Source organism: Kitasatospora sp. NPDC001664, assembly GCF_053596675.1.
In genome coordinates this window covers 1-176,817 of sequence record NZ_JBSFGS010000020.1, presented here as the reverse complement: position 1 = coordinate 176,817, position 176,817 = coordinate 1, and the positions used below count along the sequence as shown (strand labels likewise).

The following is a 176,817-nucleotide window of genomic DNA, read 5'->3' as shown; positions in this document are numbered from 1 at the left end:
GGCTGTTCAACGGCTTCGCCGCCGGCACCGGCAAGGAGGTCTACTTCGACGACCTCTCGCTGAAGGAGATCGTCGCCCCGTTCGGCCCGCAGTGGTCCGGCGGCCCCGACGCGGGCACCGGGTCGGCGTACCGTTCGCTCTCCTACCCGGCCTCCGACCTGGTGGAGGTCAAGTACACCAACGACACCGTGGTCACCTTCGCCAAGGGCAACGACGGCAGCTTCTTCCCCCAGCCCGGGGCGGAGCAGCTCACCCTGAAGACCACCACAGCCGCTTCGGGCGCGGTGGTCACCTCCTTCGGCCAGTGCCTCCAGGTGCCGAACGGCGCCCCGTACAACGGCGCCACGCTCCAGTACGCCCCCTGCACCGGGGCGGCGAACCAGCAGTGGACCTACGAGGACGACCACACCCTGCGGATCCAGGGCTACTGCCTGGACAACCCCTGGGGCGCCACCGCCGACGACACCGCGGTCACCCTGTGGAGCTGCGGATCCGGCTCCCCCAACCAGCTCTGGGACCTCCAGGCGAACAAGTCGCTGGTGAACCGTCAGTCCGGCAAGTGCCTGGACGCCTACCGCGGCGGCGTGATCTGGAACTGCTGGGGCGGCGCCTGGCAGCTCTGGGACGTCCAGACCAAGGGCACCACCTACACCCTGACCGACCTCGACGGCACCACCACGACCTTCGCGCGGCAGGCCGGCTCCGAGGTCTACCTGGTGACCGGCGAGACCGGGCCGGACACCGGCTTCGCCACCCGGATCTCGTACGACACCACGGACGGGCGCGCCCTGCCCAAGCGGGTGGTCCCGCCGGTCGAAGCCGGCGTGGACGACCGCAACCACTGCACGGTCGATCCGCTGCCGCGCGGCTGCAAGGTGCTCGACTACGACTACGCCACCGCGACCACCGCCGTGGCGGGCACGCCCGGTGACTTCACCGACCGGGTCCGTTCGGTGAAGGTCTGGTCGTGGAACCCGGCCACCTCCAAGCAGGAGGCCGTCGAGGTCGCGCACTACCTGTACGACGAGCGCGGACGCCTGGTGCAGACCTGGGACCCGCGCCTGGCGACCCCGCTGAGGACGACCTACGGCTACGACACCGCGGGCCGGGTCAGCAAGGTCACCCCGCCCGGCCAGCTGCCCTGGGACCTGGAGTACGGCCCGGCCGGCTCCGACCAGGACGCGAACCGGCTGCTCAAGGTCCGGCGCGGCACGCTGGCCCCGGGCAGCACGAACCAGGTCAACGGCGAGGCGGCCACCGAGGTCGTGTACTCCGTCCCGCTGACCCGAGGCGCGGGCGGTCCGTACGACATGTCCGGTGCCGACGTCGCGCAGTGGGCGCAGACCGACGCGCCGACCGACGCGACCGCCGTCTTCGGCGCCGACGCCGACCCGGCGGTGAACACCGCGACCCCGTCCTCGCCGGGAGCGGACGGCTACAAGCCGGCTGCGGTCCACTACCTGAACGCCTCGGGCCTGGAGGTCAACACCGCCACGCCGTCGGTGACCGCCAAGGGTGACATCGCCACCGCGGAGTACGACCGGTACGGACACGTCGTCAGGTCCCTGGACGCCACCAACCGTTCGATCGCGCTCGGCGCCCACCCCGACGCGGCGAGGTTCGCCGCGGAGCTGGCACTGCCCGCCGCCCCGGCGGACCGGGCACGGCTGCTCGACTCCCGCACCACCTGGTCCAACGACGGTCTGGACGTCCTGGAGACCCTCGGTCCGCAGTACCGGGCCGCGCTGGCCGAGACCATGGCCGGGCAGACCAACCCGGTCACCGTCACCTCGGAGGCGGAGACCCTGCCGCAGCTGGGCGCCAACTACCCGCTGCAGATGGACGCCAACTGCTGCGGCGTCACCTGGTCGGGCGGTGCGCAGCTGAGCCTGCGCGGTACGGCCGCCGGTGCCGAGGACACGGTGCGGGTGAGCGTGCCGGAGGAGGGCGACTACGTCCTCAGCGGGCAGCTCACCAAGTCCACCGACAACGGCGTGGTGCAGCTGTCGATCGACGGGACCAACCTCGGTTCCGCGGTCGACGAGTACGCGGCCGCGCCGGCGGTGGCGCCGTTCACCACCGGGGCACCGATCCACCTGACCCGCGGTGACCACTCACTGAAGGTGCTCGTCACCGGCACCAACACCGCCTCCACCGGCGAGCGGTTCCACGCGGGCTTCGACACCTTCACCCTGACCAAGACCACCGTCAACCCGACCATTCCGGCCGGGACTTCGGTGCTGGTCCGGGACCACAACACCAACACCTACGACGAAGGGAAGCCGGACGGCAAGGCGTACCACCTGATCACCACCTCCACCGACGGCGCCCGCATCGACGGCTACGCCACCGACGCCGAGCTCCGGGTCACCAAGAACGGCTACGGCACCCCGATCGGCGGCACCTCCGGCTGGGTCCTGAGGACCCCGACCTCGGTGACCACCGACGCGGCCGGCCAGGCGCTCACCACCACGACCCGCCTCGGCCAGCACGGCCACCCGGAGGAGGTCCGTCAACCCGGCGCCACCACCACCGACGCCGGCACCGTGAAGACGGTGTACTGGACCTCCGGGGCCAACGCCGCCGACGCTGCCTGCGGCAACCGTCCCGAGTGGGCAGGTCTGCTCTGCACCAACGGCCCCGGCGGCGCGATCACCGGTGCGGACTCGGCACGGATGCCCACGACCCTGCCGGTCAAGCGGATCACCCGCTACTCCCGGCTCGACGACGTCGAGGAGACCGTCGAGACCAACGCGGGCAAGACCCGGACCACGACGGGCGTCTACGACGCCGCCGGCCGGCCCCTGTCCTCCGAGGTGACCGGTACCGAGGGCCAGGCGGTGCCGAAGACCGTCACCGAGTACGACCCCGCGATGGGGGCGACGCTCCGGACCGTCGCCGGCTCCAAGTCGGTGACCAAGGTGATCGACCAGCTCGGCCGGGTGGTCTCGTACACCGACGGCGACGGGGGCACCACCAGCACGGAGTACGACAGGTACGGCAAGCCGACCAAGGTCACCGACCCCACCGGCACCGTCACCTACGCGTACGACCGGGCCCAGGAAGCCCGCGGCATGGCCACCTCGGTGACCGACAGCCGGGCGGGGACGTTCACCGTCAAGTACGGGCCGGACGCCCAGGCCGAGGAGCTCGTCTACCCCGGCGGCACCGTCCGCAAGGACGTCCGCAACGCCTCCGGCGCCTACGTCTCCCGGACCTACACCCGCGCCTCGGACGGCACGGTGATCTGGTCGCAGTCCCAGGAGGTCTCGACCCAGGGGCAGGTGAACCGGGACTCGGGTTCCACGTCGGTCAAGAGCTACGCCTACGACCGCCTCGGACGGATCGTCAAGGCCGAGCAGAGCTCCTCCGGTACCGGATGCACCACCCGGTCCTACACCTACGACACCCACTTCAACCGCACCGCCCGGTCCGTGTCCGGGCCGGCGGCGAACGGAGGCTGCTCCACCGCCGCACCGGCCACCGAGGCACACACCTACGACAGCGCGGACCGGATCACCGACCCGGGTTACCAGTACGACGCCTTCGGCCGGACCACCCGGACCCCGAGCGGCACCGTGCTCTCGTACGCGGTGAACGACCTCGCCGTCGGCCAGGAGAACGCCGACACCCGGCAGTCCTGGAGTGCCGACCCGGCCGGACGGACCGCCGCACGCACCGTCAGCAAGAAGCAGACGGACGGCAGTTGGTCCACCAGCACCTCCCGCCTCGACCACTACGGCGACGACACCGACAGGCCGCGATGGACGGTCGAGGACACCACCACGGGCACCTGGACCCGCAACGTCCAGGGGCCCGGCGGTGACCTCATGGCCACCGTCACCAGCACCGGGACCGTCCGGCTCCAGCTCACCAACCTCTTCGGCAGCGTCGTGGTCGACACCGACCCCGCCCTGACCGCACCGGTCGCGCTGGACTTCGACGAGTTCGGCGCCCCCGCCGCCGGCCAGGGCGCGACCCGCTACGGCTGGCTGGGCGGCAAGCAGCGCTCGGCCGAAGCACTGGACGGCGTCGTCCTGATGGGCGTGCGCCTCTACAGCACGGGCACCGGCCGCTTCCTGTCGACCGATCCGGTCGCGGGCGGCAACGCCAACGCCTACGACTACGTCTACGGCGATCCGCTGGGCAGCTACGACCTCAGCGGGCGCTTCTGCGTGACCGGGAAGAACTCCAACGGCAGCTGCAAGGGCGCGCACCTCTGGGCGGCCCACAAGGACTACGTCGTCCACCAGGCCATCAACCTCGGTGTCGGCATGGTGGCGAGCACGATCGCGTACTCGTCCTGCGGCGCCGCCGAAGCCGAGGTGGGCTGCACGATCGTGGTCGGCGTCAGCGCCGCGGCGCTTATCGGGACTCCCCTCCACCTCGTCGCCGACAAGGCGATGGGACACAAGACCACCGGTCCGGAGGCCGTCAACTACCTCTTGTCCTCGGCCCAGAGCGGTATGTTCGGCAGTGCGTTCAAGGCCACCCACGGGGGCACGGGCCCAGCGGGGTACGCCACCGGGAAGGCCTGGAGCGGAACCAAGACCGCGGGCAAGGCGACCATGGCGCAGGTCCAGACCGCCAGGGCAGCCATCTGGCAGGGCTCCCTCAACGGATTCTCGATCATGGCGAAGTTCGCGGCCTACCTGATCCTCTACGCCCGGGTCACCCTCGGGCTGTAGCTCACTGACCACGCCGGAGGGTGGTGAGGGGACGGGGCGACCCGTCCCCTCACCACCCTCCCTTCCTTTTCCGGCACGTCAGTTCCCGCCCGCGATGATCCGCTCCGTCAGCTGCCGCAGGGCGGGCAGCGCCGCGAGGGTGGCCTTGCGGCGGGCCGTCAGGTCGGTGGCGGTGTTGATGCCGAGGTCGGCGACGGCGGCGGTGAAGTGCGGGGTGAGGCGTTCGTGGGCGTCCGGGGCGTCGACGGCCAGCACGGCGTGACAGCGGGCGAAGGTGGCCACCGTCCAGTACATCGCCTCGCGGTGGTCGCCCCGGGCGACCAGGTGGTGGGCGGCGTCGACGGCGACCGGACGGGCCTGCGGGGAGATCTCGGCGGCGAACGGGGAGGGGGTGCGGGCCGCCGCCACGGTCTCGTCGAAGGTGACGGCCAGGGTGTCGAGGTGGTGGCGGACCTGACCGGGGGTCAGGTCCTCGGCGCCGAGCAGCCGCAGCAGCTCCGGGTAGCGTTCGGCGAGGCCGAGCTCGGCGAGCGCCTCACGGGCGCGCAGGTAGCGCAGCCGCAGGGCCGGGTCCCGCAGGGCCGCGACGAGCACCAGGTGGGTGGTGGCGGCCGTCGGGAAGAGCCAGCCGGCCACCTGCCGGTACCAGGGCAGCGCCGGATCGTGGTGGCCGAGCCCGGTGGTGATCTCCTCGTGGACGCTCAGGCAGCGCGCCCGCACCAGGTCCGGCTCGGCGAACCGCGCCGCGACCTCCCGCTGGATCCCGCCCAGCACCCTGCCCGGGTCGTCGACCACCACGCCGTGCCGCAGCCCGGGCGCCAGGTGGTGGTCCGTCAGCACCCGTTCGGCGGAGTCGATCCGCTCCCGGGGCAGGTACGTCACCTCCAGCGGCACCCCCTGGTGCTCGACCCTGTCGTGCCGCGGGCCCTCCCCCTCCTCGGCGGTGACGAGCACGACGTCCAGGCCCGGGCCCTGCGGCAGTTCGGCTCCGGCGGGCAGTGCGGTGGTCGAACCGGTCAGGTACGCCCCGAGGTAGCCGGAGCGGGTTCGGCCCTCGGTGGTGATCCAGTGGCGGGCGGCGGCCCGTGCGGTGTCGAGTCTCACGGGCGCCATTCTGTCCGCAGGCCCGGCCCGGGGCGTCCTCGCCGAGCCGTACGGCGTGGCGGACCGTCCCGTCGGCTGTCGCCCGGTGCCCGGCGGTGTTGAAGTGGGAGGAGGCAGACGAACCGCCTCGACGGAGGTCCACCATGACATCCCGGCACGGACTGACCGACGACCAGCTCAAGACCCGCCACGAAGTCGCCGAGCGCCTCGAACGGGCCCTGCGCGAGGCCCGCGCCAAGCTCGCGGCCGACGGCCTCGACTTCGACCCCACCGGCGGCGACTTCTGCTTCCGCTGCGACTGCGAGTCCTGGAAGCCGCGCACGCCCCCCGACATCAACCACTGCGCACGCCCCACCTGCCGGCACAGCTTCGTCCAGCACAACGTCCTCTGAGCGACCGGCGCGCCGTGGCCCCGCTCGGCCGCGCGGCGGCCACGATCGGGGCATGTGCCACTACTGCGGCTGCCGCGAGATCCCGCTGATCAAGGAGTTCATCGCCGAGCACGAGTCGGTGACCGACCTCGCCGGGAAGGCCGTCCGCCTGCTGGAGCGGGGCGACCTCGACGGGGCCGGGCGGCTGGCGGCCCGGATGGCCGAGGAGCTGCGCGCGCACTGGGACGGCGAGGAGCGCGGTCTCTTCCGGGTGATGGGTGGCGATCCGGAGTACGCCGCGTACGTCGGGGCGCTCATCGCCGAGCACCGCGAACTGGCCGCCTTCCTCGGACGCCTCGACCTCCACCTGCCCGACCAGCGGGCCGCGTTCGTCGCGGCGGCCGAGGAGCTGCACCACCACATCGCCAAGGAGGAGGACGGGCTCTTCCCCGCCGCCCTGACCGCGCTCACCGGCGACCAGTGGGACACCGCGATGGCCGCCTGGCAGACCGTCCACCGCCCGGACCGCCCGGACCACCCGGACCACCCGGACCACCCGGACCACCCGGTGATCCATTAGCGGCCCCGGGCCCTCGTCCGCAAGCGGATCGTCGAATTCCCCGGCCGTACGACCCCGTTCCGTCCACTCCGCCCCGGGCCGGGCCGGCGGCGCCCTAGGGTGCGTGCCCATGGAACACGATCTGATACGGGAGTCGGCGCGGGCGGGGCGGGTCGTGCTCTGGGAGGAGTCCGCCCGGGACGGCGCGCAGGCGAAGACGCTGATGTCGGCGGACTTCCGGGTGCGGCTGGCCGTGGAGCAGGGCCGGATGTTCGGTGCCGACGGGCCCCGGCACGTGGTGTTCGCCGCCGGGTTCCCGGCCGTCTGCGGCGAGGAGTACGAGGCGGTGCGCCGGGTCGCGGCGGAGGCCGAAGGGTCGGTGAGCGTCGCGGCCGTCTGCCGGGGGCGGACGGCGGACGTGCGGCAGGCCGTCGCCTCGGTCCGGGGCAGCGCGCACGCCCGGGTCATGGTGGTGGTCCCCGCCTCCGAGGCGATGGCACGGGTGATGACCCGCCAGTCCGCCCGCACCGCGCTGGAGTCGGCGGCCGAACTGGTCAAGCAGGCCCGGGACGTGGACGCCTCCGTGGCCGTCGACCTGTGCTTCGCGGACGCCGCGCGGGCCGACCACGCCCTGATGGCCGCCCAGGCGGGCGAGTTGACGGCGGCGGGCGCGTCCACGGTGGTGCTGGCCGACACCGTGGGACGCCAACTCCCCACCGAGGCCTCGGAGATGTTCACCGCCGTCGCGGCCGGGGCGGGCCCGGACGTGGTGCTCGCCACCCATCTCCACAACGACCTCGGCCTCGGCCTGGCCAACACGGTGGAGGCGCTGCGCACCGGCGTCCGGGTGGTCTCCGCCTCCTGGCTCGGCCTCGCCGAACGCAGCGGACTGCCCGCGACCGAGCAGCTCCTGCTGCTCCTCGCCCACGACCCGGCCCGTGCCGCCACCCTGCTGGGCACCGACGCCCCCGCCTGGTGGACCACCCCCGACCTGACCGCCCTGCCCCGGCTGGCCCGGGCGGTCGCCGAGCACACCGGCCACCCCCTGACGGTCACCATGCCGGTGGTCGGCACCGGTGTCGGCACCATCTCCACCGGCACGCCGTTCGTCGATCCGCGGCTCTTCCAGCCCTACGACCACGAGCGGGTGCTCGGCACCGCCCCGCACGTGGTGCTCACCCACCTCGCCAACGCCCGCGTCGTCCAGGCCGTCGCCACCCGCCTCGGCCACCGCCTCGACGAGGAGCGGGCCCGGACGGCGATGGCCTGGGCCAAGGCCAGGGTGTACCGTACCGGCCGCGCCGTGGTGGAGGACGAGGCCTTCGCCGCCTACCTCGACGGCCTGCAGTCCGACGGCTCCCGGGAGGCAGCGAAGTGACCGTCCCTCAGACCGCCGAGGCGGTCCGTGCCGCCCTCCACCGGGGCTCCGCCGTGGTCCTCCCCAACCCCGCCCCGCTCACCCACGTGGTGGCCGGCACCGACCCGCTCGCCGTCAACGCCGCCAAGGGCCGCCCCGCCGACCAGGCCGTCGCGCTCTGGGCCCACCACCCGCACACCCTCGCCGCCCTCGACGGCACCCTCGGCCTCACCCCCGGGGTCCGCCGCCTGCTCGCCGAGGAGCGCGTCACCCTCCTCCTCCCCCTGCTCGCCGAGCCCCCCGGCTGGCTCGCCCCGGCCACCCGGGACGGCTGGACCATGCTCTTCGGCGCCCGCTGGGAGCCCGTCCTCCCGCTGCTCGACGACCACCCCGTCCTCTACGTCAGCAGCGCCAACCGCACCGGCCGGCCGCCGGCCGCCACCGCCGCCGAGGCGCTGGCGATGTTCCCTCCCGAGGTCCCCGTCCTCGCCTCCGCCGCTCCGCCCTCGGACCGCGCGGCCACCACCACCCTGCGCCTGCACGCCGACGGCCGCCTGGAGCTGCACCGCCACGGCGCCCAGGACCGCCCCTTCGCCTCCCCGGCCGCCTACCTGGCCCACGTCCGGAGCGCCTACCTGGACGGCCCGGCGGGGTGACCGGGCCGCCGGGCCGTCCAGGAGCCGGTCAGAACGCGGGCTGGTCGTTGATCTCCGCGATCTTCCGGTCCGTCAGGCGCACGGCGTACCAGACGTCCTGGTCGGACTGCTCGCCCCAGACCTCCGTCAGCCGCACCGAGGCGTAGCCGTACTCCTGCTTCTCCTCGTGCACCCGCCAGTTCCCCGGCACGTTCTGCGCCCGGAACACCGGATCCGCGTCGTTCTGCCGGGCCCAGGCGTCCAGCCGGTAGTTGAGCTGCGGCAGCAGGTACCGCTCCCGCACCGCCCGCGGATCCTCCCCGCTCTCCCCCAGCACGGCCGCCCGGTACTCCTCGAAGAACGTCAGCACCTGCTGCGCCGCCGGCGTCCCGGCCCGCACCTCGCTGTCGACCCCGATCCCGACCCTCACCGACGGCGCCGCCACCGCCTGCACGGGCACCACCGCCAGACATCCGCCCACCACCAGGGCAGCCGCCACCACACGTCGCATCGCACTCGAACGGTTCATGCCTGAAGTCCACCACCCGCGCGCATCTCGGCCCAGCACCGACAGGAGTGAATTCCCGGTCCTACAAACCGACTTCACTCCTCCCGCTCCCCGATCACCAGCAGGTGCAGCGAGACCGCCACCAACTCCGGCCGCCGGTCCGCGAACCGCGCGGCGGCCAACGCCGCCCGCAGCGCCCGTTCCCCCAAGTCCCGTCGCCCGGTGCGGCGTTCCTCCGCCCGCAGCGCCTCGAACCGGGGCCCGTGCACCCCGTGGACCGCGATCCCACCGAGCCCGGCCCGCCGTGCCTCGGCCGCCAGCTCCGCCGGGTCGTGGTAGTACGAGGTGGGTCCGTCCGGACGGCTCCTGAGACCGGTCTCCGCGATCTCCAGGGCCACCTCGGACTCCAGGTCCAGCAGTTTGGCGTACCGGTTGAGCCCGGCCGCGGCCACCACCCCGCCCGGCCTGACGACCCGACAGGCCTCCGCCCACGCCCTCTCCCGGTCCGCCCCGTCCGGCAGGTGGTACAGCGGGCCGAGCATCAGCACCACGTCGAACGACCCGTCGTCCTGCGCCAGCTCCCGCGCGTCCCCCACCCACGCGGTCAGCCCCTGCGCCCTGGCCTGCCGTACGTGCCCCTCCACCGGGTCCACCACGACCACCCGGTGGCCCTCCTCCACCAGCCACCGCGCATGCACCCCCGGCCCGCCCCCGACGTCCAGCACCGAGGCCGGCGCCCCCGGCAGCCGAGCCCCCAGCAACTCCCTCGTCCGCACCAACTCCAAGGTCCCCGTGGTCCGCCCCGAGGTGAGCCTCCCCGCCTCGTCCCCCCGCCCGTAGAAGCCACTGATCTCCGGAAGCAACTCCACCTGAACCCTCCACCCGTCGGCCCGTCCGCCAAGCGTGGCAGGCACCACCACCGCACCGCGGCACACAGGCCGGAGGTCACCTGTCCGCCCGGGATCCCGGGCGGACAGGTGACCTTGGTCCCCTCCGGGCGTTAGCCGGTTCTTGTCACCGTGGAAGTGGAGGCGTCGCCGCGTGACGGGACCGCGGCCCTGCGGATCGTGCGACCGCAGCCTTCCCCACCAGGGGCGCCCGGACAGGATCACTCCCGTGAGAGGCCGCACCACCGCTCCCCGAGGCACCGACCTTCCCGACCGCACCGCCCCACCTCGCCGCAGCCACGCCAAGGCCGCGCTCTGGTCCTGCCTGGGCCTGGCCGTCGCACTCGCCGCCGGCAGCGGCCTGCTCGCCGTGGAGCACCGCGAGGACGCCGCCTCCTCGTCGGCGCAGCTCGACTCCCGGCTGCTGCCCACCCGGCGGCTGCTGAACGACTTCGTCGTCACGGTCCACCTGGGCGAGGCCGCCCAGCGCGACCACCGGATCACCGGGGAGCCCGCACTGCTGAAGCACCGCACCGTCCAGGCCGAACAGGCCCGGCGCCTGGCCGGCGTCCTCGTCCGCCTCAACGAGGGGACGGCACTGGCGGCCGGGACCACCCGGCTGGCCGAGGAGACCGAGCGGTGGCGCGGTTCGACGCCCGCCCCGGACGCGGACCGGGTGCTGACCGAGGTTCAGCAGCTCTCCAAGGACCTCCGCCGGGACAGCGACCTGGCCCAGTCCGGGGCGGCCGCCGGGCGTGACCGGATGCTCCTCAACCTCTCCGCCTGCGCCGCCGCCCTGTTCGTCCTCCTGGGCTCCGTGCTCGCCCTGGTGTGGCGGCGGATGCTGGTGCCGCTCGGCGAGTTGGAGAGCTACCTGCGGCGCTCGGCGGGCGAAGGCACCGATCAGCCGCGCCGGGCCCCGCGGCGGCACACCGGGTGGATGGCCGGCGCCTGGCTCGGCGCCGAGGGGGCCAGGCAGCGGCAGCGCGAGTCCGACCGGGCCGCCCGGCGCGACCGCGAGGCCCTGGAGCGGGACGCGGCCACCTCCCTGGGCCTGCGTCAGATCCTGGTCTCCGGCGAACGGCCGGGGCCCGGCGTGCGGGCGCACGGCGACATCGTGGCCGCCGAGGGCCTGATCGCCGGGGACTGGCTCGGCGTGCTCCCGATGCCGGGCGGTGCCACCGCCGTCTTCCTCGGCGACGTCTCCGGCCACGGCATCGAGGCCGGCCTGCTGGCCGTCCGGCTCAAGACCGTGGTCGAGGTGGGCCTGCGGCTGGGCCGGGACCTGGACACCACGGTCCGGGCGGCCTGGCAGGCGCTCTGCGGCGAGGACGAGCGCTTCTCCACCCTCGCGCTGGCCGTGCTCGACCCGGCCGCGTCCACGCTGAGCTGGGTGAACGCGGGCCACGGGGAGCCGTTCCTGCTCCGTGCCGACGGCACCGTGGAGCGGCTGGCCGCCACCGGCCCGCTGATCCACCCGCTCCTGGAGCCCGCACCGGGGACCTGGCACACCGCCACCACCGAGCTGCACCCCGGCGACCTGCTGACCCTGTGCACCGACGGCCTGACCGAGGGCCGCCGAGCGGACGGCGAGGAGTTCGGCGAACACCGGGTGGCCGCCCTCCTCGGCGGCCTGTCCACCCCCGAGCGCGAACCCCTCGACGTCACCCGGGCGCTCTACCGTGCCGCGGAGGGCTTCGGCGTCGACTGGCAGCGGGACGACATCAGCCTCCTGATCGCCACCCGGCCCGCCGCACCGGCCGCCTGACGGCGGCTCAGCCGGACCGGCCGGACCGGCCGGGGGCGCAACGGCGAGGGGCGGACCGGCGAGCGGCTGACCCGCTTGGGGTGGACCTCAGTCCCCGACCCGGCCCGCCTCGATCCGGCGGCCCTCGGTGGTGGTGACCACGACCGGAACGCCGTCCGGCACCTCGCCGTCCAGGGACGCGAGCAGACGGTCCACCGGCGGGAGCGGGTCCGGGGTGCGGACGGTGACGTAGAGCGTGCGCCAGTGGGCCTGGGTGTCCACCACCTGCGCCTGCGGGGTGTCCGCGAGCCACTCGGCCGCCGCGTCCGCGGTCCGGGCGGTCCACAGGTGCACCAGGACCGTCCCGGCGGTGCTGGCCCCGAGCATCAGACCGACGGCGGCGAACAGCGCACCCACCGTCAGGTAGCCCCGACGCCGCGGCCCGCCGCCGGCCTCCGTGCCGCCGAGGGCCGCGAAGACCACCATCCCGGCGAAGACCAGCGCCAGCAGGTTGGAGAGGAAGAGCACCAAAGCTCCGAGCGAGAGCCACCAGGCCCCCTGGCCGGCACAGACCCCGACCACCACCAGCGGCGGCACCAGGGAGATCGCGATGGCCACCCCCGGCAGCACGGCGGCCACGTCCTTGCGGGCCAGCGCGACCGCTCCGGCGAAGCCGGTGGCCAGGGCCGCCACCAGGTCCAGCAGCCCGGGCGAGGTGCGGCCCGCCACCTGACTGTCCGACAGCAGGTCGTAGGAGGCCGGCACCACCAGCGAGGCCAGCGCCCCGACGGCCACCACCAGCAGCGCCCCGCCGAGCACGAACCTCCCGGCCGACCCGCCGCGTCTGCGCACCGCACCGAGGGCGATGCCCATGATCGGCATGGAGAGCGGAGCGATGATCATCGCGCCGATCACGGTGGCCGTGGAGTCGGTGAGCACACCCCCGGCGGCGATCACCGCCGAGAGCAGCAACATCGTCCAGAACGCCGAGCGCTTGGCCCCCACGTCGCCGAAGGACAGGTCGAGGTCCTCCGCCAGGTCGTCCAGCGACCGGCGCTGATGAGCGGGCAGCACCAGGCTGCGCAGTCCGTCGAGCATCCGTCATACATGCGCCGGCACGCGCCGCTCCACCACCGGATCGGCCGGAACGCCACCCGTCCGGAGCCGTCCCACGGCGGAGCGGACCGGCCGGGGGCGGTAAACCGACGGGCCGTCAGGAGTGGAGCGGGACCGGGGGCTTGACGGCCTCGACGGCTGCGACCAGGGGGGCGAGCTCGGGGTTGCGGGCCGCCTCTTCGAGGACCTCGCGGAGGGCGCGCTCGTTGGTCGGCCGGGCCTCGTCCAGGAGCCTGAGGCCGTCCTCGCTGACGTTGGTGTAGATGCCCCGGCGGTCGGTGGGGCAGAGGTAGCGCGCGAGCAGGCCCCGGTCCTCCAGCCTGGTCACCAGGCGGGTGGTGGCGCTCTGGCTGAGCACGACCGCGTCGGCCACCTGCTTCATCTGCAGGTGCCCGCCCTCGCCGTCGTGCTGGCGGCTGAGCACGTCGAGCAGGGAGTACTCGCGCACGCTCAGCTCGTGCTCGGCCTGGAGGGCGCGCTCGACGTGCGCCTCGATCCGGCCGTAGAGCACGTAGAGGGCACCCCACCCGTTGGCGAGGGCGGTCAGCGCGGGGTCGGTGGCGGTCATCGGCCGGTCTCCTTCCGTCTGCGGGATCAGCCCCCAGGATACGGCCCCGAGGGCGCTACCGGCCCGAGCCGGTAGGACGCCCCTGCAAGCGCTTCCCCATCTCTGGCGCGATGCCCGCATTTGCCGATTGCCCGCGCCTGCAACTATTGTCGAAGCACGTAAGGCGCACAAGCAACAACCGTACGGAGGGCAGCCATGCCTCTCGCGCTCCTCGCCCTGGCCATCGGGGCATTCGGCATCGGGACCACCGAGTTCGTGATCATGGGTCTGCTGCCGCAGATCGCCGCCGACTACGGCGTCACCATCCCCAGCGCCGGCCTGCTGGTCACCGGCTACGCCCTCGGCGTCGTGGTCGGCGCCCCGTTGATGACCGCGCTCGGCACCCGGATCAGCCGCAAGACCATGCTGATGCTGCTGATGGGCCTGTTCGTGGTGGGCAACCTGCTCTCCGCCGCCGCCCCCACCTTCCCGCTGATGCTGGCCGGCCGGATCGTCACCTCGCTCGCCCACGGCGCGTTCTTCGGCATCGGCTCGGTGGTCGCCGCCGAACTGGTCGCCCCCGAGAAGAAGGCCGGCGCCATCGCCACCATGTTCACCGGTCTGACGGTGGCCAACATCGTCGGCGTCCCGCTCGGCACCTTCATCGGCCAGGCCGTCGGCTGGCGGGCCACCTTCGCCGGGGTCGCCGTGCTCGGCGCGGCCGGCCTGCTCGGCATCGCCCGCCTGGTCCCCGCCACCCCGCGCCCCGAGGGCGCCCACCTGCGCCGCGAGCTGACGGCCTTCCGCAACCCGCAGGTGCTGCTCGCGATGGCGATGACCGTGCTCGGCTTCGGCGGGGTCTTCGCCGCCATCACCTACATCGCGCCCATGATGACCAACGTGGCCGGCTACTCCGAGGGCTCCGTCACCTGGCTGCTGGTCCTGTTCGGCGTCGGGATGTTCCTCGGCAACCTGCTCGGCGGCCGCTACGCCGACCGCAAGCTGATGCCGATGCTCTACACCACCCTCGGCGGCCTCTCGGTCGTGCTCGCCCTCTTCACCCTCACCGCACACAGCAAGGTCCTGGCCGCCGTCACCGTCCTGCTGGTCGGCGCCCTCGGCTTCGCCACCGTCCCACCGCTGCAGAAGCGCGTCCTGGACCAAGCCCACGGCGCCCCCACCCTGGCCTCCGCCGTCAACATCGGCGCCTTCAACCTCGGCAACGCGCTGGCCGCCTGGCTCGGCGGCATGGTCATCTCGGCCGGCCTCGGCTACACCGCCCCCAACTGGGTGGGCGCCCTGCTCGCCGCCGCCGCGCTGGTGCTGGCCCTCTGGTCCGCCGCCCTGGAGCGCCGCGCCCCGGCCGCCTCCGCCCCCGTACCCACCCCCGCCCTCGTCCACCACTGACGAACCGTCACCACCGCACCGAAGGAACCACCATGAGCACCACCACCGTCACCCCGCTGACCACCGCCGCCGCCGAGACCCTGGTCGCCGCCGCCCGCGCCGCCGCCGAGGCCGCCGGAGTCGCCGTCAGCGTCACCGTCCTGGACGCGGGCGGGCACCTGCTCGCCTTCCGCCGCGACGACCGCTCCGTCCTGATCTCCGGCGAGACCAGCACCCGCAAGGCCTACACCGCCCTCCAGCTGAACGCCCCCACCGCCGATCTGGTGGACCTCGTGAAGCCCGAGGGCCCGTTCCACTCCCTCACCACCGCCCTCGACCGCCCTCTCCTCTTCATCGCCGGCGGCGTCCCCGTCCACGACCGCGACGGCCACCTCATCGGCGCCCTCGGCGTCGGCGGCGGCGCCCCCGCCCAGGACCACGCCTTCGCGACCACGGCCCTCACCGCCCTCTGAGCCCCCGTCACCCCGCGCGGCCCCGCAGCCCCCGCGCTGCGGGGCCGCGCCGCGTCCGGTCTCCGGGGCACGGCACCCGCTCGGTACACTGCGCCGATGATCATCGAACCCTCGCACGGCCCGGTCGAGCTCGTCGTCTTCGACTGCGACGGCGTCCTGCTGGACAGCGAACGCCTCGCGGTGCGGGTGGACGCGGTGGTACTGGCCGCGCTCGGTTGGGAGTTGAGCGAGGAGGAGATCGTCCACCGGTTCGTCGGCCGCTCGCACGCGTACATGACCTCGGAGATCGAGGCGCACCTCGGCCGGGCGCTGCCGGAGGGATGGGACGCGGAGTTCCAGCCGCTCTACGACGAGGCCTTCGCCACCGAACTGACGCCCGTGGACGGCATAGAGGCGGCCTTGGACGCGATCGCGCTGCCGACCTGCGTGGCCTCCAGCAGCAGCCACCCGCGCCTGCGCAGGACCCTCGGCCAGGTCGGCCTGCACCACCGCTTCGAGGGCCGGATCTTCAGCGCGAGCGAGGTGGCGAACGGCAAGCCCGCCCCGGACCTCTTCCTGCACGCCGCCACCACTCTGGGTGTACCGCCCGGCCGCTGCCTGGTGGTGGAGGACAGCCGCTTCGGCGTCGCCGCCGCCCGCGCGGCCGGCATGCGCTCCCTCGGCTACGCGGGCGGCCTCACCCCGGCCGCCTGGCTGGAGGGCCCGGCCACCACGGTCTTCACCGACATGCGCGAACTCCCCGCCCTCGTCGCGGCGGCCGGCTGAGCGGCGGACCGAGACGCCGGCCGAGCCGTCGCCACACGATTCCGACGCACCGGCGGCGCGCGGGCAGCGCGACGGCGATGGGCGGCACCGGAGGATCCGGTGCCGCCCATCGGGGCCGTGCGAGGTCAGAGGTCGAACTCCTCCGGGGAGACGGCCAGTGCGAAGCAGGCCTCGCGGACGACCGCCTGCTCGGTCTTGTCGAAGTCGCCATCGGCGCCGCCGATGACGATGCCGATCTGGATGACGGCGCGGGCCTCGACGGGCTTCTTGGCGACCTTGCCGATCACCTGGAGCAGCGTCACCTTGCCGAGCTCGAAGTCGGCGGTGACGGTGGTCAGGTAGTCGTCGAAGCGGCGGTGCAGGTCCGCGGCCTCGAAGTTCTGCAGCACCGGGTTGGTGGCGATCAGCGCCGCCACCCGCTGCCGCTCGGACGGGTCGACCGAGCCGTCCGCGGCGGCCACCAGGGCGCACATCGCCATCGAGGCGTCGCGGAAGCCGCCGCTCTTCAACTCGTTCTTCTTGCTCTCGAGTTGGGTCTGCATGGTCTGGGCGGACTGCTTGAGGCGGTCCCACAGGGCCATCGGTGAAGTCTCCAATACGGGGTGGTGCGGAGCTACGTGCTACAGGTGGGGGGCGATGGCCGGCATCAGGTCCTGGAAGGTGCGGCCGCGGGCGGGTTCGCCGATCGCGGAGAACGTCCAACCGCCGCCCTCGCGACGGACCTTGGCCATGATCTGGGCCGTGTGCGGTCCGCCGCCGGTGAGGGTGTAGCGGGCCAGCTCCGTGCCGGTGGACTCGTCCACCAGACGGCAGAAGGCGTCCTGCACCTGCTCGAAGGTCTGCCCGGTGAAGGAGTTCACCGTGAAGACGATCTGCTCGACCGTCGCGGGCACCCGGGCCAGGTCGACCACGATGGTCTCGTCGTCGCCGCCCGCGCCGCTGCCGCCGACCAGGTTGTCACCGCTGTGCCGGACGGAGCCGTCGCGGCTGACGAGCTGCTGGAAGTAGACCACCTCGACCAGCCCGCCGCCCTTGTTGTAGAGCACGGCGGAGGCGTCCAGGTCGATCGGTCGGGCGGTGAGCTTGGCGAAGAAGCCCTTGGGCGCGGCGGCCCGCCAGCCGAGGCCCATCCGGACCACGCTCAGCGCGCCGCCGTCGGCCTTGGCCAGGCTGATGCCCTGGCCCTTCCTCAGGTTGATGCTCATGCTGCTACTGCCCCTTCTCGCCGGCTGCGGCGCGCGGTCAGAGTGCGACGCCGAAGTCCTGGGCAATTCCCGCCAGACCCGAGGCGTAACCCTGCCCGATGGCGCGGAACTTCCACTCCGCGCCGTTGCGGTACAGCTCGCCGAAGACCATGGCGGTCTCGGTGGAGGCGTCCTCGGAGAGGTCGTAGCGGGCGATCTCGGCGCCGCCGGCCTGGTTGACCACCCGGATGAAGGCGTTGCGGACCTGGCCGAAGTTCTGGCCGCGGCCGGCGCCGTCGTAGATCGAGACGGGGAAGGTGACGCGCTGCACGTCGGCCGGGACGGCGGCCAGGTTGACCTTCAGCTGCTCGTCGTCGCCGTCGCCCTCGCCGGTCCGGTTGTCGCCGGTGTGCTCGACGGAGCCGTCGCCGCTCTTGAGGTTGTTGAAGAAGACGAAGTCACCGGTGGAGCGGACCTTGCCGTCCTCGCCGAGCAGCAGGGCGCTGGCGTCCAGGTCGAATTCGGTGCCGGTGGTCGAGCGCACGTCCCAGCCCAGGCCGATGACGACGGCGGTCAGGCCGGGCGCCTCCTTGGTGAGCGAGACGTTTCCACCCTTGCTGAGGCTGACGCCCATGAACGGTCTCCTTCGAGTCGTGGTGCCGCCGGCGGAGCTGACGGTGTTTTAAATCTACAGCAATGTAGAAGTAAAGAGACCGTAAGATCCCCTGCGGGGAGGCCGCAGTTCGCGGTCTCGCTACGATGAACGGCCGACACCGCCGCGACGTGCCCGAGGAGGACCGATGGTGCGAGACACCGAGCCCGAGCCCGGCCACGCCCGGGACCACGGCGGCCACGACGGCCGTCCGCGCCGGCGCGCGCAGGGCGAGCTGGAGTCGCAGATCCTGCACGTGCTGCACCGCGCCGGCCGGCCCGCCTCCGCCGCGTGGGTGCAGGAGCACTTCGACGGCGAGCTCGCCTACTCCACCGTGATCACCATCCTGACCCGGCTGCACGAGAAGAAGGCCGTCACCCGGGTCCGCGACGGCCGCGCCTACCTCTTCACCCCCGCCGCCGACGGGGCCGGACTGGCCGCCCTGCGGATGCGGCGGATGCTGGACGCCGAGAGCGACCGGCAGGCCGTGCTGGCCAGCTTCGTCACCGCCCTCTCGGCCGACGACGAGCAGCTGATCCGCGCCCTCCTCGCCTCCGACTCCCCTCCCTCGAACGGGAGTTGAGCACACCGTGGGCGTCTTCGTCTTCCTCCCCCTGATCCTGCCGCTGACCGCGCTGCCGATCGCGCGGCTCGCCGAGCAGCACCTGCACCCGCGCACCACCACCCGGCTGCTCAGCTGGATCAGCGGCGTGCTGGCCCTCTGCTCCACCCTCTGCCTCGGCCTGCTCGGCGTGGTCGGCACCGCCCAGATCCCGGGCAACCCGCTGCCGGACGCCTGGGCCGACCCGGAGGTCCGGGCCGCCGTGCCCTGGGACGAGGCGGTCGGCACCGGCTCGATCGTCGCCCTCGCCGTGGTCCTGGTGACCGCCGCCGTCACCCTCGGCCGCCACCTGCGCGGCCGCCTCCGGGCCCGCTGGGCACTGGCGCCGCTGGGCAGCGCCGACGAGCTGGCCGTGCTGGACGACGAGGCCCCGTACGCCTACGCCGTCCCCGGCCGCCGGGGGCGGGGGCGGATCGTGGTCTCCACCGCGATGCTCGACCACCTCGACCAGGACGAGCGGCGCGCCCTGTACGCCCACGAACGGGCCCACCTGACGGGCGGTCACCACCGCCACCTGCTCACCGTCCGGCTCGCCGCCGCCGTGAACCCCTTCCTGGCCCCGCTGCGCGACGCCGTGGTCTTCGCCGCCGAACGCTGGGCCGACGAGGAGGCCGCCGAGGCCGTCGGCGACCGCCGCCTGGTCGCCCGCGCCGTCGGCCGCGCCTCGCTCGCCCTCCCCCGGCCGCAGGCCCCCACCGCCCTCGCCCACTTCGCCGCCCCCGGCCCCGTCCCGCGCCGGGTCGCCGCACTGCTGGCCCCCGGCCCGCTCGTCCGCCACTGGCCCCCGGCCGCCAGCCCGGCCGGCCTCGCCGCCCTGGTCGCGGCGGCCGGCACCACGGTCTCGGCGATGTCCTGCCTCAACGCCTCGGCGGCCCTGCTGCTGATCCTGCACACCGCGACCGCCAGCCACGGGATCGGGGCCGGCTGACCGGGCGTCAGTGCGGCGTGCCAGAGTCTGCCCATGCTGGAGATCACGGTACGGACCGAGGGCGGGGCGCGGCTGGTCCGGCCGACCGCCGAGGAGCTGGCCGCGCTGGTGGCGCGGATCGGCGCGGACGAGGACAACTTCCTGGTGCTGCAACGGGCACCGGACCTGCCCGACGTCTTCGCGCAGGTCTGGCACCGGACGGGTGACGTCTACGCGCTGGAGCACCGCGACGGCACGCCGGAGCGGCACTTCGGGGCGCTGTTCGACACCCCGGAGGCGGTGGCGGCCGCCCTGACCGGCTGGGCCCGGCAGGAGACGGGTTGGGACGCGGGCCGGACGTGGGAGCGGCTGGAGTTCGCGCCCGCCCCGGAGGCGCCGCCGCTCGACCTGAGCGAGGCGGACCGCACCCTCCTGGAGGACCGGCTCCGGCTCGAACTGGCCGCCGGATACACCGACCTGGACGGGCTCGCCGAGCTCGCCGAGGACCACCTGATCACCGCCGAACGCCGTCCCGTCTCCCCCGCGCAGGCCAGGGCCCTGGCGAGGCGGCTCTGGCTGGAGCGCGTCGGGGAGCAGTCCGCCTGGCAGGGCGAGACCGACCCGGAGCGGCTGGCCCGGGCCTTCGCCGCCCTGGAGCGCAGCGGCATCACCGCCCGCGAGAACTTCGCCTGCTGCGGCAGCTGTGGCCATGCCGAGATCGGCGGCGTGGCCCCCGCCGAAGCGCGCGGCTTCGTCTACTTCCACGCCCAGAGCACCGAGCACGCCGCCGCCGGACACGGCCTGACGCTGCACTACGGCGCCTTCGAGGGCTCGGACACGACCACCCTCGACGTCGGCCACGAGGTGGTGGCCGCCCTCCAGGGGGTCGGCCTCCGCACCGACTGGGACGGCACCCGGGAGCGCGCCCTCACCGTCACCCCGCTCGACTGGCGCCGCCGCCTGGTGGGCTAGCGCTGTGGCCGGGACCCGCTTTCGATCCGACCCGACCCGGGGTAGCCTCGCCACCCAGATCTCCGCCGGGGTGATCGAGCAGTTCCAGCAGCAGTACGCCAACTGATCGCCCGTCAGAGGGAGTCGAGAGCGATGACCACGCGTTTCGGGGACTACCAGAACGAGATCTACCTCAACGGCCTGGGTGGCGTGCTGCCGACGCTGCCGATGACCTTCGGGGAGCTGGAGGCGAGGGCGGCCGGTGCGCTGGCGCCCTCGGTGCTCTCCTACGTGGCGGGCGGGGCGGGCGACGAGTCCACCCAGCGGGCCAACGTCGAGGCCTTCGGGCACTGGGGCCTGGTGCCCAGGATGATGGTCGGCGCGGTGGAGCGGGACCTCTCGGTCGAGCTCTTCGGGCTGCGGCTGCCCTCACCGCTCTTCATGGCGCCGGTCGGGGTGATCGGGCTGTGCGCGCAGGACGGCCACGGCGACCTGGCCACGGCCCGCGCCGCAGCCCGCACCGGGGTCCCGATGGTGGCGTCGACCCTGACGGTGGATCCGCTGGAGGAGGTGGCCGCCGAGTTCGGCGACACTCCCGGCTTCTTCCAGCTCTACACCCCCACCGACCGCGCACTGGCCGAGAGCCTGGTGCACCGCGCGGAGGCGGCCGGCTACCGCGGCATCGTGGTCACCCTCGACACCTGGGTCACCGGCTGGCGCCCCCGCGACCTCGCCACCTCCAACTTTCCCCAGCTGCGCGGCCACTGCCTGGCCAACTACACCAGCGATCCGGTCTTCCGGGCCCGCCTCGCCAAGGCCCCCGAGGAGGACCCGGGCGCCGCGATCCTGGAGTGGGTCGGCCTGTTCGGCAACCCGCTCACCTGGAACGACCTGCCCTGGCTGCGCTCGCTCACCGACCTGCCGATCGTCCTCAAGGGCCTCCAGCACCCCGAGGACGTCCGCCGGGCCCGCGACGGCGGCGTGGACGGCGTCTACTGCTCCAACCACGGCGGCCGGCAGGCCAACGGCGGCCTGCCGGCCCTGGACGCCCTGCCGGGCGTGGTCGAGGCCGCCGGCGGGCTGCCGGTCCTCTTCGACTCCGGCGTCCGCTCCGGCGCCGACGTGGTCAAGGCCCTGGCCCTCGGCGCCACCGCCGTCGGCGTCGGACGCCCCTACGCCTACGGCCTGGCCCTGGGCGGCACCGACGGCGTCGTCCACGTCCTGCGCTCGCTGCTCGCCGAGGCCGACCTGATCATGGCCGTCGACGGCTACCCGACCCTCGCCGACCTGCGGGCCGAGGGTGCCCTGCGCCGGATCTGACGCACCGTCGGGACCCCGTACCGGACCTCCGGGACGGAGCTCCGCCGGGTGGCCCTGCCCGGCCGACCGACCGCTTCGGCTCACCGCCCCCGCGAACCCCACCAGTGGCTCTCCGACCCGTCACGACCACTCCGGGCGGCGTCGACCCGCCGAGCGCTCAGAACGACGGGTCCTCGCCGGTGAGACCGTCGACGGACTCGCGGATCAGGTCGGCGTGGCCGACGTGGCGGGCGTACTCCTCGACGAGGTCCAGCAGGATGCGGCGGAGGTTGGGGCGCTCGCCGTTGCGAGCGGTGAAGGCACCGAGCTGCTCCAGACCGCCCCCGGCGAGGGCCGCGTCGACGACGGCCCGGGAGCGGGCGGTCGCCTCCTGCCAGAGCGTGTACAGCTGCTCGGGGGTGTCCTCGGCGGCGGAGCGGTAGTCCCAGTCGGGGGTGGCCTCCCAGTCGACGGCGTCCCAGGGTGCGCCGACGGGCACGCCGAGCCAGAGGCGGGCGAAGTGGCTGTCCTCGATGTGCGCCAGGTGCTTGAGCAGCCCGCCCAGGGTGACGGTGGACGCGCCGAGGGTGGCCCGCAGTCCGGCGGCGTCCAGCCCCGAGGTCTTCCAGGCCAGCGTCGCCCGCTGCCGCTCCAGTGCACCCAGGACGGCCGCCGCCTCGGTGCCGGCGAGCGGGGGGTCGGGCCAGGTCTCCGCAGTGAACTCGATCATGCGTCAGGACTCTAGTGGCTACTCCGAATTCGCTATTCGGGGGCACGGCATGGGTGCGTCGGGGCGGGGGCCGCCGATCCGAGATCAATCCTCGTTCCGCCGGACGTCGCGCGTAACCGAGGAGGAACAGAGTGGCCGTCACCAGGAAAGCCGTTCTCACGACGATCGCCGTAGGGATCGCGACCTCATTGGTCACAGCACCCGTCGCCCAGTCCACGGCGCGCATCGCGGACGGCAAGGTGACCTCGCGCATCGGCCAGAAGGTGCGGGAGAAGCCGACGACCAAGTCGAAGTCCATCGGCGAGTACGCCACCGGCGCGAAGGTCCGGCTGGCCTGCAAGGTGCACGGCGAGAAGGTGGACGGCAACGACCTCTGGTACCGCCTGGCGAACCGCGACGGATGGATGAGCGCACGGTTCGTCAAGAACTCGGCCCCGGTAGCCTTCTGCGACGCCGACGGGGGCGACGCCGGAGGCAGCGGCAGTGCCAAGACCGGGCCCAAGGGCGACACCGGCGCCAAGGGCGAGGCGGGCGCGAAGGGCGACACCGGAGCCACCGGCCAGGCGGGGCCGAGGGGCGAGACCGGCCCGGCGGGTCCTGCGGGTCCCCAGGGCGCGAAGGGTGACGCCGGGTCAGCCGGCGCGCCGGGCCAGAAGGGCGACGCGGGCGCGACCGGCGCCCAGGGCCCCCAGGGCGAGGCGGGCGCAGCAGGACCACGAGGCGAGACCGGACCGGCCGGCGCCAAGGGCGACACCGGAGCCACCGGAGCCCAGGGACCGACCGGAGCTACCGGGGCGGTGGGTCCTCAGGGCGAGACAGGCGCGACGGGCCCGAAGGGCGACACCGGAGCCACCGGAGCCACAGGAGCCACAGGAGCCCAGGGCCCCAAGGGCGACGCTGGGTCAGTCGGCGCACAGGGACCGCAGGGCGAGCCCGGGGCGACGGGCTCCGCCGGAGCGCAAGGGCCCAAGGGCGACACCGGAGCCACCGGCGCGCAGGGACCGACCGGGGCTACCGGGGCGGTGGGTCCGCAGGGCGAGACGGGCCCGACCGGCGCCCAAGGCCCCAAGGGCGACATCGGGGCCCAGGGCGCGCCCGGCGTCCAAGGCGCACCCGGTGCCCCGGGGGACAAGGGCGACACCGGAGCTGCCGGCCCTCAGGGCCTGAAGGGCGACACAGGCCCCGCCGGGGCACAGGGCGCCCAAGGCGCCAAGGGCGACACCGGCGCGACCGGAACTCAGGGCCCCAAGGGTGACAAGGGCGAGCCCGGTGTCGAGGGTGTAGTCGGCCCTCAGGGGCCGAAGGGGGACACCGGCGCCAAGGGCGACACGGGACCGCAGGGGCCGAAGGGGGACACCGGGCCGCAGGGTGTGAAGGGCGACGCCGGCGACTCCGGAGCCACGGGGGCGGCGGGAGCCCAAGGGCCCAAGGGTGACACCGGCGCGACCGGCCCCGCCGGGGCGCAAGGGGCGCAGGGCGCGAAGGGCGACACCGGAGCCGCCGGAGCTCAGGGCGCTCAGGGCGCTCAGGGCGCTCAGGGCCCCAAGGGTGACACCGGTGCGCAGGGGCCGAAGGGCGACCCCGGGCCGGTGAAGAACCCGGTGGTCCGCCAGGTGACCGGAACGCAGGTCACGCTGTCCGCCACCAAGGACGCCTCCGTCACGGGCACCGCCCAGTGCCCGACCGGGTCCACCGTGGTGGGTGGTGGGTTCAGCCACGGCACCCGGGCCAACCAGACCCTCGTGCCCGACTTCTGGTTCTGGGAGAGCCAGGCCGACCTCACCGCCAACTCCTGGCGCGTCTCGTTCCAGCAGAATTCCGCGACGGGCGCCACCTTCGCGATCACCCCGTACGCCTACTGCCTCTCGCTGGCCTGACCGCCCGGCCGGGCGGCGGCCGGCACCAGGCCGGGGGCGAAGCGGAAGGAGACGGCCTCCATCAGGGGCCTGCGCTTGGTGTTCTGGAAGGCGGCCACCCGCCAGCGGCCGTCCTCGCCGCGCACCAGGGTGTAGGTCTGAACCTTCGTCAGCTTCCCCTTCGGGGCGGCGCCCTTGTACGTGTCGCCCCGCGAGGTGACCACGGCGAGGCCGGGGGCGGGGAAGCGGACGTCCACGAGTTCGTCGGCCAGCCGGGTCCCCTTGAGGAAGCCGGCGAACAGGGCGCGGTGGCTCTCCACGATGTCGCGGCGGCCCCGGTAGTGGGTGCCGACGTAGGTGACGTAGTCGGCGTCCTCGGTGAACTCGGCGCCGTAGGCGTCGGCGTCGTGGCGGGCCCAGGCGTCGACCAGCCGGGCGAGGACCTCGGTGACGGGCTGGCGGTCGGTGCTGTGCGTGGTCATGACGGCCCCTTCCGGGATAGGCTGAGATGGCTGCACAGATGCAATATCTGCGCGCATGCAGATAAATGTAAGGGGAGTACCTCGCCATGGCAACCGCCCAGCCCGCACCGGGCGACGAACACGAGACCTTCCGCGCCTACCTGGACGCGGTGGGGCTCAACGCGATGGCCGCCGCCGCCGCGGTCGGCCTCCAGCCCTCGGAGTGGTACGCCTTCAGCCGGCTCGCCCTCGCCGGCGGCCTCACCTCCGGGGAGCTCTCCACCCTGACCGGTCTCACCACCGGCGCCACCACCCGCCTGATCGACCGCCTGGAGCGGGCCGGATTCGTCCGCCGCGCCACCGACCCGGCCGACCGCCGCAAGGTGGTGGTCGAACCCGTCCCCGAGTCACTCCCCCGCATCGCCGAGGCCGTCACCCCGACCCGCCACCACCTCGCCCGGGTCCTCGACCGCTACACCCCCGAGCAACGCGCCGTCCTGTTCGACTACTTCAGCCACGCCGCCCCCGCCTTCCGCGAGGCCACCGAGGAGATCCGCCGCTCCGGGTGAACCCGGACAGCCCTGCGCCCCGGTCACCGGTTGGGGCCGGTGACCGGGGCGCAGGGGGTCCGATCAGGGTGGGTCAGGGCAGGTCAACGACCTTGCAGGGCCTTGACGTTGTCGCCGAAGGACCAGCCCTTGGAGCCGTCCCAGTTGATGGACCAGGTCATCAGGCCCTTGAGCTGGCCGCTGAAGGAGCCGTAGGCCTGGCTGACCAGGCTGGGGGCCATGTAGCCGCCACCGGCGCCGGGCTGGGCCGGGAGGCCGGGGACCTGCTTGTCGTAGGGGACCTTGATGGTGGTGCCCTGGATGGTGAGGCCGTTGTTCAGGCACTGGGTCTGCTTGGTGAAGCCCTCGACCGTGCCGGCCTGGTAGGAGTCACCGGCGCAGCCGTACATGCTGCCGTTGTAGTACTGCATGTTGAGCCACCACAGGCGGCCGTTGTCGACGTACTTCTTGATGATCGGCAGGTACGAGCCCCAGATCGAGCCGTAGGTGACGCTGCCGCCGGTGACGTACGCGGTCTCCGGCGCCATGGTCAGGCCGAAGCCGGCCGGCATCTGGGCGAGCACGCCGTCGATGATGCGGATCAGGTTGGACTGGGAGGCCGAGAGCGAGGTGATGCTGCCGCTGCCGGACAGGCCGGTCTCGATGTCGATGTCGATGCCGTCGAAGTTGTACTTCTTCAGGATCGGCACCACCGTGGCCACGAACTTGTCGGCCACCGTGCTGGAGCTCAGGTCGATGCCGGCGGCGGCGCCGCCGATCGACATCAGCAGCGTCGCGCCGGCCGCCTTGGCCTGGCACATCTCGGCGGGGGTGGAGACCTTGACGCCCGCGTCCATGCCGTCCTGCCACAGGACGGTGCCGTCGGAGAGGATCACCGGGAAGGCGGCGTTGATGACGTTGTAGCCGTGCGCGGCGATCCGGCTGTCCGTGATCGGCACCCAACCCATGCCCGGGTGAACGCCGTTGGAGGCGCCGTCCCAGTTCTCCCAGTAGCCCTGCAGCACCTTGCCGGACGGCTTGGGCTTGGTCGGGCAGGTGTCCCCGGTGCCGCTCGGCGAGGGGCTGGTCGACGGCGAGGTGGACGGGCTGGTGGACGGCGAGGTCGACGGGCTCGTCGAGGGCGAGGCACTGGTCGACGGACTGGTCGACGGGGACGGGCTGGTCGACGTGCTGGTGGACGGCGAGGGGCTGGAGCCGCCGGGGCCGGTCAGGGTGAAGTCGTCGGCGTAGTAGGCGGGTTGGCCGTACCAGCCGTGCACCCAGATGGTCACCGAGGTGGTGCTCGCGCCGGTGCCGAAGTTGACGGCGAGCTGGCCGTAGGAGGCGTTGCCCGGGGTCCAGGTGGAGGTGGTGCCGGTCAGGCCGGTGCCAGTGGCGCCGAGGTAGACGTAGCTGCCCTGGACCCAGGCGCTCAGCGAGTACTGGGAGTTGGGCTGCACGCTGATGGTCTGGCTGCACTGCCCGCTGTCCTGGCCGCTCGGCACCGCCTTGAGCGCCGAACTGCCGCCGTGCACCGGGCTGGTGACCGCCGCGCCGGAGCCGGCCGTACAGGTCCAGCCGGAGAGTCCGCTCTCGAAGCCGGGGTTGGCCACCAGGTTGGGGGCCGCCGCCCCGGCGGTGACCGAGCCGGCCACCACGAGGCCGGCTCCGACCACCGCGGCGGCGCTGACGCCCGCGAGGGTGCGCCGGGCGAGGTTCGGCGCGGGGCGGGCGTGGCTGGTCCGGGTGGGCTGCGGCGCGCGCTCCGCCCCGGGGCCGGGGCCGCCCGACGGACGCGGAGTACGGGACCTCCGACGGAACATGGTGTGCTCCCTTCCCGCCGGGCGTCGTGGAACTGTCGACGCGTGGGGGCGCGACGCCCGGGCATGGGTGAGGTGGGGGGACATGTGGGGATGTGCCGGTCCGGATCGTAGGAGCGCCGGAAAGGGCACGTCAATAGGTCTGGACCAATCACCCGGCGCACGCCCCCGCGAGCTCGGACGATCCCCCGCCCCGACCCCCTGCCCGGGTGGCACTCCGTCAGGAACGCCGGGCCCGGGGGCCGTTGGCGGGACCGAGCCTCAGCCCTTCAGCCCGAGGGCGGTGCGCAGCTCGCGGCCGGCGCCCCCGAAGCCGGGGCCGGCCGGCCCTCCGGCGGCGGCCCTGGCCGCCTCGGTCCGCGGGTCGGCCCGCTGGATCGCGGCCCACCGGGCCAGCTGCTCGACCTCGCCCCGGTACTTGGCGACGGCGGGCCGCAGCGGGGCGCTCCAGTCCGTCCGGTCGAGCACCAGCAGCGTGCTGTCGGTGGCGGTGACCAGCTGCTGGGCCCAGGCGCGGTACTGCTCCGGCGCCTCGTCGGCCCGCTTCTCCGGCGCCAGCACCAGGGCCTGTTCGACGCTGCGGGAGGCGGCGAAGTAGGCGTTCTGCTCGGCCGAGAAGGACGCCGGATCCTGGCGGACCGAACCGGTCCGGAGCTCCGGGGACTGGACCAGGCAGAGTGCCCGCTTGCCGTCGACCGGGCCGACGTACCCCGGCTCGACGCCCTCGGGCAGCGCCGCCTGGTCGAGCACGTAGTCGTGGTGGACGGCGAGGCAGTTCCGCCGGACCACCGCGTCCTCGGGGTACCCGCCGGCGGTCGGCAGGTTGGCCGGCCCGGTGACCTCGGTCCGGTGCGGCCGGTCACAGGGCACCACGGTGACGGTCCGGGGGACCGGCCCGTCCATCCCGAGCTCCACCACGCACTGACCCGTGGTCAGCTCTCCGACGAGCACCTTGCCGTTGCCCTGCGCGATGCCCAGCACCTGCGGCACGACCAGCGAGAGCGCCAGGATCCAGAAGCCGGACAGGCACAGCCCCAGGATCGCCCGGCTCCGGCCCAGCCAGGGGTTGTTGCCGATCCTGCGCAGCGCGAGCACCCCGAGCACGATGCCCGCCACCACCCCGATCCCGGTGAAGCCGAGGGCGCCGGCCACCAGGGCGGCGGTGGCCCCGCGATCCTTCCCCGGCGCGGGCGGGTACTCCCGGGCGGCCGTCTCGGTGGCGGGGCTGGACTGCTGGTCGGGGACCGAAGACAACGCCGGGGCTCCTCGTGGGCAGGGGTCCGCTGGTACGCGGCCCCGCGACGATATCCGGGTGCCCTGGCCCTCCGCCTTCGATTAACCTCCGCCGCCCGTCCGGGCGGTGACCAGGCCCGACTCGTACGCCGCGATCACCGCCTGGGCGCGGTCCCGGACGTCCAGCTTGCCGAAGATGCTGGTGATGTAGTTCTTCACGGTGGACTGGCTGATCTCCAGCGCCTGCGCGATGGCGGCGTTGTCCAGCCCCCCGGCGATCAGGCGCCAGACCTCCACCTCACGGGGCGTCAGCTCCCCGGCCGCACCGCCCTCCGCCGGGGCCACCGCCACCGCGGCGGCGGGCGAGGCCCGGACGTGACTGGAGATCAGCCGGGTGAGCAGCCGGGGGGCCACCACCGCCTCGCCGGCGTGGACGGTCCGGATCGCGGCGGCCAGGTCCTCCGGGGAGACGTCCTTGGGCAGGAAGCCGTACGCGCCGGCGCGCAGCGCGGCCACCACGTACTCGTCCATGTCGAAGGTGCTGAGCGCCAGCACCCGCACCCCGGGCAGCTCCGCGGCCAGCCGCTCGGTGGCGCCGACGCCGTCCAGCACGGGCATCCGGATGTCCATCACCACCACGTCGGGGCGCAGCTCCCGCGCCCGGGCGACGGCCTGCTCGCCGTCCTCGGCCTCGCCGACCACCTCGAAGGAGGGGTCGGGCGAGAGGATCAGCGAGAGTCCGCGCCGCACCAGCGGCTGGTCGTCGGCGATCAGGACCCTGATCGCCCGCTCCTCGGTCATCGGTTCTCCTGCCCGTTCTGGACGGCGGCCTCGGCGGTCTCGGCCGGGCTCAGCGGTAGGTCGGCGAGGACGGCGAAGCCGCCCTCGGGGAGCGGACCGGCCGTCAGGGTGCCGCCGTGCAGGGCGACCCGCTCCCGCATCCCGACCAGGCCGTGGCCGCCCGGTACCGCCGCCCCCGGCACCGAGCCCTCGCCGTCGTCGCGGACCTCCACGCCCATCGACTCCGGACGGTACGTCAGCCGCACCTCGGCACGGGCCGGCCCCGCGTGCTTGCGGGCGTTGGTCAGCGCCTCCTGGACGATCCGGTACACCGTCAGGCCGACGGTCGGCGGCAGCGGGCGGCGCGCGCCCTCGACCGTGAGCACGGTCGGCAGCCCGGCCCGGTCGGACTCGGCCACCAGCCGGTCGAGGTCCTCCACCCCGGGCTGGGGAGCTGACGGGGCGTCGTCCGGTTCGTCGCCGGTGCGCAGCACGTTGAGCAGCTGACGCATCTCGCGCAGCGCGAGGCGTCCGGAGGACTCCAGGGTGACCAGGGCGTCGCGGGCCACCTCGGGGTTGGCCAGGTTGGCCCGGGCGCCGCCGGCCATCAGCTGCATGGTGGTGATGTGGTGGGCCACGATGTCGTGCAGCTCCCGGGCGATCCGCCGGCGTTCGTCGGCCACCGCGCGGTCGGCGAGCAGCTGCCGGTTGGCCGCCACCTCGCGCTGCCAGCGGTTCACCGCCAGGGCGCCGCCGACCACGAACAGCACCGAGAGCACCGGGCTGATGCCCTCCTGCCAGGAGACGGTGCGACCGTACGCCTGGCTCCAGGAGAGCAGCGCCGCCGCGGTCACGGCCGCGGCCGCCGTCACCCGGCGCGGGCAGGCCCGGGCCACCGAGTACACGCTGACGATCAGGGCGGCGCCGAAGTGGGTGGGCAGCCGCAGCAGCAGGGTGGACAGCACGTCCAGCAGCACCACGACGGCCAGCACCGGCAGCGGGTGGCTACGGCGGAAGAGCAGCGGCAGTGCGGCCACCGCGATCAGGAGCAGGCCGGCCACGCTCACCTGGTGCTCGCCGGTGGGGTCGCCGAAGAACACGTAGCTGAGCACGTTGAGCGCGCACGCCCCGGCGGCCACCAAGGCGTCGGTGTGCGTCCAGGGCACCCCCTCGGCCTGCGCCGCGCCCCCGGGGGGCGGCCCGAAGTGTGCCCGCACGCCCATGTCCGTCCTTCCATGCCGACTCAACCGCGCTGATCAGCGCCGATGCCCTCATTCTGTCAGGGCCCCGGAGCGGCGGGCATGGTCCCCGCGGCCGATCACCGGGCCGCCGGACCAGGACCACGGTCCCGGGTGCGCCCCGCCCCGGGGAGCTGAGGCCCCGTCACGGATCGTCCGCCGCCACGACGCCCGGGGCCCCTCCCGGCTGATGAGCTGTGAGCAGACCGGGAACCCCCGGCACCAGCACACGAAACGGGCCGCGCCAGGCGGTCCGCCGGAGGAACACGTGATCCGCGCACTGACCGGGTACTCGACCAGGAACCCCTGGCGGGTGATCGCCTTCTGGGTCGTCCTGGGCATCGGCCTCACCCTGCTCAGCCCGATGCTGCTCTCCCGCGTCACCCAGTCCAGCACCGGGGACTTCCTGCCCCGGAGCTACGACTCGGCCGCGGCGCTGCGGATCGCCGAGGAGCACTTCGGGCTGCGGCCGGACGCCACCACGGTGACCGTCCTGGTCGCCCGGGCCGACGGCAAGCCGCTGACCGCCGCCGACCACGAGCGGGTCACGGCGCGCTCGGCGGAGCTGGCCGCGCACCGGGTGGAGATGCCGCGCGAGAAGGACGAGCCCGCCCTGCTGGTCCCGGACCGCTCGCAGACCCCCCGGGTCGCCCCGGCCGTCCGGGCGCCCGACGGCTCCTTCGACCTGCTCACCGTGGAGCTGACGGGCAGCCAGGCCGACGAGGGCGTGCAGAAGGTCTTCCGCGCCTTCCGCGACCACGCCACCGCCCGCTTCGCCGCCGACGGCCTGCGCAGCGGCTTCACCGGCGCGCTCGCCGAGACCTCCGACACCACCGAGGCCAACCGGACCGCCACCGTGGTCGGCGGCGCCCTGGTGGTCGGCCTGATCGTGCTGCTCAACGTGCTGGTCTTCCGCAGCGTGCTGGCCGCCGTGCTGCCGCTGCTCGCGGTCTCCTTCATCGGTGGTGTGGCCACCGGGGCGGTGGCCGGCATGGCCATCCTGACGGGCCTTCGACTGGACGCGAGCACGCCCGGCCTGATCTCGGTGGTGCTGCTCGGGATCGGCGTGGACTACCTGCTCTTCCTGCTCTTCCGCTTCCGCGAGCAGCTGCGCGCCCGCCCCGACCGGCCCGCCCGGGAGGCCGCCGCCGAGGTCTCCGGCCGGGTCGGCACCGCCATCACCTCCGCCGCGCTCACCATCGTCGCCGCCTTCGCCACGCTCGGCGTGGCGAGCTTCGGGCAGTTCCGCTCGCTCGGCCCGGCGATCGCCGTCGCGGTGCTGGTGATGCTGCTGGGCAGCCTCACCCTGATGCCGGCGATGCTGGCCGCCTGCGGGCGGAAGCTGTTCTGGCCCTCGCGCGCCCTGCGCCGCGACCCCGCCCCGGGCTCCACCGCCGAGCGCTTCGGCCTGCTGGTGGCCCGCCGGCCGCTGACCGTGCTGCTCGGCTCGATCGCCCTGCTCACCGCGCTGGCCGCCGGTGTGGTCGGCATCCGGATGGACTACGGCCAGGGCGGCGCCACCTCGACCACCCCGGCCGCCGCCACCGCCGCCGAGATCGCCCGCGCCCTGCCGGCCGGCGTCTCCGACCCCACCAGCGTCTACGTCACCGGCCCGGCCCTGGCCCCCGCGGGCCTCGACGGTCTGTCAAAGGCCCTGTCCGGTACGGAGGGCGTCGGCCAGGTCGCCCGGCCGGTGCTCTCCCCCGACGGCCGGGCCGCCCGGATCGACCTCTACCTGACCGTCGACGCGCAGAGCGCCCGCGCCCGCGAGCTGGCCTCCGGCCCGGTCCGCGCCACCGTCTCGGCCCACACCCCGGCGGGCACCGAGGCCCACGTGGGCGGTACGGCGGCCGTCTTCGCCGACGTGTCCGACGCGGTCGACCGCGACCTCCGGCTGGTCTTCCCGGTCGCGGCCGCGCTGATCGGCCTGATCCTGCTCCTCCTGCTGCGCAGCCTGCTCGCCCCGGTCGTCCTGATGCTCGCGGTCGGCCTCGGCTTCGCCGCCACCCTCGGCGCCTCCACGCTGCTCTTCCAGCACGGCCTCGGCGAACCGGGCGTCTCCTTCACGCTCCCGCTCGTCCTCTTCCTCTTCGTGGTGGCCCTCGGCACGGACTACAACATCCTCATCACCGACCGCATCCGCGAGGAGATGCACCGGCCCGGCCCCGCCCGCGCCGCGGTGGCCCGCGCCGTCCGCCACACCACCCCCGCGATCGCCACCGCCGGGCTGGTCCTGGCCGGCTCCTTCGCCTCCCTGGCCACCACCCCGGGCAGCGCCCAGGTCGCCTTCGCCCTGACCCTCGGGATCCTGCTCTCCGCCTTCGTCCTCTCCCTCGCCCTGGTCCCCGCCCTCGCCGCCCTGCTGGGCCGCTCCCTCTGGTGGCCGCTGCGCCGCCCGGCACCGGCGGTGACGGACGAGGCCACGGTCCACCCGGCCGCCGAGTACGCCCACCGCTACTGAGGCGACCGACGGCCACCGGCCGGAGCCCGACACCCCTGCACGACCCGGGTGTCGGGCTCCACCCGTCGGGCGGCCCCGGCCCCGCTACGCCAACGGCACGGCGTACACCGGCTCCTGGCCGTACCCCGTGAAGCCCGCCCGCCGCAGGATCGGCCCCGAGCTGGCCGGGTTGGCCTTCACCAGCACCATCCGCGCCCCGTGCTCCGCCGCGTACGCGAGCCGGGCGGCCAGCAGCGCCCGGTAGACACCCCGCCGCTGCCGGGCCGGCGCCACCACGCCGCCCGTCAACCGGGCCACCCCGTCGACCAGTTCGAGCCCGGCCGTCCCGGCGGCCTCGCCGTCGACGTACGCGACCAGGGTGCCGCCCTCCCCCGCCGTGACCGTCCGCCCGTTCCGCTCCGCGGCGGCCACGATCCGGTCCTCCGGCGGCAGCTCGCCGCCGAATCCGGTCACCGCCACCGCGGCCCCGTCCCGCGAGGTGTCCGCGTCGGTCGCCCACCGCAGCTCGACCTCGGCCTCCGGCTCCCGGAGCTGGGGCGCACCCTGGCCCAAGTCCGCCGCCAGGACCTCCAGGTCCAGCTTCACCCGCCCGCCCCGGGCCGCCAACTCCTCCGCCAGGCCCGCGGGGTGGCCGATCAGCACCTGCCAGTCCAGCACCGGCACCCCGACCTCCCGCGCCCGCCCGACGACCCGGTCGACCGCCTCCCCCAGCGGTCCGTACGGCGTGAACGACACCACCGAGAGGTCGAAGTCGTAGTAGTCGGGCAGCCGCACCATCCGGTACTCGTCCGTCCCGATGACCTCGGCGTTCTCCGGCCGCCACACCCAGGCAGCGCTCGCGGCAGCGACATCAGCATCAGAAAGTCCCATGCCCAGCACCCTAGGAGCCGTCGTGCCCGTGCTCCGTGAGCGACCGCCCGCTGTTACGGAACCCGGACGTCAGGAGACGAAGCCCACCACGCCGAAGCCGGGCCGGGCCTGCGCACCGCGCAGCCAGCCGATCACGTCCATGACCGCCTCGACCACCTCCGGCTCCAGCGGCGGGGCGTGGCCGTCCCGCTTGGTCTGCTCGAACTGCTCCAGCGCCGCCAGGCACTCCTCGTGCGTCCACTCGCCGCAGCGCGGCAGCTCGTAGTGCGGGATCGGCTTCGGCAGTCCGTCGTAGTAGCCGAGTTCGGCCACCGAGACCGCCGTGATCCGCAGCGCCCGCAGGCCCTCGTCGACCATCTCCAGCCAGGAGCCCCGGAACGGGGAGAACGAGGAGTTGTCGAGGAAGCTCCCGGTCAGCGAGCAGAGCCGCTTGTACGCGTAGCCGTACTGGAACGCGTACTGGCCGGGCCCGGTGAACGGCCCCCCGTTCACCACCGCCCGCAGGGCCTCCAGGGCCGTCGGCGCGCCGTCCGCGATCTCCGACGAGAACCACTCGTCGTCCGCCGCCAACTCCCGCCCGAAGCCGCCCCGCACGGCCTCCACCAACCCCTCGTCGCCGGAACCGACCAGCGCGCGGGTGGCCTCGATGTCGAGCAGGTACACACTCAGCGAAGAACTCATGCCGCCACGCTATCCACCCCCTCCGACACCCCGTCAGACCGGCACCCCCGCCGAGGGTTCGGCCCGCCAGGACGGGAGGCGGTGGTGGGTCGGGCCGGTGACGGTGCGGGCGCCGGCGGTGTACGCGGCCCAGCGGAGGTCGTCGGCGGCGAAGGCGTCCTCGCCGTGGGCGTCGAGCCAGAGGGAGAGGGTGCCGGGGGCGGTGTGGGTGACGTCCCACCAGGACCAGGTGCGGAAGGGGCAGTCGAGCTCGAAGCGCCAGAGCCAGTTGTCCAGGGACCAGCCGTTGCCGTGGCCGGCCTCGGTGTAGTGCGAGGCTCCGGCGCGCGCGAAGTCCGGCACCGGCCCGTCCCCCGCGCAGGCGGCGGTGAACCAGTCCGGGACCGGGCGCGGGACGACCTGGGAGTCGATCCGGCCCTCCAGCACCGAGCGGTCCAGGGCGGCGCCCAGCACGGCGCGCAGACGCGCCGCGTACTCCTCCGCCGAACCGTCGAGCTCGATCAGGAAGCGGCTCAGCCCGGGCGGCGGGGCCGGATCGTCCCCCGGGCGGGAGTCGATCCGGTCCCGTTCGTCGAGGAGCGCCTCTTCCTCCTCGCTGAGGACCTCGTCGAGGAAGTCCCCTCCGGAGTCCGCGAGTTCGCCGTCCGTGGGCATGTGCCGTTCCTTCTCCATCCGGCGGGGGCCTCCTCCTCGGAGCGGCCGCTGCCGCTGCCGGGAATTGTATTGCTCTCCGGATCACCGAGCAGGGCGCCCGGGATGGGGAACCGCAGCGGCGTGTACGTGGTGCTGACCCACAGGGTGGAGCGGGCGCGCCAGGTCACCGCACCGTTCTCGTCGATGAGTTCGGTCGGGGTGTCGACCAGGTCGGTGACGATGGCGAAGAAGCGTCGGTCGCTCCTCGGCGCCGCCGGTGACGATCGCCTCGGCCTGGGCCAGCGGGTGGTGGCCCTCGTGCTCCCAGGTCAGGGTGTGGGGGCCGGCCAGGCGGTCCTCGACCCCGACCGGTCCGCCGCGGGCGGCGTAGCCGAAGCCGCGGCGCTGGACCAGGGCTCCGCCCGAGCCGCCCTGCTCGACCAGCTGGGAGGTCGGTCGGCGCGCCCCGTACCAGGTCTGACGGACCGACAGGCCGCTCTGCCGGCCACGGCCGACACATCCGGGCCGGAGCCGTCCGCTCAGCCGGCGGCCTCGCCCCGGACCGGCGTCGAGATCGCGGTGAACACCACGGCCCCGGCGGGCAGGCCGACCAGGGTGCCCAGGATCGTTCCGATGCCTGGCCCCCATCCGGCCCGGACGGCCTCGCCGAGCAGGTGCCCGGCCACCAACGCCGCCCCGAGGACCACGATGCCCGCAGCTACGGCGAGCCGCCGCTTCGATCCGGGCTCCCGCCCGTGGAAGTCGAAACCGATGGCGCCGAAGGAGCCCATCATCAGGGGCCACTGGTCCAGGTCGCCGGCGTCGGCGATGCCGAGCAGCCACAGCGCCCCCCAGCAGAGGGCCGCGAACACCAGGCCGACCGCTTCGTAGCAGCAGACCGCGAAGAACACGTACCGGCTCGTTCCAGGCTTCACGGATCCCCCATCCGTTCGACTCCCCCAGTCGCTCCCGGTGTACCCGGATCCGCCGGTCGGACCCCGGTCGTGGCGGGATCGGAACGGTTCGGGCCCGATCGGCGTCCTGGTGGGCATGGACACACGCAACGCGCTTCAGGGCCCGAGCCGGCGTCAGATGATCGGCGGGGCCGCCCTGGTGACGGCCGCCACCCTCCTCCCGGCCGGCAGAGCGGCCGCCCGGGGGCGCGGCGACGTGACGGAGCGGCTGCGCGCGCTGGAGCGGGAGCACGGCGCCCGCCTCGGGGTGTACGCGCGCGCCGCCGACTCCGGCCGCACCGTCCACCACCGGGCCGACGAGCTGTTCCCGCTCTGCTCGACCTTCAAGACCCTCGCCGTGGCCGCCGTCCTCCGCGACCTCGACGGCCCGCTCGACCGCCGCGTCCGCTACACCGCGAAGGAGGCCGCCGACTCCGGCTACGCACCGGTCACCGGCCTGCCCGAGAACGTCGCGGCCGGTCTGACGGTGGAGCAGCTCTGCGACGCCGCCGTCCGGTTCAGCGACAACGGGGCCGCCAACCTGCTGCTCAAGGAGCTCGGCGGCCCCGGGGCCGTGACCCGGTTCTGCCGTTCGCTGGGCGACCGGGTGACCAGGCTCGACCGCTGGGAGCCCGCGCTCAACTCGGCCGAGCCGGGCCGGGCCACCGACACCACCAGCCCGCGCGCGCTGGCCCGGACCAACGCGAAGCTGGTCACCGGCCGGGCGCTGGAGCCGGCCGACCGCGAGCGCCTCACCGGCTGGCTGCGCGCCAACACCACCGGCGGGAACCGGCTGCGGGCCGGGCTGCCGAAGGACTGGACGGTGGCGGAGAAGACCGGCACCGGGTCCTACGGCACGGCCAACGACGCCGGGGTGGCCTGGCCGCCCGGCCGCGGTCCGGTCGCGATCGTCGTGCTGACCACCCATCAGGACCCGAAGGCCGTCGCCGACGAGCCGCTGATCGCCGAGGCCGCCGCCATCGCCGCCGAGGCCCTGGCCTGATCCGCGCCGCCGGGCCCCGCCCACGCGGCGGGGCCCGGCGGCGGGAGGTCAGTGCACCGTGCCCGCGTACCGCCGCACGAAGCGGGTGCCGGTCGCGGCGGTCACCGTGACGTCGTAACGGCCGTTGTCGAGCGGCCAGTTGACGGTGGCCTGCTTCCCGGCGGCGACCCACACCGTCTGGGTCCGGCCCGCGAAGTCATGGGCCGAGAGGGTGAAGGACACCTCCGTGCCGCCGTCGTTGTGCAGGTGCAGGGCCACCTTGTTGCGCTGCACGAGCGCCTCCACCACCGGCACCGCCACGTCCTGCTGCTCCGCCCGGACCACCGTCCCGGCGAAGCGGCGGACGAAGCCGTCGGGCCCGTGCACGGTGAAGTCGTACTGGCCGTCGGTGGCCGAGGCGTCCCAGACGTAGGTCCTGGCCTGGGCCGACGGGACGGTGAACGGCGTTCCGGCGAACGGGAGTCGGACGTTCGGGTAGACCGTGTAGGGGAAGCCGGCCGTGCCGGTGTTGGTCATGGTGCAGGTGATCCGGCCGGTGGCGCGGTCCACGGCCACCTCCGCGCCGGGCCCGTAGGGCAGCTTGCGGTGCGGCCGCTCCCCCGGCTCCTGCGGCGGCATCGACTGGCCGCCCACCGCCGGGAGCCTGACCGCCGGCAGGCCCGCGCCCGCGTCGGCCCGGGCCATCAGGGCGTTGGTGTCGGGCAGCGAGGGGATCGAGAAGTCCGGCTTGGTGAAGTCGAAGCAGCTGGTCAGGTCGCCGCAGACGGTGCGGCGCCAGGCGGAGACGTTGGGCTCCGCCACCCCGGTCACCACCTCCAGGAACTGCACCACCGAGGTGTGGTCGAAGACCTGGGAGTTCACCCAGCCGCCGCGCGACCACGGCGAGGCGACCCAGAGCGGGACGCGGTTGCCGAGGCCGATCGCCCGGCCCTGGGCGAACTCCTCGGGGGTGCCCGGCTCGGGGGTGGGCGGCACCATGTGGTCGAAGTAGCCGTCGTTCTCGTCGTACATGACCAGGAAGACGGTGTGGTTCCACACCTCCGGGTTGGACATCAGCGACTGCAGCGCCGTGTTGACCCAGTGCGCGCCGTACGCCGGGCCCGCGTTCGGGTGCTCGGAGAACAGGTACGGGGCGACCAGCCACGAGACCGTCGGCAGCGCACCGGACTTGCAGTCGGCGTCGAAGGCGGCGGGGTCGAACTTGGTCATCGCGTTGACGTACCGCGGGTCGTCCTTCGGGAAGGCGTGGAACTGCTTGAAGTACGAGAGCGCGTTGTCGTCGTAGTCGCCGGTCCGCTCGTCCTTGCTGGGGTTGTGGTAGACCCGCCAGCTCACGCCCGCGGCCTGCAGGCGCTCCGCGTAGGTGGTCCAGTCGGCCACCGGGTTGTCCGTCACCGGGGTGTTGTCGATCCACGGGCCGGTGGTGCCGTCCTTGCCCGGGCCGGCGGTGCCGGTCCACAGGTAGAGGCGGTTGGGGTCGGTGGGCCCGGCCAGCGAGCAGAAGTACGCGTCGCAGAGGGTGAACGCGTCGGCCAGCGCGAACTGGTAGGGGATGTCCTCGCGGGTGAAGTAGCCCATCGCGCGCTCGCCCTTGGCGGCGATCCACTTGTTCATCGCGCCGTTGTTGATCGCCTGGTGGCCGGTGGCCCAGTCGTGCGGGAGGCCGCCGGCGTTCTGCGCGTTGTACTTCGAGGTGTCCATCCGGTACGGCAGCATCACGCCGCCGTCGCTGCGGCCCGCGTCGGGCTGGCGGAACACGTCGCCGCCGTCCGGGAACTGCAGCGCCTGCTTGTCGGCGAAGCCGCGCACGCCGTTCAGGGTGCCGAAGTAGTGGTCGAAGGAGCGGTTCTCCTGCATCAGGATGACCACGTGCTTGACGTCGGCGACGGTGCCGGTGCCGGGCTTGGGCCGCTTGGCCTTGGCGGCCTCGGTGTCGGCGGCGGCCGCCTCGGTGGCACCGGCACCGCCGATCACACCGGCCGCCGCGGCCGCGGCGGAGGCGGAGACGAAGGTGCGGCGGCTGAGCTGGGGAGTCATCTGGCGGCCTCTCAGATCGTGAAGGTGGCGACGGCGGCGGCGGTGTCCGAGGGCCAGCCGTTGGCGGCGGCCGCGGGTTCGGCGGCGGGCCAGCCGGTGGTCAGGGTGTGGGCCTCGACCAGGGTGAGCCTCCCGGCGAAGTGCACCTGGTCGATCCGGTCCTGCGGCTCGGGCTGCGTGCCGCGCGAGACCCGGGTGACGGACCAGGTGGTGCCCGGGGAGGCCGCCGGGTCGGGGTGGGCCAGCCGGTAGGCGTCGACCAGGCCCGCGTCGCGCAGGGCCGCCGTCACCGGCCACTCCAGCGCCGCGACCCCGCCGTGCGCGGCGGCGGTGGCCGGTGTCCAGTCCAGGTGCGAGGGCGAGGCCAGCCCGGCGGCGAGCACCACGGGGAGCGGCTTGCGGACGGCCAGTTCGGCCTTCACGGCGGCGGCCAGGGCCAGCGCCTGCCGGCCGCGGGCCGAGGCCTTCTCGCTCGCGAGCACCGCCTCGGCGCTCCGGCCGTCCTGCACGGCGTACGGGCCGTAGTCCGCCTCGTCCAGGTGGGCGGCCCAGAACCGCACCGCCCGGCCGCCGGGCAGCTGCACCGTGACGCCGGCGGCCGGCAGCTCAGCGGTCGGCGCGGTCACCTCGGCCAGCGGGTAGCGGCTCAGCACGCCGACGCTGCCCGCACTCTGGTACGCGTACCAGCCGAGCGCGTCGGCCAGCGCCTGGGCGGCGGTGCCGCCGGTCTCCTGGAGGGCCACCACGTCCCAGCCCTGGGTGAGCACCACCCGCAGCTGCTTCTCCAGCGCGTCCGTGGTGTTCGCGCCGGCCTTCCAGAGGTTGAGGGTGGCCGTCTTCAGCCGCGGCCTGCGGTGCTCGACCGGCACCTGGACGGTGAGCGCGTCGGTGTTCCCGGCCGCGTCCTTGACCGCGACGGTGAGCACGGCGGGCCGGGGCAGTGGCGCGTTCGGGGCGGTGCCGGTGACGGTGCCGCCCGCGCTGACGGAGAGCCAGGAGTCGCCGCCCGTCTTGCGGAAGACCGGCGCCGAGGAGCCGAGCATCCACAGCCCGCCGAGCTCGATCCGGAACGCGGCCGAGGGCGCCACGACGGTCGCGGTCAGCGCGTCCACCGCCAGGTGCGGGCGCGGCGCGACCGGGCGCGGACGGAAGGAGAACGGCGCGCTGCGCGCCAGGACGCCGTAGCCGTCCTTGGCCAACAGGTAGGCGGTGTACGGGCCGTCGGTCAGCGCCGAGGTGTCCAGCTGCACCTCCCCCGAGGCGGCCACGGTGTACTTCCAGAGCAGCGAGGAGCCGGTGCCCGGCAGCCGGTCGCCGTCGTAGACACCGACCCAGTTCTTGGCGTCGGGGGCGTCGGTGGTCCAGCGGAAGGTGAGCCGGTCGCCTTCGGTGGGGCTCTGCGGCGTGGAGAGGCTGAGGGAGGAACCTGCGGCCACGGGGGTCCTGTCCGCCGCGGCCAGGGGGCGCGCGGCTGCGTCGAGTTGGCTGTACAACCCGGCCCATTCAGTCGGGGCCGGGCGGCCTCCCGATGAACGGAACGTGACCGTCCGCCGGTCTTCCCCGGAACTCACGGCCCCCGGGCCCCCACCCCGCCCGTCGACCGGGAACCGCCCGGTGGCAGAGTTCCCATGATCGAACGTCACATCGCACGGGGGGCACCGCATGACCAAGGTCGAGGAGTTCGAGGAGCTCCGGCCGCTGCTGTTCTCGGTCTCCTACCGGATCCTCGGCAGTGTGAGCGAGGCCGAGGACGTCGTGCAGGAAGCCTGGCTGCGCTACGACGCCTCGCCGACCAGGCCCGACTCGGTCAAGGCCTTCCTGTCGACCACGGTCACCCGGCTCTCGATCGACGTGCTGCGCTCGGCCCGGGTGCGGCGGGAGGCGTACGTCGGGCCGTGGTTCCCGGAGCCGCTGCTCAGCGATCCCTACCAGGACCCGGAGCGGGCGGCCGAGTTGGCGGACTCGGTGTCGATGGCGGCCCTGCTGCTGCTGGAGCGGCTCGGCCCGGTGGAGCGGGCGGTCTTCCTGCTGCGCGAGGTGTTCGGCTTCGAGTACCCGGAGATCGCCGCCGCGGTCGGCCGCTCGGAGGCGTCCTGCCGCCAGCTGCTGGTCCGGGCCAAGCGGCACATGGCCGAGGGCCGGCCCCGCTTCGAGGCCGACCGCGCGGAGCGGGACGAGCTGGCGGCCCGGTTCTTCGAGGCGATGGCCGGCGGCGACATGGAGGGGCTCCAGCAGCTGCTCGCCGCCGACGTGCAGTTCGTCGGCGACGGCGGCGGGAAGGCCCCGCAGCTGGCCCGGGCGGTCAGCGGTGCGGCCAACGTCGCCCGGCTGCTCGCCGCGGTCTTCCCGGTGCTGCTGCGGATCGACGTCACCGTCGAGCCGCAGGAGGTCAACGGCCAGCCCGGCGCCGTGTTCCGGGACCGCGACGGGAAGGTGCTCCAGGCGCTGGCCCTGGACGTGCTGGAGGGGCAGGTGCAGGCCGTCCGGGTGGTGCTCAACCCGGACAAGCTGCGCCACCTCGGGCCGGTGGCCGACGCCTGGGCGGTCAGCGAGGAGGTGCGGCGCGCCCGCCGCACCTCCTCCTGACCCGCCGTCAGCCGATGGAGATCCGGAAGATCTTGTCGGCGCCGTCGGCCGCCCCGCCGTTGTTGTCGGCGTTGGTGGTGGTCAGCCAGAGCTGGTCCGCCCCCGGCACCTTGGTGACGGTGCGCAGGCGGCCGTAGGTGCCGACGTAGTAGGAGGTGGCGGTGCCGACGGTCTCGGTGTCGCCGTTGATCGGGATGCGGTACATCCGGGTGCCCTTGAGGGCGGCCATGTAGATGACGTTGCGGACGATGGCGATGCCGCTCGGGGAGGCCACGTTGACCGCCCAGGTGGCCTTGGGGTTGGTCATCCCGGCGGTGGAGCAGGTGCCCTCGCAGGTCGGCCAGCCGTAGTTGGCGCCGGGCTTGATCAGGTTGAGCTCGTCGAACTTGGAGTCGCCGAACTCGGCCTCCCAGAGCCGCCCGCTCCGGTCGAAGGCCAGGCCCTGCGGGTTGCGGTGGCCGAGGCTGTAGACGTAGTTGCCGAAGGGGTTGCCGGGGGCGGGCTTGCCCGCGGTGGTCAGGCGCAGGATCTTGCCGTTGAGCGAGTTCTTGTCCTGGGCCAGGGCCTGGGTCTGGGCGTCGCCGGTGGTGGCGTAGAGGTAGCCGTCGGGGCCGAAGGCCAGCCGCCCGCCGTTGTGGTAGCGGTTCTTCTTGATGCCCTGGAGCAGCACGGTGTAGCCGCCGAGCGAGCTGCCGTTGTAGGTCATCCGGACGATCCGGTTGCCCTCGGAGGCGGTGTGCATGAAGTAGACGTACTTGTTGGACGTCCAGTTGGGGTCGATCGCCACGCCGAGCAGGCCGCCCTCGCCGTCGGTGGTCACCGCGTTGGGCACCGTCCCGACCAGGGTCTTGGAGCCGTCCTTGGCCTGCCGGAAGACCTTGAACGAATCCCGTTCGGTGACCAGGGCGTTGGAGCCGTCGGGCAGCCAGCCGATGCCCCACGGGACGGTCCAGCCGGAGGACAGGGTGGCCGGGGAGCCGGGCACGCCGCCGTCGGCGGTGCAGGCACCGGTGGTGAAGCCGACGGGCGCGGAGGCCGGGGAGTAGCCACCGGCCGTGTCCTTGGCCACCACGGTGAGGGCGAACGAGGCGTCACAGGCCAGGCCGGTCACGGTGGTCGTGGTGGCCGGCGGGGCGCCGGTGACGGTGGCCAGGACGGCGCTGCCGCTGCGCACCTCGTACGCCACCACGCCCTTGTCGTCGCTGGAGGCTCCCCAACTCAGCTTCGCCGAGCTGGCCTTGACCTCCGAGACGGTGGGCGTGCCCGGCGTGCTGGGCAGCGGGTCGGTGCTCGCCGTGGTGGTGCAGTCCAGGGCGACGCTGGCCGGGGAGGCGTTGCCGGCCGCGTCCCGTGCGATCACCGTGAGGTTGTAGGTGGTGCTGGGGGCCAGCCCGGTGAGCACCTTGGCGGTGGCGTCGCCGGGGGCCTCGGCCAGCTTGTTGCCGTGCTCGTAGAGGTCGTACGCGCTGACGCCGGCGTTGTCGGTGGCGGGGGCCCAGTTCAGGGTCAGGCCGTTCGGGCCGATGTCGGTGCAGCTGAGCTGGGCGGGGCGGCTCGGCGGCACGGTGTCGGCGGTGACGCCGACCGTGATCCGGTCCAGGTTGGGCCCGCCGTTGGCGGTGGTCGCGGTGGCCCGGACGGTGTTGGCCCCGGCGAGCAGCGGGACGTTCACCGTCTTGGTGGCCCAGGTGTCCCAGGTGGTGGTGGCCGGGAAGGAGATCCCGGCGGCCACCACGGTGCCGTTCACGACCAGGTCCATCGGGCGGTCCACCGTGGTGCCGTTGGCGTAGCGCAGGGTCAGCGGGGCCGTCCCGGCGGTGCCGGCGCTGACCGCGAACTCGACGTACGAGCCCACCGCGTTGGTGTAGTCCACGAAACCGGTGCCGGTGAAGCCGGTGTGGTTGGTGGCCACCGCGGCCTGGCCGAGCGTGGCGTCCTCGGCCTGGTAGTCGGTGCTCGGCGCGGTGACCTCCACCTCCAGGTAGTCGAGGTTGGGCAGGCCGTCGGCGCTGCTGGAGGTGAGGCGGACCTTGTTGGCCCCCGCGGTGAGCGGGGCGGTCACGGTCGCGGTGGTCCAGGTGTCCCAGGTGCCGGTGGACGGAAAGGACCGCCCGGCGGCGACCCGGGCCCCGTTGACGGTGATGTCGGCGGGGCGGTCGATGGTGGTGCCGTTGGCGTACCGGACGGACAGCACCCCGGCGCCGGCGGTGGCGGCGTTCACCGTGAACTCGACCGAACTGCCCGACGCGTTGTCGCCGTTGACGAATCCGGTGCCCGAGTAGCCGGTGTGGTTGGACTCCACCGCACCCTTGGTCACGCTCGCGCCCTCCGCCTCGTAGCGGGCGGCCGCGGCCGGCGCCGGGGGCGCGGCCACCGTGCCGAGCACCAGAGCGGCGAGGGCTCCGCCGGTGGCCGCGAGATTCCTGGCTCTCATCCGATTCTCCTTGCAGGTCAGGGAGTTCACCGCCGGCGCCGGGCACGGGCGGTGAAGTCCCCGTCCGGACGGGCCCGTTCAGAATCCCGGCCTGCGCGGGCACGGTCAAGAGCATGGTTAGGAAACTTTCCGATTCATCGGGACCGGGCCGGCTCGGCCGGGCGACCGGGGGCCACCCTCCGGCCCGCTCCGCCACCAGGCGTCCCCCGGTTGCCGCACCGGCCCTGACGGCCCGTCGGCTCCAGCGGGCCCCGGCGCGCCGGGGCCGGAGTGGGCCTCACCACACCCGCCGGCCACCCTCGACACGCCCGCACCGCACCGCCGCCAAGCTGTTACCGGACTGTTGACGAGGAGTCAACTGTGCCGTGGCGCACACCGATATGGTCTACGCGCGCAACCGTTCGCCGACCGGCCCGGACGCGGCAGCTGCCCGGAAGTGTCCGGATTCTGTCACGACCCGCGCCCGTACGGCGGTCACGGGCGGGCGCCGGAGCGGTGATCAGTGCGATACTCGGACAGTTCCGACGGATGGATGACGCGTCAAGAGACGCGTACACCCGGGGGGACGAGTACGGGACGGAACGAGGGAGGCGCGGCATGGGAGCACTTCGCGACGAGCACCACAACGGGTGGCTGATGCCCTCCGGCCACTACCCGGCTGCCGTGTACGAGGATCAGTGGCCGACCCAGGAGAGTGCCGTGGCGGTCCCCGCCCCGGCGAAGATCGTCTCCCTGAAGCCGACCGGCTTCGAAGCCGCGCGCGCCGTGGGCGAGCACATCCGTTCGGGCACCCCGGTGGTCATGGACGTGACGGAGATGTCGGACGCCGAGGCCAAGCGGATGGTGGACTTCGCCTCCGGTCTGGTCTTCGGCACCATGGGCGGGATCGAGCGGATCGCCCGCCGGGTCTTCCTGCTCACCCCGGCCGACGTCGAGGTGATGGTGATCGACCGCCCGCTCGACGACACCGGCTTCTACAACCAGAGCTGACGCGACGACAGGCCCGAGAGGCCCGGCGCCCCCACCAGGGGGCGCCGGGCCTCTCCCCGTTCCCTGTGCGGGCCGCCGGGCACTGTTGCCCGGCGGTGACAGTCGCTCGACAGTTCGAGGACGTGCGGCTGACAGGCTTCTCGCATCGCACGGAGCAGCAAGCGGTCGCCTGGTGACAGAGGCTCAACGACCGAAGGGCGTCTCACGGCACGATCCACGACCCGTCTCGCCTTCCAGGGGGAAGTCACCATGTCCGCTCGCATCCGCCGCCGCGCCGCCGTCTCGCTCGTCTGCGCGCTCACCACCGGCACCACCCTGCTGCTCACCGCCTGCGACCCGGCGACGGGCAGGTCCGCCGCGCCCGCCGCGAGCTCCGCTCCGAGCCGGCCGTCCACCGACGCCCCGGCGTCGCCGACCGCAGCCCCGTCGGCCACCGCGACCCCCTCGGCCTCCGCGACCCCGACCACCCCGGCCGTGCCGACCACCCCGGCCGCCCCGCGCACCACCGCGCCGGGCGTCGTGCCGGCGGCGCTGCTGAACCGGACCGCGCACACCGGACTGACCATCAGCAACGGCACCAACCTGGTCGTGATGGACGGCACCACGGTCGACTTCCACACCGCCGTCCGCGACCTCTCCTGGTCCCCCGACGGCTCGCGCGCCGCCTTCGTCGACGGCAACGGCGACCTGGTCACCAGCCGCCCCGACGGCACCGGCCGCTCCCTGGTCGCGAAGAACCCCGGCGGCCAGAGCTGGTCCCACCCGACCTGGCAGGTCTCCGACGGCTACCAGGGCGGCTCGCCGAAGAAGAACCTGTTCTTCACCATCACCCGCGACGGCACCACCCGGCTGGCCACGGTGCCCGTGGACGGCACCGCCCACGCCCCCGCGGCGCTGCCGCTGGGGAACTACTCCGACGAGAACGCCGTCGCACTGCCCACCACCGGGAACACCTGGATCAACGGCTCGGACCGGCTGGGCACCACCGTCTACGCCAACACCACCGACGGCGACGTCTACATCCGCGACGACTACCTGCGCCAGCAGGGCGGCGTGGTGACGAAGGGTTCGCAGCCCGCGATCTCCGCCGACGGCGACTCCCTGGTCTTCGTCCGGCCGGTCGGCGGCCACAACCACGTCTTCCGGCAGAGCCTGCGCACCGAGGACCGGACCGCCAAGGACCTCACCCCGTACGCGGGCGAGGACTTCACCGAGCCCGCCTGGTCCCGCGACGGCAAGACCGTCGCGGTGCGCACCCCCGCGGGGATCGCCGTCCTGCCGGCCGACGGCTCCGCCGCCCCCGAGCTGGTCTCCTCGGTCCGCGGTCTGCCCGCCTACCGGGGCTGAACCGCCCCGCCCGGCCGGTCGAGTTCGGCCCGCAGCAGCTCCAGGTGCTCCTCCGAGCGCCCGTGCGGCAGGAACTCGACCGGCTCCAGGAAGCGGAACAGCACGTTGGCCTCGGTGATCGCGTACTCGTAGTCCGCGAACCCGACCACCGCGCCCGTGGCGCCCCGGGCCGTCCCGCGGACCAGATGCTCCGTCAACTCGTCCGGCCGCTCCGCCGACAGCCCGCGCCGGGCGTTCGGCCGGGCCAGGTACGGGCAGACCATCGAGGCGTACAGCATGCACACCCGGTGCCCCGGCCCTTCCAGGGTCGGGGCCAGGTTGCGGTACCGCCGGCCCGCCGCCAGCGCCTCCCCGATCGCCGCGCTCTCGGCCGCCCCGACCACCCGCCACACCGGCCCGGCCGGCATCTCCCGCCCGCACACCGAGCAGAGCCGCTCCCGCGCGCACTCGGCGCTGCGCCCGTAGTCGGTCAGCGCGAACTGCGGCTCGTCCTCCTCCCACGGCGTGATGGCGGGCACGGGGTACCCACGGCTGTCCTGGGGCCTGGCCGCGACGGAGGACGGCATCGGAACGGCGGTGAAGCGCATGCCCCATCCCTATCAGCTCCCGCCTCCCGCCGGACAGCGCCCCGGCCCCTTGAACACTCGGCGCCCCGTTTGAGACATCCATGTCTCATGTGAGCTACACTCGCTCCATGGCCACAGACCGCGACTCCGTACTCGAAGCCGCCGTCGGCGTGCTCTCCCGCCGCCCGACCGCCCACCTCGACGAGATCGCCCGCGCCGCCGGGATCAGCCGTGCCACGCTGCACCGCACCTTCCCCGGCCGCGAGGCGCTGATCCGCGAGGTGGGCGCGCTCGGCCTGCGCAAGTTCGCCGCCGCGCTCGACACGGCCGCGATCGAGAGCGGCAGCCCGGAGGCCGCCCTGCGCCGCCTGGTGGACGCCGTCGTACCCGACGCCGCGCTCTGCGCCTTCCTGGCCGGAGAGAACCAGCTCTTCGACGACCAGGAGATCAACGACCTCTGGGAGGTCCAGGACGCCCGGGTCCGCGCGCTCTTCCTCCGTGGCCAGCAGGAGGGCGTGTTCCGCGTCGAGCTCTCCGCCGGCTGGCTCAGCGAGGCCTTCTTCGACCTCGTGGCCGGCATCGGCTGGGCGGTCCAGGACGGACGCCTCGCCCCCCGTGACAGTGCCTACTCGCTCGCCGAGCTCTTCCTCGGCGGTGCCCTCAGGAGCCCTGAACAGAAATGAGCACCACCCACTCCGCCCGTTCCCGCTGGCTCGGCCTCGGCGTACTGGTACTGGCGGTGACCCTGGTCGCGCTCGACGCGACCGTGCTCTCCCTCGCCCTGCCCTCGATCAGCGAGACCCTGCACCCCAGCGGCACCCAGCTGCTCTGGATCGGTGACGCCTACTCCTTCGTGCTGGCCGGCCTGCTGGTCAGCATGGGCGCGCTCAGCGACCGGATCGGCCGCAAGAAGCTGCTGCTGATCGGCTCCACCGCGTTCGGCGCCGCCTCGCTGCTGGCCGCCTACGCACCCACCCCCGGCTGGCTGATCCTGGCCCGCGCGCTGCTCGGCATCGCCGGCGCCACCATCATGCCCTCCACCCTCTCGCTGATCCGCAGCCTCTTCCCGGACGCCCGGGAGCGGGCCACCGCGATCGGCATCTGGGGCGCGGGCGCCACCGCCGGCGCCGCGCTCGGCCCGGTGGTCGGCGGTGTGCTCCTCGAGCACTTCTGGTGGGGCTCGGTCTTCCTGCTCAACCTCCCCGTGCTGGCCCTGCTGCTGGTGCTCGGCGGCTGGCTGCTGCCCGAGTCCAAGGACCCCAAGCCCGGCCGCTGGGACGTGCTCAGCGTGCTGCTGTCGATGACCGGTGTGATCGGCGTGGTCTACGCGGTCAAGGAGGCCGCGGCCAACGGCCTCGGCCACTGGCCGATCCCGGTGACCTTCGCGCTCGGTGCCACCGCGCTCACCGTCTTCGTCCGCCGCCAGCTGCGGCTGGAGTCCCCGCTGCTGGACGTCCGGCTCTTCGTCAACCCGCGCTTCACCGCGGCCGTGCTCTCCTCGCTGGCCTCGCTGATCGGGCTCTCCGGCGTGATCTTCTTCATGTCGCAGTACCTCCAACTGGTGCGCGGGTACTCCCCGCTGACGGCCGGTCTGGCCGAGCTGCCGGCCTTCGTCGGCGCCGTGGCCGGCGGTCTGCTGACCGCGAAGCTGGCCCGCCGGGCCGGTGTCCGGGCCACCCTGGCCGGGGGTCTGCTGGCCATGGGCGCGGGCGTCGCGGTGCTCGGCTGGGTGCACCAGGGCAGCCCCTACCTGCTGCTCGGCGCCGCCTTCCTGGCCGCCGGCGCGGCCGAGGGCATCGTCTACACCCTCTCCGCCGACCTGGTGCTCACCGCCGCGCCGCCGGAGAAGGCCGGCGCCGCCTCCGCCGTCTCGGAGACCGCCTACGAGCTGGGCACCGCCCTCGGCATCGCCCTGCTGGGCTCGGTGGTCACCGCCATCTACGCCGGCTCGCTGGTGATGCCGGCCGGCACCGAGGCCCTCGGCACCGAGGCCGAGCAGTCGATCGGCAACGCGGTGCAGGCCGCCTCCACCCTGCCCGCCGAACTGGGCGAGCAGCTCACCGCCGCCGCCCGCACCGCCTTCGTGCACGGCATGAACGTGGCCGCGATCGCGGCGGGAGCCCTGCTGCTCTCCGCCTCGCTCTTCGCCTGGTGGAAGCTCCGCGGCCAGGACGCCGCCGCCGGGGCCGAGCGCCCCGCCGACCACCTGGTCCACTGAGCCGACGAGCCCCCTGACCGACCGTCAGGGGGCTCGCGCGCGCCACCGCTCAGCGGTAGCGGTAGTCCAGCTCCAGCTCGGCCCAGACCACCTTGCCGTCCTTGGTCTGGCGGGTGCCCCAGCGGTGGGCGAGCTCGCTGACCAGGTGCATGCCGCGGCCGCCCTCGTCCTGCTCGGCGGCGGTCCGCAGGCGCGGGGCCTGGCCGCCCGAGTCGGCCACCTCCACGGTCAGCGTCCGGTCCCGGAACAGCCGCAGCCGGCGCGGCGCCTCTGCGTGCAGCAGCGCGTTGGTGACCAGCTCACTGACCATCAGCTCGGCGAAGTCGGTGAGCTGCGCCAGCCCCCAGGCCCGCAGGGTGTCCCGGGTGAACTTCCGGGCCCGGCTGGGGGCCGGGCCCTCGCCGTCCAGGTGGAGGGTGGCGATCCGGTCGGAAGGGATCGGCAGCGCCCGGGCCATGATCATGGCGATGTCGTCCTCGGTGCCGTCGCTCACCAGGGCGGCCAGCGCCGCGTCGCAGCTGGCCTCCAGCGTGCGGCCGCGCCCCGAGAGCACCTGGGCCAGCAGGCCGATGCCGTGGTCGATGTCCTCACCGCGGCGCTCCACCAGGCCGTCGGTGTACAGGGCCAGCAGACTGCCCTCGGTGAGGGTGAACTCGGTGGACTGGAAGGCCACCCCGCCGACCCCGAGCGGGACGCCCGGCGGCAGTTCGATCGCCCGGGACACCCCGTCGGGGCTGACCTTGACCGGCGGCAGGTGCCCGGCCGAGGCGATCGTGCAGGTGCCCTCCACCGGGTCGTAGACCGCGCAGATGCAGGTGGCGAACTGGCCCTCGCCGATGCCCATCGCGGTCTCGTCCAGGCGGGTCAGCACCTGCTCCGGCGGCATGTCCAGGGTGGCCAGGGTCCGCGCCACGGTGCGCAGCTGACCCATCGTCGCGGCCGCCCGGATGCCGTGGCCCATCACGTCGCCGACCACCAGCGCGACCCGGCCGCAGGAGAGCGGCACCACGTCGAACCAGTCGCCGCCGACCTCGCTGACCAGGCTGCTGGGCAGGTAGCGGTAGGCGATCTCCAGACCGAGCGTGCGGTGGATCTCCTGCGGCAGCAGGCTGCGCTGCAGGGTGAGGGCGGTCTCCCGCTCGCGCCGGTAGAGCCGGGCGTTGTCCAGCGCGATGGCGGTGCGGGCCACCAGCTCCTCGGCCAGCGCCACGTCCGCCGCCGAGAACGGCTCGGGGTTGCGCATCCGGACGAACTCGGAGCCGCCGAGCACCATCCCGCGCGCCATGATCGGCACCATCAGGTACGAGTGGATGCCGGCCCGCACCCCGGGGGCGACCCGGTCCGGCTCGGCCACCAGGGCGGCCAGCACCTGCTCGTCCACGTGCGGGCGCAGCAGCGGGCGGCCGCTGCGCAGGCACTCGGTGTAGGTGCGCTTGGAGTCGTACTCGGAGGTGGAGCCGACGGCGTCGGCCGCGCTGGTCATGCCGGCCTCGTACGCCTCGCCGACCGCCACCGCGCGCAGCTTGACGCCCCGGTCGGGCTCCAGCCGTGACGGCTCCTCACCCCGCAGCACGGGCTCCAGCAGGTCGACGGTGGCGAAGTCGGCGAACCGCGGGATGACGGCCTCGACCAGCTCCTCGGCGGTGCGCTGGAGGTCCAGGGTGGTGCCGATCTTCGCGGTGGCCTCGGCGAGCAGGGCCAGCCGCTCCTGGGCCCGGGAGGCGCGGGCCTCGGCCTGGAAGCGCTCGGTCACGTCGATGATCGAGGAGGAGACGCCGAGCACCTGGCCGGTGGAGTCCTCCAGCCGGAAGTACGAGGCCGACCAGGCCCGGTCCCGGCGCGGGTCGCCGGGGGTGCGGCCGTGGGAGCGGGCGTCGACCACCGGCCGTCCGGTGGCCAGGACCTGACGCATCACCGCCTCGATCTCCGAGGAGTTGATGCCGGGCAGCACCGCGTTGATCCGGCGGCCGAGGTGCGCCTCGACGGAGAGGCCGTTGATCCGGGCCAGCGCGTCGTTGAGGCGGACGTAGCGCAGCTCGGTGTCGTAGACGGCCATCCCGATCGGGGACTGCGCGAAGATGCCGTCCAGCACCGCGAGGTCACCCTCCACCTGGCGCAGCGCGCCGAGGTCGGAGGCGGTGGCCAGCAGCAGCCGCTCGCCGCCGGGGCCGGTGATGGGGTAGGTGCGGAACTCCAGCTCGACCCGGTGGCCGTCGCGGTGCCGGATGGCGTACACCCCGGACCAGCCCTTGCCGGCCATGATCTGACGGAACAGCTCCTGGGCGGGCTCGCGCTCGGTGTCGGGGATCAGCAGCCGCCCGGCGTAGGAGCCGACGGCCTGGTCCGCGGTGTACCCGGTGAGCGCCTCGGCGTCCCCGCTCCAGTGCAGGATGCGGCCGTCGCCCTCGATCAGGGCGGTGGCCAGCGGCACCAGCCGATGACCCGTCAGGTCTGCCGGGACGGCACCCGCCGCCGGGCCGGTGCCGTCCGGTGTGTTCCGCTCGCTGCCTTGCATGATCAGGGGATCACCTGTCAGGTACGTTCCCCGGCCGGGCCGGGCCGGATCGGCTCCCCACCAGACTGCACGTCCCCGGGTACGGGTGCGACTGCTGGTCCGTCAGGTGGAGTACGTGGTGGGTGGTCAGGGTGCTGGCCGGGGCACAGGCTACGACAGCGGACACCCGTTCGGACATGGTCGTGCAGCACCTTGGACAAGCTGTGACCTGCCGGACCACGGTCAGGTCACGGCCCGGGCCCCGCCCAGCACCGCGTCCAGGGTGCGGGCCCACTGCCGGACCACGCCCGAGCGGCGCTGGCCGTCGTCGGTGAGCAGGTTGGCCAGGCCCAGGCCGCGGGCCAGGTCGAGGGTGGCCTGGACGGTCTCGCGCACGCCCGGGGTGGCCTCGTCCGCGCCGAGGAACTCCACCGCGGCCCGGTGCGCCTCCCGGCCGATCTGGTTCTCCAGCGCGACCAGACGCCCGCGCAGCGGCTCCTCGGTGGCGGCCGCCACCCACAGGTGCAGCGCGGCGCGGAACAGCGGCCCGGTGTAGAGGCGGACGATCAGCTCGACCACCGCCTCCGTGCGGCGCTCCGCCGGCGGTGCCAGCCCGTCCAGGTGGGCGCGCAGGTCCGCCAGCCGCTCGGCCGCGACGTGCTCCACGGCGGCGGTGAAGAGGTCCTCGCGGGTGCGGAAGTGGTGCTGGGCCGCGCCCCGGGTGACCCCGGCCCGCTCGGCCACCACCGCGACGGTGCTGCCCTGCCAGCCGACCTCGGCCAGGCACTCCACCGCCGCCTCCAGCAGTCGGCGGCGGGTGGCCCGGCTGCGGTCCTGCTGGGGCATCCGGGCGGCCGGGGCGGTGGCCGGTGTGCCCGCGGGGACGGGCGCCGAGGTGCTCGCTGAGGTGGTCATGGCGGCCTCCCTGCCGGGTCTTCGGTCCCCGCCGATCCTGCCAGACCGGCGGGGAGCCGCCCGCTCCGGGCCCGCTGACCGGGCGTCAGCCCTGCCGCTCGCGCAGCTGCCGGCGCAGGATCTTCCCGGCCGCCGACTTGGGCACCACCTCCACGAACTCCACCGCCCGCACCTTCTTGTACGGCGCGACCCGCTCGGCCACGTACCCGCTGACCTGCTGCTCCGTCAGCCCGCTGCCGGGGGCCCGGACCACGAAGGCCTTGGGGCGCTCCTCGCCGTCCTCGCCGCGCACCCCGATCACCGCGGCGTCGGCCACCTCCGGGTGGGTGAGCAGCAGCGCCTCCAGCTCGGCGGGGGCGACTTGGTACCCCTTGTACTTGATCAGCTCCTTCACCCGGTCCACCACGAACAGGTAGCCGCGCTCGTCGACCAGGCCGACGTCCCCGGTGTGCAGCCAGCCGTCCGGGTCGATCATCGCGTCGGTCTCGCCCTTGCGGCCGAAGTACCCCCGCATCACCTGGGGGCCCTTGAACAGCAGTTCGCCGCGCTCGCCGACCCCGAGATCGGTGCCGGAGCCGTCCAGGGCGACCACCCGCAGCTCGGTGGAGGCGACCAGCTTGCCGACCGTGCCGGCCGGCGGGTCCTCGTCGTCCAGCGGCACCACGTGGGTGACGGGCGAGAGCTCGGTCATCCCGTAGCCCTGGTGGATCCGGTCCAGCCCGAGCCGGCGGGCGGCGGCGTCCGCCAGCTCGGCGTCGAGCGGGGCTGCGGCGCTCAGCACGTAGCGGACGGAGGAGAGGTCGTAGCGGTCCACCAGCGGGTGCTTCGCCAGGGCCAGCACGATCGGCGGGGCGGCGAAGACACCCTCGATCCGCTGGTCCTGGATGGTGCGCAGGAACTGCTCCAGGTCGAAGCGGGGCAGCACCACCACGGTGGAGCCGCAGCGCAGCGGGTGGTTGAGCAGGGCGGTCAGGCCGTAGATGTGGAAGAACGGCAGCACGGCCAGGATCCGCTCGCCCCGGCCGGTGGCGTGCACCGAGTCGGTCTGCAGCAGGTTGCTGCTGATGTTGCGGTGGCTGAGCATCACGCCCTTGGGCAGGCCGGTGGTGCCGCTGGAGTACGGCAGCACGGCGATGTCGGTGGCCGGGTCGATCTCCGGGCGCGGCGCCGGGGCGGTGGAGGCGATCAGGTCGGCGAGCGAGCGGTGGCCCTCGGCCCGGTCGCAGACGAATATCTCGGTGACCGGCACGCCCTCGGCGGCGACGGCCTTGGCGGCCTCGACGGCAACCGGGAGGAAGGCCGAGATGGTGATGATCCAGCGGGCACCGCTGTCCTTCAGCTGGCCGGCCAGCTCCGCGGCGGTGGTCAGCGAGCTGACCGTGGTGACGGTGGCCCCGGCCCGGGTGGCTCCGTAGAAGGCGATCGGATAGGCGATGGTGTTGGGGCTGTAGAGGGCGATCACGTCGCCCTTGCGCACCCCGGCCTCGGCCAGCCCGGCCGCGAACCGGAGGCTGGCGCCGTCCAGTTGGGCGTAGCTGACGGACTCCCCGGTGATGCCGTCCACCAGGGCCGGCTGGTCCGGGTGCTCGGCCACGTTGCCGAGCACCGCGTCGTGGATCGGCAGGTCGAGTGCGTCGATCGCGGGGTAGTCACTGCGGAACACCATGCGGTCCTCCAAGCCGGGGGTGGGTGGTGCGGGCCCTCCAAGAGTGCCGCCACCGCGCCGTTCCCGACAGGGGACCGACCGGGCGGGTGCCCCGGCCGACGCCCCGTCAGGCCGGGTCGAAGGCCTGTGGGTAGACGAAGTCCCCGCGCAGGGACGGCTGGTAGGAGGCCAGCGGGCGGACCTGGAAGAACCGGCCCCAGCTCGGGTCCGGCGCGTTGACGCCCAGGTCGGTACTGCGGCGGAAGCCGTAGCGCCCGTAGTACTCCGGGCTCCCGAGCAGGGCCACCAGCGGCTCCCCGAGCGCGTCCGCGCCCCCGATCACCGCGTGCACCAACGCCAGCCCCACGCCCTTCCGTTGGTGCCCCGGCAGCACGCTGATCGGGCCCAGCCCGACCACCGGCACCCCGTCCACGTGGGCCCGGCTGCACACCACGTGCCCGACCACCTCGCCGTCCGGCCCCTCGGCCACCATCGACAGCTCGGGAATCCAGGCCGGCCCGGCGCGCAGCTGGTCCAGCAGCTCGACCTCGAAGGGCTCGACGGTCTCCAGCTTGGCGAAGGCGGCGGCGGTCAAGGCCCGGACGGCGGCCACGTCGGCGGGGGTCTCTCGTCTGATCAGCACCGGCACAGTGTGGAGTCGACTCCGGTGCCCCGCAAGGGATTTACCCCTCCCCCGGCCCGCCGTCCCCGCAGCTCAGATACCCATGGGGGTATACTGGCCTCGAAACCCCCACCCCCGAGGAGTCCCCCGTGTGCCGACGCACCACCTGCCGCACCTGCGGCAAGGCCACCCACGCGGGCTGCGGCCTGCACGTCGAGCAGGTCCTGGCCGGCATCCCGAAGAGCGCCCGCTGCGACTGCGACCCGTCCACCCGCAAGGGCCTGTTGGCCCGCCTGCTCGGCCGCTGACCCGACGCGGAGCGACGCCCGTGCCGGCCGGGCCGTCCGCCCTCCGACCCCGCCGTCAGGCGGCGGGCTCCCGGGGCGGGAGCGGGGTGTCCCAGTCCAGCAGGCGGAGCAGGGCCTCGTCGGGACGGGTCGCGGGGCGAGCGGAGTCCTGTGGCGGGGGGCCGTCCTGCGGACCGGAGCCGGCCGGCGGGCGGCTCGCGGTGAGGCGGGCACTGGTGGCGGTGTTGAGGTCGGTGCGCGGGCGGCGGTGGTACTCGTAGGCCGCCAGGGCGGCCTCGGCCGACGGGGCGTCACGCAGGGCCTTGGCCAGCACCACCGCGTCCTCCAGGGCCATCGACGCCCCCTGCCCGGTGGCCGGGGAGGCGGCGTGGGCGGCGTCGCCGATCAGCACCACACGGCGGCTGCGCCAGCGGTTCCCCGCCGGCAGGTGCAGGGCGTTGGTGACCATCAGCTCCTCGCCCGTCCCCGCCACGATGTCCGCGCAGGGCGTCCGGTCCGGCCGCAGCAGCGGCTCCAGCCAGGCCCGCCACTGCGCCGGGGTGGTCCGCGCCCGCTCCTCCGCGCCCACCGGCGCGCCCGCCACCCGCGCGAACCAGAAGGTCCGCCCGGCCGGCGAGACCAGGTAGCCGAAGGCCGCCTCGCTGCCCCGCACCATGGTGATCAGGTCGGGTGCGGCCACCGGCGGCGGCGCGGCCGTGCTGTACCCGTAGAACACCCGCTGCCCGGCGTACTCGGGCCCGGCCCCGTCCGGCTCCAGCCACCCGCGCACCGCCGAGTGCAGCCCGTCCGCGCCCACCAGCAGGTCACCGGCCTCCGAGGATCCGTCGGCGAAGTGCGCCGTCACCCCCTCCTCCGTCTCGGTCACCGAGGCGAGCCGGGCGCCGTGCCGCAGCGGGATCCCCCGCCGCCGGACCTCCCGCTGGAGCACCGCCCCGAGCTCGGCCCGCCGCAGACAGCGGTACCGGGCCAGCGGCCGCTCCACCTCCCCGAGCGGGACGGAGGCCAGCTCCGCGCCCTGCGCGTCGAGCACGGTCATCGCGGTGACGTCGAAGCCGACCCCGGCCACCGCCCGCTCGGCGTCGAAGCCGGCCAGCGCCCGCATGCCGTTGCTGGCCAAGGTCATGAAGGCGCCGATGTCCTCACCCGTGTCCGGGTGCGCCTCGTGGACCACCGGCTCGTGCCCCGCCTTGTGCAGCGCCAGGGCCGCCGCCGTCCCGGCGATCCCGCCTCCGGCCACCACGATCCGCGCCATCCGCCGCCCCCTCTTGCCGTGTCCCGGTCACCCGCCCTCCCATCCTGGCAGAACGGCCGTGCAAGCGTGGTCGGTTGACGAACCGACACCACGCCGACGGCCCGGGCCCGTTGCCCGGGCCGTCGGCCCCACCCCCTCAGCCGTGCGAGAAGGTCACCTTCGGCAGCACCCTGTCCAGCCACCTCGGGGTGTGCCAGGCGGCCCGCCCGGTCAGGCGCAGCATCACCGGCAGCAGCACCAGCCGCACCAGCGCCGCGTCCAGCAGCACCGCCACGCCGAGCACGATGCCCATCTCCTTGGGCGGCAGCGGCCCGGAGATCGCGAAGGTGAAGAACACCGCGACCATCACCCCGGCCGCCGCGAAGACCACCCGCCCGGAGTGGGCCAGCGCGCCGACCATCGCCCGGCGCGGGTCACCGGTGCGCTCGTACTGCTCCTTCGCGGAGGCGAGCAGGAAGACGGTGTAGTCCATCGCGATGGCGAAGATCATGGCGAAGAAGAACACCGGCGCCCACCCGTCCAGGAAGCCCTGCGAGGTGAAGCCCAACAGCCCGGCCCCGTGGCCGTCCTGGAACACCAGCCGGGCGACGCCGAACGCCGCGCCGGTGGAGAGCAGGCTGGCCAGCGTGCCGAGCGCCGCGATCAGCGGAGCCCGCAGCGCGACCAGCAGGAGCAGGAAGCCGAGCGCCATCACCACCCCGATCACCAGCGGCGTCTTCGCGGTGAGCAGCGCCTGGAGGTCGAGGTTCTCCACCGCCGCGCCACCGACCAGCGCCCCCTCCGGCAGCTGCGCGCGCAGCGCGTCCACGGTGCGCTCCAGCTCCGGGCTGGACGGGTCCACGGACGGGACGGCCTGGATCAGCGTCAGCCCCGAACCGTCGGCCGCCTGCTGACCGGGCATCACCCCGGCGATGCCCGGCGCGGCGGCGAGCTGCCCGGCGACGGCCTCGGCCTGCCCGGCCGGGGCCACGACCTGCAGGGCACCCGGCGCGCCGGGGCCGAAGGCCTGCTGGACGGCGGTGTACCCGGCCCGGGCGTCGGCGTCCGTCGGCAGCACCGTGATCGAGGGCATGGCCGTGCGCAGGCCGAGCACCGGCGCGGCAAGGGCGAGCAGCGCCACCAGGGCCAGCGCGCCGTAGCGGACGGGGTGGCGCCACAGGCGCTCGCCCCAAGCCGCGAAGCGCGGGGAGCTGTGCCCGGCCCGCTTGGCCCACGGCAGGGCGACGGCGTCCACCCGGTGGCCCAGGCGGCCCAGCACGGCCGGCAGCAGGGTGAGGGTGGCGGCCAGCACGAACAGCACCGCCAGCATGATGCCGCCCGCCATCGACCTGAAGGCCGGGGAGGGCACCAGCATCACGGCGGAGAGGCTGACCAGCACGGTGGCTCCGGAGAGCAGCACCGCCTTGCCCGCCGTGTCCATCGTCTCGGCCACCGCCCGGCCGTCTCCCTGGCCGGCGGCGCGGGCCGCCCGGAACCGCACCACCAGGAAGAGCGCGTAGTCGATGCCGAGGGCGAGGGCGAACATCATCGCGAAGTTCATCGCCCAGATGGAGACCGGGAACAGATGACTGATCAGCACCAGCGAACCGGCCGAGGCGGCCAGCCCCGCCATGGTCAGCAGCAGCGGCAGCCCGGCCGCGACCAGCGATCCGAAGGCCAGCACCAGAATGGCCAGCGTGACCGGCCAGGACATCACCTCGGACTTCATCATCGCGTCGTGATTGGCCTTGTTGAAGTCGCTCCAGAGCACCGAGGCTCCGGTCGCGTGCACCTCCACCCCGCCGCCCGACAGGGCCGCGAGCGGACCCTTGAGATCGTCGGCGGCGCGCACCATGTCGTCCGGCGAGGCCGCCGCTCCGGCCAGCAGTACGGCCGTGCGGCCGTCCTGGCTCACCGTCGCCCCCTCCTGCGGGGGCACCACGACGGAGACCCGCGGATCGGCGGCCGCCAGCTCCCCGGCCCGGTCGATCACCTGCCGGACGGCCGGGTCGCCCACCGGGCGGTCGGCGGCGACCACGATCTGCAGTGCGGTGGAGGCGTTCCCGGCGAAGTGCCGCTCGGCGAGCTGACGGACCTTCACCGACTCGGACCCGTCCGCCTGCCAGCCCGCCCCGGACAGCGCCGTGGTCACCTGCGGGGCGAAGGCCCCCAGCGCGGCGACCACCACCAGCCAGCCGACCAGCACGGACTTGAAGTGCGCCACCGACCAGAGGCCGAGACGGCCCAGCAGGCCGGGGCTTGAGGGTGGTTCGGAGAGCGTGGGGGCGACCTTCGCGAGGATGCTCATGGGACTTCCTATACGGGTGGGGGTATATACGGGGGCGAAGAAAAGGCCCGCCGTCAAGCGGGACTGTCCGACGGACGAGCACCACGACCGAGGAACACCGGCCGGCCGCGCGAGCGCCGCGGACCCAGCCACGCGGCCCGGCACGCCCGCCGAGCGGGCGCGTCCGGCAGGCGAGCACCACGGCCGGGAAGCACCCGCCGGCCGCGCGAGCTACACGGGCCCAGCCACGCGGCACAGCACGCCGCCGAGCGGGCCCGCGCTTCCGTCGGCCGGGGTGGCCGGACCGGTCGCCGCAGAGCGGTGCCGCCGGGCGAGTCGGCTCAGCCGGCCAGGGTGGCCAGGGCGGCCAGGGCTGCGCGGAGGCGCTCCGCCGCCTCGTCGGCGACCGGGGCCAGCTCCGGGTGGCCAGTGAAGGCGACGAGCAGCTGCGGGTCGGCGGCCTCGACCACCGTCCGGCCGGCCTCCGTCCGGACCACCACGTTGCACGGCAGCAGCAGGCCGATCCGGCGGTCCACCGCCAGTGCGCGGTGCGCGAGCGGCGGGTTGCAGGCGCCGAGGATGAGGTAGTCCTCCATCTCCTCGCCGAGCTTGGCCCGCAGCGTGGCCTGCACGTCGATCTCGGTCAGCACGCCGAACCCCTGCCCCGCCAGCGCGTCGCGCACCCGCGCGACGGCCTCGGCGAACGGGACGTCCAGCGCGACGGTCAGCTCCTGCTCCATGTCTCCACTCCATCTCTCCGAATACCCCTGGGGGCATTGATCCATCTTCTCTCACCATACCCCAGGGGGTATCCCATCAGCCGTTCCCCCGCTTCCGCCGCGCCCACGGCCCGGTCAGCGCGGGCCTCTCCGGGCCGGCCCGGGTCCGTACGGGTGGAATCGCCGGGCCTCCCCCGGGGCCGGTCCGCCCGCATCCGGCTCCGGTGTGACCGTGGGCACGCAAGGTCCCCCATCCGGAAGAGAGGCCGTCCCGCCCATGCGACGCACCCCCGCCCGCAGGCTCGCCGCCGCCCTGCTCACCCTCTCCACCCTGCTCCCGGTCGCCCTCGCCGCTCCCCCGGCCGAGGCCCGGCACCGCCCCACCACGCTCCTCCCCGCGCCGCCCGCCGCCGCCACGGCCGCCCACCCGGCCGCGACCGTCTCCACCGAGGGGCTCGACCCGGCCCTGGTCGCCCGCCTGGACGAGGCCATCGAACGCGTCCGGCAGGAGACCGGCACCCCCGGGGTCATCGCGGGCCTCTGGCTGCCCGGCCGCGGGGAGTACCTCAAGACCTTCGGCGTGGCCGACAAGCAGACCGGCGAGCCGATGGACCCGGCGATGCACTTCCGGATCGGCAGCGAGACCAAGACCTTCACCATCACCGCCCTGCTCAAGCTGGTCGACTGGGGCCTGGTCGACCTGGACGCACCGATCTCCACCTACCTGGACGGCGTGCCCTGCGGGGACGAGATCACCATCCGTCAGATGGCCGAGATGCGCAGCGGCCTGTACTCGTACACCTTCGACCCGGACTTCCAGCACGACCTGCTGAGCAACCCCCAACGCTCCTTCACTCCGAAGGAGTTGCTGGGCTACGCGTTCAAGCACGACAACGTCTTCGCGCCCGGGACGCAGTTCCAGTACTCCAACACCAACACCGTCCTGCTCGGCCTGGTGGTGGAGAAGCTCGGCAACCTACCGCTGCAGGACTTCCTCCTGCGCAACGTCACCGGCCCGGCCGGCCTGGACGAGACCTTCCTCGCGCACGACACCGCCCTCCCCTCCCCCTATCCGCACGGCTACACCAACCAGACCCTCAGCGGCGAGGTCGAGGACTCCACGCACTGGAACCCGAGTTGGGCCTGGGCGGCGGGGGCGATGGTCTCCGACCTGTGCGACCTGCGGGACTGGGCCAAGGTGCTGGCCACCGGCGAGCTGCTCACCCCCGCCACCCAGCACGAGCGCGAGAAGTTCGTCCCCGTCCCCGGCCTGAGCGACGGCGGCTACGGCCTCGGCCTGTTCGCCACCCACGGGTGGATCGGCCACGACGGCTCCCTCCCCGGCTACGAGAGCGTCACCATGTACCTCCCCGAGGCCGACGCCACCATGGTCATCCTCCTCAACACCGACGTCCTCCACGACGGCCACGAGCCCAGCGGCCTCTTCGCCAAGGCCGTCACCGAGATCGCCACCCCCGACCACGTCTACACCCTCCCCAGCAGGCCCTGACCTCCTCACCACCCCCGCCCCTGCCCCCCGCTCAGTTCCGGTCCGGCCCCCCGGCTGCCCGGAAGGCGCGGCGGTAGGCGGCGGGGGTGGTGCGCAGGGCCTCGTGGAAGCGGCGGCGCAGGTTGACCGCCGAGGAGAGGCCCACGCGGTGGGCGATGGTCTCCACCGGGAGGTCGGTCTCCTCCAACAGCGCGCGGGTGGCGGCGAGTCGGCGGTCCAGCAGCCAGCGGCCGGGGCTGAGGCCGAGCTGTTCGGTGAAGCGCCGGGTCAGCGTCCGGGGCGAGAGCTGCGCCCGCAGCGCCATCTCCGCCACGCTCACCGGCTGGTCCAGCCGCCCGGACAGCCACTCCAGCAGCGGTGCCAACGAGTCCGCCACCGGCCGCTCGCCCTCGCCCGGCAGCTCGGCGTACTGCAACTGGCACCCCTCCCGGTGCGGCGGCATCACCAACTTCCGTGCCACCCGCAGCGCGTGGGCCGCGCCGTGGTCCGTCCGCACCAGGTGCAGGCACAGGTCCACCGCCGCCGCCGAGCCGGCGCTGGTGGCCACGTCCCCGTGGTCCACGTACAGCACCGCCGGATCGACCCGCACCCGCGGATGACGGACCGCCAACTCCCCGGCCCGCGCCCAGTGCGTGGCCGACCGGCGCCCGTCCAGCAGCCCGGCGGCGGCGAGCACGAAGGCCCCCGAGCAGAGCCCGACGATCCGCGCCCCGCGCCCGTGCGCCCGCCGCACCGCCGCGCACACCGCCTCCGGCACCTCTCCGGCGCCCCACCCCGGGACCAGCACCGTGTCGGCTCCCTCCAGCGCCTCCAACCCGGCGGTGACCAGCAGCTCGTACCCGGCCTCGCTCCGCACCGCCCCCGGCCGCTCCGCGGCGACCCCGAACGCGTACCGCTCCGCCCCGCCCTCCCGGAACACCTCGGCGGCGCACCCGAGCAGGAACGCCGACTGCGGCGCCGCCAGGAGCGCGACCACCCGGTGCGGCGCGGTGGACTTCCCCGGCCTGCTCGACCTACCTGACCTGCTCGACCTGCTCGACCTGCTCGGCGGCGTCATGGCGTGAAAGTACCCCATGATGTCGTTCCGGACACTGGGGCCGCCTCCCGGCCACCCCCATGATCGACACCGTGACCACTGCCCAGCTCTCCCGTCCCACCGCCCAACACCCCCTCTGGAACCGGCGGTTCGCCCTCTACTTCACCGCACGGGCCGTCTCCCTCCTCGGCGACGCGATGATGCCGGTGGCCACGGCGCTGGCGGTCGGGGCCCTGTACGGGGTGTCCGGCGTGGGAGCCGTCCTCGGGGCCTGGACGGGGACCTTCGTGCTCCTGGTCCTCTTCGGCGGGGTGCTCTCCGACCGCCTCGGGGCGCGGCGGTTGATGGTCGGCGCGGACCTCGTCCGGGTCGGCACCCAAGGTGCCCTGGCCGCGGCCTTCTTCGCCGGACCGCCGCCCTTCTGGCTGCTGGTCGCCCTGGCCTCGGTCGCCGGCGCGGCGGTGGCGATGTTCCTCCCGGGCGTCAACGGCATGGTCCCGCTGGTCGCCCGCGACCCCCAGCGCGCCAACGCCACCCTCAAGGTGGCCGACGCCCTCGCCCACCTCCTCGGCCCGGCCCTGGCCGGCCTGCTGATCGCCCTCACCGACGCCGGTGCGGTCTACGCCGTCGACGCCGCCACCTTCCTCCTCAGCGCCCTCTGCCTCGGCCTCCTCCGCCTCCCCGACCCACCGTCCCTTCCCCGCACCTCCCTCCGCGTCGAACTGCACCAGGGCTGGCGGGAGTTCCGCGACCGCCCCTGGATGTGGTCGGTGATCCTGATCTGGCTCCTCTACGGCGTCCTGCTCTTCGGCCCCCTGGTCCCGCTGAGCTCGGCCCTGATCGGCGCCCGGCTCGGCCCCGGCAGCTACGGACTGGCCGTCTCCTTCCTCGGCGTCGGCACCGTCCTCGGCGGCCTGCTCGCCCTGCGCCTGCGCCCCACCCGCCCCCTCGCCGCCGGCGCCGCCGTCCTCGGCCTCTACACCGCCCTCCCCCTCGGCACCGCCCTCACCACCTCCCTCCCGCTCCTGCTCACCGCCCACGTCCTCGGCGGCGCAGCCCTCGCCTTCTGGTCCGTCATGTGGGCCACCAGCGTCCAGACCCACACCCCGCCCGCCGTCCTCAACCGCGTCTCCGCCTACGAACTCGCCGGCTCCATCACCGGCATCACCCTGGGCCAACTCCTCGCCGGCCCTGCCACCCACCTCGCCTCCCCCTCCCACCTCCTGCTCCTCTCCGCCGCCACCTGCCTCACCGGCTGCGCCGCCCTCCTCGCCGTCCCGGCCGTCCGCGGCCTACGGCGCGCGCCGTAACCCGGATGCCCCCGGGGCCCGTCGCTGCTACCGTGCGCCGACACCGTCATGATCATCTAGATGAGGGAGACACGATGCGTCTCAGACGACTGGGCACACTGCTCACCGCCGCCGTGGTGGCGGCAGCGCCCCTGACGCTCACTCAGGCGGCCCGGGCGGCCCAGCCCGGGGCGGGAATCGTCCAGATCGTCGCCCACGAGGACGACGACCTGCTGTTCATGAACCCGGACCTGTCCAACAGCATCAAGGCCGGCATACCGATCACCACGGTCTACCTCAGCGCCGGCGAGGCCACCGCCGGCGTCGAGTACGCCAGGCAGCGTCAGAACGGCGCGCTGGCGGCGTACTCCCAGATGCTCGGCGTGACCTGCCCGGACGCCTGCTGGAACTTCGGCGAGGTGACGTTCGGCACGCACACCGTGGAGCGCTACGCGCTCGGCAACGTCAACCTGTACTTCCTCGGCCTCCACGACGGCGGGGCGGACGCCTACCAGGGGCTGGGGGCGCTGAACCGGATCTGGAACGGCGGCACCGAACCCACGCTCGCCATGGCCGACAACGGCAGGTGGCCCCAGTCCTACAGCAGTGCCGGGCTGGACGACGTCCTGACGCGGATCCTGGCCTCCGCCAACCCCACCCTGGTCCGGATCCAGGACCCCGCACCGGACCCGCTGCTGGCCGGAGAGCTCGGCTTCAAGCCCGAGTTCCACGGCGACAACCCCGACCACACCGCCGCGGCCCGGTTCGCCGACAAGGCCGTCGGCCGGTACGGCGGGACCGCCCCGCAGCGCGTGGTGGTGGAGCACTACCGCGACTACAACATCCAGGACACGCCCGCGAACCTCTCCAGTGCCGCGGCCCTGGAGAAGGTCACGACCTTCGAGGGCGCCTACGCGCCCAACGACCCACTGCTGCCCAGGGACCCGTCCACCGGTGAGTTCCCGTCGGCCTGCAACCCGGCCGGGGCGAGCAACGCGTACTACCAGTGCTGGGAGTCCCGCCAGCAGTACCGGACGCCCCGCTCCACCCAGTCGGTGATCTCCGACCGGAACGGCTGGCTGCACGCCTTCGCGGTGGAGAGCGGCAAGCTCTTCGAATGGCAGGAGAACTCCTCCGGTGCCTGGACCGGGCCGACGGTCCACGCCCAGGCACCCGGGCCGCTCGCCGCGGGCGTGTCGGTGGGCCGCGACCAGGACGGTCGGATCGAGGTCCTCGGCCAGCGGTCCGACACCGGCGCGATCGTCTCCAACTACCAGACGGCGGCCGGCGGCTGGGCGTGGGGATCGCTCGGCAGCCCCAACCTGCCCACCGACGCCCTGCAGGTCAGCGCTCCGGTCGCGGCGTCCAACGAGGACGGCCGGCTCCAGGTGTTCGTCCGCAACGCGGGCGGCGGGATCAGCTCGACCTGGCAGACCACCCCCAATGGTGGGTGGAGCGGCTGGGCCGACATGGGCGGCAGCGGCATCCAGGAGGCCCCCGCCGTCTTCACCACCAAGGACCGCCGGATCGAACTCTTCGGCTTGGCGCCCCGTAACGCCGGCGCCTCGGTGCTGCACTGGTACCAGCCCGCGACCAACCAGCCCTTCGTCCGGGGCGGCGACCTCCCGGTCGCACCCACCAGCGCCCCGACGGTCGCGATGGACCAGGACGGCAGGCTGGAACTCCTCTACCGCCAGCTCGACGCCGTTGACCCGCTGGTCGACCTCTCGGCCAAGTCCTACACCATGACCCTCTGGCAGACCTCCCCCGGCGGCGGCTGGGCCGCCGCGGCGGGCGCGCTCGGCGGCGGCCCCGACGACGGTGGCGTCGGCGCACCCGCCGCGGTCACCCGCGGCGACGGGCGGATCGTGGCGTTCGTCCGCAACCTCGGCGGAGGGATCAGCGTGAGCGTCCAGAACGCCCCGAACGGAGCGTTCGGCAGCTGGGCCGACCTGCGCGGCCCCGGCGCCGCCGGCCAGATCGTCGGCGTCCCCGCCACGGGCGTCGACCGCAACGGCCTGGCCGACCTCGTCGCCCTCGGCCTCGACGGCCGGATGTACCACAACCGCCAGAACACCAACGGCTCCTTCTCCCACACCAACTGGCAGCCCATCGGCTGACTCAGCCCCGACCACCGGGCGGACGGCGGCCCGGCTCCCGTCACGGGCGCCGAGCCGTCCCGCCCGCGCCGACCACCACCGCGATCGCGCCACGATCTTTCCCACTGCTTTCCGGGGAAATTGACGATCCATCAGGCCCGGGTATTGTCATACTTCGCGGATGACCGAACAGCTGGCCGAGCGCGCCCGCCACTGGCTCGCCGAGTGCGGCATCACCGAGACCCCCGCCGGCTGGACCGACGCCGAGGCCCCGGGGCGCCTGCTCACCGCCAACGAGGTCGCGCACGGCTGGACCGGCGCGGTGTTCGCCGACGCCTCCCTCGACGCGGACCGGCAACTGGAGCTCGCCTTCGGCCTGTTGGACCTCCTCGACGACTACTGGGTGACCTGCGAGATCCGCTTCGCGGACCGCGGCCCCGACGGACCGCTGCCCCCCACCACCCTGTGGGCCGGCTACCGCCGCCGGCTGGAGGCCGAGCGGGACGCCGAGGCCGTCACCTACTCGCTCTGGGTCGACTGGTTCGAGGACCGCACGACCGCCGGGACGGCCTTCGCCGAGGTGCTCGGCCTCGACCTCGACCGGATCGTGGCGACGGGCGGCCCGGCACCCCTCCTCCGCCGGGCCGGCCGCGTCCTGGCCTGCTCGGGCCCCGTCCCCTGGCCGGTGAAGCGGCGGGCCTATGCCACCGCCCTCCGCCTCCCGGCCCTCCACGAGCCGCTCTTCCAAGGCCTGCTGACCAGCTACCACGATCTCTACGGCGACCTGGAACCGACCGCCGCCCTCGCTCTCCTCACCCGCCTCGACCTCCCGCCGGACACCCCTCACCTCCACGAACTCCGCACCGTCCTCACCGCCGGCCACCGCCACCACTCCACCGACCCACAGGCCTGGGACGCCGCGACCCGCGCCCCGGCGCCCCGGCCGGCGGCCCGATGACCGGGACCCCCGGTAACCTGCCCGCCATGGACGACACCTCCGTGGCGCGGTTCTACGACCGGCTCGCAGCGGACTACCACCTGATCTACCGCGACTGGGAGAGCTCGGTGGCGGCCCAGGGCGCGGCGCTGGACGCGGTGATCCGCTCGACCCTCGGCCCCTCGCCCGCCACGGTGCTGGACTGCGCGTGCGGCATCGGCACCCAGGCCCTCGGCCTCGCCCTGCGCGGCCACCGGGTCACCGGCACCGACCTGAGCCCGGCGGCCGCCGACCGCGCCGGGCACGAGGCCGACCGGCGGGGGCTGGCCGTCCCGACCTCCGCCGCCGACATGCGCTCGCTCCCGTTCGAGGACGCCGCCTTCGACGTCGTCGTCTGCGCCGACAACGCCCTGCCGCACCTGCTCACCGCGGAGGACGTCCGCGCGGCCCTCGCCGAGATGCGCCGGGTGCTGCGCGACGGCGGGCTGCTCCTGATCAGCACCCGGGACTACGACCGGATCCGGCAGTCCCGCCCCACCTCGACCGCCCCCCAGGTCAACGGCGAGGGGAACGAACGGACCGTCACCTTCCAGCTCTGGCACTGGCACGAGGACGGCGAGCGCTACGACCTGGAGCACTTCCAACTCCTCCCCAAGGGCGAGGACTTCGACGTCCAGGTGCGACGCACCACGTACTGGGCACTCCCCCAGGACCACCTGTCCGACCTGGCTGTCGAATCGGGCTTCACCTCGCCCACCTGGCTCCCGCCCGAGGAGAGCTCCTTCTTCCAACCCCTCCTCACCGCCCGGGTCCCGCCCGCCTGAACCGATCGGCCGCCCGCCGCGCATCCGGCGCAGTACCGTGGCGTGGTGAACGAGACGTCAACCCCGGTGGCAGGTATGACAGTCAGCGTGCGGACGCGCCAGGACGTGGTGATCGTCGACCCGGAGCGCTTCATCGCGTCGGCCCGCGCGGCCTACCGCGAGACCTCTCCCGGGATCACCGAGGAGCAGGCGGCGGAGCACGTCCACGACGTCCACGGAGCCGTGTGGGCCCTGATCGACCGCTTCGGCAAGCTCGCGGCCGACGCATCACCGTTCCCCGGACTCCCCGGCCACCGGGTCCTGGACCGCTCCGACGGCCTCTCCCCGGCGGGCGAGCGCCAGTTGATCGTGCTCACCGATCCGCAGCCCTTGCAGGACTACGGCTGCTTCACGCCCGAGGCCTACGACCCGTTCGCCGTCCCGCCAGGCACGTAGCGCCGTCCGCCGCGGAGCGACCGTCCTGTTTCGACCGACCTGCGCACCCTACGGTGCGTCAGGGAAGCGGTGGCCGGGGGCCCGCGAGCAGCCGGGTGCACTCGGCGAGGGTCCTGCCACTGACGGGCTCCTCCGCAACTCCCTTACCTCGTAACCCGGCCGAGCCCGGTCCCAGGCGATGGCCTCGGACCGGGCTCGGGCACTGCTACTGATGAGGGTGGCTGGCCAGCGAAAGTCGACAGGGCCCCTCCTACGGAGCCTTCTCCACTCCGCAGAGGACTCCATAGGAGGGGTCAACCGATCCCGCTACGCGCACTTGCGGATGGTCACCCGGCCACCGTTCTTGGTCATCTCGCTGGAGTGCGGCGCGAGACAGAGCCCCGTCCACTGGTTGGCGAAGGTGTAGGTACCGCTGATCTTGGTCGGGTTGACCGACCAGAGCTGGTTGCCCGAGTCCCAGCGGGTCTCGCAGCCCCACCACATGAGCTGGGTGTTCTGGCCGGGCGGGGTGCCGTTGTTGTAGGGGACAGTGAGGCAGTAGCCGTTGTTGTTGCGGATGGTGAAGTAGCCGTTGCTCGCCTTGACGGCGTTCCACTTCTGCGCGGCCCCGCCGTCGCAGGTACGCTGCACCACGAGCCCGCCGTTGGGGACGGTGGGGCCGATGGCCAGGCACTTGCCGCTCAGCAGGTTCTTGTACGGACCCTTGCCGCTGGCCGACCACATGTCGTAGGTCTTGGTGGTCGGGGGCTCCTGCCCGCAGATGTCCCTCAGCTCCGTGTCGGTCATCTTGCGGCTCTGGTACAACCAGGCGAAGGACCGGCTGGTGTCCGGCACCCGGACGACCGCGTTCTTGACGAGCTCGTTCTTGTTGCCGTCGTAGCGGGCATCGATGTCGACGACCGCCTCGATCAGCGGCTCCCTGACCTCGATCCAGCCGACGCTGCCCAGGGGGACCGCAGCGGTGTGCGTGTGGGTGTCGCTGGTGCTCCAGGTCCAGCTCCAACCGAGCTTGGGCCCGACGGAGGCCTCCCAGTCACCGAACTTCTTCTTCCCGCCAATGTCGAGGCCGAAGGAGAAGCTGGTGGAGGAGCTCTTGGTTCCGGCGACGCTCACGCTGCCGCTACTGGTGCAGCCGTAGGCGATGGGGCTCTTCCCACTGCCGAGCTTGTCGGGCATGGTGGCCTCGCCCCATACCTGCTTGCTGCTCTTGAAGGTGAGGTAGCACTCGGGGTCCCAGTAGATGATGTCCCCGGCCTGCGTAGGCCTCGGGTCGGCGCAGTCCTCGACTACCTGCGCGGGCGACTTGGCCGCCGCGAACGCCGTCGAGGTCAGCGGGAAGTAGCTCATTATCAAGGCGAGCACCACGATCGCCTTCTTCACGTTCTTCACGAGGCGTGAGCTTAGGGATCATGAATGGCCGCTGAGAAAACGCCGTATGTACCTTAGGGCTGTCCCGTAACTACGGCGTGGTCTTCACGCCTCGGACATGGATGACTCGGTCGGGTTCACCCAGGCTGGGGCGGTTGATCCGACCACGTCCGCGGTCGATGCCCTCGGCCGCGAATCGCTTCTGCAGCCCAGGAGGGGCGAGCGGCGTCTCGAAGCCTTCACTGAGGCCTCGCCCGTTGTCGGCGTACTCGTAGCGGACTGCGTAGACCCTCCCCCCGTGCAACCACTCACAGCGGACCAGGGGCCGCGCAAGAACGGCCTCGAACCAGGTGGCTGTACGGGTCGCCGTGTCCGTGGGGTCGCCGGCAGCGGTGAAGGTGAACTCGGTTGGCGCGTCGGGGAGGGTGAAGGCCTGGTTGTGGAGCGTGTCCGCGCGGACGGCGGTGCCGTCGAAGTGGGCTCCGATGGTCAGTACACCCTGGTTGCGTTCTGGATCGTCGATGTCCAGGTAGGCCAGCAGCTCGCGGTACGGGGTGTACGGGGCTGGCAGCAGGACTGTGCTGAGCGGGTCCACCGGCCAGGCGCTCGCGCGGGTGGCGAGGACGGCCGCGAACTCCTGCTGAGCAGGTGTCAGCTCGTCCGTCTCGTGTTCGAACCAGGGAACTTGTTCCACGGCCGCACTCTACTGGGCGCGGTGTCCGCGCAGGCTGGTGAGAAGGAGGTTGTGGAGTCGGGCGATGCCGAGCACGGCGTGGTGGACGCCGCTGCCCCTGATGACAGAGCGAAGCGGCTCGATGACCCAGCGGCAGATTGGCGGCGCCCTCACCGTGCCCGATCAAGGCACCACGGGTCAAGCAACGTCAACCTTCCACCCAGGCAAGGAGGTTCCACCATGACGATGCCACCCCAACCTCCGGAACGCCCGCCGGGCCCGATGCCACCGGGCCGTACCAGCACGCCCGGGCGTCCCACCAGGTAGTTCACCACCAGATAGGAGACCCACTCATGAGCGGCAAGCACGGAGACGGCAAGGGCGGCGAAAGCGGTGACAAGCAGCAGTCTCCCCGGGAGTCCGACGGCCAGTGGACCAAGCCCGTCCCACCCGCACCGAGCAAGTAGGCGGATCACCAACCCATGGACAAGTACGCACAGTTGCTCGCTGAGATGACCGCGGCGGGCACTCTGGGCACGGAGTGGCGGGGTGCCTTCGAGCGCGCCCCGCGCTCTGCCTTCCTTCCGAACGCGGTCTGGGCTCCGGATCCCGACGGACCGACCGGCTACCGCCGTACGACCCTTGCCGCCGATCCGGAGGGCTGGTGGGCCCTGGCCAACGCCGACGACGTCGTGGTCACCCAGGTGGACGACGGGACCGCCATCGGGCCGGGCGTCGCCACGTCCTCGGCATCCGTGCCTACCCTCGTCGCCGTGATGCTCCGTCACCTGGACGTGGTCGACGGACACTCCGTGCTCGACGTCGGGACTGGCACCGGCTGGACGAGTGCCCTGCTCTGCGCCCGGCTCGGCTCGGCTCGGCGACCACAGCGTCACCACCATCGAGGTGGATCCGAACTTGGCCGCCGAAGCCGCCCACCGACTGAGGGCAGCGGGCTTCGCGCCGACCTGTGCCGTCGGCGACGGCCTCGCCGGGTGGCCCCTCGACGCGCCGTACGACCGGATCCATTCCACCGCCGCCGTCCAGCGCATCCCGCTCCCCTGGCTCCGGCAGACCCGCCCCGGCGGCGTCATCGTCACACCCTGGGGCACCCCGTACGCCAACGCCGGCCTGCTCCGCCTCACCGTCGGCGCCCCTGACGCCGCCTCACACGGCCGTTTCGTCGACGCCGTCAGCTTCATGTGGATGCGGGCCCACCGTCCCGACGTGCCGACGGCCGCACCCGCCGCGCCCACCGCGCCCACCCATCTCAGCCCCTCCGCCATCGACCCCGACCTCGCGTTGGAGACCGTCCACTCCGCTTTCGCCATCGGCCTTCGCGTGCCCGGAGTCCGCTACCAGCACCGCTGGGACCCTGCGGACCCGAGCACGACGTACCGCATCCAACTCACCGACGCCGCAGGCTCTCTGGCCACCGCCCGCCACCACCGATGGCAGGCGCCCGACGCCGTCCGTCAGTCCGGCCCGCGCCGTCTCTGGGACGAGGTCACGGCAGCCCGCAGTCGGTGGCTCGAGGATGGACGGCCCGACCTCACCCGTTTCGGGGTGACCGTCGCCCCGGACGGCACCCAGACCGTCTGGCTGGACGACCCCGACCACCCGGTGGCCTGACCCGCGACCGTTCCGTAATCCGGTGGACCCTCAGCGGCGGGCGGGTCACAATCCCGGGGAACCACAACAGGGGGAGCTTATTTGCACGTGTTCGCGTGTGCCGGGTGCGGCACCGAACTGACGGCGCCGGTGTCCCGGGTCGCCCTGCCCGTCCACACCCACCACGGCGCGTGGGAGGAGCTCCATCCTCCGCTGATGGAACCGGCGACGTACGCCGTCGACCCCTCGCCCACGGGGCCGCCCTGGCGGCTGTGGCAGGACGTCGGAGCCGAAGTGGCGGCCCGTCAGGGAGTGTTCGCCCCGGTGTACTCCGTTTCGTTCGGCGCGCGCGGCAGGATCGTGATCGCGCCCGGTGACTCGAGGTCGGTGGCCCTGATCCCGGAGAGGTGCGAGGGCTACTGCCGGGGAATCGACGGGCGGGACGGCCCGAACCTGGCCTGCGAGGGGTGCGGCCGGGCGGTGGCGACCCGGATCGACGACTGCGGTTCGTGGCAGACCGTCTGGCTGGAACCGGACGCGGTCGTCCGCCGCCCCTCGGGGCTCCCGGCCGGCCCGCAGCCCTCCTGGGCGGACCTGGCCCGCGCCGAGCACCGCGTCCCGCCCGTCGATCCCGACGGTTGGTGGAGCCGGCGCTGGGAGGCCGCGATCGGCGTCGCCCTCGCGCACCTGGTGGCGGCCACCGACGGCCGGCCCGTGACCCTGCCCGTCGGCCCGGTCGCCGAGCTGCTCGGCCCCGCCGTGGCCCGATGCCTTCCGGCCGGGCCGGACCCTCTCTCGGTGGGGTTGGCCGGGCCCGGTCTCCCGGAGCCCCGGACCCGCCGGGACGTCCTGCTCGTCCCCCGTCACCCCGGCAGCGGCGAGCCGTGGCGCCCGACTGACCGTCAGGCGGCGGTGGTACCACTGGACAGCGGAATCTGGGCGTACCTCACCGGTCCGGAGGAGACCTCGCCGGTCCCCCTCACGGGAGTGCTCCCGCCGGGCATCCTGCGCGACGACTACCCACTCGCGCCGCGCCCCTGGCACCCGCTGCGGCCGGACCCCAGGGCCTTCAGCCACACCCTGGTCCGCCTGCCCGCGATCCGCAGCCCCCGGCTGCACCGGTACCGCGACGAGTGACGGCCCGGCCATGGAGCGTCAGCCGCGCGGGGCGGACAGGAGTTCACGGCCCCGTTCCGGCGTGAGCAGGTCGGCCGGGACGAAGCGCCAACTCGCCCTCCTCACCGGGGTAGTGGATGCGCCCGGGCGGGCATAGCCGAGGTACTGGTGTCCGCAGCGTGGGCGATCCTTGGGGGAGTCATGACGGGTGACCGTCCCGGTGCGGCCGGCCCGGCCCGCCGCACCTTGCGCCAGAAGATCGCCGTCTGGTGCACGGCCCTGTACCACCATCATCCGGGACTGGTGGTCATCGGCGGCCCGATGCTGCTGCTGACGGCGTTGATCCTGCTGTTCGGTCTGGTCACCGACAACACCCCCAAGCCGTGCCCACCCGGCAAGGTGTGCGACTTCGTCCGCTGAGCTCGAGCTCGGGGTCCCACCGCACGTCGGGCTCGGTCGTGGGCTCGGTCGTGGGCTCAGTGGTGGGCTCAGTGGTGGGCGAGGACGCAGAACTCGTGCCCCTCGGGGTCGGTGAGGCAGGTCCACGGGACGGCACCCTGGCCGAGGTCCAGGGCGGAGGCGCCGAGGGCCGCCACCCGGGCGACCTCCAGGGCCTTGTCGTCACCGGGGCCCGGCAGCAGGTCGAGGTGGAGCCGGCCGGGTCCGACCGGCGGGCCGTGGACCCGGCGGAACTCCAGGACGGGGCCGGTTCCTTCGGGCGCGCGGAGAGTCGCGCGGTCGTCGTCCAGCGCGTGCACGGTCCACTCGGTGGCCTCGCCCCAGAAGTGCGCTGCGGCCCGCGGGTCGGTGCTGTCGAGCACCACGGCGGCGATCGGCCCGGTGTCCCGGTCCGCCGTCCGGGGCTCCCGCACGCAGAACTCGTTGCCCTCGACGTCGGCCAGTACGGTCCACGGAACCTCGCCCTGGCCGATGTCGGCACGCGTCGCCCCGAGGGCGAGCAACCGCTCGACCACGGCGGCGTGGTGGGCGGGCGAGGTGGTGGCCAGGTCGAGGTGGGTCCGGTTCTTCGTGGCGGGCTTGGCGTCGGGGACGGGGACGACACAGATGCCGAGGCCGACCGGCTCCGGCCAGACGGACCCGCCCGCAGGGCCGGTGTAGGTGGTGACGCCCGGGCTGTGGACGGGCCAGCCGAGGGCGGCGGCCCAGAAGCGGCCGACCGCCGCGCTGTCGACGGCCTTGACGTTCACGTGGACGGGTCGCAGTGCCATGGAGGCGATCCTAGTGAGGCCGGACAAAACAAGCAGGCATGCTTGATTTGTTCCTGAGGGCCTGTCAGGCTGCTCCGCGTCGGGCAGGGCCAGGCGGCAGGAGGGGGCTCGGGGTGCTGCGGATCGGGAACGCGTCGGGGTTCTACGGGGACCGCTTCGCGGCGGTGCGGGAGATGCTGACCGGCGGGCCGTTGGACGTGCTGACCGGGGACTACCTGGCCGAGTTGACGATGCTGATCCTGGCGCGCGACCGGCTGAAGGACCCGGGCCTCGGCTACGCCCGCACCTTCCTGCGCCAGTTGGAGGAGTGCCTCGGCGAGGCAACCGACCGGAACGTGCGGATCGTGGTGAACGCGGGCGGCCTCAACCCCGCCCGGCTCGCCGAGGCGGTGCACGAGTTGGCGACGAAACAGGGCATTCCGCTGGCGGTCGGCGTGGTGGAGGGGGACGACGTCCTCGGCCGGCCAGGCCTCCCGGCCGGCCTGCTGGCGGCCAACGCCTACCTGGGCGGTCGCGGCATCGCCGAGTGCCTGAAGGCCGGCGCCCAGCTGGTGGTGACGGGCCGCGTCACCGACGCCGCACTGGTGAGCGGCCCCGCCCAGGCCCACTTCGGTTGGGGCGAGGGCGACTTGGACGCGCTGGCCGGCGCGGTCGTGGCCGGGCACGTGCTGGAGTGCGGAGCCCAGGCCACCGGCGGCAACTACGCCTTCTTCGGCGAGCACGACGTCACCCACCCCGGCTTCCCGATCGCCGAGCTGCACGCCGACGGCTCCAGCTTGATCACCAAGCACCCCGGCACCGGCGGCGCGGTCACCACCGAGACCGTCACCGCCCAGCTGCTGTACGAGACTTCGGGTGCCCGCTACGCCGGTCCGGACGTCACCGCCCGCCTCGACACCGTACGCCTCACCCAGGAGGGACCGGACCGCGTGCGGATCCACGGGGTCAGGGGCGAGGCTCCGCCCCCGACCCTCAAGGTCGGACTCAACCGGCTCGGCGGCTGGCGCAACGAGGTGGTTTTCGTCCTCACCGGCCTGGACATCGAGGCGAAGGCCGAGCTGGTCAGGCGCCAACTCGCGCGCAGCACGGCCGAGCTCGACGCCCGGTGGACGCTCGCCCGGACCGACCACCCCGACGCCGCGACCGAGGAGACCGCCTCCGCGCTGCTACGGCTGACCGTCCGCAGCCGGGACCAGCACGCCGTCGGCCGGGCCCTCACCTCCGCCGCCGTCGAGCTCGGTCTCTCCGGCTACCCCGGCTTCCACGTCACCGCGCCTCCCGGCCCGGCCACCCCGTACGGCGTCTTCGAGAGCGCCCACCTGGAGGCGGCCACCGTCCCGCACACCGCCGTCCTCCCCGACGGCTCCCGGCGCACCATCGAACCACCCTCCACCACCCAGGAGTTGGAGCCCGCCGAGGCACCACCCCTCCCGCCCCCGCCGCCGCGCGGCACGCCCACCCGGCGCGCCCCGCTCGGCCGCGCCTTCGGCGCCCGCAGCGGCGACAAGGGCGGCGACGCCAACCTCGGGGTGTGGGCCCGCACCGAGGCGGGCTGGCGCTGGCTGGCACACGAGCTCACCGTCGACCGGCTCCGCGAACTCCTCCCGGAGACCGCCCCCCTGACCGTCCGGCGGCACCTGCTCCCGCACCTGCGCGCCGTCAACTTCGAACTGGTCGGCCTGCTCGGCGAGGGGGTCGCCTCCCAGCACCGCTTCGACCCGCAGGCCAAGGCCCTGGGCGAGTGGCTGCGCGCCCGCCACGTCGACCTCCCGGAGGAGCTGCTGTGACCACGCTGCCCACCCGCCTCGACCCGTCCTCCCCCGAGTTCGCCGAGCACCGCGCCGCGATGCTGGCCAAGCTGGCCGAGCTGGACACCGAGCACGCCAAGGCGCTGGCCGGTGGCGGCCCCAAGTACCTGGAGCGGCACCGGAGTCGGGGCAAGCTCCCGGCCAGGGAGCGGATCGAGCTGCTGCTGGACCCGGGCTCGCCCTTCCTGGAACTGTCGCCGCTCGCCGCCTGGGGCAGCGACTACCCGGTGGGGGCGGCGCTGGTCACCGGGATCGGGGTGGTCGAGGGCACCGAGTGCGTGATCACCGCCAACGACCCGACCGTGCGCGGCGGGGCCAGCAACCCGTGGACCCTGCGCAAGGCGCTGCGGGCCAACGAGATCGCCCTCGCCAACCGCCTTCCGCTGGTCAACCTGGTGGAGTCCGGCGGGGCCGACCTGCCCAGCCAGAAGGAGATCTTCATCCCGGGCGGGGCGCTCTTCCGCGACCTCACCCGCCTCTCCGCCGCCGGGATCCCCACCGTGGCGGTGGTGTTCGGCAACTCCACCGCCGGCGGCGCGTACGTGCCCGGCATGTCCGACCACACCGTGCTGGTCCGCGAGCGGGCCAAGGTCTTCCTCGGCGGGCCGCCGCTGGTGAAGATGGCCACCGGCGAGGAGTCGGACGACGAGTCCCTGGGCGGCGCCGGGATGCACGCCCGCACCTCCGGGCTGGCCGACCACCTGGCCGAGGACGAGCACGACGCGCTGCGCACCGCCCGGCGGATCGTCCGGCGGCTCAACTGGCAGAAGGCGGGCGCCTCGCCCGAGCTCACGGCCGCGCCGCCGAAGTACGACGAGGAGGAGCTGCTCGGGCTGGTCCCGGCCGACCTCAAGGTGCCGTTCGACCCGCGCGAGGTGATCGCCCGGATCGTGGACGGCTCGGACTTCGACGAGTTCAAGCCGCTGTACGGGCCGAGCCTGGTGACCGGCTGGGCCGAGCTGCACGGCTACCCGGTCGGCATCCTCGCCAACGCCCAGGGCGTGCTGTTCAGCCCGGAGTCCCAGAAGGCGGCCCAGTTCATCCAGTTGGCCAACCAGCGGGACATCCCGCTGCTCTTCCTGCACAACACCACCGGCTACATGGTCGGCCAGGCCTACGAGCAGGGCGGCATCATCAAGCACGGCGCGATGATGATCAACGCGGTCTCCAACAGCAAGGTCCCGCACCTGTCCGTGCTGATCGGGGCCTCCTACGGGGCCGGGCACTACGGCATGTGCGGGCGGGCGTACGAGCCGCGGTTCCTGTTCGCCTGGCCGAGCGCCAAGTCGGCGGTCATGGGCCCGCAGCAGCTGGCCGGGGTGCTGTCGATCGTGGCCCGGCAGTCGGCGGCGGCCAAGGGGCAGCCGTACGACGAGGACGCCGACGCGGCGATCCGGGCCATGGTGGAGCAGCAGATCGAGGCGGAGTCGCTGCCGGTCTTCCTCTCCGGGCGGCTCTACGACGACGGGGTGATCGACCCCAGGGACACCCGCACCGTACTCGGAATCTGCCTCTCCGCGATCCACAGCGCCCCGGTGGAGGGCGCGCGCGGCTACGGCGTCTTCCGGATGTAGGCAGCTACCGGACATCAGAACAGAGGGACTGACGGATGATCACATCGGTACTGGTCGCCAACCGCGGCGAGATCGCCCGCCGGGTCTTCCGCACCTGCCGGGCGCTCGGCATCGCCACCGTCGCCGTGCACTCGGACCCCGACGCGGACGCCCCGCACGTGCGGGAGGCCGACGCGGCCGTGCAGCTGCCCGGCGCCACGGCGGCGGAGACCTACCTGCGCGGCGAGCTGCTGGTGAAGGCCGCGCTGACGGCCGGGGCGGACGCCGTCCACCCCGGGTACGGATTCCTGTCCGAGAGCGCCGAGTTCGCCCGCGCCGTGCTGGATGCGGGGCTGGTCTGGATCGGGCCACCGCCGGAGTCGATCGCCGCGATGGGCTCCAAGACGGCGGCCAAGCGGCTGATGGCCGCGGCCGGGGTGCCGGTGCTCGCCGCCCCGGCCGAGCCGACCGAGGCGGACCTTCCGCTGCTGGTCAAGGCGGCGGCGGGCGGCGGCGGGCGCGGCATGCGGGTGGTGCGCCGGCTGGCGGACCTGCCGGGCGAGTTGGCGGCCGCGCGGGCGGAGGCGGGGCGGGCCTTCGGGGACGAGGAGGTGTTCTGCGAACCGTACCTGCCCGACGGTCGGCACGTGGAGGTCCAGCTGCTCGCCGACGGGCACGGCACCGTGTGGGCGGTCGGCGACCGCGACTGCTCGCTCCAGCGCCGCCACCAGAAGGTGATCGAGGAGGCCCCGGCGCCAGGCCTGTCCGACGCGCTGCGCTCCGAGCTGCACCGCGCGGCGGTCGCGGCCGCCCGGGCGATCGGCTACCGGGGCGCCGGGACGGCCGAGTTCCTGCTCGGACCGGACGGCCGCTGCTGGTTCCTGGAGATGAACACCCGCCTCCAGGTGGAGCACCCCGTCACCGAATGCGTCACCGGTCTCGACCTGGTGGCCTGGCAGTTGCGGATCGCCGAGGGCGCCGCCCTGCCGCCGGAGCCGCCGGCCACCCGTGGCCACGCGATCGAGGCCCGGCTCTACGCGGAGGACGCCGAGCAGGACTGGCGGCCGCGCACCGGACGGCTGCACAGGCTCGAAGTGCCGGGAGTCAGCGTGGAGTTCGAGGTGTCACCGGCCGAGAGCGGCCTCCGCCTGGACTCCGGGGTGGACGGCGGGGCCGGCGGCGGTACCGAGATCGGCCCGCACTACGACCCGATGCTGGCCAAGCTCATCGCCTGGGCACCGACCCGGGACGAGGCGGCGCGGCTGCTCGCCGCCGCGCTGGACCGGGCCCGGATCCACGGGCCGGGCAGCAACCGCGCGCTGCTCACCGCCGCGCTTCGCCAACCCGCCTTCCTGGCGGGCGAGTTGCACACCGGCTTCCTGGCCGCCCACGACCTGACGGGCCACCGGCCCGACCAGGCCCTGGCCGCCCTGGTGGCCGCCCTGGCCGGCGCCGGTGCCGGCCCGTTCCCGCCGGGCTGGCGCAACCTCAGCTCGCAGCCGCAGCAGCGCCGGTACCGCTCGGAGGACGGCACCGAGCACCTGGTCCGCTTCCGGCTGGACCGCTCCGGCCTGCACGCCGAGGGCTTCGCCGACCTCGAACTCCTGTCCCGCACACCGGAGTCGGTGAGCCTGCGGATCGCCGGGGTCACGCGGAGCTGGCAGCTGGCCCGGTACGGGGACCAGCTGTACCTGGACGGGCCGACCGGCGCCGTCGCGCTCACCGAACTCCCCCTGCTGCCCGAGCCGGTGGCCACCCACGCCCCCGGCGCCCTGCTCGCCCCGATGCCCGGCACCGTCACCCGCACCGGCGCCGAGCCCGGTGAACGCGTCACCGCCGGGCAGCCGCTGCTCTGGCTGGAGGCGATGAAGATGGAGCACCGGATCAGCGCGCCCGCCGACGGCGTGCTGGCCGAACTCCGCGTCGCCGTCGGCCAGCAGGTCGAGCCCGGCACCCTGCTCGCCGTGGTCGAGAGCTGACCCACCCACCCGACTGTCCCCGCACGGAAGGACCACCCTCATGTCCGCGTCCGCACCGCTGCCCAGCACCGTCGAACCCGAGGAACACCAGGCCCTGCGCCGGGCGGTGGGCGACCTCGCCCGCAGCTTCGGCCCCGAGTACTTCCGCCGCAAGGCGCGGGCCGGCGAGCCGGTCGAGGAGCTCTGGGCGGCGGCGGGCAAGGCCGGCTACCTGGGCGTCAACCTGCCCGTCGAGTACGGCGGCGGGGGCGGCGGCATCGCCGAACTCGCCATCGTCCTTGAGGAGTTGGGTGCCGCCGGCGCCCCCTTGCTGATGATGATCGTCTCCCCGGCGATCTGCGGCACCGTGATAGCCCGCTACGGCACTCCGGAGCAGCGGGACCGCTGGCTGCCCGGCCTGGCCGACGGCACCCGGCTGATGGCCTTCGGGATCACCGAACCGGACGCCGGCTCCAACTCCCACCGGATCACCACCACCGCCCGCCGGGACGGCGGCGACTGGCTGCTGACCGGCCGCAAGGTCTTCATCTCCGGTGTGGACCAGGCGGACGCCGTGCTCTTCGTCGCCCGCACCGAGGACGCCCGGACGGGGCGGCTGAAGCCCGCGCTGTTCATCGTTCCGCGCGACACCCCAGGCTTCGAGTACCGGGCGATCCCGATGGAACTCGTCACCGCCGAGCGGCAGTTCCAGGTTTTCCTGGACGACGTCCGGCTGCCGGCCGACGCCCTGGTCGGCGCCGAGGACGCCGGACTCGACCAGCTCTTCGCCGGCCTCAACCCGGAGCGGGTGATGACCGCCGCCTTTGCCCTCGGCCTGGCCCGCCAGGCCCTGGACATCGCCACCGACTACGCCCGCACCCGCACCGTCTGGGACGCCCCGATCGGCGCCCACCAGGCCGTCGCCCACCCGCTGGCCCAGTGCGCGATCGAGATCGAACTGGCCCGCCTGATGACCTCCCGGGCCGCCCAGCTCTACGACCTCGGCCACCACCAGGCAGCCGGCGAGGCCGCCAACATGGCCAAGTACGCCGCCGCCGAAGCCGCCTGCCACACCGTCGACCAGGCCGTCCACACCCTCGGCGGCAACGGCCTCACCCAGGAGTACGGCCTCGCCTCCCTCCTCACCGCCACCCGCGTCGCCCGGATCGCCCCGGTCAGCCGCGAGATGATCCTCAACTACGTCTCCCAGCACACCCTGGGCCTCCCGCGCTCCTACTGATCCGCCGCCAGGGGTGCCCTCGGCCCGGCCGGAGGCACCCCTCAGCGGTCGTAGCGGTGCACCGTGGGCCACCCCGGGCAGGCCCTGCAGACGAACACGTAGAGCCCGCCGAGACCACCCAGCTCCATGCCGTGCCCGTCGTCCTCCGCATCCCCCTGTTCCCAGCCCGACCCCGGCCGGGTGCGCTCCTCCACCGGCAGCCAGCGCCCGCAGGACTCGCTCGACGAGACGGTCAGCAGGTGGTCGGTGGGCCGTCCGCAGCCGCAGACCGGCCAGTTGGGGCGCTGGTTCCAGCCCGGGTAGCCGCCGACCTTGCTCTGGCGGGTGGTGTAGGCGTCCCAGTAGTCGATGCCGTGGTCCACCAGCAGCCGGTCGCTCCAGGCCGCCACCCGGTCCAGCAGATCGTCGGGGAGGTCGTACCCGGGGTACTCGACGGCCTCGGTCGGGTGCACGACGCACGGCAGCGGGACGTACTCCTCGTCGTACTCGTGGGGCTCGGGTGCCGTCTCCAGCAACGGACCTGATGCCACCTCGGCCGCCACGCGCCAGTACAGCACCGGCACCGGGCACCACTGGTCCTGCTCGGAGTGGAGCAGCGGGCACCAGAGCACCTGGAGCAGATCGGCCCCGGCCGGGTACTCCAGCGCCGGGACGTCCCGGGCGTGCAGCTGGAGCACCGGCACCAGGGCGACCGGCTCGGGGCCGACCACGGCGCAGCCGCGCTCCGGGTTCTGGTGGTCCGGGGCGGCGCAGTGCGGCCACGGTTCGTCGGCCGGCCAGAGCAGGGGGCCGCCGAGCGAGCTGTCCGCGCGGTCGGGCCGGCCGGTGCCGGAGCGGGGGTAGAGCAGGGTGGTGGTGCGGGCGAGCGGGAGCAGCTCGGGAAGGTGTTCGGCCGGGTCCAGCGGCGGGGGCGGGACGGTGAAGCGCATCGGGGTCCTCTCGGGAATCGCGCGCAGCGTAGCGTCCTCGCAGGACACGGGGTCGAACAGGGGTCAGAGGGGGCGGATCATCACCTGGCGGGGCCAGCGGTCCAGCCCGTGGGCGGCCTCCTCGGCGCGGATGGCGCGCTGACCAGGGGTCAGGTCGGCGTCGGGGAGGGGGTGGAAGCCGCAGCGGGTGTAGTAGGGGGCGTTCCAGGGGACCTCGGTGAAGGTGGTGAGGGTGAGGGCGGGGAGGCCCTCGGTGGTGGCGCGGGCGGCGGCGTGCTCGATCAGGGCGCGGCCGAGGCCGCGGCGGGCGTGCGAGGGGTGAACGGAGACCTGTTCCACGTGCAGGTTGCCGTCCACGTGCTCGGCGAGCAGGTAGGCGACCGGCCGGTCGTCCTCGGGGTCGGTGGCGACCCAGGCCAGGCCGGCGGCCCGGTACCGTTCCAGCCGGTCGAGCGGGAACGGTTCGTCGGAGGCCACCTCGTCCATCCCGACGTCGGCGAAGAGACAGCCCGCGGCCACCTCGATCTCCTGGAGCAGGGGCAGTTCCTCGGGGCGGGCGTCTCTGATCGGCATGACCGCATTCTGGCTGGTGGGGCACCGTCAGGGCGAAGGCATTTGCCCGCCGCCGGGCCCTGCCCCGAAGATCGGACCGTGTCCGACACCACGCCCGACCTCGACGACTACGCCGCCCTGTGGACCACCGACCGCGACCACTGGCAGTTGGAGCGCGCCGGGAGCGGCTACCTCCCGCTCAGCAAGGGCGCGAACCCGTACTACCTGGTGACCTGTCACGAGGAGCTGGCGGAGCGGATCGTGGCCCGGATGCTGGCCGCCGGCGTCGAGGTGGTGGACCCGTGACCGGCCCGTTCAGCGCGTGGCGGGGTCGTCCCGCTCGCGCAGTTCGTGGATGACGTTGACGAAGGCGCGGATCCGGGCGTTCTCGGCGGCGGTCAGCCAGAGCAGGCCGTAGTCGATGGTCGGTGCGTCGCTGAAGGGGACGAAGACCACGCCCGGTCGGGTGTAGTAGGCCGCGCCGCGGGCCGCCACCACCGAGACGCCGCTGCCGACGCTGATGTGCGCCAGCACCTCCTGCCAGTACGTGATGGGTGCGCCGTGCGGGATCGGCCGCCCGGACGGGGTGCGTGTCGGGTAGTGGTGCTCCAGCCAGTGGTCCGGGATGTTCCCGGCCATCGGGAGCAGCACGGTGTCCGCGAGGTCCTCCAGGGAGATGCTCGCGCGCCCCGCGAAGGGGTGGGAGGCCGGGACCATCAGCGCCCGGGGCTCGGAGAAGACCAGCGGACCGACGGTGATGTCCGGCTCGCGGACCGGGAGTTCGGTGAGCTGGAGGTCGAGTTCGCCCGCGCGCAGCGGCCCGTACGGGTCCCCGAGCTGGGCCTCCCGGATCCGCACCTCGCAGTCCGGGTACCGGGAGCGGAACACCTCGGCGGCCCGGACCACCAGGTCGCCGCACCAGAGCGCGGAGTACCCGACGCCGAGCGTCCCGGTGATCCCGCGCGCCGCGACGATCGCCTGTGCCAGCCCGGCCCCGATCTGCTCGTAGGCCGGCCGCAGGTCGTCGCGCAGCCGCACGCCGAGCGCGGTGAGCCGGACGTCCCGGCTGGTCCGCTCGAACAGCGGGGCCCCGACCTGCCGTTCGAGCTTCTTGATGGTCTGGCTGATGCGTCCGGTGCTGACGCGCAGCCGCTCGGCGGTCCGGCCGAAGTGCAACTCCTCCGCCAGCGTCAGGAACGCCTCCAGCTCCATTCTCTCCAGCACTGCTCCCCCTCCGTCCGACGATCCGTCAGGGAACGCTAGCCGCTGGGCCTCCGGCCCCGTTGAGCGGGGCTAAACGGTCATGGCGGGGATCGTCGTTGATCGTCCCGGCCGCGACCCGACAGGCTGGGGACCGCCCCGCGGCGCCGCCGACTCCTCCGGCGCCGCGCACCCCCACCCACCCTTCCGGGAGCGCGCCCATGCGACTGACCGTGACCACCTTCGTCTCCCTCGACGGCGTCCTGCAGAGCCCCGGCGGGCCCCAGGAGGACCCCTCCGACGGGTTCGGGCTCGGCGGCTGGCTGGTTCCGTACGTCGACGAGGGCTTCGGCGGGATCGCCGGCCCCTGGTTCGACGACGCCGACGCCTTCCTGCTCGGCCGCCGGACCCACCAGCTGATGGCGGCGCACTGGCCGCTGGTCACCGACCCGGCCGACACCGCCGCGACCAAGCTCAACTCCCTGCCCAAGTACGTCCCGTCCACCACCGGGCAGGTCGCCGACTGGGCCGGGACCCAGGTCCTCACCGGTGATCTGGCGGCCGAGGTGACGGCCCTCAAGCAGCTGCCGGGCCGGGCCCTCCAGGTGCACGGCAGCGGGCGGCTGGTCCAGTCGCTGCTGGCCCACGACCTGGTGGACGAACTGCGGCTGCTCACCTTCCCCGTGGTGCTCGGCCGCGGCAAGCGCCTCTTCGAGCCCGGCACCGTCCCGGCCGCCTGGCGCCTCACCGACGTCCGCTCCACCCCCGCCGGGGTGATCGGCCACACCTACGCCTTCGCGGGCCGCCCCGCCGCCGGTGACATCGGCATCGACGCGGACGGCCGCGAAGAACTCCTCTCCGTCTCCTCCTGAAAGGCCCCACCGCACCGTGCGCACTCTCACCGCAGGCTTCTTCGTCTCCCTGGACGGCGTCGTGGAAGCCCCCTACACCTGGCACTTCCCCTACCTGAGCGACCAGGTCACCGAGGCCGTCATGGGGATGACGGCCAAGGCCGACGCCATGCTCTTCGGCCGCCACACCTACCAGGAGTTCGCCTCCCACTGGACCGCCCAGCCGGACGACGACCCACTGGCCTCGCACCTCAACTCCATCGCCAAGTACGTCGCTTCGACCACCCTGGAGAAGGCCGACTGGCAGAACACCACCTTGCTGGGCCCCGAGGGCCTGGCCGGGCGGATCACCGAGCTGAAGCAGCGGACCGGCGGCGACATCGCGGTCTCGGGCAGTGCCACCCTGGTGCGCTGGCTGCTCGCCAACGAACTGCTGGACGAACTCACCCTGCTGGTCCACCCGGTGGTGCTCGGCACCGGGGCCCGCCTCTTCGAGGGCACCCTGCCGCGCCGGGCCCTGACCCTGGCCCGCTCGGCCACCCTCGACAACGGCACCCTCCACCTCACCTACCGCACCGCCTGAGCCGCGGGTCAGGCCCTCACCGGCTCCAGGCGCAGCGTCCGGCTCCGCCACGGCACCGGCTCAGCCGGGCCGAACCAGAGCCGGACGTCCTCGCCGGTGCGCACGGGCAGGCGGGGGAAGTCGTTCTCCGCGTGCTCGGTGCGGTGCAGGGCGTGGCCCGGCCCCAAGTGCCGTTCGGCGTAGGCGTCGAAGGCGGCCGCGTCGGTGGGGTGGCAGACGGTCGCGAGCACCTCACCGGCGCCCGGCGCGGGTGCGAAGCCGGGGCCGCTCAGCAGCAGCACGTCGTCGCTGTCGAGCATCGTGGCGTTGGCCTCCTCACGGTGCTCCTGCCAGACCGGGCCGGTGTAGAAGGCCTCCAGCGCGCGCCGACGGTGCGCCATGTCGGGGAACGCGCGCATCCAGACGAAGCGGTCCGGGTCGTCCAGGTCGCGGAAGCGCCCGCCGACGGCGATGCCCACCGCCTGCTGACCGGTCACGAACTCGCGCTCGAACAGCTCGATCAGCGCCTCCCGGGCGCCGGGGTGCAGGGTGTACTGCCGGAGTTCGACGATGCTCACGCCTCGGCCCGCCCGGTGCGGGTGAAGTCCATGGTCCAGTTGGGCTCCCAGGTGCGACCGTCGTCCGTGGAGAACTCCTGCTCCCAGCGGGCCTCGTCCGGGCCGAGCCGGTGCCAGGCGAAGTGGACGCGGATCGGACGGCCGTCGTGGGCGTCCTCGCCGTGGAAGTCGCTGCGGGCACCGGTGAAACCGCCGACCACCGGCGGGTCCAACCGGCCCGTGCGGCCGTCGGACCAGAAGATCGACCACCGTCCGGCCTCCCGGTCGAACAGCCGCAGGGTCACGCCCTGCCGGCCGAGGGTGGGGAAGGTGATCTCCTCGATGTTGCCGGCGCCGTCGAACAGCGGCCGGACCACCGCGTGTCCGGGGAACTCCTCCCAGGTGCCGGAGGCCGGGTCGAGGGGTGCGGTGAGACGGCGGTTGGCCACGTCCCAGGAGCCGTGCAGGAAGTCGAAGTCGTCCATGCGCCGCAGGTTAGGGCCGGTCCGCTGACATCCTCTGTCAGTGGAGGGGCGGAGACTGTGCGGCATGCGTGCGAGCCGCCTGGTGACCCTCCTGCTCCTGCTCCAGAACCGGGGCCGGATGACGGCCCGTCAGCTGGCCGAGGAGCTGGAGGTCTCCGTCCGCACGGTCTACCGGGACGTCGAGGCGCTCGGCGCCGCCGGCATCCCGCTGTACGGTGCGGCCGGGCACGCGGGCGGCTACCGACTGGTCGACGGTTACCGCACCAGGCTCACCGGACTGACCGCGGACGAGGCGCAGGCCGCGTTCCTCACCGCGCTCCCCGGCGCCGCCGCCGAACTCGGCCTCGGCGAGGCGCTCGCCACCGCCGAGCTCAAGCTGCGCGCCGCCCTCCCGGCCGAGCTGCACGCGTACGCCGAGCGGGTCAGGGAGCGCTTCCTGCTCGACGCCCCCGGCTGGTACCGCGACGCCGACGACACGCCCCACCTGGTCGCGGTCGCCGCCGCGGTGTGGGCACGGCGGGCGGTGCTGCTGCGGTACCGGCGCTGGCGGGCTCCGGAGGAGATCGAGCGGCGGGTTGAGCCGTACGGGCTGGTCCTCAAGGCCGGCCGCTGGTACCTGGTGGCCGGCGGGCCCTCCGGGATCCGCACCTACCGGGTCGACCAGGTCCTCGACCTGCGGCCGCTGGAGGAGTTCACCGTCCCGGACGGGTTCGACCTGGCCGGGTACTGGCGCGGCTACCTGGCCGACTTCCGGGCGCGGCTGCACACCGGGGAGGCCCTGGTGCGGCTCACCCAGCAGGGCGCCCGCCGGCTCGGCGTGCCGTCCTCGGGCGACGGCTGGACGGAGGCCCGGGTGCCCATCGAGTCGATCGACCGCGCCCACGGGGAGTTCCTCCGGCTGGGCACCGACGTCGAGGTCCTGGCACCGGCCGAGCTCCGGGACCGCATCGCCGGGACGGTGCGCACCCTGACCACCCGTTACGGGGGCTGACCAGGCAGGGAGTGGACGGGCGGGCGCGGGATTAATGCGGTGCGCGGGGCGCGGTCAGCCCCTACGGTGTGCGCCATGACCGCCAGCGCCGCCTCCGCCCACCCGTATCCGCCGCTCAACCTGCGGGTGACCACGCCCCGCCTCGAACTCCGGGGAGCCACCGACGAGTTGCTGGAGCAGCTGCTCCCGGTGGTCCGCGCCGGCGTCGCCGACGAGCCGCCGTACCCCTTCGACGACCCGATGTCCCTCTACCTGGACGGACCGGACCGCGAGTGGGCCTGGATGCGGGGCATCTGGAACGGCCGCGCCCAGGTCAACGAGAACTTCTGGCGGCTGTACTTCGTGGTCGTCGTCGACGGCGAGGCCGTCGGCATGCAGGACGTGTTCGGAACCGACTTCGCCACCTTCGGCACGGTCGGCACCTTCTCCTGGCTGGGCCCGCAGGCCCGGGGCAAGGGCCTCGGCAAGGAGATGCGCCAGGCCGTCCTGCACCTCGCCTTCGAAGGCCTCGGCGCCCAGGAGGCCACCAGCGAGGCCTTCTTCGACAACCTCGCCTCCAACCACGTCTCCGAGGCCCTCGGCTACACGCCCAACGGCACCGGCTGGGCCACCCGCCTCCTCGAACCGGCCGCCCTCCACCGCTGGCGCCTCACCCGCGACCGGTGGACCGCCCACCGCCGCCCCGACATCACCCTCGCGGGCGTCGAAGCCTGCCTCCCCGTCCTCGGCATCACCTCCTGACTTCCGTTTCCGGAACGGGAGTTCTCCTTCAGGAGGTTCAGCGATCTCCGTCTGGACCGCCACCGACCCGCTGGGTCACGATGAGCGGCATGACGGGGAACGGCTCGACACCACCGCCCGACGATCCACCGGGTGCCCCGCCGCCGGCCGGCCCGAACTGGGCCGCCGTCGGCGCACTCGCGGCTGCGGCGGCGGCCGTGGTGGCCCTGGTGGCCTACCTACTGCCACCCGCCCCGTCACCGCTGGCTCCTCCGGTCCCGGTCGTCGGCAGTCCCACCCCGGCACCGGACCGACCCTCGCCCTCCCAGCCGGATCCGCCCTCCCCGACCGAGTCGCCGTCGCCGACCGAGCCGTCGTCGTCGAGCCCGACACCGTCGCCGCCCGGCCAGCGCCCGACGCCGAGTCCGTCCCGGACTGCCACCACGCCGCCACCACCCACGCGCACACCCCCGCACACACCCGCGCCGATCACCCCGGTACCGGAGCCGCCGCTGCCGACGCTCCGGGCCGGTGGCTGCGACGAGGGAGAGGCCGCCCTGGCCCGGTTCCGGAAGAACGCCGGGACGACGCGCAACAGCCAGGCCGCCGCCGCCCTCCAGGCCCGGGACGATCTGATGGCGGCTCAATTCAGCGCCGACCGGAGCGACATCTCCTCGGCCCTGCGACAGCTGGCCTCCGACTTCTCAGCGCTGCGCTCCCGGCTGATCGGCGAGATCATGGACGACCCCAACGAAGTGCACGCCTGGATAGACTCGGACACCAAGGACTTCAGAGCATTCTGCAGTTGACGCTCCGACCGACACCGGAGCCGGAGCCGGTCGGGAGGTCGAGCACATGCCGGACGAGCTGGACGAGCTGTGCGCGCGGGTGCTGGCGGAGCACGGCTGTGCCTCGGTCTCGGTGGCCGTGGCCGAAGGCGACGAGGTGGTCCTCGCCCGGGCGTACGGCTTCGCGGACGTGGCCTCGCGCCGCCCCGCCACCCCGGGCACGGTGTACGGACTGGCGTCCGTCACCAAGGCGTTCACCGCCACGGCCGTCTGCCTGGCCGCCGACGAGGGCCTGCTCGACCTCGACGCCCCGGCCTCCGGGGCCTACGGACCGACCGGGCCCACCCCGCGTCAACTCCTGCTCCACCGTGGTGGTTTCCCCGCGTTCTACACCTTCCACTACGGCGCCGGACCGCTCCCGATCGAGATCGAGCGCTACCGCGCCCCGCTCCGCGAGCCCGGCACCGCCTTCGAGTACTCCAACACCGGCTACCAGGACCTCGGCCGACTCCTCGAATCCGCGACCGGCCGGCCCCTCGGCGACCACCTGCGCGAGCGGGTCGCCGCGCCCCTGGGCCTGAGCGACTTCGCCTTCGGCGCCGCGTACACCGGCCCCGGCCCCGTCGCCACCCGCTACTCCGCCGGCGGCCACGCCTACCCCACCTGCCGCACCGGCCATCCCGCCGCGACGGCCGGCTGGGCCACCGCCGCCGACGTCGCCCTCTTCGCCCGCACCGCCTCACGCCTGCTCAAGCCCTCGACCCTCGCGGCGATGAACGAGGCCCCCGCCATCAACGAGCACACCGGCTACGGCTACGGCCGCCTCGTCTCGCACGGCCCCGGCCCGGTGGTGCACAGCCACGGCGGGGGCATGGGCGGCATCGCCGCGATGATGATCGACGTTCCCGAACGCGAACTCTCGCTCGCCGTCCTGACCAACTCCACCGACAAGGCGGCCCGCGACGCCGTCGTCCGCCACCTCGCCGGGGCCCTGCTCCCCGGTTTCCGTCCCACTCAGCTCGACACCGCCGCCGAGACCCCCCGTACCGTCACGCTTCCCCAGGGCACCTGGTCCGGCGAGATCACCACCCCCGAGGGCGGGCTCCCCCTCCGCCTCCGCCTCCTGAGCCCGACCCGGCTGGAAGTCCAGCTGGCCGACGCCCCGCCGGTGACCACCGCGGCCGCCGCCTCCGACCGCTGGGACCTGCGCGCCACCGCAGCCCTCCAACTCCCCACCCGGGACGCCCGCCTGAACAGCCCCCACCTCGGCCTTGAACTCCGCCTCCGCGAGGACACCCTCACCGGCCGGGCAATCGCCTACAAGCCCGGCGACCAGGAGGGCTTCCTCGGCTCCTACCTCCCCCACCCATGCACCCTGCGCTGACCCGTCCCGCCCGGGCTACGGGCTACGGGCTACGGGCTACGGGCCCGCCGGCCGTCGCACCCAGCGCAGCACCAGGACGCTCGCCAGTGCGGCCAACGCACACCAGGTGGAGACGAAGGCGGTCCGCCACAGCACCGCGCAGAGGACAGCGGCCGCCCCGACCCACCAGCCCAGCCGCCGGAGCTCCGGCACCGGGTTGAGCAGCAGCGGGCCCAGGGTGGCCACGAGGTAGGCCGCGAGGAGCAGCGGGGCGAACCGGATGCCGACCGCGTACTCCAGGGTGTGGCCGTCCACCGTCGCCGTGACGGGGCCCGCCAGCACCGCCGCCGTCAACGGGACGGCGGTGGCCAGGCCGAGCACCACGAAGCCGAGCAGCCGGCGAGGGCGGCCGGCGGCGCGCCAGGCGCCGACCGGGACCAGCACGGCGAGCAGCGGCATGGCGATCAGCGCCCATCCGACCCGGGCGAGCCCGGCGGCACCGCTGCCGACCCGGCCCTCCTCACCGAACCACACCACCGCCTCCAGGAGTTGGTGCAGACCGAGGACCAGCGGCAGCGCCGCCAGGGGCAGTTGCCGGCGGTGCCGCACCTGGCTCAGACACACCACCCCGAGACCGGAGACGGCCGCGCCGATCAGCAGGTCCGCCTGCGCGCTCCAGCACATCGCCGCGTCCCCGCCTACCCGGACACACTCGGTCCGGCCGGTCGGTCCCGGGAAGGGTCCGGGGCGGGGCTGGTCGGGGGCACGGTGCTGCTCCGTTCGGTCGCCGAGGAAAGCGGTCTGCGCGCCCGACTATCCGTCAGCACGGCCGCCCGCGGGCCCGACGACGTCGCCCGACGCCGCCGAATCACCCGGCCGGACCACGCACCTCGCCCCGCTCCCACCGGACGCGGCGCAGCCCGAGCTCGTCCAGCAGGTACGCCGCGTCGCTCCCCCGGGCCCCACCCGCCTCCGCGATCGCTTCCACCTCGCCCAGCAGGCGCTCGCGCTCACCGGCGGGCAGCTGCCCCAGCCAGTGCACGATGCGCGGGAACTCCATGTCCAGGTTGGCGAAGTCGAGCGAGACCAGGAGCGCGCGACGCACGTTCTCGTACGTCGCCGGCACCGCGCCCTCGCGGGCGTCGTGCCCGCTCCCCCTGCTCATCACGGAACGCACTCTACGTCGCGGGGACGGACCCTCACCGGGCGAGGGGCGTGCCGGAGCACGGGAGAAACCCGTTGCCCCGGAGCGGAACGACCAGCTAGGTTCGCCCGGCCGCCCGCACCGGTGCAGGTCGGCACCGTTCACGAGGAGGTGTGGAGCACATGCGCAGGAGTGCCCAGGAGTCGAGCCCACGTACTGACCCTTGCCACCTCCTCACGACGGAGACACCTTGTCCCTCCGCATCACCCCGCTGACCGACCCCGCTCCCGGACCGCACGGCCAGCGTCTCGCCTGGCTGGCCTCGGACGCCGGCTCCGTCCCGGTCGGGACGGCCTTCCTGCGCCTGCTCGACGGCGGACAGGCGCACCTGGCCGAGCTCGACCTCCGCGTTCACCCCGCGGAGCGCCGCAAGGGCATCGGCTCCCGGCTCCTCGACGGCGCCGTGGCCACCGCCCGGGACGAGGGCCGACGCCGCGTCGTCGCACGGGCGGAAGCCGGATCGCCCGGCGACCACTTCCTGGCGGCGCGCGGATTCCGCACGGTCCTCACCTTCCGCTACACCCGCCTCGCGCTGGCCGAGGTGGACCCCGCCGTCCTGGCCGGGATCGTCGAACGTCCGCATCCCGGCTACCGGCTGACGTCATGGCGGGGAACCGTCCCCGACGACCTCGCCGAGACCTTCGCCGCGTCCCGCCGCGCCATGGACGACATGCCCATGGACGAGGCCGACCACTCCCCCGTGACCTGGGACGTGGACCGCGTGCGGGCCGCCGCGAAGGCCGTCGAACAGCGCGGCGACCACCTGCACACCGTCGTCGCCGTCGACACCACCGACGGCTCGATCGCCGGGTTCACCGAACTCGTCGTCCCCGGCAACGGCTCGGGCGACGCCCAGCACTACGGCACCGGCGTGCTGCCCGAGCACCGCGGACACGGGCTCGCCCGGTGGATGAAGGCCGAGTCGATCCGCAAGGCCCGCGAGGACCACCCGGACCTCGGTGGCCTCCTGACGGACACCGCCGACGGCAACGCGCCCATGCGACGGATCAACGACGCTCTCGGCTACGTACCCACGCACACGGAGCACCAGCGCCAGCTCGACCTCTGACGGGGACCGGACGGGCCGGACGGGGCGTCACCCCGTCCGGCCCGTCCGCTCACTTGGGCTCGCCGTCCGCCAACACCAGGCCGCGGAAGCGGCGTAGCGAGCGGGCCGCCAGCGGGTCGGTGAGCGGGCGCAGGACGGCCGAGGCCGGACCGGCGGCGGGGAGGCGGAAGGCGCCGAGGAAGGCGAAGCGGGTGCTGGTGGCGGACTCGGGGTGGGCGGCCATGCCGCCGAGCAGGAAGCGACTGCGCATCAGGCACCAGCCGGGCGTCAGTTCGAGGTCGAAGCGCGCGCGCAGGCGGGTGTGGCCGGTGACCAGGAGGGCGGCGCGGGCGGCGCCCTGAGGGGGCGTCAGGCGGGCCGTGCGGATGTCCGGGAGCCACTGCGGCATGGTGCGCTCCAGGTCGGCCGCGACCGACCAGACCGTCTCGAACGGAGCGTCGATCACCGTCTCGCGGACCGCAGCGCCCGGAGTGGTGGCCGCGACCACCCGCAGGCGCCGGACCGGGTCGAAGTCGGCCACCGGCCAGGGGGTTCCGTTCACTGCTGCCACGCCCTTCGGAAGCTGATCCGGGCCCGGGAGAGCCGGGACTTGACGGTGCCGGCCGCCACGCCCAGCAGGTCGGCGGTGGAGCGCTCGTCCAGGCCCTCCAGGTCGCGGAGCACCAGGACGGCGCGGTGCTCGGGCGTAAGCCGGGCGAGCACGTCCTCGATGTCGGTGGCGAGCTGCGGGTCGCCGGGGCGCGGGAGTTCGGAGAGGTCGGCCGGTACGCAGCGCGCCGTCCGCCGCACGTGGCGCACCGCCTCGCGGACGGCGATCGCCCGGACCCAGCCGAACAGGGCCGCGGGCTCCTTGAGTTGGCGCAGCTTGCGGAAGACGGCGATCAGCGCCTCCTGGGTCGCGTCCGGTCCGTCGTCGAGGGCGATCGGGCCGCACAGGCGCCGCACGTACGGCGCGACCAGCTCCAGCAGCTCGCTCACCGCCAGCTGATCGCCGCGCTGCGCGGCGCGGACCAGTTCGGCGAGACCTGCTGCCTCGCCCGGGGTTTCGGGACCATCCACATCCGACTCAGAGGCGGCCTGCGGCACGGACGTTCCACCCCTCCCGTGTGACCCTCGCCACAGGAACCTCCGTCTCCCCCGCGCGCTCCCTCCGGGTCGACGAACCGTCACCACCCTGAAGGAGCACCCTCGATGGACACCCGCACCCGCACCCGCACCAACCCCCGCACCGCCGCCCGCGCCGTGGCCGCCGTCCTCGCCGCCGACGCCGCGATCCACCTCTACTGGACCACCGGCCTCACCTGGCCCGCCCCCGACCGCGCCACCCTCTCCCACCTCGTCCTCAACGCCGACGTCCCCTTCACCCCGCGCGTCCTGCTCCCCCTCGCCACCGTCCTCCTCTGCGCCGCCACCCTCCTCCTCACCCGCACCGGCCACCTCCCCGCCCTCGCCCGCCGCCTCCCCACCCCGCTCCTCCACCTGGCCCCGTACGCCGTCGCCACCGGCCTCCTCCTCCGCGCCCTGGCCGGCCTCGTCTGGATCACCGGTCTCGGCAGCTCCCCCGCCGACACCTTCTACTGGCTCAACCTCGCCCTCTACACCCCCCTCTGCCTCCTCTGCGCCGCCGCCACCTGGACGGTCGCCCGCAGCCGGACCTGACGACCGGGCCGCATACTGCGACCGAGGACGGACCGAGCGCACCGGAGTGATCCCCCGTGACCGAGCACACCGCCACCCCGGACCGGACCGTGGGCGTCGACCTCGCGACCGCCGACGCGTTGATCGCCGCCCTCGTGGCCCGGTCCGCCGCGCTCGGCCGGACGCTGCCGCCGAGGACCGAAGAGCAGCTGCGCCTCGCCCCCGTCGAGGGCTGGCTCCACCTGCCGGGCCCCCTGGATGACCTCGCCCCACCCGCCCGGCCTGGGCTTTCCGGCAGCCTGGCGTAGGGTTCCGGTACGGAATCCGCTCCTCCGAAGGGACCCTCAGCATGGCGACCGCGCCCACCAACGGACCCACCGTCAGCTCCGGGGCGGCGGGGATCGGGCGGTTCGGGTGGGGGACGGCGGCGGTCGGGCGGCCCGGGTACATCAACCTGGGGCGGGAGGCCGACCTGCCGGCCGGGCGGAGCGTGGAGGCGCTGCGGGAGCGGACGCACGGGCTGCTGGACACGGCCTTCGCGGCGGGCGTGCGGTACCTCGACACGGCACGGTCGTACGGACTGGCGGAGCAGTTCCTCGGGGAGTGGCTGGCGGCGCGGCCGGAGGCGGCGGCCGAGGTCACGGTGGGGAGCAAGTGGGGGTACACCTACACCGCGGACTGGCGGACCTCCGGGGTGCCGGTGCACGAGGTGAAGGAGCACTCGCCCGAGGTGTTCGACCGTCAGGTCGCCGAGAGCCGGGCGGTGCTGGGCAGGCACCTCGACGTCTACCTGATCCACTCCGTCACCCCGGACAGCCCCGCGCTCAGCGACACCGCCCTGCACGGGAAGCTGGCGGCGCTGGCCGCCGAGGGCGTCCGGATCGGCCTCTCCACCAGCGGCCCCGCCCAGGCGGCGACCGTCCGGGCAGCGGCCGAGGTGACGGTGGCGGGGCAGCCGCTGTTCTCCGCCGTGCAGTCCACCTGGAACGTGCTGGAGCCCTCCGCCGGCCCCGCCCTCCAGGAGGCCCACGCCGCCGGCTGGCTGGTCGTGGTCAAGGAGGGCATGGCCAACGGCCGCCTCGCCGACCGCAACGCCACCGGCCCCGACACCGCCGCACTGCGCGCCCTCGCCGAACGGACCGGCCACCCCACCGACGCCCTCGCCCTCGCGGCCGTCGCCGCCCAGCCCTGGGCCGACCTCGTGCTCTCCGGCGCGGCCACCACCGACCAGCTCGCCTCCAACCTCACCGCCGCCGAGCTCCCCCTCTCCCCCGACCAGCTCGCCACCCTCGCCCCGCTCGCCGAACCCGCCGAGCAGTACTGGCGCACCCGCGCCGCCCTCCCCTGGTCCTGATCCGCGGCCACCCCTCTGCTACGGTCGGACGGCCGGCCGCGGGACTCCGGTGCGACTTCCGGAAACTACCTCTGAAGCAGTGATTCGCAGTTCGCGCCCCCATTCCCCGGCCGGCCCCTGACCCGGAGCACCAGCGACGAGGACGAGCCACCGTGGAGACGTACGGCGACCTGGTAGCCGCCGATGACGTGCTGCTCTTCGTCAACGCCGCGATCACCGCGACCGGCCGGCGCGAGTTCCACTCCGACCAGGCCGAGCAGCAGCTCTCGCTGGCCTTCCTGCACGAGTACATGCTCGTCAACTACCGTGGCCCGTACGCCGCTTCGCTGGCGCTCGACATCAACGACCACAACGCCGCGCTGATCGTGCGCCACCTGCTGGAGACCGCGAAGGAGGCCACCGAGGAGCAGCGTCGTACCGAGGGGCGGCTGATCGCGCGGCGGCTGGCGCTGCTGCCGCCGCAGCGGGTCTACCGGCTGATCGGCGAGCTGCGGCGGGCCAAGGTGAACAACCGCCGTACCCGGGCGATCCTGCGCGACTGGCTGGCCGCCCGGCCGGACCAGACGCTGGACGCGGTGAAGTACCGGGGCGGGCTGAAGCTGGCGCTGCGTCATCTGCACCTGCGCCCGGCCGAGGCGGAGACCGGGGACTTCCTGTTTACCAAGGCGGCCAAGGGCGCCGGGAAGTACCGGGCACCGCTGCTGAGCGCCTGGACCCGCGCGCACTACGAGCAGCCCGCGCTCTACGAGTTGCCGTACACCGTGGCGGAGGGCTTCGCCGCCAAGCACGGCATCCCGCGCGAGGTCTTCCTGCGGAAGATCGAGCCCCGGATGACCGCACTGGAGCGGCTGCGCCTCCAGGAGTCGGCACGCACCGCGGGCGCGTCGGAGGTGAACGCCGCCGACCTGTCCCGGATGTCACTGAACCGCCTGGCGGTGTACGCGCTGGGCCTGTCCGCCGCCGACCGGATCGCCCGCCGGGGCGAGCTGACCGGCGCCCTGCGCGCCGCCGCGCGCCGCACCGCCGGTGCGCAGGCCGGGAGTTGGGGGAAGGTCGCGGCGGTACTGGACGACAGCTTCTCCTCCTACGGCTCCGGGCAGCAGCGCCGCCGTCCGCTGGCCGCCGCGCTGGCCTGCCACTTCCTGCTGGAGGCGCTGGCTGGCGAGGGCGGCTACACCGCCTTCTGGACCTCCGGCCGCACCGACGCGCTGCTGCTCCACCCGCTCGGGCCGACGCCGCTCGGACGACGGATCGTGGACGCCCTGGACACCGCCCCCGACCGGCTGCTGATCGTCTCGGACGGGTGGGACAACTCCCCGCCGGGGATGGCCGCCGAGGTGCTGCGGGTCTGGCGCACCCGGCTGGACCCCGACCACCGCACCAGCGTCGTCCACCTCAACCCGGTGTTCGACGCCGAGAGCTTCGACGTGCGCCGGCTGGCGCCGACCGTCCCCACCGCCGGGCTGCGCGACGCGGCGGACCTGACCACGCTGGCGGAGTTCGCTCGGTTCGCCGAAGGCCGTACCGGCATCGGCGAGTTGACCGCCCACCTGGCACTGCGCACCGAGCAGTTCCTCGACCCCGGGCAGGCCCGATGAAGACCGAGCCGTTCACCCTCGACCTGGAGGGACTGACCACCCGACCGGCGCAGGTCTGGGGCGGGGTCCGGTTGGTCCCGCTGGTGCGCGAGGTGCCGATCACCGACCTGCGGCTGCGCCAGGAACTGTACGGCGAGGAGGACGGCTGCGGCTGCGGCTGCGGCCGTGGCACGGTGGAGTGCGACAAGGGCCTGTACACCTCCTACCTGCCGCACGGCTTCGTCGCCGACTGGACCCGGGACGGCACCCCGGCCGCCGCCTACGGCACCCAACTCGGGGGCTCCGCACCGGAGTCGGTCCCGCTGGAGCGCCGGCCGGGACGGCTCGCCAAGCGGGCCGACCGGACCCGGCTGCGCTTCCTGCCGCTGCACCTCGCGCTGGAGGGGTACCTCGCCCTGCACTTCGGCGGCCCCACCTTCGCCTGGCAGCAGTGGTCGGAGCGGGCGCTGCGGCACGGCCTGTCGCCGCGCGAGGAGGCGAGCTACAGCGGGGCGCACGTCAGCGGACTCGCCGACGCCCTGCGGGCGTTCGAGCTGCACCCCGGCCAGTGCGGCGTACTGCTGTACGTGGCGGACGCGCTCGCCGCCGCCTTCGTGGTCCCGCATCCGGAGGACTACCGGGCCCTGCACCGCAGCCTGCTGCTGGACCTCTACGGCGAGCTGGTCTACCACTACGCGCTGCTCTCCGCCCCGGTCCCGGACTTCCGGGCCGACCTCGGCCGCTCCTCCGTCCGCTCCCTCGCCGAGCTGCGTGCGGCGGTGGACCGACAGGAGCGTACCTGGGCCGGGTTCCACGACGCCACCATGGCGGACGGGCTGCTCGGTGCGGCCTACCGGAGCCGGACGGTGCGCCGGATGGACCGCTTCACCCTCTCCCGCTTCCTGCCCGAGTTCCGCCCCCGGCAGGAGAACCACATCGGCGAGGCGATCACCGACGAGCAGGGCCGGATCGCCTACCTCAAGACCTTCCGCCTCTCCGAGAGCCAGACCCGGCGCGGCCATCTGCTGGACACCCTGGCCGCCCACGACTGGCACCTGCCGCAGACCGCCGGCAGCCTCGGCCTGACCGAGCACCAGCTCGGCCTGCGCCTGGAGTCGGCCGGCTTCGGGGCCCTGCTCCAGCAGCACGTCCTCGACCGGTACCGCAGCCAGGCCCGCGCCGAGAGCCGCTGAATCCACTGGCGCGCCGCGCCCCGGAGGAGCTACGCTCCCCCACGATGATCACTCACTCCCTCTCCGGATGGGGGGTCTCGTCCACGTTCGGTGAGTGCTGATGGCCACTCACCCCGTGCGCGAGGACTCCTACCTCTCCCGCTGGCTGCGCGTGCGCGAGTACGCCGTGCCGCCCGTCATGATCGAGCGCTCCACCGCCCGCCGCACCGTCGGCGACTGGGCGGGCGCCTGTGCCGCCTCCCGTGTGGACGTGGACTTCGATCTGCCCACCGTGAACCGTGCGCTCGGCCACGAGTTCACCGGTCAACTCCGTTCGGACCTGCGCCACTTGGCGCCCGACCTGCTCCGCTGGCACCTGCCGCGGACCGCCCCCGACGGCCTGCTGCGCGGCGGGCTGACGATCTCCCTGGCCCGCTACCGTCTGCCCGGACGTCCGGGCCCGGTCCACCTGGTCGCCCGTACCCCGCCCAGCTGGGCGGACGGCGGCCAGCGCTTCGCGCTCGCCCTCTGGACGTCCGACGGCGACGTCACCGCCTCCGACCGGCGCCACCACCACCCGCACCGGTGCCCCGATCCGCGCTTCCGGCTCGACCTGCACCGGCACCTCTGGGACGCGCGCCGGGCCGGCGAGCTCCGGGAGCGGGCCGGATCGGTGCAACAGGCCCGTGTACCAAGTGAGTTGGAACCATCCTACGCCGTGGACCGCTGGTGTGCCGAGGCGGCACTGCTCCGGGAGGCCGAGGGCCGGCCGGAGCTGGCGGTGGTGGTCCGGCTCGACACGAGACGCCGTCTGCTGCTGGAGCCGGGAGCCCGGCTCACCTCGGCCGGCCTCGACGAACTCCCGGACGGTGTCGCGATGTTGACGGTTCGGGAAGCGGCCGGTCTGTCTGTGCTGCCCGACGCCGCCACCTGGACCGCGCCCGATCTGGAACTGCTGCGCAGCGGGGCGATCCGCCCGGAGCGGCTGCACCCCCTGGTCGCAGCGGCCTTGGCGCCGGGCCACCCCGCCCCGCCGCGTGTCCGCCCGGACGGGTCCTCGGCACCGGCCCTGGTGGACTGCCAGGGAGCCCGGCACCGGATCGCCCTGGTGGACGGCACCCTCAGCCCGCTCGACCACGACCCCGCCGAGCTCCACCGGGAGCAGCTGCTCAGCGCGCTCGGCGGCACCCCGATGCCGTGCCTGCGCACCATCGAGCAGGCCCACCGCCACCCGGAGGAGCTGACGGGCGTCCGCGAACGCCTCGCCCACGGCGACAGCGCCGGTGCGCTGGCCGTGGTCGAATCGCTGCTCGGCCCCGCCGCCCTGCTCCCCGAGGGCCCGCTCCGCTCGGCGTTGGAGGCGGCGGCCGAACGGCGCGTCACCCACGGCCTCTACCGGGCAGGCCTGTTGGGCCTGGTCCGGGTGGCACCCGCGCGGCCCCGGCCGCCGAGGCCCCGGATCAGGTTCGTGTCAGCGGTGCCCCGGACCAGGCCCCGGCTCGCGACGTACCGCCGCTGAACCCTGCCGATCTCCGCTTCCGGCCCCCCGGCACCGGCCGGCCGTCGCCACCCCCTGCCCTCATCTCCTCCTCTCCCCAAGGTGATCCGCCATGAACGAGCACGCCCCGATGCCCCAACTCGACGTCGCCGAGCAGCTGTTGACCCTGCTCGGGACCACCACCACCGAACCGCGCACCGATCCCCAACTGGAGGCCCTGACCCTTGCCGTCGCCGCCGACCTGCCCGTCCTGCTCTGGGGCGAACCGGGCATCGGCAAGACCGCCGCGCTGACCCAGCTCGCCGAGACCCTCGACCTGCCGCTGACCACCGTGATCGCCAGCGTCCACGAGCCCTCCGACTTCTCCGGCCTACCGGTGCTCGGTGACGACCCCGCCGTCCAGGGCGTGCCGATGGCCCCGCCGGACTGGGCGGTCCGGCTGGTCCGGGAGGGCCGCGGGCTGCTGTTCCTGGACGAGCTCTCCACCGCCCCGCCGGCCGTCCAGGCCGCGCTGCTCCGACTGGTGCTCGAACGCCGGGTCGGTGCCCCCCGACTCCCGCCGGGGGTACGGATCGTGGCCGCCGCCAACCCCCGCGGCTCGGCGGCCGACGGCTGGGAGCTGAGTGCGCCGCTGGCCAACCGCTTCGTCCACCTCCAGTGGACGCACGACCACGAGGTGGTGGTGCGCGGCTTCGGCGGCACCTGGCCGCGCGCCGTGCTGCCGGTGCTCGACCCGGACGGGCTGCCGGAGGCGGTCGCCTTCGCCCGTCGGGCGGTCTGCACCCTGCTGACCGCCCGGCCGGAGCTGGTGCACCGGCTGCCCGAGGGCGAGAGCCGCCGGGGCGGGGCCTGGCCCTCGCCGCGCAGCTGGGAGATGACGCTCCGTCTGATGGCCTTCGCCACCGCCGCCGGGGCCACCCGCGAGGTGCTCTCCATGCTGGTGCGCGGCACCGTCGGGGACGGGCCGGGGCTGGAGCTGCTCGCGAGCACCGAGCGGATGGACCTGCCCGACCCCGAGCTGCTGCTCGCCGACCCGGCGGCGGCCGAGCTGCCCCGGCGGGGCGACCTCCGGCAGGCCGTGCTGGACGGTGTGGTGGCGGCGGTGCGCAACCGGCCGACCCAGCCGCGCTGGGACGCGGCCTGGCAGCTGCTGGCGCTGGCCCTGGAGACCGGCGCGCCCGATCTGGTGGTGGTCCCGGCGAACACCCTGGCCGCGCTCCGCCGGGACGGCTGGACCGTCCCGGACACCGTCGAGCGGCTGGCCGGGACGGTCCGGCTCGCCCGCCGCGCGGACCAGCTGGCGCCCGAGGCCGCGGCGGGGGTGGGCCGGTGAGCACCGCCCCCACCCCCGCGCCCGCGCGCGGGTCGGCACCGCCCAAGCCCGCACCGCCGAAGCCGAGGCCCCCGCAGCCACGGCCGACGACCGCCACCGCTCCCGCTGCCGTCCCGCAGACCCTGGACCGGGAGAAGCTGTTCACCGCCCGCCTGCACGCCGCCCGGGTCCGCCCCTACCTGGCCACCGCGCTGTTCGCCCTGCACGTGGTGGAGTCGCAGCGGGTGCCGACCATGGCCGTGGACTCGCACTGGCGGTGCTACGTCTCCCCCTCCTTCGTGGCGAAGACCTCCCTGGCCGACCTGGCCGCGGTCTGGGTGCACGAGGTCTCCCACCTCCTGCGCGACCACCACGGGCGCAGCGACCGCCACGCCCGGCGGCACGGCCTGACCGGCCCGGCCGAGCGGCTGCGGATGAACATCGCGGCCGATCTGGAGATCAACGACGACGCGTTCGGCGACGGCCTGGTCAGACCCGCGGGCGCCCTGACGCCCCGTCGGTTGAAGCTGCCGGAGGGGCAGCTGATGGAGGAGTACCTGCACTTCGTGGGGCTCGGGAAGCTCACCGAGCCGTGGGCCTGGCTGGACTGCGGCAGCGGCGCCGACGGGCTGGAGCGGGATTGGGACCTCGGGCCGGACGGGGCGCACGGCCTCGCCGGGCACGAGCGCGACGCGGTGCGCTTCCGGGTGGCGGAGGGCATCAGGGCCGCGCAGGGGGACGTGCCGCAGGGCTGGCGGCGGTGGGCCGAGGAGGCGTTCCACCCGCCGCAGCCGTGGCGGCAGTTGCTCGGTTCGGCCCTGCGGGCCGCCGTCTCCGGCTCCGGTGCCGGCGAGGACTACACCTACGGGCGGCCGGCCCGGCGCTCGGCCGGCCTGCCCGGGGTGGTGCTGCCCAGCCTGCGCCGCCGCCCGCCCCGGGTCGCGGTCGTCATCGACACCTCGGGGTCGGTCAGCGACGCCGAGCTGGGCACGGCGCTGCTGGAGGTCGCGGCCATCGCCCGCGTGGTCGGCAACCGCCGGGACCAGGTCAGCGTGGTGGCCTGCGACGCGGCCGCCGGGGCCGCGCAGTCGCTCTGCGGAGCCGAGGGCCTCTCCCTGATCGGCGGCGGGGGCACCGACCTGCGGGCCGGCTTCGACCGCGCCCTGCGGCTGAGCCCGCGCCCGGACGTCGTGGTGGTCCTGACCGACGGTCAGACCGACTGGCCGGCCGCGGCCCCGCCGGCGCGCACGGTCGTCGGCCTCTTCCCCCGCGACGCGCGCCCCGACGAGGACGACCCGGACTACGTCCCGCCGACCCCGCCGGCCTGGGCCCGGACCGTCCGCCTGGGCGGTTGACCGGGCCCGTCGGTGGATCGGGCCTGTCGGCCGACGGTCCGGTCAGGGGTCACTCGCCGATGCGCTCGACGATCAGCTCGCACAGCTCGTGGGTGCGCAGCGCGTCACGGGCGGAGAGCGTCTGGCCGGCCCGGACGGCGTCGAGGAAGGTGGTCACCACCTGCTCGATGCCGCGCTGGCGGGCGACCGGGACCCAGTCGCCGCGGCGGCGCACGGTGGGCTGGCCGCGGTGGTCGATCACCTCGGCGAGGTTGTGGACCTCGCGCTTGGAGTCGGCGCCGGAGACCTCGAGGACCTCCTCGGTGGAGCCGGAGAGCCGGTTCATGATGCCGAGCGCGGTGAAGCCCTCGCCGGCCAGGGTGAGCACCACGTGCTCGACCAGGCCCTCGCGGACCCGGGCCCGGACGTCCACGTGCTGGATCTCGCCGGGCACCAGGAAGCGCAGGGTGTCGACCACGTGGATGAAGTCGTCGTAGACCAGCGTGCGGGCGGCCTCCGGGAGGCCCTCGCGGTTCTTCTGCAGCACGATCAGGTCACGCGGGCGCTCCTTGGCGAGCAGGTAGCCGGGCGCGTGGCGGCGGTTGAAGCCCACCATCAGCGAGCGGCCCTCGCGCTCGGCCAGGTCCACCAACTTCCGTGCGCCGTCCAGGTGGTAGTCGAGCGGCTTGTCCACGTAGACGTCGATCCCGGCCTCCAGGAGGGTGCTCACGATCGGCACGTGCTGGTCGGTGCTGGCGTGCACGAAGGCGGCCCGCACCCCGCTGTCGATCAGCTCGCCGAGATCGGTGAAGCGCGGGGCGATCCGGTGGGTGTCGCCGATCCGGTCGAGCTTGGCCCGGTCCCGGGTCATCAGCTTCAGGTCGAGGCCCGGCAGGGCGGCGAGCACCGGGAGGTACGCCTTCTGCGCGATGTCCCCGAGCCCGATCACCCCGACCGGGATCGCGGTGACGGACTGACCGGCGGCGGGCTGGCTCATCGGCGGGCGCTCCTGTACGTCTGACGTCGGCTCACGGCCGCCGCCCCGGTGGGACCCGGCCACACCCGGCAGCATATTCCAGAGCCGTGACCGGGCCCCGAAGCGGCCCGGCCCGATGCCCCGGCTGCCCCACCGTCCCACCGTCCCACCGCCCCGCCGTCTCGCCGCCCCGCCGTCCGAGGACCGCCCGACGGACCGTCAGTCCGTCCCGAGCCCCGCCGCCGCGGTGGTCAGCGCGGCCAGCACCGGCTGCACCAGCGGGTGGCGCTCCGCGCCGGTCCGCACCGCCGCGAACACCTTGCGGGTGGCCAGCGCGCTGTCCACCGGCCGGACCTCGACCGCCTCCAGGTCCACCCCGCGCAGCGCGGAGCGCGGCACCAGGGCCACCCCGGCCCCGGCCGAGGCGAGCGCGACCACGGCGCGGAAGTCGTCGGAGGAGTGCACCAGGCGGGGCTGGAAACCCGCGTACTCGCAGGCCAGCAGGACCACGTCGTGGCAGGGGTTGCCGGGGTAGGGGCCGATCCACGGTTCGGTGGCGAGCTCGGCCACCGGGACCGGGCCGGTGCCCTCGGCCAGCGGGTGGCCGAGCGGGAGCACCGCCTCGAAGGGCTCGGCGTACAGCGGCACCCTGGTCAGCCGCTGGTCGTCGGCGCGCGGCGCGCCCCGGTACTCGACGGCGAGCGCGATGTCGGCCCGGCCGTCCAGCACCATGGGCAGGCTGGCGTCGCCCTCCGCGTCCAGCACCCGCAGCCGCACGCCCGGTGCGGCCGTGGCCAGGTCGGCGATGGCGGGGGCGAGCACCAGGGCGATGCCGGTGGCGAAGGCGGCGACCGTGACCTCGCCGGCCGCGCCCTGCTGGTAGGCGGCCAGGTCGGCCTCGGCACGCTCCAGTTGGGCGAGCACCAGGTCGGCGTGGAGCAGCAGGATCTCACCGGCGGCGGTGAGCCGCACTCCGCGGCCCTCCCGGGCCAGCAGGTGGTGTCCGGTCTCCTGCTCCAGCGCGGCGAGCTGCTGGGAGACGGCGGAGGGGGTCAGGTAGAGCGCGGCCGCGGCGGCCGTCACCGTCCGGTGGTCGGCCACGGCCCGGAGGGTCCGCAACCGTCTTGCGTCGATCACACCGCCATTCTGCCAGCGCCGAGCGCACGCTCCCGCCGGTCCGCGCGGCGCCCGTCCCTCCCGGCCGTCGCGTGCGCACCACCCGCCCCGCCACCACGTGATCTTCGTTACCAACCGCGGGCGGTTCCGTGACCACCTGACGGGTACTCAGTTGTCGGCGGACACTGCCAGAATCGTCCCGCGAAACCCGTCGCCGTGACCCGGTAGTGGGGACCGGCGCCGGTGTGTATCGTCACAACCCGCGATCGGACGCGTACCACCGCGCACCGACCGACCGTGCACGGAGAGCAGCTGGGGGGCAGCATCCATGGCCATCGACATACCGGGCGAGCTTCAGACCGTCATGCGACTGCTCGGCCTCAACTGGCCCGGGGCCAACGAGGACGAGCTGATCGAACTGGCCAACCAGCTCACCAAGTTGGCCTCCACCCTGGACAGCGTCCAGATGGCCGGGGACAAGGCGCTGGCCGAGCTCGCCGAGGTCTACCAGGGCTCCTCCGCCGATCAGCTGGCCGCGCTCTGGCAGACCATCTCCAAGTACTCCGGCATGGTGGTGGACGGCTGCGAGGCGGTGGCCACCGCGCTCAAGGGCGCGGCCCTGGTGATCGAGATATGCAAGGGCCAGACCATCGTCCAACTGATCAACATCCAGGCGCAGTTGGCCGCCTCCTCGGCCACCTTCGGGCTGAGCACCGCGGCAATCATCGCGATGGGCCGGGAGATCATCGCGCGGCTGCTGGACGAGGCGGTGCAGCAGCTCGCCCAGGCGCTGGCCAAGCCGATCGCCGACCTGGCGGAGCTGGTGGTGGCCAAGGTGCTCAACCCCGGCGGGAGCACCGGCACCGGCAGCGGCTTCCGGGTGGACCCGACCGCGATGGCGGCCTGCGCCACGGTGCTGCGGCGGCACGCCGAGGACCTGGACTCCGCCGGCACCTCGTTCCGCTCCGTCGTGCAGGGCCTGGACGTCGGCAACCCCTCGGACGCCTTCGGCAAGCTGGCCGTCGCCATCGCCGAGCAGGTGGTGAAGACGATCGGCACCGAGGTCCTCAAGCGGATCCTCGGCTCCTTCACCGGCACCGCGGACAAGATGGACACGGTGGTCAGGAACCTCACCGAGAACGAGGACTCCCAGACCCAGTCCATGAACGGCGGCTACGCCCAGCTGGCCGGCGGCTTCGGCGCCGCGCCGGGCAGCCCCCGGCTGGCCGGCCTGGGCGTCGGCGCGGGCAGCACGACCGGCACCGCCCCGGCCGGTGCGGCCGGGGGTCCCTCCGGCGGTGGCCAGCGGGACCCCGGCCTGGCGGCCTTCGACGCGCTACGCCCCCGGCTGGGCGGCCTGCTCGGCGGCAAGGGCGGCGCGGGCGTCCACGAAGGCGGCAACGGCTCGCTCAACGTCCTCGGTGGAGTGCGCGGCGGAAAGCTGAACCCGAATGCGGGCCTGCCCGTGCGGAACGACGGGGAACGAGAAGCCGATCACGTAAACGCCCCGGTCCAGCAGCAGCTCGGCCAGCCGACCAGCCTGGGCCGCGTCTCCAATCATGACGGGGGCAATCGGGTGGGTGCCGGGAAGAACGTCGAAGCCGGCGTCGGTCATCCGGCCGCGGAACAGCGCGGTGTTGGCGGCCAGCCGGTCTCGCAGGTCCCCGGAATGCTCAATCAGGTCCAGCACGGTCAGGCTGGCGGCGGCAATCACGGGCGCCAGGGAGTTGGAGAACAGATACGGGCGGCTGCGCTGGCGCAGAAGCGCAACAATCTCGGCGCGCGCCGAGACGTACCCGCCGGAGGCACCACCGAGCGCCTTGCCGAGCGTCCCGGTGATGATGTCGATCCGGTCCCGGACCCCGTGCAGCTCGGGCGTGCCGGCTCCGTTGGCGCCGACGAAGCCGACGGCGTGTGAGTCGTCGACCATGACCATCGCGTCGTAACGGTCCGCCAGGTCGCAGATCTCGCGCAGCGGGGCGATGTAGCCGTCCATCGAGAACACGCCGTCGGTGACGATCAGCCGGCGGCGGGCGTCCTGGGTGTCCTGGAGCTGCTTCTCCAGGTCGGCCAGGTCGCGGTTGGCGTAGCGGTGGCGGCGGGCCTTGGAGAGGCGGATGCCGTCGATGATGCTGGCGTGGTTGAGCGCGTCGGAGATGACGGCGTCCCGGTCGTCCAGCAGGGTCTCGAAGACACCGCCGTTGGCGTCGAAGCAGGAGGAGTAGAGGATGGTGTCCTCCTGGCCGAGGAAGGCCGAGAGGCGGTCCTCGAGCTGCTTGTGCACGTCCTGGGTGCCGCAGATGAAGCGGACCGAGGCCATGCCGTAGCCCCAGCGGTCCAGCGCTTCCTTGGCCGAGGCGAGCACGGCCGGGTGGTCGGCCAGGCCGAGGTAGTTGTTGGCGCAGAAGTTCAGCACCTCGGCGCCGCCGGTCACCTTCACGGCGGCGTTCTGCGGGGTACCGATGACCCGCTCCGGCTTGAACAGGCCGGCCTCGCGGATCTCGTCCAGGGTGGCGGCGATGTCGCTGCGGACGTTGTCGAACACGGGGGCTCCTAAAACCTGAGAGGTGGTCAGACGGTCCAGTCGAGGATGATCTTGCCGCAGCGGCCGCCGGCCGCCTCGTCGAACGCCGCCTCGAAGTCGGTGGCCGCGTACCGGCCGGTGATCACGGGGCTGAGGTCGAGGCCGCCCTCCAGCAGGACCGACATCGCGTACCAGGTCTCGAACATCTCGCGGCCGTAGATGCCCTTGATGGTGATCATCGAGGTGACGATCCGGGCCCAGTCCACCGCGAAGTCCTCGGCCGGCAGGCCGAGCATGGCGATCTTCCCGCCGTGCGTCATGTTGGCGATCATCGACTGCATCGCCTCGGGGCGGCCGGACATCTCCAGGCCCACGTCGAAGCCCTCGCGCATGCCGAGCTGCTTCTGCCCCTCCTCGATGGTGTGCTCCGCGACGTTCAGCGCCAGCGTGACGCCGACCTTGCGCGCCAGGTCCAGGCGGTACGGGGAGACGTCGGTGATCACCACGTTGCGGGCGCCGGCGTGCTTGGCGACGGCGGCGGCCATGATGCCGATCGGGCCCGCGCCGGTGACCAGCACGTCCTCGCCGACCATCGGGAAGGAGAGCGCGGTGTGCACCGCGTTGCCGAACGGGTCGAAGATGGCGGCCACGTCCAGGTCGACCGGCACCCGGTGCACCCAGACGTTGGAGGCGGGCAGCGCGACGTACTCGGCGAAGGCACCGTCCCGGTTGACGCCCAGGCCGATGGTGTTGCGGCAGAGGTGGCGGCGGCCGGCCAGACAGTTGCGGCACTTGCCGCAGACCAGGTGGCCCTCGCCGCTGACCAGGTCGCCGACGGCGACGTCGGTGACGCCCGCGCCGATCTCGGCCACCTCGCCGACGAACTCGTGACCGATCGTCATCGGGGTCTTGATGGTCTGCTGCGCCCAGCCGTCCCACTTGCGGATGTGCAGGTCGGTGCCGCAGATCCCGGTCCGCAGCACCTTGATCAGCACGTCGGTGGGGCCGATCTCGGGCATGGGGACGTCGGTCAGCCAGAGCCCGGGCTCGGCCTTCTGCTTGACGAGTGCCTTCACGGCGACGGCTCCTGACGCACGGTGGGACGGATGCGGGCGTGCCGGTGCGGCCGGAGCACGGCTGTGGTCGCCGGGGCCGCGCGGGCACTGTGCAATCTGCCTGCTGAGCGGTACTGGAGTCCATCGAGGAATTCTTAACGCCCGCCACAGCTCGGCTTCACGATCGTGCCCGAGGTGCGCTGCCGCAGGGCCCCGCCGTGCCGGGGATCACCCGGACGCCGTACTCCTCCTGCCACTCCGTCAGGTCCCCGCCGCCCGCATCGGTAGCACCCGCAGCCCCTTCTCTACCCTTACTTCTCCTGCTAGGTTGGCGGTCCATGGATGATCTCCGCGAGCTGCCCTCCCTCCCCCTCACCCTGAGCGCCGGCCAGGCCCCCTGCGTCCCGCTGGACGTCCCGGCCAACGTCGCCACCGCCGCCGGGCTGGTCCGCCGGGCCGCTTCGGAGGGCTCGCGCCTGCTGGTCCTGCCCGAGCTCTTCCTCACCGGCTACGAGCTCCCCGGCATCACCGCCGCCCCCGACGCCCTGACCGTCCGCCAGGACGACCCCCGGCTCGACCCGCTGGCCGCCGCCTGCGCCGAGACCGGCACCGGCGTGGTGGTCGGCGGCCCCACCCGCCACCAGGAGACCGGCCAACTCCGCATCTCCGTCCTGGTGTTGGGCCGCGACGGACGCTTCGTCACCCAGTACGACAAGCAGCACTCGACCCCCAACGAGCGCGCCGCCGGCTTCTCCCCCGGCACCCACGGCTGCACCCTCGACCTCGACGGCTGGCGCCTGGGCCTCGGCATCTGCTGGGACATGGGCTTCCCCGAGCACGCCCGCGCCGCCGCCCTCGACGGCGCCCACGCCTACCTGGTCGGCGCCATGCTCGGCCGCGGCAGCGGCGCCCACCAGCGCACCGCCGTGATGCCGGCCCGCGCCCTCGACAACACCAGCTACGTCCTGCTCGCCAACCACTGCGCGGTCAGCGGCCCGTACCACGGCTGCGGCGGCAGCGCCGTCTGGAACCCCGACGGCACCCTCCTCACCGAGGCCGCCGACACCCCCGCCGTCGTCACCGCCACCCTCGACCCGGCTGTCCTCGCCGCCGCCCGCGAGGAGGACCCGGTCCTGATCGACCCCTCCCTGAGCGCCCCGGTCCTCCCCCGGACCTCCGCCGCCCTTTGAGACTTCCGACCCTTTCTTCCCTACTCCGTCCACCAGAACCTTCACTGCGAAGTTCAATGGAAGACTCGAAGGCATGCGATTCGTCCTCGAAGTCGACCTGACCGACCCCGCCGTCCTCGCCGACGCCCATGCCGAACTCGGCCGCATCCTCCGCTACTGGGCCGGCAACCTCCACCACTACCCCCTGGAGCCCGGAGTCCAGGAGACCCTCACCGACTCCACCCACCGCCCCGTCGGCACCTGGAGCTACACCCTGACGTAGCCTCGGGCCGGTGACCGCTTCCGCCCCCTCCCTCAGCACCCCGCTGGGACCGTTCGGCTTCTCCGTCGAGGTCGGCCGCCGACGGCTGCCCGCCGTCCCGGACGAGTGCCGAGCCCTGCCCGACGGCGGCCTGGTCGCGCGCTGGAACGACCGGGCCGCCGAGGTGCAGCTGCTGCTCACCCGCTTCGAGGACAACCCGGGCGGGCTCGACTACCTCCTCCCGGTCGACGTCTGCTGGGGCACGGTCTGGCGGGTGACCGCCCGTCAGCCGCTCGACCGGCTCCGCCTCACCTCCGCCCTGGCCGGGCTGCCCGAGGGCGCCGAGACCGACTACGAGGGCACCCAGTCCTCCGCAGCGATCGGCGTCGCCGCCCCGGGGCTCGCCATGACCATCGCGACCCCCGACGAGGAGCTGCTTTGCCAACGGGCCGAGCCGCCCCGGCACGGAGTGCCCCGGCGCTGGTCCGAACTGCTCGACGAGGTGTGGGAGTACAAGCACGTCGACCGCTGGGGCGTCGAGTACCTGTGGCACGCACCGGGCTTCGCCTGGGTGCTGCCCGAGCTGCGACCGGGCGAGGAACTGTTCCTGGAGACCAACGTCTGCTGGCGCACCACCTCTCCGGACGACGACCCCGAGGACACCAGCACCTGGTGGGCCGCGTTCACCGACTACCGGAAGGTGCTCGCGGCGGCCGGCGGAAATCCGTTTGGCGTGACCACCGCCGTCCGACCATGATCTGCTGATGGAGACCCCCCAGCGCGTGATCCGCGTCGACGACGAACTGACCCTGCGCGCCTACGAGCCCGGCGACCTCGACGAGCTGCTGCAGGTGATCGAGGAGGCCCGGGAGCACCTCGTCCCGTGGATGCCCTGGGCCTCGGACCGCACCCCGGAGAGCACCACGGACTTCCTCGGCTCCCGCGCGGAGAAGTGGGCCTCGGGCACCGACCACACCTACGCCATCGTGCTGGACGGCGCGATCGTCGGCTCCTCCGGCTTCTTCCTCCGCGAGGGCGACCCGGCCGAGCGCCGCGAGATCGGCTACTGGCTGCACCCCGACGCCACCGGCCGCGGCCTGGTCACCCGCACCGCCCGCGCCCTCACCCTGGAGGCCTTCCGCAGCGACCCCCGGGTCGCCTACGTCGAGATCGTCCACGACCCCGCCAACACCGCCAGCGGCGCCGTCCCCGCCCGCCTCGGCTTCACCGACCTCGGCACCCGCCCCGCCGAGAAGCTCGCCCCCGCCGACACCGGCGAGGACCGCCACTGGCGCCTGACCCGCGATCAGCTCCCGATCCTGACCGACGGCGCCGCCCGGAGCTGACACCCCCGGCTGGCACCATGACCGCATGAGCCTGCCGCTGACCTGGATCGACCGCACCGACTTCGCACGCTACGCCCTCCTCCCCGAACACCTGGTCTCCGAATGGACCGGGGCGGAGGCGGACGACGTCATCGGCGAGTACGCGGAAGCGGTCCGCTTCGCGGGCCACGACGTGCTCGTCCTCGGCGGCGAACCGCTCCCGATCGCCTGGTTCCCCGACAACCTCGTGTTCGCGCGCTGGATCTACGCCGACGACGACGGCTCCCTGCGCTCCGCCCTGGAACCCGCCCTGGCCGGCGGGGCCTGGGAGGATGCCGTCACGGTCGAGCTCGGCGGCAGGTACGTGCTGACGGACGCGGGCTACGACGGCGAGCGGATCCTCGGCCTCGACGAGACGCAGCAGTCACCGGAGCTCGTCCGCATCGAACTCCCCGCCGGGCGCTACCTGGTGCAGTCCCTCCTCGTCGAGCCCGATCCCGAATCCGCCTTCTACCTGGAGCGCCTGCTCCCGCTCGCCCCCGCCGGGCGTCAGTCCGAGGCCGCCTCCAGGAGGGTCTCCGCTACGGCGGTGCGGGCGTAGAGGACGGAGCGGCCGGCGCGGTGGGCGCTGACCAGGCCCGCGTCACGCAGGGCGGTCAGGTACTGGGAGACCCCGGCGGGGGAGAGGCCGGTGCGGCGGGCGAGGTCGGTGGTGGAGGCCGGGGCGGCCAGTTCGGTGAGCAGCCGGGTGCGCGAGCGGCCGAGGACGGCGGCCAGAGCGCCGGCCGTGGCACGCGTCTCCCACAGGGTGCCGACACCGCGTGCCGGGTAGGCGAGTTGGGGCGGGTCCGGCGGCCGCACCCGGGTGCGCAGACCGGGCCCGGTGAAGGCGGAGGGGATCAGCAGCAACCCCTCACCCGCGATCCGTCGGGGCATGTCCCGCTTGCGCCGTGCCATCCGGAGCGCACCCTCGTCCCAACTCACCTCGCTGTGGAGGTCGTTGAACAGGCGCGCCGCCCCGTGCTCGGCGACCGTGCGGGCCCGGTGGGAGACGTCCGCGTCCAGGACGGCCCTGATCCGCGCCCAGAACGGGGCGAGCGCCAGCTCCCAGAACGTCTCCAACTCCCGGGCGAGCTTGACCAGTCGGGCGTCCGGGTCGGCACGGAGGCTCGCCAGCCGCGGGCCGAGGTGCCCCTGGTGGCGGGCCAGGTGGTCGAGGTCCTCGCGCACCCGGTCGGCGGGCGTGGCCGCGATGGCCTCCCACTCCGCCGACGGCTCGGGTGCGGGCCCGGCGGGGGCCGGATTGAGGAAGTCGGGCACGTAGCCGGACGGCCCGATCAGCTCGGCGAGCCAGCCGCGGTCCAGTCCGGCCTCGAGCACGCGTGGCCGTACCTGCTCGACCCAGGGCCGGTGGACCGGGTGCCCGGTGCCCGACAGCAGCAGCCGGAAGCCGGGAGCCACCTCCCACATCGGCGAGACGGCGAACCGCACCTGCGCCAGGTCGTCCGCCGTGAACGCCAGCTCCGCCACCACACACCCCCGTTGGATTCGGACATACCTTAACCAGTGGCCCGGCCGTCCGGCCCGTACCGATCATTCCGCCATGACCTCACGCACCGTCCCCACCACCTGGCAGCTCGGCGACCGCACCGTCCGCCGGATCGGCTTCGGCACCATGCGGCTGCCCCAGCACGGAGAAGCCCTGCTGCCCGAGGCCGTCCCCCGCGACCGGGCCGACGCGCTCGCGGTGCTGCGCCGGGCGGTCGAGCTCGGCGTCAACCACCTCGACACCGCCGCCTTCTACTTCTCCTGCCTCCTCTCCGCCAACCAGCTGATCCACCAGGCCCTGGCCCCCTACCCGGATGACCTGGTGATCGCCACCAAGGTCGGCCCGGGCCGTGACCCGGCCGGCCACTGGCTCCCGCACGCGACCCCCGGGCAGCTGCGCGGCCAGGTCGAGGAGAACCTGCGCCAGCTCGGCCGCGACCACCTGGACGTGGTGAACCTGCGCGTCGTCGGCACCGGCTCCGTCGCCGAACGCTTCGGCGCGCTCGCCGAGTTGCGTGCCGCCGGGCTGATCCGCCACCTCGGCCTGTCCAACGTCCATCCCCACCAGCTCGCCGAGGCACGGGCCGTCGCGCCGGTGGTCTGCGTGCAGAACATGTACGGGATCGGCGCCTCCCCCGAGCAAGAGGAGCTCGTCCGGACCTGCGGCGAGCTGGGCATCGCCTTCGTGCCCTTCTACTCCATCGCCGGCCGGGGCCGCACCGCCGGTGCCACCGGCGCGGACGGTGCCACCGCGGAGCACGGCGGCGCCGTGCGCGCAGTCGCCCGCGCCCACGGCGTGAGCCCCGCGCAGGTGCGGCTGGCCTGGACCCTGCACCGGGGCCCGCACGTGCTCGCCATCCCCGGCACCGGCGACCTCGGCCACCTCGCGCAGAACGTCGCCGCCGGCGCCCTCCGACTCGGCCCGGAGGAGCTCGCGGCGCTGGGCTCCGCAGCGCACACCACGGGCTGAGCCGCCGTCAGCCGCGCAGCACGTCCGCGAGGTCGTAGCCCACCGGCTCCTCCAGCTGCGCGTAGGTGCAGGACTGCGGATCCCGGTCCGGGCGCCAGCGCTTGAACTGGGTGGTGTGGCGGAAGCGGGTGCCCTCCATGTGGTCGTAGCCGACCTCGCAGACGCGTTCCGGGCGCAGCGGCACCCAGGAGAGGTCCTTCCCGCCGGTCCAGCGGCTCTGGCCGCCGGGGAGCCGGGCCGCGGCTTGGGCGCTCTCGTCGCGCCAGGCCGCCCAGGGGTGGTCGGCGCCCTCGTCCAGCCTCAACTCGGCCAGTTCGTCGACCAGTTCGGCCCGGCGTTTCATCGGGAACGAGGCGCAGACGCCCACGTGCTGGAGCTGCCCGTCCGCGTCGTGGAGGCCGAGCAGCAGGGAGCCGACCACCGGTCCGCTCTTGTGCTCGCGGTAGCCGGCCAGCACGCAGTCGGCCGTCCGGGAGTGCTTGATCTTGTACATCGACCGGGCCCCCGGCTGGTACGGCTGGTCGAGCGGCTTGGCCACCACTCCGTCCAGCCCGGCCCCCTCGAACTGGCCGAACCAGCGCCGCGCCACCTCCACCTCGGTGGTGGCCGGGGCGAGGTGGACCGGCGGCCGCACCCCTGCCAGCGCCCGCTCCAGCGCTGCCCGTCGCTCCGTCAGGGGCCGCCCGTCGTAGGCCTCGTCCCCCAGTGCCAGCAGGTCGAAGGCCACGAAGGAGGCGGGGGTGCGCTCGGCCAGCGTCCGCACCCGGGAGGCCGCCGGGTGGATGCGTTCCAGCAGTTCCTCGAAGTGGAGCCGCCCGTCATGGGCGATGACGATCTCGCCGTCCAGCACGCAGCGCCGCGGCAGCTCGGCCCGCACCGCTTCCACCACCTCGGGGAAGTACCTGGTCAGCGGTTTGCCCGTGCGGCTGCCGATCTCCACGTCCTCGCCGTCGCGGAAGACGACCGCGCGGAAGCCGTCCCACTTGGCCTCGTACTGCATGCCTTCGGGGATCTTCGTCACCGCCTTCGCCAGCATCGGCGAGACCGGCGGCATCACGGGCAGCTCCATGCCCCGATCCTGGCGCCCCGTCAGCCGCGCCGCCCGTGGGGTACGGCCGGGCGGGCGGATATGCTCTGTGTACGGGGAGTCGGAGCACGAACACGGGAGGGTGGCCACCGATGGCCGACGAACCGTCACGCCCCCGCCGCCGCGTCCTGGTGGTCTGCAAGGGCAACATCTGCCGCAGCCCGGCCGCCGCCGCGATCCTGGCGGCCCGCTCTCCCGACCGCCCCGAGGTCCGCTCGGCCGGCACCACCCACTGGCACACGGGCGAACCCGCCGACCCGCTGATGGTCGAGACCATGGCCCGGCTCGGTTACGACCTCTCGGCCCACCGGGCCGCACCGCTCACCCCGGAGCTGGTGAGCTGGGCGGACGAGCTGATCGCGGTGGACGCGGAGACTGCCCGCGAGACCCGGCGGCTGGCCGGCCCCGGACGGACGGTGCACCAGCTGGCGGACCCGGGCATCTTCGACCCGTGGGGCGGCACGCCCGCCGACTTCGTCCGGACGGTGCGCGAGATCGAGGCCGCCCTGGACGCCCTGCTCCCCTGACCGTTCATCAGAGGATCCCACTATCACGCCGGTTGCCCCGGCGGAGAGATTCGGGCATATGCCCGACGAGTATGACGGATCCTCTCCCGCAGCCGCCCGAGCCGGGCTAGCGTTACGTCCCGCAGAGGTTACCGCGAGTGAGCGCGGTACCGCAGGCGTGCTCTTCGACGGGTGCGCGGGAGGGAAGTGCTGCCCGGTGCCGGGAATCGATGACTGCCTTGCCGAGGCCATGGGCGTGCCGGGCGCGCTCGGAGTGAGCCTGGTCGACTGGACCAGCGGACTCGCCCTCGGCACCGCCGGGGAGGGCCCCGGCGGTGACCACGAGGCCGGCGCGGCGGACGCCACCGAGCTGGCCCGGGCCGTCACCCAGGGCACCTCGTTCACCGACCCCGCGGCCGGTACCGCCCCCGCCGAGGACCTGATCCTCAGCTCGGCCGGCGCCTACCACCTGGTCAGGTTCCTGGAGACCGACTTCGACAGCAGCCTGATCCTCTACCTCCGGCTCGACCGCGAGCGCGCCAACCTGGCCATGGCCAGGCTCCGACTGGCCGCCATCGCCGACCAGTTGGTGCTGGACTGATGCCGCTGACCCGGCCCGTGGAGGCCGTCCGACTGCCCCGCCGACGCCGCTCCGGCTGCGCCCCGGCCACCCCCTTCGAGCACGAGCTGGCCGAGCTGGCCGCCCGCCGCGCCACCGGGGTCCTCGCCGGGGAGCACGGCCGGGTGCACCTGGCCGAGGGCGCGGTGGTCTACGCCGAGAGCCACTCCGCCCCCGGTGTGGAGGCACTGCTCACCGGCTGCGGCCGGATCAGCTCCGCCGAGTGGGCCTCACTGCTGGGCAGTTGCTCCGCCACCGGCCGTCCGCTGGGCGAACTCCTGGTCCGCGCCGGCCTGGTGACCACCGCCGAGCTGCAACTCTGCCTGACCACCGCCGTGTTGGACGCCGCCTTCTTCGCCCTCGGCCCGGCCGCCCGGCCTCCGTTCTTCACCCCGTCCGCGGTCCCGCTGCTCACCCTGGCCCGGCCGATGACCGTCCGCCAGCTGCGCGCGGCGGTCGGCCGCCGCCGCGCGCTCCTGGACCGGGTCTGGCCCGCGCCGCCCGGCGAGCACGGCCCGGTGCTGCGCCGCCGCACCGGCGGCGGCCCGGCCCACCCGGCCCGCAGCTGCACCCTGCGGCGCCGGGCCGTCCTGGAGGCGGCCGACGGGCTGCGCACCCCGTCCGAGATCGCCCTGCTGCTCGGCCGCTCCGCCTTCACCACCCTGCTCGACCTGCGCCACCTCGCGGCCGTCGGCCTGCTGGAGACCCCCGTTCCCGCAGCTCCGGCCACCACCGCCACCCCGGTCACCGGCCTCACCCCCGCCGTCGTCCCGGTGGTCCCGGTGGTCCCCGTGGTCCCCGTCCCCCCGTACCCGGCCACCGCGCCCCCCGCGCCCGCGGCGCCCACCGCCCCCCAGATGCCGCAAGCGCCCCAGGTGCCCCCCACCGCCGCGGCCCCCACCGCCGCCGCCCGGCAGGTCCCCTCGGTACCGCCGCCCCGCTCCGCGCCACCGGCCCCCACCCGCCCGACGGCCGCCGTCCCGGTGATCACCTCACTGCCGACGCCGACGGCCCCCGGGCGGCCCCCGGTCACGCAGCCCTCCCCCGCGTACGACCCGTCAGATCCGCACGTCGCTCTGCTGCTCCGCATCCGAGCCGGCCTGGAGGCCCGACTGTGACTTGCCCACCCGCCCCGACCGCCGCCCGGTCGACCCTCCCCTCCGAGTCATGAAGCGCACCTTGCGACAGTTCACGGCCCGGAAGCCACCCGTCATGATCGACCCCGAGGCGCTCGCCGACCCCGGCCTGCACGCCGAGCTGCGCGGGCTGCGCGCCCGGGTCCCGCACCTGACCGGCAGTCTGATCGCCACCACCGACGGCCTGGTGGTGGCCCACGACGCCGCCACCCTGGAACCCTCCGGCGTGGCCGCGCTGACCGCCGCCGCGCTCGGCGTCGGCGCCCGGCTGGCCGAGGCGACCGGACAGGGCGAGTTCCGCGAACTGATCACCCGCGGCGAGCGCGGCTACACCGCCACCTACGCCGCCGGGGCCTACGTGGTGCTCACCCTGCTGGCCGGGCCGCAGGCCAACCTGGGGCGCCTCCACCTGGAGGCCCGCCGCGCCGGCCAGCGGATCGCCGACCTGGCCGACCTCGCCCTCGAACGCAACCCCCGTACCTGACGCCCCCGTTCACCCCTCTTCCAAGGAGATCCCCGTGGCCACCACCGAAACCGCCCTCAAGGACATCATGGCCTCGATCGACGGCGCCATCGGCGTCGCCCTGGTCGACTACACCAGCGGCATGGCCCTCGGCACCCTGGGCGGCAGCGCCGACCTGGACCTCAACGTCGCCGCCGCCGGGAACACCGACGTGGTCCGCGCCAAGGTCCGCGCGATCGAGCTGCTCGGCCTCAAGGAGGCCATCGAGGACATCCTGATCACCCTCAGCAGCCAGTACCACCTGATCCGGCCGCTCACCAACCGCTCCGGCAAGGGCCTGTTCCTCTACCTGGCGATCGACAAGAACCGTGCCAACCTCGCCATGGCCCGCCACCAGCTGAAGCGCGTCGAGGCCGACCTGGAGGTCTGACGGACCGTCCACCGGGCCGCCACTCCCGGCCCGCCCGACAGGCGCGGGCGGGCCGGGCCCCCTAGCGTGAAGCGCATGGCGGCGAGCAGCACGGCGATCGAACTGGACGTGGACGGCCGCGCGGTGCGGCTCTCCAACCCGGACAAGGTGTACTTCCCGGAGCGCGGCTACACCAAGCGGGACGTGGCCGAGTACTACCTGGCGGTCGCCCCCGGCGCGCTGCGCGGACTGCGCGAACGGCCGACCACCCTGCAGCGCTTCCCGGACGGGATCGAGGGCGAGTTCTTCTACCAGAAGCGCGCCCCGAAGAACGTTCCCGACTGGCTGCCCACCGCCCGGATCGCCTTCCCCAGCGGCCGCACCGCCGACGAGATCTGCCCGACCGAGGCCGCCGCCGTGCTCTGGGCGGTCAACCTCGGCTGCCTCACCTTCCACCCCTGGCCGGTCCGCCGCGCCGCCACCGAGCACCCGGACGAGCTGCGCATCGACCTCGACCCGCAGCCCGGCACCGACTTCGCGGACGCCGTCCGCGTCGCGCACCGGCTGCGCGAGGTGCTGGAGGAGCACGGGCTGCGCGGCTGGCCGAAGACCTCCGGCGGGCGCGGGCTGCACGTCTACGTGCCGATCGTCCCCGAGTGGACCTTCGCCGACGCCAGGCGCGCCGTCATCGCGCTCGGCCGCGAGCTGGAGCACCGGATGCCGGGCGAGGTGACCACCAACTGGTGGAAGGAGGAACGGGGTTCGCGCATCTTCGTGGACTACAACCAGATGGCCCGCGACCGCACCATCGCCTCCCCGTACTCCGTCCGCCCCCGCCCCGAGGCCACCGTCTCGGCCCCGCTGCGCTGGGAGGAGCTCGACTCCGTCTCCCCCGCCGACTTCACCATCCGCACCGTGCCCGCCCGCTTCGCCGAACTCGGCGACCTGCACGCCGACCTGGACGACCACGCCTTCCGGCTCGACCCCCTCCTCGCCCTGGCGGACCGTCAGGCCGCCGACCACGGCGCGGGCGACCTCCCCTACCCGCCCGACCACCCGAAGGCCGAGGGCGAACCGCCCCGCGTCCAGCCCAGCCGCGCCCGCAAGCACTGAGCCGGCGGAGCCCGTCCGCCCGGCCCGCGCCGTGCCGTGCTCGTCCCCCCTCGGCCACGCACTGACCGTCGACCTCGGCTCCGCCGGCCTCCGGGCCCGACCGGGGCCGCCGCCTCAGCCGCAGTGCGGGGTGCTCACCTGCGCCACGGCGCCCGGCCGGAGCAGCATCGCGTCGTACTCCGGCGACTCGGGCGCGTGCCGGATCCGGCCGCCGATCACCTGGTAGCCCCAGCGGGGGTAGGCGCTGCGGGCGGGCTCGTTGTCGTGGATGCAGGTGAGGGTGGTCCAGCGCTCGGGGCGGTGGCGGACCAGCTCGTCGTGCAGGCGGCGGCCGATGCCCCGGTTGGCCAGGCTCGGCAGGACCATCAGCTCCCGTAGCCAGAAGACGTCCCGGGCCGCCGCGGCGGCCAGCGCCGCCGGCGGCCGGCTCACGCCGAGGCTGACCCACCAGGCCCGCTCGGCCGGCAGCGTCGCCCCGTGCACCAGCCCCACCAGCCGCCCGTCCGGACGCCCGCCCACCCTGGCCGTGACGGTCTCGAAGCCCGGCATCTCCATCGCCCCGCGCAGCCGCTCCTCGAAGGACTCCACCGAGAAGAACGGGTCCCCCGCGTACGGTGCGACGCCGTAGACCACCCGGTAGACCTCGACCAGGTCGTCGAGGACCTCCTTCGTCTCCTGGCCGTGGTGGTGCCGGAACTCGATGTTGTGCACGTGCCTGTCCTCCGCCCGGCTCAGGCGGTGTAGGCCGCCAGCCGCTCCGTCGTGTCCCTGACCTCCGCCAGGGCCTGATGAGCCGTCAGTTTCTCACGTACCAGCGACAGTTGACGCTTGTTGCGGGCCGAGGCCATACCACCCTCGATCAGCCGCAGCGACTCCTGGGCGGCCGCCACCGTGCGGTCCACGTCCCGGTCCTGGAGCGCGGCGTAGGAGAGCCGGGCCAGGCACATGCCCCGGTTGCGGGCGTGCGCGATGTGCTGCAGCCGCGCCGAGCGCTCCAACAGCCGTACCGCCTGCCGGTAGTGGCCGAGGTCGAGCCGGCACATGCCCTCCAGGCAGACCAGTTCGGCCTCGTTGAGGAAGCTCACCCAGTCCGGGTCGCGGTCGGTGGTGCCGCGGCCGAAGGCCTGCCAGGCCCGGCGGATCGCCGCGGCGCAGGCCGGCTCGTTGCCCAGGCGCCCGTAGCCCTGGGCCTCCCGGATCGCCAGCAGCGCCGCCACCCGGGGCGGTGCGCTCCACTCGGCGGCGTGCGCCTGGGCGATCCGGGCGTAGCGGACGGCCTCCCTGGGCTTGCCGAGGTCCACGCTCTGCCGGGCCATGTTGGCCAGGGTGCGGGTGGCGAGCGGGTCGTTCCCGGAGAGGACCGCGGTGTTGAGCGCCTCGGAGAAGTACACCCGGGCCTCGGTCTGACGCTCCGCGTCGTAGCAGAACCAGCCCAGCGAGGTGGTCAACTGGCCCGCGATGTCGTGCAGTTCGCGCCCGGTCTGCTCGCCGTAGGTGGCGTGGTCGATCAGGTCGTGCACCCGGAGCAGCTGGGCCCGGGCCGAGCGCCAGAGCAGGTCGCCGCCGAAGCGCTGGTCGATGGCGTCGAGGTCGAGCGCGGTGGCCCGCAGCTCCTCGATCTCGTCCCTGCCGATCCGCGCCCCGTCCTGCGCGGCCACCGGGGACGCGTCGAGCCAGGGCAGGCCGCCGAGGGCGGCCGTTCCTACCGTTCTGAGAGCCTGACGGCGGTTCAATGGTCCCTGCCGGTCTTCCGTTTCGAGGTCTTCGGTGCTGTCGGCCGGGGAGAACGGACCGAAGCTGACGACCGGGAGCACCGGCGTTCCGCCCTTGGCCACGAAGCCGAGCGCCTCCGGCCCGCGGTCGAACGCGGCCCGCAGCGCCGAGGCGTGGTCCGGTCGCGGCCAGGGCGGGGCCGGGGCCTCCCAGCGCCGGTAGGTCCGCACGTTCACCTGGAACGCCCGGCTGGCGAGCACCTGCTGTCCGGCCGTGCTGATCCCGGCGGCCGCGGCCTCCTGGGAGAACCAGCCCTTGGAGATCCTGGCCGCGTAGAGCAGCTCGTTGCCCGGCGCTCCCCGCCCCATGGTGTCCCCCTCCGCCGTGCCCCGGGCCGCCCTGTCCTGCCGCCCGCCGACAGTGATCACGGTAGAGGAGTCCGCAGCTCACCCGGCCCGTCCGTCCCCCGGACGAGCGACTCCCGGCGGAACCCGCCCCGTGCATGCCCTCGCTATGCCCTCTCCGTGCCCTCGCACCGACCGGCTCCGCCCGCCACCCTGGGCAAGCACAGGAGCCGGGCGCTCCCGACCGACTGGAGCGATACCGGTGATGACGACACTTCAGGTGTGGGAGACGGAGTTCCCGGCCCAGGCGCAGGCCGCGCGGGCGGCCCGGGGCTGGGTGCGGCAGGTGCTCGGCGAGCACGGCTGGACGCCGGAGCGGGCGGACGACGTGGTGACGATCTGCTCGGAGCTGGTGACCAACGTGCTGCTGCACGCCCCCGGCCACCGCTCCGGCATCCCCGTCCGGCTGGAGCTGGACCGCCTCGGCGGCTCCTGCCGGCTGGAGATCAGCGACGGCCGGGCCGAGCGCGGCCCGGTGGTCCGCCCGGCCGGGGTCCGCGACCACGGGCAGGGCATGCGGCTGGTCGAGGCGCTCGCCGCCGACTGGGGCGTGGTGGCGCGCGGCGGCTCCAAGACGGTCTGGGCGGTGGTGCTGCACGGGTCCGTGCGCGGCGCCCCGTCCGAGGGGGTGCCGACCGGCGTCGTGTAGTCCGGGGCTAGGCTGCCCCCATGCTCAAGACGATCTTGGACGCCGCCGCAGCCGGCCGGTTCCCCGCCCCTGACGGCTCGGTGACGGTCCTTCCGCAGCCGAGTCCGCGCGACGCCGGGGTGATCGCCTTCAGCGCGCACGCCGTGGTCTTCACCGACCAGGACCCGGAGTGGGTGCGCGCCGCCGTGGCCGCCGCCCCCGCCGACGTCTTCGCCGCCCCGATGAACCCGCACTTCCTGGCCGGCTTCGCCGACCGCACCGGCCGCCGCATGGACACCATCGACCTCCTCTCCGCCGGCTCCCGCCTCCCCGGCGAGCCCCCGCTCCCCCTCACCCCCGTCGCCGACCGCGACCACCCCCGCCTGGTCCGCGCCCTCGCCTACCGCGAGGACGTCCGTGCCTGGACCGCCCCCGGTGGCGTCCTCATCCTCGGCCGCGGCGTCGCCGGCCGCTGGGAGTGCGCCGTCGAGGTCTCCCCCGAGGCCCGCGGCAAGGGCCTCGGCCGCGCCCTCGCCCTCAGCGCCCGCCACCTCCTCCCCGAGGGCGACCACGTCTGGGCCCAGCAGGCCCCGGGCAACGTCAACAGCGTCCGCACCTTCCAGTCCGCCGGCTTCCGCCCGATCGGCTCCGAGGCGCTCCTGATCCCGCGTCAGGCCTGAGCCCGACTCCCTCCTGCTGAGCCCGACTCCCTCCTGACCAGCCTGGGCGACCATGAGCACGGACATCTACGGCGGCATCGAGTTCCGCCATCCCGGCGTCGACGCCGGGTACTACGAGGGCGAACCCTGGGTCAAGGCGATGGACCTGTGGCCGCTGTACGACCAGAACGACCACGAGTCGTTCAGCTGCCTCTTCGGGGTGCACGACCGCGCGGGATTCCGTCCGCCTTCCGCCGGCCGCGGCCTGCCCGCGGACGTGTCGAGCGGCCTGGCCGACCTGGGACCGCAGCTGGAGGCCGGCGACCTGCACGGCGCCACCTGGGTCGACTGGGCCGAGATCGCCGGCATCGACCCCCGTGCGACTCCCGCCGTGTTCAGCGGGCGGCTGAGCTGGTCGGCGGCGTCCCATCCCGCGCGGATCGACCAGCGGCTGGTGTCCGAGCGGTGGCCCGCGGACGCGGTGGAGGCGGTGGGCCCGCCGCCACCGGGCCTCGACCGTGCGCGCCCCGCCGAGTGGAGCAGGGGCGGCCTCCGGTGCCGGTACGAACCCCTGACCGCGGGCTCCCTGCTCGGCGACGGCTCCGGGTGGGAGCACGTCTTCGCCGTGATGAAGGCGCTCGCGGACCGCTACGGCGAGCGGCACGTCCGGCTGGTGGTGGCCTTCGACTGACGGTCGGTCCCTGATCCCGCGTCAGGCTACGTCCCTCGGCCGGGCCGTGACTGCTCGTGATCCCTCGGACGGGGCCCACGGCTTGCCGAGGCACGCGCTCGCGTGTGCACTCCGTGGTACGGGCCGGTCCGCGCTGCCCGGTCGTCCTGGCAGGTCACCGAGCTCACCGAGGAGCCCTCCGATGCGTCCGATCGTCCGCGGCCTGCTGGCCGGCACCCTCGCCGCGACGACCGTCCTCGCCACCGGCCCGGCCGGTGCCGCCCCGGCCGGGCACCGTGCCCTCCCGTCCCCGGTGTTCGGCGTCACCATCGACGATGTCGAGGACATCGAGCAGGTGGTCGCCGCCGAGGCGACCCTCCCGCGCCGGCCCACCACCCGCGTCGTCTTCGACGACGGGGTGGACGCCGAGCACTACCGGACCCCGGTGGAACGGCTCGGCACGGTCAGCTACGTGATGGGCGGGCTCCTCGACTCCGAGGGCCTGCGCGAGACCGGCGTCGAGGCGTACCGGCAGCGTGCCCAGGCCTACCTGGACGCCCTCGGCGACAGCGTGGACGTGTGGGAGATCGGCAACGAGGTCAACGGCGACTGGACCGGGCCGTACGACTCGGTCGCCCAGAAGATCCGGGCCGCCTTCGACACCGTCGAGGCCGCCGGCGGGCGGACCGCGCTCACCCTCTACGAGAACAGCTACGCCCCGGACCACTGCGGCGACGGGGCGGCCGAGCTGACGCCGGTGCAGTTCTCGCAGCAGTACGTGCCGCAGGCGATGCGGGAGGGCCTGGATTACGTCTGGCTGTCCTACTACCCCACCCAGTGCTCGCCGACGACCTACCCGTCGGCCGCGACCGTCCGTGCCGAGGTGGAGCAGTTGCACGCCCTCTACCCGAACGCCCTGATCGGCTTCGGCGAGGTCGGCCTCCCGGACAAGGTCCGGACCTCCACCCTCGCCAAGGCCAGGGCCGTGATGAACTGGGCCTACCGGCTCGCCCCCGGCCCCGACTACTACGTCGGCGGCTACTTCTGGTGGTACGCCTACGAGGACGCGTTCACCGGGCGGCAGCTCCTGCTGCCCGACCTGCGGCAGGCCTTCCTCAACGAGGCCGCGGCACTGGGCGGGTAGCTCAGAGCTCGTCCCAACGGACGGTGGCCCAGGCGGCGGTGAGGACATCGACGAGTTCCGAACCGTCGCCGGGGAGGGCCGACTCGTCGATGCTCGCCAGGGGTTGGGCGTGGCAGTGCGAGTTGGTGGCGACGGCCGCGCGCAGCGGCGGGAGGTCGGCGAGGGTCAGCGGGACGACCGACCAGGGCAGGCCGAGGTGGGTGAGGCCGCGTCGCAAGAGCAGCATGGTGATGCCGGGCAGGGCTTCCCCGTCCGGCCAGAGCACCCGGGCGCCGTCCCAGAGGGCGAGGTTCCAGACCGATCCCTCGCGCAGGCGCCCGTCCCGGCCGAGGAACAGGACGTCGTCGTAGCCGGCCGCCCGCGCCTGCAGCGCCTGGTGGGTCAGGCCCATGGTGGCCAGGTGCTTCAGGTGCGGCAGGTCGCGCTCATAAGTGGCGGTCCGGACCCGCAGCGGCGGCCGCGGCTCCTCGCTGACCGGGTCGGCGACCGCGACCATCAGGTCCGGTACGTGCGGGACGCCGACCTGCGGGACGACCGTCACCTGGACCGAGGCGTCGCGTTCGCCGCCGAGCGCGTGCCGGACCAGCCCCCGGATCCGGTCCTCGTCGTGCTCGGCCTCGGCACCGAAGAACGCCCGGGTCCCCGCTTCGAGCCGTGCCAGGTGCAGGTCGAGGCCGCGCACCCGCCCGCCGCGCACCTGCATCGAGGTGAAGTGCCCGTAGTTCCAGGTCGCCGCCCGGTAGACGTCCGCGACCTCTGCGGGCCGGCCGTTGATCTCGATGTTCCGCACCCGCGCCATGCTGCCACGTCCACGCACGGAGAAGATCATCCACCCCCGGCCGCCGCCTGCCCGGAGGCCACGCGGCGCACGGAGCGGTGAAATTCCGTCAGCGGCCGCCGCCGGACGGGATAGCGTCCCGGCATGACCAGCTCAGCGCACCCCGTGACCGCCGACGACCTCGACCAGGCCGTCCAGCTCGCCCTGACCACCCTCCGCCAGGCCCCGCCCACCACCGACTGGGACCGTCCGGCCGGCGCCCTCACCTGGACCTGCTGGGAGACGGTGGAGCACCTGGCCGACGACCTCTTCGCCTACGCCGCCCAACTCGGGCCGCGCAGGCCTCCGTTGACCGGGGAGGTGCCGTTCGTCTGGGAGGCCCGGCGCGAGGGCGGCCCGGCCAACGCGATCCACGCGGACCGTGCGGCCGGGCCGGAGGGGCTGCTCCAAGTCCTTGAGGCGGCCGGGTCGTTCCTCGTCGCGCTGGTCCGGGTCTCCGCCCCGGAGGTACGGGCGTACCACGGCTACGGCATCTCCGACCCGGAGGGCTTCGCCGCGATGGGCATCGTCGAGACCCTGGTCCACACCCACGACCTGGCGGAGGGGCTCGGGCTCGCCTGGGAGCCCCCGGCCGGGCTGTGCGCGCGGACGGTGGCGCGGCTGTTCCCGGAGGCCCCGACCGGGGAGGACCCGTGGCGGACGCTGCTCTGGTGCACGGGCCGCGCGGACCTGCCGGGGCGTCAGCGCCCCGTCCGCTGGCGGTGGGACGGCCGTCCGGCCGCCGAGCGGACGGGGTGAGACGGGGCGCAGCCGCGGCTCAGTGGTGGATCTCGGCCCGCAGCAGGTTCGGGTCCGGCGGCTGCTCGAAGAAGGCCCCGCTGGTGACGTACACGGAGCCGTCGCGGACCGCGACCGAGGTGGGGTTGGAGAGCCCGTCCTGCTTGGTGAGCACCACCGTCCGCTTCCCGCCGGTGGTGACGTGGACCAGTTCACCGGCCACGTTGCGGGCCGCCAGCAGGTCGTCCCGGTGGCCGGTGAAGTTGAAGTCGTCGATGCCGTCGAGCCCGGTGATCCGGGTCTCGACCGGCCCGGGAAGGGCATCCGGGTCCGAACCGACGGCGATCCGCAGGACGGTGCCGCAGTCGGTGTTGGAGACCCAGACCGCGCCGTGGTGGTAGCGGACCCCGTTGGCCCCGATGAACCCGTTGGGCCGCAGGTCCGGGTGGATCGCCCAGGCCAGCGGCACGCCGCCGTCGACCGGGACCCGCCAGACCACGCCCATCACCGAGTCGGCGGCGTAGAGCTGACCGTGCTTCCGGTCCAGGGTCAGGCCGTTGGGGATGCCGTCCGGCGGCAGGGCGCTGATCTGCTCGGGCTCGCAGCCGGGGCGGATCCGCCAGATGCCGGTGAGCTTGGTGCCGGTGACGTAGTTGACGTAGAGGGTGCCGTCGTCGGCCCGGACGATGCCGGTGAGCGCGGCGTAGCCGAAGAGCGGCGTGGCGGGGTGCTCCTCGGTGGGCAGGGTGGCCAGGATCGTCACCTGCCCGTCGGGGGCGACCCGGGCCACCTGGCCGCTGCGCAGCAGGGTGAGGTCGGCGCTGCCGTCGGGTTCGAGAGCGACGTTCTCCGGCAACTGCCCTGCGGCGAAGTCGAAGTGGGCCGCGATGTGCGGATCTGAGAGCGGCGGGGCGACGGCCACGGCCGAGGCGGGGACGAGCAGGGCCAGCGCGAGCGCGCCGGCACCGGCCAGGCGGGTGGAGCGGTACACGGGTACTCCTCTACGGGGACGCGCCGGGCGCCGGTGGGGACACGGGCCCGGCCTTGCCGAAAGCAGAGCACGCCGCCCCCGTCCCCGCCCGTCGGCCCGGCACCCCGCCCGGGGCCTGACGCCCCGCCACACCGCGCCCGGCCCGAAGCCGTCCCCCGCACGGCGGACACCGGTTCGGCCCCGCCTCAGCCGGAGCGCCGGTCCTCCCGGTAGGCGGCCGGGGAGGTGCCCAGGGCACGGCGGAAGGTACGGCGCATCACCTCCGGCGAGCGGTATCCCGTCAGGTGGGCGATCCGGTCGACCGTGTCGGAGGTGTCGGCCAGTAGCAGGCACGCCGCCTCCAACCTGGTCCGTTCGACGTACCGCCCCGGCGGGGTGCCCGTCTCGGCCGTGAACGCCCGGGTGAACTGACGCAGCGACAGACCCGCACGCCGGGCCAGCGCCTCCACGCTCAGATCTGCGCCGGAGTGCTCGGCGATCCACAGCTGCCCCTCGCGCAGCCCGGGTCGCGCGGCGGCCTGGGCCCGCAGCTGGGCCGAGAGCTGGGGCTCGCCGCCCCGGCGGCGGACGGCGATCACCAGGTGCCGGGCGACGGTCATGGCCACCTCCCGGCCGAGGTCCTCCTCGACCAGTTCCAGCGCGACGTCGGCTCCGCTCGCCACCCCCGCCGAGCTGAGCACGGGGCCGTCCCGGAGGTACAGCACGTCCTCGCGCACCGTCAGTCCGGGGTGGCCGGCGGCGAGTTCGGCCGTTCGGCTCCAGTGGGTGGTGACGCTGCGCCCGTCCAGCAGACCGGCCTCGGCGAGCAGGAAGGCACCGGTGCAGAGCGCCACGACCCGCTCCACCCCGGCGGCCGGCCCGTCCCGCAGCAGGCCGGCCAGCCGTTGGTCCACGGCGATCGCCCCGTCCGCGCCGGGCGAGCCGCCCGGGACGAGCAGGGTGTGCGGGCGGGGTGCGCCGGCCAGGTCGAGGTCCGGCGTCAGGCGCAGGCCACTGGTGGTGCGGACGGGAGTCCGGCGAGGCGGTGCGGATCCGGTAGACCGGGCCGTCCGGCGTGCCGGGAGCGCGGCCGAGGGCGTGGGCGTTCGCGCCCGCGAGCACCTCCACGGCCCCGGCCGCGCCCAGCCCGGCCACACCCTCCGACAGCACCACCAGTACCTCACGGGCCTTCACGCGTCCCAGCCTCGGCCCGGCCCGGGGCGGTCGCAAGGCCGCCGGACAGCGGGTGGCCCGGATGGTGGGCGGCCCGGATGGTGGGCGGCCCGGATGGTGGGGATTCCGTCCTTGCCCGGGTACGGGAGGCGGACCAAGCTCGGTGACAGGGCCGCTGCCCGTCCGGGGCACGGCCGTCCGACTACATGGCGATCTACAACCGCGAGTGCCGTTAGGGAGGGCCGGGCCGTGCGCCGAACCAGTTACCACACCAGGCAGACCGGGGACACCGACTGCGGCCCGGCCTGTGTCCGCACCGTCCTGCGACGGCACGGACTGACGGTCGACACCGCCGTGCTCCGGGACTCGGTCGGCCTCGGCGAGCGGGGCTCCAGCCTGCTCCGGCTGCGACAGGTGCTCGCCGGTTACGGCACGGAGAGCCTGCTTCTGAAGCTGGACGTCGGCCAACTGGCCCGCGCGGTCCGGACGGCCGGGCCGGCCATCGTGCCGATCCGGGTGGAGGAGCGCCCGCACTTCGTGGTGGTGCACCGGGCCGGGACCGACGGCGCCTTCACCGTCAGTGATCCGCTGCGACCGCGACCGGTCCGGATCGGCCGGGCGGACCTCGCCGAGGTCTTCCTCGGCGCCGCCCTGGTGACGGAGAGTCCGCCCCCTGCCACCGGCGGCGGCGCCGGCATCCCGGCCGCACCGTCCTCCGTCCACTGCTGCGGGGGTGCCGTCCGGCCCTTCTCCTGGTCCTGCTGCTCACCCTCCTGGTCTCCGGAGTGGTGCTGCTCACCGGGATCTTCCTGCAGATCGCCCTCGACGTGCTGGCGCGCGGTGGTGGGGAGCGCGCGCTGGCCGCGATCACCACCGGATTCGCCGTCGTGGTGCTGGCCGCCGCCGGGGTGCAGTACCTGCGCGGCCGGGTGCACGAGCGCCCGTACGGCCCGGACGGTGCGGAGCCTCCGAGCGTCCGGCTGGCCGTCCGCTCCGACCACGACGGGCACCGGCCGGAGGTCGTGGCCCCTCGTGACAAGCCCCTCCGCTACGGCCGGCTGGTCGAGCTCTCGGCGGCCGAGGAGCCGCAGAACCCGAAGTGGTCGTACTACCGCGCCCAGGCCGAGCTGCTCGGCCCTCTCCCGCCCCGGCGGGCCCAGGGCCCCTACCGCGAACTCGCCAGGCTGCTGGACGAGTTGCCCACCGAAGCCCCCGGCTACTGGAGCGAACGGCGCGGCGACTCCTGGGCCTTGCTCTGCGACTTGGCGCTCCGCTTCGGCGGCGCGGCCGAAATCGCCGAGCGCACAGCACAGTTGGACCGGTCCGGACGACATGAGGAGGCCGTCCTCTACCGATCGCCGGCCGCCGCCGGCGCCGCGTTCCGCACCCTCTCGGGAGTGGTCGACGCCATCGAGTCGCTCCCTCCCGGTGACCGACCGCACGGCTCCCGCCGGGCCGGCACCCTCTACGAGCTGGAGGCCCTGGCCGCCCTCGCGGCCGGACGGCACGGGGAGCTGCGCGCCGCACTGGTGCGCGCCTCGGCCGCCGGCGCGGGCGCGGGCCTCCGGAACGAGCTGGCGGGGTTGCTCCGGGTGACGCAGAGTCAGGAGCGGGCACCCCGGCCCCACCGACCCCGGACGGCGGCGGGCCCCGCCGCAGTCCCGACCGCGCACGAGTGAAGAGGAGCAGGCCATGGGCCTCGAGGACATGCCGATGGACGACTGGAAGATCCGTTCCGCCGAGGGCAAGGAGTACGCCTTCGACGACGAGGAGGAGGCCCGGCAGGCCCTACCGGAGTACGGCGAGGGGGCGACGCTCTGGAAGCGCCGGGCCTACCGGGGCCTCCTGCACCTGACCATGTCGCCGGGTGGCTGGACGCAGGTCACGGTCTGAGCGGCGGTCAGCTCTGGGCGTTGTAGAAGCCGATCAACAGGGCTCCCCACCAGCCGAGTTGGGAGACCAGGGCGGAGACCGCGCCCCGCACCAGCAGGGGGCGGGGCGGCCGTTCGTCGCCGCAGACCGCCAGACGCCGCTGGAGTGCGCCCGCCTGGACGCCGTTGAGGGCGATCATCAGCACCAGGACCAGCTTGAGCTGGGTGAGGCCGGAGTCGAGGTGGGGCTCCAGCAGGACGCCGCTGAGCGTGAGACCGGCCAGGCCCGCCCAGATGGGGGTGTGCAACGGGGCCGCCAGCTCCAGGACTTGGCACAGCGTGCGGCGGCCGAGCAGCCAGAGGGCGCCGACGTAGTCGACGGCGAGGACGGCGCCGAAGCCGGCCACCAGGGAGACCAGGTGGACCAGCAGGGCGGCCGTGTGCAGGGCCGGGGCGGCCCGGACGTGGCCGGCGGTCCAGGCGCTGGCGGCCCAGAAGGCGGCCAGCGCCAGCGACACGAGGGCATGGCGAAGTGCTCTGCCGCGCGGGGGCACGGCAGGTTCCGACTGAGGCATGGGGGTGCTCCCGGGTGGGGGTCCGGCAGGCTGACGCAGTGTCAGGTCAGGGTTCCGCTTTCCTGCCAGCCCCGTCAATAGGTCTGGACCAATCGGAGAGCGGTCCCCCTGCCGGGCGGTGCCCGGGCGCACACGAACGGTTCAGGTCCGGCCCGAGCGGGCCGCGGTCAGGGCGCCGTCCGGCGGATCACCGCAACCGCCTCGGCGATCTGGATGTCCGTCAGGTCGCCCCGGGCGGTGAGCCGCAGGCGCGAGATGCCGTCCGGCACGGACGGCGGGCGGAAGCAGCCGACCGCGAGCCCGGCGGTGCGGCAGTCGGCCGCCCAGCGGACGGCCGCCTCCGGCCCGGGGGCCCGGACCGAGACCACGGCGGCGTCCGGGGTGCTGGCCTCCAGGCCGGCCGCGGTCAGCTGGGCGGAGAGCAGCCGGGCCACCTCGCGGGCCCGCTCGGCGCGCTCCGGCTCGGCCCGCAGCAGACGCAGCGCGCCGAGCGCCGCGCCGACGGCGGCCGGGGCCAGGCCGGTGTCGAAGATGAAGGTGCGGGCGGTCTCGGTGAGGTGCCTGATCACCCGTCGGGGGCCGAGCACGGCGCCGCCCTGGGAGGCCAGCGACTTGGAGAGCGTGACGGTGGCGACCGTGTCCGGGGCACCCGCCAGACCGGCGGCGGCGAGCGCGCCGCTGCCGCCGGGGCCGAGCACCCCGAGGCCGTGCGCGTCGTCGATCAGCAGCGCGGCGCCGTGGGCGCGGGCGGCGGCGGAGAGCTCGCCGATCCGGGCGGCGTTGCCGTCCACCGAGAAGACCGAGTCGCTGACCACCAGGGCGCGGCGGTGGCTCCGGGCGGCGAGCGCGGCGGCCACGGCGGGCGGGTCGTCGTGCGGGGCGCGGTGCACGTCGCTGCGGGAGAGCCGGCAGCCGTCGATCAGCGAGGCGTGGTTGTTGGCGTCGGAGACGATCAGCGTGTCCGGGTCGGTGAGCGCGGTGAGCGCGGCCAGGTTGGCGGCGTACCCGGAGGAGAAGACCAGCGCGGCCTCCACCCCGCAGAAGTCGGCGAGCTCCTGCTCCAGCTCGGTGTGCAGCGCGGTGGTGCCGGTGACCAGCCGGGAGCCGGTGGAACCGCCGCCCCAGCGCAGCGCGGCGTCGGCGGCGGCCCGGGTGACGGCGGGGTGGTGGACCAGGCCGAGGTAGTCGTTGCTCGCCAGGTCGAGCACCGGATCCTCGGCGGGACGGCTGCGCAGCGTCCTGGTCAGCCCGGCGGCGGCGCGCAGCTCGGCCGCCTCGTCGAGCCAGTCGAAGACGGCGGCGGGGGCGCTGGTGGCGGCGGGCTGGGCGGAGTGGACCATGGCCCGCACTCTGTCATCCGACCGGCCGCAGGACAACGCCCGCCGTGCTGGGCTGCTGCCGCGACACCCCCGCTGACCTGCGATGACACTGGGGCCCGGGGTGGCGCGTGTGGCTCAGTTCACGCCCTCGCGCAGCGCCGCGCCCGCCCCTGCCGAAGCCTTCGGAGGGGCGGGCGCGGCGAGGACCGGCGCGGTGACGGCGGGTCAGACCACGGGCTTGACGTTCGTGCCCTCGCCGAAGGCGTCGGCGGCGTCCGCCGCGGTGGCCGGGGGCTGGTCGGCGACGGCGCGTTCCTCCGCCTCGACCTCCTCGGTGGACTTCGGGCGGCCGATGGAGACGGTCAGCTCGTCCCGGGCCGGATCGGCGTCGGCCAAGATGGTGTCACCGGGCCGGAGTTCGCCGCCGAGCAGCAGCGAGGCCACCTTGTTGTCGAGCTCGCTCTGGATGGTGCGGCGCAGCGGGCGGGCGCCGAAGGCGGGCTGGTGGCCGTGGGCGACCAGCAGCTTGCGGGCGGCCTCGGTCACCTCCAGCTCCATGCCCTGGGCACGGACCCGCCGTTCACTGCCCTTGAGCAGCAGGTCGACGATCTGTCCGAGGTCGTCCTCGGTGAGGGCGTCGAAGATGACGGTGTCGTCGATCCGGTTGAGGAACTCGGGCGGGAAGTGTGCCTGAAGGTCGCCCAGCAGCGCGTCCCGGATCGAGGCGGTGTCGCCCTTCGCGGCCAGGATGCGCTGGGCGCCGATGTTGCTGGTGAGGATGACCACGGTGTTGCGGAAGTCGACGGTGCGGCCCTGACCGTCGGTCAGGCGGCCGTCGTCCAGCACCTGGAGCAGGGTGTTGAAGACGTCGGGGTGGGCCTTCTCCACCTCGTCGAAGAGCAGCACGCTGTAGGGCTTGCGGCGGACCTTCTCGGTGAGCTGCCCGGCCTCCTCGTAGCCGACGTACCCGGGCGGGGCGCCGACCAGCCGGGAGACGGTGTGCTTCTCCTGGAACTCGCTCATGTCGAAGCGGATCAGCCGGTCCTCGTCGCCGAACAGCAACTCGGCCAGCGCTTTGGCCAGTTCGGTCTTGCCGACGCCGGTCGGGCCGAGGAAGAGGAAGGAGCCGACCGGCCGGTCCGGGTCGCCCATGCCGGCCCGGCTGCGCCGCACCGCCTCGGAGATCGCCACCACCGCCTCGTCCTGGCCGATCACCCGGCCGTGCAGGGCGTCCTCCAGCTTGAGCAGCCGGTCCTTCTCGCTCTCGGTCATCTGGGCGACCGGGATGCCGGTCCGTCGGGAGAGCACCTCGGCGATGTCGTCCACCGTCACCGCCATCACGCCCTCGCGACGCTCGGCGATCCCGACCAGTTCGGACTCGGCCTCGGCGATCTGCTTCTTCAACTCCCCGGCCCGGTCGAACTCCTCGGCCGCCACCGCCTGGTCCTTCTCCCGGCGCAGCTTGGCGATCCGGTCCTCCAGGCCGATCGCCGGGGTGGACTTGCCGAGCGACTTGAGCCGCACCCTGGCCCCGGCCTGGTCGAGCAGGTCGATCGCCTTGTCCGGCAGGAAGCGGTCACTGACGTAGCGGTCGGAGAGCTCGGCCGCGGCCACCAACGCGTCGTCGGAGAACCGGACTTGGTGGTGCTCCTCGTAGGCGTCGCGCAGGCCCTCCAGGATCTGGACGGTCTCCGGCACGCTGGGCTCGGGCACCAGCACCGGCTGGAAGCGGCGCTCCAGCGCGGCGTCCTTCTCCACGTGCTTGCGGTACTCGTCGATGGTGGTGGCGCCGATCACGTGCAGTTCGCCGCGGGCCAGCGCGGGCTTGAGCATGTTGCCCGCGTCCATCGCCCCCTCGCCGCCCGCTCCGGCCCCCACCACGGTGTGCAACTCGTCGATGAACAGCACGAGTTCGTCGGAGGACTGCTTGACCTCGTCGATCACCCCCTTGAGCCGCTCCTCGAACTCGCCGCGGTACTTGGCGCCGGCCACCATGCCGGACAGGTCCAGCGAGACCACCCGCCGGCCCTCCAGCGTCGCGGGCACCTCACCGGCCACGATCCGCTGGGCCAAGCCCTCCACGATGGCGGTCTTGCCGACACCCGGTTCGCCGATCAGCACCGGGTTGTTCTTGGAGCGGCGGGAGAGGATCTCGACGGTCTGCTCGATCTCCTCGGCCCGGCCGACCACCGGGTCGAGCTTCCCGGCCCGGGCGTCGGCGGTGAGGTCGCGGCCGTACTCGTCCAGGGTCGGGGTGCCGGAGGCCGTGCCGGAGGCGCCGCCCTCCGCGGCGGCGGCCCGGTCGGTGTCGGTGCGCAGCCGCTTGAGGTCACCGCCGCCCGAGGTGAGCAGCTTGGCCGCGCCGGAGTCCGGGTCGTCCAGCAGCGCGCCGAGGACGTGCTCGGGGCCGATGTAGGAACCACCGGGGCCGCCGGAGGCCTGCGAGCGGGTGTACGCGGCGCGCAGCACCCGCTTGGCGGCGGGGGTGAGCCTCGGCTCGGCGGACGGGGTGCCGGAGACGCCCGGCATCACCTTGACGATCTCCTCGGCCAGCCGGTCCGGATCCACCCCGGCCTGCACCAGCAGGCCGCGGGCCGGTTCGACCAGCGTGCAGGCCCAGAGCAGGTGCCCGGTGTCGAGGTCCTCGCTGCCGTCCTCCTCGGCCCGTGCCTGGGCCCGGCCGATCAGTTCGCGGGCCGAGTCGGAGAGCAGCTTGCCGATCGGCACCCGCTGGACGGCCGGCGGCGAGGAGGCCGGCGACATCCCGAAGAAGCGGTTCAGCAGGTCGGAGAACGGGTCCGGCCCGTCGCCGGCGCCGAAGGAACCGAAGGGGGGCATGGTCATGAGCGGTACGACCTCCTGGACCCCCCGGCAGACGACGTGGCTGCTGCCCATCCGACCACCGGTCCGGGCCGCGCTCCCTGTGCTGCTGCGCCATCCAGGTAGCGGGTGCCGCGGAGAGGAGTGCCGCACTCTCCGCCATGATCAACTTATACCCCGTCAGGGGGCTTGCCGCAAGGCCCCCTTGAGGGCGCAGAATCACCGCTCGAACGTGGATCACCGATCTTCCTGGGGGAAACGGAATGCGTGTACTGCTGCTGGCGTACGGATCGCGCGGCGACGTGGAGCCGATGGTGGGCCTGGCGCTCGCCCTGCGCTCGGCCGGCGCCGAGGTGCGGTTCTGCGCGCCGCCGGACTTCGCCGAGCTGCTGGCCGACAGCGGGCTGCCGCTGGTGCCGCTGGGCCGGTCGCTGCGGGAGATGGCCCGCGAGGCCGTGCTCGGGACCGGCCCGGCCATGACGATGCAGGAGCGGGCGGCCCGGGTGACGGCCGACACCTACGCGGCGGCCCTGCCCGCCGCCGAGGGCTGCGACGCGGTGGTGGCCACCGGGCTGATGCCCGCCGCCGCGGCCGCCCGCGCGGTCGCCGACCGCCTCGGCGTCCCGTACTCCTTCGTCGCCTACTTCCCCAGCTACCTGCCCTCCCCCGACCACCCCCCGCTGCCCTGGCCGGGCCACCCGCTCCCGCCGGAGGAGACCGACAACCGGGTGCTCTGGGAGCGCAACGAGCAGGTGCTGGACGAGCTGTTCGGCGGCGCCGTGAACGCGCACCGGGAGTCGGTCGGCCTGCCCCCGGTCGAGCACGTCCGTCCGCTCGTGCTCACCGACCGACCGCTGCTGGCGGCGGATGCCGTCCTCAGCCCCTGGCGCCCCACCGGCGAGCTGGACGTGGTGCAGACCGGGGCCTTCGCCCGGCCGGACGCGCGTCCGCTCCCGGCCGCGCTGGAGGCGTTCCTGACGGCGGGTGAGGCGCCGGTGTACGTCGGCTTCGGCTCGATGCCGGTGCGGGACGCCGAGGCGGTGGCCCGGGACGCGGTGGCCGCCGTCCGGGCGCAGGGCCGCCGGGTGCTGCTCTCCCGGGGCTGGGCCGGGCTGGCCGCCGAGGAGGCCGCCGACCTGCACGTGGTGGACGAGGTGAACCAGCAGGAGCTGTTCGGCCGGGTGGCGGCCGTGGTCCACCACGGCGGGGCCGGCACCACGACCACCGCCGCCCGGGCCGGCGTGCCGCAGGTGCTGGTGCCCCAGCTCGCCGACCAGCCGTCCTGGGCCCGCCGGGTGGCCGAGCTCGGCATCGGGGTGGCGCACGACGGACCGGTGCCGAGCTTCGACTCGCTCTCGGCCGCGCTCGCGGCGGCCCTCACCCCGGAGACCGCGGCCCGGGCGAAGGAGCTGGCCGCCACGCTGCGCACCGACGGCGCCGCGACGGCCGCCCGGCTGCTGCTGGCGGGGCACCGGGCCTGACCGAAGGACGGCGGGGCGGGCGTCCGGCCCGGGTGTCCGACACCACTCGGCGCTTCTGTCGCCCGCCCCGCCCCTCCGTGCGACGATCCGAGCACTGCCTCCAGCCACGAGGAGGGCCGGGTGTCGCTGGACATACTGAGCGAGGAGCAGGCCAGGGCCCTGCTCCTCCACCTCGGGCGGCTGTCGCCGGACTCCCCCGGGGCGGCCGCGCTGCCCCGCCTGGTGGCCGACCACACGGTGATGCGCGCGGTGGCCGACGGGACCTCGGTCGGCATCGCCGTCCTCGACACCGGGCTGCGCTACCGCTACGTCAACGCGGCGCTGTCCGCGATGAACGGCGCCCCGGCCGACGACCACCTCGGCAAGGGCCTGGCCGACGTGGTCCCGGGCATCAACGTCGAGCACACCGAGGCCGCGCTGCGCTCCGTCCTGGAGACCGGACGCCCCGTGGTCCACCTGGTCGAGGGCATCACCACCCCGGACGGCTCGGGTCTGGCCCGGTTCTGGCACAACGCCTTCCACCGCCTGGAGGACGAGGACGGTGCCCCGCTCGGCGTGGTCGCCCTGGTCCTGGAGATCACCGAGGACCGGCGGATCCGCGAGGCCCTCGCGCTGGCCTCCACCCGGCTCTCCCTCTTCGACGAGGCCGCCACCCGGATCGGCACCACCCTGGACGTCCGGCAGACCTGCCAGGAGCTGACCGAGCTGCTGGTGCCCCGGCTGGCCGACCTCGCCGTGGTCGACGTGCTCGACTTCGAACACCACCACTCCCCCATCCACCCGCACCAGGCGCTCCAGCTCCGCCGCCTGGCCCTCTCCGCCGTCCGCGGCCTGGCCGGGGCCGCACAGCGGATCGGCGCTCCCGGATCGCCCGTCGTCCCTAGGCCGGGATCGGACCTCACCCGCTGCCTCGACGAACAGCGCCCGGTCATCTCCGACCTGCTCGGCAGGGACGGCTCCGGGCTGCACGGCCTGCCGCCCGAGCGGATCGCCCTGCACCGCGAACTCGGCCTGCACTCCGCCTGCCACGTCCCGCTGACGGCCCGTCACGACGTGATCGGCGTGGTCTCGCTGGCCCGCACCGCCGGCTCCCCGTCGTTCACCGCCCAGGAGGCCGATCTGGCGGGCGAGTTGGCGCTGCGGGCGGCCAACTCCATCGACAACGCCCAGCGGTACGCCCACGAGCGGCGCAGCGCCGTGCTGCTCCAGCGCGCCCTGCTCTCCGACCCCACCGTGCCCGGCTCCGGCGTGGAGTGCGCCCGGCGCTACCTGCCGGCCGGGGCGGCGGCCGAGATCGGCGGGGACTGGTACGACAGCCTGGCCCTGCCCGACGGCTGCACCCTGCTGACCGTCGGCGACGTGATGGGCCACGGCCTGGACGCCGCCGCCACCATGGCCGAGTACCGCTCCGTGATCCGCACCCTCGCCCTCCAGGGCCTGCCGCCCGAGGCGATCCTCGACGCGGCCGAACGCACCGTCCAGGCCCTCGGCCAGGAGCGGGTGGCCACCTGCCTGACCGTCGCCTTCTCCCCCGCCACCCGCACCGCCGCCCTCGCCACGGCCGGCCACCTGCCCCCGCTGCTGATCCCGCCGGACGGCCCGCCCCGCCTGATCGACCTCCCCGTCGGCCCCCCGCTCGGCGCCGGCCCCGGCCCGCACCGCAGCCGCTCCCTGCGGCTGCGGCCCGGCTCCGTGCTGCTGCTCTACACCGACGGCCTGGTCGAGCGCCGCGACGAGGACATCGACCAGGGGCTGGCCGCCCTCGCCGCCCTCCCCTTCGACCCGGCCGGCCCCCTGGAGTCCGTCCTCGACACCGCCGTCTCCCTGCTGGTCGGCGCCCGGGTCGGCGACGACGTCTCGCTGCTCGCGGTGCGCACCGCCTGACGGCGGGCCGGCCAAATCCGTTCGCCACCGGTGCACGCAGGCCCTACGCTCGGGCCGGTCTTCCGAGGAGGGGCAGAACGATGAGCGGGATCGCGGCAGTTCGAGCGGTGAACCGGCTGGCGGCGCGGTGGGCGGAGCTCGCGGACGGCGGCAGTACGGTCTTCATGCCGACCGGGGTGTGGCCGCTGCTGGCCTTCCTGGCGGCGGGTGCGCACGGCCCGGCGGCCGCCGAGCTGGAGCAGGCCCTCGGCATGCCCAGCGGCGAAGCCGCCGAGCACGCACGGGAGTTGGTCGACACCTTGCGCAAGCTCCCCGGGTCCTCGGCGGCGGTCGGTCTGTGGACCTCGGACCTGTTGCGCCCGGAGCCGACCTGGCTGGCCGGTCTGCCGCTCGACGTGCACGGGGCCCTGTCCGGCGACGCGGTCCAGGACCGGCGCCGTCTGGACGCCTGGGCCTCCCGCAACACCGGCGGCGAGGTCGAGTCGATGCCGGTCGCGCTCGACCGTGACACCCGGCTGGTGCTCGCCTCCGCGCTGACCGTCAGGACGGAGTGGCTCCGCCCCTTCCACGACTCCTTTGGCGGGCCCGAGTCCGGCCCGTGGGCCGGCCGCCCGTTCGCGTTCCTGTCCCGGGTCACCAGCCTCCTCGACCGCGCCGCGGTCGCCGACACCCCGGCCGGACCGGTCACCGAACTCCGGGTCCTGGGCCGCAACGACATCGACGTCCACCTGCTGCTCGGCGAGGAGGGGGCGAGCCCCGGCGCCGTACTCGGTGCGGGCCTGGGCATCCTCGCGGGAACCGTGCCGAGGGTGACCGCCGACCTGCTGCCGACCGGACGGCCCGGCCCTGGCCTGGACATCGCCTGGACCCGGAGCATGGATCGCGGCGACTACCTGTGGGCCTTCGTCCCCGCGTTCTCCGTCCGGGCCGACCACGACCTGCTGGCCCGCCCCGAGGTGTTCGGCCTCGCCGCCGCCACCGACCCGGAGCCCCCGACCGGCCACTTCTCCGGGATCTCCACCGCCGAGCCGCTGGTCATCGGTTCCGGACAGCAGTCAGGGACCGCGGCCTTCGGCGCCAACGGCTTCCGCGCTTCCTCGGTCACCGCGTTCGGCGTGGCCGCGGGCGGCGCTCCGAAGCCGCGGTACCGGGTCAAGTCCGTCGCCGTGCACTTCGACCGCCCGTTCGGCTTCCTCGCCGTCCACCGCACCTCACGCCTGGTGCTCGCCGCCGGCTGGGTCGCCGAACCGCAGCCCGCTGAGGAACCGGCCTGGGACGAGGAGGACGAGGCCTGAGCGACGACCGTGGGCCGGCGTTTGGTGGTCCGGGGCCGGGGTAGCGATGGCCCGCACCGATCATCGGACAACAGGAGGACCACCGTGACGGCCGACCCCTCGACCGAGCCGACCTCCGGGCCGGACACCGGGACCCGCCACGAGCTCCGCGACGCGATCCACCGCACCGACGTGAGCGGTCTGCTACGGTCGCGCGTCAACGCCGCGAGCGGCATCGACTGGGCACTGCTGAAGGACGTCCCGCTCGACAAGTACCTCGACGAGCAGAGCCGGGCCTCGGTGCGGCAGCTCCTCGCCGAGGTGGACGAGCGCTTCGGTTCGGGCGACGACCTGGAGGCCGTACAGCTCCTCCGGGCGACACCGGAGTGGCAGGCCGTGGTGGACAGCGGATGGATGGCCGCCGACGGGCCGGCCAGTGACGTGCTGCTGGTGCTGATCGGCTCGGACCGGGTCATGGAGGGGCCTTTCCTACCGCTCCCCGGCGAACCGGTGTCCTTCCACGTGAACCAGCAGACGGACAACGGCTCCAACATCGCGGTGCTGCTGTTCTCCGGCCGCCTGGTCTGGGGCGGGGAGGGCGGCCGCGACTACACGGTGAGCGGGAACCTGATCGCCCGCAGCAGCGTGCGGGGCCGGGCCACGGTGTGGCTCCAGTACGGCGCGACCGACGAGAGTTGGCGGGACTCGGAGGAGACCGAGGTGTCCAACCTCAGCCAGTCCACCCGGGAGATCACAGTCACCGGCACCGTCAAGCCCGGCCAGCAGCTCGAACTCCGCCTCGGCACCTGGTCGCACGCGGGCTGGAAGTACTCCACACGCCAGACCTTCGCCCCCGTGGCCTGAGGTCATCACTGGGCCTGACGGGTGGTTCGAGGCCGGGCGGGCGGGCGGGTCGCGGCCGCGGATCGTGACGGCGGGTCAGGATGCCTCTTCGGGAGGAATCTTGACGCACAGCGCGCACGGACAGCACCACCAGCCGGAGCAGCACCGACCGGAGCGTGACCTCCAGGAGAAGGGGCTCAAGTCGGGGGCGGTCGGCCTGGTGGCCAGCGTGGTGCTGAGCGTCTCCTCGGTCGCCCCGGTGTACGCGCTCACCGCCACCCTGGGGCCGACCGTGGCCCAGGTCGGGCTGCAGATGCCGGCCGTCTTCCTGGCGGGCTTCCTGCCGATGCTCCTGGTGGCCTACGCCTACCGGGAGTTGAACCGGGTGATGCCGGACTGCGGCACCTCCTTCACCTGGACGGCCAAGGCCTTCGGGCCGCACCTGGGCTGGATGTGCGGCTGGGGCCTGGTGGTGGCCACCATCATCGTGCTGTCCAACCTGGCCGGGGTCGCGGTCTCCTTCTTCTATCTGATGCTGGCCCAGGTCTTCGAGAACCCGGACCTCGCCGACCTGGCGCACAACCGCGGCCTCAACGTCCTGACCTGCCTGGTCTTCGTTGGCCTGGCCACCGCCATCGCGTACCGGGGCGTGACCCTCACCAAGGAGGTCCAGTACGTCCTGGTGGGGCTGCAGCTGACGGTGCTGGCGCTCTTCTCGCTGTTCGCCTTCGTCAAGGCCGGGCAGGGGCGCTCGCCGCTGGCCATCGAGTTCAGCTGGCAGTGGCTGGACCCGTTCGCGGTGCAGTCCTTCGCCGCCTTCACCGCCGGGCTCTCGCTCTCCCTGTTCATCTACTGGGGCTGGGACACCTCACTGACCGTCAACGAGGAGACCGCCGGCTCCGCCGCCACCCCCGGCCGGGCCGCCCTGCTCACCATGGTGGTGATCCTCACCGGCTACCTGGTCACCGCCGTCGCCACCCAGCGCTTCGCCGGGGTCGGCACCGAGTCCTACGGCCTGGGCAACCCGGCCACCGAGGACAACGTCTTCGCGGCCCTGGCCAAACCGGTGCTCGGCTCGCTCTCCATCCTCATCTACGTGGCGGTGCTGGCCAGTTCGGCCTCCAGCCTGCAGACCACCTTCCTGCCGCCGGCCCGCACCATGCTGGCCATGGGCACCTACCGCGCGATCCCCGCCCGGCTCGCCCACATCCACCCGCGGTACGCCAGCCCCTCCACCGCCACCCTGGTGTCCGGGATCGGCACCGCCGTCTTCTACTCCACGATGACGCTGATCAGCGACAGCGTGCTGGTGGACACCATCTTCACCCTCGGCATGATGATCTGCTTCTACTACGGCCTCACCGCCTACGCCTGCGTCTGGTACTTCCGGCGCGAACTCACCTCCTCCGTCCACTCGTTCTTCTTCAAGGGCGTCTTCCCACTGCTCGGCGCCGCCCTGCTGACCGCCGTCTTCCTCAAGACCGCCGTCGACACCTGGGACCCGTCCTACGGCTCCGGCACCTCCCTCTTCGGCGTCGGCACCGTCTTCCTGATCGGCTTCGGCCTGCTGGCCCTCGGCGTGGTGCTGATGCTGCTCTGGCGCCACCACGCCCCGGCCTTCTTCCGCGGCGAGACGCTCCGCCACGACACCCCGTCCCTGGTGGTCGAGGACTAGAGCGAGGTCAGCGCGCTCCGGGACAGCGAGCGCAGGACGGCCGGGTGGTCGACCGGGTCACCGTCGCCGTTGGTCGCGCCCAGGTGGGCCACCAGGTCCTGCGGGTCCAGGCGGTGCGCCTCGGCCTCGCCGAGGAGGTGCTCGACCGGGGCGGCGGCGGTGAGGTGGCGGCGCAGGTCTCGGAGGAGGTCGGCGCGGTCGACGACGTCGCTCATGCCGCAGTCCAGGCCGTCGTCGTCGAGGTCGTCGGGGTAGGGGGCGCGGGCCCAGGTGCCGTCCTCGTACCAGTAGACGCAGCCGATCTCGTTGCCCGCGATCCGGTCGCGCAGCTCCTCGTACGGCAGCCAGTCAGGGCCACCCGCGAGCACGTCGACCGGCGGCTCGTACCACTTGACCTCGCTGGACTCGTCCTCGCCGTAGAGGACGAAGCGTCCCTCGCCGCAGCGGGAGAGCACCCACCAGGTGCAGCCGGAGTCGTCCCAGTGCAGGCCGTCCTCGTCGATCCACCGGCCGTGGCGGTGGACCGACGGGCGGGCCTCGGCCTCGGTGGTGGCGGTCAGCGCGGCGAGCAGCGCCCAACGTGCCCAGAGCACCTCGGCCGGTGGGAGGTCCTGCGGCAGTCCGGGCCGGTTGACGGTCATTCAAGTGCCCCCGTGTGAGCGTTCGGTCGGTGATCACCACCACCCTACGGGGGTGTCACCGGGCGCCGTCGATGGCGTACGGTCCGTACTGAAGCGCCGTCGGAGGGTGAGGAGCGGACCGGTGTCCACGGAAGCAGTGACCGCAGCACCTCCCATGCCCCGGCTGGACCCGGCGGTGGCGGCCGCCTGGCGGGCCCGGGGCGGGGAGCTGGTGGAGCTCCTGGCCGCCGCCCGGGACGAGGTGGGGCCGGTGGCAGGGGTGCCGGTCGGGGACCGGCCGACGGTGCTGGTGACCGGGCCGGCCGAGGTGCAGCACGTGCTGGCACACCATCCGGAGCGCTACGTGAAGCGCTCGCACCGGGCCAGGATGCTGATCGGCGACGGTGTGCTGGCCGCCACCGGGGAGGCCTGGAAGCGCCAACGGAAGCTGCTGCAGGGCCAGTTCACCGGCACCGGGATGCGCCGCTACGAGCGGCGGATCGCCGCCGCGGCACGCACCGCCGCCGGGCGCTGGGCCCGCTCGGCGGCCGAGGGCGCGGTGGTGGACCTCGGCGACGAGATGCGTCGCTACGCGCTCGACACCATCTGGCGCGCCCTCACCGGCCATCCGCTGGACGACGCCACCGACCGCGAACTCGGCGCCGTGGCCACGGTGGTGGCCCGGATGCCGGAGCTGCCGGCCGACGCCTCGGACGCCGCGGCGGCGGTGGCCGGGGAGCTGGCCCGGATCGACCTGATCGCCGAGCGCGCCATCGAGGCCGCCCGCTCGGGCCCGGCCGGGCCGGACGGCCCGGGGCTGCTGGCCCTGCTCACCGAGGAGGGCCACGGCTACCCGGACCGGCTGATCCGCGACGAGCTGGTCACCCTGCTGGTGGCCGGGCACGAGACCACCGCGACCACCCTCACCTGGCTGTTCCTGCTGCTGGACCGTCACCCCGGCGCCCGGGAGGCCGCACTGGCCGCCGGCGTGGAGGGCTCGCCGCAGCGCCGCGAGGCGGTGCTCGCCCTGGTCCACGAGACCCTGCGCCTCTACCCCTCCGCCTGGCTGCTCCCCCGCCACGCCCTGGAGCCCGACGTGCTCGGCGGCCACCGGATCGAGGCCGGCACCGACGTCCTGGTCTGTCCCTACCTCACCCACCGCGACCCGTCCCGCTGGCCCGACCCCGAACGCTTCGACCCCGCCCGCTTCACCACCCCGGGCCGCCGCCCCGCCGAACTCGGCGCCTACCTCCCCTTCGGCCTCGGCGCCCGCGCCTGCCTCGGCACCCAGTTCGCCCTCCGCGAGACCGCCGCCCTGCTCGAACTCCTGCTCCCCGCCTGGACGACGACCCTCCACGACCCCCCGTCCGGCGCCTCCTACAGCATCACCGTCCGCCCCGACGGCCCCGTCCTCGCCACCCTCACCCCGGCGGCGGGAGCCTGAACCACCCCGTCCGCACCAGGGAGGCTTCGGGTACGATCCGCCGTGGAGACGACGGAGACCCTGCGCCGGACCGGCGAGTGAGGAGGCCCCGGCGGTGCGTGCGCTGACCCGGGACGAGGAGTGTCTGCTCGTCAACGCCCGTGAGGGCACCGAGCTCTGGGCGGTGCTGGCCGACCGGGCGGAGACCGAGGAGGACGAGGAGCGTGACTCCTACGTCCCGCTCTTCACCGCGCTGATCACGGACTGGACCCGGGAGGGCTACGTCCGGCTGCGGCAGGGCGGCGCCTGGCCGCACTGGCTGACGGACGGGCGGGACGTGCCGGTGGAGGAGGTCCCCACCGTACTGGCCGACCCGGCCAGTTGGGCGTACGAGGAGGAGCCGGTCTCGGTGGTGGCGGTGGTCGTGGGCGAGCGCCCCGTCGACGACCTGTTCTGAGCCGCACGCCCGGAGGCCGGTGCCAACCACCCGGCGGGGGGATCGGGCACCGGCCTCCGACGGATCAGCCGGCCGTCCGGACGGTGATCGCGGCGGTCACGGCCGCGGCGTTGGCCAGCGCCTCCTCGGGCGTGGCGCCCCTGGTCATCACCGAGCCGGCCCGGTCCCAGGAGCTGCGCAGCGGACGGACCGTCTGGCCGGGCTCCAGGTGGAGCGAGAGGGAGAGCACGCCCGGCAGGGCGCGGGCCTCCTCCACTCCGGTGACGGAGACCACCTCGCCGGGCTCGGCCTGGACGAAGCGCACCGCCGCACCGCCGGCCGCCTCCCGCGGCAGGGGGGCGGGCCGCCCGCCCTGCATGACGGTGTAGAACTCCGCCGCCAGGTTGATCCGGTAGGCCTCCTCGATCAGCATCGGGATGCCGTCGCCGGGGAAGCGCCCGGCGCACTCGACCAGGTACGGGACGCCCTCGCTGACGATCCACTCGCAGTGCACCATGCCGCTGCCGAAGCCCACCGCCCGCAGCACCCTCCCGGTCTCGGCGACCAGCAGCTCCCCGAGCTCGGGCGCGAGGCCCGCCGCCGGGACGGAGTGGCCGAGCTCGATCGGCCGGTCGCCGGGGTAGAGCAGCTTGCCGGTGACGTTGGAGAACAGCACCTCGCCCTCGCGGACCAGCAGTTCGACGCTGAACTCCTCGCCCCGCACGTACTGTTCGACCAGCATCCGCAGCTCGCGCTCACGGTCGGGCACCAGGTAGCCCTCGTCCTGGGTGAGGCAGTCCTGCCAGACCGACTCCAGGCCGTCCAGCGAGTGCAGCACCCGGGTACCCACCGAGGCCTGCCGGTTGGCGGGCTTGAGCACCAGGGAGCCGGGGTGGGCGGCGGCGAACTCCCGCACCTGCTCGGCCGAACCGACCTCCTGGGAGGCCGGGTTGGCGATCCCGGCGGCCCTGGTGACCTTGCGCAGCAGCGCCTTGTCCCGCATCACCTGGGCGGCGCCGGCCCCGGCGCCCGGCAGGCCGTAGCGCTCGGCCAGCCGGGCCGCGAACGGCGTGGCGTACTCCAGCAGCGGGGCGATCAGCGCGGGGTCGAGGTCGGGATAGGTGGCGAAAAACTCGTCGGCCGCACCGGGGAGTTGGTACTCCCACCCGATCAGCTCGCGGAGCATCACGGCACCGTCCAGGGCGGACTTCAGATCGCGGTTGCGGATCACGTCCGGCTCGTCGATGACGATCACCGAGCCGGGGGCGAACTCCTTCACCACCGGGAGGACGTTGACGTAGCCGACGATGATCCAGGGCTGCTGCGAGGTCATCGGGTTCTCCTTCGAGGGCGTGCGGACGGGTTGGTCAGTGGCGGAGTTCGAGGGTGCAGCACTTGGCGCTGCCGCCGGCCTTCAACAGCTCGGTGAGATCGACCCCGTGGGTGCGGAAGCCGCGCTCGCGCAGCTGGGCGGCCAACCCGGTGGCGGCCTCGGGGAGGATCACGTTGAGCCCGTCGGAGACGGCGTTGAGGCCGAAGACCACGGCGTCGGCCTCGGTGGCGATCACCGCGTCCGGGAAGAGGGCACGCAGCACGGCCCGGCTCTCCTCGCTGAACGCGGCCGGGTAGTACATCACCTCGTCCTGGTCGAGCACGGCCAGCGCGGTGTCCAGGTGGTAGAAGCGCGGGTCGACCAGCTGGAGGCCGACCACCGGGCGGCCGAACAGCTCGGCGGCCTCGGCCTGCGAGCGCGGGTCGGAGCGGAAGCCGTTGCCGGCCAGGATGGCGCGGCCGGTGGTGAGGTAGTCCCCCTCCCCCTCGTTGGCGTACTCCGCCTGGACCACCTCGGCGAAGCCCTGGGAGCGGAACCACTCGACGTAGTGGGCGGATTCGCCGTCCCGCTCGGCGTGCCGGAAGCGGGCGACGAGCACCTTGTCGTCGACCACGGTGGCGCCGTTGGCGGCGAAGACCATGTCGGGCAGGGCCGGGTCCGGGGCGATGGTCTGGACGTGGTGGCCGAGCGAGACCAGCAGGTTGTGCAGCACCTCCCACTGGGCCACGGCCAGGGTGTTGGACGTGGGCTTGGCCGGGTTCATCCAGGGGTTGATGGAGTAGGTGACGTCGAAGAAGTCCGGACGGCACATCAGGAAGTGGCGCAGTCTGGCCCGGCGCGGCATCCGCGCGGCCTGGCTGGTGGCGGCGCGGGCGACGGGGGTGAGCAGCTCGGTCATGGCGGCGGGTCCTCTCGCAGACGTGGGGGGGAAGGGTTCAGCTGGTGATGCCGAGGCTGAGCGGGAACCCGGGCCGGCTGCCGAGCAGGTGCGCACCGGCGGACTGCAGGATCTTGTCCTGCGCCACCACGTGCTGACACATCGTCATGGTGTCGCGCAGCCAGCGGTCGAGCGGGTTGGGCCGGTAGACCGAGGCGGTCTGCATCAGGTCGTAGAGCCGGGTCAGGATGGAGCGGGCGGTGCGGAAGGCGTGCAGCCGGGAGAGCGGCAGGGCGGCCCGCTCCTCGGGGGTCAGGTCGTCCAGGGTGCCGCCGGGGGCGGAGAGCACCTCCCACTGGCGGCGCAGCGCGCCGTAGACGCCCTGGCGGGTGGCGTGGAAGTCGGCCTCGCACTCGGCGAGGGTGACCTGCATCCGCCAGTTGTCGGCCCAACCGGAGCCGCCGGGGCCGGACTTGGCGGCCACCTGGGCGCGCACCCAGTCGAGGGCGGCGCGGGCGGTGCCGAGCGGGACGCCGGGCATGTTGCGCATGTGCACCTCGGGCTGGGCCAGCGGGCCGGCCGCGCCCCGGACGGTGTCGAAGGTGAGGGTGCGGCCCTCGGGGACGAACACCTCCTCGATGGCGTAGTCGCAACTGCCGCTGCCGGCCAGGCCGGTGGTGTGCCAGGTGTCGATGACCTCGACCTGGGCGGCGGGGACCATCAGCAGGATCGAGTCCTGTGCCCCCTCGGCGGGGTAGGGGGCGCCGTCCTCGAAGACGAAGGCGCCGGAGATCACCCAGTCGGCGTGGGTGATGCCGCTGCCGAACTGCCAGCGCCCGCTGAGGCGGTAGCCTCCCGGGACCCGCTCGGCCCGGCCGGTGGGGAAGAGCAGCCCGGCGGTGGTCATGTCCAGGCGGGGGAACATCTCCTTGGCCACCGCCTCGTCCAGGAAGGCCGCGTAGAGGCCGGAGTCCATGCCGATCATGGCCGCCCAGCCGGCCGAGGGGTCTCCGTAGGCGAGGGCCTCGACCACCTCGGTCTGCTCGATGGAGCTGAGCTCGGGGCCGCCCCAGGAGCGGGCGAAGCCCATTCGGAAGGCACCGGTGGCACGGACGGCCTCGACCACCTCGGGGGGAAGGCGTCGGGCCCGCTCGATCTGCTCGCCGCGCTCGCGCAGCCAGGGGGCCAACTCCCGTGCGGCGGCCAGGATGTCGGCGGCGGTGTTGGGCACCTCCGCCGGGACGGGCGCCGGGGCGGCGGGAACGGGTACAGGACCGGCCGGCCGGGCGACGGCCGCGGGGGCCGGGGCGGCGATCGGCGTCGGGTGGGGCATCTCAGGACTCCTTCGCGGCGGAGGGGGGTGCGGGCGGCAGCTGCCGGAAGCCGCCGTGCAGGAAGAGCAGGGGCGGGCGGTGGTCGCCACCGGCGGTGGCGACCACCTCGCCGATCACCATCGTGTGGTCGCCGATCTCGAAGCTGTCCCGCAGGACGCACTCCAGACCGGCCATCGCGTCCAGGAGCAGGGCGCCGGTCTCGCTCCCCGGCCTGGCGGCCAGGCCGGCCACCACCGCCTGCCGCTCCGGGCGGCCCCGGGCCAGCGAGCGGGCCAGCGGCTCGGCCTCGCCGTCCAGGATCGCCACCGCCCACTTCTTGGTCTGGAGCAGGTCGCCCAGGAAGCGGGACTCGCGGTGCAGCGAGAGCGAGACCAGCGGGGGGTCGAGCGAGACCGAGGTCAGCGAGTTGAGCGTCACCGCGTCGTGGCGGCGGGTGCCGTCGCGGTCGGCGTAGGTGGTCGCGACGCAGACCCCGGTGGCGAAGTCGCGCATCACGCCGCGCAGATCGGGTGACATGGCGGGTGCTCCTCTCCCGTCGTCTCAGACGGCCTGGGGGTGGGTGAAGACCCGGTCGGGGTCGTAGCGGCGCTTGACCTCCTGGAGGCGGGCCAGGTTGGGGCCGTGGTAGGCGGCCAGGGCCTGGCCGGGGGGCAGGTCGGGGTCGGCGAAGTTGAGGTAGGAGGCGTCCCGGGCGTGTTCGCCCATCGCGGCGTGCAGGTCGGTGAGCCAGTCGAGGTTGGCCCGCCGCAGCTCCTCCGGGTCCTCGGGGCTCCAGGAGGTGTCCATGGAGACCAGGAAGAGCACGTCCCGGTGCGGGAAGGCGGTCTCGGTGACCGGCACCCGGTTGATCGCCCCGCCCCAGGTGAACAGGGCCACGCCGGCCCCGTCCGGGTTCCCGCTGCCGGGCCACTTCTGCAGCGCCGTCAGCACGGTGTCGATGGCGGCCCGCCCGATCGGCTCGGTCACCGTCCTGGTGCGGACCGCGAACGGGTCCCCGGAGGTCTCGTGGTGCAGGAAGTCCTTCGCCTCCCAGTACCCCATGTCCTCCACCACCGCCCGCTCCGGTTCGGCGGCGGCCAGCACCGGCGCGAGCAGCTCGCGCAGCTCGCTCGCCGGGCCCAGGTGCTGGCCGATCACGGAGACCGAACCGCCGTCCGCCCCCGTGCGGTTGACCCCGATCCGGGCGGCGAACTCGTCCGGCGCGGCGGCCATGATCCGCTGCATCACCGTCAGCACCACCGGCGCGTCCGCCAGCGGCCAGAGCAGCAGGCAGGTGGAGCTGGGCACGGTGGGGCGGGCCTGGAAGGTGAAGGAGGTGTTGACCCCGAAGGTGCCGCCGCCCCCGCCCTTGCAGGCCCAGAACAGGTCGGGGTGCTCGGTCTCGTTGCACCGCACCAAGGAGCCGTCGGCCAGCACCAGTTCGGTCTCCACCAGGGAGTCGCAGGTGAGCCCGAAGGCCCGGGAGACGGCGGCCACGCCGCCGCCCAGGGTCAGGCCGCCGATGCCGACCTGGTCGGAGTTGCCGAGCGGCACCGCCAGGTCGTGGCGCTGGAGCTCGGCGTAGAGCTCGCCGGAGCGCACTCCCCCGCCTACGGTCACCAACTCCCGCTCCCGGTCCACCCGGACGGTGTCCAGCCCCTGGAGGTCGAGCACCAGGCCGCCGGCGGTGGTGCCCCGGCCCGAGTAGCCGTGCCCGCCGCCGCGGGCCACCACCGGCAGCCCCTCGGCGCGGGCCCAGGCGATGCCCCGGGCCACGTCGGCGACGCTGCCGACCGAGAGCACCCCGGCGGGGACCACCTCGGCGTAGCGGCGGTTGAAGGCGGAGCTGCGCTCCTCGAAGCCCTCCTCGCCGGGCAGCCGGACCGCTCCGTCCACCCGGGCCCGCAGTGCCTCCCAGTCAGGCATCGTCCTCGCCCCCGTCCGCTCCGCCCGGGTTCCCGCCGGCACCGGTGACCTCGGTCAGGAAGGAGGTGCCGCTCTGCGCGTGCGGGCCGTAGCGCTCCCACTCCTCGCGGATCAGCAGGTCCCCGCCCGGGCCGGTGTAGGGGGTGTTGACGGTCCGTCCGGCGATCACCTCGCCGTCGTCCAGCACCATCGTGTAGGCCAGCTCCAGGACGCCGTCCGGCCCGCAGACCCCGGCCACGTTGCCCCGGCGGACCGGGCCGCCGGCGAAGTCGGCCCAGACCAGGTCGTCCTCCTGGTGGTAGCGGGCCACCACCCCGTCCGCGGACTCCAGCTTGCGGAACTGCCGTCCGTCGTAGTCGATCCTCATGACCGCGCCTCCACCGCGTCGGTGTCCAGCAGGCCGGCCGGCATCTCCAGCACCGCGTCGATCCCCTTCCCGGCCAGCGGCTCGGCGTCCAGCTCCACGGCGGCCAGGGCGGCCTCCAGCCGCTCCTCGCACTCCTCGGGGCCGTCCGCCGTGCAGACCACGAAGGAGTGCCGGGCCAGGTAGCCACCGGGCGGCAGCCGCAGCTCGGTGCCCGGGGAGACCATCGGCTCGGCCCTGGCCAGCCCCGGCAGCGCACCCGGCATCCGCACCTCCCGAACCGTGCAGTCCTCGGCCGGGTAGCCGAAGCGGATGCCGGCCACGCCCCGGTGACGCGGGGTCAGGTCGGAGCGCACCCCGAGGGCGGTCTCCACCAGCACCTCGCCCGGGTCGATCCCGGTGGCCAGCCTGCCCAGGTAGGGGATCAGGTCCCCGCCGAGCCGGCCGTTGACCTCGATCACCACCGGGCCGTACGGGGTGAGCTTGAGCTCGGCGTGGGTCATGCCGTCCTCCACCCCCAGCACCTGGTGGGTCTTGGCCAGCACGTCCAGCAGCACCTGGTCCTGGAGCAGCGGGTCGTCCGCGTCCACCAGGTGGCCGAGCTCCTCGAAGTACGGGTGCAGCCCGGTCCGCTTGCGGGCGACCACCACCGCGCGGTACTCGCCGCGCTGCACCACGCCGTCCACGCTGATCTCCGGCCCGCCGGCGTAGCCCTCGACCATCGCCCCGCCCCGGTACGGCTCGTCGCCGACCATCCCGGCGTTGGCGGCGACCAGGTACGCCTCGTCCAACCGGCCCTCGTCCGGCGCCAGGACGACGCCCATCGAGGCGCCGAGCGCGCGCGGTTTGACCACCACGGGGTAGCCGATGGCTGCCGCGGCGGCCCGGGCCGCCTCCGGGGTGTCGACCAGCTCGAAGCCGGGCTGCGGGAGTCCGGCCGCGGTCAGCAGGGTGCGGGTGGTGTGCTTGTCGCGGCAGCCGACCACCCCGGCCAGGCCGAGGCCGGGGAGGCCGAACTCGGCGGCCAGTTCGGCGGTGGGCATCACCAGCGGCTCGTCGTAGCAGAGGATGCCCTCCACCCTCCGCCGTGCGGCGATCTCCCGTGCGGCGGCCTTGAGTTGCCCGTGGTCGAAGACGTTGACCACGGTGATCTCGTCGAAGTACGGGGTCTGCCAGGTCGGGTGCAGGTTGTTCACCAGCACCAGTTTCAGGCCGAGTTCGGCGGCCCGGCGGGCGGCCGATTCGATCAGGTACTCGCGGTAGTACCGCAGACCGCTGCCGATCACCAGCAGCACGCGGTCCTCGTCACCGCTCATGGCGTCTCCTCTCGGTGCGGGGATGGGCTCTCGTGGGATTCGGGCTCCTCCAGCGCCGCCAGGATCCGGTCGGCGACCAGGGGGGCGGTGCGGAATCCGTCGCCCCCGCTGGCCGTCCTGGCCCAGGTGCCGGGGCCGATCCGGACCAGGTGGGCGGCGCCGGTGCCGGCGTCCACCAGGTAGTGGCAGCGCTTGACCGCCAGCACCTGGTAGCGGTCGGGTTCGGTGAGGATCGGCTCGGCCAACACCTGCTCGGCCCAACGGAGTTCCTCCTCCGGGGTGCCCTCGGTGGCCAGCTCGGCCTCCCGGCAGACGGCCGCCGAGCTGACCTTGAGCAGCGTCCCGTCGCCGGGCGGCAGCAGCCAGGCCAGGCCCTCGCTGCCGATCCTCCCGACGCCGGGGGTGCGCTCCCAGGCCGCCGTGAGCTCCTCGGGCGGCTTGAGGTAGACCAGGGTCTGACGGTGCAGCAGCATCGGCAGGTCGACCAGGTCCTTGGACCACGGGCCGGTGGCGATCAGGGTCAGGTCCCCGGTCAGGGTGCGGGCGTCGGGCAGGTGCACCTCCCCGGTCCGCGGGTCGACGGCCTTGACCTCCTGCCAGGGCATCAGGGTGACGTCCGTCCGGGCGGCCAGCCAGCGGGCCACCGCCTGGAGCGCGTGGTCGGCCAGCAACACCCCGCCGTGGTGCTCCCGCACGCCCACCGTCCCCTCGGGGAAGCGGACGTGCGGCAGCTGCGCGGGTTCCAGCAGGCTGACCGGCAGCCCGGCCTCGGCGGCCACCGCCGCGACCTGCTCCGCCTCCTCCGCCGGCCAGGCCGTGACCATCCCCACCCGGCGGTAGAACCGGGTGCCCAGCATCGCCTCCAGGGCCAGCCAGCGCCGGTGGGCGACGGCGGTGCGCCGGGAGGCCGCCGGATCGGACGGGTCCAGCGCGCGGACGGCCCGGTGCTGGTCGAAGGAGGTGGAGCCGGGATTGGGGATGGCGCCCCGGTCGATGACGGTGACCCGGTGGCCGGCCAGGGAGCACCGCACCGCGGTCAGCAGGCCGGTCACCCCGGCGCCGACCACCAGCACCCGGCGGCTCTCGGCCGCCACCTCAGTCGCCCCCGACCGGGATCCGCGGCAGCGGACGGACCGTCACCTCGGTTGTGGTGTCCGGCCCGCCGACGGCCAGGGAGTCCAGTGCCCCGCCCGCCACCGCCTCCGCCGCCAGGTCCACCAGGACCGGCGCCGCGCAGCGCAGCACCGTGCGCACCTGGTGCGCGAAGTCGCCCGCCTGCCGCTCCGTCGCCTCCCAGCGGTCCAGCCGGCCGAGCTGCTCGGCCAGGGTCTCGGCCGCCCGGTTGAGGCTGAAGCCCTCGCTGCCGTACGCGGCGGCGAACCGGGCGGTGATCCGGTCGGCGGCCCTGCGCGAGGCGGCCGAGACCGGCAGGGTGCGCCCGGCGAGCGCGGCGTCCTTCTCGACGATCCGGTTCCACGGCGCGACCAGACGGGCACCGGTGACGGCGGCCAGCTGCTCCCAGCCGAAGTTGGTGCGCTGGTACTCGGGGCTGGTGGCGGCCAGGTGGTAGCGGCCGACGTCCCGGGGCAGCCGGTCGGCCAGCTCCTGCCCCCAGACCAGGTGGCCCCGGCTGGTGGAGAACTTCTGGTGGTCCAGCTCGTAGAACTCGTTGGTGACGAAGCGCGCGGGCAGCGCGTAGCGGCCCTCCAGCGCCATCAGCATGGCCACGCCCGCGACGGCGAACGGGAAGGTGTTGTCGAAGCCGAGGAAGTAGACCACCTCCGTCCCCGCCTCCGGCCACCACAACTGGTCGTCGGCCTGCAGCACTTCGCCCCGCCGCTCGGCGCCGAGCGCGGTGGTGTACATCGACCAGGCCATGGTCTCCGCGTTCGGGTTGATCACCTGACCGGGCACCTCGGGGAACGGTGCGGGGATGCCCCAGGCCCCCGGATAGGTCACCGGGAAGTCCGGCAGCGGGGCGGCCAGCATCTCCCGGACGGCCTGCGCCATGTGCGGGCGCAGGGCGGCGCCGGTCCGCTCGAAGTACTCCCGCAGCCGCTCCCGGTACTGCTCCAACGGCAGCACCAGCACCGGGAGTTCGCGCAGCTCCAGCTCCTCCTGCGGGTCCTCGGTGGAGCGCGGGTCGATCAGGTCCCCGGCCGCCAGCGGGTGGCCGCAGCTCTCGCAGAGCCCGGCGCAGCCCTCGGTGAGGCAGACCGGGCAGCCGCCCTTCACGAAACCGTCGACCAGGTACTCGCCGGTGCTCGGCCGGTAGGGGAAGCGCACCGGCTTCAACTCCAGCTTCCCGGCCGCGTGCAGGCGGCCGTGGAAGTCCAGCACCAGTTTGGTGAAGCGCTCCTCGTCCCGGCTGAAGCCGTCCACCGCGATGCCGAGGGCGGCCAGGGTGGCCTCGATCCTGGCGGTGGAGTCGGCCACCAGGTGCTCGGGCTCGGTGCCCAGGCGGCGGGCGGTGGTGACCACGAAGGTGGAGGTGTCCTGGGCGCCGGTGCCGAGCACGGCCTCGCGGCCGGCGGCCCGCTGGTGGCGGGTGAAGACGTCGGCGGCCAGGAAGGGCCCGGCCAGGTGGCCGAGGTGCAGGTCGCCGTTGGCGGTCGGCGCGGGCGAGACCACGGCGATCCGGCCGTGCCGCTGACCGGCCGTCACGACGCCGCCCCCGCCCCGGCGTCCGCCCCTGCCGCGGCTCCCAGGTGACGGGCCAGGAAGTCGGCCGCCATCGGGGCGTCCCACCAGATGCCGTAGTACTCGAAGTCGGCGTCCGAGCGGTTGACCACCCGGTGGGTGGAGCCCGGCGGCAGGTGGACGATGTCGCCCGCCTTGAACTCGCGCTCCGCCCCGTCCACCTCCAGGGCGCCGTCCCCGCTGAGCGCGATGAAGATCTCGTACTCGTGGTGGCTGTGCGGATCGGAGGCGCCGCCCGCTCTGACCACGCACCAGGCGCCCTCGAACGGGGAGTTGAGCGGGGCCCAGGGCTTGAGCCGCTCGCCCTCGATGCCGTAGGCCGGGGTCAGGTTGGCCCGGTCCAGTCTGCGGATCTCCGGCTCCATCAGTTGCCTCCGATCGTGGCGGCGACGCTGCGCCGGTCGAGCAGGTCGGTGGTGATCTCGTGGGAGCGCTGGGCCAGCACGCTGAGCAGCGAGTCGGAGATCCCGTGGGTGGCCTCGTTGAAGCCCTGGAGGTAGAGGCCGCCGCGTCCGGCACCGGTGCCGAGCTCGACCCGGTAGCGGCGGTTGACCTCGACCTCCTCGACGCCGAGCCGTCCGGCCAGCTGACGGACCATCGCGGGCATCCGCTGGTCGTAGCCGGTGCCGAGCAGCACCAGGTCGCAGCGGAGCGGCTCGACCTTGCCGGTGCGGCGGTCGCGCAGCTCCAGCACCACCTCGCCGTCCTCCTCGCGGGCGGCCACCACCTCGGTCATCGGACGGACGGTGGAGCGCGGGGTGCCGTCGAGCTTCTGGCGGTAGAGCATCGCGTAGGTGTCGTCGAGGAAGGGCGCGGCCAGGCCCGCGTAGTTGGTCAGCCGCAGCTCGTCCAGGATCTGCTTCCTGGCCCCCGGGTCGGTGTCGTGGAACTCGTCGACGAAGGACGGGAAGAAGAGCTCGTTGACGAACTTGCTGGTCTGGTAGTTCATCAGGCCGATCGAGCGGTGCACCAGGGTCGGGGTGCTCAGCGGCAGGTCGTCGTGGACCGCGACGAACATCTCCGCGGCGCTCTGCGCGGCGCCTATCACCACCACCCTGGCCGGCCGGTCCACCGGGTGGCGGGCTATCCGGGTGGCGTACTGGGAGCTGTGGATCACCCGGTCGGCCGGCAGGCCGGCGAAGACCTCGGGCACGTGGGCGTCCCGGCCGGTGCCGACCACCAGGTCACGGGCGTCCACCGTGTCGCCGTCGGCCAGCGTGACCCGCCAGCCGGCCACCGTGCCGTCGTCGGCCAGGCGCGGCGCGACGGAGGTGGCCGCGGCGTTGTGCCGCACCCGGACGTGGTCCAGGGAGTTCGCCACCCACTCCAGGTAGTCGGAGAGTTCGCGGCGGTAGGGGTTGAAGGTGCCGAGGTTGACGAACTCGTCCAGCCGGCCCTGCTGGTGGAGGAAGGCCAGGAAGGAGAAGCGGCTCTGCGGGTTGCGGAGGGTGACCAGGTCCTTGAGGAAGGAGACCTGGCTGCGGGCGAACGGCAGCAGCAGGTTGCGCTGCCACTTCACGTCCGGGTGCTGCTCCAGGATGAGGGTGCCGGAGGCCAGCCCGGCCGAGCCGGACTCCTCGATCGCCACGGCCAGCGCCAGGTTGGAGGGCCCGGCGCCGATCGCCAGCACCTCGACCTCGTGGTCGGTCATGCTCTGTCACCACCTCACTGCTCGTCCCGCCGCCCGTGGGGAAGCGGTTGGGGTGAACCGCCGTCCGGTGTCCGGGCGGTTCGTTGGGACGAGTGAAGCGAGGGGCGGAATTGGTCGGCAGCCTTGTCCGGGAGCGCCGATCAACCCCGCCGGAGCGGGAGTTGATCGGCCGGCGGCGCCTCGTGCCCGCTCAGAGCCTCGACGCGATCGCGGTGGCCAGCGTGACGAGGCCGGTGCGGATCCGGGCGGAGCTCTCGTCGGGCACCCCCTTGTCGGCGAGCGGGTCGAAGGCGTAGTTGACGGCGAAGTTCACCGAGCCCTTGCGCACGTACAGGTGGGCACCGATCTTCGCCTGGTCGTACAGGGCCAGGTCACCCACGCCGGGCACCGGCGTCCCCGGCTTGGTGGCCTGGCTGACCTCGTACGGCAGCAGGTTGACGATGACGAACCGGCCCTTCTCGGCGTACCGGTAGCTGCACTGCGTGAGGCTGGGCAAGGGGGTGTCGTCCCGCTGCCCCTCGACCACCTGCCCGAGGAGCGCCCCGACCTCCTCCTTCGTCGCCAACGCGCAGACGTCCAGCGCCGGTTTCGTCGGTTCGGCCTGCGCGGACCCGCCGGTGCTCCCCGCACAGCCGCTCAGCGCGACCAGGAGCACCAGCCCCAGCACCCCCGGCGGCGAGCCCTTCCGCACCGACTTCCCAGACCACACCATGACCGGCCCCTCCCGCCCGTTCCGTCGTCGCGGCGCTCCGGGCACAGAAGGCCTCCACCGAGAGCGACATGACGACCCGTCAGATCTGAGCCAGCGTAGTACGGCCGCTAACCCGACGCCGGGCGGATCTGCGGGAAGGGGCGGGTGCGGCGGGGCAGCAGGTTGTGCGCCGGGTCGCGGTCCAGGACGAAGGCGCGGACCAGTGGGTCGAGGCGGTGGCCGCCGGGGCGTTCGCCGTGCCGGAGCACGCCGGCCTCCACCAGCTCCTGCACCGGCTCCTCGTGCTCCGCCAGCAGCGGCTCCTGGGCCCACAGTTCGCGCACCGGGATCCGGGCCAGCCGGTCGAGCAGTTCGGCCGCGGCGGCGCCGAGGGCGAGGTGGGCGGAGTTGAGCGACTCCCGCATGGAGAGGTCCCCGACGGCCAACCAGTCCAGCAGCGCGGCCGGTTCGGCCAGCCGGGCCACCGCCCAGCGCAGCGGCAGCTCGGGGCGGGGCAGCAGTTTGCGGGTGGCGATGTCCAGGGCCAGCGGGAGGTCGCCGCAGAGCTCGGCCAGCCGGTCGGCGGCAACCGGATCGGCCCCGGCCCGCTCCGGCAGCACGGCGGCGATCAGGCGCAGCGACTCGGCGCGGTCCAGCGGGTCCAGTCGCAGCCGCCGGACGTCGCGCAGGCCGAGCAGGGCGGAGCGGCTGACGACCAGGGTGGTGCTGGTCGCGCTGTCGGTGAGCAGCGGCCGGACCTGGCGCTCGCAGTGCACGTTCTCCAACAGCACCAGCACCCGGCGGCGGGCGATCAACGAGCGGTAGAGCGCCGCGCGTTGGTCGGCCGCGACGGGGACCCGCGGCCACTCGACGCCGAGCGCGGCCAGGAAGGAGCCGAGCAGTCCGGACAGGTCGTAGTCCTGCTCGGCCAGCGGCCCGAGGTCGGCGTAGAGCTGACCGTCCACCATGGCGGGGGCCAGGTCGTGCGCGTGCCGCAGCGCCAGCCCGCTCTTGCCGACCCCGACCGGCCCGCTGATCACCACCGGGCTCCCGCCGGGGCCGCCGAGCCGTCCGAGCTCGGCCTCGCGCCCGACCAACCCGTGCGGGCGGAGCGGGAGTTGGACGGGCACGGAGGGGCCGCCGGGCGGCGCCGCGTGGTCCGGGGCCACCGGCAGCACGTACGGGCTCGCGTCCGCGGCCTCCTCCGCGCCCGTTCCGGGCAGGTCGGTACGCTCCCGCCCGGGCGCCCGGCCGTTCATCCACGAGGTCAACCCGGAGGCGCCGCCGGCCTCGTGCGCCGCGTCGGTGGGTGCCGCCGGCCGGCTGCCGATCACCGGGACGCCGCCCCGCGCCGCAGCCTCCAGCCAGCGCCGCCGCCACTCCTCCCGCTCGCCGCCGCAGGCGGCGACGTAGGCCAGCGCGACCTGGAGGGTGGGCAGGCGGTGGCCGTTCGCCGCGCTGGAGAGCACCGAGGCGGAGTACATGGCGGTGCGCGCCATGTCCCGGTAGGTCGGGCTGCCCGCCTCGGTACGCAGACGGCGGAGCCGGTCGGCGAACTCGGCCACCGCTCCGCCCGAGGCGTCCACCGGTCTCTCGGGTCTCCCCATGTGCCCATCCCCTTCCCTCGTCCTGATCAAGGAGGAAGTACGCACACGGGGGAGTGGACCGCCGGGTGTCTCCCCGCGGTCCACTCCCCCGTGTGTCGGTGCGTCAGGTGGCGTTCGCCCCCCGCATGCCCAGGTGGGCGCAGAGCGCGGCCACCAGGCCGACGACCCCGCAGACCCACCAGATCCCGTTCCCGAGCGTGCTCCAGGCGAGCACCCCCAGGGTCGGGCCGAGCGCCAGCCCGACCCCGAACCCGGCCTGGTGCGCCGCGATGTAACGGGCCTTCACTGCCGCCGGGTAGGTGGCCGGGTGGGCGAACATGGTCGGCCCGCTGATCATCACGCCGAACACGAACACCACCGTGCAGAGCACGATCGTCACCGCGGAGCCGAACGGCAGGCCGTACCCGGCCACCCCGAGGGCCATCAGCGCGGTGCCGACGCCGCCCGCCAGGTACGGCGGCCAGCGCTTCACGTAGCTGGTGAGCTTGAGCTCGCAGCTGATCAGGATCACCGAGGAGGCGGTCAGCACCGTGCTGTAGAGCGCTGTCGGGTGCCCCTCGGAGCTGATCTTCAGCGGCAGCGCCACGGTGTACTGGACGTAGATCACCGAGCCCAGCAGCACCGAGGCCAGGAAGGCCAGGTACTTGCGGTCGCGCAGCAGCGTGCCGTAGCCGCCCTTCGGCCCCTTCTCCTCCTCCTCGTCGTCCACCGGTGCCGCCACCTTGGGCAGCAGGGTGAGCGCGAGCAGCGCGTACACCAGGGCGGTGCCCGCGTCCAGGTAGAACAGCAGGTCCCAGTCGAGCAGGATCAGCCCGGCCGCGATCAGCGGGCTGAGCGCGGCGCCGCCGTTCAGGGCGATCCGCATCATCGAGAAGCCCATCACCCGGTGCTCGGCCGGGATCAGGTCGCTCAGCAGCACCGAGGCCGCCGGGCGGTAGCTCTGGGTGGCCAGGCCGGCCAGCGCCACGGCCACCAGCAGCAGCGGGAACCGGCCCGCGCCGCTGAGGGTCGGGATCAGCACCAGGATCACCGCCGAGGTGGCCATCGCCCCGGTGATGGTGGCCCTGGGGCCGTACCGCTGGACCAGTTCGCCGCCCAGGATGGTGCCGAGCACCGCTCCGACGCTGTAGGCGGTCAGGGCCAGTCCGGCGTGCCCGACCGACAACCCACGGGCCGTCAGGTAGAGCACCAGGAAGGTCTGGACGAAGGCGCCCATCTGGTTGATCAGGACACCGCCCAGCAGGTACCGGACGGAGACCGGCGTCTGCCGCAGGGTGGCGAACACCCCCGGTGGGGGTGGTGCCGGTTTCGTCGTGCCGCTCTCGGCCGTGGTGGTCACTGGCTCGTCCTCGCTCCCTGCCGGCTGTGCTCGGATGTGGTGCGCGGGCGGGCGGCTCCCTGGCCGCCCGCCCGCCTCAACTTCCGGTCATTGCAGCGGAGTCGGCGATTGACCGACAGCGTTGACCGGCCCGGCCGATCAACCCGGCCGATCAACCCCCCTCATCCAACCCGGTCGTCCACCGGACCGCCGGCCGGTCGCCGGCCGACCGTCAGCCGGGTCAGCGGCTGAAGGCGCCGTTCACCGTGCCGAAGTCCAGCGCCCCGGCCAGCTCGTTGTAGCTGCCGTGGGTCACCAGCTCCTCGGCCGCGCGCTGCGCCAGGGTGTACGCGGCCTGCGCCACAGCGGTGCCCACGCTCACCCGGCGGACCCCGGCGGCCTCGAACTCGGCCACCGTCGGCGCCCCCGGCCCGGCCATCACGTTGACCGGCAGCGGCTGGCCCTCGACCAGCTCCGCGATCACCGCGAGGTCCAGCAGCCCCGGCACGAAGAGGCCGTCCGCCCCCGCCTCGGCGTAGACGGCGGCCCGGGCCAGCACGTCGTCCGCGCGGCCCGCCTCCTCGCCGATCCCGAACAGGAACACGTCGGTGCGCAGGTTCACCACCAGCTCCGGCAGCCCGGCCCGCTCGGCCGCCGCGCGGGCCGCCCGGATCCGCTCGGCCTGCTCCTCGGCGGAGAACAGCGTGAAGTCCGGCTTGGAGTCCTCCAGGTTGATCCCGACCGCACCGGCCGCGATCACCGCCTCCACGGTGGCCGCCACGTCCTCCGGCGCGGGCCCGTACCCACCCTCGACGTCCGCCGTCACCGGCAGCTCCACCGCCGCGGCGATCCGGCGCACCTGCTCCACCATCTCGTCCCGGCTCAGCGCCTGCTGGTCCGGCTTCCCCTGCGACCACGACACCCCGCCGCTGGTGGTGGCGATCGCCTTGACCCCCGCCCGCGCGATCAACGCCGCACTTCCGGCGTCCCAGGCGTTCGGCAGCACCAGCACGCCGTCCTTGTGCAACTCCCGCAGCACGACGGCCCTGGACTGCTGACTATCCGTCACGATGAACACACCTCTCCCTGGAGCATTTGGGCGATATCGTCCCGAGGCGGTCATGTGACGGTCAACACAGGCGAACGCACTCCATCACGTTCGATTGCTTCCACCGGCTGTCTGTGCTCGACGCTCACCAGGAACGCTTGGCGAGGAAGAACACGGTCACCAACAGCGTCCAGAACACCCAACCGACCACCACCACCGCCGATCCGAACATGAGGCCGAACGCCCGCTGTGCCGCACGAGCCGGAGTCATGCCCTTCCGGGTGCTGAAGAGGGTGAACGAAAGGCTGAAGAAGCGCCGGGCGATCCGCCTCTTCCAGCCGCTGGTCAGGCCCATCAGCTCCAGGACCGAGTCGCCGAGCTTCGCGACGACCTTCCGTCCGCCGTCGGAGGAGGTGGCCTTGTGCAAGAGCGCGTTGTCGGTCGACTCGCGGAGCTCGGCGAGGTGGTCCAGCATCCACTGCCGGGGCTCCGTACCGTCCGGTGCCTCCGCGCGCAGGACGGCCTCGTGCAACTCCCGTTCGACCTGGCGGAACTCCTCGTCCTCGGTGCGCTGGAAGAGGTGCAGCAGGTGGTGGACCGCGTCCAGGCGTCCCCAGGCGAAGTCGTTGTGGCGCCACTCGCTGTTGAAGAAGGCGGCGAAGTGCTGGAATCGGATGCCGTAGAGCTTGCGGTCACCGAGCGCCGCGTACTGCTGCTCGTTGAAGAGCCGGCTCATCTTGTCCGGGCCCAGCCGGAGGAACTCGAACTCCGGCATGAGCGGGTCCAGCAGCTTCCACGGTGGCGCGTAGGCACGGGTGACCACCTCGATCGCCAGGCAGAGGGAGACCGTCTCCTCGGCGGTGTACGGGCTCGGCTCACCGGCTCCGGCGAGGGCCGTGGTGTAGTCGAGCGCCGCCTGCCGGATCAGCCTGAGCAGCTGCCTCGGGATGTCCAGCTCCTCGAAGACCCGGTGGATCAGGTCGGCCGTCTCCTCGTCGGCCAGCTCCCGCTCCGAGCTCCGTCGGCGCAGTTCCGTGAGGTAGGTCTGCTGGACGGCCAGCATCTCCCGCAGGCGGTCGGTCACCTGCCGGGCCCCCGTGGCGAGGCTGTCCAGGACTCGGGCGCGGTCCTCGGGGTCCTTGAGCAGTCCGGGGCGCACGGAGTCCTGGGCCCGGTCGAACTCCCGGAGCTGGGTGTGCAGTCGGGTGCTCAGGGCCTGCAGCACCCGCTCGGCCGCCGCCAGTCCCCAGCGCCACTCGTCACCGAACGGGTTGTCGATCGCCTCCGGGCCGCTGCCCGGCACCCAGTTCGGCACCTGCCCCGACTCCGCCTCCGGAGCCGCCCCGAACTCCCGGTGGCGCCCCGGCGCGCGGTTGATGATCCGGTCGATCCGCTCCGCGTCCGCCTCCGGCGTCACGACCAGCGAGACCTCCGCCTGCTCGTTGGCGAGCCGCCGACGCACCTCGAAGAGAACGGCCCGGGCGCGGGTGCGGCGGTACTCGCCGAGGAGGCGCTTCGCGATCGACCGGAGGTCCTCGGCCAACTCCCGGTTGGGGTGGACGCGTTCGAAGAGGTCCAGCTGGATGTCCCGGGTGCTGTTGGCCAGGCGGTTGCACAGGTCCTCGGTGCTGCTGCGGAAGTCGACCTCCTGCGGGTACCGGGCCGCACTGACCGCCGTCCGCCGCCACGGCGAGTCCCGCGGGGGCCGCTCCTGGTCGGTGCGCCCGCTGACGCCCGAGGAGGGCACCACGTAGATCACCACGCGCCGCACCGGATTCTCGAAGGTCCGGTGGGAGATCGTCTCCAGGACGGGGCTGAAGGGGGCGTTGTTGAGCACCCCGGCGTCCATCACGTCGCTCGCGGGGTCGTCCAGGGCCGCCCGCGGATGGACCCGGAAGTCCAGCAGCGGGTACTCGCTCACCGGCGGGAAGGCCACGGGGAAGCTGCCGGTGGCGCGGGCGGCCTGCACCAGCGCCGCGTCGTTCTCGGCCCGGAAGTCCATCCGCCCGGAGGTGACGAACTTCCAGGCGCCGTCCTGCCGTACGTAGTCGACGGCCCTGGCGTCGTGCCGGAAGCAGTACAGCCGCCGGTGGTCGTGCACCTCGAACTGGTTGCCGAAGCCGTCCAGGTAGGAGCGGGACCTGCCGTCGACCGAGGTGGCGGGCAGGTAGAGGGTGACCGGGGTCTGGGTGCAGTCCGCGCCGAGCCCGATCCGGTTCACCGCCTCGGTCACCTTGGCCTCGAAGGCCTCACCGCTGAGCACGCTGTTGGGCGAGCGGGGCTCCAACAGCTTGCCGAGCGAGGCCGACTCGTCCCAGACCTCGCGCAGGTACGGCAGCCGGGCACCCCGGCCGAGCGCGGTGGCCAGCATCATCCCGTTGATGCCTCCGGCGGAGGAGCCGGCCACCACGTCGATCACCACCCGCGTCCGGGCGGCCTCCGCCAGCCGCTTCCAGATCCGGAACACCGGCTGGTCCTCGGCGCGGACGGTGTCCTCGGCCGCGCCGCTGGTGGCGTGCCGGAGCAGGTCGAGCTCATGGGCGACGCCGCCCATCCAGACGGCGAGGCTGACTCCGCCGTTGAGGACCAGGGCGAGGCGGGTCTCGTGCCTGACGGATCGGTCATCTGCCACGTTGGCACGCTAGAGCGGCACTTGACCGCCCGCACCGTACGGCAGGCGTGTCCTTCGCATCGGAACGGATTCTTCATCCGATCGGGTCAAGAGAGCAGCAGCGGCATGTCCCAGCCCGAGTCCGTGCCCCGGGTGGCGTAGGAGTCCAGGGCGAGGGCGACGCCGGCCGCGCCGTCCAGGTAGCCGGAGACGTCGCTGCCGTAGTCGGCCTTGGTCATGGTGAAGCGGTAGCCGAAGGGGAGGGCGGGGTCGAAGGAGGAGATCAGGCGGGCGGCCAGCTGGTCGCGGACGCGTTCGATCCGCTCCTCGCCGAACTCCTCGTTCAGGCGGCCGAGTTGGTGCAGGGCCCCGGCCCAGCCGTGGCAGAGGGCGTGGTCGTGCAGGCCCCAGGTGTCCAGGGGTGTGGTGAGCAGGCGCTCCACCGAGCGGCGGGCCAGGCCGGTCCATTCGGGGCGGTCGAGGGCCAGGCCGGCGAGCTGGACGGCGCGGGAGACGCCCGGGGCGCCGTAGCACCAGGACGGCCAGCCGGGCGGGGCGTCGAAGGCCTCGGGGCCGGCCAGGTACTGGCGCAGCGTCAGGTGCGGCGGCCAGTACGGCCCCCGGGCGTCGCGGACCGCCCATCGGGCCAGCAGCGCGGCGTCCGCCTCGATCGCCTCCGCCTGGCCGGGCAGCCGTACGCCCTGCCGCCAGGCCAGTGCGAGCAGCGCGAGCGGGCCGGCCACGCCGTGCGAGATGCCGAGGTTGAGGTGACCGTCGGGGAACTCGGCCTCGGAGCCGGTCCGGGGCGCGTCCAGCGACCACCAGCGCGGCACCCGGTGGCCTCGGTGCTCCACCTCGCCGAGGGAGAGCCCGATCAGGTAGCCGAGCACCGCCTCCAGCTCCGGCCGACAGACCTCCGCCCGGGCCAGCAGGTACCGGCCGACCCCGGTCATGCCGCGGACCACCTCGTAGTGGCCGATGGTGGTGAGCGGGGCGTCGGTCACGGCGGGCAGCGCGGTGCGGACCAACTCCCGCTGGTAGTCGTCGAGTCGGTGCAGTGCGGAGACGTAGCCGCCGGTGGCCCGGTGCGCCAGCAGCACCGCGAAGGCCAGCGCTCCCGGCCCCTTGAAGATCCCGCTGGCCACCGTGCCGCCCTCCGCGACCGCCCTGGTCGCCTGCCCCAGGTACGCGTGCGCCCGGGCGGCGCGCGCCTCGGCCGGCCAGGCCCCGCCACTGAACGCGATGGCCAGCCCGGGGCTCCCGCTCCCCAGGGTCAGCTCGGCCCAGACGTTCTCCCCCCGTCCGCCCTCCGCCGCCTCGTCCGGGATCGCCGTCGCGGCGGCGGTCGCCACCGGATCGGCCAGCCGGTCGAGCACGGCCGCCGACACGGCCCCGGCCCGCTCGCGCAGATCGGCACGGTCAGGAGTGGTCATCGGGCTTTCCTTCCGAGGGAGTTGGGATCCGGAGCGAGGCCGAGCGGAACCGCCGTGCGGCGCGGCGCGGGCACGGCCGGGGCAGCGCGGCACGAAGTGCGAGGCGCGCGAGGGCCGGGGCGGGGCGGCGCGGAGCGCGCGGCGGACACGGCCCGTGTCCGCCTCACCCCGCGCCCGCGCCCGTGCGGCGACGGCCCAGTACCGTCCGCGCGGCACCGCGCAGCACCGCGTAGCCGCGCGCCTCCGCCGCGGGGTCGGTACCGAACAGCCGGTTGTGCCGCATGTGCAGCAGGGAGTGCAGCGCCTCGTCCCGGTCGGCCGCCGGGGCCGCGAGGATCGACTCCCCGTAGGTGCGCGGCGCGTCCGAGCCCCACACCGCCGTCAGCTGCGGCATCCCCAGCCGCTCGCAGGCCTCCGCGAAGCCGCCCGGCCGCAGCAGCCCGTCGGCCAGCGCCCGGTGGCGCTGGTACAGCTCGTGGTCCGGGCCCTTGGTGAAGGCGTGGTCGACCCAGGAGCACCAGTCCCAGTCCCCCAGGGAGGCGAGCAACAGCCCGTGCCCGAAGGCCGCCAGGACCTCGTCCGGCACGGCCGCCGCCCCGGCCCGCCGGGCCGCGAGCTGCACCAGCGCCGAGCGGCTGTCCGTCTGGAAGAGCCGCTCCACCGCCTCCTGGAGCGCCTCGCCCCCGTACCGGTCGCTCTCCGGCCGGTAGCCGTCGAGCAGGACGGTGCGCACCGCCCCGGCCTCGACCAGCCGCCGGACGCCGCGCGCCAGCGCGGGCAGCACCCGCCCGTGCAGCGCCACCGGATCGGCGCTGTGCAGCCGCAGCCTCAGGTGCGGCTGCGGGTCGCGGTAGCGCAGGAAGAACCAGCGGTCGACGTCCTCCTCCACCTCGGCCAGCAGGGCGGGCAGGTGCGCGGCCAACAGCGCGTCGTGGGAGGCCGGTTCGGCGTACAGCTTGAGGTGCAGCCACTCCTCCCCCGGCAGGAACACCGCACTCGGCGCGCGCCGCAGCGGTGCCCGCTCCTCGGCCGGCGGACGGGGGACGGGTGCACCGGCCCGGGCCAGCGGGACCACGATCTCGGTGGCGTGCCCGGAGTTCCACCCCAGCCGCGCCGGATCGGCGGTCAGGTCCTCGTAGAGCACGAACCTCGGCTGGGCGGCGGTGAGTTCGGAGCGCAGCAGCTCCCGGTCCCAGGGTTCGCGCAGGTCGACGGGGTACATCTGGTCGTTGCGGGCGATCTGCAGCCGGTCCGGCACCCGGTACCGCCGCCGCCACTCCCCCAGCTCGCCCTCCCAGGCGGCCGTCCCGGCGGTCCCGGCCGCCTCCCGCAGCCGCCGCCCGGCCAGCCAGCGGGCCGGGGAGACCAGCACCCGCCCGTAGCGGACGGCCGGCAGGTACGGCAGGGTGTCCAGCCCGGCCCAGTCCCAGCCGGTCCAGACCCGGGGCCGGGCGGCGGCCAGCTCGACCAGGAAGCGGGCCACCGGCGGGGCCTGGGCGTCCAGGGCCAGCATGTGCGGCAGCACCGGGACCACCTGACGGCCCGTCGGGCCGTGCAGCAGCCGCAGGCCGTCGGCGCCGGCGGCGACCAGCAGGGCACGCCAGTCCAGGCAGTGCGGGTCCGTCCGGTCGTCCGGCAGTCCGACGGGTATCCGGTGCGGGAGCAGCCGCGGCACCTGGACGATGTTGAGCGAGCGCGGGTCGGTCGGGGCGATCTCCAGCTGCGCCAACAGCGCGTCCTGGTCCGCCGGTTCGGCCACCAGCCGGGCGAGCGAGTCGGTCAGCCCGGCGGCCTCGGCGAAGCGCCCGGCCGTCGCGCCCGCCGTCCAGGAGCCGATGTGCGGGCTGCCGAGCAGCAGGTACTCGCCCCGGTCCAGGGCGTCGGTGCCCTCGGCGAGCAGCTGGAAGCAGAGCTCCAGGGTGCGCGGCGGCCGGGCGGACGGGTCGTGCTCGGCCAGCCGCCCGATCCGCCGCACGTCGGCGTCGGTGAGCACCAGGTCACCGCCCTCCAGCACGGCCTGCTGCACGAGTTCGGCGATCGCGGCCCGGCGCGGCCGGTCGGCCTCGGCACCGGGGCCGGTGCGGGGGTACGGGTCCTCGGCGGTGTACTCGGGCGGCAGGCCCAGGCCCCGGTGCGGGTCGATCAGGTCCGCCAGTGGGACGGCCGAGGCGGTGCCGTAGCGCTCGACGAAGCGGTCGCGGTAGTCCCGCAGGTGGGCCAGGCTGCCCCACTCCGGGGTCATCGCCCAGACCGCGGCGGCGTAGCGGCGCACCTCCTCGCCCACCGAGGCGGGCAGCACCGTCTCCCCGGGAAGGGTCAGGTCGACCTGGACGGGCGGCCGTTGGTGCTCGTCGGCGGCCGGGTCGGCCGGGTCGAGGGCGCGGACTGCCGCCACCAGCGCCCGCCAGGACTCCCGGCCCTCCCCCGGCAGGTCGCGTTCGTGCGCGGCGGCCGCGCGGCGGACGGCCCGCAGGCCCTCGGCCGCGCCGGGCACCGCGCCCTCGACCGCCGCCTCGATCCGGTCCAGGTGGGCCGCGTCGATCCGGTGCGGGGTGAGCGAGGTCCGCAGGAAGCCGTGCTGGACCAGCCCGGCCAGCAGTCCGTCCAGCCGCTCGGCCCCGACGGCGGGGAAACGCTCCGTCAGGTGTGCCAGCAGCGCCGCGTAGCCGACCGGGGCGGCGCCCGCCCGCTCGCGCACGGCGGCCACCACGGCGTTGTCCCGGACGGAGACCTCGCGGCCCTCGGCGTCCCGGGTGAGGCGGCCGTCGCGGAGCACGGCCAGGTCGTCCAGCACCACGTCCACCCGGCGGCGCACCTCGGGTACGGCCAGCCAGTCCAGCACCCGCCGGTGCAGCCAGCCGCCGTCCACCCGGACCGAGACCCGCCCCGGACCGACCGGGCCGGCCTTGGCCACCTCGCCGAAGCGGGCCCGGCCGACGCCGGCGAACAGGCCGAAGGGGGTGGGGCGTCCGCCGGAGCGGCGGGCGTAGCGGGTGAGGGTGCGGGCCGCGCTCAGCGTGCGTTTGCGGCCGAGCGCCGCGGCGCCCTCGTCCTCCGCCAGCCGCCGCAGGCTCGACTCCAGGCTTCCGCTGGCCACTTCGACCGCCTGCCGGAGCAGCGGCCGGCCGGCCAGCTCCCGTATCCCGGCCAGCGGCGCCGTCGGGTCGATCCGGGCCTCGGCCTCGGCGCGCGGCGTGCTCGCCGTCCGCAGCAGCACCGGCTCCCGCACCTCGAAGATGTCCCACTCAGCTCGCACCGCGTCCGTCCCCGTCCTGGCTGCCGTTCACCCCGTACACGCGGACGCGGAGCGGGCCGGGGCCCGCTCCGCGTCAGTCACTCAGTCACTCAGCAACAGACCGGGCAGCGGGTGCCGATCGCGTAGCTGCTGGGCGAGGTGTAGGTGCCCTGGCCGAACTGCTGGGTCCCCTCCGAGACCTCGGAGATCCGCAGGTCCAGGTCCAGATCGGCCGCGTCGTCCTGGAACATGATCTCGTCGCGCATGATCCCTCCCAAGGGATGTGTGGGGGCTGCGGGCCCTCGACGAAACGTTCGGTAGTTCGTCCCCGCAGTCACACCATTCCCCGCACACTTTCCCCACGGTGAGTCCCGTACCGGCCAAGCTGACACACCTTCACCACCCGCCCCGGACCAGCACCGGAACCCCACCAGCACCGTCCGCACCACCCGTCGCCGTGGTGACCGGCCCGAACGTTTGGCGGTCCACCATCAGGCCGTAAACGCACCACCGTCCCTTTCCTGCGGCACATGCCACCGTTGGCCGGAACCGGTCGGGTCAGAGGGCGGGGATCACCTCCCGGCCGTAGGCGTCGATGGTCCCCTCGATCGCGTCGTGCATCGCGTAGACCGCGAACTGGTCGACGCCGAGCTCGCGCAGCTGCCGGAGCTTGGCCAGGTGCGCCTCGGGCGGGCCGATCAGGCAGAAGCGGTCCACGATGGCGTCGGGGACGAAGGCGGTGTCGGGGTTGTCCGCGCGGCCGTGGTGGGAGTAGTCGTAGCCCTTGCGGTCGCGGATGTAGTCGGTGAGCTCGTCGGGCACCAGCCCCGAGTGCTCGCCGTAGCGCCCGACCAGGTCGGCCACGTGGTTGCCGACCATGCCGCCGAACCAGCGGCACTGTTCGCGGGCGTGGGCCAGCGCCTGCGGCGAGTCGTCCTCGGTGACGTAGGCGGGCGCCGCCACGCAGACCGTGATGCCCGCCGGGTCCCGGCCCGCCTTCTCGGCGGCCGAGCGCACCGCCTTGACCATCCACTCCGTCAGGAAGGGATCGGCCAGCTGCAGGATGAAACCGTCCGCCTGACGGCCCGCCAGGTCCAGCGCCCTGGGCCCGTACGCACCCATCCAGACCGGCAGCTCGGCGCCCTCCTCGACCCAGGGGATCCGCAGCGGGCTGCCGTCCACCTCGGCCTCCCGGCCCTCGGCGAGCTCCTTGATCGCGTGCATCGCGGCCGACAGCCGGTCCAGGGTGGCGGGCCGGCGGCCGGCCACCCGCATCGCGGAGTCGCCGCGCCCGATGCCGCAGACGGTGCGGTTGCCGTACATCGAGTTGAGGGTGGCGAACAGCGAGGCCGTCACCTCCCAGGTCCGGGTGCCCGGGTTGGTCACCATCGGGCCGACGGTCAGGCGGGAGGTCTCGGCCAGGATCCGGCTGTAGATGACGAACGGCTCCTGCCAGAGCACCACCGAGTCGAAGGTCCACCCGTGGGTGAAGCCGGCCGCCTCGGCCCGCTTCATCCGCTCCACCAGGAGCCGGGCTGGCGGGTCGGTCTGCAGGACGAGTCCGATGTCCAAGGTCACGCTCCTCTAGAGGTACTGACAGGTCGAGCGCGGCTGGTACCGGCCGTGGCCGGGCCGCCCGAGGTACACGCCGTCGTCCACCACGACCGTCCCCCGGGAGAGCACGGTGCGGGCCCGGCCGGTGAGCCGGCGGCCCTCGTAGGCCGAGTAGTCCACGTTCATGTGGTGGGTGGCGGCCGAGACCGTCTGCTCGGCCGCCGGGTCGTAGACCACCAGATCGGCGTCGGCCCCCGGGGCGACGGTGCCCTTGCGCGGGTAGAGGCCGAACATCCGGGCCGGGGTGGCGCAGGCGATCTCGATCCACCGACGCCGCGTCAGGTGGCCGTCCAGCACCGCCTGGTGCAGCAGGTCCATCCGGTTCTCCACGCCGGGCAGCCCGTTCGGGATCTTGGAGAAGTCCCCGCGCCCGAGCTCCTTCTGCCCGACGAAGCAGAACGGGCAGTGGTCGGTGGAGACCACCTGGAGGTCGTTGGTGCGCAGCCCCCGCCACAGCGCCGCCTGGTGCTCGCGCGGCCGCAGCGGCGTGGAGCAGACGTACTTGGCGCCCTCGAAGCCGGGCTCGGCCAGGTTGTCCGTCGAGAGGTAGAGGTACTGCGGGCAGGTCTCGCCGAAGACCGGCAGCCCCTCGTCCCGGGCCTTCGCCAGCTCGGCCACCGCCGAGGCGGCCGAGACGTGCACCACGTAGAGCGGGGAGCCCGCCACCTGCGAGAGCTTGACCGCCCGGTGGGTGGCCTCGGCCTCCAGCAGCTCCCGCCGCACCTCGCCGTGGTAGCGCGGGTCGGTCCGGCCGGCCGCCAGCGCCTGCTCCACCAGCACGTCGATGGCGATGCCGTTCTCGGCGTGCATCATGATCAGCCCGCCGCTGGCCGCGCCGCGCTGCATGGCCCGCAGGATCTGGCCGTCGTCGCTGTAGAAGACGCCGGGGTAGGCCATGAAGAGCTTGAACGAGGTGACGCCCTCGTCCACCAGCAGGTCCATCTCCTTGAGGCTGGCGTCGTTGACGTCGCCCAGGATCATGTGGAAGGAGTAGTCGATCGCGCAGACCCCGGCCGCCTTGTCGTGCCAGGCGTCCAGCCCGGCCCGCAGCGAGGAGCCGACCGACTGCACCGCGAAGTCCACGATGGTGGTGGTGCCGCCGAAGGCGGCGGCCCGGGTGCCGGTCTCGAAGGTGTCGCTGGCCTCGGTGCCGCCGAAGGGCAGCTGCATGTGGGTGTGGGCGTCCACCCCGCCCGGGATCACGTACAGCCCGGTGGCGTCGATCACCCGGTCCGCCGTCCAGGCGTCGGCGGCGTCGCTCCCGGTGGCGGCCAGGGCCACCACCTGCTCGCCCTCCACCAGGACGTCCGCGTGCATCTCCTCGGCGGCGGTGATCACCAGGCCGCCGCGGATGACCGTCCTGCTCATCCGACGCCCCCTCAGGCTTCCGTCAGCGGACCGTAGGCGTCCGGACGGCGGTCCCGGTAGAACGCCCACTGCTGGCGGACCTGCTCGATCAGCCCCATGTCCAGGTCGCGGACCACCAGCTCCTCGTCCTTGTCGGACGCCACGTCACCGACGAACTGCCCGCGCGGGTCGACGAAGTAGGAGGTGCCGTAGAAGTCGTTGTCGCCGTACTCCTCGGTGCCGACCCGGTTGATCGCGGCCACGAAGTACTCGTTGGCCACCGCGGCGGCCGGCTGCTCCAGCTGCCAGAGGTAGGCCGACAGCCCGCGGCTGGTGGCCGAGGGGTTGTAGACGATCTCCGCCCCGGCCAGGCCCAGCGCCCGCCAGCCCTCCGGGAAGTGCCGGTCGTAGCAGATGTACACCCCGACCTTCCCGACGGCGGTGTCGAAGACCGGCCAGCCGAGGTTCCCGGGCTTGAAGTAGTACTTCTCCCAGAACCCCTTCACCTGCGGGATGTGGTGCTTGCGGTACTTGCCGAGGTACGACCCGTCGGCGTCGATCACCGCGGCGGTGTTGTAGTAGAAGCCCGCCTGCTCCACCTCGTACACCGGCACCACGATCACCAGGCCGAGCTCCTTGGCCAGCGCCTGCATCCGGCGCACCGTCGGGCCGTCCGGCACCGGCTCCGCCCAGCGGTAGTGCTCGGGCTCCTGGACCTGGCAGAAGTAGGGGGAGTTGAAGACCTCCTGGAACCCGATGACCTGCGCGCCCTGCGCGGCGGCGTCCCGCGCCGCCTGCTCGTGGACCGCCAGCATCGCCTCCTGGTCACCCGCCCAGGAGGTCTGGAACAGGGCAGCGCGTACCACTCGACTCATCGTCCGCTCCTCGCTGTAGAGAGCTGAGGCTAGGAGTTCTTCCACTCGCACCCGGGGATTACGCGCCCGACGCCGCCGGGATTCCCCCACCTGATCCCCTTTGCCCAAGACGATCTCGACCAGGCAAGATGTCCCGGTGACCCTCCTGGACCTGATGCCGAAGCCCGCCACCCCCGACGCGCTGTACGAGACCTTCGCCGAATGGGCGCAGGACCGCGGCATCACGCTCTACCCCGCCCAGGAGGAGGCGCTGATCGAGCTGGTCTCGGGGAACAACGTCATCCTCGCCACCCCCACCGGCTCCGGAAAGAGCCTGGTGGCGGCCGGTGCGCACTTCGCGGCGCTGGCCGAGGGCAAGCGGACCTTCTACACCGCGCCGATCAAGGCGCTGGTCTCGGAGAAGTTCTTCGACCTGGTGAAGGTCTTCGGCACCGAGCAGGTCGGCATGATGACGGGTGACGCCAGCGTCAACCCGACCGCCCCGATCATCTGCTGCACCGCCGAGGTGCTGGCCAACATCGCGCTGCGCGACGGCGACCGGGCCGACATCGGCCAGGTGGTGATGGACGAGTTCCACTTCTACGCCGAGCCGGACCGCGGCTGGGCCTGGCAGATCCCGATCCTGGAGCTGCCGCAGGTGCAGTTCCTGCTGATGTCCGCCACCCTCGGCGACGTCCGCCGCTTCGAGGAGGACCTGACCCGCCGCACCGGCCGCCCGACCACCGTGGTCCGCTCGGCCACCCGCCCGGTCCCGCTGTTCTACGAGTACCGCCGCACCAACATCCACGACACCCTGGAGGAGCTGCTGAAGACCGGTCAGGCGCCGGTCTACGTGGTGCACTTCACCCAGAAGGAAGCCGTCGAGCGCGCGCAGTCGTTGATGAGCATCAACATGTGCTCCAAGGCGGAGAAGGACGCCATCGCCGACCTGATCGGCGGCTTCCGCTTCACCACCAAGTTCGGCCGCAACCTCTCCCGCTACGTGCGGCACGGCATCGGCGTGCACCACGCGGGCATGCTGCCCAAGTACCGGCGCCTGGTCGAGCGCCTGGCCCAGGCCGGTCTGCTGAAGGTGATCTGCGGCACCGACACGCTCGGCGTCGGCGTCAACGTGCCGATCCGCACGGTGCTGTTCACCGCGCTCTCCAAGTACGACGGCCAGCGGGTCCGGATGCTCCGGGCCCGGGAGTTCCACCAGATCGCCGGCCGGGCCGGCCGGGCCGGGTTCGACACCGTCGGCCAGGTGGTGGCCCAGGCCCCCGAGCACGTGATCGAGAACGACAAGGCCGTCGCCAAGGCCGGTGACGACCCGAAGAAGAAGCGCAAGGTGGTCCGGAAGAAGGCCCCGGACGGCTTCGTCTCCTGGTCCGAGGAGACCTTCGAGAAGCTGATCGCGGCCGACCCGGAGCCGCTGGTCTCCCGCTTCAAGGTCAGCCACGCCATGCTGCTCTCGGTCATCGGCCGCCCCGGCAACGCCTTCGAGGCGATGCGCAAGCTGCTGACGGACAACCACGAGGACAAGGCCGCCCAGCGCCGCCACATCCGCACCGCGATCGCCATCTACCGCTCGCTGCTGGACGGCGGCGTGGTCGAGCGGCTGCCGGAGCCGGACGCCGAGGGCCGGATCGTCCGCCTCACCGTGGACCTCCAGGAGAACTTCGCGCTCAACCAGCCGCTCTCCACCTTCGCGCTGGCCTCCTTCGAGCTGCTCGACCAGGAGTCCCCCGCCTACGCGATGGACGTGGTCTCGGTGGTCGAGGCCACGCTCGACGACCCGCGCCAGATCCTCGCCGCCCAGCAGAACAAGGCGCGCGGCGAGGCGATCGGCGAGATGAAGCGGGACGGCATCGAGTACGAGGAGCGGATGGAGCGGCTCCAGGAGGTCACCTACCCCAAGCCGCTGGAGGAGCTGCTCACCCACGCCTACGAGGTCTACCGCCGGGCCCACCCGTGGATCGGCGACCACCAGCTGGCCCCCAAGTCGGTGGTCCGCGACCTGTACGAGCGGGCCATGACCTTCTCGGACTACGTCGGCTTCTACGAGCTGGCCCGGACCGAGGGCATCGTGCTGCGGTACCTGGCCGGCGCCTTCAAGGCGCTGGAGCAGACCGTCCCCGACGACCTGAAGACCGACGACCTCAAGGACGTCATCGCCTGGCTCGGCGAGCTGGTCCGTCAGGTCGACTCCAGCCTGCTGGACGAGTGGGAGCAGCTGGCCAACCCGACCGACCCGGCCACCCCCGAGGTCCGCCTCGACGACAAGCCCGCCCCGGTCACCGCCAACGCCCGGGCCTTCCGGGTGCTGGTGCGCAACGAGATGTTCCGCCGGGTGGAGCTCTGCGCCCTCGAACGCTGGTCCGAGCTGGGCGAGCTGGACGACGAGTACGGCTGGGACGCGGACCGCTGGGCGGACGCCATGGACCCGTACTGGGACGAGCACGACGACCTGGGCACCGGCCCGGACGCCCGCGGTCCCAAGATGCTGCTGATCGAGGAGGACCCGGAGGAGGGCTCCTGGCGGGTGCGGCAGATCTTCGACGACCCGGCCGGGGACCACGACTGGGGCATCAGCGCCGAGGTCGACCTCTACGGCTCCGACGAGGAGGGCCGCGCCGTCCTGCGCGTCACCGCCGTCAACCGCCTGGACGGCTGACGGGGCACGAGGGGCTGCCCGAACGGGCAGCCCGCTGCCCGAACGTAACCATCGCACACGCCCGAAGCGTCCTTGTGACTGATCGTCAGTTCACGAGCGAGGACATCCAGGGGCGGTAACGGTGGCAGGAATCGGGCGGACCGGACGGGTACGACTCTCGGTGGGGGCGGTGGCGGCCGCCGTGACGGTGGTCCTGGCGGTGACCACGGCCGGCGGCGGCAGACCCGCCGTCACGACGGTGGGCGCCACGGCCTCCGCCACCACCACTCCACCCGCTCCCGCTCCCACCCCCACCCCGTCCCCCTCGCCCAGCTGGGACGGGCAGGTCCGGGTGATCGGCGACGGCTCCACCTCCTACACCGGGCCGCAGCCCGGCCAGCCGGCGGTGGAGAAGCTGGCGCCCGGTCAGAAGCCGCCGCAGTTCGTGGTGTTCTCCTGGGACGGGGCGCTGGAGAACGACGACCACCTGTTCTCCCGCTTCCGCAAGGTGGCCCGGGAGAACAACGCGGACATGACCTTCTTCCTCACCGGCATCTATCTGGTGCCCAAGAGCAAACGCACCCTCTACCGCCCGCCGCAGCACGCCCCGGGCGAGGCGGCGATCTCCTTCCCCACCGACGGCCACATCGAGGAGACCCTGCACGAGCTGGGCGAGGCCTGGCGCGAGGGCAACGAGATCGGCACCCACTTCAACGGCCACTTCTGCGAGGCCAAGGGCGGCGGCCAGTGGAGCGTCGAGGAGTGGCGCTCGGAGATCGACCAGGCCTACTCCTTCGTGGAGAACTGGAAGACCAACACCGGCCTGGCCTCCGTCCCGCCGCTGCCCTTCGACTTCCGCAAGGACCTGGCCGGCGGCCGGGCCCCCTGCCTGGAGGGCCAGAAGAACCTGCTGGCCGCCGCCAAGAACTACGGCTGGCGCTACGACGCCAGCTCCACCGGGGAGTTCCAGGTCTGGCCGGTCAAGAAGGAGGGCATCTGGAACTTCCCGCTCCAGCTGCTCCCCTACCCCGGGCGCGCCACCCAGGTGCTCTCGATGGACTTCAACTTCCTCGCCAACCAGTCCGGCGACACCACGGAAGGCGACCCGCGCAAGTACCCCACCTGGCTGAAGGAGACCCGGGACGGCTACCTGAACGGCTTCGAGCGGGTCTACAACGGCAGCCGGGCACCGCTGTTCATCGGCAACCACTTCGAGACGTGGAACGGCGGCATCTACATGCAGGCCATCGAGGACGTGGTGAAGTCCGTCTGCCGCCGCGAGGGCGTGCGCTGCGTCTCCTTCCGCCAACTGGCCGACTGGCTGGACGCCCAGGACCCGAAGGTCCTGGAGCAGCTCCGCCGGCTCGACCCGGCGCAGCCCCTGGACTGGGCCAAGTAGGGGTCACACCGGGGGCGCGGGGCTCTGCTGATTTGCGGCTCCGCCGCGTGGGCGCGCAGCGGTAGGAACCGGCCCGTCTGCCGGGTACGGGGATCCACTTGCAAGTGAGCTTCCGTACCCGGCACTCGGGTCGCCTCCTACCGCTGCGCGCAGTTCCTCGCGCCCCCGGGATCACGCGTTCACGTACCCGGCACAGACCGCCCCCGGGATCACGCGTTCACGTACCCGGCCCAGACCGCCGCCGGGTAGCTCCAGTCCGGGGTGTTCGGGTCGGCCCCGGCCAGCCCCTCCAGGCTCGACAGCTGCATGGTCTTCGGGTCCATCCGGAACACCGTCACGGCGGTGGAGACCCCGCCCGCGTAGCCGACGAACCAACCCGCGGTCCGGTCCTGGGTGGTGCCGGTCTTGCCCGCCACCTGCGGCCCGGCGGCCCGCGCCGCCCCCGCTGTGCCCTCCCGCACCGCCCCCTTGAGCGCCTCGTCGACCTGCCGCGCCACCTCCGGCTTCAACACCCGTGCGGCGGCCGGGAGTCGGAGCGCCACCGGCTCCCCGCCCCGGGTCACCGCAGTGACCGAGTACGGGTCCGTCCGCAGGCCTCCGTCCGCGAAGGCGGTGTAGGCCCCGGCCGTCCGGATCGCGCTCGGCCGGGAGTTGCCGAGGGCGAAGGCCGGGACCGCCTCGCCCAGGGTGGCGGGCAGGATGCCGAGGTCGAGTGCGGTACGGCGGACGAGGTCCAGGCCGACGTCCAGGCCGAGTTGGGCCATCGGGCCGTTGACGGACTGCTCGACGGCGGTGCGCAGCGCGATGGTGCCGTAGGAGCGCCGCCCGTCGTTGACGGCGGTCACGATCTTGCCGTTGCGACCCCAGTACGGCCCCTCCGGCGTCATCACGTTGATGCCGTCGTTGCCGTCGTACGGCGTCCCGGGGGTGACGGGCGTCCTGGCCGCACCGCGCTTGCGCTGCGCCCCGTGGTCGAGGCCGGCCGCGTAGACGATCGGCCCGAAGGCCGAACCGGCGGGCACGTTCGAGGTGTTGGCGTTGTTGAACCCCTGTTTGAGGTAGTCCGGCCCGCCGTACAGCGCGAGGATCCGGCCGTCGTTGGCCACGCTCGCCGCCCCCACCCGGACGTTGACGTCGGCGGGGCGTTGGGCGGCGTCCAGCTTCTTCCCCTGCTCCTCGACCGCCCGGCCGAGCGCGGCGGTCCGCTCCCGTTCGAAGGTGGTGCGGATCTGGTAGCCGCCGAGGTCGAGCTGGGCCGCCGAGGGCCCGCCGTTGGCCTCCAGGTAGGAGCGGGCCAGGTCGACCAGGTAGCCGGTCTGCCCGCTCAGCCCGGTCTGCGGCTGACGCTCCTTCGGCTCGGGGAACTCGGTGTACCGGGCCCGCTCCTCCCGGCTCAGGTGGCCCGTCTCCACCATCCGGTCCAGCGTCCAGGACCACCGGTCCACCGCCCGCTTGCGGTTGTCCGGGCTCAGCACCGGGTCGTAGAGCCCCGCCCCCTTCAACACCGCCGCCAGGAAGGCGCCTTCGCTCGGGCCGAGCTCGGAGGCGTGCTTGCCGTAGTAGGCGAGCGCGGCCCGCTCGATGCCGTAACTCCCGCGCCCGAACCAGCTGGTGTTGAGGTAGCCGGCCAGGATCTCGTCCTTGCTCAGCCTGCGGTCGAGCTTCACCGCGATGAAGGCCTCGTCGACCTTGCGGCCCAGGCTCTGCTCCTGGTTGAGGTAGATGTTCTTCACGTACTGCTGGGTGATGGTCGACCCGCCCTGGGTGTCCCCGCCGGTCACCAGCGTGAGCGCCGCCCGCCCGATCCCCTTCACCGAGATCCCCGGATCCGAGTAGAACGACGCGTTCTCGGCCGACAGCACCGCCCACCGCACCGACTCCGGAACGGTCTCCAGCGGCACCTCCTGACGGTTCACCAGCCCCGTCCGGGCCATCTCGGTGCCGTCCGCCCAGAAGTAGACGTTGTTCTGCTGGGTGGCGAAGGAGTTGAGGTCCTTCGGTATGTCGGTCACGGCGTACCTCCAGCACACCGCCCCGCCCACCAGGGCCGTCCCCAGCGCCGCGGTTCCGAGCACCTGCCGCCAGGACGGTAACCAGCGGCGCACCCCGCGCCGCCCCCGCCGTGGGTACTCCGGTCGCCATCGCACAGTCGTCTCCCCGATCGTCGGTAGTCGCACCACTCGTCCCTACCAACACACGCACCGCACACCCGTTCAGGTCCCGACGCCGCTACGTGATCGCGCTCACATCCCGGGAGTGGCTCCCGGGAAGCCGGGTAGGCGCGGCCGCAGAGCGCGCCCCGGCGACCGGCCGCGGCGCGGGAACGAGAGGAGACAGAGCCATGAGCCACGACGCCACCGGCCTCTGGCAGTTCAGCGACGCCTCGGGCCTCGTCTCGGGCGCCGACCTGGTCGGCTACGCGGTCGATGCCAGCGACGGCCACATCGGCAAGGTCCACCGCCTCTCCGAAGAGGTCGACGCCAGCCACCTGGTGGTCGACACCGGCCCCTGGATCTTCGGCAAGCACGTGCTCCTCCCCGCCGGCACCGTCCTGCGCATCGACCACGAGGAGGAACGCATCCAGGTCGCCCGCACCAAGGACGAGATCAAGCACGCCCCCGAGTACGTCCCCGACCCCCCGGCCGGCACCGACTACCGCGACCAGTACACCCACTACTACGCCCCGTTCGGCGGCGGCCCGCTGCTCTGACCCCGGTCACGGGCCGGACGGCCGGAGGGGGAACGACGGTCTCCGTCGTTCCCCCTCCCCCCGGACGGGTGCGCACCGGGGGGGGGGGGGGGGGGGGACGTGTGGAAAAGCGGACAAGGAACTGCCGTGAAAAGAA

At 73.8% G+C, this 176,817-nt stretch carries 160 protein-coding genes and 6 pseudogenes; 85 read left to right on the top strand and 81 right to left on the bottom strand.

Annotated features, from left to right (window positions below; genetic code table 11):
* The coding region (locus ACWCYY_RS26920) for a ricin-type beta-trefoil lectin domain protein (protein WP_449797515.1) at positions 1-4,688 on the top strand (4,688 nt) is incomplete at its 5' end.
* Positions 4,689-4,766: 78 nt separating this feature from the next.
* On the opposite strand, the gene ACWCYY_RS26915 is transcribed toward ACWCYY_RS26920, so the two are convergent.
* Positions 4,767-5,792, bottom strand: a complete 1,026-nt coding sequence (locus tag ACWCYY_RS26915) for a hypothetical protein (protein WP_345279604.1) — start codon at positions 5,790-5,792, stop codon at positions 4,767-4,769.
* 143 nt (positions 5,793-5,935) lie between these two features.
* Here ACWCYY_RS26915 and ACWCYY_RS26910 point away from each other — a divergent pair, with 143 nt between their 5' ends.
* From ACWCYY_RS26910 to ACWCYY_RS26895, 4 genes are all read left to right on the top strand, one after another.
* Positions 5,936-6,184: a hypothetical protein gene (locus tag ACWCYY_RS26910; RefSeq protein ID WP_345279602.1), complete on the top strand. Its 249-nt coding sequence runs from the start codon at positions 5,936-5,938 to the stop codon at positions 6,182-6,184.
* 52 nt (positions 6,185-6,236) lie between these two features.
* Complete coding sequence (locus ACWCYY_RS26905) at positions 6,237-6,743, top strand: hemerythrin domain-containing protein (RefSeq protein ID WP_449797514.1); 507 nt, start codon at positions 6,237-6,239, stop codon at positions 6,741-6,743.
* 109 nt (positions 6,744-6,852) lie between these two features.
* Entirely contained in the window at positions 6,853-8,100 is a 1,248-nt protein-coding gene (locus ACWCYY_RS26900) for a 2-isopropylmalate synthase (RefSeq protein ID WP_449797513.1), read from the top strand.
* Complete coding sequence (locus tag ACWCYY_RS26895) at positions 8,097-8,735, top strand: Sua5/YciO/YrdC/YwlC family protein (RefSeq protein ID WP_449797512.1); 639 nt, start codon at positions 8,097-8,099, stop codon at positions 8,733-8,735. Before ACWCYY_RS26900 ends, ACWCYY_RS26895 begins: the two co-directional genes overlap by 4 nt.
* A 28-nt stretch (positions 8,736-8,763) precedes the next feature.
* On the opposite strand, the gene ACWCYY_RS26890 is transcribed toward ACWCYY_RS26895, so the two are convergent.
* Positions 8,764-9,243 carry a hypothetical protein gene (locus ACWCYY_RS26890; RefSeq protein ID WP_345279594.1) on the bottom strand — a complete coding sequence of 160 codons (480 nt, stop codon included), beginning with the start codon at positions 9,241-9,243 and terminating at the stop codon, positions 8,764-8,766.
* Positions 9,244-9,317: 74 nt separating this feature from the next.
* On the bottom strand, positions 9,318-10,091 hold the full coding sequence (locus tag ACWCYY_RS26885) for a class I SAM-dependent methyltransferase (RefSeq protein ID WP_345279592.1): 774 nt from the start codon (positions 10,089-10,091) through the stop codon (positions 9,318-9,320).
* A 247-nt stretch (positions 10,092-10,338) separates the two neighbouring features.
* On the opposite strand from ACWCYY_RS26885, the gene ACWCYY_RS26880 reads away from it, so the two are divergent.
* Entirely contained in the window at positions 10,339-11,877 is a 1,539-nt protein-coding gene (locus ACWCYY_RS26880) for a PP2C family protein-serine/threonine phosphatase (RefSeq protein ID WP_345279590.1), read from the top strand.
* A gap of 87 nt (positions 11,878-11,964) precedes the next feature.
* On the opposite strand, the gene ACWCYY_RS26875 is transcribed toward ACWCYY_RS26880, so the two are convergent.
* Positions 11,965-12,954, bottom strand: a complete 990-nt coding sequence (locus ACWCYY_RS26875) for a DUF389 domain-containing protein (RefSeq protein WP_449797511.1) — start codon at positions 12,952-12,954, stop codon at positions 11,965-11,967.
* 115 nt (positions 12,955-13,069) lie between these two features.
* A complete protein-coding gene (locus tag ACWCYY_RS26870; protein WP_345279584.1) occupies positions 13,070-13,540 on the bottom strand; it encodes a MarR family winged helix-turn-helix transcriptional regulator in 471 nt (156 codons plus the stop codon).
* A gap of 195 nt (positions 13,541-13,735) precedes the next feature.
* On the opposite strand from ACWCYY_RS26870, the gene ACWCYY_RS26865 reads away from it, so the two are divergent.
* From ACWCYY_RS26865 to ACWCYY_RS26855, 3 genes are all read left to right on the top strand, one after another.
* On the top strand, positions 13,736-14,926 hold the full coding sequence (locus ACWCYY_RS26865; RefSeq protein ID WP_449797510.1) for an MFS transporter: 1,191 nt from the start codon (positions 13,736-13,738) through the stop codon (positions 14,924-14,926).
* A 32-nt stretch (positions 14,927-14,958) separates the two neighbouring features.
* Positions 14,959-15,378 (top strand): GlcG/HbpS family heme-binding protein, encoded by a 420-nt coding sequence (locus tag ACWCYY_RS26860; RefSeq protein WP_449797509.1) that lies wholly within the window; start codon positions 14,959-14,961, stop codon positions 15,376-15,378.
* A gap of 96 nt (positions 15,379-15,474) precedes the next feature.
* The gene (locus tag ACWCYY_RS26855; RefSeq protein WP_380149249.1) at positions 15,475-16,143 is read left to right on the top strand and encodes an HAD family hydrolase; all 669 of its coding nucleotides are present in this window, start codon (positions 15,475-15,477) and stop codon (positions 16,141-16,143) included.
* A gap of 125 nt (positions 16,144-16,268) precedes the next feature.
* Here ACWCYY_RS26855 and ACWCYY_RS26850 read toward each other — a convergent pair whose 3' ends face one another.
* The 3 genes from ACWCYY_RS26850 to ACWCYY_RS26840 are packed head-to-tail and all read right to left on the bottom strand — an operon-like array spanning position 16,269 to position 17,961.
* Complete coding sequence (locus ACWCYY_RS26850; RefSeq protein WP_449797508.1) at positions 16,269-16,724, bottom strand: tellurite resistance TerB family protein; 456 nt, start codon at positions 16,722-16,724, stop codon at positions 16,269-16,271.
* A 39-nt stretch (positions 16,725-16,763) separates the two neighbouring features.
* Positions 16,764-17,348, bottom strand: coding sequence for a TerD family protein (locus ACWCYY_RS26845; RefSeq protein ID WP_449797507.1), 585 nt, complete (start codon positions 17,346-17,348; stop codon positions 16,764-16,766).
* Between the two features lie 37 nt (positions 17,349-17,385).
* Entirely contained in the window at positions 17,386-17,961 is a 576-nt protein-coding gene (locus ACWCYY_RS26840; protein ID WP_380149241.1) for a TerD family protein, read from the bottom strand.
* Positions 17,962-18,127: 166 nt separating this feature from the next.
* Between ACWCYY_RS26840 and ACWCYY_RS26835 the strand changes: the two genes are divergently transcribed.
* From ACWCYY_RS26835 to ACWCYY_RS26820, 4 genes are all read left to right on the top strand, one after another.
* Positions 18,128-18,562, top strand: coding sequence for a BlaI/MecI/CopY family transcriptional regulator (locus tag ACWCYY_RS26835; RefSeq protein ID WP_449797506.1), 435 nt, complete (start codon positions 18,128-18,130; stop codon positions 18,560-18,562).
* A gap of 7 nt (positions 18,563-18,569) precedes the next feature.
* Positions 18,570-19,529, top strand: coding sequence for a M56 family metallopeptidase (locus ACWCYY_RS26830; RefSeq protein WP_380149237.1), 960 nt, complete (start codon positions 18,570-18,572; stop codon positions 19,527-19,529).
* A gap of 33 nt (positions 19,530-19,562) precedes the next feature.
* The gene (locus ACWCYY_RS26825) at positions 19,563-20,480 is read left to right on the top strand and encodes a DUF6891 domain-containing protein (protein ID WP_449797505.1); all 918 of its coding nucleotides are present in this window, start codon (positions 19,563-19,565) and stop codon (positions 20,478-20,480) included.
* Between the two features lie 132 nt (positions 20,481-20,612).
* Positions 20,613-21,779: an alpha-hydroxy-acid oxidizing protein gene (locus tag ACWCYY_RS26820; protein WP_449797504.1), complete on the top strand. Its 1,167-nt coding sequence runs from the start codon at positions 20,613-20,615 to the stop codon at positions 21,777-21,779.
* 157 nt (positions 21,780-21,936) lie between these two features.
* Here the strand turns inward: ACWCYY_RS26820 and ACWCYY_RS26815 are convergent, their stop codons facing one another.
* Positions 21,937-22,488 (bottom strand): mycothiol transferase, encoded by a 552-nt coding sequence (locus tag ACWCYY_RS26815; RefSeq protein WP_449797503.1) that lies wholly within the window; start codon positions 22,486-22,488, stop codon positions 21,937-21,939.
* Between the two features lie 188 nt (positions 22,489-22,676).
* Between ACWCYY_RS26815 and ACWCYY_RS26810 the strand changes: the two genes are divergently transcribed.
* Positions 22,677-24,365, top strand: coding sequence for an exosporium protein (locus tag ACWCYY_RS26810; RefSeq protein WP_449797502.1), 1,689 nt, complete (start codon positions 22,677-22,679; stop codon positions 24,363-24,365).
* Here ACWCYY_RS26810 and ACWCYY_RS26805 read toward each other — a convergent pair.
* Positions 24,344-24,826 (bottom strand): SgcJ/EcaC family oxidoreductase, encoded by a 483-nt coding sequence (locus ACWCYY_RS26805; RefSeq protein WP_449797501.1) that lies wholly within the window; start codon positions 24,824-24,826, stop codon positions 24,344-24,346. The two genes, ACWCYY_RS26810 and ACWCYY_RS26805, sit on opposite strands and share 22 nt — an antisense overlap.
* Positions 24,827-24,912: 86 nt before the next feature.
* Between ACWCYY_RS26805 and ACWCYY_RS26800 the strand changes: the two genes are divergently transcribed.
* Positions 24,913-25,374: a MarR family winged helix-turn-helix transcriptional regulator gene (locus tag ACWCYY_RS26800; RefSeq protein ID WP_380149225.1), complete on the top strand. Its 462-nt coding sequence runs from the start codon at positions 24,913-24,915 to the stop codon at positions 25,372-25,374.
* A gap of 83 nt (positions 25,375-25,457) precedes the next feature.
* Here the strand turns inward: ACWCYY_RS26800 and ACWCYY_RS26795 are convergent.
* The 5 genes and pseudogenes from ACWCYY_RS26795 to ACWCYY_RS26775 all read right to left on the bottom strand — a co-directional run.
* Positions 25,458-26,417, bottom strand: a pseudogene (locus ACWCYY_RS26795) (chitinase); the annotation flags it as partial.
* A 219-nt stretch (positions 26,418-26,636) separates the two neighbouring features.
* Positions 26,637-27,176: pseudogene (locus tag ACWCYY_RS26790) on the bottom strand (carbohydrate binding domain-containing protein); the annotation flags it as partial.
* 258 nt (positions 27,177-27,434) lie between these two features.
* The gene (locus tag ACWCYY_RS26785) at positions 27,435-28,427 is read right to left on the bottom strand and encodes a DUF4190 domain-containing protein (protein WP_449797500.1); all 993 of its coding nucleotides are present in this window, start codon (positions 28,425-28,427) and stop codon (positions 27,435-27,437) included.
* Between the two features lie 81 nt (positions 28,428-28,508).
* Positions 28,509-29,207, bottom strand: a complete 699-nt coding sequence (locus tag ACWCYY_RS26780; protein WP_380149221.1) for a response regulator — start codon at positions 29,205-29,207, stop codon at positions 28,509-28,511.
* A complete protein-coding gene (locus ACWCYY_RS26775) occupies positions 29,204-30,409 on the bottom strand; it encodes a sensor histidine kinase (RefSeq protein WP_380149219.1) in 1,206 nt (401 codons plus the stop codon). The genes ACWCYY_RS26780 and ACWCYY_RS26775 overlap by 4 nt, the downstream gene beginning before the upstream one ends.
* 283 nt (positions 30,410-30,692) lie before the next feature.
* Between ACWCYY_RS26775 and ACWCYY_RS26770 the strand changes: the two genes are divergently transcribed.
* A complete protein-coding gene (locus tag ACWCYY_RS26770) occupies positions 30,693-32,885 on the top strand; it encodes an MMPL family transporter (protein ID WP_449797499.1) in 2,193 nt (730 codons plus the stop codon).
* 84 nt (positions 32,886-32,969) lie between these two features.
* On the opposite strand, the gene ACWCYY_RS26765 is transcribed toward ACWCYY_RS26770, so the two are convergent.
* The 4 genes from ACWCYY_RS26765 to ACWCYY_RS26750 all read right to left on the bottom strand — a co-directional run bounded on the left by ACWCYY_RS26765 (position 32,970) and on the right by ACWCYY_RS26750 (position 36,004).
* Positions 32,970-33,755 (bottom strand): GNAT family N-acetyltransferase, encoded by a 786-nt coding sequence (locus ACWCYY_RS26765; protein WP_449797498.1) that lies wholly within the window; start codon positions 33,753-33,755, stop codon positions 32,970-32,972.
* A 69-nt stretch (positions 33,756-33,824) separates the two neighbouring features.
* Complete coding sequence (locus ACWCYY_RS26760; RefSeq protein WP_449797497.1) at positions 33,825-34,436, bottom strand: DUF7691 family protein; 612 nt, start codon at positions 34,434-34,436, stop codon at positions 33,825-33,827.
* A gap of 33 nt (positions 34,437-34,469) precedes the next feature.
* Positions 34,470-35,108 (bottom strand): hypothetical protein, encoded by a 639-nt coding sequence (locus ACWCYY_RS26755; protein WP_449797496.1) that lies wholly within the window; start codon positions 35,106-35,108, stop codon positions 34,470-34,472.
* A 500-nt stretch (positions 35,109-35,608) separates the two neighbouring features.
* Positions 35,609-36,004 carry a hypothetical protein gene (locus ACWCYY_RS26750; protein ID WP_449797495.1) on the bottom strand — a complete coding sequence of 132 codons (396 nt, stop codon included), beginning with the start codon at positions 36,002-36,004 and terminating at the stop codon, positions 35,609-35,611.
* Between the two features lie 115 nt (positions 36,005-36,119).
* Between ACWCYY_RS26750 and bla the strand changes: the two genes are divergently transcribed.
* The gene (bla, locus tag ACWCYY_RS26745) at positions 36,120-37,025 is read left to right on the top strand and encodes a class A beta-lactamase (protein WP_345283222.1); all 906 of its coding nucleotides are present in this window, start codon (positions 36,120-36,122) and stop codon (positions 37,023-37,025) included.
* A gap of 48 nt (positions 37,026-37,073) precedes the next feature.
* Here the strand turns inward: bla and ACWCYY_RS26740 are convergent, their stop codons facing one another.
* Positions 37,074-39,062 carry a phosphocholine-specific phospholipase C gene (locus tag ACWCYY_RS26740; RefSeq protein WP_449797494.1) on the bottom strand — a complete coding sequence of 663 codons (1,989 nt, stop codon included), beginning with the start codon at positions 39,060-39,062 and terminating at the stop codon, positions 37,074-37,076.
* Positions 39,063-39,073: 11 nt separating this feature from the next.
* Positions 39,074-40,498, bottom strand: a complete 1,425-nt coding sequence (locus ACWCYY_RS26735) for an endonuclease/exonuclease/phosphatase family protein (RefSeq protein WP_449797493.1) — start codon at positions 40,496-40,498, stop codon at positions 39,074-39,076.
* 226 nt (positions 40,499-40,724) lie between these two features.
* Between ACWCYY_RS26735 and ACWCYY_RS26730 the strand changes: the two genes are divergently transcribed.
* Entirely contained in the window at positions 40,725-41,648 is a 924-nt protein-coding gene (locus tag ACWCYY_RS26730; RefSeq protein WP_449797492.1) for an RNA polymerase sigma-70 factor, read from the top strand.
* A 7-nt stretch (positions 41,649-41,655) separates the two neighbouring features.
* On the opposite strand, the gene ACWCYY_RS26725 is transcribed toward ACWCYY_RS26730, so the two are convergent.
* Positions 41,656-44,082, bottom strand: a complete 2,427-nt coding sequence (locus tag ACWCYY_RS26725) for a PQQ-dependent sugar dehydrogenase (protein ID WP_449797491.1) — start codon at positions 44,080-44,082, stop codon at positions 41,656-41,658.
* Between the two features lie 597 nt (positions 44,083-44,679).
* On the opposite strand from ACWCYY_RS26725, the gene ACWCYY_RS26720 reads away from it, so the two are divergent.
* Both ACWCYY_RS26720 and ACWCYY_RS26715 read left to right on the top strand, forming a co-directional pair.
* The gene (locus ACWCYY_RS26720) at positions 44,680-45,072 is read left to right on the top strand and encodes a cell division protein SepF (protein ID WP_345283215.1); all 393 of its coding nucleotides are present in this window, start codon (positions 44,680-44,682) and stop codon (positions 45,070-45,072) included.
* Between the two features lie 249 nt (positions 45,073-45,321).
* On the top strand, positions 45,322-46,419 hold the full coding sequence (locus tag ACWCYY_RS26715) for a hypothetical protein (RefSeq protein WP_449797490.1): 1,098 nt from the start codon (positions 45,322-45,324) through the stop codon (positions 46,417-46,419).
* On the opposite strand, the gene ACWCYY_RS26710 is transcribed toward ACWCYY_RS26715, so the two are convergent.
* The gene (locus ACWCYY_RS26710) at positions 46,407-47,006 is read right to left on the bottom strand and encodes a hypothetical protein (protein ID WP_345283212.1); all 600 of its coding nucleotides are present in this window, start codon (positions 47,004-47,006) and stop codon (positions 46,407-46,409) included. The two genes, ACWCYY_RS26715 and ACWCYY_RS26710, sit on opposite strands and share 13 nt — an antisense overlap.
* A gap of 107 nt (positions 47,007-47,113) precedes the next feature.
* Between ACWCYY_RS26710 and ACWCYY_RS26705 the strand changes: the two genes are divergently transcribed.
* Both ACWCYY_RS26705 and ACWCYY_RS26700 read left to right on the top strand, forming a co-directional pair.
* Complete coding sequence (locus tag ACWCYY_RS26705) at positions 47,114-47,668, top strand: TetR/AcrR family transcriptional regulator (protein ID WP_449797489.1); 555 nt, start codon at positions 47,114-47,116, stop codon at positions 47,666-47,668.
* Entirely contained in the window at positions 47,665-49,203 is a 1,539-nt protein-coding gene (locus tag ACWCYY_RS26700) for an MFS transporter (protein WP_380149209.1), read from the top strand. Before ACWCYY_RS26705 ends, ACWCYY_RS26700 begins: the two co-directional genes overlap by 4 nt.
* A gap of 49 nt (positions 49,204-49,252) precedes the next feature.
* Here ACWCYY_RS26700 and ACWCYY_RS26695 read toward each other — a convergent pair whose 3' ends face one another.
* The 4 genes from ACWCYY_RS26695 to ACWCYY_RS26680 form a co-directional block, all read right to left on the bottom strand.
* Complete coding sequence (locus tag ACWCYY_RS26695; protein ID WP_345290856.1) at positions 49,253-51,718, bottom strand: SpoIIE family protein phosphatase; 2,466 nt, start codon at positions 51,716-51,718, stop codon at positions 49,253-49,255.
* Between the two features lie 222 nt (positions 51,719-51,940).
* Positions 51,941-52,612 (bottom strand): TetR/AcrR family transcriptional regulator, encoded by a 672-nt coding sequence (locus ACWCYY_RS26690; RefSeq protein WP_380149207.1) that lies wholly within the window; start codon positions 52,610-52,612, stop codon positions 51,941-51,943.
* A gap of 85 nt (positions 52,613-52,697) precedes the next feature.
* The gene (locus ACWCYY_RS26685; RefSeq protein ID WP_449797488.1) at positions 52,698-54,278 is read right to left on the bottom strand and encodes an AMP-binding protein; all 1,581 of its coding nucleotides are present in this window, start codon (positions 54,276-54,278) and stop codon (positions 52,698-52,700) included.
* Positions 54,279-54,384: 106 nt separating this feature from the next.
* Positions 54,385-54,900 carry a GNAT family N-acetyltransferase gene (locus tag ACWCYY_RS26680; RefSeq protein ID WP_345290854.1) on the bottom strand — a complete coding sequence of 172 codons (516 nt, stop codon included), beginning with the start codon at positions 54,898-54,900 and terminating at the stop codon, positions 54,385-54,387.
* A gap of 128 nt (positions 54,901-55,028) precedes the next feature.
* Between ACWCYY_RS26680 and ACWCYY_RS26675 the strand changes: the two genes are divergently transcribed.
* Positions 55,029-55,187 (top strand): hypothetical protein, encoded by a 159-nt coding sequence (locus ACWCYY_RS26675; protein WP_380149205.1) that lies wholly within the window; start codon positions 55,029-55,031, stop codon positions 55,185-55,187.
* A 55-nt stretch (positions 55,188-55,242) separates the two neighbouring features.
* On the opposite strand, the gene ACWCYY_RS26670 is transcribed toward ACWCYY_RS26675, so the two are convergent.
* The 3 genes from ACWCYY_RS26670 to ACWCYY_RS26660 form a co-directional block, all read right to left on the bottom strand.
* Positions 55,243-56,439 (bottom strand): FAD-dependent oxidoreductase, encoded by a 1,197-nt coding sequence (locus ACWCYY_RS26670; protein ID WP_380149203.1) that lies wholly within the window; start codon positions 56,437-56,439, stop codon positions 55,243-55,245.
* A 136-nt stretch (positions 56,440-56,575) separates the two neighbouring features.
* Complete coding sequence (locus ACWCYY_RS26665) at positions 56,576-58,726, bottom strand: MMPL family transporter (protein WP_449797487.1); 2,151 nt, start codon at positions 58,724-58,726, stop codon at positions 56,576-56,578.
* 320 nt (positions 58,727-59,046) lie between these two features.
* Positions 59,047-59,445 carry a DUF302 domain-containing protein gene (locus ACWCYY_RS26660; RefSeq protein WP_449797486.1) on the bottom strand — a complete coding sequence of 133 codons (399 nt, stop codon included), beginning with the start codon at positions 59,443-59,445 and terminating at the stop codon, positions 59,047-59,049.
* Between the two features lie 256 nt (positions 59,446-59,701).
* Between ACWCYY_RS26660 and ACWCYY_RS26655 the strand changes: the two genes are divergently transcribed.
* A complete protein-coding gene (locus tag ACWCYY_RS26655; RefSeq protein ID WP_449797485.1) occupies positions 59,702-60,934 on the top strand; it encodes a serine hydrolase domain-containing protein in 1,233 nt (410 codons plus the stop codon).
* Between the two features lie 31 nt (positions 60,935-60,965).
* Here ACWCYY_RS26655 and ACWCYY_RS26650 read toward each other — a convergent pair whose 3' ends face one another.
* On the bottom strand, positions 60,966-61,853 hold the full coding sequence (locus tag ACWCYY_RS26650) for a helix-turn-helix domain-containing protein (protein ID WP_449797518.1): 888 nt from the start codon (positions 61,851-61,853) through the stop codon (positions 60,966-60,968).
* On the opposite strand from ACWCYY_RS26650, the gene ACWCYY_RS26645 reads away from it, so the two are divergent.
* The 6 genes from ACWCYY_RS26645 to ACWCYY_RS26620 all read left to right on the top strand — a co-directional run bounded on the left by ACWCYY_RS26645 (position 61,756) and on the right by ACWCYY_RS26620 (position 67,554).
* Positions 61,756-61,998: a hypothetical protein gene (locus ACWCYY_RS26645; RefSeq protein ID WP_449797519.1), complete on the top strand. Its 243-nt coding sequence runs from the start codon at positions 61,756-61,758 to the stop codon at positions 61,996-61,998. The two genes, ACWCYY_RS26650 and ACWCYY_RS26645, sit on opposite strands and share 98 nt — an antisense overlap.
* Positions 61,999-62,062: 64 nt before the next feature.
* Positions 62,063-63,280, top strand: coding sequence for an MFS transporter (locus ACWCYY_RS26640; protein WP_449797484.1), 1,218 nt, complete (start codon positions 62,063-62,065; stop codon positions 63,278-63,280).
* A gap of 74 nt (positions 63,281-63,354) precedes the next feature.
* Positions 63,355-65,379, top strand: coding sequence for a PIG-L family deacetylase (locus ACWCYY_RS26635; protein WP_449797483.1), 2,025 nt, complete (start codon positions 63,355-63,357; stop codon positions 65,377-65,379).
* A gap of 160 nt (positions 65,380-65,539) precedes the next feature.
* Complete coding sequence (locus ACWCYY_RS26630) at positions 65,540-66,316, top strand: hypothetical protein (RefSeq protein WP_449797482.1); 777 nt, start codon at positions 65,540-65,542, stop codon at positions 66,314-66,316.
* Between the two features lie 26 nt (positions 66,317-66,342).
* Positions 66,343-67,119: a class I SAM-dependent methyltransferase gene (locus ACWCYY_RS26625; RefSeq protein WP_345290844.1), complete on the top strand. Its 777-nt coding sequence runs from the start codon at positions 66,343-66,345 to the stop codon at positions 67,117-67,119.
* A gap of 87 nt (positions 67,120-67,206) precedes the next feature.
* A complete protein-coding gene (locus ACWCYY_RS26620; protein ID WP_449797481.1) occupies positions 67,207-67,554 on the top strand; it encodes a hypothetical protein in 348 nt (115 codons plus the stop codon).
* A 306-nt stretch (positions 67,555-67,860) separates the two neighbouring features.
* Here ACWCYY_RS26620 and ACWCYY_RS26615 read toward each other — a convergent pair whose 3' ends face one another.
* Positions 67,861-68,943, bottom strand: a complete 1,083-nt coding sequence (locus ACWCYY_RS26615) for an RICIN domain-containing protein (protein ID WP_449797480.1) — start codon at positions 68,941-68,943, stop codon at positions 67,861-67,863.
* 70 nt (positions 68,944-69,013) lie between these two features.
* Positions 69,014-69,616: a hypothetical protein gene (locus tag ACWCYY_RS26610; protein WP_449797479.1), complete on the bottom strand. Its 603-nt coding sequence runs from the start codon at positions 69,614-69,616 to the stop codon at positions 69,014-69,016.
* A gap of 461 nt (positions 69,617-70,077) precedes the next feature.
* Here ACWCYY_RS26610 and ACWCYY_RS26605 point away from each other — a divergent pair.
* The 4 genes and pseudogenes from ACWCYY_RS26605 to ACWCYY_RS26590 all read left to right on the top strand — a co-directional run.
* A pseudogene (locus tag ACWCYY_RS26605) lies at positions 70,078-70,449 on the top strand (methyltransferase domain-containing protein); the annotation flags it as partial.
* Positions 70,442-71,227, top strand: coding sequence for a hypothetical protein (locus tag ACWCYY_RS26600; protein WP_449797478.1), 786 nt, complete (start codon positions 70,442-70,444; stop codon positions 71,225-71,227). The pseudogene ACWCYY_RS26605 and the gene ACWCYY_RS26600, both read left to right, overlap by 8 nt.
* A 195-nt stretch (positions 71,228-71,422) precedes the next feature.
* The gene (locus tag ACWCYY_RS26595; RefSeq protein WP_449797477.1) at positions 71,423-72,343 is read left to right on the top strand and encodes a hypothetical protein; all 921 of its coding nucleotides are present in this window, start codon (positions 71,423-71,425) and stop codon (positions 72,341-72,343) included.
* Between the two features lie 180 nt (positions 72,344-72,523).
* A complete protein-coding gene (locus ACWCYY_RS26590) occupies positions 72,524-72,742 on the top strand; it encodes a hypothetical protein (protein ID WP_449797476.1) in 219 nt (72 codons plus the stop codon).
* Positions 72,743-72,810: 68 nt separating this feature from the next.
* On the opposite strand, the gene ACWCYY_RS26585 is transcribed toward ACWCYY_RS26590, so the two are convergent.
* A complete protein-coding gene (locus ACWCYY_RS26585) occupies positions 72,811-73,551 on the bottom strand; it encodes a VOC family protein (protein ID WP_449797475.1) in 741 nt (246 codons plus the stop codon).
* A gap of 113 nt (positions 73,552-73,664) precedes the next feature.
* Between ACWCYY_RS26585 and ACWCYY_RS26580 the strand changes: the two genes are divergently transcribed.
* From ACWCYY_RS26580 to ACWCYY_RS26565, 4 genes are read left to right on the top strand one after another with little or no spacing between them, the layout of a single operon-like run.
* Complete coding sequence (locus ACWCYY_RS26580; RefSeq protein WP_449797474.1) at positions 73,665-75,338, top strand: acyclic terpene utilization AtuA family protein; 1,674 nt, start codon at positions 73,665-73,667, stop codon at positions 75,336-75,338.
* Positions 75,335-76,933 (top strand): acyl-CoA carboxylase subunit beta, encoded by a 1,599-nt coding sequence (locus ACWCYY_RS26575; RefSeq protein ID WP_345290833.1) that lies wholly within the window; start codon positions 75,335-75,337, stop codon positions 76,931-76,933. Before ACWCYY_RS26580 ends, ACWCYY_RS26575 begins: the two co-directional genes overlap by 4 nt.
* 35 nt (positions 76,934-76,968) lie before the next feature.
* Complete coding sequence (locus ACWCYY_RS26570) at positions 76,969-78,891, top strand: acetyl/propionyl/methylcrotonyl-CoA carboxylase subunit alpha (protein ID WP_449797473.1); 1,923 nt, start codon at positions 76,969-76,971, stop codon at positions 78,889-78,891.
* A 40-nt stretch (positions 78,892-78,931) separates the two neighbouring features.
* On the top strand, positions 78,932-80,110 hold the full coding sequence (locus ACWCYY_RS26565) for an acyl-CoA dehydrogenase family protein (RefSeq protein ID WP_345290831.1): 1,179 nt from the start codon (positions 78,932-78,934) through the stop codon (positions 80,108-80,110).
* A gap of 41 nt (positions 80,111-80,151) precedes the next feature.
* Here the strand turns inward: ACWCYY_RS26565 and ACWCYY_RS26560 are convergent, their stop codons facing one another.
* Both ACWCYY_RS26560 and ACWCYY_RS26555 read right to left on the bottom strand, forming a co-directional pair.
* A complete protein-coding gene (locus ACWCYY_RS26560) occupies positions 80,152-81,039 on the bottom strand; it encodes a hypothetical protein (protein WP_345290830.1) in 888 nt (295 codons plus the stop codon).
* A 63-nt stretch (positions 81,040-81,102) separates the two neighbouring features.
* Positions 81,103-81,612 carry a GNAT family N-acetyltransferase gene (locus tag ACWCYY_RS26555; RefSeq protein WP_449797472.1) on the bottom strand — a complete coding sequence of 170 codons (510 nt, stop codon included), beginning with the start codon at positions 81,610-81,612 and terminating at the stop codon, positions 81,103-81,105.
* 78 nt (positions 81,613-81,690) lie between these two features.
* On the opposite strand from ACWCYY_RS26555, the gene ACWCYY_RS26550 reads away from it, so the two are divergent.
* A complete protein-coding gene (locus ACWCYY_RS26550) occupies positions 81,691-81,897 on the top strand; it encodes a hypothetical protein (protein WP_345290828.1) in 207 nt (68 codons plus the stop codon).
* 9 nt (positions 81,898-81,906) lie between these two features.
* Here the strand turns inward: ACWCYY_RS26550 and ACWCYY_RS26545 are convergent, their stop codons facing one another.
* On the bottom strand, positions 81,907-82,815 hold the full coding sequence (locus tag ACWCYY_RS26545) for a LysR family transcriptional regulator (RefSeq protein WP_345290827.1): 909 nt from the start codon (positions 82,813-82,815) through the stop codon (positions 81,907-81,909).
* Positions 82,816-83,012: 197 nt separating this feature from the next.
* Here ACWCYY_RS26545 and ACWCYY_RS26540 point away from each other — a divergent pair, with 197 nt between their 5' ends.
* Both ACWCYY_RS26540 and ACWCYY_RS26535 read left to right on the top strand, forming a co-directional pair.
* Positions 83,013-83,663, top strand: a complete 651-nt coding sequence (locus ACWCYY_RS26540; protein ID WP_449797471.1) for a dihydrofolate reductase family protein — start codon at positions 83,013-83,015, stop codon at positions 83,661-83,663.
* 16 nt (positions 83,664-83,679) lie between these two features.
* On the top strand, positions 83,680-84,225 hold the full coding sequence (locus ACWCYY_RS26535; protein ID WP_449797470.1) for a dihydrofolate reductase family protein: 546 nt from the start codon (positions 83,680-83,682) through the stop codon (positions 84,223-84,225).
* 8 nt (positions 84,226-84,233) lie between these two features.
* On the opposite strand, the gene ACWCYY_RS26530 is transcribed toward ACWCYY_RS26535, so the two are convergent.
* Positions 84,234-84,782, bottom strand: a complete 549-nt coding sequence (locus ACWCYY_RS26530; RefSeq protein WP_449797469.1) for an NIPSNAP family protein — start codon at positions 84,780-84,782, stop codon at positions 84,234-84,236.
* On the bottom strand, positions 84,779-85,246 hold the full coding sequence (locus tag ACWCYY_RS26525; protein WP_449797468.1) for a hypothetical protein: 468 nt from the start codon (positions 85,244-85,246) through the stop codon (positions 84,779-84,781). Before ACWCYY_RS26525 ends, ACWCYY_RS26530 begins: the two co-directional genes overlap by 4 nt.
* Positions 85,247-85,310: 64 nt before the next feature.
* On the opposite strand from ACWCYY_RS26525, the gene ACWCYY_RS26520 reads away from it, so the two are divergent.
* From ACWCYY_RS26520 to ACWCYY_RS26505, 4 genes are all read left to right on the top strand, one after another.
* Entirely contained in the window at positions 85,311-86,237 is a 927-nt protein-coding gene (locus ACWCYY_RS26520; RefSeq protein WP_345290822.1) for a helix-turn-helix transcriptional regulator, read from the top strand.
* Positions 86,238-86,312: 75 nt separating this feature from the next.
* On the top strand, positions 86,313-86,978 hold the full coding sequence (locus ACWCYY_RS26515) for a GNAT family N-acetyltransferase (RefSeq protein ID WP_449797467.1): 666 nt from the start codon (positions 86,313-86,315) through the stop codon (positions 86,976-86,978).
* 614 nt (positions 86,979-87,592) lie between these two features.
* The gene (locus ACWCYY_RS26510; RefSeq protein ID WP_380149194.1) at positions 87,593-87,766 is read left to right on the top strand and encodes a hypothetical protein; all 174 of its coding nucleotides are present in this window, start codon (positions 87,593-87,595) and stop codon (positions 87,764-87,766) included.
* A 46-nt stretch (positions 87,767-87,812) separates the two neighbouring features.
* Complete coding sequence (locus ACWCYY_RS26505) at positions 87,813-89,129, top strand: serine hydrolase domain-containing protein (RefSeq protein ID WP_449797466.1); 1,317 nt, start codon at positions 87,813-87,815, stop codon at positions 89,127-89,129.
* Positions 89,130-89,165: 36 nt separating this feature from the next.
* On the opposite strand, the gene ACWCYY_RS26500 is transcribed toward ACWCYY_RS26505, so the two are convergent.
* Both ACWCYY_RS26500 and ACWCYY_RS26495 read right to left on the bottom strand, forming a co-directional pair.
* Entirely contained in the window at positions 89,166-89,792 is a 627-nt protein-coding gene (locus tag ACWCYY_RS26500; RefSeq protein ID WP_449797465.1) for a DUF6629 family protein, read from the bottom strand.
* 184 nt (positions 89,793-89,976) lie between these two features.
* Positions 89,977-90,273 (bottom strand): hypothetical protein, encoded by a 297-nt coding sequence (locus tag ACWCYY_RS26495; RefSeq protein WP_345290817.1) that lies wholly within the window; start codon positions 90,271-90,273, stop codon positions 89,977-89,979.
* A 229-nt stretch (positions 90,274-90,502) separates the two neighbouring features.
* Between ACWCYY_RS26495 and ACWCYY_RS26490 the strand changes: the two genes are divergently transcribed.
* Complete coding sequence (locus ACWCYY_RS26490) at positions 90,503-91,381, top strand: GNAT family N-acetyltransferase (RefSeq protein ID WP_449797464.1); 879 nt, start codon at positions 90,503-90,505, stop codon at positions 91,379-91,381.
* A gap of 49 nt (positions 91,382-91,430) precedes the next feature.
* Here the strand turns inward: ACWCYY_RS26490 and ACWCYY_RS26485 are convergent, their stop codons facing one another.
* The gene (locus tag ACWCYY_RS26485; protein WP_449797463.1) at positions 91,431-91,922 is read right to left on the bottom strand and encodes an SRPBCC family protein; all 492 of its coding nucleotides are present in this window, start codon (positions 91,920-91,922) and stop codon (positions 91,431-91,433) included.
* A complete protein-coding gene (locus ACWCYY_RS26480) occupies positions 91,919-92,440 on the bottom strand; it encodes an RNA polymerase sigma factor (protein WP_345290814.1) in 522 nt (173 codons plus the stop codon). The genes ACWCYY_RS26485 and ACWCYY_RS26480 overlap by 4 nt, the downstream gene beginning before the upstream one ends.
* 132 nt (positions 92,441-92,572) lie before the next feature.
* On the opposite strand from ACWCYY_RS26480, the gene ACWCYY_RS26475 reads away from it, so the two are divergent.
* From ACWCYY_RS26475 to ACWCYY_RS26440, 8 genes are all read left to right on the top strand, one after another.
* Entirely contained in the window at positions 92,573-93,040 is a 468-nt protein-coding gene (locus ACWCYY_RS26475) for a DUF3995 domain-containing protein (RefSeq protein WP_449797462.1), read from the top strand.
* 56 nt (positions 93,041-93,096) lie between these two features.
* On the top strand, positions 93,097-93,327 hold the full coding sequence (locus ACWCYY_RS26470) for a hypothetical protein (protein ID WP_449797461.1): 231 nt from the start codon (positions 93,097-93,099) through the stop codon (positions 93,325-93,327).
* 41 nt (positions 93,328-93,368) lie between these two features.
* Positions 93,369-94,373 (top strand): aldo/keto reductase, encoded by a 1,005-nt coding sequence (locus ACWCYY_RS26465; protein ID WP_449797460.1) that lies wholly within the window; start codon positions 93,369-93,371, stop codon positions 94,371-94,373.
* 152 nt (positions 94,374-94,525) lie between these two features.
* The gene (locus tag ACWCYY_RS26460) at positions 94,526-95,971 is read left to right on the top strand and encodes a hypothetical protein (RefSeq protein ID WP_449797459.1); all 1,446 of its coding nucleotides are present in this window, start codon (positions 94,526-94,528) and stop codon (positions 95,969-95,971) included.
* Entirely contained in the window at positions 95,968-97,143 is a 1,176-nt protein-coding gene (locus ACWCYY_RS26455; protein WP_449797458.1) for an ARPP-2 domain-containing protein, read from the top strand. The genes ACWCYY_RS26460 and ACWCYY_RS26455 overlap by 4 nt, the downstream gene beginning before the upstream one ends.
* 100 nt (positions 97,144-97,243) lie before the next feature.
* Positions 97,244-98,641, top strand: a complete 1,398-nt coding sequence (locus tag ACWCYY_RS26450) for a hypothetical protein (RefSeq protein ID WP_449797457.1) — start codon at positions 97,244-97,246, stop codon at positions 98,639-98,641.
* A 91-nt stretch (positions 98,642-98,732) separates the two neighbouring features.
* Positions 98,733-99,953 (top strand): AAA family ATPase, encoded by a 1,221-nt coding sequence (locus ACWCYY_RS26445; protein WP_449797456.1) that lies wholly within the window; start codon positions 98,733-98,735, stop codon positions 99,951-99,953.
* A 122-nt stretch (positions 99,954-100,075) separates the two neighbouring features.
* A complete protein-coding gene (locus ACWCYY_RS26440; protein WP_449797517.1) occupies positions 100,076-101,287 on the top strand; it encodes a vWA domain-containing protein in 1,212 nt (403 codons plus the stop codon).
* A gap of 49 nt (positions 101,288-101,336) precedes the next feature.
* Here the strand turns inward: ACWCYY_RS26440 and ACWCYY_RS26435 are convergent, their stop codons facing one another.
* Together ACWCYY_RS26435 and ACWCYY_RS26430 are read right to left on the bottom strand one after the other, a co-directional pair.
* Positions 101,337-102,227 (bottom strand): Gfo/Idh/MocA family protein, encoded by an 891-nt coding sequence (locus tag ACWCYY_RS26435; protein WP_380149277.1) that lies wholly within the window; start codon positions 102,225-102,227, stop codon positions 101,337-101,339.
* Between the two features lie 234 nt (positions 102,228-102,461).
* Positions 102,462-103,379 (bottom strand): LysR family transcriptional regulator, encoded by a 918-nt coding sequence (locus tag ACWCYY_RS26430; RefSeq protein ID WP_380149189.1) that lies wholly within the window; start codon positions 103,377-103,379, stop codon positions 102,462-102,464.
* Between the two features lie 307 nt (positions 103,380-103,686).
* Here ACWCYY_RS26430 and ACWCYY_RS26425 point away from each other — a divergent pair.
* Positions 103,687-104,031, top strand: a pseudogene (locus tag ACWCYY_RS26425) (WXG100-like domain-containing protein); the annotation flags it as partial.
* Positions 104,032-104,694: 663 nt separating this feature from the next.
* Here ACWCYY_RS26425 and ACWCYY_RS26420 read toward each other — a convergent pair.
* Positions 104,695-105,903 (bottom strand): glycine C-acetyltransferase, encoded by a 1,209-nt coding sequence (locus ACWCYY_RS26420; RefSeq protein WP_380149185.1) that lies wholly within the window; start codon positions 105,901-105,903, stop codon positions 104,695-104,697.
* A 26-nt stretch (positions 105,904-105,929) separates the two neighbouring features.
* The gene (tdh, locus tag ACWCYY_RS26415; RefSeq protein WP_449797455.1) at positions 105,930-106,958 is read right to left on the bottom strand and encodes an L-threonine 3-dehydrogenase; all 1,029 of its coding nucleotides are present in this window, start codon (positions 106,956-106,958) and stop codon (positions 105,930-105,932) included.
* Between the two features lie 317 nt (positions 106,959-107,275).
* Between tdh and ACWCYY_RS26410 the strand changes: the two genes are divergently transcribed.
* From ACWCYY_RS26410 to ACWCYY_RS26390, 5 genes are all read left to right on the top strand, one after another.
* Entirely contained in the window at positions 107,276-108,127 is an 852-nt protein-coding gene (locus ACWCYY_RS26410; protein WP_449797454.1) for a carbon-nitrogen hydrolase family protein, read from the top strand.
* 73 nt (positions 108,128-108,200) lie between these two features.
* Positions 108,201-108,389: a hypothetical protein gene (locus ACWCYY_RS26405; protein WP_449797453.1), complete on the top strand. Its 189-nt coding sequence runs from the start codon at positions 108,201-108,203 to the stop codon at positions 108,387-108,389.
* 10 nt (positions 108,390-108,399) lie between these two features.
* On the top strand, positions 108,400-109,125 hold the full coding sequence (locus tag ACWCYY_RS26400; RefSeq protein ID WP_449797452.1) for a hypothetical protein: 726 nt from the start codon (positions 108,400-108,402) through the stop codon (positions 109,123-109,125).
* Between the two features lie 7 nt (positions 109,126-109,132).
* Entirely contained in the window at positions 109,133-109,714 is a 582-nt protein-coding gene (locus tag ACWCYY_RS26395; protein WP_449797451.1) for a GNAT family N-acetyltransferase, read from the top strand.
* A 25-nt stretch (positions 109,715-109,739) separates the two neighbouring features.
* On the top strand, positions 109,740-110,294 hold the full coding sequence (locus ACWCYY_RS26390) for an Imm21 family immunity protein (RefSeq protein ID WP_449797450.1): 555 nt from the start codon (positions 109,740-109,742) through the stop codon (positions 110,292-110,294).
* On the opposite strand, the gene ACWCYY_RS26385 is transcribed toward ACWCYY_RS26390, so the two are convergent.
* Positions 110,243-111,226, bottom strand: coding sequence for an ArsR/SmtB family transcription factor (locus tag ACWCYY_RS26385; protein WP_345289631.1), 984 nt, complete (start codon positions 111,224-111,226; stop codon positions 110,243-110,245). The two genes, ACWCYY_RS26390 and ACWCYY_RS26385, sit on opposite strands and share 52 nt — an antisense overlap.
* A 70-nt stretch (positions 111,227-111,296) precedes the next feature.
* Between ACWCYY_RS26385 and ACWCYY_RS26380 the strand changes: the two genes are divergently transcribed.
* A complete protein-coding gene (locus ACWCYY_RS26380) occupies positions 111,297-112,211 on the top strand; it encodes an aldo/keto reductase (protein ID WP_449797449.1) in 915 nt (304 codons plus the stop codon).
* Between the two features lie 7 nt (positions 112,212-112,218).
* On the opposite strand, the gene ACWCYY_RS26375 is transcribed toward ACWCYY_RS26380, so the two are convergent.
* A complete protein-coding gene (locus ACWCYY_RS26375) occupies positions 112,219-113,280 on the bottom strand; it encodes an ATP-dependent DNA ligase (RefSeq protein ID WP_449797448.1) in 1,062 nt (353 codons plus the stop codon).
* A 110-nt stretch (positions 113,281-113,390) separates the two neighbouring features.
* Between ACWCYY_RS26375 and ACWCYY_RS26370 the strand changes: the two genes are divergently transcribed.
* The 6 genes from ACWCYY_RS26370 to ligD all read left to right on the top strand — a co-directional run bounded on the left by ACWCYY_RS26370 (position 113,391) and on the right by ligD (position 117,544).
* A complete protein-coding gene (locus ACWCYY_RS26370) occupies positions 113,391-113,825 on the top strand; it encodes an arsenate reductase/protein-tyrosine-phosphatase family protein (protein WP_449797447.1) in 435 nt (144 codons plus the stop codon).
* Positions 113,826-114,021: 196 nt separating this feature from the next.
* Complete coding sequence (locus ACWCYY_RS26365; RefSeq protein ID WP_345289635.1) at positions 114,022-114,405, top strand: hypothetical protein; 384 nt, start codon at positions 114,022-114,024, stop codon at positions 114,403-114,405.
* Positions 114,405-115,541 (top strand): hypothetical protein, encoded by a 1,137-nt coding sequence (locus ACWCYY_RS26360; RefSeq protein WP_449797446.1) that lies wholly within the window; start codon positions 114,405-114,407, stop codon positions 115,539-115,541. Before ACWCYY_RS26365 ends, ACWCYY_RS26360 begins: the two co-directional genes overlap by 1 nt.
* Positions 115,542-115,635: 94 nt before the next feature.
* Entirely contained in the window at positions 115,636-116,043 is a 408-nt protein-coding gene (locus ACWCYY_RS26355; protein ID WP_345289748.1) for a roadblock/LC7 domain-containing protein, read from the top strand.
* A 34-nt stretch (positions 116,044-116,077) separates the two neighbouring features.
* Positions 116,078-116,452, top strand: a complete 375-nt coding sequence (locus ACWCYY_RS26350) for a roadblock/LC7 domain-containing protein (RefSeq protein ID WP_345289637.1) — start codon at positions 116,078-116,080, stop codon at positions 116,450-116,452.
* A gap of 96 nt (positions 116,453-116,548) precedes the next feature.
* On the top strand, positions 116,549-117,544 hold the full coding sequence (gene ligD / locus ACWCYY_RS26345; RefSeq protein WP_345289749.1) for a non-homologous end-joining DNA ligase: 996 nt from the start codon (positions 116,549-116,551) through the stop codon (positions 117,542-117,544).
* A gap of 114 nt (positions 117,545-117,658) precedes the next feature.
* On the opposite strand, the gene ACWCYY_RS26340 is transcribed toward ligD, so the two are convergent.
* Both ACWCYY_RS26340 and ACWCYY_RS26335 read right to left on the bottom strand, forming a co-directional pair.
* Positions 117,659-118,255, bottom strand: a complete 597-nt coding sequence (locus ACWCYY_RS26340; RefSeq protein WP_345289639.1) for a GNAT family N-acetyltransferase — start codon at positions 118,253-118,255, stop codon at positions 117,659-117,661.
* 20 nt (positions 118,256-118,275) lie between these two features.
* Positions 118,276-119,625: a hypothetical protein gene (locus ACWCYY_RS26335; protein WP_449797445.1), complete on the bottom strand. Its 1,350-nt coding sequence runs from the start codon at positions 119,623-119,625 to the stop codon at positions 118,276-118,278.
* Between the two features lie 241 nt (positions 119,626-119,866).
* Between ACWCYY_RS26335 and ACWCYY_RS26330 the strand changes: the two genes are divergently transcribed.
* From ACWCYY_RS26330 to ACWCYY_RS26315, 4 genes are all read left to right on the top strand, one after another.
* Positions 119,867-120,310: an ATP-binding protein gene (locus tag ACWCYY_RS26330; protein ID WP_345289642.1), complete on the top strand. Its 444-nt coding sequence runs from the start codon at positions 119,867-119,869 to the stop codon at positions 120,308-120,310.
* A gap of 20 nt (positions 120,311-120,330) precedes the next feature.
* The gene (locus ACWCYY_RS26325; RefSeq protein WP_449797444.1) at positions 120,331-120,969 is read left to right on the top strand and encodes a GNAT family N-acetyltransferase; all 639 of its coding nucleotides are present in this window, start codon (positions 120,331-120,333) and stop codon (positions 120,967-120,969) included.
* Positions 120,970-121,021: 52 nt separating this feature from the next.
* Positions 121,022-121,639: a hypothetical protein gene (locus ACWCYY_RS26320; protein WP_449797443.1), complete on the top strand. Its 618-nt coding sequence runs from the start codon at positions 121,022-121,024 to the stop codon at positions 121,637-121,639.
* A gap of 181 nt (positions 121,640-121,820) precedes the next feature.
* A complete protein-coding gene (locus tag ACWCYY_RS26315; RefSeq protein ID WP_449797442.1) occupies positions 121,821-122,762 on the top strand; it encodes a hypothetical protein in 942 nt (313 codons plus the stop codon).
* A 1-nt stretch (position 122,763) separates the two neighbouring features.
* Here the strand turns inward: ACWCYY_RS26315 and ACWCYY_RS26310 are convergent, their stop codons facing one another.
* A complete protein-coding gene (locus tag ACWCYY_RS26310; protein WP_345289647.1) occupies positions 122,764-123,552 on the bottom strand; it encodes an aminotransferase class IV in 789 nt (262 codons plus the stop codon).
* 132 nt (positions 123,553-123,684) lie between these two features.
* On the opposite strand from ACWCYY_RS26310, the gene ACWCYY_RS26305 reads away from it, so the two are divergent.
* Positions 123,685-124,338 carry a maleylpyruvate isomerase N-terminal domain-containing protein gene (locus ACWCYY_RS26305; protein WP_449797441.1) on the top strand — a complete coding sequence of 218 codons (654 nt, stop codon included), beginning with the start codon at positions 123,685-123,687 and terminating at the stop codon, positions 124,336-124,338.
* A gap of 19 nt (positions 124,339-124,357) precedes the next feature.
* On the opposite strand, the gene ACWCYY_RS26300 is transcribed toward ACWCYY_RS26305, so the two are convergent.
* On the bottom strand, positions 124,358-125,308 hold the full coding sequence (locus ACWCYY_RS26300) for a hypothetical protein (protein ID WP_345289649.1): 951 nt from the start codon (positions 125,306-125,308) through the stop codon (positions 124,358-124,360).
* A 185-nt stretch (positions 125,309-125,493) separates the two neighbouring features.
* A pseudogene (locus ACWCYY_RS26295) lies at positions 125,494-126,481 on the bottom strand (GlxA family transcriptional regulator).
* A gap of 93 nt (positions 126,482-126,574) precedes the next feature.
* On the opposite strand from ACWCYY_RS26295, the pseudogene ACWCYY_RS26290 reads away from it, so the two are divergent.
* From ACWCYY_RS26290 to ACWCYY_RS26280, 3 genes and pseudogenes are all read left to right on the top strand, one after another.
* Positions 126,575-127,114: pseudogene (locus ACWCYY_RS26290) on the top strand (cysteine peptidase family C39 domain-containing protein); the annotation flags it as partial.
* Positions 127,115-127,245: 131 nt separating this feature from the next.
* Positions 127,246-128,139, top strand: a complete 894-nt coding sequence (locus ACWCYY_RS26285) for a hypothetical protein (protein ID WP_449797440.1) — start codon at positions 127,246-127,248, stop codon at positions 128,137-128,139.
* Positions 128,140-128,152: 13 nt separating this feature from the next.
* The gene (locus ACWCYY_RS26280) at positions 128,153-128,353 is read left to right on the top strand and encodes a hypothetical protein (protein ID WP_449797439.1); all 201 of its coding nucleotides are present in this window, start codon (positions 128,153-128,155) and stop codon (positions 128,351-128,353) included.
* Positions 128,354-128,360: 7 nt separating this feature from the next.
* Here ACWCYY_RS26280 and ACWCYY_RS26275 read toward each other — a convergent pair whose 3' ends face one another.
* From ACWCYY_RS26275 to ACWCYY_RS26265, 3 genes are all read right to left on the bottom strand, one after another.
* Complete coding sequence (locus tag ACWCYY_RS26275) at positions 128,361-128,849, bottom strand: hypothetical protein (RefSeq protein WP_449797438.1); 489 nt, start codon at positions 128,847-128,849, stop codon at positions 128,361-128,363.
* Positions 128,850-129,073: 224 nt separating this feature from the next.
* Positions 129,074-130,246, bottom strand: a complete 1,173-nt coding sequence (locus ACWCYY_RS26270; RefSeq protein ID WP_449797437.1) for an 8-amino-7-oxononanoate synthase — start codon at positions 130,244-130,246, stop codon at positions 129,074-129,076.
* Between the two features lie 204 nt (positions 130,247-130,450).
* Positions 130,451-133,069, bottom strand: coding sequence for an ATP-dependent Clp protease ATP-binding subunit (locus ACWCYY_RS26265; protein WP_449797436.1), 2,619 nt, complete (start codon positions 133,067-133,069; stop codon positions 130,451-130,453).
* Between the two features lie 239 nt (positions 133,070-133,308).
* Here ACWCYY_RS26265 and ACWCYY_RS26260 point away from each other — a divergent pair, with 239 nt between their 5' ends.
* From ACWCYY_RS26260 to ACWCYY_RS26240, 5 genes are all read left to right on the top strand, one after another.
* Positions 133,309-134,526, top strand: coding sequence for a glycosyltransferase (locus ACWCYY_RS26260; RefSeq protein ID WP_449797435.1), 1,218 nt, complete (start codon positions 133,309-133,311; stop codon positions 134,524-134,526).
* A 120-nt stretch (positions 134,527-134,646) separates the two neighbouring features.
* Positions 134,647-136,410, top strand: a complete 1,764-nt coding sequence (locus ACWCYY_RS26255) for a SpoIIE family protein phosphatase (RefSeq protein WP_345289654.1) — start codon at positions 134,647-134,649, stop codon at positions 136,408-136,410.
* A gap of 80 nt (positions 136,411-136,490) precedes the next feature.
* On the top strand, positions 136,491-137,705 hold the full coding sequence (locus ACWCYY_RS26250; RefSeq protein ID WP_449797434.1) for a serpin family protein: 1,215 nt from the start codon (positions 136,491-136,493) through the stop codon (positions 137,703-137,705).
* A gap of 84 nt (positions 137,706-137,789) precedes the next feature.
* Positions 137,790-138,548, top strand: a complete 759-nt coding sequence (locus ACWCYY_RS26245) for a hypothetical protein (RefSeq protein ID WP_345289656.1) — start codon at positions 137,790-137,792, stop codon at positions 138,546-138,548.
* A gap of 100 nt (positions 138,549-138,648) precedes the next feature.
* Positions 138,649-140,202 (top strand): APC family permease, encoded by a 1,554-nt coding sequence (locus tag ACWCYY_RS26240; protein WP_345289657.1) that lies wholly within the window; start codon positions 138,649-138,651, stop codon positions 140,200-140,202.
* Here ACWCYY_RS26240 and ACWCYY_RS26235 read toward each other — a convergent pair.
* Positions 140,199-140,843 (bottom strand): hypothetical protein, encoded by a 645-nt coding sequence (locus tag ACWCYY_RS26235; RefSeq protein WP_449797433.1) that lies wholly within the window; start codon positions 140,841-140,843, stop codon positions 140,199-140,201. The genes ACWCYY_RS26240 and ACWCYY_RS26235 overlap by 4 nt on opposite strands.
* A 154-nt stretch (positions 140,844-140,997) precedes the next feature.
* Here ACWCYY_RS26235 and ACWCYY_RS26230 point away from each other — a divergent pair, with 154 nt between their 5' ends.
* The gene (locus tag ACWCYY_RS26230) at positions 140,998-142,266 is read left to right on the top strand and encodes a cytochrome P450 (RefSeq protein ID WP_449797516.1); all 1,269 of its coding nucleotides are present in this window, start codon (positions 140,998-141,000) and stop codon (positions 142,264-142,266) included.
* A 94-nt stretch (positions 142,267-142,360) separates the two neighbouring features.
* Positions 142,361-142,702, top strand: coding sequence for a hypothetical protein (locus ACWCYY_RS26225; RefSeq protein ID WP_449797432.1), 342 nt, complete (start codon positions 142,361-142,363; stop codon positions 142,700-142,702).
* Between the two features lie 64 nt (positions 142,703-142,766).
* Here the strand turns inward: ACWCYY_RS26225 and ACWCYY_RS26220 are convergent, their stop codons facing one another.
* The 22 genes from ACWCYY_RS26220 to ACWCYY_RS26115 form a co-directional block, all read right to left on the bottom strand.
* On the bottom strand, positions 142,767-144,014 hold the full coding sequence (locus tag ACWCYY_RS26220; RefSeq protein WP_449797431.1) for an ATP-grasp domain-containing protein: 1,248 nt from the start codon (positions 144,012-144,014) through the stop codon (positions 142,767-142,769).
* A 34-nt stretch (positions 144,015-144,048) separates the two neighbouring features.
* Positions 144,049-144,912 carry a dimethylargininase gene (gene ddaH / locus ACWCYY_RS26215; protein ID WP_449797430.1) on the bottom strand — a complete coding sequence of 288 codons (864 nt, stop codon included), beginning with the start codon at positions 144,910-144,912 and terminating at the stop codon, positions 144,049-144,051.
* Positions 144,913-144,949: 37 nt separating this feature from the next.
* Positions 144,950-146,224, bottom strand: coding sequence for an acyl-CoA dehydrogenase family protein (locus tag ACWCYY_RS26210; RefSeq protein WP_449797429.1), 1,275 nt, complete (start codon positions 146,222-146,224; stop codon positions 144,950-144,952).
* A 1-nt stretch (position 146,225) separates the two neighbouring features.
* Entirely contained in the window at positions 146,226-146,741 is a 516-nt protein-coding gene (locus tag ACWCYY_RS26205; protein WP_345289664.1) for a flavin reductase family protein, read from the bottom strand.
* A gap of 24 nt (positions 146,742-146,765) precedes the next feature.
* Positions 146,766-148,130, bottom strand: a complete 1,365-nt coding sequence (locus ACWCYY_RS26200; protein ID WP_345289665.1) for an FAD-binding oxidoreductase — start codon at positions 148,128-148,130, stop codon at positions 146,766-146,768.
* Positions 148,123-148,497 carry a hypothetical protein gene (locus tag ACWCYY_RS26195; RefSeq protein ID WP_345289666.1) on the bottom strand — a complete coding sequence of 125 codons (375 nt, stop codon included), beginning with the start codon at positions 148,495-148,497 and terminating at the stop codon, positions 148,123-148,125. The genes ACWCYY_RS26200 and ACWCYY_RS26195 overlap by 8 nt, the downstream gene beginning before the upstream one ends.
* Complete coding sequence (locus ACWCYY_RS26190) at positions 148,494-149,810, bottom strand: ATP-grasp domain-containing protein (RefSeq protein WP_449797428.1); 1,317 nt, start codon at positions 149,808-149,810, stop codon at positions 148,494-148,496. Before ACWCYY_RS26190 ends, ACWCYY_RS26195 begins: the two co-directional genes overlap by 4 nt.
* Complete coding sequence (locus tag ACWCYY_RS26185; protein WP_449797427.1) at positions 149,807-150,904, bottom strand: NAD(P)/FAD-dependent oxidoreductase; 1,098 nt, start codon at positions 150,902-150,904, stop codon at positions 149,807-149,809. Before ACWCYY_RS26185 ends, ACWCYY_RS26190 begins: the two co-directional genes overlap by 4 nt.
* Position 150,905: 1 nt before the next feature.
* Positions 150,906-152,474 carry a class I tRNA ligase family protein gene (locus ACWCYY_RS26180; protein WP_449797426.1) on the bottom strand — a complete coding sequence of 523 codons (1,569 nt, stop codon included), beginning with the start codon at positions 152,472-152,474 and terminating at the stop codon, positions 150,906-150,908.
* Positions 152,471-152,875, bottom strand: a complete 405-nt coding sequence (locus ACWCYY_RS26175) for a cupin domain-containing protein (protein ID WP_345289671.1) — start codon at positions 152,873-152,875, stop codon at positions 152,471-152,473. Before ACWCYY_RS26175 ends, ACWCYY_RS26180 begins: the two co-directional genes overlap by 4 nt.
* Entirely contained in the window at positions 152,875-154,161 is a 1,287-nt protein-coding gene (locus ACWCYY_RS26170; RefSeq protein WP_345289672.1) for a lysine N(6)-hydroxylase/L-ornithine N(5)-oxygenase family protein, read from the bottom strand. Before ACWCYY_RS26170 ends, ACWCYY_RS26175 begins: the two co-directional genes overlap by 1 nt.
* Positions 154,162-154,351: 190 nt before the next feature.
* Positions 154,352-154,873 (bottom strand): hypothetical protein, encoded by a 522-nt coding sequence (locus ACWCYY_RS26165; protein ID WP_449797425.1) that lies wholly within the window; start codon positions 154,871-154,873, stop codon positions 154,352-154,354.
* Positions 154,874-154,980: 107 nt separating this feature from the next.
* Complete coding sequence (locus ACWCYY_RS26160) at positions 154,981-156,459, bottom strand: XRE family transcriptional regulator (protein WP_449797424.1); 1,479 nt, start codon at positions 156,457-156,459, stop codon at positions 154,981-154,983.
* Between the two features lie 103 nt (positions 156,460-156,562).
* Complete coding sequence (locus tag ACWCYY_RS26155) at positions 156,563-157,798, bottom strand: MFS transporter (protein ID WP_449797423.1); 1,236 nt, start codon at positions 157,796-157,798, stop codon at positions 156,563-156,565.
* A 220-nt stretch (positions 157,799-158,018) separates the two neighbouring features.
* The gene (locus ACWCYY_RS26150; protein WP_449797422.1) at positions 158,019-158,846 is read right to left on the bottom strand and encodes an isocitrate lyase/PEP mutase family protein; all 828 of its coding nucleotides are present in this window, start codon (positions 158,844-158,846) and stop codon (positions 158,019-158,021) included.
* A 124-nt stretch (positions 158,847-158,970) separates the two neighbouring features.
* Positions 158,971-161,457, bottom strand: a complete 2,487-nt coding sequence (locus tag ACWCYY_RS26145) for a patatin-like protein (protein WP_449797421.1) — start codon at positions 161,455-161,457, stop codon at positions 158,971-158,973.
* An 86-nt stretch (positions 161,458-161,543) separates the two neighbouring features.
* The gene (locus ACWCYY_RS26140; RefSeq protein ID WP_345289679.1) at positions 161,544-162,869 is read right to left on the bottom strand and encodes a lanthionine synthetase C family protein; all 1,326 of its coding nucleotides are present in this window, start codon (positions 162,867-162,869) and stop codon (positions 161,544-161,546) included.
* A 163-nt stretch (positions 162,870-163,032) separates the two neighbouring features.
* A complete protein-coding gene (locus ACWCYY_RS26135) occupies positions 163,033-166,125 on the bottom strand; it encodes a lantibiotic dehydratase (protein WP_449797420.1) in 3,093 nt (1,030 codons plus the stop codon).
* An 89-nt stretch (positions 166,126-166,214) separates the two neighbouring features.
* Positions 166,215-166,370 (bottom strand): SCO0268 family class II lanthipeptide, encoded by a 156-nt coding sequence (lanA, locus tag ACWCYY_RS26130; protein ID WP_345289681.1) that lies wholly within the window; start codon positions 166,368-166,370, stop codon positions 166,215-166,217.
* Between the two features lie 292 nt (positions 166,371-166,662).
* A complete protein-coding gene (locus ACWCYY_RS26125; protein WP_449797419.1) occupies positions 166,663-167,676 on the bottom strand; it encodes a TIGR03842 family LLM class F420-dependent oxidoreductase in 1,014 nt (337 codons plus the stop codon).
* Positions 167,677-167,688: 12 nt separating this feature from the next.
* The gene (hydA, locus tag ACWCYY_RS26120; RefSeq protein ID WP_449797418.1) at positions 167,689-169,086 is read right to left on the bottom strand and encodes a dihydropyrimidinase; all 1,398 of its coding nucleotides are present in this window, start codon (positions 169,084-169,086) and stop codon (positions 167,689-167,691) included.
* 11 nt (positions 169,087-169,097) lie between these two features.
* Entirely contained in the window at positions 169,098-169,940 is an 843-nt protein-coding gene (locus tag ACWCYY_RS26115) for a nitrilase-related carbon-nitrogen hydrolase (RefSeq protein WP_449797417.1), read from the bottom strand.
* Positions 169,941-170,094: 154 nt separating this feature from the next.
* Here ACWCYY_RS26115 and ACWCYY_RS26110 point away from each other — a divergent pair, with 154 nt between their 5' ends.
* Both ACWCYY_RS26110 and ACWCYY_RS26105 read left to right on the top strand, forming a co-directional pair.
* On the top strand, positions 170,095-172,593 hold the full coding sequence (locus ACWCYY_RS26110) for a DEAD/DEAH box helicase (protein WP_380149274.1): 2,499 nt from the start codon (positions 170,095-170,097) through the stop codon (positions 172,591-172,593).
* 121 nt (positions 172,594-172,714) lie between these two features.
* On the top strand, positions 172,715-173,971 hold the full coding sequence (locus ACWCYY_RS26105; RefSeq protein WP_449797416.1) for a hypothetical protein: 1,257 nt from the start codon (positions 172,715-172,717) through the stop codon (positions 173,969-173,971).
* Positions 173,972-174,180: 209 nt separating this feature from the next.
* Here ACWCYY_RS26105 and ACWCYY_RS26100 read toward each other — a convergent pair whose 3' ends face one another.
* Positions 174,181-175,983, bottom strand: coding sequence for a transglycosylase domain-containing protein (locus ACWCYY_RS26100; protein WP_449797415.1), 1,803 nt, complete (start codon positions 175,981-175,983; stop codon positions 174,181-174,183).
* Positions 175,984-176,312: 329 nt separating this feature from the next.
* On the opposite strand from ACWCYY_RS26100, the gene ACWCYY_RS26095 reads away from it, so the two are divergent.
* Positions 176,313-176,681 carry a PRC-barrel domain-containing protein gene (locus ACWCYY_RS26095; protein ID WP_345289689.1) on the top strand — a complete coding sequence of 123 codons (369 nt, stop codon included), beginning with the start codon at positions 176,313-176,315 and terminating at the stop codon, positions 176,679-176,681.
* Positions 176,682-176,817: the final 136 nt, after the last annotated feature.

What these genes read in the sequence shown, in the direction of transcription:
- ACWCYY_RS26910 (WP_345279602.1), top strand. Translation starts at nt 5,936, where the DNA reads ATGACATCCCGGCACGGACTGACCGACGACCAGCTCAAGACCCGCCAC.
- ACWCYY_RS26905 (WP_449797514.1), top strand. Translation starts at nt 6,237, where the DNA reads ATGTGCCACTACTGCGGCTGCCGCGAGATCCCGCTGATCAAGGAGTTC.
- ACWCYY_RS26900 (WP_449797513.1), top strand. Translation starts at nt 6,853, where the DNA reads ATGGAACACGATCTGATACGGGAGTCGGCGCGGGCGGGGCGGGTCGTG.
- ACWCYY_RS26890 (WP_345279594.1), bottom strand. Translation starts at nt 9,243, where the DNA reads ATGAACCGTTCGAGTGCGATGCGACGTGTGGTGGCGGCTGCCCTGGTG.
- ACWCYY_RS26875 (WP_449797511.1), bottom strand. Translation starts at nt 12,954, where the DNA reads ATGCTCGACGGACTGCGCAGCCTGGTGCTGCCCGCTCATCAGCGCCGG.
- ACWCYY_RS26870 (WP_345279584.1), bottom strand. Translation starts at nt 13,540, where the DNA reads ATGACCGCCACCGACCCCGCGCTGACCGCCCTCGCCAACGGGTGGGGT.
- ACWCYY_RS26865 (WP_449797510.1), top strand. Translation starts at nt 13,736, where the DNA reads ATGCCTCTCGCGCTCCTCGCCCTGGCCATCGGGGCATTCGGCATCGGG.
- ACWCYY_RS26860 (WP_449797509.1), top strand. Translation starts at nt 14,959, where the DNA reads ATGAGCACCACCACCGTCACCCCGCTGACCACCGCCGCCGCCGAGACC.
- ACWCYY_RS26855 (WP_380149249.1), top strand. Translation starts at nt 15,475, where the DNA reads ATGATCATCGAACCCTCGCACGGCCCGGTCGAGCTCGTCGTCTTCGAC.
- ACWCYY_RS26850 (WP_449797508.1), bottom strand. Translation starts at nt 16,724, where the DNA reads ATGGCCCTGTGGGACCGCCTCAAGCAGTCCGCCCAGACCATGCAGACC.
- ACWCYY_RS26845 (WP_449797507.1), bottom strand. Translation starts at nt 17,348, where the DNA reads ATGAGCATCAACCTGAGGAAGGGCCAGGGCATCAGCCTGGCCAAGGCC.
- ACWCYY_RS26840 (WP_380149241.1), bottom strand. Translation starts at nt 17,961, where the DNA reads ATGGGCGTCAGCCTCAGCAAGGGTGGAAACGTCTCGCTCACCAAGGAG.
- ACWCYY_RS26835 (WP_449797506.1), top strand. Translation starts at nt 18,128, where the DNA reads ATGGTGCGAGACACCGAGCCCGAGCCCGGCCACGCCCGGGACCACGGC.
- ACWCYY_RS26825 (WP_449797505.1), top strand. Translation starts at nt 19,563, where the DNA reads ATGCTGGAGATCACGGTACGGACCGAGGGCGGGGCGCGGCTGGTCCGG.
- ACWCYY_RS26820 (WP_449797504.1), top strand. Translation starts at nt 20,613, where the DNA reads ATGACCACGCGTTTCGGGGACTACCAGAACGAGATCTACCTCAACGGC.
- ACWCYY_RS26815 (WP_449797503.1), bottom strand. Translation starts at nt 22,488, where the DNA reads ATGATCGAGTTCACTGCGGAGACCTGGCCCGACCCCCCGCTCGCCGGC.
- ACWCYY_RS26805 (WP_449797501.1), bottom strand. Translation starts at nt 24,826, where the DNA reads ATGACCACGCACAGCACCGACCGCCAGCCCGTCACCGAGGTCCTCGCC.
- ACWCYY_RS26800 (WP_380149225.1), top strand. Translation starts at nt 24,913, where the DNA reads ATGGCAACCGCCCAGCCCGCACCGGGCGACGAACACGAGACCTTCCGC.
- ACWCYY_RS26780 (WP_380149221.1), bottom strand. Translation starts at nt 29,207, where the DNA reads ATGACCGAGGAGCGGGCGATCAGGGTCCTGATCGCCGACGACCAGCCG.
- ACWCYY_RS26775 (WP_380149219.1), bottom strand. Translation starts at nt 30,409, where the DNA reads ATGGGCGTGCGGGCACACTTCGGGCCGCCCCCCGGGGGCGCGGCGCAG.
- ACWCYY_RS26765 (WP_449797498.1), bottom strand. Translation starts at nt 33,755, where the DNA reads ATGGGACTTTCTGATGCTGATGTCGCTGCCGCGAGCGCTGCCTGGGTG.
- ACWCYY_RS26760 (WP_449797497.1), bottom strand. Translation starts at nt 34,436, where the DNA reads ATGAGTTCTTCGCTGAGTGTGTACCTGCTCGACATCGAGGCCACCCGC.
- ACWCYY_RS26755 (WP_449797496.1), bottom strand. Translation starts at nt 35,108, where the DNA reads ATGGAGAAGGAACGGCACATGCCCACGGACGGCGAACTCGCGGACTCC.
- bla (WP_345283222.1), top strand. Translation starts at nt 36,120, where the DNA reads ATGGACACACGCAACGCGCTTCAGGGCCCGAGCCGGCGTCAGATGATC.
- ACWCYY_RS26740 (WP_449797494.1), bottom strand. Translation starts at nt 39,062, where the DNA reads ATGACTCCCCAGCTCAGCCGCCGCACCTTCGTCTCCGCCTCCGCCGCG.
- ACWCYY_RS26730 (WP_449797492.1), top strand. Translation starts at nt 40,725, where the DNA reads ATGACCAAGGTCGAGGAGTTCGAGGAGCTCCGGCCGCTGCTGTTCTCG.
- ACWCYY_RS26725 (WP_449797491.1), bottom strand. Translation starts at nt 44,082, where the DNA reads ATGAGAGCCAGGAATCTCGCGGCCACCGGCGGAGCCCTCGCCGCTCTG.
- ACWCYY_RS26720 (WP_345283215.1), top strand. Translation starts at nt 44,680, where the DNA reads ATGGGAGCACTTCGCGACGAGCACCACAACGGGTGGCTGATGCCCTCC.
- ACWCYY_RS26715 (WP_449797490.1), top strand. Translation starts at nt 45,322, where the DNA reads ATGTCCGCTCGCATCCGCCGCCGCGCCGCCGTCTCGCTCGTCTGCGCG.
- ACWCYY_RS26710 (WP_345283212.1), bottom strand. Translation starts at nt 47,006, where the DNA reads ATGCGCTTCACCGCCGTTCCGATGCCGTCCTCCGTCGCGGCCAGGCCC.
- ACWCYY_RS26705 (WP_449797489.1), top strand. Translation starts at nt 47,114, where the DNA reads ATGGCCACAGACCGCGACTCCGTACTCGAAGCCGCCGTCGGCGTGCTC.
- ACWCYY_RS26700 (WP_380149209.1), top strand. Translation starts at nt 47,665, where the DNA reads ATGAGCACCACCCACTCCGCCCGTTCCCGCTGGCTCGGCCTCGGCGTA.
- ACWCYY_RS26695 (WP_345290856.1), bottom strand. Translation starts at nt 51,718, where the DNA reads ATGCAAGGCAGCGAGCGGAACACACCGGACGGCACCGGCCCGGCGGCG.
- ACWCYY_RS26690 (WP_380149207.1), bottom strand. Translation starts at nt 52,612, where the DNA reads ATGACCACCTCAGCGAGCACCTCGGCGCCCGTCCCCGCGGGCACACCG.
- ACWCYY_RS26685 (WP_449797488.1), bottom strand. Translation starts at nt 54,278, where the DNA reads ATGGTGTTCCGCAGTGACTACCCCGCGATCGACGCACTCGACCTGCCG.
- ACWCYY_RS26670 (WP_380149203.1), bottom strand. Translation starts at nt 56,439, where the DNA reads ATGGCGCGGATCGTGGTGGCCGGAGGCGGGATCGCCGGGACGGCGGCG.
- ACWCYY_RS26665 (WP_449797487.1), bottom strand. Translation starts at nt 58,726, where the DNA reads ATGAGCATCCTCGCGAAGGTCGCCCCCACGCTCTCCGAACCACCCTCA.
- ACWCYY_RS26660 (WP_449797486.1), bottom strand. Translation starts at nt 59,445, where the DNA reads ATGGAGCAGGAGCTGACCGTCGCGCTGGACGTCCCGTTCGCCGAGGCC.
- ACWCYY_RS26655 (WP_449797485.1), top strand. Translation starts at nt 59,702, where the DNA reads ATGCGACGCACCCCCGCCCGCAGGCTCGCCGCCGCCCTGCTCACCCTC.
- ACWCYY_RS26635 (WP_449797483.1), top strand. Translation starts at nt 63,355, where the DNA reads ATGCGTCTCAGACGACTGGGCACACTGCTCACCGCCGCCGTGGTGGCG.
- ACWCYY_RS26630 (WP_449797482.1), top strand. Translation starts at nt 65,540, where the DNA reads ATGACCGAACAGCTGGCCGAGCGCGCCCGCCACTGGCTCGCCGAGTGC.
- ACWCYY_RS26625 (WP_345290844.1), top strand. Translation starts at nt 66,343, where the DNA reads ATGGACGACACCTCCGTGGCGCGGTTCTACGACCGGCTCGCAGCGGAC.
- ACWCYY_RS26595 (WP_449797477.1), top strand. Translation starts at nt 71,423, where the DNA reads ATGGAACCGGCGACGTACGCCGTCGACCCCTCGCCCACGGGGCCGCCC.
- ACWCYY_RS26590 (WP_449797476.1), top strand. Translation starts at nt 72,524, where the DNA reads ATGACGGGTGACCGTCCCGGTGCGGCCGGCCCGGCCCGCCGCACCTTG.
- ACWCYY_RS26585 (WP_449797475.1), bottom strand. Translation starts at nt 73,551, where the DNA reads ATGGCACTGCGACCCGTCCACGTGAACGTCAAGGCCGTCGACAGCGCG.
- ACWCYY_RS26570 (WP_449797473.1), top strand. Translation starts at nt 76,969, where the DNA reads ATGATCACATCGGTACTGGTCGCCAACCGCGGCGAGATCGCCCGCCGG.
- ACWCYY_RS26565 (WP_345290831.1), top strand. Translation starts at nt 78,932, where the DNA reads ATGTCCGCGTCCGCACCGCTGCCCAGCACCGTCGAACCCGAGGAACAC.
- ACWCYY_RS26560 (WP_345290830.1), bottom strand. Translation starts at nt 81,039, where the DNA reads ATGCGCTTCACCGTCCCGCCCCCGCCGCTGGACCCGGCCGAACACCTT.
- ACWCYY_RS26555 (WP_449797472.1), bottom strand. Translation starts at nt 81,612, where the DNA reads ATGCCGATCAGAGACGCCCGCCCCGAGGAACTGCCCCTGCTCCAGGAG.
- ACWCYY_RS26540 (WP_449797471.1), top strand. Translation starts at nt 83,013, where the DNA reads ATGCGACTGACCGTGACCACCTTCGTCTCCCTCGACGGCGTCCTGCAG.
- ACWCYY_RS26525 (WP_449797468.1), bottom strand. Translation starts at nt 85,246, where the DNA reads ATGGACGACTTCGACTTCCTGCACGGCTCCTGGGACGTGGCCAACCGC.
- ACWCYY_RS26520 (WP_345290822.1), top strand. Translation starts at nt 85,311, where the DNA reads ATGCGTGCGAGCCGCCTGGTGACCCTCCTGCTCCTGCTCCAGAACCGG.
- ACWCYY_RS26515 (WP_449797467.1), top strand. Translation starts at nt 86,313, where the DNA reads ATGACCGCCAGCGCCGCCTCCGCCCACCCGTATCCGCCGCTCAACCTG.
- ACWCYY_RS26510 (WP_380149194.1), top strand. Translation starts at nt 87,593, where the DNA reads ATGGCGGCTCAATTCAGCGCCGACCGGAGCGACATCTCCTCGGCCCTG.
- ACWCYY_RS26505 (WP_449797466.1), top strand. Translation starts at nt 87,813, where the DNA reads ATGCCGGACGAGCTGGACGAGCTGTGCGCGCGGGTGCTGGCGGAGCAC.
- ACWCYY_RS26500 (WP_449797465.1), bottom strand. Translation starts at nt 89,792, where the DNA reads ATGTGCTGGAGCGCGCAGGCGGACCTGCTGATCGGCGCGGCCGTCTCC.
- ACWCYY_RS26495 (WP_345290817.1), bottom strand. Translation starts at nt 90,273, where the DNA reads ATGAGCAGGGGGAGCGGGCACGACGCCCGCGAGGGCGCGGTGCCGGCG.
- ACWCYY_RS26475 (WP_449797462.1), top strand. Translation starts at nt 92,573, where the DNA reads ATGGACACCCGCACCCGCACCCGCACCAACCCCCGCACCGCCGCCCGC.
- ACWCYY_RS26465 (WP_449797460.1), top strand. Translation starts at nt 93,369, where the DNA reads ATGGCGACCGCGCCCACCAACGGACCCACCGTCAGCTCCGGGGCGGCG.
- ACWCYY_RS26455 (WP_449797458.1), top strand. Translation starts at nt 95,968, where the DNA reads ATGAAGACCGAGCCGTTCACCCTCGACCTGGAGGGACTGACCACCCGA.
- ACWCYY_RS26450 (WP_449797457.1), top strand. Translation starts at nt 97,244, where the DNA reads ATGGCCACTCACCCCGTGCGCGAGGACTCCTACCTCTCCCGCTGGCTG.
- ACWCYY_RS26445 (WP_449797456.1), top strand. Translation starts at nt 98,733, where the DNA reads ATGAACGAGCACGCCCCGATGCCCCAACTCGACGTCGCCGAGCAGCTG.
- ACWCYY_RS26410 (WP_449797454.1), top strand. Translation starts at nt 107,276, where the DNA reads ATGGATGATCTCCGCGAGCTGCCCTCCCTCCCCCTCACCCTGAGCGCC.
- ACWCYY_RS26405 (WP_449797453.1), top strand. Translation starts at nt 108,201, where the DNA reads ATGCGATTCGTCCTCGAAGTCGACCTGACCGACCCCGCCGTCCTCGCC.
- ACWCYY_RS26395 (WP_449797451.1), top strand. Translation starts at nt 109,133, where the DNA reads ATGGAGACCCCCCAGCGCGTGATCCGCGTCGACGACGAACTGACCCTG.
- ACWCYY_RS26390 (WP_449797450.1), top strand. Translation starts at nt 109,740, where the DNA reads ATGAGCCTGCCGCTGACCTGGATCGACCGCACCGACTTCGCACGCTAC.
- ACWCYY_RS26380 (WP_449797449.1), top strand. Translation starts at nt 111,297, where the DNA reads ATGACCTCACGCACCGTCCCCACCACCTGGCAGCTCGGCGACCGCACC.
- ACWCYY_RS26375 (WP_449797448.1), bottom strand. Translation starts at nt 113,280, where the DNA reads ATGGAGCTGCCCGTGATGCCGCCGGTCTCGCCGATGCTGGCGAAGGCG.
- ACWCYY_RS26370 (WP_449797447.1), top strand. Translation starts at nt 113,391, where the DNA reads ATGGCCGACGAACCGTCACGCCCCCGCCGCCGCGTCCTGGTGGTCTGC.
- ACWCYY_RS26360 (WP_449797446.1), top strand. Translation starts at nt 114,405, where the DNA reads ATGCCGCTGACCCGGCCCGTGGAGGCCGTCCGACTGCCCCGCCGACGC.
- ACWCYY_RS26355 (WP_345289748.1), top strand. Translation starts at nt 115,636, where the DNA reads ATGATCGACCCCGAGGCGCTCGCCGACCCCGGCCTGCACGCCGAGCTG.
- ACWCYY_RS26335 (WP_449797445.1), bottom strand. Translation starts at nt 119,625, where the DNA reads ATGGGGCGGGGAGCGCCGGGCAACGAGCTGCTCTACGCGGCCAGGATC.
- ACWCYY_RS26330 (WP_345289642.1), top strand. Translation starts at nt 119,867, where the DNA reads ATGACGACACTTCAGGTGTGGGAGACGGAGTTCCCGGCCCAGGCGCAG.
- ACWCYY_RS26325 (WP_449797444.1), top strand. Translation starts at nt 120,331, where the DNA reads ATGCTCAAGACGATCTTGGACGCCGCCGCAGCCGGCCGGTTCCCCGCC.
- ACWCYY_RS26320 (WP_449797443.1), top strand. Translation starts at nt 121,022, where the DNA reads ATGAGCACGGACATCTACGGCGGCATCGAGTTCCGCCATCCCGGCGTC.
- ACWCYY_RS26315 (WP_449797442.1), top strand. Translation starts at nt 121,821, where the DNA reads ATGCGTCCGATCGTCCGCGGCCTGCTGGCCGGCACCCTCGCCGCGACG.
- ACWCYY_RS26305 (WP_449797441.1), top strand. Translation starts at nt 123,685, where the DNA reads ATGACCAGCTCAGCGCACCCCGTGACCGCCGACGACCTCGACCAGGCC.
- ACWCYY_RS26280 (WP_449797439.1), top strand. Translation starts at nt 128,153, where the DNA reads ATGGGCCTCGAGGACATGCCGATGGACGACTGGAAGATCCGTTCCGCC.
- ACWCYY_RS26270 (WP_449797437.1), bottom strand. Translation starts at nt 130,246, where the DNA reads ATGGTCCACTCCGCCCAGCCCGCCGCCACCAGCGCCCCCGCCGCCGTC.
- ACWCYY_RS26265 (WP_449797436.1), bottom strand. Translation starts at nt 133,069, where the DNA reads ATGACCATGCCCCCCTTCGGTTCCTTCGGCGCCGGCGACGGGCCGGAC.
- ACWCYY_RS26260 (WP_449797435.1), top strand. Translation starts at nt 133,309, where the DNA reads ATGCGTGTACTGCTGCTGGCGTACGGATCGCGCGGCGACGTGGAGCCG.
- ACWCYY_RS26250 (WP_449797434.1), top strand. Translation starts at nt 136,491, where the DNA reads ATGAGCGGGATCGCGGCAGTTCGAGCGGTGAACCGGCTGGCGGCGCGG.
- ACWCYY_RS26235 (WP_449797433.1), bottom strand. Translation starts at nt 140,843, where the DNA reads ATGACCGTCAACCGGCCCGGACTGCCGCAGGACCTCCCACCGGCCGAG.
- ACWCYY_RS26230 (WP_449797516.1), top strand. Translation starts at nt 140,998, where the DNA reads ATGCCCCGGCTGGACCCGGCGGTGGCGGCCGCCTGGCGGGCCCGGGGC.
- ACWCYY_RS26220 (WP_449797431.1), bottom strand. Translation starts at nt 144,014, where the DNA reads ATGACCTCGCAGCAGCCCTGGATCATCGTCGGCTACGTCAACGTCCTC.
- ddaH (WP_449797430.1), bottom strand. Translation starts at nt 144,912, where the DNA reads ATGACCGAGCTGCTCACCCCCGTCGCCCGCGCCGCCACCAGCCAGGCC.
- ACWCYY_RS26210 (WP_449797429.1), bottom strand. Translation starts at nt 146,224, where the DNA reads ATGCCCCACCCGACGCCGATCGCCGCCCCGGCCCCCGCGGCCGTCGCC.
- ACWCYY_RS26205 (WP_345289664.1), bottom strand. Translation starts at nt 146,741, where the DNA reads ATGTCACCCGATCTGCGCGGCGTGATGCGCGACTTCGCCACCGGGGTC.
- ACWCYY_RS26200 (WP_345289665.1), bottom strand. Translation starts at nt 148,130, where the DNA reads ATGCCTGACTGGGAGGCACTGCGGGCCCGGGTGGACGGAGCGGTCCGG.
- ACWCYY_RS26195 (WP_345289666.1), bottom strand. Translation starts at nt 148,497, where the DNA reads ATGAGGATCGACTACGACGGACGGCAGTTCCGCAAGCTGGAGTCCGCG.
- ACWCYY_RS26190 (WP_449797428.1), bottom strand. Translation starts at nt 149,810, where the DNA reads ATGAGCGGTGACGAGGACCGCGTGCTGCTGGTGATCGGCAGCGGTCTG.
- ACWCYY_RS26175 (WP_345289671.1), bottom strand. Translation starts at nt 152,875, where the DNA reads ATGGAGCCGGAGATCCGCAGACTGGACCGGGCCAACCTGACCCCGGCC.
- ACWCYY_RS26170 (WP_345289672.1), bottom strand. Translation starts at nt 154,161, where the DNA reads ATGACCGACCACGAGGTCGAGGTGCTGGCGATCGGCGCCGGGCCCTCC.
- ACWCYY_RS26165 (WP_449797425.1), bottom strand. Translation starts at nt 154,873, where the DNA reads ATGGTGTGGTCTGGGAAGTCGGTGCGGAAGGGCTCGCCGCCGGGGGTG.
- ACWCYY_RS26160 (WP_449797424.1), bottom strand. Translation starts at nt 156,459, where the DNA reads ATGGGGAGACCCGAGAGACCGGTGGACGCCTCGGGCGGAGCGGTGGCC.
- ACWCYY_RS26140 (WP_345289679.1), bottom strand. Translation starts at nt 162,869, where the DNA reads ATGACCACTCCTGACCGTGCCGATCTGCGCGAGCGGGCCGGGGCCGTG.
- lanA (WP_345289681.1), bottom strand. Translation starts at nt 166,370, where the DNA reads ATGCGCGACGAGATCATGTTCCAGGACGACGCGGCCGATCTGGACCTG.
- hydA (WP_449797418.1), bottom strand. Translation starts at nt 169,086, where the DNA reads ATGAGCAGGACGGTCATCCGCGGCGGCCTGGTGATCACCGCCGCCGAG.
- ACWCYY_RS26115 (WP_449797417.1), bottom strand. Translation starts at nt 169,940, where the DNA reads ATGAGTCGAGTGGTACGCGCTGCCCTGTTCCAGACCTCCTGGGCGGGT.
- ACWCYY_RS26110 (WP_380149274.1), top strand. Translation starts at nt 170,095, where the DNA reads ATGCCGAAGCCCGCCACCCCCGACGCGCTGTACGAGACCTTCGCCGAA.
- ACWCYY_RS26095 (WP_345289689.1), top strand. Translation starts at nt 176,313, where the DNA reads ATGAGCCACGACGCCACCGGCCTCTGGCAGTTCAGCGACGCCTCGGGC.